The organism is Streptomyces sp. NPDC049813 (assembly GCF_044465085.1).
Taxonomy (GTDB): domain Bacteria; phylum Actinomycetota; class Actinomycetes; order Streptomycetales; family Streptomycetaceae; genus Streptomyces.
Window position 1 is genome coordinate 531810 of record NZ_JBITLI010000001.1, and the last position, 207443, is coordinate 739252.

General features: G+C 73.4%; 203 protein-coding genes and 2 pseudogenes (1 of these 205 only partly in view). 99 read left to right on the plus strand and 106 right to left on the minus strand.

Annotated elements, in window-relative coordinates; all coding sequences use genetic code 11:
• The 12 genes from ACIBW6_RS02240 to ACIBW6_RS02295 form a co-directional block, all read right to left on the minus strand.
• A protein-coding gene (locus ACIBW6_RS02240) for a hypothetical protein (protein WP_399055611.1) crosses the window boundary here: on the minus strand, positions 1-209 show its 5' end (the start). The gene continues 295 nt to the left of window position 1, outside the view; only the first 209 of its 504 coding nucleotides appear in the window; its start codon is at positions 207-209; the stop codon falls past the left edge of the window.
• A 210-nt stretch (positions 210-419) separates the two neighbouring features.
• A complete protein-coding gene (locus tag ACIBW6_RS02245) occupies positions 420-1412 on the minus strand; it encodes a fibronectin type III domain-containing protein (protein ID WP_399055613.1) in 993 nt (330 codons plus the stop codon).
• A gap of 198 nt (positions 1413-1610) precedes the next feature.
• Entirely contained in the window at positions 1611-1997 is a 387-nt protein-coding gene (locus tag ACIBW6_RS02250; RefSeq protein WP_399056392.1) for a PTS-dependent dihydroxyacetone kinase phosphotransferase subunit DhaM, read from the minus strand.
• A gap of 335 nt (positions 1998-2332) precedes the next feature.
• Complete coding sequence (dhaL, locus tag ACIBW6_RS02255; protein ID WP_399055615.1) at positions 2333-2941, minus strand: dihydroxyacetone kinase subunit DhaL; 609 nt, start codon at positions 2939-2941, stop codon at positions 2333-2335.
• A 43-nt stretch (positions 2942-2984) separates the two neighbouring features.
• Entirely contained in the window at positions 2985-3977 is a 993-nt protein-coding gene (gene dhaK, locus ACIBW6_RS02260; protein WP_399055617.1) for a dihydroxyacetone kinase subunit DhaK, read from the minus strand.
• 243 nt (positions 3978-4220) lie between these two features.
• Positions 4221-5819, minus strand: coding sequence for a SpoIIE family protein phosphatase (locus ACIBW6_RS02265; RefSeq protein WP_399055620.1), 1599 nt, complete (start codon positions 5817-5819; stop codon positions 4221-4223).
• Entirely contained in the window at positions 5812-7599 is a 1788-nt protein-coding gene (locus tag ACIBW6_RS02270; RefSeq protein WP_399055622.1) for an ATP-binding protein, read from the minus strand. The genes ACIBW6_RS02265 and ACIBW6_RS02270 overlap by 8 nt, the downstream gene beginning before the upstream one ends.
• 10 nt (positions 7600-7609) lie before the next feature.
• Entirely contained in the window at positions 7610-8680 is a 1071-nt protein-coding gene (locus ACIBW6_RS02275; protein WP_399055624.1) for an ATP-binding protein, read from the minus strand.
• Positions 8668-9006, minus strand: a complete 339-nt coding sequence (locus ACIBW6_RS02280; protein WP_399056394.1) for an ATP-binding protein — start codon at positions 9004-9006, stop codon at positions 8668-8670. The genes ACIBW6_RS02275 and ACIBW6_RS02280 overlap by 13 nt, the downstream gene beginning before the upstream one ends.
• Positions 9007-9083: 77 nt before the next feature.
• On the minus strand, positions 9084-9461 hold the full coding sequence (locus ACIBW6_RS02285) for an STAS domain-containing protein (protein WP_399055626.1): 378 nt from the start codon (positions 9459-9461) through the stop codon (positions 9084-9086).
• On the minus strand, positions 9458-10303 hold the full coding sequence (locus tag ACIBW6_RS02290) for an STAS domain-containing protein (RefSeq protein ID WP_399055628.1): 846 nt from the start codon (positions 10301-10303) through the stop codon (positions 9458-9460). Before ACIBW6_RS02290 ends, ACIBW6_RS02285 begins: the two co-directional genes overlap by 4 nt.
• A gap of 357 nt (positions 10304-10660) precedes the next feature.
• A complete protein-coding gene (locus ACIBW6_RS02295; protein WP_399055631.1) occupies positions 10661-11089 on the minus strand; it encodes an ATP-binding protein in 429 nt (142 codons plus the stop codon).
• Between the two features lie 208 nt (positions 11090-11297).
• Between ACIBW6_RS02295 and ACIBW6_RS02300 the strand changes: the two genes are divergently transcribed.
• From ACIBW6_RS02300 to ACIBW6_RS02320, 5 genes are all read left to right on the plus strand, one after another.
• Entirely contained in the window at positions 11298-11717 is a 420-nt protein-coding gene (locus tag ACIBW6_RS02300) for an STAS domain-containing protein (RefSeq protein WP_399055633.1), read from the plus strand.
• 324 nt (positions 11718-12041) lie between these two features.
• Positions 12042-12482, plus strand: coding sequence for a hypothetical protein (locus tag ACIBW6_RS02305; protein ID WP_399055635.1), 441 nt, complete (start codon positions 12042-12044; stop codon positions 12480-12482).
• 183 nt (positions 12483-12665) lie between these two features.
• On the plus strand, positions 12666-13829 hold the full coding sequence (locus ACIBW6_RS02310) for a sensor histidine kinase (RefSeq protein WP_399055637.1): 1164 nt from the start codon (positions 12666-12668) through the stop codon (positions 13827-13829).
• Positions 13830-13865: 36 nt separating this feature from the next.
• Positions 13866-14552, plus strand: coding sequence for a response regulator (locus ACIBW6_RS02315; RefSeq protein ID WP_399055639.1), 687 nt, complete (start codon positions 13866-13868; stop codon positions 14550-14552).
• 135 nt (positions 14553-14687) lie between these two features.
• Positions 14688-16340, plus strand: coding sequence for an alpha-L-fucosidase (locus ACIBW6_RS02320; RefSeq protein WP_399055641.1), 1653 nt, complete (start codon positions 14688-14690; stop codon positions 16338-16340).
• Between the two features lie 33 nt (positions 16341-16373).
• Here the strand turns inward: ACIBW6_RS02320 and ACIBW6_RS02325 are convergent, their stop codons facing one another.
• The 3 genes from ACIBW6_RS02325 to ACIBW6_RS02335 form a co-directional block, all read right to left on the minus strand.
• Positions 16374-17033 (minus strand): histidine phosphatase family protein, encoded by a 660-nt coding sequence (locus tag ACIBW6_RS02325; protein ID WP_399055643.1) that lies wholly within the window; start codon positions 17031-17033, stop codon positions 16374-16376.
• Between the two features lie 97 nt (positions 17034-17130).
• The gene (locus tag ACIBW6_RS02330) at positions 17131-18336 is read right to left on the minus strand and encodes a beta-ketoacyl-[acyl-carrier-protein] synthase family protein (protein WP_399055645.1); all 1206 of its coding nucleotides are present in this window, start codon (positions 18334-18336) and stop codon (positions 17131-17133) included.
• Complete coding sequence (locus ACIBW6_RS02335; protein ID WP_399055647.1) at positions 18333-18581, minus strand: acyl carrier protein; 249 nt, start codon at positions 18579-18581, stop codon at positions 18333-18335. Before ACIBW6_RS02335 ends, ACIBW6_RS02330 begins: the two co-directional genes overlap by 4 nt.
• Positions 18582-18718: 137 nt before the next feature.
• On the opposite strand from ACIBW6_RS02335, the gene ACIBW6_RS02340 reads away from it, so the two are divergent.
• Positions 18719-19552, plus strand: coding sequence for a 1-acyl-sn-glycerol-3-phosphate acyltransferase (locus ACIBW6_RS02340; protein WP_399055649.1), 834 nt, complete (start codon positions 18719-18721; stop codon positions 19550-19552).
• A gap of 94 nt (positions 19553-19646) precedes the next feature.
• On the opposite strand, the gene ACIBW6_RS02345 is transcribed toward ACIBW6_RS02340, so the two are convergent.
• Positions 19647-21164 (minus strand): hypothetical protein, encoded by a 1518-nt coding sequence (locus ACIBW6_RS02345; protein WP_399055651.1) that lies wholly within the window; start codon positions 21162-21164, stop codon positions 19647-19649.
• A 37-nt stretch (positions 21165-21201) separates the two neighbouring features.
• On the minus strand, positions 21202-22662 hold the full coding sequence (locus ACIBW6_RS02350) for a hypothetical protein (protein WP_399055653.1): 1461 nt from the start codon (positions 22660-22662) through the stop codon (positions 21202-21204).
• A gap of 260 nt (positions 22663-22922) precedes the next feature.
• Here ACIBW6_RS02350 and ACIBW6_RS02355 point away from each other — a divergent pair, with 260 nt between their 5' ends.
• The 3 genes from ACIBW6_RS02355 to ACIBW6_RS02365 are packed head-to-tail and all read left to right on the plus strand — an operon-like array spanning position 22923 to position 25510.
• Complete coding sequence (locus ACIBW6_RS02355; protein ID WP_399055655.1) at positions 22923-24458, plus strand: hypothetical protein; 1536 nt, start codon at positions 22923-22925, stop codon at positions 24456-24458.
• Positions 24459-24487: 29 nt separating this feature from the next.
• On the plus strand, positions 24488-25228 hold the full coding sequence (locus tag ACIBW6_RS02360; RefSeq protein ID WP_399055657.1) for a DUF4239 domain-containing protein: 741 nt from the start codon (positions 24488-24490) through the stop codon (positions 25226-25228).
• Between the two features lie 27 nt (positions 25229-25255).
• On the plus strand, positions 25256-25510 hold the full coding sequence (locus tag ACIBW6_RS02365; protein ID WP_399055660.1) for a DUF6332 family protein: 255 nt from the start codon (positions 25256-25258) through the stop codon (positions 25508-25510).
• A 30-nt stretch (positions 25511-25540) separates the two neighbouring features.
• Here ACIBW6_RS02365 and ACIBW6_RS02370 read toward each other — a convergent pair whose 3' ends face one another.
• The 3 genes from ACIBW6_RS02370 to ACIBW6_RS02380 are packed head-to-tail and all read right to left on the minus strand — an operon-like array spanning position 25541 to position 27965.
• Positions 25541-25882 carry an STAS domain-containing protein gene (locus ACIBW6_RS02370; RefSeq protein WP_399055662.1) on the minus strand — a complete coding sequence of 114 codons (342 nt, stop codon included), beginning with the start codon at positions 25880-25882 and terminating at the stop codon, positions 25541-25543.
• Complete coding sequence (locus ACIBW6_RS02375; protein WP_399055664.1) at positions 25879-27162, minus strand: PP2C family protein-serine/threonine phosphatase; 1284 nt, start codon at positions 27160-27162, stop codon at positions 25879-25881. Before ACIBW6_RS02375 ends, ACIBW6_RS02370 begins: the two co-directional genes overlap by 4 nt.
• On the minus strand, positions 27162-27965 hold the full coding sequence (locus tag ACIBW6_RS02380) for an alpha/beta fold hydrolase (RefSeq protein WP_399055666.1): 804 nt from the start codon (positions 27963-27965) through the stop codon (positions 27162-27164). Before ACIBW6_RS02380 ends, ACIBW6_RS02375 begins: the two co-directional genes overlap by 1 nt.
• Before the next feature lie 188 nt (positions 27966-28153).
• Between ACIBW6_RS02380 and ACIBW6_RS02385 the strand changes: the two genes are divergently transcribed.
• Positions 28154-28954 carry a SigB/SigF/SigG family RNA polymerase sigma factor gene (locus ACIBW6_RS02385; protein WP_399055668.1) on the plus strand — a complete coding sequence of 267 codons (801 nt, stop codon included), beginning with the start codon at positions 28154-28156 and terminating at the stop codon, positions 28952-28954.
• A gap of 10 nt (positions 28955-28964) precedes the next feature.
• Here ACIBW6_RS02385 and ACIBW6_RS02390 read toward each other — a convergent pair whose 3' ends face one another.
• From ACIBW6_RS02390 to ACIBW6_RS02475, 18 genes are all read right to left on the minus strand, one after another.
• Complete coding sequence (locus ACIBW6_RS02390; RefSeq protein WP_399055670.1) at positions 28965-29483, minus strand: Asp23/Gls24 family envelope stress response protein; 519 nt, start codon at positions 29481-29483, stop codon at positions 28965-28967.
• A 162-nt stretch (positions 29484-29645) separates the two neighbouring features.
• Complete coding sequence (locus tag ACIBW6_RS02395) at positions 29646-29924, minus strand: gas vesicle protein K (RefSeq protein WP_399055672.1); 279 nt, start codon at positions 29922-29924, stop codon at positions 29646-29648.
• Positions 29921-30148: a gas vesicle protein gene (locus ACIBW6_RS02400; protein WP_399055673.1), complete on the minus strand. Its 228-nt coding sequence runs from the start codon at positions 30146-30148 to the stop codon at positions 29921-29923. The genes ACIBW6_RS02395 and ACIBW6_RS02400 overlap by 4 nt, the downstream gene beginning before the upstream one ends.
• Positions 30149-30249: 101 nt before the next feature.
• Positions 30250-31065, minus strand: a complete 816-nt coding sequence (locus tag ACIBW6_RS02405; protein ID WP_399055675.1) for a GvpL/GvpF family gas vesicle protein — start codon at positions 31063-31065, stop codon at positions 30250-30252.
• Complete coding sequence (locus ACIBW6_RS02410) at positions 31062-31385, minus strand: gas vesicle protein (protein ID WP_399055677.1); 324 nt, start codon at positions 31383-31385, stop codon at positions 31062-31064. The genes ACIBW6_RS02405 and ACIBW6_RS02410 overlap by 4 nt, the downstream gene beginning before the upstream one ends.
• Positions 31382-32524 carry an SRPBCC family protein gene (locus tag ACIBW6_RS02415; RefSeq protein ID WP_399055679.1) on the minus strand — a complete coding sequence of 381 codons (1143 nt, stop codon included), beginning with the start codon at positions 32522-32524 and terminating at the stop codon, positions 31382-31384. The genes ACIBW6_RS02410 and ACIBW6_RS02415 overlap by 4 nt, the downstream gene beginning before the upstream one ends.
• 5 nt (positions 32525-32529) lie before the next feature.
• Positions 32530-33771: a histone protein gene (locus ACIBW6_RS02420; protein WP_399055681.1), complete on the minus strand. Its 1242-nt coding sequence runs from the start codon at positions 33769-33771 to the stop codon at positions 32530-32532.
• 5 nt (positions 33772-33776) lie between these two features.
• A complete protein-coding gene (locus ACIBW6_RS02425) occupies positions 33777-34031 on the minus strand; it encodes a gas vesicle protein GvpG (protein ID WP_399055683.1) in 255 nt (84 codons plus the stop codon).
• Positions 34032-34033: 2 nt separating this feature from the next.
• A complete protein-coding gene (locus ACIBW6_RS02430) occupies positions 34034-34795 on the minus strand; it encodes a GvpL/GvpF family gas vesicle protein (protein WP_399055685.1) in 762 nt (253 codons plus the stop codon).
• Complete coding sequence (locus tag ACIBW6_RS02435) at positions 34792-35283, minus strand: gas vesicle structural protein GvpA (protein WP_399055687.1); 492 nt, start codon at positions 35281-35283, stop codon at positions 34792-34794. The genes ACIBW6_RS02430 and ACIBW6_RS02435 overlap by 4 nt, the downstream gene beginning before the upstream one ends.
• 43 nt (positions 35284-35326) lie before the next feature.
• Entirely contained in the window at positions 35327-35650 is a 324-nt protein-coding gene (locus tag ACIBW6_RS02440) for a gas vesicle protein (RefSeq protein ID WP_399055689.1), read from the minus strand.
• A gap of 148 nt (positions 35651-35798) precedes the next feature.
• Positions 35799-36518: a glycosyltransferase gene (locus tag ACIBW6_RS02445; RefSeq protein ID WP_399055691.1), complete on the minus strand. Its 720-nt coding sequence runs from the start codon at positions 36516-36518 to the stop codon at positions 35799-35801.
• Complete coding sequence (locus ACIBW6_RS02450; RefSeq protein ID WP_399055694.1) at positions 36515-37132, minus strand: SAM-dependent methyltransferase; 618 nt, start codon at positions 37130-37132, stop codon at positions 36515-36517. The genes ACIBW6_RS02445 and ACIBW6_RS02450 overlap by 4 nt, the downstream gene beginning before the upstream one ends.
• The gene (locus ACIBW6_RS02455) at positions 37129-37923 is read right to left on the minus strand and encodes a PIG-L deacetylase family protein (RefSeq protein ID WP_399055696.1); all 795 of its coding nucleotides are present in this window, start codon (positions 37921-37923) and stop codon (positions 37129-37131) included. Before ACIBW6_RS02455 ends, ACIBW6_RS02450 begins: the two co-directional genes overlap by 4 nt.
• A complete protein-coding gene (locus ACIBW6_RS02460; RefSeq protein ID WP_399055699.1) occupies positions 37920-38978 on the minus strand; it encodes an acyl-CoA dehydrogenase in 1059 nt (352 codons plus the stop codon). The genes ACIBW6_RS02455 and ACIBW6_RS02460 overlap by 4 nt, the downstream gene beginning before the upstream one ends.
• Before the next feature lie 102 nt (positions 38979-39080).
• Positions 39081-39341 (minus strand): DUF5133 domain-containing protein, encoded by a 261-nt coding sequence (locus ACIBW6_RS02465; RefSeq protein WP_399055701.1) that lies wholly within the window; start codon positions 39339-39341, stop codon positions 39081-39083.
• A gap of 130 nt (positions 39342-39471) precedes the next feature.
• A complete protein-coding gene (locus ACIBW6_RS02470; protein ID WP_399055703.1) occupies positions 39472-39663 on the minus strand; it encodes a hypothetical protein in 192 nt (63 codons plus the stop codon).
• Between the two features lie 69 nt (positions 39664-39732).
• Positions 39733-40749: an SDR family NAD(P)-dependent oxidoreductase gene (locus ACIBW6_RS02475; RefSeq protein WP_399055705.1), complete on the minus strand. Its 1017-nt coding sequence runs from the start codon at positions 40747-40749 to the stop codon at positions 39733-39735.
• Between the two features lie 345 nt (positions 40750-41094).
• Between ACIBW6_RS02475 and ACIBW6_RS02480 the strand changes: the two genes are divergently transcribed.
• From ACIBW6_RS02480 to ACIBW6_RS02500, 5 genes are all read left to right on the plus strand, one after another.
• Positions 41095-41223 (plus strand): LPFR motif small protein, encoded by a 129-nt coding sequence (locus ACIBW6_RS02480; RefSeq protein WP_356490774.1) that lies wholly within the window; start codon positions 41095-41097, stop codon positions 41221-41223.
• 55 nt (positions 41224-41278) lie between these two features.
• Positions 41279-42148 carry a SigB/SigF/SigG family RNA polymerase sigma factor gene (locus tag ACIBW6_RS02485; RefSeq protein WP_399055708.1) on the plus strand — a complete coding sequence of 290 codons (870 nt, stop codon included), beginning with the start codon at positions 41279-41281 and terminating at the stop codon, positions 42146-42148.
• A gap of 148 nt (positions 42149-42296) precedes the next feature.
• Complete coding sequence (locus tag ACIBW6_RS02490) at positions 42297-42851, plus strand: Dps family protein (protein ID WP_399055710.1); 555 nt, start codon at positions 42297-42299, stop codon at positions 42849-42851.
• Positions 42852-43131: 280 nt separating this feature from the next.
• A complete protein-coding gene (locus ACIBW6_RS02495) occupies positions 43132-44052 on the plus strand; it encodes a Rieske 2Fe-2S domain-containing protein (protein WP_399055712.1) in 921 nt (306 codons plus the stop codon).
• Between the two features lie 14 nt (positions 44053-44066).
• Complete coding sequence (locus ACIBW6_RS02500; protein WP_399055714.1) at positions 44067-44441, plus strand: VOC family protein; 375 nt, start codon at positions 44067-44069, stop codon at positions 44439-44441.
• A 59-nt stretch (positions 44442-44500) separates the two neighbouring features.
• On the opposite strand, the gene ACIBW6_RS02505 is transcribed toward ACIBW6_RS02500, so the two are convergent.
• Positions 44501-46459 carry an acyl-CoA dehydrogenase gene (locus tag ACIBW6_RS02505; RefSeq protein WP_399055716.1) on the minus strand — a complete coding sequence of 653 codons (1959 nt, stop codon included), beginning with the start codon at positions 46457-46459 and terminating at the stop codon, positions 44501-44503.
• Positions 46460-46497: 38 nt separating this feature from the next.
• Entirely contained in the window at positions 46498-46914 is a 417-nt protein-coding gene (locus ACIBW6_RS02510; RefSeq protein WP_399055718.1) for an STAS domain-containing protein, read from the minus strand.
• 229 nt (positions 46915-47143) lie between these two features.
• Here ACIBW6_RS02510 and ACIBW6_RS02515 point away from each other — a divergent pair, with 229 nt between their 5' ends.
• On the plus strand, positions 47144-47551 hold the full coding sequence (locus ACIBW6_RS02515; RefSeq protein ID WP_399055720.1) for an ATP-binding protein: 408 nt from the start codon (positions 47144-47146) through the stop codon (positions 47549-47551).
• 25 nt (positions 47552-47576) lie between these two features.
• Here ACIBW6_RS02515 and ACIBW6_RS02520 read toward each other — a convergent pair whose 3' ends face one another.
• The 5 genes from ACIBW6_RS02520 to ACIBW6_RS02540 all read right to left on the minus strand — a co-directional run bounded on the left by ACIBW6_RS02520 (position 47577) and on the right by ACIBW6_RS02540 (position 50506).
• A complete protein-coding gene (locus ACIBW6_RS02520; RefSeq protein WP_399055723.1) occupies positions 47577-47810 on the minus strand; it encodes a DUF5133 domain-containing protein in 234 nt (77 codons plus the stop codon).
• A gap of 101 nt (positions 47811-47911) precedes the next feature.
• Entirely contained in the window at positions 47912-48112 is a 201-nt protein-coding gene (locus tag ACIBW6_RS02525) for a hypothetical protein (protein ID WP_399055725.1), read from the minus strand.
• Between the two features lie 189 nt (positions 48113-48301).
• On the minus strand, positions 48302-48481 hold the full coding sequence (locus tag ACIBW6_RS02530; RefSeq protein ID WP_399055727.1) for a hypothetical protein: 180 nt from the start codon (positions 48479-48481) through the stop codon (positions 48302-48304).
• Between the two features lie 70 nt (positions 48482-48551).
• Positions 48552-49619, minus strand: coding sequence for a YihY/virulence factor BrkB family protein (locus tag ACIBW6_RS02535; RefSeq protein WP_399055729.1), 1068 nt, complete (start codon positions 49617-49619; stop codon positions 48552-48554).
• A 41-nt stretch (positions 49620-49660) separates the two neighbouring features.
• The gene (locus ACIBW6_RS02540; RefSeq protein ID WP_399055731.1) at positions 49661-50506 is read right to left on the minus strand and encodes a restriction endonuclease; all 846 of its coding nucleotides are present in this window, start codon (positions 50504-50506) and stop codon (positions 49661-49663) included.
• A 307-nt stretch (positions 50507-50813) separates the two neighbouring features.
• Here ACIBW6_RS02540 and gvpO point away from each other — a divergent pair, with 307 nt between their 5' ends.
• The 15 genes from gvpO to ACIBW6_RS02615 all read left to right on the plus strand — a co-directional run bounded on the left by gvpO (position 50814) and on the right by ACIBW6_RS02615 (position 61880).
• The gene (gene gvpO, locus ACIBW6_RS02545; protein WP_399055733.1) at positions 50814-51212 is read left to right on the plus strand and encodes a gas vesicle protein GvpO; all 399 of its coding nucleotides are present in this window, start codon (positions 50814-50816) and stop codon (positions 51210-51212) included.
• A gap of 114 nt (positions 51213-51326) precedes the next feature.
• Positions 51327-51752, plus strand: coding sequence for a gas vesicle structural protein GvpA (locus ACIBW6_RS02550; protein ID WP_399055735.1), 426 nt, complete (start codon positions 51327-51329; stop codon positions 51750-51752).
• Positions 51749-52492 carry a GvpL/GvpF family gas vesicle protein gene (locus tag ACIBW6_RS02555; protein ID WP_399055737.1) on the plus strand — a complete coding sequence of 248 codons (744 nt, stop codon included), beginning with the start codon at positions 51749-51751 and terminating at the stop codon, positions 52490-52492. The genes ACIBW6_RS02550 and ACIBW6_RS02555 overlap by 4 nt, the downstream gene beginning before the upstream one ends.
• Positions 52493-52499: 7 nt before the next feature.
• Entirely contained in the window at positions 52500-52745 is a 246-nt protein-coding gene (locus ACIBW6_RS02560; RefSeq protein WP_356495691.1) for a gas vesicle protein GvpG, read from the plus strand.
• 79 nt (positions 52746-52824) lie between these two features.
• Positions 52825-53451 (plus strand): DNA primase, encoded by a 627-nt coding sequence (locus ACIBW6_RS02565; protein WP_399055740.1) that lies wholly within the window; start codon positions 52825-52827, stop codon positions 53449-53451.
• Positions 53444-54694 (plus strand): SRPBCC family protein, encoded by a 1251-nt coding sequence (locus ACIBW6_RS02570; RefSeq protein WP_399055743.1) that lies wholly within the window; start codon positions 53444-53446, stop codon positions 54692-54694. The genes ACIBW6_RS02565 and ACIBW6_RS02570 overlap by 8 nt, the downstream gene beginning before the upstream one ends.
• Complete coding sequence (locus ACIBW6_RS02575) at positions 54694-55059, plus strand: gas vesicle protein (RefSeq protein ID WP_399055745.1); 366 nt, start codon at positions 54694-54696, stop codon at positions 55057-55059. The genes ACIBW6_RS02570 and ACIBW6_RS02575 overlap by 1 nt, the downstream gene beginning before the upstream one ends.
• Positions 55052-55885 carry a GvpL/GvpF family gas vesicle protein gene (locus tag ACIBW6_RS02580; RefSeq protein ID WP_399055747.1) on the plus strand — a complete coding sequence of 278 codons (834 nt, stop codon included), beginning with the start codon at positions 55052-55054 and terminating at the stop codon, positions 55883-55885. The genes ACIBW6_RS02575 and ACIBW6_RS02580 overlap by 8 nt, the downstream gene beginning before the upstream one ends.
• On the plus strand, positions 55882-56070 hold the full coding sequence (locus ACIBW6_RS02585) for a gas vesicle protein (RefSeq protein WP_399055749.1): 189 nt from the start codon (positions 55882-55884) through the stop codon (positions 56068-56070). The genes ACIBW6_RS02580 and ACIBW6_RS02585 overlap by 4 nt, the downstream gene beginning before the upstream one ends.
• A gap of 152 nt (positions 56071-56222) precedes the next feature.
• Positions 56223-56447 carry a gas vesicle protein K gene (locus ACIBW6_RS02590; protein ID WP_399056396.1) on the plus strand — a complete coding sequence of 75 codons (225 nt, stop codon included), beginning with the start codon at positions 56223-56225 and terminating at the stop codon, positions 56445-56447.
• A gap of 125 nt (positions 56448-56572) precedes the next feature.
• Positions 56573-57610, plus strand: a complete 1038-nt coding sequence (locus ACIBW6_RS02595; protein ID WP_399055751.1) for a YihY/virulence factor BrkB family protein — start codon at positions 56573-56575, stop codon at positions 57608-57610.
• Between the two features lie 192 nt (positions 57611-57802).
• On the plus strand, positions 57803-59155 hold the full coding sequence (locus tag ACIBW6_RS02600; protein WP_399055753.1) for a cation:dicarboxylate symporter family transporter: 1353 nt from the start codon (positions 57803-57805) through the stop codon (positions 59153-59155).
• Positions 59156-59345: 190 nt separating this feature from the next.
• On the plus strand, positions 59346-60311 hold the full coding sequence (locus tag ACIBW6_RS02605; protein WP_399055755.1) for a GlxA family transcriptional regulator: 966 nt from the start codon (positions 59346-59348) through the stop codon (positions 60309-60311).
• Between the two features lie 109 nt (positions 60312-60420).
• The gene (gene gap, locus ACIBW6_RS02610) at positions 60421-61419 is read left to right on the plus strand and encodes a type I glyceraldehyde-3-phosphate dehydrogenase (protein ID WP_399055757.1); all 999 of its coding nucleotides are present in this window, start codon (positions 60421-60423) and stop codon (positions 61417-61419) included.
• A 44-nt stretch (positions 61420-61463) separates the two neighbouring features.
• Positions 61464-61880 carry a hypothetical protein gene (locus ACIBW6_RS02615; RefSeq protein WP_399055759.1) on the plus strand — a complete coding sequence of 139 codons (417 nt, stop codon included), beginning with the start codon at positions 61464-61466 and terminating at the stop codon, positions 61878-61880.
• Between the two features lie 79 nt (positions 61881-61959).
• Here ACIBW6_RS02615 and ACIBW6_RS02620 read toward each other — a convergent pair whose 3' ends face one another.
• Complete coding sequence (locus ACIBW6_RS02620) at positions 61960-63081, minus strand: D-alanyl-D-alanine carboxypeptidase family protein (protein ID WP_399055761.1); 1122 nt, start codon at positions 63079-63081, stop codon at positions 61960-61962.
• Positions 63082-63282: 201 nt separating this feature from the next.
• On the opposite strand from ACIBW6_RS02620, the gene ACIBW6_RS02625 reads away from it, so the two are divergent.
• The 4 genes from ACIBW6_RS02625 (at position 63283) to ACIBW6_RS02640 (ending at position 66112) form a co-directional block, all read left to right on the plus strand.
• A complete protein-coding gene (locus ACIBW6_RS02625; protein WP_399055763.1) occupies positions 63283-63732 on the plus strand; it encodes a cyclic nucleotide-binding domain-containing protein in 450 nt (149 codons plus the stop codon).
• A 201-nt stretch (positions 63733-63933) separates the two neighbouring features.
• Positions 63934-64758: a hypothetical protein gene (locus ACIBW6_RS02630; protein WP_399055765.1), complete on the plus strand. Its 825-nt coding sequence runs from the start codon at positions 63934-63936 to the stop codon at positions 64756-64758.
• 149 nt (positions 64759-64907) lie between these two features.
• Entirely contained in the window at positions 64908-65576 is a 669-nt protein-coding gene (locus ACIBW6_RS02635; RefSeq protein ID WP_399056398.1) for a TetR family transcriptional regulator, read from the plus strand.
• A 149-nt stretch (positions 65577-65725) separates the two neighbouring features.
• A complete protein-coding gene (locus ACIBW6_RS02640; RefSeq protein WP_399056400.1) occupies positions 65726-66112 on the plus strand; it encodes a Zn-ribbon domain-containing OB-fold protein in 387 nt (128 codons plus the stop codon).
• Between the two features lie 46 nt (positions 66113-66158).
• Here ACIBW6_RS02640 and ACIBW6_RS02645 read toward each other — a convergent pair whose 3' ends face one another.
• Positions 66159-66551, minus strand: coding sequence for a nuclear transport factor 2 family protein (locus ACIBW6_RS02645; RefSeq protein WP_399055767.1), 393 nt, complete (start codon positions 66549-66551; stop codon positions 66159-66161).
• Between the two features lie 78 nt (positions 66552-66629).
• On the opposite strand from ACIBW6_RS02645, the gene ACIBW6_RS02650 reads away from it, so the two are divergent.
• The 3 genes from ACIBW6_RS02650 to ACIBW6_RS02660 all read left to right on the plus strand — a co-directional run bounded on the left by ACIBW6_RS02650 (position 66630) and on the right by ACIBW6_RS02660 (position 68131).
• Complete coding sequence (locus tag ACIBW6_RS02650) at positions 66630-67307, plus strand: PadR family transcriptional regulator (protein WP_399055769.1); 678 nt, start codon at positions 66630-66632, stop codon at positions 67305-67307.
• Positions 67308-67328: 21 nt separating this feature from the next.
• Complete coding sequence (locus tag ACIBW6_RS02655) at positions 67329-67688, plus strand: luciferase family protein (protein WP_399055771.1); 360 nt, start codon at positions 67329-67331, stop codon at positions 67686-67688.
• A gap of 68 nt (positions 67689-67756) precedes the next feature.
• Positions 67757-68131, plus strand: coding sequence for a helix-turn-helix domain-containing protein (locus ACIBW6_RS02660; protein ID WP_399055773.1), 375 nt, complete (start codon positions 67757-67759; stop codon positions 68129-68131).
• Positions 68132-68153: 22 nt separating this feature from the next.
• Here ACIBW6_RS02660 and ACIBW6_RS02665 read toward each other — a convergent pair whose 3' ends face one another.
• Positions 68154-68537 (minus strand): DUF488 domain-containing protein, encoded by a 384-nt coding sequence (locus tag ACIBW6_RS02665; protein ID WP_399055775.1) that lies wholly within the window; start codon positions 68535-68537, stop codon positions 68154-68156.
• A 106-nt stretch (positions 68538-68643) separates the two neighbouring features.
• Between ACIBW6_RS02665 and ACIBW6_RS02670 the strand changes: the two genes are divergently transcribed.
• A complete protein-coding gene (locus ACIBW6_RS02670) occupies positions 68644-69297 on the plus strand; it encodes an HdeD family acid-resistance protein (protein WP_399055777.1) in 654 nt (217 codons plus the stop codon).
• A gap of 72 nt (positions 69298-69369) precedes the next feature.
• Here the strand turns inward: ACIBW6_RS02670 and ACIBW6_RS02675 are convergent, their stop codons facing one another.
• The 5 genes from ACIBW6_RS02675 to ACIBW6_RS02695 form a co-directional block, all read right to left on the minus strand.
• The gene (locus ACIBW6_RS02675; protein WP_399056402.1) at positions 69370-70380 is read right to left on the minus strand and encodes a hypothetical protein; all 1011 of its coding nucleotides are present in this window, start codon (positions 70378-70380) and stop codon (positions 69370-69372) included.
• A gap of 305 nt (positions 70381-70685) precedes the next feature.
• A complete protein-coding gene (locus ACIBW6_RS02680; protein WP_399055779.1) occupies positions 70686-71198 on the minus strand; it encodes a two-component system response regulator in 513 nt (170 codons plus the stop codon).
• Positions 71199-71263: 65 nt separating this feature from the next.
• On the minus strand, positions 71264-71422 hold the full coding sequence (locus tag ACIBW6_RS02685) for a hypothetical protein (RefSeq protein WP_399055781.1): 159 nt from the start codon (positions 71420-71422) through the stop codon (positions 71264-71266).
• Positions 71423-71635: 213 nt separating this feature from the next.
• Positions 71636-72040 (minus strand): VOC family protein, encoded by a 405-nt coding sequence (locus tag ACIBW6_RS02690; RefSeq protein ID WP_399055783.1) that lies wholly within the window; start codon positions 72038-72040, stop codon positions 71636-71638.
• A gap of 88 nt (positions 72041-72128) precedes the next feature.
• Positions 72129-73067 carry a cation diffusion facilitator family transporter gene (locus tag ACIBW6_RS02695; RefSeq protein ID WP_399055785.1) on the minus strand — a complete coding sequence of 313 codons (939 nt, stop codon included), beginning with the start codon at positions 73065-73067 and terminating at the stop codon, positions 72129-72131.
• 371 nt (positions 73068-73438) lie between these two features.
• On the opposite strand from ACIBW6_RS02695, the gene ACIBW6_RS02700 reads away from it, so the two are divergent.
• The 4 genes from ACIBW6_RS02700 to ACIBW6_RS02715 all read left to right on the plus strand — a co-directional run bounded on the left by ACIBW6_RS02700 (position 73439) and on the right by ACIBW6_RS02715 (position 77917).
• A complete protein-coding gene (locus ACIBW6_RS02700; RefSeq protein WP_399055787.1) occupies positions 73439-73924 on the plus strand; it encodes a ferredoxin in 486 nt (161 codons plus the stop codon).
• A gap of 143 nt (positions 73925-74067) precedes the next feature.
• On the plus strand, positions 74068-75246 hold the full coding sequence (locus tag ACIBW6_RS02705) for an acyl-CoA dehydrogenase family protein (RefSeq protein ID WP_399055790.1): 1179 nt from the start codon (positions 74068-74070) through the stop codon (positions 75244-75246).
• 67 nt (positions 75247-75313) lie between these two features.
• The gene (locus tag ACIBW6_RS02710) at positions 75314-76186 is read left to right on the plus strand and encodes an oxygenase MpaB family protein (protein ID WP_399055792.1); all 873 of its coding nucleotides are present in this window, start codon (positions 75314-75316) and stop codon (positions 76184-76186) included.
• Positions 76187-76351: 165 nt separating this feature from the next.
• Positions 76352-77917, plus strand: coding sequence for a phytoene desaturase family protein (locus ACIBW6_RS02715; protein ID WP_399055794.1), 1566 nt, complete (start codon positions 76352-76354; stop codon positions 77915-77917).
• Positions 77918-77943: 26 nt separating this feature from the next.
• Here the strand turns inward: ACIBW6_RS02715 and ACIBW6_RS02720 are convergent, their stop codons facing one another.
• Positions 77944-79731 (minus strand): serine hydrolase, encoded by a 1788-nt coding sequence (locus tag ACIBW6_RS02720; protein WP_399055796.1) that lies wholly within the window; start codon positions 79729-79731, stop codon positions 77944-77946.
• A gap of 168 nt (positions 79732-79899) precedes the next feature.
• Here ACIBW6_RS02720 and ACIBW6_RS02725 point away from each other — a divergent pair, with 168 nt between their 5' ends.
• On the plus strand, positions 79900-81003 hold the full coding sequence (locus tag ACIBW6_RS02725; protein WP_399055798.1) for a nitronate monooxygenase: 1104 nt from the start codon (positions 79900-79902) through the stop codon (positions 81001-81003).
• Between the two features lie 219 nt (positions 81004-81222).
• Positions 81223-82773, plus strand: a complete 1551-nt coding sequence (locus ACIBW6_RS02730) for an acyl-CoA synthetase (RefSeq protein ID WP_399055800.1) — start codon at positions 81223-81225, stop codon at positions 82771-82773.
• Positions 82774-82807: 34 nt separating this feature from the next.
• Here ACIBW6_RS02730 and ACIBW6_RS02735 read toward each other — a convergent pair whose 3' ends face one another.
• Positions 82808-85249: a penicillin acylase family protein gene (locus ACIBW6_RS02735; RefSeq protein ID WP_399056404.1), complete on the minus strand. Its 2442-nt coding sequence runs from the start codon at positions 85247-85249 to the stop codon at positions 82808-82810.
• A 117-nt stretch (positions 85250-85366) separates the two neighbouring features.
• On the opposite strand from ACIBW6_RS02735, the gene ACIBW6_RS02740 reads away from it, so the two are divergent.
• Positions 85367-86872, plus strand: a complete 1506-nt coding sequence (locus tag ACIBW6_RS02740; protein WP_399055802.1) for an acyl-CoA synthetase — start codon at positions 85367-85369, stop codon at positions 86870-86872.
• A gap of 7 nt (positions 86873-86879) precedes the next feature.
• Here ACIBW6_RS02740 and paaK read toward each other — a convergent pair whose 3' ends face one another.
• Positions 86880-88175 (minus strand): phenylacetate--CoA ligase PaaK, encoded by a 1296-nt coding sequence (gene paaK / locus ACIBW6_RS02745; protein ID WP_399055804.1) that lies wholly within the window; start codon positions 88173-88175, stop codon positions 86880-86882.
• A 235-nt stretch (positions 88176-88410) separates the two neighbouring features.
• On the opposite strand from paaK, the gene ACIBW6_RS02750 reads away from it, so the two are divergent.
• On the plus strand, positions 88411-89250 hold the full coding sequence (locus ACIBW6_RS02750) for an alpha/beta fold hydrolase (RefSeq protein WP_399055806.1): 840 nt from the start codon (positions 88411-88413) through the stop codon (positions 89248-89250).
• A gap of 31 nt (positions 89251-89281) precedes the next feature.
• Here ACIBW6_RS02750 and ACIBW6_RS02755 read toward each other — a convergent pair whose 3' ends face one another.
• Entirely contained in the window at positions 89282-90067 is a 786-nt protein-coding gene (locus tag ACIBW6_RS02755; RefSeq protein WP_399055808.1) for a GNAT family N-acetyltransferase, read from the minus strand.
• A 78-nt stretch (positions 90068-90145) separates the two neighbouring features.
• Between ACIBW6_RS02755 and ACIBW6_RS02760 the strand changes: the two genes are divergently transcribed.
• The gene (locus ACIBW6_RS02760) at positions 90146-90958 is read left to right on the plus strand and encodes a class I SAM-dependent methyltransferase (RefSeq protein ID WP_399055810.1); all 813 of its coding nucleotides are present in this window, start codon (positions 90146-90148) and stop codon (positions 90956-90958) included.
• On the opposite strand, the gene ACIBW6_RS02765 is transcribed toward ACIBW6_RS02760, so the two are convergent.
• The gene (locus ACIBW6_RS02765) at positions 90916-92535 is read right to left on the minus strand and encodes an acyl-CoA synthetase (protein WP_399055812.1); all 1620 of its coding nucleotides are present in this window, start codon (positions 92533-92535) and stop codon (positions 90916-90918) included. The genes ACIBW6_RS02760 and ACIBW6_RS02765 overlap by 43 nt on opposite strands.
• A gap of 202 nt (positions 92536-92737) precedes the next feature.
• Between ACIBW6_RS02765 and ACIBW6_RS02770 the strand changes: the two genes are divergently transcribed.
• The 6 genes from ACIBW6_RS02770 to ACIBW6_RS02795 all read left to right on the plus strand — a co-directional run bounded on the left by ACIBW6_RS02770 (position 92738) and on the right by ACIBW6_RS02795 (position 98902).
• Positions 92738-93538, plus strand: a complete 801-nt coding sequence (locus ACIBW6_RS02770; protein WP_399055814.1) for a crotonase/enoyl-CoA hydratase family protein — start codon at positions 92738-92740, stop codon at positions 93536-93538.
• Between the two features lie 473 nt (positions 93539-94011).
• Positions 94012-94989, plus strand: coding sequence for a Zn-ribbon domain-containing OB-fold protein (locus ACIBW6_RS02775; RefSeq protein WP_399055816.1), 978 nt, complete (start codon positions 94012-94014; stop codon positions 94987-94989).
• On the plus strand, positions 94990-96060 hold the full coding sequence (locus ACIBW6_RS02780; protein WP_399055818.1) for a thiolase domain-containing protein: 1071 nt from the start codon (positions 94990-94992) through the stop codon (positions 96058-96060).
• The gene (locus ACIBW6_RS02785) at positions 96060-97235 is read left to right on the plus strand and encodes a thiolase domain-containing protein (RefSeq protein WP_399055820.1); all 1176 of its coding nucleotides are present in this window, start codon (positions 96060-96062) and stop codon (positions 97233-97235) included. Before ACIBW6_RS02780 ends, ACIBW6_RS02785 begins: the two co-directional genes overlap by 1 nt.
• A 129-nt stretch (positions 97236-97364) precedes the next feature.
• Positions 97365-97607, plus strand: coding sequence for a DUF397 domain-containing protein (locus ACIBW6_RS02790; RefSeq protein WP_399055822.1), 243 nt, complete (start codon positions 97365-97367; stop codon positions 97605-97607).
• Positions 97608-97987: 380 nt separating this feature from the next.
• Entirely contained in the window at positions 97988-98902 is a 915-nt protein-coding gene (locus ACIBW6_RS02795; RefSeq protein ID WP_399055824.1) for a universal stress protein, read from the plus strand.
• A gap of 9 nt (positions 98903-98911) precedes the next feature.
• On the opposite strand, the gene ACIBW6_RS02800 is transcribed toward ACIBW6_RS02795, so the two are convergent.
• A complete protein-coding gene (locus ACIBW6_RS02800) occupies positions 98912-99634 on the minus strand; it encodes a leucine-rich repeat domain-containing protein (RefSeq protein WP_399056406.1) in 723 nt (240 codons plus the stop codon).
• Between the two features lie 297 nt (positions 99635-99931).
• On the opposite strand from ACIBW6_RS02800, the pseudogene ACIBW6_RS02805 reads away from it, so the two are divergent.
• Together ACIBW6_RS02805 and ACIBW6_RS02810 are read left to right on the plus strand one after the other, a co-directional pair.
• A pseudogene (locus tag ACIBW6_RS02805) lies at positions 99932-101687 on the plus strand (ATP-binding protein); the annotation flags it as partial.
• 57 nt (positions 101688-101744) lie between these two features.
• Positions 101745-102242 (plus strand): hypothetical protein, encoded by a 498-nt coding sequence (locus ACIBW6_RS02810; RefSeq protein ID WP_399055826.1) that lies wholly within the window; start codon positions 101745-101747, stop codon positions 102240-102242.
• Positions 102243-102297: 55 nt separating this feature from the next.
• Here the strand turns inward: ACIBW6_RS02810 and ACIBW6_RS02815 are convergent, their stop codons facing one another.
• Both ACIBW6_RS02815 and ACIBW6_RS02820 read right to left on the minus strand, forming a co-directional pair.
• A complete protein-coding gene (locus ACIBW6_RS02815) occupies positions 102298-104274 on the minus strand; it encodes an N-acetylmuramoyl-L-alanine amidase (RefSeq protein WP_399055828.1) in 1977 nt (658 codons plus the stop codon).
• 317 nt (positions 104275-104591) lie between these two features.
• Positions 104592-105740, minus strand: a complete 1149-nt coding sequence (locus ACIBW6_RS02820) for an aminoglycoside phosphotransferase family protein (protein WP_399055830.1) — start codon at positions 105738-105740, stop codon at positions 104592-104594.
• 232 nt (positions 105741-105972) lie between these two features.
• Between ACIBW6_RS02820 and ACIBW6_RS02825 the strand changes: the two genes are divergently transcribed.
• Positions 105973-107475, plus strand: coding sequence for a hypothetical protein (locus tag ACIBW6_RS02825; protein ID WP_399055832.1), 1503 nt, complete (start codon positions 105973-105975; stop codon positions 107473-107475).
• 9 nt (positions 107476-107484) lie between these two features.
• On the opposite strand, the gene ACIBW6_RS02830 is transcribed toward ACIBW6_RS02825, so the two are convergent.
• The 8 genes from ACIBW6_RS02830 to ACIBW6_RS02865 all read right to left on the minus strand — a co-directional run bounded on the left by ACIBW6_RS02830 (position 107485) and on the right by ACIBW6_RS02865 (position 118129).
• Positions 107485-108885: a PP2C family protein-serine/threonine phosphatase gene (locus ACIBW6_RS02830; protein WP_399055834.1), complete on the minus strand. Its 1401-nt coding sequence runs from the start codon at positions 108883-108885 to the stop codon at positions 107485-107487.
• Positions 108886-109123: 238 nt separating this feature from the next.
• Positions 109124-110722, minus strand: a complete 1599-nt coding sequence (locus ACIBW6_RS02835) for an alpha-amylase family glycosyl hydrolase (RefSeq protein ID WP_399055836.1) — start codon at positions 110720-110722, stop codon at positions 109124-109126.
• Between the two features lie 83 nt (positions 110723-110805).
• Complete coding sequence (locus ACIBW6_RS02840) at positions 110806-111681, minus strand: carbohydrate ABC transporter permease (RefSeq protein WP_399056409.1); 876 nt, start codon at positions 111679-111681, stop codon at positions 110806-110808.
• A 43-nt stretch (positions 111682-111724) separates the two neighbouring features.
• Positions 111725-112675: a carbohydrate ABC transporter permease gene (locus tag ACIBW6_RS02845; protein ID WP_399055838.1), complete on the minus strand. Its 951-nt coding sequence runs from the start codon at positions 112673-112675 to the stop codon at positions 111725-111727.
• Positions 112676-112711: 36 nt separating this feature from the next.
• On the minus strand, positions 112712-114130 hold the full coding sequence (locus ACIBW6_RS02850) for an extracellular solute-binding protein (protein WP_399055840.1): 1419 nt from the start codon (positions 114128-114130) through the stop codon (positions 112712-112714).
• 271 nt (positions 114131-114401) lie between these two features.
• Positions 114402-115412: a LacI family DNA-binding transcriptional regulator gene (locus tag ACIBW6_RS02855; protein WP_399055843.1), complete on the minus strand. Its 1011-nt coding sequence runs from the start codon at positions 115410-115412 to the stop codon at positions 114402-114404.
• A gap of 82 nt (positions 115413-115494) precedes the next feature.
• Positions 115495-117102 (minus strand): alpha-amylase family glycosyl hydrolase, encoded by a 1608-nt coding sequence (locus ACIBW6_RS02860; protein WP_399055845.1) that lies wholly within the window; start codon positions 117100-117102, stop codon positions 115495-115497.
• Positions 117103-117262: 160 nt separating this feature from the next.
• Positions 117263-118129, minus strand: coding sequence for a universal stress protein (locus tag ACIBW6_RS02865; RefSeq protein ID WP_399055847.1), 867 nt, complete (start codon positions 118127-118129; stop codon positions 117263-117265).
• Positions 118130-118616: 487 nt separating this feature from the next.
• On the opposite strand from ACIBW6_RS02865, the gene ACIBW6_RS02870 reads away from it, so the two are divergent.
• Positions 118617-119084: a cyclic nucleotide-binding domain-containing protein gene (locus ACIBW6_RS02870; RefSeq protein ID WP_399055849.1), complete on the plus strand. Its 468-nt coding sequence runs from the start codon at positions 118617-118619 to the stop codon at positions 119082-119084.
• A 110-nt stretch (positions 119085-119194) separates the two neighbouring features.
• Positions 119195-119896 carry a response regulator gene (locus tag ACIBW6_RS02875; RefSeq protein WP_399055850.1) on the plus strand — a complete coding sequence of 234 codons (702 nt, stop codon included), beginning with the start codon at positions 119195-119197 and terminating at the stop codon, positions 119894-119896.
• An 11-nt stretch (positions 119897-119907) separates the two neighbouring features.
• Here ACIBW6_RS02875 and ACIBW6_RS02880 read toward each other — a convergent pair whose 3' ends face one another.
• The gene (locus ACIBW6_RS02880; RefSeq protein ID WP_399055853.1) at positions 119908-121635 is read right to left on the minus strand and encodes a GAF domain-containing protein; all 1728 of its coding nucleotides are present in this window, start codon (positions 121633-121635) and stop codon (positions 119908-119910) included.
• A gap of 318 nt (positions 121636-121953) precedes the next feature.
• On the opposite strand from ACIBW6_RS02880, the gene ACIBW6_RS02885 reads away from it, so the two are divergent.
• The gene (locus tag ACIBW6_RS02885) at positions 121954-122718 is read left to right on the plus strand and encodes a PP2C family protein-serine/threonine phosphatase (RefSeq protein WP_399055855.1); all 765 of its coding nucleotides are present in this window, start codon (positions 121954-121956) and stop codon (positions 122716-122718) included.
• A gap of 87 nt (positions 122719-122805) precedes the next feature.
• Here ACIBW6_RS02885 and ACIBW6_RS02890 read toward each other — a convergent pair whose 3' ends face one another.
• Positions 122806-123687 carry a LysR family transcriptional regulator gene (locus tag ACIBW6_RS02890; RefSeq protein WP_399055856.1) on the minus strand — a complete coding sequence of 294 codons (882 nt, stop codon included), beginning with the start codon at positions 123685-123687 and terminating at the stop codon, positions 122806-122808.
• Between the two features lie 80 nt (positions 123688-123767).
• On the opposite strand from ACIBW6_RS02890, the gene ACIBW6_RS02895 reads away from it, so the two are divergent.
• The 3 genes from ACIBW6_RS02895 to ACIBW6_RS02905 all read left to right on the plus strand — a co-directional run bounded on the left by ACIBW6_RS02895 (position 123768) and on the right by ACIBW6_RS02905 (position 126117).
• Entirely contained in the window at positions 123768-124991 is a 1224-nt protein-coding gene (locus tag ACIBW6_RS02895; protein WP_399055858.1) for an MFS transporter, read from the plus strand.
• 139 nt (positions 124992-125130) lie between these two features.
• On the plus strand, positions 125131-125772 hold the full coding sequence (locus ACIBW6_RS02900; RefSeq protein WP_399055860.1) for an NAD(P)-dependent oxidoreductase: 642 nt from the start codon (positions 125131-125133) through the stop codon (positions 125770-125772).
• A gap of 84 nt (positions 125773-125856) precedes the next feature.
• Positions 125857-126117, plus strand: a complete 261-nt coding sequence (locus ACIBW6_RS02905) for a DUF5133 domain-containing protein (RefSeq protein WP_399055862.1) — start codon at positions 125857-125859, stop codon at positions 126115-126117.
• Here ACIBW6_RS02905 and ACIBW6_RS02910 read toward each other — a convergent pair.
• The 3 genes from ACIBW6_RS02910 to ACIBW6_RS02920 all read right to left on the minus strand — a co-directional run bounded on the left by ACIBW6_RS02910 (position 126106) and on the right by ACIBW6_RS02920 (position 130294).
• Positions 126106-127881 carry a coagulation factor 5/8 type domain-containing protein gene (locus tag ACIBW6_RS02910; RefSeq protein WP_399055864.1) on the minus strand — a complete coding sequence of 592 codons (1776 nt, stop codon included), beginning with the start codon at positions 127879-127881 and terminating at the stop codon, positions 126106-126108. The genes ACIBW6_RS02905 and ACIBW6_RS02910 overlap by 12 nt on opposite strands.
• 286 nt (positions 127882-128167) lie before the next feature.
• Positions 128168-128716, minus strand: coding sequence for a DUF4232 domain-containing protein (locus ACIBW6_RS02915; protein ID WP_399055866.1), 549 nt, complete (start codon positions 128714-128716; stop codon positions 128168-128170).
• A 231-nt stretch (positions 128717-128947) separates the two neighbouring features.
• Positions 128948-130294: an ROK family protein gene (locus ACIBW6_RS02920; RefSeq protein WP_399055868.1), complete on the minus strand. Its 1347-nt coding sequence runs from the start codon at positions 130292-130294 to the stop codon at positions 128948-128950.
• A 205-nt stretch (positions 130295-130499) separates the two neighbouring features.
• Here ACIBW6_RS02920 and ACIBW6_RS02925 point away from each other — a divergent pair, with 205 nt between their 5' ends.
• The 5 genes from ACIBW6_RS02925 (at position 130500) to ACIBW6_RS02945 (ending at position 136236) form a co-directional block, all read left to right on the plus strand.
• Positions 130500-131816 (plus strand): ABC transporter substrate-binding protein, encoded by a 1317-nt coding sequence (locus ACIBW6_RS02925; protein ID WP_399055870.1) that lies wholly within the window; start codon positions 130500-130502, stop codon positions 131814-131816.
• A gap of 14 nt (positions 131817-131830) precedes the next feature.
• Positions 131831-132841 (plus strand): carbohydrate ABC transporter permease, encoded by a 1011-nt coding sequence (locus ACIBW6_RS02930; RefSeq protein ID WP_399055872.1) that lies wholly within the window; start codon positions 131831-131833, stop codon positions 132839-132841.
• Complete coding sequence (locus tag ACIBW6_RS02935; protein ID WP_399055874.1) at positions 132834-133706, plus strand: carbohydrate ABC transporter permease; 873 nt, start codon at positions 132834-132836, stop codon at positions 133704-133706. Before ACIBW6_RS02930 ends, ACIBW6_RS02935 begins: the two co-directional genes overlap by 8 nt.
• Positions 133707-133747: 41 nt before the next feature.
• Complete coding sequence (locus ACIBW6_RS02940) at positions 133748-135112, plus strand: GH1 family beta-glucosidase (RefSeq protein WP_399055876.1); 1365 nt, start codon at positions 133748-133750, stop codon at positions 135110-135112.
• Between the two features lie 143 nt (positions 135113-135255).
• Positions 135256-136236 (plus strand): SDR family oxidoreductase, encoded by a 981-nt coding sequence (locus tag ACIBW6_RS02945; RefSeq protein ID WP_399055878.1) that lies wholly within the window; start codon positions 135256-135258, stop codon positions 136234-136236.
• Between the two features lie 7 nt (positions 136237-136243).
• On the opposite strand, the gene ACIBW6_RS02950 is transcribed toward ACIBW6_RS02945, so the two are convergent.
• On the minus strand, positions 136244-136483 hold the full coding sequence (locus ACIBW6_RS02950; protein WP_399055880.1) for a hypothetical protein: 240 nt from the start codon (positions 136481-136483) through the stop codon (positions 136244-136246).
• Positions 136484-136664: 181 nt separating this feature from the next.
• On the opposite strand from ACIBW6_RS02950, the gene ACIBW6_RS02955 reads away from it, so the two are divergent.
• A complete protein-coding gene (locus ACIBW6_RS02955; protein WP_399055882.1) occupies positions 136665-138773 on the plus strand; it encodes a hypothetical protein in 2109 nt (702 codons plus the stop codon).
• A 44-nt stretch (positions 138774-138817) separates the two neighbouring features.
• Here ACIBW6_RS02955 and ACIBW6_RS02960 read toward each other — a convergent pair whose 3' ends face one another.
• The gene (locus ACIBW6_RS02960; RefSeq protein ID WP_399055884.1) at positions 138818-139654 is read right to left on the minus strand and encodes an endo alpha-1,4 polygalactosaminidase; all 837 of its coding nucleotides are present in this window, start codon (positions 139652-139654) and stop codon (positions 138818-138820) included.
• Between the two features lie 397 nt (positions 139655-140051).
• On the opposite strand from ACIBW6_RS02960, the gene ACIBW6_RS02965 reads away from it, so the two are divergent.
• A complete protein-coding gene (locus ACIBW6_RS02965) occupies positions 140052-140768 on the plus strand; it encodes a ribonuclease H (protein ID WP_399055886.1) in 717 nt (238 codons plus the stop codon).
• A gap of 116 nt (positions 140769-140884) precedes the next feature.
• Here the strand turns inward: ACIBW6_RS02965 and ACIBW6_RS02970 are convergent.
• Positions 140885-141739 (minus strand): annotated as a pseudogene (locus ACIBW6_RS02970) (family 16 glycosylhydrolase); the annotation flags it as partial.
• 304 nt (positions 141740-142043) lie between these two features.
• Here ACIBW6_RS02970 and ACIBW6_RS02975 point away from each other — a divergent pair.
• Positions 142044-143006: a D-2-hydroxyacid dehydrogenase family protein gene (locus ACIBW6_RS02975; RefSeq protein WP_399055888.1), complete on the plus strand. Its 963-nt coding sequence runs from the start codon at positions 142044-142046 to the stop codon at positions 143004-143006.
• 16 nt (positions 143007-143022) lie between these two features.
• Here ACIBW6_RS02975 and ACIBW6_RS02980 read toward each other — a convergent pair whose 3' ends face one another.
• Complete coding sequence (locus ACIBW6_RS02980) at positions 143023-143523, minus strand: cupin domain-containing protein (protein ID WP_399055890.1); 501 nt, start codon at positions 143521-143523, stop codon at positions 143023-143025.
• A gap of 247 nt (positions 143524-143770) precedes the next feature.
• Here ACIBW6_RS02980 and ACIBW6_RS02985 point away from each other — a divergent pair, with 247 nt between their 5' ends.
• Together ACIBW6_RS02985 and ACIBW6_RS02990 are read left to right on the plus strand one after the other, a co-directional pair.
• Positions 143771-144556 (plus strand): SAM-dependent methyltransferase, encoded by a 786-nt coding sequence (locus tag ACIBW6_RS02985; protein WP_399055892.1) that lies wholly within the window; start codon positions 143771-143773, stop codon positions 144554-144556.
• Positions 144557-144767: 211 nt separating this feature from the next.
• Positions 144768-146402, plus strand: coding sequence for a GMC oxidoreductase (locus ACIBW6_RS02990; protein WP_399055894.1), 1635 nt, complete (start codon positions 144768-144770; stop codon positions 146400-146402).
• A 39-nt stretch (positions 146403-146441) separates the two neighbouring features.
• Here the strand turns inward: ACIBW6_RS02990 and ACIBW6_RS02995 are convergent, their stop codons facing one another.
• From ACIBW6_RS02995 to ACIBW6_RS03010, 4 genes are read right to left on the minus strand one after another with little or no spacing between them, the layout of a single operon-like run.
• Positions 146442-146921 carry a carboxymuconolactone decarboxylase family protein gene (locus tag ACIBW6_RS02995; protein WP_399055896.1) on the minus strand — a complete coding sequence of 160 codons (480 nt, stop codon included), beginning with the start codon at positions 146919-146921 and terminating at the stop codon, positions 146442-146444.
• Complete coding sequence (locus ACIBW6_RS03000; protein ID WP_399055898.1) at positions 146918-148000, minus strand: dihydrodipicolinate reductase; 1083 nt, start codon at positions 147998-148000, stop codon at positions 146918-146920. The genes ACIBW6_RS02995 and ACIBW6_RS03000 overlap by 4 nt, the downstream gene beginning before the upstream one ends.
• Before the next feature lie 39 nt (positions 148001-148039).
• Positions 148040-148894, minus strand: a complete 855-nt coding sequence (locus ACIBW6_RS03005; protein WP_399055900.1) for a fructosamine kinase family protein — start codon at positions 148892-148894, stop codon at positions 148040-148042.
• 5 nt (positions 148895-148899) lie between these two features.
• The gene (locus tag ACIBW6_RS03010; RefSeq protein WP_399055902.1) at positions 148900-150156 is read right to left on the minus strand and encodes a benzoate/H(+) symporter BenE family transporter; all 1257 of its coding nucleotides are present in this window, start codon (positions 150154-150156) and stop codon (positions 148900-148902) included.
• 137 nt (positions 150157-150293) lie between these two features.
• On the opposite strand from ACIBW6_RS03010, the gene ACIBW6_RS03015 reads away from it, so the two are divergent.
• Positions 150294-150827, plus strand: a complete 534-nt coding sequence (locus ACIBW6_RS03015) for a helix-turn-helix domain-containing protein (RefSeq protein WP_399056411.1) — start codon at positions 150294-150296, stop codon at positions 150825-150827.
• A gap of 16 nt (positions 150828-150843) precedes the next feature.
• Here ACIBW6_RS03015 and ACIBW6_RS03020 read toward each other — a convergent pair whose 3' ends face one another.
• The gene (locus ACIBW6_RS03020; RefSeq protein WP_399055904.1) at positions 150844-152385 is read right to left on the minus strand and encodes a PstS family phosphate ABC transporter substrate-binding protein; all 1542 of its coding nucleotides are present in this window, start codon (positions 152383-152385) and stop codon (positions 150844-150846) included.
• A gap of 110 nt (positions 152386-152495) precedes the next feature.
• Positions 152496-153005, minus strand: coding sequence for a hypothetical protein (locus tag ACIBW6_RS03025; protein ID WP_399055906.1), 510 nt, complete (start codon positions 153003-153005; stop codon positions 152496-152498).
• 300 nt (positions 153006-153305) lie between these two features.
• Between ACIBW6_RS03025 and ACIBW6_RS03030 the strand changes: the two genes are divergently transcribed.
• Positions 153306-154250, plus strand: a complete 945-nt coding sequence (locus ACIBW6_RS03030; RefSeq protein ID WP_399055908.1) for a GlxA family transcriptional regulator — start codon at positions 153306-153308, stop codon at positions 154248-154250.
• A gap of 84 nt (positions 154251-154334) precedes the next feature.
• Here ACIBW6_RS03030 and ACIBW6_RS03035 read toward each other — a convergent pair whose 3' ends face one another.
• Together ACIBW6_RS03035 and ACIBW6_RS03040 are read right to left on the minus strand one after the other, a co-directional pair.
• Positions 154335-155387: an NAD-dependent epimerase/dehydratase family protein gene (locus ACIBW6_RS03035; protein WP_399055910.1), complete on the minus strand. Its 1053-nt coding sequence runs from the start codon at positions 155385-155387 to the stop codon at positions 154335-154337.
• Positions 155388-155516: 129 nt separating this feature from the next.
• The gene (locus ACIBW6_RS03040; protein ID WP_399055912.1) at positions 155517-156149 is read right to left on the minus strand and encodes a DUF6629 family protein; all 633 of its coding nucleotides are present in this window, start codon (positions 156147-156149) and stop codon (positions 155517-155519) included.
• A gap of 101 nt (positions 156150-156250) precedes the next feature.
• Between ACIBW6_RS03040 and ACIBW6_RS03045 the strand changes: the two genes are divergently transcribed.
• Positions 156251-156754: a MarR family winged helix-turn-helix transcriptional regulator gene (locus tag ACIBW6_RS03045; RefSeq protein WP_399055915.1), complete on the plus strand. Its 504-nt coding sequence runs from the start codon at positions 156251-156253 to the stop codon at positions 156752-156754.
• A complete protein-coding gene (locus ACIBW6_RS03050; RefSeq protein ID WP_399055917.1) occupies positions 156751-159390 on the plus strand; it encodes an FUSC family protein in 2640 nt (879 codons plus the stop codon). Before ACIBW6_RS03045 ends, ACIBW6_RS03050 begins: the two co-directional genes overlap by 4 nt.
• A gap of 85 nt (positions 159391-159475) precedes the next feature.
• Here the strand turns inward: ACIBW6_RS03050 and ACIBW6_RS03055 are convergent, their stop codons facing one another.
• Positions 159476-159925: a GPI anchored serine-threonine rich family protein gene (locus ACIBW6_RS03055; RefSeq protein ID WP_399055919.1), complete on the minus strand. Its 450-nt coding sequence runs from the start codon at positions 159923-159925 to the stop codon at positions 159476-159478.
• 290 nt (positions 159926-160215) lie between these two features.
• Between ACIBW6_RS03055 and ACIBW6_RS03060 the strand changes: the two genes are divergently transcribed.
• Both ACIBW6_RS03060 and ACIBW6_RS03065 read left to right on the plus strand, forming a co-directional pair.
• Entirely contained in the window at positions 160216-160641 is a 426-nt protein-coding gene (locus ACIBW6_RS03060) for a hypothetical protein (protein ID WP_399055921.1), read from the plus strand.
• 92 nt (positions 160642-160733) lie between these two features.
• On the plus strand, positions 160734-161237 hold the full coding sequence (locus ACIBW6_RS03065) for a DUF5709 domain-containing protein (protein WP_399055923.1): 504 nt from the start codon (positions 160734-160736) through the stop codon (positions 161235-161237).
• A 100-nt stretch (positions 161238-161337) separates the two neighbouring features.
• On the opposite strand, the gene ACIBW6_RS03070 is transcribed toward ACIBW6_RS03065, so the two are convergent.
• The gene (locus ACIBW6_RS03070) at positions 161338-161538 is read right to left on the minus strand and encodes a hypothetical protein (RefSeq protein WP_399055925.1); all 201 of its coding nucleotides are present in this window, start codon (positions 161536-161538) and stop codon (positions 161338-161340) included.
• A 113-nt stretch (positions 161539-161651) separates the two neighbouring features.
• Between ACIBW6_RS03070 and ACIBW6_RS03075 the strand changes: the two genes are divergently transcribed.
• Positions 161652-162446, plus strand: a complete 795-nt coding sequence (locus ACIBW6_RS03075) for an SDR family NAD(P)-dependent oxidoreductase (protein ID WP_399055927.1) — start codon at positions 161652-161654, stop codon at positions 162444-162446.
• Between the two features lie 66 nt (positions 162447-162512).
• Positions 162513-162821, plus strand: a complete 309-nt coding sequence (locus ACIBW6_RS03080) for a YkvA family protein (RefSeq protein ID WP_399055929.1) — start codon at positions 162513-162515, stop codon at positions 162819-162821.
• A gap of 56 nt (positions 162822-162877) precedes the next feature.
• On the opposite strand, the gene ACIBW6_RS03085 is transcribed toward ACIBW6_RS03080, so the two are convergent.
• Positions 162878-164050 (minus strand): mandelate racemase/muconate lactonizing enzyme family protein, encoded by a 1173-nt coding sequence (locus tag ACIBW6_RS03085; RefSeq protein ID WP_399055931.1) that lies wholly within the window; start codon positions 164048-164050, stop codon positions 162878-162880.
• A gap of 144 nt (positions 164051-164194) precedes the next feature.
• Here ACIBW6_RS03085 and ACIBW6_RS03090 point away from each other — a divergent pair, with 144 nt between their 5' ends.
• Positions 164195-165070 (plus strand): LysR substrate-binding domain-containing protein, encoded by an 876-nt coding sequence (locus ACIBW6_RS03090; protein ID WP_399055933.1) that lies wholly within the window; start codon positions 164195-164197, stop codon positions 165068-165070.
• 120 nt (positions 165071-165190) lie between these two features.
• The gene (locus ACIBW6_RS03095; RefSeq protein ID WP_399055935.1) at positions 165191-166252 is read left to right on the plus strand and encodes a PP2C family protein-serine/threonine phosphatase; all 1062 of its coding nucleotides are present in this window, start codon (positions 165191-165193) and stop codon (positions 166250-166252) included.
• A gap of 10 nt (positions 166253-166262) precedes the next feature.
• Here ACIBW6_RS03095 and ACIBW6_RS03100 read toward each other — a convergent pair whose 3' ends face one another.
• The gene (locus tag ACIBW6_RS03100; RefSeq protein WP_399055937.1) at positions 166263-166832 is read right to left on the minus strand and encodes a DinB family protein; all 570 of its coding nucleotides are present in this window, start codon (positions 166830-166832) and stop codon (positions 166263-166265) included.
• An 88-nt stretch (positions 166833-166920) separates the two neighbouring features.
• Here ACIBW6_RS03100 and glsA point away from each other — a divergent pair, with 88 nt between their 5' ends.
• The 4 genes from glsA to ACIBW6_RS03120 all read left to right on the plus strand — a co-directional run bounded on the left by glsA (position 166921) and on the right by ACIBW6_RS03120 (position 170858).
• Positions 166921-168714 (plus strand): glutaminase A, encoded by a 1794-nt coding sequence (glsA, locus tag ACIBW6_RS03105; RefSeq protein WP_399055939.1) that lies wholly within the window; start codon positions 166921-166923, stop codon positions 168712-168714.
• Between the two features lie 43 nt (positions 168715-168757).
• Positions 168758-169024 carry a hypothetical protein gene (locus ACIBW6_RS03110; protein ID WP_399055941.1) on the plus strand — a complete coding sequence of 89 codons (267 nt, stop codon included), beginning with the start codon at positions 168758-168760 and terminating at the stop codon, positions 169022-169024.
• A gap of 99 nt (positions 169025-169123) precedes the next feature.
• Positions 169124-170350 carry a 4-hydroxybenzoate 3-monooxygenase gene (locus ACIBW6_RS03115; RefSeq protein WP_399055943.1) on the plus strand — a complete coding sequence of 409 codons (1227 nt, stop codon included), beginning with the start codon at positions 169124-169126 and terminating at the stop codon, positions 170348-170350.
• 37 nt (positions 170351-170387) lie between these two features.
• The gene (locus tag ACIBW6_RS03120) at positions 170388-170858 is read left to right on the plus strand and encodes an SRPBCC domain-containing protein (protein ID WP_399055945.1); all 471 of its coding nucleotides are present in this window, start codon (positions 170388-170390) and stop codon (positions 170856-170858) included.
• 200 nt (positions 170859-171058) lie between these two features.
• Here ACIBW6_RS03120 and ACIBW6_RS03125 read toward each other — a convergent pair whose 3' ends face one another.
• From ACIBW6_RS03125 to ACIBW6_RS03140, 4 genes are read right to left on the minus strand one after another with little or no spacing between them, the layout of a single operon-like run.
• Positions 171059-173467 (minus strand): glycoside hydrolase family 3 N-terminal domain-containing protein, encoded by a 2409-nt coding sequence (locus ACIBW6_RS03125; protein ID WP_399055947.1) that lies wholly within the window; start codon positions 173465-173467, stop codon positions 171059-171061.
• A gap of 8 nt (positions 173468-173475) precedes the next feature.
• Positions 173476-174324, minus strand: a complete 849-nt coding sequence (locus tag ACIBW6_RS03130; protein WP_399055949.1) for a carbohydrate ABC transporter permease — start codon at positions 174322-174324, stop codon at positions 173476-173478.
• Positions 174321-175283 carry a carbohydrate ABC transporter permease gene (locus ACIBW6_RS03135; protein ID WP_399055951.1) on the minus strand — a complete coding sequence of 321 codons (963 nt, stop codon included), beginning with the start codon at positions 175281-175283 and terminating at the stop codon, positions 174321-174323. Before ACIBW6_RS03135 ends, ACIBW6_RS03130 begins: the two co-directional genes overlap by 4 nt.
• Entirely contained in the window at positions 175280-176584 is a 1305-nt protein-coding gene (locus ACIBW6_RS03140; RefSeq protein ID WP_399055953.1) for an ABC transporter substrate-binding protein, read from the minus strand. Before ACIBW6_RS03140 ends, ACIBW6_RS03135 begins: the two co-directional genes overlap by 4 nt.
• A gap of 139 nt (positions 176585-176723) precedes the next feature.
• Here ACIBW6_RS03140 and ACIBW6_RS03145 point away from each other — a divergent pair, with 139 nt between their 5' ends.
• The 5 genes from ACIBW6_RS03145 to ACIBW6_RS03165 all read left to right on the plus strand — a co-directional run bounded on the left by ACIBW6_RS03145 (position 176724) and on the right by ACIBW6_RS03165 (position 182555).
• Complete coding sequence (locus ACIBW6_RS03145) at positions 176724-177752, plus strand: LacI family DNA-binding transcriptional regulator (RefSeq protein WP_399055955.1); 1029 nt, start codon at positions 176724-176726, stop codon at positions 177750-177752.
• Between the two features lie 296 nt (positions 177753-178048).
• Complete coding sequence (locus ACIBW6_RS03150; RefSeq protein WP_399055957.1) at positions 178049-179662, plus strand: phosphodiester glycosidase family protein; 1614 nt, start codon at positions 178049-178051, stop codon at positions 179660-179662.
• A 99-nt stretch (positions 179663-179761) separates the two neighbouring features.
• The gene (locus tag ACIBW6_RS03155; RefSeq protein WP_399055960.1) at positions 179762-180754 is read left to right on the plus strand and encodes an alpha/beta hydrolase; all 993 of its coding nucleotides are present in this window, start codon (positions 179762-179764) and stop codon (positions 180752-180754) included.
• Positions 180755-180849: 95 nt separating this feature from the next.
• Positions 180850-181485, plus strand: a complete 636-nt coding sequence (locus ACIBW6_RS03160) for an RNA polymerase sigma factor (RefSeq protein WP_399055962.1) — start codon at positions 180850-180852, stop codon at positions 181483-181485.
• Positions 181482-182555 (plus strand): CU044_5270 family protein, encoded by a 1074-nt coding sequence (locus ACIBW6_RS03165; RefSeq protein ID WP_399055964.1) that lies wholly within the window; start codon positions 181482-181484, stop codon positions 182553-182555. Before ACIBW6_RS03160 ends, ACIBW6_RS03165 begins: the two co-directional genes overlap by 4 nt.
• 36 nt (positions 182556-182591) lie before the next feature.
• On the opposite strand, the gene ACIBW6_RS03170 is transcribed toward ACIBW6_RS03165, so the two are convergent.
• The 4 genes from ACIBW6_RS03170 to ACIBW6_RS03185 form a co-directional block, all read right to left on the minus strand.
• Positions 182592-183950, minus strand: a complete 1359-nt coding sequence (locus ACIBW6_RS03170; protein ID WP_399055966.1) for a DEAD/DEAH box helicase — start codon at positions 183948-183950, stop codon at positions 182592-182594.
• Between the two features lie 107 nt (positions 183951-184057).
• A complete protein-coding gene (gene meaB, locus ACIBW6_RS03175; protein ID WP_399055968.1) occupies positions 184058-185038 on the minus strand; it encodes a methylmalonyl Co-A mutase-associated GTPase MeaB in 981 nt (326 codons plus the stop codon).
• 12 nt (positions 185039-185050) lie between these two features.
• Positions 185051-187246, minus strand: a complete 2196-nt coding sequence (gene scpA, locus ACIBW6_RS03180; protein WP_399055970.1) for a methylmalonyl-CoA mutase — start codon at positions 187244-187246, stop codon at positions 185051-185053.
• Entirely contained in the window at positions 187243-189057 is a 1815-nt protein-coding gene (locus ACIBW6_RS03185; protein ID WP_399055972.1) for a methylmalonyl-CoA mutase family protein, read from the minus strand. Before ACIBW6_RS03185 ends, scpA begins: the two co-directional genes overlap by 4 nt.
• A 226-nt stretch (positions 189058-189283) precedes the next feature.
• Between ACIBW6_RS03185 and ACIBW6_RS03190 the strand changes: the two genes are divergently transcribed.
• Complete coding sequence (locus ACIBW6_RS03190) at positions 189284-192664, plus strand: CARDB domain-containing protein (protein WP_399055974.1); 3381 nt, start codon at positions 189284-189286, stop codon at positions 192662-192664.
• 141 nt (positions 192665-192805) lie between these two features.
• Positions 192806-193369: a DUF664 domain-containing protein gene (locus tag ACIBW6_RS03195; protein WP_399055976.1), complete on the plus strand. Its 564-nt coding sequence runs from the start codon at positions 192806-192808 to the stop codon at positions 193367-193369.
• Between the two features lie 31 nt (positions 193370-193400).
• Here ACIBW6_RS03195 and ACIBW6_RS03200 read toward each other — a convergent pair whose 3' ends face one another.
• Together ACIBW6_RS03200 and ACIBW6_RS03205 are read right to left on the minus strand one after the other, a co-directional pair.
• Positions 193401-196076: an alpha-L-rhamnosidase C-terminal domain-containing protein gene (locus ACIBW6_RS03200; protein WP_399055978.1), complete on the minus strand. Its 2676-nt coding sequence runs from the start codon at positions 196074-196076 to the stop codon at positions 193401-193403.
• A gap of 175 nt (positions 196077-196251) precedes the next feature.
• A complete protein-coding gene (locus tag ACIBW6_RS03205) occupies positions 196252-196626 on the minus strand; it encodes a PPOX class F420-dependent oxidoreductase (protein WP_399056413.1) in 375 nt (124 codons plus the stop codon).
• 195 nt (positions 196627-196821) lie between these two features.
• On the opposite strand from ACIBW6_RS03205, the gene ACIBW6_RS03210 reads away from it, so the two are divergent.
• Positions 196822-197055 carry a hypothetical protein gene (locus ACIBW6_RS03210; RefSeq protein WP_399055980.1) on the plus strand — a complete coding sequence of 78 codons (234 nt, stop codon included), beginning with the start codon at positions 196822-196824 and terminating at the stop codon, positions 197053-197055.
• Positions 197056-197125: 70 nt separating this feature from the next.
• Here ACIBW6_RS03210 and ACIBW6_RS03215 read toward each other — a convergent pair whose 3' ends face one another.
• From ACIBW6_RS03215 to ACIBW6_RS03230, 4 genes are all read right to left on the minus strand, one after another.
• Positions 197126-197512: a hypothetical protein gene (locus tag ACIBW6_RS03215; RefSeq protein ID WP_399055982.1), complete on the minus strand. Its 387-nt coding sequence runs from the start codon at positions 197510-197512 to the stop codon at positions 197126-197128.
• A 65-nt stretch (positions 197513-197577) separates the two neighbouring features.
• Positions 197578-198546: an LLM class F420-dependent oxidoreductase gene (locus ACIBW6_RS03220; protein WP_399055984.1), complete on the minus strand. Its 969-nt coding sequence runs from the start codon at positions 198544-198546 to the stop codon at positions 197578-197580.
• A gap of 42 nt (positions 198547-198588) precedes the next feature.
• Positions 198589-199170: a DUF6328 family protein gene (locus tag ACIBW6_RS03225; RefSeq protein WP_399055986.1), complete on the minus strand. Its 582-nt coding sequence runs from the start codon at positions 199168-199170 to the stop codon at positions 198589-198591.
• Complete coding sequence (locus ACIBW6_RS03230) at positions 199158-201536, minus strand: phosphoketolase (RefSeq protein ID WP_399055988.1); 2379 nt, start codon at positions 201534-201536, stop codon at positions 199158-199160. The genes ACIBW6_RS03225 and ACIBW6_RS03230 overlap by 13 nt, the downstream gene beginning before the upstream one ends.
• A gap of 315 nt (positions 201537-201851) precedes the next feature.
• Here ACIBW6_RS03230 and ACIBW6_RS03235 point away from each other — a divergent pair, with 315 nt between their 5' ends.
• From ACIBW6_RS03235 to ACIBW6_RS03250, 4 genes are all read left to right on the plus strand, one after another.
• A complete protein-coding gene (locus tag ACIBW6_RS03235; RefSeq protein WP_399055990.1) occupies positions 201852-202427 on the plus strand; it encodes a cysteine hydrolase family protein in 576 nt (191 codons plus the stop codon).
• 113 nt (positions 202428-202540) lie between these two features.
• Positions 202541-202798, plus strand: coding sequence for a WhiB family transcriptional regulator (locus ACIBW6_RS03240; RefSeq protein ID WP_399055992.1), 258 nt, complete (start codon positions 202541-202543; stop codon positions 202796-202798).
• 112 nt (positions 202799-202910) lie between these two features.
• The gene (locus ACIBW6_RS03245) at positions 202911-203189 is read left to right on the plus strand and encodes a hypothetical protein (RefSeq protein WP_399055994.1); all 279 of its coding nucleotides are present in this window, start codon (positions 202911-202913) and stop codon (positions 203187-203189) included.
• A gap of 35 nt (positions 203190-203224) precedes the next feature.
• The gene (locus tag ACIBW6_RS03250; RefSeq protein ID WP_399055996.1) at positions 203225-203623 is read left to right on the plus strand and encodes a VOC family protein; all 399 of its coding nucleotides are present in this window, start codon (positions 203225-203227) and stop codon (positions 203621-203623) included.
• A 56-nt stretch (positions 203624-203679) separates the two neighbouring features.
• Here the strand turns inward: ACIBW6_RS03250 and ACIBW6_RS03255 are convergent, their stop codons facing one another.
• Together ACIBW6_RS03255 and ACIBW6_RS03260 are read right to left on the minus strand one after the other, a co-directional pair.
• Entirely contained in the window at positions 203680-205395 is a 1716-nt protein-coding gene (locus ACIBW6_RS03255) for a PP2C family protein-serine/threonine phosphatase (protein ID WP_399055998.1), read from the minus strand.
• A gap of 267 nt (positions 205396-205662) precedes the next feature.
• A complete protein-coding gene (locus ACIBW6_RS03260) occupies positions 205663-206985 on the minus strand; it encodes a glycoside hydrolase family 18 protein (RefSeq protein ID WP_399056000.1) in 1323 nt (440 codons plus the stop codon).
• Positions 206986-207443 lie beyond the last annotated feature (458 nt).

Consider the following 207443-nt stretch of genomic DNA (forward strand, 5'->3'; position numbering starts at 1 on the left):
CGGCCCTGGGCGAAGTCGGCCTGGCCGGAGTCGAGGAGCGCCGCGCTGCCGCCGTTCGGGCAGGAGGCCGTGGTGGCGGTCACGGTGGAACCGTCGGCCCGCACGTCCACCCCCGCGGCGAGGGCGGCCGGCCCCGCGAGCACGAGGGGCAGCGCGGTGGCGGCCGCGACGGTGAGGCCGCGGCGGGCACGGAGCGAAGGGGTGCGCATGAGGTCTGCTCTCCGGCGGCGCGGGAGGCGGTCCGTCCCGTGTCCCGCCCGAGTCGGCAAGGCCCGTGCTGCCTGAACGACCACCCAACCCGCGCTCCGCGGCGCGCGCACCCGGACGGCGTCCGGGCAGGTGACGGCGGCCACCGCGGCCCGCCCCTCCCGCAGCGCCGCTACCGGCCCGTCACACTGTCCGCTCGCCCCGTCGCGCCGCTACCGGCCCGTCACCACCGTCCGCTCGGGCGAGAACGCGCCCCACGTCCCGTCCGGCAGCTGCCCCCGGAGCTTGACCCGGTGCCGGGCCCCCGCCTGCTCGCCGATGTAAAAGCTGTACGTCGCCTTGTCCTTCGGCGCGCTCTCGCCCCACATCACCGTCGTCGCCTGCCGTCCGTCCAGGTACACCTGGTACGCGGGCACGTCGCCCCCGGTCTCCGGCGCCGTCCAGGCGAGGTCGAGGTAGTACGCCCCGTCGGCCCGCCGTGCCGTGGCCGTGAAACCCTCCGGCGCGGTCCCGGGCCCCTCGTCCTTGCCCCGCGCCGTCGTCAGGCGTACCGCGTCGCTCGGGGGCGAGACATTGTCGGCGGCGTCCCGCGCCCGCACCCGGAACGTGTAGGCGGTGCCCGGCCGCAACCCGGTCAGCAGGGCCTTCGTCCGTGTCCCGCCGACGCTGTGGATCTTCGTCGTGCCCTGGTAGACGTCGTACGAGACCACGCCGCGGTCGTCCGATGCCTTCCGCCACGCCAGGGAGACGGCCCGCGCGCCGTCCACCTCCCCGCGCAACGCACCGGGCCGGCCCGGCGCGGAGCCGTCCGCGGCCACGACGGCCGGGGTGGTGACGGTGACGCGGCGGCTCGCGGGCCCCAGGGAGCCGTCCTTGCCGCGGGCCCGGACCGTGAACTCGTAGTGCGACTTCGCCTTCAGGCCGGTGACGTCCACCATGTGCTGCTGCGCGGTCAGCTTCTTGACGCGGACCGTGCCCCGGTACACCTCGTACCCGGTGACGTCCGTGGTGCTCACGGGCCGGTTCCACATGACGTGCACGGTGGTGGCGCTGCCCGCCTGCGCCGTGACGCCGACCGGCTCGGACAGGACGGGCCCCGCGGCCTTGTCGTCGCCGGAGAACAACCCGCAGCCGGTCAGCACCATCAGGAGCGCGGCGGCGCCCGCGGCGCGGGGGAGCAGAGTGCGTGGGGGAACGCGTCGCACGGCGTGCCTTCCGCTCGAGAACGAACCGGATTGGTTCAGACCTGTTGGCCCAGCCTCTTGTATGGCACGACTGACGGGTCCCCATCAAGGGGGCGGCGGCAACTGGCCCGGACGGGCGGCCGCCCACCAGGATCAGGAAACCGGGGCACGGCCCGGCGCGCGCGACCGCCTTCCGCATGCGTCGTCCGCATCCCGCCCTCACACCTTGCGGTACGTGTACGCCTCCGACGCCGCCGCCACGACCGCGTCCAGGTCCGCTCCGGCGGAGGCGGCGACGACGGCCGCCACCGAGCCCTCCAGGAACGGGGCGTCCACGAGCCGGGTGCCGTCGGGGAGTTCGTGGCCCTCGGCGAGCAGCGCCTTGACGGTGAGGACCGCGCTGCCGAGGTCGACCAGGACCGCGACGCCCGCGCCGCGGTCGACCTCCGCCGCGGCCGCCGCGATCAGCTCCGCGCTCGTACCGAACCCGCCGTCCGGCGTCCCGCCCGCCGCGGCCACCGGAGCGAGCCCCCCGCCTCCGGCGAGCCCGGCGGCCAACCGCGCGACGGCCTCGGCGACGTCCCGACTGTGCGAGACGAGCACGATGCCTACGGCGGAATCACCGGCGGTACCGTCCGTGTCACCGTCGGCGGTACCGTCCGTGTCACCGTCGGCCGAAGCGTGCGTGCCAGCGTCGGCCGAAGCGTGCGTGCCACCGCTGGCCGAACCGGCCGTGTCACCGTCGGCCGAAGCGTGCGTGCCACCGTCGGCCGAACCGGCCGCGTCAGCGTCGGCCGAAGCGTGCGTGCCACCGTCGGCCGAAGCGTGCGTGCCACCGCCGGCCAAAACGGCCGCGCCACCAGCGACCGCACCGTCCGCGCCACCGACGACCGCACCGTCCGCGCCACCGCCGCCAGAACCCCCGGCTGCCCCGGCGGCGCTCACAGCGCGTCCCCCGCGGCCTCGGCGAGCGCGCCGACGAGCAGCGCCGCGGAGGTGGCCCCGGGATCCTGGTGGCCGATGCTGCGCTCGCCGAGATAGCTGGCGCGGCCCTTGCGGGCCTGGAGCGGCGTCGTCGCCTCCGCTCCGTGCTCGGCCGCGGAGCGCGCCGCGCCGAAGCCACCGTCCTCCAGCGCCTCCACGGCGGGCACCAGCGCGTCCAGCATGGTCTTGTCACCGGGCGCGGCCCCGCCGAGCGCGGCCACGGCGTCCACACCGGTCCGCAGCGCCCGCGCCAACTCGGCCTCGCTCACCTGCGCGGCGTCGCCGAGCGCCTTCCCGGTGCGCCGCAGCAGCGTCCCGTACAGCGGCCCCGACGCGCCGCCCACCGTCGAGATCAGCTGCCGCCCGGCCGTGGTGAGCACGGCGCCCGGCGTGTCGGGCGCGTCCTTGTCGAGGGTGGCGTGCACGGCGGCGAAACCGCGCTGCAGATTGCTGCCGTGGTCCGCGTCGCCGATCGGCGAGTCGAGTTCGGTGAGCCGGTCGGCCTCGCGGTCCACCGCGACCGCGGTCGCCGCCATCCAGCGTCGGAAGAAGTCGGCGTCCAGCACAGGGTCTCCTTGCGTGGTAGGTACGGGGACGAGGCGCGGGCCGTCACATGCCCCAGCGCAGGCCGGCCGTGCTGACCGGCGCGTCCCACAGGCGCAGCAACTCCTCGTCCACCTGGCACAGGGTGACAGAGGCACCCGCCATGTCGAGGGACGTGACGTAGTTGCCGACGAGGGTCCGGGCGACGGGCACGCCGCGTTCGCCGAGCACCCGCTGCACCTCGGCGTTGAACCCGTACAGCTCCAGCAGCGGGGTCGCTCCCATGCCGTTGACGAGGACGAGCACCGGGCTCGTCGGGTTCAGGTCCTCCAGGACGGCGTGGACGGCGACGTCGGCGATCTCCCCGGAGGTCATCATGGGCCGCCGCTCGCGCCCCGGCTCGCCGTGGATGCCGATGCCCAACTCCAGTTCCCCGGCGGGCAGGTCGAAGGTCGGCGAGCCCTTCGCGGGCGTGCTGCACGCGCTCAGCGCCACCCCGAAACTCCGCGCGCTCGCGTTGACCTGCCGGGCCAGCGCCTCGACCCGCTCCAGCGGCTGCCCCTCCTCGGCGGCGGCGCCCGCGATCTTCTCCACGAACAGGGTCGCGCCGGTGCCGCGCCGCCCGGCGGTGTACAGGCTGTCGACCACGGCGACGTCGTCGTTCACCAGGACCTTGGCGACCTGGATGCCCTCGTCCTCGGCGAGTTCGGCGGCCATGTCGAAGTTGAGCACGTCGCCGGTGTAGTTCTTCACGATGAACAGCACGCCCGCCCCGCTGTCCACCGCGGCGGCGGCCCGCACCATCTGGTCGGGCACCGGCGAGGTGAACACCTCACCCGGACAGGCCGCGGAGAGCATCCCCGGCCCCACGAACCCCCCGTGCAACGGCTCGTGCCCGGACCCGCCGCCCGACACCAGCGCCACCTTCCCGGCCACCGGCGCGTCCCGGCGCAGGATCACCCGGCGCTCGACGTCCACGGTCAACTCGGGGTGGGCGGCGGCCATCCCGCGCAACGCGTCGGCGACGACTGACTCGGCCACGTTGATCAACATCTTCATCAGGACCTCCGGGTGACGGTAACGGTCGACGCTGCGAATGGTTCTGGATCTCGGCGGGCGGTGGCAAGGGCGGGCGGAGCTGGTGCCGAGGCCGGGCCGACCTCGGTGACGGGGCGTCAGGGCCTGGAGGGCTGTGGCTGCCGACTCCACGCCAGTATCCGCCGAGGCCTCGCGCCGGGCACCCTTTGGAGCCTTACCGGCGAGGCGGGCGGCGATGGTCGCACCTGTGGTGACGGTGTGCGATCACAGGTCCGCGCGTGCGGGACCCACCTTGATGGTCAGGAGCGCTACGTCGTCGCTGCCGTCCGGGGGGAGCCGTTCCAGCAGGTGGGCACACATCTCCTCGGGATCGCGGGAGCCCTCCGCGGCGATCTGCGCCATGCGGCCGAGGGACTCTTCGAGGTCGGTGTAGCGGCGCTCGACGAGGCCGTCGGTGACGAGGATGAGCAGGTCGTCGTCTTCGACGTCGACCACGGCGGCGGGGGGCTGTGCGAGGCCCAGGCCCAGCAGCGGGCCGTGGTCGCGCAAGTAGTGGGCGGGGCCGGCGCGGCCCAGCCGCAGGGGCGGTACGTGACCCGCGTTCGCGATCTGCACCTGTTGGCTGCCGGGCTCCAGCAGCATGACGCACAGGGTGGCGGTGGCGCCGCGTGCCACGGTGACGAGCAGCTGGTCGAGGCGCTCGAGGATGACATGCGGCGGGTGGCCCTCGACCGCGTAGGCACGCAGACCGTGCCGGATCTGGCCCATCACCATGGCCGCGTCGAGGGAGTGCCCCACCACGTCCCCCACGGCGACGAGCAGGCCCGCGGACGTCTCGAGCGCCTCGTAGAAATCGCCGCCGATCTCGGCGTGCTCACTCGCGGGGAGGTAGCGCACGGCCAGGGTGGCGCGGTCCGTCACCGGGAGCCTCTCGGGCAGGAAGCTGCGCTGAAGGGTGAGGGCGAGCGTGTGTTCCTCGCTGTAGGTGCGCAGGGTCTCCAGCGCGAGGGCCGTCGTGTGGGTGACCTGGGCGAGCAGCTCCGCGTCCTGCGCACTCGTGCTGTCCTCCGTCGCGGCCGCCGTCTGGAGCGGCGCCTGCTGGGGCACGACGACGCAGGTGGCGGGGCGGGCGGGCTTGGTCCGGGCGGCGGCGACGAGATAGGTGCGGCCGTCGCCGGGGTTCTTGTGCTCGGTGACGTGCACCCCGATGCCGCGCAGCCCCTGGGCCGCGGTGCGGGCCAGGGCGGCGTCCGGCGCCTCGGAGCCGGGGTGGGTGACGGCGTGCGGCGTGCCGCTGGGAGAGGTGAGGTGGACCGTGGCCGGCCGCTCCAGTACCGCGGAGGCGCCGGTGACGGCCGCGTGGACCAGAGCCTGGGCGTTCGGCGCGCTGTACAGGGCGAGGGTGGTCTGGTGCAGGTGGTGCAGGCGCGCGGCCAGGGTCTCGGCGCGCGAGCGGGCGCGGGTGTAGCGCAGTACGGCCGAGACCGTGGCGATGAGTTCGTCCGGGGCCACCGGCTCGGTGAGATAGGCGTCCGCGCCGCGGTTGAGTCCTTGCGTGCGGTCGGTGACCGAGACGGCGGAGGCGGAGATGTGCAGGACCGGAAGGGTCTCCGTACGGGCCGAGGCCTTGATGCGTTCGCAGACCTCGAAGCCGGTCATGTCGGGAAGGCGCACGTCGATCAAGGCCGCTTCGGGGAGCGTGGGCATCGTGGCCAGCAGCTCCAGAGCGCTGGTCCCGTCCTCGGCCTCGACGACGTCGTGTCCCGCGCGCCGCAGGGTGGTGCCCAGGACGTAGCGATTGGTCGGGTTGTCGTCGACGACGAGGATCAGCGCGGGCGGCGTGTGCGAGGAGAGGTCAGTCATGGCCGGAGGTGTCTTCCGCGGGCGAATGGGTCAGGGTGGACGGCGGTGCGTGCTCCCCCTGGGCGGGGGCCAGCGCCGCGGCCAGGACGGCCGCGCTCAGGCGGGCCTTGGCCAGGAGGGGGCGTCCGCGCAGCCGACCGCGGTCCACGTCGTCCGCGTCCGCCCAGGTCAGGACGGCCACCGGAAGGCCCGCCAGGCCGGGTTCGGCGTCCAGGGCGGCGAGCAGGTCATAGCCGTCCGGCGGCGGCATCATCAGGTCGATGAGCAGGGCGTCGGGCCGGGAGCTGCGGACGATGTCAAGCGCCTGGCTGCTGTGCCGGACCTCGGTCTGGGTCCGGGACAGCTCCCGCAGGACCGGCCGCATCGTGGCGAGGAAGGCGGGGTCGTCGTCGACGATGACGACGGAGTCCCACAGGACGGTGGCGGGCGGGGCGGGCGTCGCCGGCTGGGCCGGCAGCTCGACGAGCACCTGCGTCCCCTCGCCGGGCGTGCTGGTCAACGTCAGGCGCCCGCCGAGCAGTTCGGTGAGGCGCAACGCGTAGGGCAGGCCGAGTCCGGCGCCGGTCTTGCCCCGCTGGTGACCGCCGCGTACCTGGTAGAACTCCTCGAAGACGCGCTCCTGTTGGTCGTCGGGGATGCCGACGCCCGTGTCCTGGACGGACAGCAGGAACCAGTCGTGGCCCGCTCGCCGCTCGCTCGTCACGTCGAGGCGTACGTGCCCGCTCTGGGTGAACTTCAGGGCGTTGGCCAGCAGGTTGCGCAGAATGCGGGCGAGCATGACCTCGTCGGTCACCAGGGCGGGATGCGCGCCCGGATCCGGGACGACGAGCTCCACGGCGGGCGCCGTGGAGCTGCTCAGGGTGCCGCGCAGCTGGTGGAACAGCGTCCGCAGGTCGGTCGGGGCGAAGTGGGGGTCGAGCCGTCCGGACTCCGCCTTCGCCACGTCCAGCAGTTCGTCCACCAGGCTCAGCAGCGTGCTGCCGGACGCGGCGATCATGCTGACCTGCTGGTGCTGGTCCGGTTGCAGCTCGGCCGATCGCGGATCGAGCAGGAGCCGGGCGAGGGCGATGACCGAGTTGACCGGGGAGCGCAGTTCGTGGCTGACGTTGGCCCAGAACCGCGTCTTGGCCTCCGAGGCCAGCCGCAACTGCCGTGTCTTGTCCTCCAGTTCGGCGTACAGGGCCACAACGCCGGTGTTGGTGTTCTCCAGTTCGCTGGCGAGTTCCGAGTACATCGCGACGACGCCGGCGTTGGTCTCCTCCAGTTCCGCGTTCAGGCGGGCCAGTTCGTCGTGTTGCGTGCGCGACTCCTCCAGGGCCGCCAGGAGGCTGCGGTTCTGCAGCCGGAGCACCTCGCCGAGGTCGACTCCGTCCACGACCGTCACGGCGGCGCGGCACCGCTTGAGCCTCTCCTGCGGTGTCATGCCCCCGCTGCGCGCTCGCTGGCCGAGGACGATGCGGTGCTCGTCGTCGTCCGTCTGCTCGACCCGGTCGAGCAGACGGCCCGCCGCCGCCGTGAGGGCCGAGCCCACGGTGCGCGGGCCGCGCCAGGTGAGTACCGTCTCGATCAGGAAGGAGTCCTGGCTGCCCTGCAGGACGATCCGGGCGGTCAGCTCCGCCGCGCCGAGCAGTTCCTGGCCCACCTCGCTCAGCACGGTGACCAGTTGGACCAGCGCCGTGCCCTGCACCTCCACGACGCGGCACACGGCTTGCAGGCAGCGCCGCAGGACGAGGACGTCCTGCTGCTCGGTGAGGGTGGTGGTGTACACCTCGTCGCTCACGGCGGGGTGCTCACCGCGGGCGCCCGGGGACGACGACGATCCCGGCGTCGTCCCTGCGCACGCCGGCGTGGTTGAGGATCTGTGCCGCGATCACCGTGGGGTCCCGGGTCAGCAGGCCCGGCAGGTCGCTGAGGGACCACCGCTGGTGCAGGCCGTCGGAGTGCATCACCAGTGCGCTGCCCCGGGGCAGCGGGGCGGTGAAGGTGCGCAGCGTGGGCAGCTGGGCGCCCACGATGCCCGGCACGGACAACAGGGTGCTGCGCTGCTGCGCGTCGACGACGAAGGCGCTGACGTTCCCGACGCCGCACAGCTCGACCAGTTCGGCGTCGAGGTCGACGACGGCGACCGCCATCGCGGCTCCGCGGGTACCGCGCAGTCCGGTGTGCATCTGGGCCAGCAGGTCGGCGGGCCGGCGCGCGGCGCTCTGCCTGAAGACCGCGCGGGCCGCTTCTCCGGCGCGGGCGGCGAGCGGCCCGTGTCCCAGGCCGTCGCACATCATGACGGTCACGCTGCCGGGACGTCCGTCCTCGGCGCTGTGCGGCCGCCCCGCCCAGGTGTCGCCGCACACGGTCTCGCCGCTGATCGCCCGGGTCAGTCCCGCGAGGGGCGGGCGCGGTTCCGGGGGCGCGGCGCCTTCCGCGGACGCGGTCGCACGGGACGAGAAGCGGGCGAGCAGGACGGTGCCTTTGCCCGGTACGGAGTGCACGTCCACGGTGTCGGCGAGGCGGGCGATGGCGCCCAGGCCGATGCCCAGGGTGCTGCCGCTGGAGTGGCCGTCACGGAAGGCGTCCGTGAGGTCCGGGATCCCGGGGCCGCTGTCCAGCGAGAGGCATTCGATGCTCGCCCGGCCGGCGAAGCGGGTGGTGCGCAGCGCGATGGAGCCGTCGTCGGCGTGCCGGACGAGATTGGTGGCGATCTCGGTCACCGCGAGCGCCACCTCGGACGCCCGGCGCGACGCCAGCCCGATGCGGCGCGCCAGGGCGGTGGCTTCCCGCCGGACGGCGGCGGGCAGCGCCTCGCCGGACCGCAGCCAGACCACGTCGTCCGGTTCGACGAGTGCGGACGCGGTCACCGATTCCACTTGATCACTCTCACCGTCGTGCCGGCGGGGCTGGTGTCCAGGTCGAACTCGTCCACCAGGCGCCGGGTGCCGCTCAGCCCCAGGCCCATGCCGCCGCCCGAGGTCCAGCCGTCGGTGAGGGCGAGGTCCACGTCGGGGATGCCGGGTCCCTCGTCGCGGAACTCCACCCAGACCCCGCTGCGGCCGCCGTCCTCGACGAGCGCTGCCCGGACGGTCCCGCCGCCCCCGTACACGATCATGTTGCGGCCCAGTTCGCTGGCCGCGGTCACCAGCTTGGTCTGCTGGACGAGAGGCATGCCGCCGCGCTGGGCCAGCGCCCGCACCATCTGGCGGGCGGTGACGACGTCGGCGCTGCGGGCGACGAGGACCGCCTCGGTCGAGGCACTGTCTGCCTCCTGGATCCTCACGGCCGGGCCGTGCCGGCGGTGCGCTCGTTGCGCAGCAGGGCGAGCCCTTGTTCCAGGTTCAGCGCGGTGCGGACGCCGTTGAGCGAGAGGCCCAGTTCGACCAGGGTGATGGCGACGGCCGGGCGCATGCCGCACACGATCGTCGTCGACCCGAGGATGCGCGACATCGCGGCGTTGGTCGCCAGCATGCGGCCGACGAAGGAGTCGACGATCTCCAGGGCGGAGATGTCGATGATCACGCCGCGCGCGTTCGTGTCGACGATCCGCTGGGAGAGGTCCTCCTGGAGGTCCAGGACCATCTGGTCCTCCAGGTCGGTCTGGATCGAGACGAGGAGCACGTCACCGATCTTGAGAATGGGGACGCGGTCCGTCACAGCAGGCCTCCGGCGGTGGTGGTGGCCTGCTTCGCGACCTGGTCGAGGGCATACCGCAGCGCGTCGGCCAGCGTGGCCTTGGTCGGGATGTCGCCGAACTCGATGCCCAGGGCCACGATGGTCTGGGCGATCTGCGGGCTGATGCCGGAGATCGTGCAGGTGGCACCCATCATGCGAGCGGCGACGACCGTCTTCAGCAGGTGCTGGGCCACCTGGGTGTCCACCGTCGCGACGCCCGTGATGTCGATGATGGCGTGGGTGGAGTTGCTGTCGATCAGGGCCTGGAGGAGCTTCTCCATGACGACCTGGGTCCGCGCCGAGTCCAGGGTGCCCACCAGGGGGACGCCGACGACTCCCTCCCAGAGCTTCACCACGGGCGTGGAGAGCTCCAGGAGCTGCTCGGCCTGGGAGGAGATGATCTCCTCGCGCGTCTTGGAGTGCTCCTCGACGGTGAACAGGCCGAGGTCGTCCAGGAGTCGGCTGAGCGCGAGGTAGGCCACCACGTCGTTGTGGTCGCTGAGCCGGGGCTCCAGGACCTCCTTCAACGCGAAGACGCTCACCGCGGTCTCGGTGGGGGTGAAGCCCTGGCGCGCGCGGTTGCGGGACAGCTCCACCAGCAGGCTGCGGACCTCGGTGTAAGCGGTCGCCCGTCCGTCGAGGCCACCGGCCGCGATGGCGTTGGTCAGCGCCTCGTACAGTTCTCCGAGTTCACGGGCGAGTTCCGCCTCGCTCAGCCGGCCGTGCAGCGAACGCCCCACCTGGCGATTCCACAGCGCGACGAACTCGTCGCGCTGCGCGGTGAGCAGTTCCGACAGACGTCGTGCACCCTCTTGACTCGCCACAAGCTTTCCTCTGATCGGCCTATTTTTCACATGAGCTGACGTCAGAGGATACGGCATCTCCCGATCCGCCCCTCTCTGCGTCTGAAGTGCGCAAATACGCGACCTTCAGACATCCGACACATGCCGCGGCCGCCTTGCACACAACCCCTCACGGGGGCGGCGCGACGGGCCCCGGGGTGCGGCAGCGGCGGCACTACGCGTGCGGCAGGAGCAGCACCACGCGGCCTGGCGGTCCGGCGGCCCACCGGCCCACCGGTCCGGCGGCCGGGCGGTCCGGCGGCCGGGCGGTCCGGCGGTCCGGCGGTCCGGCGGTTCGGCGTCATCCTCGCATCGACGGGGGAGCCGCACTCCCGCCGCTCACGACAGTGCGATCTCCGCCGTGATGCGCTTGCCCACCGCCGTGGTGTCGAAGGCCAGGGACCGGGTCAGGCGGGCGACGATCTCCAGCCCGTGCTGACCGATCCGCCCCGGATCGGTGCCGCGCGCCGCGGGCAGCACGGAGTCGCTGTCCCACACCTCGACGCGGATGGCCCCCTCCACCATGCCGACGCGCAACAGGCCTGGGCCGGGCGCGTACTTGAGGACGTTGGTCACCAGTTCGCTGACCACCAGCATGGTGTCCTGGACGGCGCGCTCGCCCCTGGAGAAACGATTCTGCTCGCAGAGGAACCGCATCGCGGCCCGTCGCCCTTCAGAGATGTCCGTCCCCTCGCCCAGCGTCAGCACCATCTCCAAGGGGTGCCCGCCGACGGGATCGCCGGCTCCCCCGCCCCATGACTCCACCACGCGCCTGCCCTCGTTTCCCCCCGAGTCGCCGCTACGCCAGCCACGACTCCGGCATCCCGAACCGTACCGGTCCCCTGGACGGGGGTGGCTGGAGGCGCGGGGCGTGCCGCGCGCGGACGGGCGGTGCGACGGCCCGGCCCGGGTCTTCGCCTCCGGCCCATGGGGCACCCCGGAGGTGGGTTAGCCTGACGGTTTATGAAGTCGTCCCATGACGTCGTTCGATGAAGTCGTCTTACGTAGCCGTCGCCGCAGAGGAAGCCGTGTACCGGAGTTGAGTGATCAGGGCGAGGCGGAGCAGCGTCTGAGCGTTGCCACCACCGCCGATCAGGGTGTCCGCATCATCACGGTGAGCGGCGAGATCGACCATCAGAGCGGCGCGCCCCTGAGGGAGAGCATGCTGACGGCCACCGCCGGTCAGGCCCCGCGCGTCGTCGTGGACCTGGCAGCGGTGACCTTCATGGACTCCGCGGGGCTGAACATTCTGCTGCTGGCACACCGCCGGACGTCCGAAGCGGGGGGCTGGCTGCGGCTGGCGGGGGCGGGAGCGGGTGTGCGGCGCGTGCTGCAGATCGTGGGTGTGGACACGGTTCTGCACCTCTACCCCGATGTGGCGACCGCCGTGGCGTGAGGGCGCCCGTCTCCATCGCCTGGGCGGTGATCACAGACCCGACGGGCGCACACCGGACGGGCGTCGCGGGCCGCCCCCCCCCGCGTCCGCGGAAAGCCGGGCTGGGCGAAGCAGCCACGACAGCGAACTACCGCCAAGGTTTACGCAGAACTCGTATGACGGCTGTACTCGAGCAGGGCACCTCCTCCCTAACCTCACGAGGGCAGCCAGAAAGGCGCCAACGCCGCACGGCCGAACAGGAATTGCAGGCCCGCCGCACCGAGCGACGACGTGCTGATCCCTGGCCGAATTCGCGCTGGCAGTGAAGAGAAATCAGGAGGAGCAATGAACGACGTCATCAAGGCAACAGCCCTGCGTAAGACCACCGTCGCGGCGCTCGCCGCGTCGGCCGCCCTGCTCGGCGCCGTCGCGGTGACCGGACCCGCCCAAGCGGCAAACGGGCCGGCCGCCGCTGCGCGTGCCTGCACCGCCGGTGCGCCGTCCTTCACCAGCTACGCCGGCACCGGCAGCCAGGACCCCGCCTACTGGCCGGCCAGGGGGACCTACAAGACCACCACAAGCCGGTGCGTGGACATCAACGTGAAGCTGAACAGCACGCGGTCGGTGCGCACCTGCTTCAAGAAGGCGTCCGGGTTCAGCTGCAACGGGTGGCGCACCTTGTCCGGTGGGACGTGGGGCCTGGCCGCCACCGGAGTGCTCGACAACACCCAGTTCTTCCTGCAGTTCGCCGGTACGGCGAAGGCGTCGGGGCTGGTCGACTACTGACCTGCGCTCCGGTATCGACACGGGGGCTCGACAGCTGAGCGGAGTCCGGGGAATTCCTCCCCGGACTCCGCTTTCACCCATGGGCGCCCCTTCAGCCGGAACGCGCCAATTCCTCGCTCAGGAGCGGTAGTTGCACCGCCCGAGCGACCCCGTTGCGATCGCGGTCCGCGTTACGCTGCGCCGATGCAGCCGCGCCGCGTGTCGACCCGGACGACGGACATCATGATCGGGCTCGCGATGACCGCGCTGGCCCTGCTGCTGGCCTGGGACTCCCCGGCGCAGGACTGGCCGGCGCCGGACGCGCCGGCGCTGGCACTGATCCTTCTCGCCAATCTGCCCGCCGCGGTGCGCAGCAGGTATCCCGTCGTGGCCTTCCTGTGCGCCCAGGCAGGCTTGGTGGGGCTCGCCGCCGGGGGGTACTGGCCGGTCGTCAACTCGCTGGCCACTCTGCTCGCCACCTACACGGTGGCCGCCCTGCGCCCCGCCCGTGTCGCCACGGCAGGGGCAGTCGGCACCGCGACGAGCTGGCTCGTGGTCGGCGCCCTCGACCAGGTCAGAGGCGGCACGCACGGATCGTTCGCCGTCGCCGCGGGGCAGGCCGTGGTGTTCCCGGCCGTCTTGTGGTGGTTCGGCACGCTGGCGCGGCGTGCCACCGACCTCACCCGGCAGCTGAAGGCCGAGCAGGAGGAGCGTGCACGCCGGGTCCTGGCCGACGAACAGGCGAGAATCGCGCGTGAACTGCACGACGTCGTCGCCCACCACCTCGCGGTGATCTCCGTGCAGAGCGGACTGGCACGGTTCGTGTTCACCACCGACCCGGCCGCCGCACACCGGGCACTCATGACGATCGGTGACACCGTCTCCGAGGCCCTGGAGGAGCTGCGCCGCGTCCTGACCGTGCTGCGCGCCGGTACCCCCGCGCCCGATCACCCCATGCCGGGCCTGGAACGCCTGCACGATCTGGCCAACCGAGTACGCTCCACCGGTGTACGTGTCGAGGTCACCGAAGCCGGGACGCCGCTGCCGCTCGGGCCCGGCGCCGAGCTGTGCGCGTACCGCGTCATCCAGGAAGCCCTGACGAACGTCATCAAACACGCCCCGGGCGCCGACGTGCGCATCACCGTCCGGTGGACGGCACACGCCCTCGACCTTTCGGTACAGGATCACGGCAGTGAGGCAGTTCCGGCCATGTCCCACGGGCCGGGCGGGCACGGCTTGATCGGCATGCGCCAACGGGCAAAGCTGTACGGCGGACGGGTCGAGGCCGGCCCGTGCCCGGACGGAGGCTTCAGCGTGCACCTGGTTCTGCCGGCCCCGCCGCGCCCCCGCGTCGGGCCCGACGACTGAGACGGACGTCCGCCACCACCGACGGAGAGCGCCTGCATGGTCCCCCGTATCCGAGTCCTCGTCGTCGACGACCAGTACCTCATACGCGCCGGCCTGGCCGGACTCCTGCGCGCCGCGCCGAACACCGTGGTCGTGGGCGAAGCAGCCGACGGGGAGGAGGCGTTGGCGCTGGCCGCCCGGCTCCACCCCGACGTCGTGCTGATGGACATCCGGATGCCCGGCACCGACGGCATCGCGGCCACCCGGCGCCTGCTCGACCAGGCCGACGAGCCCGCGCCCCGCGTCCTGGTGCTCACCACCTTCGACCTGGACGAGTACGTCTACGGCGCGTTGCGGGCCGGAGCGGCGGGCTTCCTGCTCAAGGACTCGGGTCCCGAACGTCTCCTGACCGCGGTCGCCGCGGTCGCCAACGGCGACCACCTCTTCGCCCCCACCGTCACCCGCCGGCTCGTGGAGGCGTACACCCCGGCGACAGGCCGCAAGGGCGCCGCCGCACAGGATTCCACGGGCGAGCAACTCAGCGAACTGACCGGCCGGGAGCGCGAAGTCCTGGAACTGACAGGACGAGGACTCTCCAACCAGCAGATGGCGGAGAGACTGTTCATCTCGGACGCCACCGTCAAGACCCACCTCAACCGCGCCATGGCGAAACTCGGCCTCAGCAGCCGCGCCCAGGCCGTCGTCCTCGCCTATGAGACGGGTCTGGTGAGCCCCGGCACCTGAGCGAACTCCCGCGTCCCGCTACACCCCGATACATAGGATCTCTGTCGTCAGATCTCTTACCTCCCGCCCATATCTGCGTCATGATTCCCCAGAACGCAGCCAAGAGATCCGAGCAATGTCCCGTGGGAGGGAACGATGACGTCTCGCCGTCAGATCCTCGGCGCCCTGGGGGCCGCGCCCGTGGGGGTCGCCCTCGGCAGCGGCGGCGCGTCCGCCGAAGGCGCCGCGCCGACGGCGGGCCGGCCGAGCCGCGTCCGGCCCGCCCCGATCCTTCCGGTCGAGGCGACCGACACACCGGAACAGATCATCGCCAAGGCCGCGGACGTCGTCCCGAGGAAGGGGCAACTCGGGTGGCAACGGCGGGAGATCACGGCGTTCACGCACTTCGGGATGAACACCTTCACCGACCGCGAGTGGGGGTCGGGCGCGGAGGACGAGGCCATGTTCGCGCCGCCCGCCGTCGACAGCGACCAGTGGATCCGCACGTACCGGGCGATGGGCGCCGAGCTGGCGATGATCACTGCCAAGCACCACGACGGGTTCGCCCTCTTCCCCAGCCGCTACACGCCGCACTCGGTCCGCAAAAGCCCCGGACAGCCGGACGTCGTGCGCCGGTACGTGGACTCGGCGCGCGCCCATCACCTGCGCGTCGGCATCTACCTCTCGCCCTCCGACGGCTCCGAACTGCCGCACGCCTGGCACGCCACCTGGATCGAGTCGCTGCGCGCCAAGCAGGCCGGGGGCGCCACGCTGACCTCGGTCGAGCTGACGGCGCTGGCCGACGGCGACCGTGCCCCCAGCGGCCTCGGCCGGTTCGGCAACGGCAGCGCGGTCAGGAAGCACACCGTCCCCACCCTGGTCGAGGGCGACGACCGGGCCGCCGACGTGCGGTCGGGCAAGCTGCCCTCGTTCACCGTGCAGGTCAACGACTACGACGCCTACTACCTGAACCTGGTCTACGAGCTGTTCACCGAGTACGGACCGCTGGACGAGTTCTGGCTGGACGGCGCCAACCCGTGGGCCGACGCCGGGATCACCCAGGAGTACCGGTTCGACGAGTGGTTCCGGGTGATCAAGGCACTGTCGCCGGACACGGTGGTCTTCGGCGGCCCGAACGGGGTCCGCTGGGTCGGCAACGAGGACGGGGTCGGCCGCGAGACCGAGTGGAGCGTGGTGCCGACGACCGCCGACCCGTGGACGTACCACGGCGAATGGCTGCTGCCGCACGGCCCGACGGCCGCCGACATCGGCTCCCGGGCCCGGCTCACCGAACCCGGGGTGACCCACCTGTCCTGGTTCCCCGCGGAGGCCGACGTCTCCAACCGGCCCGGCTGGTTCCACCACCCCGACCAGCGGCCGAAGACGGCGGCCCAGCTCTTCGACCTGTACGAGAAGAGCGTCGGACGCAACGCGACCCTGCTGCTGAACGTGCCGCCGTCGAAGGCGGGGACCATCGACGCCGCGGACGTCGCCGAACTCACCGCGTTCGGACAGCGGGTGCGGACCGTGTACGGCCGGCCGGTGGCGAAGAACGCCGACGGGACGACCACCTTCGACCGGGTGGCGGTGCGCGAGGACATCGCCCACGGACAGCGCGTCGAGGAGTTCGCCGTCCAGGCCGAGATCGACGGCACCTGGCAGCGGATCGCCACCGGTACGACCATCGGCCACCAGCGGATCCTGCCGCTCGCCGCACCCGTCACCGCGCGCCGCGTCCGCGTCCAGGTCCTCGCCTCACGCGCCGAGCCCCGTCTGGGACCGACCACGCTGCACCGGGCGGCCGGCTGAACGACCGGCAGCGGCCGAGAGCCGCCCGTTCCCTCAGACGGAGACGGCCGACCCCGTCGGGTCGTCCGGTCCCGGCGTCCCGCTGAGCGGCCCCAGGGACGCGCCCTCCCAGACCAGGGCCCGCCAGCCCTCCGCGGGTGAACCGGAGAGGATGACGATGCCCGTGTTGGCGAGGGCGTGCCCCGCGGCGTAGTCGACGTCGACGTTGTCGGCGCGGGCGGCCACCCACATGCGGATCGCGGCACCGTGGCTGACCATGGCCACGGTCCCCGCGCCGGACTCCGCGGCCTCGGCGACGACGGCGTCGAACCGGCCGAGCGCCTGCGCACCGCTCTCACCGCCCGGCATCCGGCGCTCGACGTCCCCGGCGGACCAGGCGAAGGCGGTCCGCAGATAGAGCGCCGCGGCCTCCTCGTCGCCGCGCATCTCCAGATCACCTGCGATCAGCTCCCGGATCCCGGCCCGCACGCGCGGCTCCAGGCCGGTCGCGGCGGCCAGCGGCGCCGCGGTGAGCTGGGTGCGCACCAGCGTGGAGACGTACAGCGCGTCGATCTTCTCCGACGCCAGCGCGTCCGGCAGCGCCGCGGCCTGCTCCAGCCCGAGGGCGGTCAGGCCGGGGCCGGGCTCGGCCGTGTCCAGCAGGTGCTTCAGGTTGGACGGGGTCTGACCGTGCCGGACGAGCAGCAGACGCATGCGGGGGAAACCTCCAGGCGGGTGACGGGTGCCGTCCCACTCTGCCACTGTCCGTCGCGCCCGGGCCTGCGGGGACCCCGGGGCCGCGGGCGCCGCCTCAGTCGCAGGCCAGCACCACCGCCGCGTTGTGCCCGCCGAAGCCGAACGAGGTGCTGACGGCGAGGGCGGAGGGGACCGGGCGGGCGCGTCCGGCGACGACGTCGATGTCGAGCGCCGGGTCCTGGTCGGTCAGGCCCGCGGTGGGCGGGACGAGGTCCGCGCGCAGCGCCAGCACCGTCAGGGCCGCCTCGATGGCACCGGAGGCGCCCAGCGTGTGGCCGAGCGCCCCCTTGGCGGAGGTCACCGGCGGCCGGTGGGGCAGGACGCGGGCCAGGACCGCGGCCTCCGTCGCGTCGCCGCGCGGGGTGGACGTCCCGTGCGCGTTGACGTGGTCCACGTCGGCCGGGGCGGCCCCGGCCTCCGCGAGCGCGGCGCGCAGGGCCCGTTCGGCGGGACGGCCCTCGGGGTGCGGGGCCACCAGGTGGTGGGCGTCGCTGCTGGCCCCGTAGCCGACGAGCCGGGCGAGACGGGGCGCCGAGCGGGCGGCCGCGTGCGCGGAGCGCTCCAGGACCAGGGCGCCCGCTCCCTCGGCGATGACGAACCCGTCGCGGGCCCGGTCGAAGGGGCGCGAGGCCCGGTCGGACAGGGCCCGCAGCTGGGCGAAGCCGGTGACGGTCAGCGGGGTGACCGCCGCGTCCGCGCCGCAGACCACCGCGATGTCGCACTGGCCGGAGGTGAGCAGGTCGCGGGCGGTGCCGAGCGCGGTGGCACCCGAGGCGCACGCCGTCGCGACGTTCAGGGTCGGCCCGGTCACGCCGAGGTGCAGCGAGATCGCCGCGCACACCATGTTGGGCAGGAAGCCGGTCAGGAAGTACGGGGAGACGCTCTGCGGGCCGTCGGCGGCGAGACGCCCCGCGGCGGTCTGCTGGGTGTGCAGTCCGCCGACGGAACAGCCGGTCACGACGGCGACGCGGGCCGGGTCCCAGGCGGCCGGGTCGAGTTTGGCGGTGTTCAGCGCCTGGGTGACAGCGGCGAGGCCCATGACGGCCCCGGGATCGAGGTGCGCGGCGCCGGGGCGGCGGGGCCGCAGCCCGTCCACGTCGGCGACGCGGCAGCTCAGGGAGACCGGGAGGCCGTGCAGGTCCGGGTCGGGCCGCGCGCTCGCGCGCCCCTCGCGCACCGCCGTCCAGGTGGTCTCCGTGTCCGGCCCGGCCGCGGTGACCAGGCCGAGGCCCGTCACCGCGACGGCGGTGTCCCGCGTCATCCGGCGCGGCCCGCGTCGACGCGGGCGGCGAACTCGCCGAGGGTGAGCGTGCGCAGGTCGTCCTCGGAGGCCTCGACGCCCAGTTCGTCCTTGAGCGTGATGGCCATCTCGACGACCATCAGCGAGTCGGCGAGCAGGTCGGTCATCCGGGCGTCGGCCCGGACCGCGGCCGGGTCGACGTCGAACCGGTCGACGAGCAGGCCGGTGATCAGATCCGCGGTCGCGGGGGACGCAGAGGTACTCATGGCGGGCCTTTCCCTGGACGCCGCCCGGCGATCGGGCGCTAGGGAGAGAGACCACCTCAATGGCATCTTTAGTCTTGCGCCGACCCACTTTCAGCAGAAAGTGGGACCTTGTGACGCAAGCAACGGAAGCATCGGAAGTGACGGAAGCGTCGGGAGTAACGGAAGCAGCGCGGGAGACGCGAGCGGTCCGGGAATCTGGGCGGCCGGGGGCAGCGGGCGGGGGTGCGGCGCAGGCGGGGTCCGGGTGCGGGCCCTGGGACGACCTCGGCACCGATCTGGTCGAGGACCTGCTCGCCTGGCTGGCCGACGACTACTTCCGGGCCGAGGTGTCGGGCCTGGAGCACGTGCCGGAGTCGGGTCCCGCCCTCCTGGTCGCCAACCACTCCGGCGCCTGGGGGCTCGACGCCTTCGTCCTGCACCGGATCCTCCATCGCGCGCTGCGCAGGCCGGTGCACGTCTACGCCGCCGAGGTCGCCTTCCGGCTGCCGCCGCTGGCCGCGTACGCCCGCCGCCACGAGGCCTTCACCGACGATCCGACCCTGGGCCGGGACCGGCTGGCGGCCGGGCACCTCGTCGCCGTGTTCCCGGAGGGCGTCGCCGGGGTCGGCAAACCGTTCACGCAGCGCTACCGGCTGCGGCCCTTCGGACCGGGTTTCGCGGCGACCGCCGTGCAGACCGGGGCCCCGGTGGTCCCGGTGTCCGTCGTGGGGGCCGAGGAGACGTACCCCAAGCTCGGTGAGATCCGGGCGCTTGCCCGCCGGCTGGACCTGCCGTACTTCCCGCTCACCACGCTCCTGCCGCTGCCGGCGAAGTGGCGGATCAGCATCGGTGAACCGCTGCCCGCCCCGGCGCCCGCCCCCTCCTTCGCGGCCCGTGCGGCGGCGGCGCGGCGGCTCAGCGACGAGGTCCAGTGGACCGTGCAGAGCATGGTCGACCGGGACCGCCGTCGCCGCGCCTCACCGTTCTGGTGACCGAGGGGCGCCGGGCCGCGCCTCGCCCTGCTGGTGCACGGCCGGTAGGCGGGGTCCGGGTTCGCCACTCATCCGGACCACCCGCCGCCGGAACTCAGTTCGCCAGCCACTCCGCCGTCCTGCGTGCGTCCGCCGCCGCGCGGGCGCAGCGCTCGGCATGTGCGAGCAGGGTCATCCGGCACTGCTCGCCGAACGCGTCGTGGTTCCAGCCGGGTTGCCGGGCGCAGTCGGCGAGCCGGCGGGCGTGCTCGTCCAGGGTGCGGGCGCCGGCCGTGACGAGTCCGGCGTAGTGGGCGGGGCTCTGCCCGGCGCCGGGCGGCAGGTGCCCGTCGGCGGCCCGGCCAGGACCCGCCACCGCCACGTCCGGCTCCGCGCCCGTGGCAGACAGGGCGAGCCGCAGCGACGCCGCGGGCAGCTCATCGGGGAGCGCGTCGGGGGTGAGGCCGGGGAGACCGGGGGAGAGGACGACGGGTTCGGCGTGCCGGGTCAGGGCGCCGACGAGTTCGACGGCGGCGAGGACGGCGAGTTCCGCCGCGGCGCACGGGCCGGGCGCCGCGCACAGGGACGCGGACGGGGCGCCGCTCCCGTGGCCGTGCCCCTCGCCCCCGGCGCCGTCGTCGGCCTCGGCGTCGTCCAGGTCGCGCAGCCACGCGGTCGCACAGAGGATCTCCGTGCCGGCCTCGACGGACAGACCCTGCCAGGTGAAGGGGGCCCGCACCTGGTGCACGGTGGCGGCCAGCGGCGGATAGCGCCGCAGGGCTTCGAAGACCGCCCGCCCGGCACGGTCGCCCGCCGGCGTCAGCGGGTCCACCGTCATCAGCGCGAGCGCCTGGACGGCCGTGTCGGCGAGGGCCCGGGTGACGGTCTCCAGGGCGTGCTCGACGACCTCGTCCCGGTCGTCGTCGGCGAGCGCGGCCCACGGCGCGCCGTCCGGCCGGTCGCCGTGGACGTACGGGGCGAGGCGGCGGCGCAGGGCGGCGACGCGCGCGGTGTGCCCGGTGGCGTCCTGCGCCTCGCCCGCGGCTTCGAGGATGGCACTGACCAGGCTGTCGTCGGCGGCTTCGGCGCCGAGGACGATCCGCCGCGCGAGGCGGGCGGTGAGCGCGCACCAGTCGGCGCGGGTGAGGCTGCCGTCCGTGCGGCGGGCGGCCAGGAGCCTGGCGGCGGCCTCGTCGACCGCGGCGCGGACCTCGACCACCGGCATCTGTGGCGTGCCGCGCGTCTCCGGCGTCTCCCGCGGGGCGGCCGGCGCCGCGTGGGGCGTCAGCCGCAGCCGGCGGCCCGCGGCCGTGAGCGCCGTGACGGCGCCCCGGGCCCCGGCCTCGTCGGCGCGGCCGATCAGACCCGTGGCGTCGGCGGTGGTCAACGGCATCAGGAAGGTGCCGAACGCGGTCCGCAGCCGGGTCGGCCGGCCGGACGACGTACGCCGCAGCTGGGCCAGGACCCGGCGGGTCAGGTGCCGCCGGGTGAACGGCTTGAGCCCCAGGGCGCGCGCCGGGGCGTCGATCCAGGAGACGCGCTGGGCCGCGAGCACGGCGCTCAGCAGGGCGTTCTCCAGGGGCCAGGCCGACGTGGGCCGGCCCGGCGCGGGGGTGGTGTCGCTGGCGGTCATGGGCCGGTCTCCCTCTGCGGGGTGCGGGCTGGCGGGGTCACTTGTCGCGCAGCAGGTAGGGCTGGTTGGCCACGATCTCCCCGTCGTAACGGGAGATCAGCTCGTTGACGCGCGCGCGGTGCGGGACCTCGCCGCTGCGCAGCGTGTCGGCGTACGCCTGCGGGGCGTGCGAGAGCGGGTAGTCGTACGTCTCGTCCAGCCAGGACAGCTCCAGCCAGGAGTCGGGGACGGCGTCGGCGGAGGCCGGTCCGCGCCCGTCCAGGCCCGGGATGACGTCGTGCTGGTTGACGAGGCTGATGACCTGGGTGGTCAGGTCGGCGGGGCGTTTGGTGTCGATGGGGGAGCCGACGGTGACCACGTGCGTGAGCCGGTACGTGGAGACGAAGTCCAGGTCACTGGCGAGGTTCATGGCGGTGATCCCGCCGAGGCTGTGGCCCACGATCATCAGCTCCGACCCCTCCGGCACCCCCGCGCGCACCAGCATCTGCTTGGCGGACCTGCTGTACGTGGTGTCGGTGCGCAGCAGCGCGTCGAAGGCGCCGACGAGGTCCTGCGGGGTGCTGTTGCTGAGCCGGCCGAAGCTGGTGCCGGGCAGCAGCACCACGTGCCGGGTCGCACCGTCCGCGCAGACGACGCGGCGCAACAGGGCGAGCCCGTGGTTGCCGAGCGCGGAGATGTCGTCGATGTAGCGGACGATGTCGTTGGCGGAGCGGTCCAGGACGCGGGCCAGCATGGCGTCGGACTCGGTGCGCTCGGCGCGCCCCGCGCCCGGGTTGAGGTGCCGGATCAGCCCGGCAGGCAGCCCGAACAGCGGGTCGCTGGTGGGCACCCCGCCCGCCAGGGTGACCCAGGCGAAGCCGTCGTTGGTCGGGTTCTCGTCGAGCAGCCCGGCCAGGGCGAGCAGCTCCATGATCACCGGGCTGATGGTGGTGAGGGTACGGGTGACCCCGAGCAGATCCACCAACTCCCGTGCCGCCCGCACCGCTGCGAGCCTGCGGCCGGCCACGACGGCGTCCGTGAGCCGCTTCGCGAGCGGGGCCGCCAGGTTCGGGTGCTCGCGGGCCGCGGCCTCGATGCGCAGCGCGAAGGCGTCCACCGCCATCGCGACGCAGGCCGGCCTGCGGCGCGCCACGGCGCCCAGCGACCGGACCGTCTCGCCGAGCAGGCCGCCGTTCGCGGCGAGGCCGAGCCCCGCGGGGTTCGACATCGCGCGGGCCGCCGACAGGGCCGTCCCGAGAGCCCAGCCGGGGCGGCGCACCGCCTGGAGCGCGACCCGCCAGCTGCCGGCCGCGGCGGTCAGCTCCGCGCCGGTGCGCCGGGCCGCGAGCGCGGCGTCCGCGAGCAGCACCGAGGCCGCCATCAGCAGTTCGGCGTCGGTCCTGTCCTGCGGTTCCCGCCGTACGGGTGTTCGCGCACCGACGGCGGCAACGGCCTGGGCTGCCTGGGCGGGCTGTCCTGCCCGGGCCGGCTGTGTCGCTCGGGTCTGCTGTGCTGTCATCCCCGCCACCTCGTTCCTGAGCGTTGCGGCGGGGCCGCCCACGCGGCGCCTGGCCTGTCACTGGTAAGAGCCGGTCTCTGTGTCCCCGTCCGCGCTCCGATGGTGGGTCCGTGCGCACGACGGGTGAAAGGACGGGCTCTAAGCAGTAGAACCGGCGCGGCGGCGCTCGGCAGGGCCGCTGCCGCCGCTCGGGTGAACCACCGGCCCGGTCCGCGTGGCGGAGGTGGCCGGGCGGGCGCGCTCATGCACAGCATGCCGGTGTGATCATCGCAGGAGCGGGTGTGCGGGCGACACGGTCGAGACGGGCGGCGCGCTGGCTGCTGGCCGGCCTCCTGCTGGCCGCCGACTGCTGGACGGCCGGGGGCCCGGCCGCCGCCGACGGCGCCGGGACGCACGGCCTGCGGCTCGTCGTCACGGTCAACACCCGGCCCGGCACCGGCGCCCTGCGCCCCGGCATCCGCACCGGCGGCGCGGTCGTGAAGTCGTACCGGCTCGTCAACCGCGGCGGCGCCGACCTGCGCGACGTGCGGCTGCGGGACCCCGCGATGCCGGGCGCCGCGATCCGCTGTCCCGGCGGCCGGGGCACCGTGCCGCTGCTGGCCGGGCTGCGCTCGGTGAGCTGCACGGCGACCGGGACCGCGCGTCCCGGTGCCTGGGTCGGCGACGTCCAGGCCGTCGGCCAGGTACGGCTGCTGCGCGCCACGGTGCGGGCGAGCGCCCGCTCCGGATACGCCGGGGTCGGCGCGGCCCTCGCACTGACCGGGACCGCGCGCGTCACCGGTCCCGGCCGGGCCGAACTGCGCTACGTCGTGGCCAACCGCGGCAACCGCCCCGTCCACGGCGTCCGGGTCACCGACCTGCTGCGCGGCCCGAACCGGATCTCGTGCCCGGGCGGCGGTCCGGGCGTCGCCCACCTTGCGGCCGGAGCGAGCGCCACCTGCACCGCCCAGGTGCGGCGCCCGCCGGGGACGTACGTCAGCAGGGCGCGGGCCGACGGCAGCGACCTGATCCGCACGCTCGACCCGCGGGGCCGGGCACTGCCGGCCCCGCGGCTGACCGCCCGGGCCGCCGTACGCTTCACGCTCCGCGCCGGGCCGAGGCCCTCGCATGCGGCGCACTCGCCGGGCGCGACCGAGCCGGCGGCGACCCGGCCCGCGAAACCCGCGAAACCCGCGAGGCCCGCGACGACCGCGCCGCCGCGCGGCCGCCGGCCGGCCGCCGCGCCGCCGGGGCCCGCCGCGCCGATCACCGCGCTGCTGCCCCTGCGGCCGCTGCCGCCGGGCATCGCCGCACCTGGGTACGTCCCGGCGCCCGGTTTCGTCCGCGGGCCCGGCCTCGTCCTGCCGGGGAGCGCGCCCCCCGCGGGGGCCGTACGCGAAGGAACGGCTCCCGGTGTCGCCGCGGGCCCGGCCGACCCGGCCCGCCCCTTCGACCCGGCCCGCCCCTTCGACCCGGCCCGCTCCGCGGACGCCGCCCGTCCCATCGACCCGGCCCGCTCCGCGGACGCCGCCCGTCCCACCGGCCCGGCCGCCTCCGCCGACGCGGCCCGCCCCGCCGATCCGGCCGCGTCGGACGCGGCCCGGGACCCGGCCGACGTGGCACCCCCGGCGGTGCCGCCGGGGGACGAGCCGCCGACTGCGGTGGAGCAGCAGGACGACCCCCGACAGCGCTCGCTGCTGCGGCACTTCGTCCGGCCCGACCACACCCCCACCGGCCTGGGCGTCCTCTCCGTGCTCTTCCTCGTCCTGCTGCCCGCCGCCATCGCGGCCGCGGTGTTCGGCTCCCGCCGGCTCTGAACCGCGCCCCCACGAAACGGGAACCCCCGATGATCGCAAGTCTCGCCATCGTCCTCGGCGTCGCCGTGCTCGCCGCCTCGGTCGTCCTGGTCAAACACCGTTTCTGGCCGCTGGGCCCGGACGACGAACCGCGCGAGGACGTCGCCGAGTACATCTCGATGATGGTCGGCGTCCTGTACGCCCTCGTCCTGGGACTCGCCCTGGTGTCGGTCTGGGACACGCAGTCCGGCGCCGAGGACCACACCGCCACGGAGGCGAGCGCGGCGCACCAGATCCATCTGCTGGCCGCAGGGCTGCCGGCCGAGCGGGCCGGCCGGATGCGCGGCGAGGTCGAGAGCTACATCCGGCACGTGACCGACGCGGAGTGGCCCGCCATGGCCGCGGGCGCTCCACTGGGCCAGGACGGCTGGCGGCTGCTGAACGAGGTGCGGGCGACGGGCCAGGTCCCGTCCGACGCCACCCCGGCCCAACAGGCCACGGGCCAGGAGATCCTGGCGCAGCTGAGCATCCTGGACGAGGCGCGGCGCGGCCGGGAGTCGGACGCCGCGGAGTCGCTGTCCCCGGTGATCTGGTTCGGCCTGATCGTCGGCGGCGGCCTCACCATCGCCTTCATGTTCATGTTCGGCGTCCAGCGCAGCGCCACCCACGTCGTGATGGTGGCGGGCCTGTCGGCCCTCATCACCTTCACCGTGCTGCTGATCTACCAGCTCGACCGGCCCTTCGACGGGGTGTTCGCCGTCGACGCCACTGCGTTCACCCGGCACCTGTGAGGGGACGCGTCTGGTACGACTGTCGGCATGGACAGGGGGCGCGAGGCGCGCGGGGAGAAGGACGCCATGACGGTGGAGATCATGTTCGCCCTGGTGACGGGGGTGCTGGCGGCCGCGCTCGTGTTCGGGCTCTGCGCCGGTCCCGTCCTGGCGGCCGGCGTCTCCGGGTCCGCGCGCAGGACGCTGCTCATGCTCGGCGCGGTACTGGCCGGCGCCGTCGGGGTGGGCCGCGTCGTCCGGGTCCTGCTGCGCTTCGACCGGCACCGGCGGCTGGGCCGCTGACCTCTCGGCCCGGACCCGCCGTCGGGGCCCTCAGCCCGTGCGGGTCGCCGTGGCGAGGTCGGGGTGGATCGCGAAGACCTGGTCGAGGCCGACGATGCGCAGGATGCGCAGGGTGTTGGCGGGGACGGCGGCCAGGGCGATGTCCCCGCCGGCCGCGTGCGCGTGGTTGTGCGCGGCGATCAGCGCACTGATCCCGCTGGAGTCGCAGAACGGCATCGCGCCGAGATCGAGGACGAGGCGTCCGCCCGGCCGCACGACGACCGAGGGCAGCACCGCGCGCAACTGGGGCGCGGTGTCGTGGTCGAGGTCGCCGACGATCGTCAGGACAGGGCCGGTCGCGCCGTCTTCGGCGGTGATGCTCAACAGGCTCATGGTGTGTTCTTCGGTGTCGGGGCGGATGCGGATGCGGGCACGCCGAGCGCGAGCAGGGCGGTGTCGTCGTCGAGCCCGTCGCCGAGCCCGCTCAGCAGGTCGCTGAGCGCGGCGACGAGCGACTCGGCGGGCCCCGCGTGCGCGACGGCGAAGTCGCGCAGCGCCCGCTCCCCGAAGAGGGCGGTGCGGTCGGGACCGGTACGGGCCTCGATCAGGCCGTCGGTGTAGAGCAGCAGCGTGTCGCCGGGCGCCAGGGTCGTCGTCGCGGTGGTGAAGCGGGGCTCGGGCAGCGCGCCGACGAGGAGGCCGCCGGGGGTGTGCAGGAAGTCGGCCGCGCCACGGGCCCGCAGGGCGAGCGCCGGCGGATGGCCGCCGGAGGCGAGCCGCACCGCGACGTGCCCGGTCGCCGGATCCGGGTCCAGGACGCCGAAGACGGCGGTGCAAAAGCGCGGGTCGACGCCGGAGTACCGCTCGTGCAGGACCTGGTTGAGCGTCGTCAGGGCGGCCACCGGATCCGGGTCGTGCAGGGCGGCGGCCCGCAGCGTGTACCGGGTCAGGGAGGTGACCACGGCCGCCTCGGGCCCCTTGCCGCAGACGTCGCCGAGGAAGAAGCCGAAGCGCCTGCCGTCCAGCGGGAAGACGTCGTAGAAGTCGCCGCCGAGCCGGTCGGGCGAGGCGGTGTGGTAGTACCCCGCCGCCTCCATCCCCGGGATGTCCGGCAGCGACGAGGGCAGCAGCGACTGCTGGAGCACGGCCAGCGCCTGCTGGAGCCGGGCCCGGTCGGCGCGGGCCTGCCGCGCCGACTCCTCGGCGGTCTCGCGGTTGCGCAGCAGCTCCGTCTCGTAGGCCCGCCGGTCGGTGGCGTCGAAGACGGTGATGCGCGTCAGCAGGGGTGTGCCGGTGCTGCCGTACTTGACCACCCCGGAGACCAGGACCGGCAGCCGGCCGCCGTCCGCCTGCTTGAGTTCGAGGGCCACGCCGCTGATCTCGCCCTGCATGCGCAGCAGCGGCGCGAAGTGCGTCTCGTGGTACAGCCTGCCGCCCACCGGCAGCAGGTCGGTGAAGCGCACCTGCCCGACCACCGCGTCCCGGTCGAGCCCCAGCCACCCCAGCAGGGTGTCGTTGAGCTTGACGATGGTGCCGTCCATCAGCGTCGACAGGTACCCGCAGGGCGCGTGGTCGTACAAATCCTCGGGGCTGTCCTCCAGCAGTTCGGCGAAGCTCGCCGCCGAGGCCGTCCCGCCGCCGGCTTCCTCCGGGCCGGACCCGGTGCGGCTCATCACGCCAGGCCCGCCAGGAACTCGACGACCGCCGCGTTGGTGGCCTCCGGCGCCGACAGGTGCGGGCAGTGCCCGGTCGCGTCCAGCGTGACCAGCGTCGAGCCGGGGATCGCCGCGTGCACGAACGCGCCGACCTCACGGGGCGCGATCGCGTCCTGCGTGCACTCCAGGACCAGCGTCGGCACCCGGACGCCCTTCAGGTCGTCCCGGGTGTCCGAGAGGAACGTGGTCCGGGCGAACACGTACGCCATCTTGGGATCGGTGGCGCAGAAACTGTTGCGCAGTTCGTCGCCCAGCTCGGGCCGCTCCGGGTTGCCCATGATCAGCGGGGCCATCGCCGCCGACCAGCCCAGGTAGTTCGCGTCCAGGGACTCCAGGAGCTCCTCGATGTCCCCTTCGCTGAACCCGCCCCGGTACCCCTCGTCGTCGATGTACCGCGGGGACGGCGCCACCATGACGAGCGCCCCGATGCGGTCGGGCGCCCGCACCGCGGCCAGCACCCCCACCATCGAACTGACCGAGTGCCCGACGAAGACCGCGTCGCGCAGGTCGAGCCGCTCGCAGACCTCCACCACGTCCCGCGCGTACCCGTCCAGCGAGCCGTACCGCTCGGCCGAGAAGGCGGAGAGGTCGGAGCGGCCCGCACCGACGTAGTCGAACAGCACCACCCGGTGGTCGCGCTCCAGCGCGGGCACCGTCAGCCGCCACATGTTCTGGTCACAGCCGAAGCCGTGCGCCAGCACCACCGTCCGGCCGTGGGGGTTCCCGGTCACGGTGACGTTGTTCCTGCGGAGGATGTCCATGCCGCCATGATCTCAGCTCCGGCGGGCCCCGCGGCCAGTACCCCTGTTTGTCACCCGGGGCCCCGGGCAGGCGGGTGTCAGTGCTTGGGACCACAGGCGCTCCTGTGGGGAGCACTGTGCCCGGATGCCCGGTCCCGCTGCTTGTCCACGGTCACTCTGCCGGAAGCAGCGAAGAGGAGGACATCCTGATGGCCGTACGCCGACTGCACGATGACGCGCCCGAGACCGCCGAGGCCTTCCACCGGCTGTCCGCCGCTCCGGAAGGACCCGAACGCGACCTGCTGAGCCAGGAGTTGATCGAGGCGTGGCTGCCCATGGCCCACCGCCTCGCCACGAAGTTCCGCAACCGCGGCGAGAACCTGGACGACCTCAAGCAGGTCGCCGCCATGGGCCTGGTCAAGGCCGTCGACCGCTACGACCCCGCGCGCGGCGCCTTCGAGTCCTACGCGGTCCCGACCATCACCGGTGAGCTGCGCCGCCACTTCCGGGACCACACCTGGGACGTCCGGGTGCCGCGCCGCGTGCAGGACCTGCGCAACAAGGTCCGGGTCGCGCGCCGCGACGTCATGGACCGGCCCGGCCACGCGGGCGAGCCGGGCCTGGAGGAGATCGCCGCACAGGCCGGGCTCACGCCGGAGGAGGTCCGCGACGGCCTTGAGGCGCTGGACAGTTACAGCACCCTGTCCCTGGACGCCGAGACCGGCGCGGGCGCCGAGACCGACGGCCCCAGCCTCGCCGACACCCTCGGGCAGACCGAGCCCGGCTACGACGTCATAGCCGACCGGGAGGCCGCCAAGGAGGGGCTGCGCGCCCTGCCCGAGCGCGAGCGCACCATCTTGTACCTGCGCTACTTCGAGGACATGACGCAGGCCGGGATAGCCGAGCGGGTCGGCATCTCACAGATGCACGTCTCGCGTCTCATCAGCCGCAGCTGCGCCCAGGTGCGCGAGCACGCCAACCGGGAGCCCGAGCACCAACAGGCCGCCTGAGAGGGGCGGTTCACACGGCGCGCGTGCCCTGGCCCGCGCCCGCACCACCGGCCGCGCCGGTGTCGGTGCCGTCGGTGCCGTCGGTGTCGTCGGTGTCGGCGGTGTCCTCGGGCACGTGCACGTCGAAGACGTTCACGTCGATCGCCGTCACGTCGAGTCCGGTCATCGTCTCGACGGCGTCGATGACACGGGAGCGTATGTCGTCGGCGAGTTCATGGATGAGCACGCCGTACTCGACCTCGACGTCGACCCCGACCGACACGGTCTCCTCGTCCCGCTCCACCTTCACGCCGTGCCCGGGGTCGGTCGACCCCGGCATGCGGTTCTTGACCGCGCCCAGCGCCTTCGCGGCGCCCTTGCCGACCGCGCGGACCCCGTCCGTCTCGCGGATCGCGATTCCCGCGATGGTGGCCACCACGCCGTCGGCGATGGTGGTGGTGCCGCGGGTACCGCCCGCTGTCCGGGTCTGCCGCGCGTCTGTCGTGTTCGAAGTCGTCGTGCTGCCGCTTCCGATTCCGATGTCGGACATGGCCGCCTCACAGTGCGTTCGCCGGCACGGACGGGGGCGCCCGCCCGTGTAGGTCCCCTCCCTCACTCTGCGCCCGCCCGTACGGATCTGCCATTCGAGTGAGCGGCCCCCTGCCCGGGCGGGTCCGGCGCGCGGCCCGGGCCCGCTCCGCGGGTCCCCGTCTCAGTCGCGGGGGAGGAGCGAGCCGAGGGGGCCGAGGTCCAGGTTGAGGTCGTCCGGGCTCAGCCCGTGCTGGTCGCAGAGGTCCCGCATGCGCTCGTCGAGCAGCATCAGCGTCGTGCCGATCTCCTCGACCTGCGCGTCGCTCAGGCCGCCCTGCTCCACCCGGCGGATCGCCTGCCGCTCCATCAGCTGCCGCAGCAGCTCCACGACGGTCAGTACCAGGGCCACCAGGTCGTGGCCCATCTTCTCGCTGTCCAGGTCGACGCGGGAACCCGTCACAGCGGGCCCCCGTCCGCCCACGGCGCCGGCACGCGTTCGGAGACCGAGGAGAGCAGCGCGTGCAGCGACACCCGCACGAGCGGCACGTCCGCGATGGCGATGACGAGGTCGCCGCTGACCACCACCCCGGTGGCCAGCACCCGGTCGAGCAGATCGACGAGCGGCACCCCGAGCGGCCCGCTCAGCGGTTCGGGACTGTCCCACTGCACGACTTCTCGCTCCACGCCTCCACCTCCTGGTTGCACGTCCATGGCCCTGCGTCCCCCGCCGCTCCGGCTGTACGCCCTCACGTCCCACCCCCTGTCGCCCCCCTCCTACTCGCCCGCTACGCCTCGCCCACGAAGGAGTAGGGGACCCAGGGGCCGGACAACTCGATCTGGGCGTCCGTGCGTTCCCGCAGGGCGACCACCGCCCGCCGGAGCTCGTCCGTGCGGTCCGCGGCCACCAGATAGGTGGCATTGAGGACGTGGACGCGCCGGTCACCCGCGAGCGCCGCACCGTGGGTGCGGAGCCGGCGGGACGCGGCGGCCAGGCCGCGCAGCTCCGCGTCGACGGACTCCGCGACGCCCAGCGCCTCCTCCCGGCTCCGCTCCCGCCGGTCGTGCGCCCCGCGCCTGCGATTCAGGTAGGCGAGCCCCGCGCCCGGCGCGGGCGGGCCCGAGCGGGGCGTTGCCGGGGCGGGCTGCGGCTGCGGCGCCGCCGCGGCCCGGTAGACCTTCACACCCCACTCCGCGTGGTGCGCGACGCGCCGCAACGCGGAGTGGAAGCGCGCCGCCTCGTCGTCGAGGACACCGCGCACCCGCGCGTCGTCGTGGTAGAGGGTGGCCAGGGGCAGCGGCACCGCCGGGCCGTGGGCCGCCGCCGCGGACACCACCTCGTGGTGGGCGCGCGCGTACCGCTCGATCTCCTGCCGGTCCGCGAGACGCGTCTGCCACACCTCGTCGGTGAAGTCGGCGGCCGGGACCGTCTGCACGACGGCGGTGAGCGCGCCGGAGGGGACGAGCCGCACCTGCCCGCCTCCGGGCATCCCCGGCAGGCCGCTGAGATCGGCGGTGTTGACGGCACGGCAGTCGCGGCACACGGCGAACACATAGGTGGCGCCGGAACCGGGGTCCGGTGCGGGGGATCGGGGAGGCGTCATGTCTGCCCGTGCTCCTCTTCCAGGGCTTCCAGCCGGTCGCGCAGCTCGCGGTTCTCGGCCTCCAGGGCATCGCGGTTGGCCCGCGAACTCAGCGCCGGATCGGTCTCCCACCAGTCGATGCCCGCCTTCTTCGCGGTGTCGACGGAGGCGACGAAGAGCCGGAGCCGGATGGTGAGCAACTCGATGTCGAGGAGGTCGATCTTGATGTCCCCCGCGATCACGATCCCCTTGTCCAACACCCGTTCGAGGATATCGGCCAGGTTCGTGGTCGCGGGGCCCGGCACGGGCTGCTGCGGCGCCCGGAAGTCGAGGTCGGTCACCGGGAGGCCCCCGCCCGCCGCTTGCGGCCCGTGCGCCGCGGGGCCGGCGGCTCCTCCTCGTCCGGCTCCTCCTCTTCTTCCTCCTCGTCCTCGTCGTCGTCGTCCTGCGCGTCGTCGTCTTCGTCCTCGTACGCGTCCGCTACGTCGTCGTCCTCGTCCCGGTCGGCCCGGCCCTCGGGGTCGTCCTCGTCGTCGTACGCGTCCTCGTCGTCCTCGTCCGCGTACTCGCCGTCCTCGCCGTCCTCGCCGTCTTCGTCGTAACCGTCCTCGTAGCCGTCGTCGTTGTCGTCGGTCTCGGCGTTCTCCGCCTCTTCCTGTTCGACGGCGTCCTCGTGGGAGAGGACGACCTCGCCGTCCCGGATCTCGCCCCGCCAGCCCTCCGGCTCGTCCTCCGTGAGCGTCACGTACCGCTGGAAGTGCTTGAAGTCCAGGCGCATGCGGCGGCCCTGGGCGCGCCAGAGGTTGCCGGTCTTCTCGAAGAAGCCCGACGGGTAGTACTCCACGACCAGCACGATCCGGGTCAGTGTCGGCCCCAGCTCGTGGAAGCTGACGGCGCCGCGGGTGGTGCCCTTCGCGCCTTCGGAGGTCCACACGATCCGGTCGTCGGGGATCTGCTCCTGCACCGTCGCCTTGAAGCTGCGCGATGACGGACCGACCTTGACCTTCCAGTCGCTCTGCGTCTCATCGCCCTTCGACACGTCGCGGACACCCTTGGCGAAGCCGCTGAACTGGTCGTACTGCGTCCAGGCGTCATAGGCGGTGCGCAACGGCACGCCGACGTCCAGCACTTCGATGATGTTCATGACCTTGGTGTCACCGGACTTGCGCTTGCCTTTGCCGCCACCGCCGAAGGCTTCCTTCGCCTTGTCCACCACCGCGTCCTTGGCTCCCTTGGCCTTGCCCGAGATCAGCGCCTTGACCGGGGACTCGCCCTGGAGCACGCGCGAACCGATGGAGGTCAGCGAACCGGGGTTCTCGGCCGAGTCGTTCAACTTGTCGGTCAGACCGGTGAGTTTGTCGCCCGCCTTGTCGGCCAGGCTCTGCACCTGGGCGCCGGCGAACTTGGACAGCTCTTCCTTGAGCCGGCCGAGCCCCGACTCCTCGGAGCCCGCGGACTCGTTCCTGTCGTTCTCTGCCATGACCTCTACCTCCGCCGATCGGCGCGCCGGGGGGCCGCGCGCTTCGCTGACGCCGACTTCTTGGCGGCTGACGTGCTCGCCGACTTCTTGGCCGGCTTCGCCGCGCTGCCCGTCGACTTCTTCGCGGGCGCCGTCTTCTTGGCCGCGGTCTTCTTCGCGGTCGTCTTCTTCGCCGCCGCGTTCTTCGATGCGGTCTTCTTCGCGGGGGCCGACTTCTTGGCCGCGGTCTTTTTCGCCGGGGCGGTCTTCTTCGCGGCGGTCTTCTTTGCCGGGGCGGACTTTTTCGCGGCGGTCTTCTTTGCCGGGGCGGACTTTTTCGCCGGGGCCGACGTCTTCGCCGCGGGGGCCTTGCCGGCCTGCGAGGACTTCTTGGCCGGCGCGGTCTTCTTCGCGGGAGCCGCCTTTCGGGCCGGGGCACTCTTCTTCGCCGGGGACGAGGACCGCGGCTGGGAGGACCGGGACGACCGGGACGACCGAGAGGACCGAGAGGACCGAGATGACTCGGTCGACCGGGATGACGCGGACGACTCGGGCGACCTCCGCGACGACGCGGACTTCTTCGCCCGGGCCGCGTCCCGCCGGGAGGCGGAGGGGGACCTCTCCGACCTCTCCGGTGCCCTGCTCCGCCGACGCCGCGGCGCGGGCGGCTCCTCCTCGTCCTCGTCGTCCTCCTGCTCCTCGTCGTCGTCCTGCCCGTCTTCGTCTTCGTCCTCGTCCTCGAACTCGTCCGCGTCGTCTTCGTCGTCCTCGTCCGTGTCCGCGTCCGAGGCCGAGTCCTCGTATCCCCCGTTCCCGTCCGCGTCGTCCTCGTCCTCGTCCGCGTACTCCCCGTCTTCCGCGCCCTCGTCGTCTTCGTAGTCGGCGTCCTCGTACGCGTCGTCGTCATCGTCGTACGCGTCGTCCTCGGCGTCGGCGTCGTCCGAAGTCTCCGCCGTGCCCGAGAGGCGAGCCGTGCGGTCGCCGATGGCGTCCGCCAGGGTGTTCATGCCGCGGTTGGCCGCGGCCGTCACCGCCTGGCGGCCCGCGCCGAGCACCTCGCCCCTGAGCTGCTCCTGCAACTCGGCGACCTGCGGGACCTCGCCGAGCTTGCGCATCCCGAGAGCGGCCAGCTGCCGGGGTTCGAGCGCGAACCGCCGCCCGGCCAGATAGGTCGCGACGCTCAGCGCCAGCCGGCCCTTCTTGGTCCGGCCCAGTACGTACCCGCCGACGACGGCGGTCGCGAGCGCCACTTTGCTCTGGTCGTCCATGCCTGTCACCTTCTGTTTGTCGGCGTCGGGCGGGTCTGCGCGGCGTACAGCCGGTCGAGCAGCCGCTCTTCTTCCGCTTCGAACTCGGCCAGGGTGAGGTGTCCCTCGTCCAGGTCCCGGTTGAGCGCGGCGAGCTGGGCGCGCACCACGCCGGGGTCGTACAGCTCGCGCTCCGCCGCGTCCTGGAGCCGCTCGGCGACCCAGACGACCCCGCGGGCAGGGGCGAGCGGGAGCAGCAGAAGCCCGGAGACGAGCCCCATGGTCAGGCGCCGCCCGTCGCGGCCGACGGGGCCGGCGGGCGGGTGTCCACGAAGCTGTAGCAGGGCAGCGGCCCCGCCAGACGCAGCTCCACGTGCTCCTGGTGCGCGGCGGCGAACCGCTCGGCGGCGGCGCGGAACCGTTCCGTGTCCGCGCGGGCCACCAGGAACGACACGTTGAGCGCGCACCCCTGCACCTCGGGGCCGGTGGCCGCCGCGCGGGCCATCGAGGCGAGGCTGTGCAGGGCCCGCTTCCCGGCCTCGGCGGCCCGCCGGGACAGCGCGGCGGCGACGGCCTGGCCGAGCCGGACGTCGGCCTCGTACCCGGGGCGCCGGCGCGCCGCGTCGCGCAGCCGCCGCACGGTCGCGTCGCCGGTGACCAGGGCGGCCAGCGCGTCGCGGGCCGGCAGGGCCTTGACGTTGATCTCCACGTGGCCCGCGAGCCGCTCCAGCGTGGCGAGATGCTCCGCCTCGGCCGCGGCCAGCCGCTCGCGCAGCGTCCGCTCGTCCGGGGTCACCGCGCCGAAGCGCATCGGGAGGAGGGGACCCGCGTCGGCGAGCGCCGTCAGCAGGTTCTGGTGGGCCAGGAGATCGCGGCGCCGGGCGCGCAGCGCGGCGGGGGCGGCGCTGACGACGGCGGCGAGCGGACCCGCGTCGACCGTGCGCACGGTGGCGGGCGGACTGCCCACGCCCTCGGCGCCGTCGGGCAGCGCGGTCCCGGCCGGGACGATCGCGTAGACGTACAGGGAGGTGTCCGGCACGCTCATGCCTCCGCCCTGCGACGACGCGTGCCGCTGCTGCTGCTGCCGCCGCTGCTGCGGGCGGGCGCGCGGCGCTTCTTCGGACGCTCATGCTGCTCGGCGTCGCCGTCGTCGTCCCCGTCGTCGGAGGCGGCGTCGTCGCCGCCCCCGACCACCTTGCGGACGGTGTCGCCGACGGACTCGGCCGCGTTGCGCACCTTGCGCTTGCCGATCTTCTTGGCGGCGCCGCCGCCGATCAGCTCCGGGACGGTGGTGCTGCCCGAGTCCCGTTCGAGGTCGAGGCGGTTGCACGCCTCCGCGAAGCGGAGATACGTGTCCACGCTCGCCACGACTATGCGTGCGTCGATCTTGAGGATCTCGATGCCGACCAGGGAGACCCGTACGAAGACGTCGATCACCATGCCCCGGTCGAGGATGAGTTCGAGCACGTCGTAGAGCGTGCCGGCGCGCGGCGGGCAGGGGGCGATCTCGTCGGCGTAGGTCGTGGACGTCATCGGGGTCCTTCCGGTGGTCGTACGGCGGGGGCGTGACGACGGTTCACTCGTCGGCGGCGCCCCGCCGGTAGCGGCGGAGCCGGCGGTACTCCAGGAGTTCGCCGTCCCGGTCGAGCAGCACCTCGTAGGAGGCGAGCAGGCTCGTCGTGTCCGGGATGCGGGCCACTTCGAGGACGTCGACGACGACGCACCAGCCGTCGTCGTCGCTGCGGCGTACTGCCGACACGCCCTCGGTGCGGTGGCCGATCAGCCCTTCGAGGCTCTGGCAGGCGGCGCGGGCGGCGGAGGCGGGGCCCTTCCTGGGCGCCGTCCTCCTCCGGGTCGCCGTCGAGGAGCCCCCGGCCCGTGCTGAACGTTGGTCTGCCATGACCACAAGTCTTGTCACCGCGCGGCGCGCCGCATCTTGGGAGAGCCACACGACGACGCCCGCCCCACACGACGACGCCCGCCCTGCACGGAGATCCGGCAGGGCGGGCGGAGAAGGGGCCTACGGGCAAGGCGCGCCGGGACACGGCCTAGTGGGCGGGGCTCTCCTGCCTGGCCAGACCGGCCAGGTGGTCGCCGAACCCGCCGCGGGCCCGGGGTGCGAGCCGGCCCGAGGTGGCGACCGGGCAGTCGGCCGTGCGCAGGACGCGATGGCCGCGGGCGTCCAGCGCGTGGACGAGGCCGTGGTCCTCGCTGACCGGCAGGGCGGGGAAACCGCCGACGGCCAGATAGGCGTCGGCGGCGACCCCCAGGTTCGCGCCGTGCACGTGCGGGTGGTGCCAGGGGCCGTGCGCCGGCCGCGAGGCGACGTAGTGCGCCTGGTGACGGGCCGCCAGGCCCGGTACGCGCCGCGGCCACTGCGCGACGGTCACCGTGCCGACGACCGCGTCCCAGCACTCGGTGGCGCGGGCGTGCTGGAACGCGAGCCAGTGCGGCGGCACCACGCTGTCGGCGTCGGTGGAGGCGAGCCAGACCCCCTCGGGGCCGTCGAGGAGCTCCAGCGCCCGCCCGGCGGCCGTGGCGCGGGCCAGACCGACGTTGCGGCACGTGACCTCGACGACGTCGGCACCGGCCCGGGCGGCCGCCGCGACGGTGCCGTCGCGGCAGGCGTCCGCGGTGACCACGGTGACCACGCGCACCCGCCGCAGAGCGGGGTGGCGCGCGGCGGCGCGGATCGCGTCCAGCGCCCGCGGCAGCAGCTCCTCCTCGTCGTGGGCCGGGACGAGGACGGCGAGCGAGCGTGCTTTCACACCAGGCCTTCCGCGGCCGCGGGGGAGGGCGGCGCCGTGCCGTCGGCCAGGCGGCGGCCGAACGTCTGGAGGACGAAGTCCGCCTCGCGGTGCGTACTGGCGAGGGCCAGTTCCGGGAGCGCGCCGAGGACGGCGGTGAGCTCGTCCCCGGTGCTCAGATGCTCGGCGACCGGGTGGTTCCAGTGGACGGTCACCAGGGTGCCGCCGGGCTCCAGCGCGTCGACCGCGTGCCGGAGCAGGACCGCCAGCTCGGCGGCGTCGAAGTAGTACAAGAGCTCGGAGAGGACGATGAGGTCGAAGGTTCCCGCGGGCCATTGCTCCGGGAGAGTGAGCCGGCGGACCTCGACGTGCTCCAGATGCCCGGTCCTGCGGGCCGCGGTGTCGACCGCCGACCGGACGCGGTCGCAGGCCAGCAGCGTGTCGCAGCGCTCGGCGAGCCGCAGGGTGAGTTCGCCGACCGAGCAGGCCGGTTCGAAGGCGCGGCGGAAGCGGGGGCGGGAGAGCGCGGCGAGCGTGAGGTCGTACTTGCGCCGCTCGTACCAGCGCTCCGCCAGGTGCCAGGGGTCGGACGCGTCGCGGTACATGTCCTCGAAGTACGAGGGCGGGGTGCTCACTGGAACAGGACCTCCGTCGGGCGCAGGTGATGGGCGAGCTCGTCCGGCGGCAGCACCGCGGCGTCCCCGGGCCCGGGGCCCAGCGGGTGGATCTGCGTGACGAACCGCTCGACGGCGGCCCGCTTCATGGCCCGGACGTGCTCCGGCAGCGGCACGCGCCGGGCCGTCCGCCAGGGCACCCGCGGATCGTCCGGCACCGCCCAGTGCCACATCCAGACCGGGTACAGCGCGCAGGCGGCGCCCGCGCGGTGCGCGGCGGCGCGGGCCGCGCGGCCGGCCGCCTCGTGGTCGCCGTGCACGTCACCGGTCCAGGGCGCGACGACCAGCTCCGCGTCGCGGAACAGCGGGGTGAGCGCGGCCGCGACCTGTGCCTCCTGGTCGGCGACGCCGGTGTCCGGGACGCCGAGGCGGACGATCTCCGCCTGGGACGCGCCGAGTTCGGCGAGCGCGGCCCGCAGCTCCTCGGCGCGCAGCCGGGCCAGGGAGGCGGGGGTGACGACCTGGCTGTCGGGGTGCGAGCCCTCGCCGTCGGTGAGGGAGACGACGGTCAGCCGGACGCCGCGCTCCGCCAGGACGGCCATCGCGCCGCCGAAGCCGAGCACCTCGTCGTCGGGGTGCGCGGCCACCACCACGACGTGGCCGCGCTCGGGCAGCACCGCGAGCGGCAGTGCCTCATAGCCGCTCCACGCGCGCCACCGCGCCTCGTCGGTGCCGGGCGCCTGGATCGCGTCGGCCGGGCCGGTCTCCGCCGCACCGGTGGCGTCGGCGGTACGTATCGCGGGCCGGCTCACCGGGACTCCTGGGGGCGGGCGAGGAGTGCGCCGAGGTGGGCGAGGTCGCGCTCGCCGTGGTGCTGGCGCAGGTAGACGGTCAGGTCCGCCACGTCGCGGGCGTGGCGCAGATCGTGGCAGAGCGGACCCGCCCCGGTGGCGCGCCCGACGCGGGTCAGCACCTCGGAGCAGACGGACTCGACGAAGGCCCGGACCCGCAGGGCGCGCAGCCCCGCCTGCCCGGAGGCGTCGAAGGGGTCCGCGTCGATCTCCGCGGCGGCCTGGTCGAGGACGGCCCGGGCCGCATGCACCTGTACCTCCACCGCGCCGAGGTGGGCGTCGGTGTGCGGGTCGGACCGCTGGCCGGCGGCGCGGCGCAGGGTGTGCGCGACGGCGAGGGCGCCGCCGTACCAGCAGGCCGCGACGCCGATCCCGCCGTAGGCGAAACCGGGCCGCCGCACATAGGACTCGACGTCCCCGACGGCGACGGCGGGGACCTGGGCGAAGCGCACGTCGGGGGTGTCGCTGCCCGCCATGCCGACGGCCTGCCAGGTGCCGTCCACCGGCGTACAGCCCGGGGCCCCGACCGCCGCGGCGAAGAGCCGCCTGCCCTCGTCGGTGCGGGCCGTGACCAGGGCGTGGGTACAGCTGCGGGCCCCGGAGCAGTACGGCTTCAGGCCGTCGAGGACCCAGCCGTCACCGGAGCGGGTCGCTTCGAGGGTGGCGCCGGGGGGCTCGGCGGCCCACACCCCCCAGCGCTGCCCGGGCCGTGGGGCCGGGCCCCCGAGTTCGGCGAGGATCGCCAGGGCGTCCACGTGTCCCTCGACCAGGCGCGCGACGCAGAGGTCCTCCTCGGCGACGGACCGCAGGGCGGCCAGCCGGGCGGCCGTGCGCCCCGAGCCGGGCAGGGGGAACTCCAGTTCGCCATGGTCGATGAGCTCGACGACCGCGGCGAACCGCGCGGCGCTCTCCTTGCGGGCCGCGTCCGGCGCGATGCCGTCCGGGGCCGGCGCGTGCGGTCCGCTCGCGGACGGCCCGGGGGCGAAGGGGCCGGGCGCCACCGTCTTGTCCGTCATGCGGGGTGAGGTCCTTCGTTCATCCGGGACGCGGCGCGCCGGTCCCGGAGCGGAACGCGGCGCGGCCGAAGGGCCGCGCCGCTGTGTGCCGGAGGGATCTACTCAGGCGACCAGGGTCTGATCGGCCTGGTCCGGTGCCGGCGTGGGACGGGACCCCGTGGGCACGGGGCCGGCGTTCAGGATCTGTTCCGCGGCCGCGAGAGCGTCGTTGATCTCACGGGTACCGGTCGTGACACAGAGCGTGTACGCGACGTCCTCCAGGAGGCGCCGGTGGGCGACGGTGTCCTTCTCGACCAGCTGGACACGTGCTTCGGCGTAGCGGGACAGCAGGGCACGCAGCATCTGCGGGTGGGGAGTGATCATGCCGAGAGGCTCCTTTTTCTCCAAGCAACTCGCTCCCCGAGTGTCCCGTGACGCACATTTCATGCATGTCTGCGCCAAGGCCGCGGGAGCGTGCGTGAACCACAAGGACGGACGGTGCCGGAAGAGCAGGTCACTCGCCGTCCGCGTCCTGCTGGGCGGCGGTGTTGGGCGTGGTGGCGTCGCCGCTCTCCCCGTCCCGCCGGTTCCGCTTCCGCTCGTGCAGCGGATCGGTCTCGGCGTCCTCGAACTCCTTCAGGACCTCGTCGGCCGCGGTCTGGGCGGGCCGGGGGTCCTCGTGCCGCGGGTCGCGGTCGTGGGTCATGGTGACTCCTTCGTCGTGCGGTGGTACCGGTCGTGCGTGGCCGGGTGGGGGATCACGGGGCGGCGGGCGTCAGGGCCGGAGGCGCTCCTGAGCGGTGCGGTGGCGCTCGTTGAAGGCGCGCGCCGCCCGGTCGTTCAGCGCGCTGCCGGCCGCGCGCAGCCGCTCGCCGAACGTACGGGGGACGGGCGGCTCCACGTCGATGCCCGGCCGCAGCCCGGGTTCGCCCTGTGCCGCGGGCAGCAGCGTGTTCACGGCGTGGCTGAGCCGGGCCGTGAGGACCGGGGCGAGGCCGTGCGCCTTGTCGGCGGCGCGCGCCGCGGGGGTGAGGACGAGGCGGACCCGGCGGCGCTGGACGGCGGTGACGATGCGGTCGGCCGCGCGCTGGGCGTCCATCGAGACCAGCGGGGTGCCGGCGAGGGCGGAGAACCAGGCGAACTCGCGCCGCCGGTCGCCGCCGAAGACGGCGTGCAGATGCGAGCCGGTGCGCATGAGCCCGGGGTGCACGGAGGTCACCGACACCCCGTCGCGCGCCGCTTCCACGTGCAGTCCCTCGGCCAGCGCGCCGACGGCCGCCTTGGCGCAGGAGTACGGCAGCAGGTGGGGGACGGCGAGCAGGCCGCCCACCGAACCGATCAGGGCGAGACGCCCGCCCGCCCGGCTCTCGCGCAGATAGGGGAGGGCTTCGAGGCCGGTGTGCAGGGCGCCGTCGAAGATGGTGCTCATCGCCTCTTCGAAGCCGGCCGCGCCGACCGTCTCGGCGGGTGCGACCTGGATGATGCCCGCGTTGGCGACGACCACGTCCACGCCGCCGCACTCGTCCGCGGTCCGCCGGAACAGCTCCGCCACGTCCGCCCGGTCGCGCACGTCGGTCACGGCGGTCCGCACGGGCGCCCCGGGATGGCGCTGCCCGAGCAGGGCGGCGGCCCGCTCCAGCTCGTCGGCGTCCCGGGCCGCGAGCGTGACGGCGCAGCCGCGGCGCACCAGCTGGTCGGCGATGAGCAGGCCGAGGCCGCGCGAGCCGCCGGTGACGACGGCGCTGAGGCCGTGCAGGGCGCGGGGCGCGCGGAGGGACGACGGGACGGGCATGGAGGTCGCTCCCTGTCTGCGGGGGAAATCTGCGGGGGAAAGGGCCGGCGGTCGCACGGTCGTCGAGCACCGCCGTCGCTGAGTACCCTGCCGCCGCCCGGGCAATCCGGGGCCGCTGCCGGCTCCGTCCCGGACGCGGCCGGCGGGCTTCGCGGCCACTGTAAGTCCGGCCGCGGGCCGCCGCCCGTCGCCCCCGACCACCGGCGCGGAGCAGATTTCCCGTCATGAGCTGGGCCGAACGGGTTTGAGAAGGCACTGCGAGGACACCCAGTGCTGTGGCCGTCCGGGCCCGAGCGGTGACCACGTTCGCGGAACCGGACTTCTTACGAAGAGAGAGGACCCGTCATGTTCAAGGCCATTGCAGACGTACTGCGTTCGATCGGCGGCGCGATCGCCACCGTCGTCACGCTTCCCTTCCGGGCCGTTGCACGGCTCTTCGGCGGCGCCTCGGCCAGTGCGCACGGCAACCACTGAGCAACCCACGGCCTCGGGGGGAGAGGCACCGAGAAGAATGAGAAGGGGCGGACACATGATGACCGTGACGGCGCAGGACCGGACCCAGGCACCGGCTCCACAGGCGGAGCAGGACCTGATCGAGCGCGCCTATGCGGACCCGGCTTCGCTCGCGCCGAAGGACGCGCGGGAGGTCGGCAGGCGGTTCTTCGACCGGCTCACCCAGCTGGAGGAGGGCACGCACGAGTACCAGTACGTGCGCAACTGCCTGATCGAGATGAACCTGTCGTTGGTGCGGTACGCGGCCTCGCGCTTCCGGCACCGCGGCCAGCAGGAGATGGAGGACATCATCCAGGTCGGCACGATCGGCCTGATCAAGGCGATCGACCGGTTCGAGCTGACCCGTGAGGTCGAGTTCACCTCGTTCGCCGTCCCCTACATCACCGGCGAGATCAAGCGGTTCTTCCGTGACACCTCCTGGGCCGTGCACGTCCCGCGCCGCCTGCAGGAAGCCCGCCTCGAACTGTCCCGGGCCACCGAGGAGCTGCGGACCCGGCTCGGCCGCTCGCCCTCCACCGCGGAGCTGGCCGAGCTGATGCAGCTGGACCCGGCCGAGGTGGCCCAGGCGCAGATGGCGTCGAACGGGTACAACAGCGTCTCGCTCGACGCCGCCGTGAGCGGCAAGGACGACGAGGCCGACACGATCCTCGCCGACTTCATCGGCTTCGACGAGGGCCGCTTCGAGCTGGTGGAGAACTTCCACTCGCTGGCCCCGCTCATCGCGGACCTCGACGACCGCGAGCGCAGGATCATCCACCTGCGCTTCGTCGAGGAGCGGACCCAGCAGCAGATCGCCGACGAGCTGGGGTACTCGCAGATGCACGTGTCCCGGCTGATCACGCGCGTGCTGGGCAAGCTGCGCGCCGGTCTGCTGACGACCGACTGACCTCACCCCCGGCTCGGCTGCCGCCCCCGGTCCGTCTCGGACCGGGGGCGGAGCACTTTCCTCAAGATGTGGGGTACAGGCGCCGATACGGGGTACCGAGACGTGGTACCGAAAACAATGCAAAGCGGTACGAGACAGGAGGATTACGTTGACTTCCAAGGCCACCACCCCGCGCTACACCGTCCCCGGCCTCACGGTGAAGGACGCCGCCACGGTCATCGAGGCGCTGCAGGAGCGACTGCACGCCTACAACGACCTCCACCTGACGCTGAAGCACGTGCACTGGAACGTGGTCGGCCCGCACTTCATCGCGGTGCACGAGATGATCGACCCGCAGGTCGACAGCGTCCGGGACATGGCCGACGACGTCGCCGAGCGGCTGGCCGCCCTGGGCGGGGTCGCGCAGGGCACGCCCGGCGCCCTGGTCGCGGCCCGCAAGTGGGAGGACTACAGCGTCGGCCGCGCCGACGCCATCGCGCACCTCGGCGCCCTGGACATCGTCTACACCGGCCTCGTCGAGGACCTGCGCGCCTCGATCAAGACGGTCGGCGAGATCGACCCGGCCACCGAGGACCTGCTGATCGGCCAGCTGCGCGACCTGGAGCAGTTCCAGTGGTTCGTCCGCGCCCACCTGGAGACCGCAGGCGGCACGCTGACCACCGCCGACGCCACCACGGAGGCGGAGGCCGCCAAGAAGGCGTGATGCCGCGCGCGGCTGATCCGCCCGCACGGCCGGCCCGGCCCGCGACGTGCGGACGCCGGCCCGGCCGCCGCGAGCACAGAAGGGGGCGCGACCGCTCGGTGGTCGCGCCCCCTTCTGTGCTGGCCCCGGTGGGCGGCACCGATCCCGTGCCCGCCCCGGTGGGCGGGCCGCCGTGCCGCCGACGACCGGCGGGCGCGTGCTGGGCCGTTGCGGGGAAACCCCGCGCCCGCGCCGCCGGGATGCCCGATCCGTTCCGCCCTCACCAGGAGAATCGCCAGCCATGACCATCGCTTCCGGCGCGCAGTCGCCGACCGCCCGCGTGCGCGCGCTCGTCCCCCGTCTGCTGCGCTCCGCCCTCGACGCACTCGAACGGGTGGAGAACGACGAGGCCCTCGACCGGGTCGCGACGCCCGTGCAGAAGGCGGTCCGGGCGCTGCCGCTCGGTGGCCTGCGCGACGTGCTCCACGGCCGCCAGCTCGGCCACCCCCTCCACCCGGTCCTCGTCCAGGTGCCGATGGGCGCCTGGATCTCCTCGGCCGTCCTGGACTTCGTGCCCGGCGCGCGCCGCCCGGCCCGGCTCCTCGTCGGCCTGGGCACCCTGGCCGCGCTGCCGGCCGCGCTGGCCGGCTGGGCCGACTGGGCGGAACAGCACGAACAGCAGAAGCGCACCGGACTGGTGCACGCCGGCGCCAACATCGCCGCGGTCTCGCTCTACGGCGCCTCGTTCGTGGTGCGCGGGCGCCGCCCGCTGCTCGGCCGCGCCCTCGGGCTCGGCGGCCTGGCCGGTGCGAGCGTCGGCGGCTTCATCGGCGGCCACCTCGCCTACCGGCAGGCGGCGGGGGCCAACAAGGCCGAGCCGGTGCCCCACCTCATCGACCCCGGCTGGCACCGGCTCGGTCCGCTCGACGAGCTGACGCCCGGCAAGCCGGTGCGCCGGATGCTGGGCGAAGTGCCCGTCGTTGCGGTGCGCGGCGCGGACGGCACGGTCGACGTGCTGGCCGACCGGTGCAGCCATCTGGCGGGCCCGCTGTCGGAAGGGGACGTCGAGGACGGCTGCGTGACCTGCCCCTGGCACGGCAGTGTGTTCCGGCTCGCCGACGGTTCCGTGGTGAAGGGCCCGGCGACCGCGCCGCAGCCGTGCTTCGAGACCCGGATCGACGCGGACGGCACGGTCGCCGTCTGTCTGCCCGGAGCGGGCTGAGCGGAGGGAAAGCCATGCGGATCGACTGCTTCGTCATCGACGCCGCCGACCCGGAGCGGCTGGCCGCCTTCTGGTCGCGGCTGCTCGGCATGCCGGTCGACAAGCGCATCGGGCCGTACGTGTTCCTGCGCCGCGAGGACGGCCCGGGTCTGGGCTTCCAGTGCACCGACGCGCCCAAGGCGGGCAAGAACCGGCTCCATCTCGACGTCGCCGCGGCCGACCCCGCCGCCGAACAGGCCCGGATCGAGGCGCTGGGCGGCCGCCGGCTCCCGGCGTACGACGCCGGCGGGTTCCTGGTGATGGCGGACCCCGAGGACAACGAGTTCTGCGTCATCCCCGAGGGCCCGGTCGGGCTGGACGAGGACGGACGGGCCCACTACCTGGACTGAGCACGGGGGCGGTGCGCCCGCCCCCGTCACGGCACCGGCCGGACCGCTCCCGGCCGGTCTCAGCCCACCAGGTCAGGTGCCCGCAGCATCTCCGGCGGGATGCCCCAGGCGTCGACGAGATCCCCGGCCAGCGGCCGGACCTTGCGGCAGAGGTCGTTCACCTCGCGGCTGATCGCCTTGGACCGCCGCACGGACAGCCGGCCGTGCTCCATGAACCAGGCGCGGTCCGCCTCGATCGTGGACAGCGCGAACAGGTCGCACAGCAGGCCGAGCGCCACCTTGTTGTCGCCGTCGGGCAGGGCGCGCACCTTCTCGACGAACGCCTCCAGGACCAGCCGCTCGACATGGGCGTGGGCCACCGCGATGACGTGGTCCTGCACCTGTGAGAAGACCGCGCCGGGGCCGCCCTGCTGGTCGACGCCGCGCTTGAGCCTGCGGGCCGCACCGGCGAGCATGTGCTCCTCGCGGAAGCGGAGCATGGCGAGGTGGTACTCGGAGTCGAGGAGGCCCGCCTCCTGGTCCCACTCGTCGCCGCCGGGCAGCAGGTCCCGTACCCGTTCGAGAAGTTTGTGGGCGGACGTCTTCTCGATGACCGTCTCCACGGCGAGACCGGTGACGAACCGGACCATGTCCAGCTGGTCCATGTCCCCGAACTCGCTCGCGTACCCCGTGAGCAGGCCTTTCGCCACGAGCTGGAGCAGCACGTGGTTGTCGCCCTCGAACGTGGTGAAGATGTCGCTGTCGGCCTTGAGCGCGGCGAACCGGTTGACGGCCAGATAGCCCGCGCCGCCGCACGCCTCACGGCACTCCTGGATCACCCGGGTGGCGTGCCAGGTGCCGAGCGCCTTGGTCCCCGCGGCCCGCGACTCCAGCTCCCGCCGGCTATGCTCGTCGTCCTTGACGCCGGAGAACACCTCGTGCAGCTGGGTGCGGACGACGTCCTGGGCGAAGTGCAGCGCGTAGGTGCGGGCGAGCAGCGGCAGCAGCCGGCGCTGGTGCAGGCCGTAGTCGAGGAGCACCTGTTCCTCGGCGTCGGAGTCGGCCTTGAACTGGCGGCGCCGCCCGGCGTACTTCGTGGCGACGGCGAGCGCGACCTTCGCGGCGTTGATCGCCCCGCCGCCCACGCTGACCCGGCCCTGGACGAGGGTGCCGAGCATGGTGAAGAAGCGGCGGTTGGGGTGGTCGATCGGGCTGGTGTACTCGCCCTCGGGGGTGACGTCGGCGAACTTGTTGAGCAGCGCCTCGCGCGGCACGCGGACGCCGTCGAACCAGATGCGGCCGTTGTCCACGCCGTTCAGGCCCATCTTGCGGCCGTCGTCCTCGATCCGGACGCCCGGCGCCGGCCTCCCGTCGACCCGCAGCGGGACGACGAAGGCGTGCACCCCCTCCGTCCTGCCGCCCACTTCCAGCTGCGCGAAGACGACGGCCAGCTGCGCATGGCGCGCGGCGTTGCCGATGTAGTCCTTGCGGGCCTCGTCGCCACCGGTGGTGATGACGAACTCCTGGCTCTCCGCGTCGTACCGGGCGACCGTGCCGAGGGCCTGCACGTTCGAGCCGTGGCCGGTCTCCGTCATCGCGAAGCAGCCGAGCAGCTTGCCGGTGATCAGGTCCGGGAGGTAGGCGTCGTGGTGGCGCTCGGTGCCCAGCTGCAGGATGGCGCCGCCGAACAGCCCGAACTGCACACCGACCTTGACCAGGACCGACAGGTCCCCGTAGGCGAGGGTCTCGAAGGCGGCGATCGAGGCGCCGACGGAGCCGCCGCCGCCGTACTTCTTCGGGAAGCCCATCCCCGTCTGACCGGTCGCCGCCATCTCGATGACGATCTCGCGCACGCGTTCGCGGTACGCGTCGACGCCGAGTTCCTCGGCTTCCTCCAGTACGGAGGCGTACCGCGTCAGGTTGGTGCGGACCAGGTCGCGGAGGTCGGCGTACTCGCCGTCGAGCACCTCGGTGAGAGCCGGGACGTCGACGACGGGCTGCACGTAACCGCTCGGGGGCGGGGCGATTTCGGTGGACATGACGCTCTGTTACCCGTCCGTAGGACGATCAAGCCGGGTCAGGAGCCGGGCTCGGCCGACCGGGTGGCGGCGTCGGCGTCGGCGTCGGCGGCGAGGAGCGTCCCGATCCGCCGCAGCGCCTCGTCCCGGGTGCCGGCCAGGCCCAGCACGTCGGTGACGCCGGTGATGTCGAAGAGCCGCCGCACGGAGCCGCCCTCGGTGACGGCCAGCACGAAGGGCCGCCGCGCCTGGTCGTGCTCCGCCTTCGCCCGCAGGATCAGGTTGAGCAGGGTGCTGTCGGCGAAGCTCAGCTCGCCGAGGTCCAGCAGGGTGGCGACGGTGTCGACGTCGGTCAGCGCGCGCCGGAAGACGGCGGTGACCTCGTCTCCGTCCTCGAGGTCGATGTCGTGGCGCAACATGACGACCGCCACCCGCTCCTGCTGGGTGAGTTCGATGTTCTCGCTGTCACTAGCCATGCCCCGACCCTGTCATATGCCCAGGCCGCTCAGGAACGCAACGGCTGTGTTCTTTCCCTCCCGCATTCTCGGAGAAACAGCAGGTCGAGGCGGTTTTTCACGGGTGTGAACGCGGGTCGGGCGAGACACCTGTCCGCGCGGGTGTGCGGATAGCAGCGCTGGGAAAGCGAAACGAAAGCGACGACGAAGTGCAGTGTTTGCACGTGTACAGAGAGAGGATCACGTCTTGATGAGTGTTCCCGGGACACCCGCTTCGGAGCGCACCACCTGTGCGCAGGCGCGGGCGGAAGTCAGCTGGGTCCTCCTGGAGGTGTGCTGCGGCCTTCCGCTGCCCGAGGCGCGCCGGCTGCACGACGACGCCCTGCTGGTCGCCACCGAGCTGACGTCCAACGCGATCCGTCACGCGGGCGGGACGACCGGCTTCGACGCGGGACTCCAGGGCGACACCCTGTGGGTGCGGGTGAGCGACGGCAGTCCGCGCGTACCGCACCGGACACCGTCGCGGCCGAGCGTGCCGGGCGGCTTCGGATGGATGGTGATCCAGCGGCTCAGTTCGTACGTCTCCGTCGAGGTCGGCCCGCGTGGCAAGACGATCACCGCGGAACTGGACCTGCGGACGCACCCGAGCCCCGCATGAGCCGGGTGCGCCCGCGGGCTCGTGGTCAGGCGGCGGGGGACTCGTCGCCGGAGCGGGCCGCGGCGGCGCGCTCCAGGACTCCGTCCGCGGCCATCAGGGCGTCCCGCACGGTCCGCGTCCCGGTGCTGACACACAGCTGGTAGCTGACGTCGTCGAGCTGTTGGCGCAGTTCCTGGGTCGGCCGCTCCGAGAAGCGCAGCTGCACGTCGGCGTAGCGGCTCAGCAGGGTCCGGATGAACATCGGATCGGCGTTGCGCACGAGACCATTCCTGTTCTGTTGTCCTGGACGATCGACGGAACATCAACTGCCCCGGTTCCGCACGGACATGCCTGCCCGCGACGCGGCCGGAGCCCGCCGGGTCAGGCCGCGCTGCTGTGCGAGGGACGCGCCGCGCACAGGATCTCGTGCTCGGCGCTGCGCGAGACGAACCACGCGGAGCAGCAGGCCGTGTCGAGCTCGGCGTCGGAGCCGCCGAAGGCCGCCAGGGCCTCGGCGTCGGCTCCTCGGCACAGTCGTGCCTGTCGCACGGCGCTGCTGCTGCGGTGGTGGCGGACTGTCATCTGCGTTCCTCGCTGATCGGCTGGTCGGACGCCGTCCGGTACGGCTCCTCCCGGTTGCCCCGGATGCGGCGTCCGATGCCAGTGATCAAAACCACGTCCGCCGCGGCCGGTGTCAGTGATCAGGGTCACGTCTGTGGCGCCGGTACCCGTGATCAGGGACCCGTCTGCGGCGTCCGGCGCGCGAGCGCATCAGCGGCGCCGCGAGGTCCGGGAGCGGGTCCAGCCGCCCGCGCCCGCCAGATGGAGGGCGAGCGCGGTGAGCCCGAGCAGCATGAGGTTCACCGACGAGAAGACGTCGTTGGTCGAGATGTCCGCTGCGTTGATCAGGAAGGCGATGAAGAAGAGGACGGCGGCGGCGATGGCGAACATGACAACTCCCTTGTGGCGAAAGTGTGTTGACGCCCGTATGCCCCCTCGGGGCGCTGCCACCCGCCTGTTCTCAGGGGTTCTGCCGCACCTGCTCGATGTCCTCCTCGTCCCAGGCGCTGGTGTCCCGGGGCCGGATGAACAGCTCCTCCTGCGTGGGGTGGCCGCCGCTGATCGCGCGCTGCCGGGCGATCTCGGCGTCGAACTCCAGGCCCAGCAGGATCGCCAGACTGCTCAGCCACAGCCACACCAGGAAGACGATGACGCCCGCCATGGTGCCGTACGTCTTGTTGTAGGAGGCGAACCCGGCCGCGTACAGGGTGAAGCCGGCGGACGCCACGAGCCAGACGAACAGCGCGAGGAAGCCGCCCGGGGTGACCCACAGCCAGCCGCGTCCCTTCACGTTGGGGGCGGCCCAGTACAGCAGCGCGATCATCAGCACCAGAAGGACCGCGAGCAGCGGCCACTTGGCCACCGACCAGACGGTGAGCGCGGTGTCGCCCACGCCGAAGACGGAGCCGACGCGCCGCGCGACGCCGCCGGTGAAGACGATCACGAGCGCGCTCAGGGCGGCGAGCAGCATCAGGGCCAGCGTGATGCCGAGGCGCAGCGGCAGGAGCTTCCACAGCGGGCGCCCCTCCGGCACGTGGTAGATCTGGTTCGCCGTCCGCATGAACGCGCCGACGTACCCCGACGCGGACCAGACGGCCAGCACCAGGCCGACCACGGCCATCACCGAGCCGGTGCCGGCCCGGCCCTGCAACTGCTCGACGGCCTGGGTGAGTATCTCCCGCGCCGAACCGGGGGCCAGCGTCTCCACGTTGTCCAGCACCTTCTGCGTCGCGGACTCGCCGACCACGCCGAGCAGCGCCACCAGGACCAGCAGGGCGGGGAAGAGGGAGAGGACCGCGTAGTACGTGAGCGCGGCCGCCCGGTCCGTCAGCTCCTCCTTCTGGAACTCGCGGATGCTGCCCCGCAGCACCTGGCCCCAGGCGTGCCCGGACAGGCCCGCCGGGCTGTCGGGGGCGGCCTTCTCCACTTCGGGGGAGGGGCCGAAGGACGCGTCCGCGTCCGGCCCGGCCGGTGTCCGGTCGTCCGCCTGGTCGTCGTGCTGGTCGAGGTCGCTCCGCTGTTCTGGCATGTCTTCCGCATGTCCGCCGTACGGGGATTCAGACCTGCACGTCATGAGTGCTGCGGCGCCCCGGCCGGGCGCGCGGGCAGCGGCTCGGTCCGCGCAGGCCCCCAGGGCGCGGGGCCCGAGCCCTCGGCCCAGGCGGTGAGCTCCTCCCCGTCGACGCAGCGGATGCCGCACGCCTGCGCGTACTCCTCGGCGGGCGCGGTGTACGCGCTGGTGGTGACCACGACCGCGAGCTGCGCGCCGTGCACCGTCCAGCAGGTGCCGCCGAAGCGCTGGAGGTCCTGCGAGCCGACCTTGTTCGTGGGCCCGTACTGCTTGCACTGCACGACGACGCGGCGCCCGTCGGGCGCGGTCGCGAGGACGTCGGCGCCGAGGTCGCCCGCGCCGCCCACGACCTCGACGTCCGTGCAGCCGTCCCGCACGCACAGGTCGGCCACCGCCGCCTCGAACCCGTCCGGGTCGAGGTCGCTGAACGCGGGCGCCGGTTCCGGCAGTTCCGCGGTGAGTCCGTCGTGCGCCGGGGCGGGAGCCGGCACCAGGCGCACGGTGTCCCGGTCCTGGACGGCCGCCCTGGGCACGGCGACGTCGGCGGTGCGCACCGCGTCGAGCAGTTCGCGGTCGGCCTGGGCCATCCCCGCGCGGGCCGCGCGGCGCAGCTCGCGGGCGCGGGGCATGGCGCGGAAGAGGACGTAGAGCACGGGCAGGGCGAGCAGCGCGCCCAGCACGGCGGTGAGCGGGTGCGCGCCGGCCCAGTCGGCGAAGCGCAGGAAGAGCAGGACGGCGGCGCAGAGCACGGCGCCGATGAGCCCGAGGGCGACGAGTGGTCCCGACACCGCGTGCGCGGCCTGGGGGTGGCCGGCGGCGGCGCTTCTGGTTCTGCGTATCGGCACTGGGTCTCCCGCGCGTCGTCATGGATCCGTCTGAGCGACCTCTGCCCCGACCGGCGTATTCCATGATCAACAAATTGCGCGGGGTGCGGTATGTGCCGTACGGGGTCACGGAGTTGAGTGGGCGTCACCTGTCTCCGGCCGGAGCGGGGGAGTGGCGGCCGCCGGGTCGGGAGACGTAACACGGCCGCGGCGGGGCATTCGTTCGCGGAAGCCGGGGCCGCGACCCACACCCGGCGGGCGGTCAGAAAATCGCGAGAACTGTGAAGGTTTGGCCAGGGATTCAAGGGCACGCGGGGAGGAGATCGATATGACCAACACATCTGAAGCCACAGACGACGAGTCCGACGACACATCGAGGGAACCCGCGAAGAAGAGGGAGCCCGCCAAGAAGGGGAGCAGCGGTACCCGCAAGCGGGCGGCGCCCAGGAGCGCGCCGCGCACGCGCCTCCGTCCGACCGAGGCGATCCGCGAGGCGAAGGAGCAGCTGACGGAACTGACCGGCAAATCGGTCGATTCCGTCTCCTCCTTCCGAGCCACCGACGACGACGGCTGGCTGCTGGAGGTGGAGGTCCTGGAGCTGTCCAGGGTCCCCGACACGATGAGCCTGCTCGCCAGCTACGAGGTCGCGCTCGACCACGAGGGCATGCTCACCGGCTACCGGCGCCTCAGGCGGTACGAGCGAGGCCGCTCCGACGAGCGTCACTGACCGGCCGTCGCCGACCGGCCCCCCACCGAAGGGCCGCGCCCGGCGCGCACGCGCCGCCGCGGCGGACGGCCGGCGAACGGCTCCCCGAAGGCGAACGACAGGGAGGAACAGCACATGACAGTCGCAACGACCCAGCAGGGCGGCGGAGGCGGCGGGACCAGTGGTCTCTACGACGTCCTCGAACTGGTCCTCGACCGAGGCCTGGTGATCGACGCGTTTGTCCGCGTCTCGCTGGTCGGCATCGAGATCCTGAAGATCGACATCCGTGTCGTGGTCGCCAGCGTCGACACGTATCTGCGCTTCGCGGAGGCGTGCAACCGCCTCGACCTGGAGACCGGCAGCAAGAAGCCGTCGGGCCTGACGGACATCATCGGCGACACGATGGAGTCCGGCGCCCACGGCAAGACCAAGGGCGCGCTCTCCGGCGCGGCGGAGACCATATCGGACGCGTTCTCGCAGGCCCGTGGAGAGAGCCAGAGCGAGTCCCGCCCGCGTCAGCGCCGCACCTCGACCAGCCGCCGTAAGGAGGAGCAGGAGTGAGCACGTACGTCTACGGCATCGCGGATGCCGACCACCCGAGCCTGCCCGACGGCATGGAGGGCATCGGAAGCCCGGCCCTGCCGGTGCGGGTCGTCAAGGGCGGCGGCCTCGCCGCGATCGTGAGCGACGCCCCCGAGAACCTGCGGCCCAAGCGGCGCGACCTCCTCGCCCACCAGAACGTCCTGTCCGAGGCCGGCGGTGGTGGCACCGTCCTGCCGATGCGCTTCGGCAGCGTCGCGCAGGACGACGCGGCGGTCGCGGCCGCCCTGGAGGAGCGGGTCGACCACTACCAGGAGCGCCTTGCCGCCCTGCGTGACCGCGTGGAGTACAACGTCAAGGTCCAGCACGACGAAGAGGCCGTGCTGCGCACCGTGATGGCGGAGAACGACGACGTGCGCGCCCTCGCCGTGCGTAACCGCGACTCCGGCGGCGGCAGCCACGAGGACAAGCTCCGGCTGGGCGAGGCCGTCGCCAAGGCCGTGCAGGCGCGTGAGGCGCAGGACGCCGAGACGGTCCGTACGACGCTGGAGCCGCAGGCCGACGACGTCAGCGCGGGGCCCGGGAGCACCGGCTGGATCGCCAACCTCTCCTTCCTCGTCGACCGCGGCTCCTCGGAGCGGCTGCTCGGCGCGATCGAGGAGATCCGGCAGGCCTCTCCCCACCTCGTCCTACGGGTCAACGGCCCGCTGCCGCCCTACAGCTTCGTGGAGGCGGCCCCGACGGCCTCCACCACGGGGTGAGGCCCCCATGGGGCTGCTGAGCGAGGTGCTGCTGCTTCCGCTGGCGCCGGTCCGGGGCTCCATGTGGGTCCTCGACCAGGTCGTCGCGGAAGCGGAGAAGCAGTACTACGACCCCTCGGCCATCCAGGCCCAACTGGCCGCCCTGGAGAAGCAGTTGGAAGCGGGCGAGATCGACGAGGAGACCTTCGACCGGATGGAGGACGAACTCCTCGACCGGCTTGAGGCCACCCGGAACAGACAGACAGGCGCGTGACGCCGGAACAGCTCTTGGCGTGTGACGCCGGAACAGCTCTAGGCGCGTGCAGCGGATACGTGCAGGAACGGATGACACCATGAACCGAACAGCAGTCGGCCTGGCGGTAGGAGCCGGGTACGTCCTGGGGCGTACCAAGAAGATGAAGCTGGCCTTCGCCGTCGGCACCATGGTCGCCGGCAAGAAGTTGCAGCTGAGCCCCAAGGCCGTCGTGGACCTGGTCCGCACCCAGCTGGACAAGAACCCGCAGTTCCAAGAGCTCGGCGGACAGCTGCGCGACGACTTCCGGGGCGTCGGCAAGGCGGCGACCGGTGCCATCCTCGAACGGCAGATGGAGGGTCTGGCCAACAAGCTGAGCAGCAGCACGGCCGGTGTGCGGGACCGCCTCCAGGGCGGTGGTCGTCCCACCGACGACCATGACGACCACGTCGACCGCGCCAACGACGGTGAGGACGGCGGGGAAGCGGCCGACCGGGACGACGAGGACAGGCAGGCGCGCAACGACGACGAGGGCGACAACCGCCCGGCGCCGCGCAAGCGGGCGCCCGCCAAGAAGTCCGCCCCGGGCGGGCGGCGCACCGGGGAGCAGGGCACCCGGGCCCGTAAGAGCGCCGCCAAGAAGACGTCCAGCGGGGCGAAGAAGGCCACCGGGACCGCCCGGCGGACCCCGCGCAGTGGCGCGAAGGGGGGACAGGACCATGGCTGAGCTGCCCAAGGCGAACCCGCTGAAGGACCTCGCCAAGAGCCAGGCGGCGGACCGCCTGAAGAGTGAGGCGCAGGACTACCTCGCGGCCCAGGCCACGAACCTGCTGACCGGGGTCGGCCGCAAGCTGGGCCAGGCCACCACCAAGCTCAACGGCATAGCCGACGGCAGCAGCCCGGGCTTCGGCAAGATGGCCCTCGAAGGCGGCCGCAAGCTCGCCGAGGGCAAGGGGCCGCTCCGCGCGGCCGTCGAGTCCGGCGCGGGCCACCTGAAGGACAACGTGGTCGACGGGGTGAAGGGGCTGTTCGGCAAGGGCGGCAAGGGCAAGTCCAAGTCCGGCGCCGGCAAGAAGCCGACCGTCATCCTGGAGAGCATCGACGTCGGCGTGGACGTGCGCACCGCCTACGACCAGTGGACGCAGTACCAGGAGTTCTCGACCTTCGCGCGCGGCGTGAAGAACGCCAACCGCGCGGACGACGTCACCTCCGACTGGCAGATGAAGATCTTCTGGTCCAGCCGCAGCTGGAAGGCGCACACCACGGAACAGGTGCCTGACCAGCGGATCAGCTGGAGCTCCGAAGGGGCGAAGGGCACCACGAAGGGTGTCATCACCTTCCATGAGCTGGGCGACAACCTCACCCGGGTCCTGCTCGTCATCGAGTACTACCCGAAGGGCCTCTTCGAGAAGACCGGCAACATCTGGCGGGCCCAGGGCCGGCGCGCCCGGCTCGACCTGAAGCACTTCGCGCGCTTCATCTCGATGAAGGGCGAGGCGACCGACGGCTGGCGCGGGGAGATCCGCGACGGCGAGGTGGTCCGCAGCCACGAGGACGCCGTGGCGGAGGAGGAAGAGGAGCGCTCGCAGGACCAGAGCGAGGAGTCCGCCGAGGACGAGTCGGGCGAGGACGAGTCGGGTGAGGACGCGTACGAGGACGAGGCTGACGAGGCGGACGAGGCCTACGACGACGAGGCGGACGACGAGGCCGACGACCGGCCCGAGGACGCCGAGGACGGCGAGTACCTCGACGACGACGAGGCCGAGGAAGCCGAGGAAGAGGACGAGCCCGAGGCCCGCACCGACGAGGACGAGGACGTCGAGTACGCCGACGAGGACGAGCCCGAGGACGCCGAGTACGTCGAGGATGAGGACGTCCCGGCGGACGAGGCCGACGAGGGCTACGACGAGGCCGAGGAGGCCGACGAGCCCGAGCGTGAGCGTGAACACGCGCCCGCGCGGAGCCGCTGATGAGCACCGCCAGCGGGTTCCCCGACTCCCCCCTGGGCGGGGGGAGTTCGGGGGCGAACCTCGCCGACATCCTGGAGCGGGTCCTCGACAAGGGCATCGTGATCGCGGGTGACATCCGCATCAATCTGCTCGACATCGAACTGCTCACCATCAAGCTGCGCCTCATCGTCGCCTCGATCGACAAGGCGAAGGAGATGGGCATCGACTGGTGGGAGGACGACCCGTCCCTGTCCTCCGGCGCCCGGCGCAAGGAACTCGCGCGTGAGAACGCCGAGTTGCGGGAGCGCCTCGCCGCACTGGAAGGCGGCGGCACCACCTCCGAGGCGCTTGAGGCGCCCCGCGAGAAGGAGTCGCGTCATGACTGAACTGCGGTACGTCTACGCGGTCTGCGACGCCCTGGACGCCCCGCTCGCGGCGGAGCCGGCCGGTGTCGGGGGCGCCACGCCCCGCCGGATCGACCACGCGGGCCTGACCGCGGTCGTCAGCGAGGTGCCCGCCGGGCAGTTCTCCGAGGGCGCCCTGCGCCGGAACCTGGAGAACCTCGACTGGCTCGCCGGCACGGCCCGCGCCCACCAGGACGTCATCGCCGCGCTCGCCGCGGTCACCAGCCCGCTGCCGCTGCGGCTGGCCACCGTGTTCCGCGACGACGACGGCGTCCGCGCCATGCTGGAGGAGCAGCAGGAGCGCTTCCGCACGTCGCTGGCGCGGATCGCGGACCGGGTCGAGTGGGGCGTCAAGGTCTTCGTCGAGGACCAGCCGGCGCAGTCCGCTCCCACGCCGGGCGCCGAGCAGCGCGAGCGCGTCTCCGCGCAGTCGCTCGGCGCCGGCTCCGGCCGCGACTACCTGCGCCGCCGCCGGGCCGAGCGGGAGGGCCGCGACCAGGTCTGGCGCCAGGCGGAGACCTTCGCGCAGAGCCTGCACGACCGGCTCTGCGCAGGCAGCGCGGAGACCCGCATCCATCCGCCGCAGAACCCGGAACTGGCGAAGAGCTCAGGGCGCAACGTGCTCAACGGCGCGTATCTGGTGGACCGTTCGGCGTCGGAGGCCTTCGTGGAACTCGTCGACGCGACCAAGGACGGACAGCCCGGCCTGCGGGTGGAGCTGACCGGGCCCTGGGCCGCGTACTCCTTCTCCGCGCCGCCGGAGGAGCGCGAGGACGCGGCGAGCCCCGCGGTGGGTGACGCGTCATGACCGTCATCGAACGGCGTGAGGTGGCCCTCGTGGACCTCCTGGACCGGCTGCTCGCCGGGGGAGTGGTCCTCGCGGGCGACGTCACGCTGCGCATCGCGGACGTGGATCTGGTCCGGATCGACCTGAACGCCCTGATCAGCTCCGTCAACGAGAACGTCCCCTCTCCGTTCGAGGACCTGATGTGAGCACGCACGACGACACGCACCAGAGCGGCGCGCAACCGGAGCACACCGGCCGGGACACCTGCTCGGCCTGTGGCGGCCACGCCGCCGCGCCCCAGGTCGAGAAGGGGCGCGGCCGCATCCAGATCGAGCCCGACACGGTCGAGCGGGACCTGATGAAGCTGGTCCTGACCATCGTCGAACTGCTGCGGCAGCTGATGGAGCGCCAGGCGCTGCGCCGGTTCGACACCGGCGACCTGTCGGAGGAACAGGAGGACCGCATCGGCCTCACGCTGATGCTCCTGGAGGACCGGATGGCGGAGCTGCGCGAGCGCTACGACCTCGCGCCCGAGGACCTCAACATCGACCTCGGGCCGCTGGGGCCGCTCCTGCCGCGCTGAGACCGGCCACCGCATCGGCCCCCGCGGCCCCGCAGGCACCCTCCTGCGCGGCCGCGGGGGCCGATGCGCGTCGAGTTCACCCGATCGGCGTGCTTGTTCGCGGGCCGGCGGGTTACCCGCTGTCCATGGGCAAGCGAACAGAACTTGGAGACGACCACGACGAGCGGCCCGACGCCGACCGGTTCGGCCCGGACGAGCAGGTCGAGCGGCGGGCCCCGGACACCCCGACCGAGCTGCCGAAGCGGTCGTGGAAAGCGGTGCTCAAGGGCAGCCTGAAGGAGTTCCAGGACGACGAGCTGACCGACCGCGCCGCCGCCCTGACCTACTACGGGGTGCTGTCGCTCTTCCCGGCGCTCCTTGTCCTGGTCTCCCTCCTCGGCATCACGGGCAAGTCCACCTCCGACAAGGTGCTGGACAATCTGCAGCAGGTGGCGCCCGGTTCGGTGCGCGACATCATCACGCAGGCCGTGAAGCAGTTGCAGGGCACCGGGGGCACCGGCTCGGTGGTCGCGATCGTCGGCCTGGTGCTGGCGGTGTGGTCGGCCTCCGGCTACGTGGCGGCGTTCATCCGCTCGGCCAACGCCGTCTACGACATGCCCGAGGGGCGCCCCGTGTGGAAGGTCCTGCCGATCCGGGTGGGCGTGACGGTGGTCCTGATGATCCTCGCGGTGGCCAGTTCCCTGATCGTGGTCTTCACCGGCGGTCTGGCCCGGCAGGCCGGGGACATGCTGGGCATCGGGGACAGCGCGCTGACGGTCTGGTCGATCGCCAAGTGGCCGGTCCTGGTCGTGCTGGTCACCAGCATGATCGCGATCCTCTACTGGGCCACGCCGAACGCCAAGGTCAAGGGATTCCGGTGGATCACGCCGGGCAGCCTGCTCGCGCTGGTGGTCTGGCTGCTGGCCTCCTTGGGCTTCGCGTTCTACGTCGCCAACTTCGCCTCGTACAACAAGACCTACGGGACGATGGCCGGCGTCATCGTCTTCCTCGTCTGGCTGTGGGTGAGCAACCTGGCCATCCTGCTGGGCCTGGAGTTCGACGCCGAGACCGTCCGCCAGCGCGCCATCGCCGGCGGCCACCCGCCCGAGGCCGAGCCCTACACCGAGCCCCGCGACACCCGCGCCTGGGACGAGCAGGACAAGCGCCGCCTGGGCGAGAACTGACGGCGACGGCACGGGCACGGCACGGGACATCCGGACCGAAGAGGACACAACGCCCCGGTCCTTTTGGATCAACCTCCAAGATCCATAGGTAAGTTCAACTGGCATCTTTCACGGCCGGGCGGCGGCGACCATAGTGAGGCGGCGCGGAAGTTGGTTTCCGCATCGCAGAACTACCGTCTCGTAGGAGTGCCCGTGCCGCACGCCACCGGAAATCCCGTCCGACGCGCAGGACGTTTCCTGCGCACCAGTCTGTTCGCACAAGTTCTGTTCGCGCTGCTCCTCGGAGTCCTGGTAGGACGCGTGTGGCCGGACATCGGATCATCTCTGCAACCGCTCGGCGACGGCTTCGTCCGGCTCATCAAGGCGATGATCGCCCCGCTCGTCTTCTGTGTCGTCGTCGCGGGCATCACCAAGGCCGGCGACCTCAAGGCCTTCGGCCGGATCGGGCTGAAGGCGCTGATCTGGTTCGAGGTCGCCACCAGCGTCGCCCTCGTCGTGGGGCTGCTCGCCGGCAACCTCCTGGCGCCCGGCGCCGGCATGAACGTCGACCCCGCCACGCTCGACCAGGGCGCGGTGGACGACGCCACCGGCGGCGGCCACCTGCCCTCCACGGCGCAGTTCATCCTGGAGTCGCTCCCCGACAGCGCGGTCGGCGCCTTCGCCGAGAACTCCCTGCTCCAGGTCCTCGTCCTGGCCTGCCTCGTCGGCGCCGCGCTGCTGCACCTGGGGCAGCGCAAGGTGCCGCAGATCCTGCCCTTCATCGAGCAGGCCCAGGACGTCGTCTTCACCATCGTCGGCTACATCATGAAGCTCGCCCCGCTCGCGGTCTTCGGAGCCACCGCCCACCTCGTCGGAGAGTACGGCGTCGGTGCGATGTCGACGTACGGGAAGCTGATCGCCGTCTGCTACGGGGTCGCCCTGGCCTTCCTGGCCCTGCTCGGGCTCGCCCTCAAGGCCGTCACCGGGCTCAGCCTGTGGAAGTTCGTCCGCTACACCCGCGAGGAACTGCTCCTGGCCCTCGGCACCGGCTCCAGCGAGACGGTCATGCCGCGCATGATGCAGAAGCTGCGCGCGGCCGGGTGCCGGGACGACGCGGTCGGCCTCGTCCTGCCGACCGGCTACTCCTTCAACCTCGACGGCGCCTCCATCTACCTCTCCATCGGCACCCTCTTCATCGCCCAGGCGATCGGTGTCGACCTGAGCCTCGGCCAGCAGATCACGGTCGTCCTGATCCTCATGCTGACCAGCAAGGGCATGGCGGGCGTGCCGGGCTCGGCGTTCCTCGCGCTCTCCGCGACCGCCTCCGCGCTCGGGGTGATCCCCGCAGCGGCGGTCGCCCTGCTCCTCGGCGTCGACCGGATCATGGACTCGATGCGCGTCGCCACCAACCTGCTCGGCAACTGCGTCGCGGTCTTCGCCGTCTCCCGCTGGGAGGGCGCCCTGGACCGCGTGACGGCCAAACGCGTCCTGAACGGCGAGGAACCGGCGGCGGCCCCGCACCGTGACCCCGCCAAGGACACCGAGGCCGTGCACGGCGCGCCCTGACCCGCACGCCTGACCGCACCGGCCGGCGGCGCACCCGATCCCGCTCGGGGGCGCGCCGCCGGCCCGGCACCGACGCGGCCGTGGTGCGTACGCCGGGCCGGCCCCGCGAGGCCGTGGTGCGTACGCCGGGCTGCCCCTCGCGGCCGTGGTGCGTACGCCGGGCGCGCACGCCCCGCGTACGCTCGTGCCCGTGCCCGACTCCCCACCGCACCGCGTCGCCGTCCTGGTCAGCGAGGGCGCCAAGCCGCTCGACGTCGGCATCCCCGCCCAGGTGTTCACCACCCGCGCGAGCATGCCGTACGAGGTACGGGTGTGCGGGGCGGCGCCCGGTCCGGTGACCGGCGGGGACGGACTGTCGTACGTCGTCGCGCACGGGCTCGAGGCGCTCGCCTGGGCCGACGTCGTCTTCGTCCCCGGCTACCGCCACCCGGACCGCGACGACCCGCCGCGGACCGTCATCGACGCGCTGACCGCCGCCCACCAGCGGGGCGCACGCCTCGCCGCCATCTCCACGGGCGCCTTCGCGCTCGCCGCCACCGGACTGCTCGACGGCCGGCGCGCCACCACCCACTGGCACTACACCAAGGCCCTCGCCGCGAAGCATCCGCGGGTGCGCGTCGACGAGAACGTGCTCTTCGTCGACGAGGGCTCCGTGCTGACCTCGGCGGGGGCGGCCTCCGGCATCGACCTGTGCCTGCACATCCTCCGCGGCGACCTCGGCGTGGCCGCCGCGAACCACGCGGCCAGACGCCTGGTGGCGGCCCCGTACCGCAGCGGCGGCCAGGCCCAGTACGTGCCGCGCAGCGTCCCCGAACCGCTCGGCGAGCGGTTCGCCGCCACCCGCGAGTGGGCGCTGCACCGCCTCGGTGAGCCGCTCACCCTGGAGGCCCTCGCGGAGCACGCGGCGGTCTCGCCCCGCACGTTCTCGCGGCGCTTCGCCGACGACACCGGCTACACGCCGATGCAGTGGGTGATGCGGGCCCGCGTCGACGTGGCGCGCGAGCTGCTGGAGCGGTCCCAGCGGGGCGTCGAGCAGATCGCCGCCGACGTCGGACTCGGTACCGGCGCCAATCTGCGCCTGCATTTCCAGCGCGTCCTGGGCACGACGCCGAGCGAGTACCGGCGCACCTTCGCCCGGCGCGACCAGCCGCGCTGAGCCCGGCGTAAGACCGTGGCGGGATCCTTGCGGACCATGGCGTTCGTGCCGCTGTCACCGGTCGGTGCCGCGCGCGAGTCTGGGGGCGAAGAAAGAAGGGACCTTCCTCATGACGCGTATCGCCATCAATGGTTTCGGCCGCATCGGACGCAACGTGCTGCGCGCGCTGCTCGAACGGGACAGCGACCTCGACGTCGTCGCCGTCAACGACCTCACCGAGCCCGCCGCCCTCGCGCGGCTGCTCGCCTTCGACTCGACGGCCGGCCGCCTCGGCCGGCCGGTGAGCGTCGACGGCAACGTCCTGGTCGTCGACGGCCGCCGCATCACCGTGCTCGCCGAGCGGGAGCCGGCCCAGCTGCCCTGGGCGGAGCTGGGCGTCGACATCGTCCTGGAGTCGACGGGCCGCTTCACGTCGGCCGAGGCCGCCCGCGCGCACCTGGCCGCCGGGGCGAAGAAGGTGCTGGTCTCCGCGCCCTCCGACGGCGCCGACGTCACCCTCGCCTACGGCGTGAACACCGGCGCGTACGACGCCGGACTGCACACCGTCGTCTCGAACGCCTCCTGCACCACCAACGCGCTCGCCCCGCTCGCCGCCGTCCTCGACGAACTCGCGGGCATCGAGCACGGGTTCATGACGACGGTGCACGCCTACACGCAGGAGCAGAACCTCCAGGACGGCCCGCACCGCGACGCCCGCCGGGCCCGCGCCGCCGCCGTCAACATCGCGCCGACCACGACCGGCGCCGCGAAGGCGATCGGCCGCGTGCTGCCGAACCTGGACGGGAAGCTGTCCGGCGACTCGATCCGGGTACCGGTCCCGGTTGGCTCGATCGTCGAGCTGAACACGACCGTCGCCCGCGACGTGACGCGCGAGGACGTGCTGGCCGCCTACCGGGCCGCCGCGCAGGGCCCGATGGCCGGGGTCCTGGAGTACTCCGAGGACGCCCTCGTCTCCTCCGACATCACGGGCAACCCGGCGTCGGCGGTCTTCGACTCCGAGCTGACCCGGGTCGACGGCCGGCACATCAAGGTGGTCGCGTGGTACGACAACGAATGGGGCTTCTCGAACCGGGTGATCGACACGCTGCAACTGCTCGCCGGCCACTGAGGGTTCGCTTGTTTGTGCGGGCCGAATGCGGCTAATCGCAGACCATGGCTACTCAACGAGACAACGAGAACCGGACGAAGACGGCGCGCAAGACGGCGACCGGAGCGGCGGGCACCACCGCAGCGAAGGCGAAGAGCGCGGGTGAGAAGGCAGGGGGCGCCGCCGAGTCGGCGGGCTCCGGCGCCGCCCGGGCCGCGACCGGCGCCGGGCAGGCCGCGGGCCGCGCCGCGCAGTCCACGGGCGCCGCGCTGAACAGCGCGCGCGAGGGCGTGACGGCCGCGGCGGGACAGGTCGCCTCGGTGGCCACGACCGCGTGGACCGTCCTGAAGAACCGCAAGATGATCGCGGCCGGCGCGACGGTCGGGGCCACCGCCCTGACCGCTGCCTCCTACGCGGCCGGACGCCGCGCCGAGCGTGGCAGCCAGGGTCCGCTGACCCGGCTGACGGGCGGCCGGGTCTGACCGGCCGCGGTCATGACGCCGCGTCAGGTCCCCGGCCCCGTGCCGGGGACCCGTTGCGCGGTGCCCACGCCGTCGAGGCTCACGCGAGCGGGCGCCGCCTGCCGCGCAGCCGCCGGCGGATGACCAGGGGGATGCAGGACAGCACCACGAGCGCCGCCGCGGCACCGAGATGCCGCGTGAGTCCCGGCCCGGCATCCGGAGTTCCGGACGAGACCGGCGTGGCGGCCACCAACTTGTGCGCGGTCAGGTGCTGTTGGGGGCCGGCGTTGTGCACGGCGCGCGGCGGCTTCGCGGCGAAGCCCCAGTCGAGCAGGGCTCGGGCCTCCTCGTAGACCGCGTTGAACGATTCCTTCTGCGGGTTCATCACCGTGACCAGAACCGTGCGGCCCTCGCGGGTGGCGGCGGTCACGAGCGTGGTGCCCGCCTGCGACGTGTAACCGTTCTTCACGCCGATGAGCCCCGGGTACGGCCGCACACCGTGGGAGCCCACCAACAGGCGGTTGGTGTTCTGGATCCCGAACGCCTTCGGGCCCCCGGCCGCCGGGAACCGGGCCCACTTGGTCCCCATGTAGCGCCGGAAGTCGGAGTTCTTGAACCCTTCGCGGGCGATGAGCGCCAGATCGTGCGCCGAGGAGAACTGTCCGGGCGTGTCGAACCCGTCCGGTGACCGCACCTGCGTGTCGCGGGCGCCGATCCGCTCCGCCGTAGCCTGCATCTGCGTGAGGGTGCGCGGCAGCCCGCCGTTCATCCGCGCGAGGGTGTGCACGGCGTCGTTGCCCGAGCTGAGGAAGACCCCCCGCCACAGGTCGGCGACCGTGTACCGGCTTCCCTCGTCGACCCCGACCAGGCTGCTGCCCGCGGCCACCTGCGCCAGATCCGCGTGCGTGGCCTGGTGCACGGTGTCCTGGCGTAACTTCGGCAGCAGCGTCAGGGCGAACAGCGTCTTGAGCGTGCTCGCCGGTGGCAGCCTGCGGTGCGGCGCCCGCGCGGCCAGCACGGTGCCGGAGTCCGCGTCCATGACCTCCCAGGCCAGCGCCGACAGGGACGGCACGGCGGGCGGGGCCTGAGCGGTGGCCGCGGCCGGGGCCGGCCCGGCCAGCACCCCGACCGCGGCCACCGCGCACAGCCCTGAGGCCGTCCATGCCCTCCACGCCCCGCGCGCCTTGCTCGTACCGGGGCCAGCGCCCACACGTTTCGCCATGCCGGAAACGTAAGGAGCGTGACCGTGGGCGCGCGCTCCGCTTACGCCAAGTGGTCCAGGTGCGCCGGACGGGGGAGAGAACTAGCCTTTTCGGGCGACAGTTGACCCCTGAGCACTCCCGCTCCGCGCCCGCTCCCTCGCTCCGAGTGACGTCCGCGGCGTCCGTACGCTGGAAAGACCCGATGGTGGAGGTGGAGCGCCATGACGGCTCGGACACGACTGCTGAACCGGCTCCCACATGCGTACCGCGACCGGCTGATGGCCCTGGCGGAGGAAGTCTCCTTCCCGCAGGACACCCGGATCTTCGAGGAGGGGGACCGGGCCGACCGGTTCTTCATCATCCGGACGGGCATGGTCACGCTCGACGTGCGGATCTCCGACCGGACCACCCTGCCGATCGATCCGCTCGGCCCGGGTGACCTGCTCGGCTGGTCCTGGCTGTTCCCGCCCTACGAGTGGGACTTCGGCGCCGAGGCGTTCAGCCCGGTGCGTGCCTACGCGTTCGACGCCGGAGCGGTCCGCGGTCTCTGCGATCTGGAGCCCGCCCTCGGCATGACCCTGCTGCACGGCGTGGCCGAGGTGATGGCACACCGCCTGGAGTCGTCCCGCACGAAACTGGTCGAGGCGCACCGCATGCACGGTTATCCGTAGGCGTGGGCGGTGGTCGTGGGCGTGCGGCTGCCCGCGGCGCCGGGCGGGGGAGAGAGCGGGAGCGGGTTGACCTGATCACCCGTGCGCGTCCGTCCGTCACCCACCTCGACGCCCCGGGAGGCGGCGCGCCCTCCCAGGGGGTTGGCTCGACGGGGAACGCCGTCCGTGGCCGCCAGTGCCGGCCCGTCCAGAGGGGCCCTCATGCGCCGCACCACCTCCTGGCCGACCTCCGCCGTCGCCACCGCCGTCCTCGCCCTCGCCGTCACACCGGTGTGCGTCCCCGCGGCCGCCTGGGCGGACGGGGACGACCCGGCTTCGGACGCACGCTCGGTGTCGGTCCAGCGCGCGGGGGCGCCTGCGCGTCCGGCGGGCGACGCCGTCGGTGGGGGTGACGCCGTGGGCGAGGGTGATACTGCCGAGGGCGCTGGAGGTGTCCCGGACGGTGAGCTGGTGCCGGACGGGGAGCCCGTGCCCGAAGCCGACGACACGGCGGCGGAGGATCTCGGGGGTGAGGAGGACCTCCCCGCGAAGGAAGAGGGCACGGCGGACGGCGACTCCCCGTCCGACAGCTGGGCTCCGGACGGCCTCGACGCCGAGTCGGCGGGGGAGGGCCTCGAACTGACCCCGGCCGAGGCCCGCCCCGGCACCACCGTCACCGCGAACACCACCGCCTGCGGCGAGGACCGGCGCGCCACCGGGGACGCCGACAGCGTGGGCGCGGGTGACTTCCCGCTGGAGAAGGGCACGCACGACGGTGACCTCGTCGGCCGCTTCGTCGTACCGGCCGGGGCGCGGCCGGGCACCTACACGACGACGGTGAGCTGCGAGAACGGCACCGAGGAACGCGCTGAGCTCAGGGTGGTCGAGGAGGGCGGTACCGAGCTGCACGGTGTGCACGCCGGGGACGGCGGCTCGCTGGGCGGCTTCAGCACGGCGCAGCTCGTCCTGGGCTGGCTGCTGATCACGGGTTCGGCAGGAACGGCCGCCTACTACGTACGCCGCCGCCACCAGGACGGCTGGCCGTGACCGAGGGACCCGGCACGCAGACCACGAAAGGCGCCGTGGCACTCAGTTCCCCTAGTTGAGGGTACATGGTGCCATGAGGGCTCGCGCAGTGTTACGTTCCGGGCATGAGCGAGGCGCGCGAGGTCGACGGGGCACCGAAGAAGGCACTCATGCGGGAGGTGCTGGCCGAGGCGGCGTTCCAGCTCTTCATCGACCACGGGTTCGAGCGGACGACCGTGGACGACATCGTGGCGCGGGCCGGGGTCGGCCGGCGCTCCTTCTTCCGGTACTTCCCGTCCAAGGAGGACGCGGTCTTCCCGGACCACGAGCGCTGCCTGGCCGACATGACCGCGTTCCTCGACGCCGCGAGCGACGGGCGGGACGCCGTCGACGTGGTGTGCGACGGTGCGCGGATCGTCCTGCGGATGTACGCCGCGAACCCCGAGTTCTCCGTCCAGCGCTACCGGTTGACGCGGGAGGTGCCCGGCCTGCGGACCTACGAGCTCTCCGTCGTGCGGCGCTACGAGCGGACCCTGGCCGGCTATCTGCGGCGGCGCTGGGACGGTGCCGCGGACGGCCCCCTGCGGGCCGAGGTCGTGGCGGCCTCGGTGGTCGCCGCGCACAACAACGGTCTGCGTTCGTGGCTGCGGTCGGGCGGCGAGGGTGACGCCGAGGAGGCCGTGGGCCACGCCTTCGATCTCGTACGGCAGGTGTGGGGCGGGGCGGGCGGATCACCCTCGGCGGGCGCGGACGAGGAGGTCGTGGTGATGGTCGCGGCCAAGGGGGCGCCCATGTGGCGCGTCATCCAGCAGGTCGAATCCGCGCTGCGGAACGACTGACCGCTCCCCGGGGTGCCGCCCGTGGGGTACTCAGTATCTTTACGGTCGGCACTGAGTGTCATACGCTGCCGGAGTGCCGCGGCGGCAGCCCGGCGCGCGGCGGACGAGCGCGGGGAGACCGAGTGATGTCAGCGATATCCGGGACGGTTATGGGCGGCGCCGGCGTCATGGCGCCCGCGCCGGAGGCCGGGGCGGGCTTCGCGCACCAGCGGTGCCGTTGGTGCGGGACGGCGTCGTTCCGGCGGCTGCTGTGTCCGGTCTGCGCGTCGAGCGACCTGACGACGGAGCACAGCACCGGCCCCGGCATCGTGGTGCAGTCCCGGGTCGTTCACCGCGGCTCCGGGGTGGCCCGCAACGAATCGCTGGTCCGCTTCCCCGAGGACTTCGTCGTGCCCTGCCGGATCGTCGGCACCGCCCCGCACATGGTGTGGGTCGGAGCCACGGTGCGCCCCGCGCGGGGCGCGAACGCCGGCGCCGGCTCGGGCGAGGTCGTCTTCGAACTGTGCGACCACGCCGGGGAGGACGACCTGCGCTGAGCGCGCGGGCCCCCGGTCGGCGCCGTGGTCCGCCCGTCCCGGGCCGTCAGCCGGCGGCCGCCTCCCGCTCGATCCGGTCGAACTGCGCGCCCATCGCCGTGGCCAGCGCCTGTGCCGCCGACAGTGGGCGGACCATCACCATGAAGTCGTCGATCAGGCCGTCCTCGTCGACGTGCAGGAAGTCGCAGCCGGTGATCTGCCGGTCGCCGACCCGCGCCTCGAAGACCAGCGCGTGATCGCGCCCGTCGCCGCCCTCGATCTCGCGCACGTAGCGGAAGTCCTCGAAGACCCGCGTGGCCGCGCGCAGGATCGCCGCCGTGATCGCCTTGCCGGGGTACGGCTTGAACACGACCGGGCTCGTGAACCGCACGTTCTCCGACAGCAGCGCTTCGACCGCCGCCAGATCGCCCTTCTCCACCGCCGCGCGGAAGGGATGCATGGACGCTACCTCGTTCTCCATAGTCAACTATTTGAATAGGTGCGGAGGAGAATAATCGTCCCGCGATAAGGTGTCCACATGTCTCTCAAGTACGCCGTGCTGGCCGCCCTGTTGGAGGGCGAGGCGTCCGGGTACGACCTGGCCAAGATCTTCGACGTCTCGGTGTCGAACTTCTGGGCCGCGACGCCGCAGCAGCTCTACCGCGAGCTCGACCGGCTGGCCGCACAGGGACTGATCGACGCGCGGGTCGTGCCGCAGGAACGCCGGCCGAACAAGCGGATGTTCACGCTGTCCGCGGCGGGCGGCGCCGACCTCGCCGCCTTCACGGCGAAGCAGCCGAAGCCGATGGCGATGCGCGACGAGCTGATGGTGAAGGTGCAGGCCGTCGACGTCGGCGATCTCGCGGCGGTGCGCGCGCACGTCGAGGAGCGGATGGCGTGGGCGTGCGGCAAGCTCGCCCGGTACGAGCGGGTGCGCCGACATCTGCTCGGCGGCCTCGGCGAGGAGGAGTTCCTCGCCGAGGGGGAGCGCGTCGGCCCGTACCTCACGCTGCTGGGCGGCATCGCGCTGGAGCAGGAGTACCTGCGCTGGGGGCGGCGCGTCCTCGACGTCCTGGAGCGCCGGGCCTGCCGCGCGGCGGACCCGGAGGGCGCCGAACTTCCGCGCGCCTCACGGCTGTCGGCGGAGGCACCGGCGGATGAGCGGACGGCCGACACGGGAAGAAGCGTGGGCCGCCGGGGGTGGTCCTCCAGGTGAATCGTGCGCGAGGATAAGGGCATGACCGCGGCCCAGCGCGCCATGACCGAACTCGGTACATGGCCGAACCTGGTAAGTGGCCCGCCCCGGTGCTCGGTTGGGCACGCCTTCGGTGCGGCAGGCCACGAACTCATCCACTTCCACGCCGACGACTCCGCCGATCTGTACCTCACCTCGACGGCGGTCCAACGGCTCCTGCCGCAACTGCGGCACAACAGCGCGATCCGCGTCCACCCCGGCGCGTCCTGGATCACCGTGCTGCTGGAGTGCGACACCGATGTGGCGCTGCTGCTCAGCCTGGTGAGCGTCGCCCTGAAGGAACACGACGCGCACGCCTGTCCCTCGCCGCCCTGCGACTGGGAGCGCCCCCGCGCCTCGTAGGACGGCCCGCGATATCGCCCTGGGCGAAGCCGGGCCGCCGGGCGGGGCCCCCGTCGTAGTCTGAGCCGATGAGCAGCCACGAGACCTCCAGGCCCCGTTCCGCCGCCGCGCTGGAGCCGCTGTGGCGGCACGTCGTCGGGGACGTGCTGCGGCGCCGGCGCCGGGCTCAGGGGCGGACCTTGCAGGACGTGGCCGACGTCGCGGGCATCTCGATGCCCTACCTCTCCGAGGTGGAGCGGGGCCGCAAGGAGGCGTCCTCGGAGATGCTCGCCGCCGCGGCCGGTGCGCTCGGCCTCGGGCTCGTCGACGTACTGGCGCTCGCGCACGGGGAGCTGGCGCGGGCCGCCCGGCTCCGCGGGCCGGTCTCCGTCGCGGCCACCACGACGCTCGGCGCGGGCGGGGGAGCGGCGCGGGGCCGCGGCACGATGTGCCTGGCCGCCTGAGCCGGGCTCCGGCCCGGTTCGTTCAGCGCGCGTCGTCGACGAGATGGCGCGCGAGCACCGGCACATGGCTGTGTTCCACGTCCTTCACCGACGTCACCAGCGTGACGGGACCCCGTCGGGCCAGGGCGCGTACGTGCGTGACGAGGGCGGCGCGGTCCGGCGCGGCCAGCTCCGCGTCGTAGCGCTCGGCGAACGCCTCGTACCGACCTTCCCGGTCCTCGTGGTACCAGGAGCGCAGCTCCCTGGAAGGGGCGATGTCCTTGAGCCACTCGTCGACGGCGGCCCGCTCCTTGGAGATCCCGCGGGGCCACAGGCGGTCGACCAGCAGGCGGGTGCCGTCGGCCGGGGCGGGCGGGTCGTAGACGCGCCGGGTCCGGAACCGTCCCCGTGCTGTGTCGGCGGTCATGAGCCCATTGTGCGGCTCCTCGTGCCGTTCCTGCGAGCCGCCTCGATGTCACCCGTTCGGCCTAGTCCCGCTGGCGGGCGCCACGCCGCAGTGCGAACAGTCGGACATGACCCACGCACCGTTCGAACCTCAGAGCCCACATCGGAGCACCGAACAGGGGCAGGAGCAGGAGCAGAGGCGGGAGGCGCCGCGCCGCGCCGAAGGCCCGCTCGGCAGGCTCGCCGAGGCCGCCTGGCAGGCGGTGCTGCTCGCGGGTGTCGCCGCGCTGATCCTCGGCGTGCTCGTGCTCGTCTGGCCGGGTGCCTCGCTGTGGGCGGCCGGCATCCTGTTCGGCCTCTACCTCGTGGTCAGCGGCGCCTTCCAGCTGGTCACGGCGGTCGGCACGCACGTGACGACGGGGCTGCGCGTGATGGCGTTCATCAGCGGCGCCGTCTCGATCCTGCTCGGTCTGTTCTGCTTCCGCGGCTCGATGCAGTCGATCCTGCTGCTCGCCCTGTGGATCGGCATCGGCTGGCTGTTCCGCGGCATCACCCAGACCGCCGCCGCCGCGTCCGACCCGGCGATGCCCGCGCGCGGCTGGCAGATCTTCCTCGGGATCGTCAGTGCCATGGCCGGCATCGTGCTCATCGTCTCGCCGTTCGAGTCGGTCGCCGTCCTCACCCTCGTCGGCGGCTGCTGGCTGGTGGCGATGGGCGTCGTGGAGATCGTCGAGGCGTTCATGCTGCGCAGCCGGGGCAAGAAGCTGCCGCACGGCGTGTGAGCCGGACCGGACGACTGCGCCCCGCGCTCCCCTGAGGAGCGCGGGGCGCAGTGCTGTCCGCGGCCGAGCGGGTCAGACGCCGACGGCCTCCTCCAGCTCCTCCTTGACGGTCTCGTCCGCGGCATCGCCCGAGGTGGGGGCCGGAGTCCCGGTCGGAGCGGGGGCCGGGGCGAGCGCGCGCCGCCGCCGGCGTTCGGCCGCCGCCGCCACCGCGAGGACGACCGCGCCCACCGCGAGCCACGCCACCAGCGTGCCGACGTAGCGGCCCAGGCCGTAGTGGTCGAAGTAGAGGAGGCTGCGGGCGCCCTCGACGAAGCCGGCGCCGTTCCAGAAGGCGTGCAGGCTGCCGAAGAAGCCGTTCTGCAACTCGGGGCGGAAGACCCCGCCGGAGCTGGTGAAGTTGAGCATGACGAACAGCACCATCACGCCGAGCGTCGTCCACCGCTTCAGGAACGTGTGCAGACCGACGCCGATCAGCAGGATGCCCGCCGAGTACACCCACGCCAGGCCCCACACCCCCCACAGGCCGCTGTGCGCGAGGTGGAAGACCGGCCCCGCGAACGCCGCGCCGATCAGGGCGACCACGGCGGAGACGCCGACCGCGAGGAGCGCCCGCACCCGCATCCGCAGCGCGGCGCCCGCACCCCCGAGCACCGCCACCGAGGCGTACGAGCCGATGCTCACCGCGACGAGCAGGAAGAAGAGCCCCTGTCCCGTGGGGTCGTCGGAGACGGTCGGCGCCACGTCCGTGACCGTCAGCGGCTTGCCCTGCTCCGCGGCGACGGGCGTGAAGATCTTCTGTACGACGGAGACGGTGGTGTCCGAGCCCGCGGAGGCCACGATCAGCTCCGGCGGCTCGGCGCCGAGCACGTACGCGCCGTCGATGTGCCGGGTCCGCAACTGGTCGACCGCGGTCGTACGGGCGTCCACCGTGCGGACGTCGAGCGCGTCACCCGCCTTGTCCTTGAGGGTCTGCGCGAAGACCTTCGCCTCGGGCCCCGCGCCGACGACGGCCACCGGCAGGTGGTGCGGCTCGGGCGCGGCGAACGCGCCGAGGTAGGCGAGGCCCATGCCCACGCACATCAGGAGCGGCGTGAGCAGATGGGTCAGGACGTGGCGCAGGGCGGACGGGTGCGCGCCGCCCGCGGGCTCGGCGGCGCCGCCCGCGGGCTCGGACGTGGCGCCGCCGCCCGGGGACCGGTGGGCTCGGTGGTCGGCGGGCATGGGCAGGACCTCCAGGGACGAGACAGTTCGGACCGTGCAGTTGGCTTATACAACTCTTAACCAAGTTGTACTCTACAACCACATGCGGGGTCTCCAGACCTGGGTCCGTGTGAGCATCGCCACCCGGCGGCGGGGAGGGGGTGAGGAGGGCGGCCGGGAAGGCGTCAGGCCGGTCGCGGAAGGGCCTGGTCCGGTAAGTCGGGGGAGGGGGGTGTGGTCCCTTCCTCGTCGCCCTCCTCGCCGCCGTCGGCCTCGTACGTCCGCAGCCGCTCGCGCAAGGCGTGCAGGTGCAGGCTCGTCTCGTACAGATAGCGGACTTTCGTCCGCAGCACCCAGGGCTCGACGGGCTTGACGACGTAGTCCGCGACGCCGAGTTCGAACGCCATGAGGGCGAGCGCGGGGTCCTGCCCCGCGCCGGTGATCATCATGATCGGGATGGACTGAGTCTGCTCCAGGCGCGCCATGTAGTGCGCCACCTCGAAGCCGCTGACGTCGGGCATCAGGACGTCCAGGAGGACCACCGCGACGCCGCCGCGCAGGACCGCCTTGAGGGCGTCGTCGCCCGTGTTCGCCCGGTCGACCGGGTAGCCGAGGGGGGCGAGGGCGCTCTCCATCGCGAAGAGGGTGTCCTCGCGGTCGTCGACGACCAGGATCCTGGGCCGTGCAGCGGTGGGCATCGCCGTGTGCCTCCCCATGTCGGCATCCAAAGCATATGCCGGAACGGGGGCGGCGGAAGGGGCCCTCAGTCCTCCCCGCGCACCAGATTCCACTCGGGGTCGCGCTCGGCCGTGGGTTCGGCGTCGGCGGACCGGTCCTGGCGGGCAGGCCGGCAGGTGCGGACGCGGCCCCTGACCTCGCGATCGGTCTCCGCCGGGTGCGGAGCGGGCGGCCGGACATCCATGATCGGAACTCTCCTTCGACAGAAACGAACTGATTCGGCTGGTAGACGGCTACCAGATGGTCCTATGCGGTCATTAATGGTCGGCGGCCGGTCGGGATCGCGTAGAAAGACGTCAATCGATGGGTGGATGCGTCTGGTTGCGCACCCGGGTGCACGGCGCAGGGCCTGCGGGAGCCGGGTTGGGAACCGGCCATTCCGTGCGGCGCGGGGCGGTCAGCGTGCCTTGGGCTTCGCCGGCCGCCCGGCACTGCGCAGGCAGAACGGATGCCCGGCGGGGTCGGCGTACAGGCGGGACGTGGTGCGGCCCTGGCTGTCGCGGGTCTCCAGCGGCCGGGCGCCGAGCCCGACGATCTGCCGCTCGACCTCGTCCAGGTGCTCGGCGGCCACGACCAGGTCGAGGTGGGCCTGTTGCGAGTCGTCCGGGCGGGGCCAGCTGGCCGGGGCGGCGTTGAGGTCGCGGCGGAACGCGAGGCGGGTGCCGCCGGCCCCGACGAGCTCGATCCGGCTGTCGCCGCCGGGCGGCTGGATCTCCCCGTCGAGCAGGGCGCGGTAGAACTCGGCGAGCTCCTCCGGCTCCGCGCAGTCGAACACCAGGACAGCGGCTTCCACGTGGCTCATCGAACCTCCCCTGCCGACCGGTGCGGCCGGCGTTCACCTCGCTGCGCGAGTACCCGCGCAGCACACCCCGAACCCGCGGGCCGCGCGGTCACTCCCGCACCCGCAGCGGCACCTCCACGACGTCCAGGAAGACCTGGTCGGCCTCGGGCCACTTGTCCTTGATGGTGTCCTTGATGCGCTCGCTGACCAGCTCCAGGTGCTCGCTGTCGATGCCGGGCACCAGGTCCACGCGGGCCGCGACGAGCGTCGAGTCCATGCCGAGCTGCATCGTGTACAGCGCCGCCACGTAGTCGATCTCCGGCTGCTCCTCCAGGAGTTCGAGGATGTCGTCGCGCAGCTCCGGGTCGACCGCCTCGCCGATCAGCTGCTCGCGGGCGCTCTTGCCGAGGCCGAAGGCGACGTAGACCAGGAGCGCGCCGATGGCCAGGGACGCCGACGCCTCCCAGACGACGTCACCGGTCACCATGTGCAGCACCATGCCGCCCGCGGCCAGCAGCACGCCGAGCACCGCGGTGCTGTCCTCGGCGAGGACCGTGCGCAGCGCCGGGTCGGAGCCGATGCCCTTGCCGGGCTGTGCCCGGACCTGGAGGACGGCGCGGACCAGGGACGCCCCCTCCGCCAGCAGGGCCACGCCGAGCACCACGAGGCCGGCGACGTACCCCGTGGTGGACTCCTGGGTCTCCGGCCCGGTCAGCGCCTCGAACCCCTGGAAGAAGGAGAAGCAGCCGCCCATCACGAAGATGCCGACCGCGGCGAGCAGCGACCAGAAGAACCTCTCCTTGCCGTACCCGAAAGGGTGCTGGCGGTCCGCGGGGCGGCGGCTGCGGTGCAGCGCGGCCAGCAGGAACACCTCGTTGAGGCTGTCCGCCACGGAGTGGGCGGCCTCCGAGAGGAGGGCGGGGGAGCCGGCGATGAGTCCGCCGACGGCCTTCGCCACGGCGATGATCAGATTGGCGCTGAGGGCGACCAGGACCGTCAGGCGGGTCTTGCGGTCCTCCTGCGTCCCGGACTTCTCGGACTCGGTCACGTGTCAACTCGCTAGGTGGCAGGGGTGGTCGGTCATCACGTCGCGGCACCGCGGCGCTGCGGCCGGTGACGAGCGGAGCGCGGTCGCGCTCCGGCACTGCTGCCCAGTAACCGGACCGGCGACGAGGTAAACCACATGTTCATACTGATGAATCCCATGCCTGCGCAGGCATGGATAAATGGACATGGAGACCTGCGCAGGCGTGGAGGGAGGGAAGGGGGCGTGCAGGCGTGGGAAGCGCGCCGGGAGTGACCCCGTGCGCCGCCCGGTGCGGCCGATTTGACCGGCTCTCCGCCGCAGAGCCGGTTTGGTCAGCCACGATCCGGCTACCCGTCGCGCAAGAGGACGTTTCCTGGAAAGGAGCCGGGCCGGTGACCCCCCTGGCGAACCACCCCCACCGCGGCGCCGAGACCACCGAGGCCGCTTCGGCGGCCGAACCGCCCAAGGCCGCCCTCGTCCGTTTCCTGGAGGCCAGGTTCGCCTGCGCGCAGGCCTGCACCGAGAGCGCCCGCGCCGCCGCCGTGCGCGTGAGCGCCCTCGAACCGGCCCCGGGCATTCCGCCGGTCCACGGCCCCGTACGCCCGATGTCGGCCTGGGACGCCGAGGGCCAGGGGCAGCGGCACGGACTGCGGCGGGCCCTGCTGCTCTGTGTCGAGGTCTGCGACGCGACGGCCCGGCTGCTGTCGGGGGAGGGGCATCAGGACGAGTACGGGCTGCGCCTTCAGGTCGAGTGGTGCCGGGCCGTCGTCCTGGAGTGCGCGCACGCCTGCGACGGGCTCCCGGACGCCGCGGACTGCGCCGAACAGTGCCGCGGCTGCGCCCGGGCGTGCACCGACTTCCTGGCGATCCTCGACTGACGGCCGTGCGCCGGGGGCAGTCCCCACCACGCGCACGCCGTTCGGCGGGCGCGTCCCCGGCATTCCCTATTTCTGGAACGAGTTCTACTGTGTGCGCCGTCAAGCCCGCGCCGACGCCGCCCAGTTGACCGCCAGGAGGGGCCGTGCACCTCGCATACACGCCTGAGCAGCAGCAGTTGCGCACCGAACTGCGCGCTTACTTCGCCGAGCTCGTCCCCGACCACGCGTACGCCCGCTATGAGGACCCGGCCGCCCAGAAACGCTTCTACCGGCAGACCGTGCGCCGCCTCGGCGCCGACGGCTGGCTCGGGGTCGGCTGGCCGAAGGAGTACGGCGGCCGCGGCCTGACCCCCATGGAGCAGTTCCTCTTCTTCGACGAGGCCGCCCAGGCGGGCGTCCCGCTGCCCCTGATGGCGCTCAACACCGTCGGCCCCACGATCATGCAGTTCGGCACGGACGAGCAGAAGGAGTTCTTCCTGCCGAAGATCCTCTCCGGCGAGCTCGACTTCGCGATCGGCTACAGCGAACCCGACGCGGGCACCGACCTCGCCGCCCTGCGCACCCGCGCCGTCCGGGACGGCGACGACTACGTCGTGAACGGCCAGAAGATCTGGACGACCAACGGCGACACGGCCGACTGGGTCTGGCTCGCCGTGCGCACCGACCCCGACGCCCCGGCGCACAAGGGCATCACGATGCTCCTCGTGCCGACCTCCGACCCCGGCTACTCCTGCACCCTCATCACCACCCTCGCCTCGCACGACACCACGGCCAGCCACTACGAGAACATCCGCGTCCCGCTCTCGCGCCGGGTCGGCGAGGAGAACAAGGGCTGGCGCCTGATCACCAACCAGCTCAACCACGAACGCGTCACGCTCGCCGCCCACGGCACCATGGCCGTCCGTGCCCTGCACGACGTCCAGCGCTGGGCCATGGAGACCAAGCTCGCCGACGGCCGCCGCGTCATCGACCTGGGCTGGGTCAGGAAGCGGCTCGCCCGGACCCACACCAAGCTCGACGCGATGAAGCTCCTCAACTGGCAGATGGTCAACGCCGTCCAGGAGGGCACCCTCACCCCGCAGGACGCCTCGGCCGTCAAGGTCTACGGCTCCGAGGCCCGCCGCGAGGCCTACGCCTGGCTCATGGAGGTCGTCGCCGCGCCGGGTGCCCTGAAGGAGGGCAGCGCCGGCACGGTGCTCCACGGCGAACTGGAGCGCGGCTACCGCTCGGCCGTCATCTTCACGTTCGGCGGCGGCAACAACGAGATCCAGCGCGAGATCATCTCGTGGATCGGCCTGGGGATGCCGCGGGTGCGCCGCTGACGGGCCGCCCCCGCCACTCGCCGCGTAAGCTGGCAGGACCGGGCGGGGCGGCGGCGGGAGGTGTGGGGTGACGCGGGCGGAAGCGGCGGATCCGGGGCTGTTCGGGCCCGCCTCGGTGACCTGGCAGGTGCACGCCGACCCCATGATGTGGGTGGCCGGGATCCGGGCCCTGTACCTCCAGGCGCTGCACCCGCGCGCGGTCCGCGGCGTCCTGCAGAACTCCGACTTCCGGCGCGACGCCTGGGGCCGCCTGCTGCGCACGGCGAGCTTCGTGGGGACGACGACGTACGGCACCACGGACGCGGCCGAGAAGGCGGGCGCCCGGGTCCGGGGCATCCACCGCCGGCTGTCGGCCACCGACCCCGCCACGGGGGAGCGGTACGGCGTCGACGAACCCGCCCTGCTGCTCTGGGTGCACTGCGCCGAGATCGACTCCTACCTGCACGTCGCCCGCCGGTCGGGCTTCCGGCTGACCGACGCGCAGGCCGACCAGTACGTCGCCGAACACCGCACCAGCGCCCGTCTCGTCGGCCTCGACCCGGATCATGTCCCGGCGAGCCGCGCCGAGTTGGCCGCGTACTTCGAGACGGTGCGGACCGAACTCGCCGCGGGGCCCGAGGCCCGGACCGTCGACGCCTTCCTGCGGCGGCCGCCCGCCCCCGCCCTGCTGCTCCCCGCGCGCGAGCTGCTGTGGCGGCACGTCGCCGGCCTCGCGTACGCCTCCCTGCCGCCGTACGCCCACGCGCTGTACGGGCGGCGCGCCCCCGCCCCGGCCGCCACCACCCGGCGCCTGCGGGCCCTGGGCGCCGTGCTGCGCCAGGTGCCCGACCGGGTGCGCTGGCAACTGCCCCCGAAGCACATCCTGCGCGCCATGGCCCGGCTCGGCCCCGCCGCGCGCCCGGCACCGTACAAGGCCACCGACCGGGACGCGCCCCGGTAGGGCAGGGGTGGCGTCTCTCGCCCAGCCACGGGCAGTGCCTCTGCCGCCCTGTTGCCCAGCCGTCGCCGCGGGGCCAGAATCGCGGCTGAGATCGCCGGGCGCGGGCCCGGGGCCGCTCCCCGGCGCCGGAGGGGCTCGTCGTGCCTACCCTCGGAGGGGCTTGTCGTGTCGATCGCCGCAGGACCGGGCACGGACCGGTACGACGTCGTCATCGTCGGCGGAGGCCACAACGGTCTCGTCGCCGCCGCCTATCTCGCCCGGGCCGGCCGCACCGTCGCCGTCCTCGAACGCCTCGGGACGACCGGCGGCGCCGCCGTCTCGACCCGGCCCTTCCCCGGCGTGGACGCCCGCCTCTCCCGGTACTCGTACCTGATCAGCCTGGTGCCCCGGAAGATCGTCGCCGAGCTGGGGCTCGACTTCGCCGTGCGGCAGCGAACCGTCTCCTCCTACACCCCGACCGTCCGCGCCGGGCGCCCGACGGGCCTGCTGGTCGGCGGCGGGCCGGACCGCACCCGCGCCGCGTTCGCCCGGCTCACCGGCGGGGAGCGCGAGTACGAGGCGTGGAGCCGGTTCTACGCGACGACCCGGCGCGCGGCCGCCCGCATCTTCCCCACCCTCACCGAGCCCCTGCCGACCCGGACCGCGCTGCGCGCACGCGTCGCCGACGACGAGGCGTGGCGGCTGCTCTTCGAGGAGCCCGTCGGCGTCGGCATCGAGGAACGCTTCGCGGACGACCTGGTCCGCGGCGTCGTCCTCACCGACGCCCTGATCGGCACGTTCGCCGACGCCCACGACCCCTCGCTCGTCCAGAACCGCTGCTTCCTCTACCACGTGATCGGCAACGGCACCGGGGACTGGGACGTGCCCGTCGGCGGCATGGGCGCGTTCACCGACGCCCTCGCCGGGGCGGCGCGTGCGGCCGGCGCCCGGCTCGTCACCGGGCACGAGGCGACCCGGATCGAGACCGACGGGCGCAGCGCCGAGGTGACGTACCGGACCGAGGACGGCGAGGGCACCGTCGCCGCCCGGCACGTCCTCGTCAACGCCTCCTCGCAGGACCTCGCCCGGCTCCTGGGCGAGCGCGCGCCCGCGCCGGCCGAGGGCGCCCAGTTCAAGGTCAACATGCTGCTGAAGCGGCTGCCGCGGCTGAGGGACACCGCGGTCGATCCGCGGGAGGCCTTCGCCGGCACGTTCCATGTCGCCGAGGGATACGCCGAGTTGGCGACCGCGTACGCGCAGGCAGCGGCCGGTGTCCTGCCCGCCGCGCCGCCGTCCGAGCTGTACTGCCACTCGCTCACCGACCCGACGATCCTCGCCCCGGAACTCGCCGCGCGCGGCTACCAGACCCTGACCCTCTTCGGACTGCACACGCCCGCGCGGCTGTTCACCGGGGCCGATGGCGCGGCCCGGGAGGCGCTCCTGACGGCCACGCTCGCGCAGCTCGACGCCCACCTCGCCGAGCCGCTCACCGACTGCCTCGCGGAGGACGCCGACGGCAGGCCCTGCATCGAGGCGAGGACCCCGCTCGACCTGGAGCGCGACCTGCGCCTGCCCGGCGGCCACATCTTCCACCGGCCCCTGTCCTTCCCGTACGCGCAGGACGGCACCGGCCGCTGGGGTGTGGAGAGCGCGCACGCGAACGTCCTGCTGTGCGGTGCCGGAGCGGTCCGCGGCGGCGGGGTCAGCGGCATCCCCGGGCACAACGCCGCCATGGCGGTGCTCGGCCGCTGACCCCGCCCCCGCGGGGAGACCGGTGGTCAGTCCCGGGACGCCGTCCAGCCCACTGCCTCGATGCGGGCGGAGTCGGCCGGGCGTGCCTCGTCGAAGAGGACCCGGTGGCCTTCGGTGATCCGTACGCCGTCCACGTAGACGCCGCGTCCCACGTACAGATGGTCCGTCGTGTACCGCCACCGCACGCGGGTCGCGGCGGCGGCGAAGCCGCCGAGGTCCGCGGCGAGGCGGTGCCATGTGCGGCCCGCGTAGCCGTCCGCGGTGCCCGACGGGTGCTCGCCCGCCCGGTCCGTGGTGAACGGGAGCGGCTTCCAGGTCGAGCCGCCGTCCGTCGACACCTCCAGGAAGAGGAGGTCGGAGCGGGGCTCCGTGTCGTACCACAGCGAGCAGGTCAGCCGGGTGGCCGGTGACGCGACCCGCAGGTCCGGCAGGGTCAGGGTGGCGGAGGCGGCGCTCGCCATGTTGGAGAACCAGGCGGTGCGGCCGTGCACGGGGTCCACCGCCACGGCACGCGCCATGTTGTTCCCCGCGGCGACCCGGGGAGCGGAGCCGGATCGCCAGGTGCGCACGGGGTGCACGGAGTTGCCCAGCACGATGAGGAAGGAGTCGGTCGTCGGATCGAGGACGAGGGAGGTGCCGGTGAAGCCGGTGTGGCCCGCGGTGCGCGGCGTCGCCATCGCGCCCATGTACCAGTGCTGGTAGAGCTCGAAGCCCAGGCCGTGCTCGTCGCCGGGGAAGGCCGTGTTGAAGTCCGTGAACATCAGCCGGACGGACTTCTCCGAGAGGATGCGGGCCCTGCCGTACACCCCGCCGTTGAGCAGCGTCCTGCCGAGGACCGCCAGGTCCCACGCGGTGGAGAAGACACCGGCGTGGCCCGCGACGCCACCCAGGCCGAAGGCGTTCTCGTCGTGCACCTCGCCCCAGACGAGGCCGCGGTCCAGACCCGACCACGGTGCGCGGGCGTCCTCGGTCGCCGCGATCTTCGGCTTCCAGGAGGCGGGCGGGTTGTAGCGGGTGCGGGTCATCCCGAGCGGCCCGGTGATCCGCTCGCGCAGCAGGACGTCGAGGCTCTTGCCGGTGAGCTTCTCCAGGACCAGCTGGAGGGAGATCAGGTTGAGGTCCGAGTAGAGGTACGCGGTGCCGGGCGGGTTGAGCAGCGCCTCGTTCCAGATCAGCCGGAGCTGTCCCGCGCGGGTGGGCTCGGTGTAGAGCGGGATCCAGGAGCGGAAGCCCGATGTGTGCGTCAGGAGTTGACGGATCGTCACGTCCTCTTTGCCCGCGCCCGCGAAGTCCGGCAGGTAGGAGGCGACCTTCGCCTCCAGCTCCAGCGCGCCGTGCTCGATCTCCTGCACCGCGAGGATCGAGGTGAACAGCTTGGACACCGAGGCCATGTCGAAGACGGTGTCCTCGGCCATGTCGATCTGCTGGTCCGCCGGGAACTCGACCCCGGTGTCGGTCGCGTCGTCGTAGTGCGAGTACCGCACCGCCTTGCCGATCGGCTGGTGCAGGGCCACCGTCCCGCCGCGGCCCGCGAGCAGCACGGCCCCCGCGTACCACGGGTGCTTGGGCGAGGGGTCGAGGAACTTCTCGGCGTCCGCGACGAGTTGCCGCAGGTGTCCGGCGAGCAGGCCGGCCCGCTCGGGGCTGCCCCGGCGCAGCGTGGGGCGGCGGGGCGCCTTCTGCTCGCCCGCGGCCGCCGCGGGGCCCGCCGGGAACGGGGCGAGGGCGAGCGCGCCGCCCAGGGCGAGCCCGGCGGAGCCGAGCCGGCGCCGGGTGAGGCCGGACCGTGATCTGTCCTGGTCCCCTGAAGTCATGAACGGGCCTCCTGAAAGTATCTTTCGGGATCTCGCTGGTCGGGTGAAACTTTCATGTCAGTACTGCCCGGTGTCAACCACCGCGGTCCCGCCGGGCACCCGCCAAGAATCTGACGCTGCATCAGAAAACCTCTTCCGTCGTCCGGCCCGCTGCGGCATCCTGCGCGCATGCAGACGGAGCTGAGCAGGAAACTGGGGATCGAGCACGCCGTCTTCGGCTTCACACCGTTCCCCGCGGTGGCGGCCGCCATCAGCAGGGCCGGCGGCCTCGGCGTGCTCGGCGCCGTCCGCTACACGGCGCCCGGGGACCTCGCCCGTGACCTGGACTGGCTCGACGCGCACGCCGACGGCCGGCCCTACGGCCTGGACGTCGTGATGCCGGCCAAGAAGGTCGAGGGCGTCAGCGAGGCCGACGTCGAGGCGATGATCCCCGAAGGGCACCGGCAGTTCGTCCGGGACACCCTCGCCGAGCACGGCGTGCCCGAACTCGCGGAGGGTGAGGCGTCCGGCTGGCGCATCACCGGCTGGATGGAGCAGGTCGCCCGGAGCCAGCTCGACGTCGCCTTCGACCACCCGATCAAGCTCCTCGCCAACGCGCTCGGCTCACCTCCCGCGGACGTCGTCGCCCGCGCCCACGAGCACGACGTCCTCGTCGCCGCGCTCGCGGGCAGCGCCCGCCACGCGCGCAAACACGCCGACGCGGGCATCGACATCGTCGTCGCCCAGGGGTACGAGGCGGGCGGCCACACCGGCGAGATCGCCTCGATGGTGCTCACCCCCGAAGTGGTCGAGGCCGTCGCCCCGCTCCCGGTGCTGGCCGCCGGCGGCATCGGCAGCGGGCAGCAGGCCGCGGCCGCCTTCGCGCTCGGCGCGCAGGGCGTCTGGCTCGGCTCGGTCTGGCTGACCACCACGGAGGCCGAGCTGAGTTCCCCCGCCCTCACCCGCAAACTGCTCGCCGCGGGCTCCGGCGACACGGTGCGCTCGCGGGCGCTGACCGGCAAGCCCGCGCGACAGCTGCGGACGCGGTGGACGGACGCCTGGGACGACCCGGCCGGGCCCGGGACCCTGCCGATGCCGTTGCAGGGGCTGCTGGTCGCCGACGCGGTCTCGCGGATCCAGCGGTACGAGGTCGAGCCGCTGCTCGGCACTCCCGTGGGGCAGATCGTGGGGCGGATGAACGAGGAGCTGAGCGTGCGGGGTGTCTTCGACGCGTTGACGCGGGGGTTCGAGGTGGCGGTGGGTCGGCTCAACCGGGTCGCCGGTTCGTCGTAGTCCCGTCCGCCGGTTCGCGGGTGCGGCTCTCGTCGTGGCCGGGCGCGCAGTTCCCCGCGCCCCTGAAGCTTGCGGCTCCGCCGCAGCTCCATGAGGGCGCACGGAGTGCGCCTTTCAGGGGCGCGGGGAACTGCGCGACCAGCCACGACGAGAGCCGCACCGACACGAGCACCCGAACTCACCACGACACAGGGGCACACCGACAAGAAGAGAGGCCCGATGAGTTCCCTTCCCAACGGCTTCTGGGCGCAGGCCACCGCCGACCCCGACCGCACCGTCCTCACCACCCCGGAGGGGGAACGCTGGACCGCCGGGCGCCTGCACGCCGCTGCCAACCAGATGGTGCACGGTCTGCGCGGGGCCGGGCTCGACAAGGGCGACGCCTTCGCCGTCGTCCTCCCGAACGGCGTCGAGTTCCTCACCGCCTACCTCGCCGCCTCGCAGGCCGGCTTCTACCTCGTCCCGGTCAACCACCACCTCGTGGGCCCCGAGATCGCCTGGATCGTCGCCGACTCCGGAGCCAAGGTGCTGATCGCCCACGAACGCTTCGCCGAGCACGCGCGCGCCGCCGCCGACGAGGCGAGGCTCCCCGCGACGCACCGGTACGCCGTAGGAGCCGTGGACACCTTCCGCCCCTACGCCGAACTCGCCGCGGGACAACCGGAATCGCCGCCGCAGGGGCGGACCCTCGGCTGGGTCATGAACTACACGTCCGGGACGACCGGCCGCCCCCGCGGCATCCGCCGCCCGCTCCAGAACAAGCTCCCCGAAGAGGCCTACCTGGGTGGCTTCCTCGGGATCTTCGGCATCAAGCCGGCCGACGGCAACGTGCACCTGGTGTGCTCGCCGCTCTACCACACGGCGGTGCTCCAGTTCGCCGGTGCCGCCCTGAACATCGGACACCCGCTCGTCCTCATGGACAAGTGGACCCCGGAGGGCATGCTGCGCGCCATCGACACCCACCGGTGCACCCACACCCACATGGTGCCCACCCAGTTCCACCGGCTGCTCGCCCTGCCGCAGGACGTGAAGGACCGCTACGACGTCACCTCCATGCGGCACGCCATCCACGGCGCCGCACCCTGCCCCGACCACGTCAAACGCGCGATGATCGACTGGTGGGGCCGGTGCGTGGAGGAGTACTACGCGGCGAGCGAGGGGGGCGGCTCCTTCGCCACCGCCGAGGAGTGGCTGAAGAAGCCCGGCACGGTCGGAAAGGCCTGGCCCATCAGCGAGCTGGCCGTCTTCGACGACGACGGGACGCGGTTGCCCGCCGGTGAACTCGGCACGGTCTACATGAAGATGAACACCGGCGGGTTCGCGTACCACAAGGACGAGGGCAAGACGGAGAAGAACCGCATCGGCGACTTCTTCACCGTCGGCGACCTCGGGATCCTCGACGAGGAGGGGTACCTCTTCCTGCGCGACCGCAAGATCGACATGATCATCTCCGGTGGCGTCAACATCTACCCCGCCGAGATCGAGGCGGCGCTCCTGAGCCATCCGGCCGTCGCCGACGCGGCCGCGTTCGGCATCCCCCACGACGACTGGGGCGAGGAGGTCAAGGCCGTGGTCGAGGCCGCCGAGGGGCAGACGCCCGACGCCGCGCTCGCCGCGGAGCTCCTCGGCCACTGCGCGCACCGGCTGGCGGACTACAAGCGCCCCAAGAGCATCGACTTCGTCGCGACGATGCCCCGCGACCCCAACGGCAAGCTCTACAAGCGGCGCCTTCGGGACCCCTACTGGGAGGGGCGGACCCGGCCGGTGTGAGCCGGGCCCGCCCTGCCGCGGGCCCCGGTGCGGGTCAGTCGCGGACCCGGACCACCTTCAGTGCGGGCGAGCGCAGGATGTCCTTCTCGCAGAAGCGTTCCGTGGCCCACTTCTTCTGCGAGAAGAGGCGGGTCTGGTCGCTGTGGTGCGCCGCGTTCGGGTTCGAGGACTGGGAGTACGTCAGCAGCGTGCGGGCCACCGGGCAGCTGCCGCCGTCCCAGCCGACCGCCTGGATGTAGCTGGAGCCGTGCACGACCTCCGTGTAGCCGCCGCCCTCGGGGTCCCAGGTGGGCTCGACCTTGTTCCACACGCCGAGGGACTCGGTGCCGCCGTGCACCGGGATGCGCTCCCCGGACCGCACCACGAACTGGTGCGCGCCGAGCCGGCTGTCCAGCGGGATGCCCGCGGCCCGCAGTTCGGCGACCGCGTCCGCGAGCGCCGTGGCGAACCCGGGCTGCGCCGTGTCGAGGGTGTGCGGGGTGCGGACCGGATCGGCGGCCGAGAACGGCACCTTCCACAGCTTGTCCGGCCCGACGGCCGCCGTCAGCCTCCGCCAGAACCGGTCGAACAGCAGCGCCCCCCTGCTGCCCGTGCTCATGGTGCGGTCCCACCCGGCGAGCACCCCGCACGCCTGGGCGACGTCCACCGCGGTGCCGTCACTGCCCGTCGCCGTGCCGCCGGGGAGCGCCGCGCAGGCCCGCGCCGCGTCCGCCGCCGCCAGGTCACCGGCCGGCGCCCGGTCGGCGAACTGCTGCCGCTGGAGGTCGGCCACCTTCAGGCCGCCGGTGGCCGCCATCGCCGCCACGTCCTCCACCGCACCGCGGGTGCGCATGGAGCGCGGCGTGCCGACCGTCCCGAAGACCCGCTCGTACCCGGTCAGCGGCCGGTCGGCGTTGGCCAGCCAGGCGCTGTCGTTGGAGTTCTCCGCGTACGGGGCGTCCTTGAGGACCGGCATCTCGGCGGGGCCGAAGATCCCCGGCTGCAGCGCGTCCTTGTCCCGGCCGAGGGCACAGTCCCCGCGGGAGCCGTCGAGCACCGCGACACCCGACGCCGGGTACGTGACCTTGCCGAGCGGCGTCGAACAGCGCGCCGCCAGGTCGTCCGTGATCCGGGGCAGCACCTGCGACTGCGTGAACAGCGAGTGCCCCTGCGCGTCGGCCGCGATCGTGTTGACCCACGGGATGCCCTGCGTCCGGCGCAGCGCCCGCAGCACGTCGTCCGTGGAGCGCGACTTGCTGAAGCCGAGCGCGGTGTCCGAGGCGCGCAGGTTCGCCGCGTTCGGGTCGTTGAGCGCGTAGGCCGTCGTCGCCGTCCACGGCAGTGGCAGCTGGGCGCCGAGCGAGGTGACGACCGGGCCGTACCGCGTCCACCACTGGGTCCGCGTCACGTCGGCGCCGCCGCGCACGGGCACCGACACGGTCCGCTTCGTCATCCGCTGCCGCTTGCCGTCCACCATGTACGCCGTCGGGTCGGCCGGGTCGAGGGTCAGCTGGTGGAGGTTGAGGGTGACGCCCGTGGCGACCGTGTGGCTCCACGCGATACGGGAGTTGTGCCCGATGGATATCGTCGTCGTGCCGAGCAACGAGCCGCCCATGACGTCCAGTTCACCCGGGATCGTCTGCTGCGACTGCCAGAAGCGGCGGCCGCCCTGCCACGGGTAGTGCGGGTTGCCGAGCAGCAGACCGCGCCCGTTCGCCGTCGTCGCGCCGCTGAACGCCACCGCGTTCGAGCCCATGTCCGAGCTGTCCTGCGCGAACAACTCCCGGGCCGCCGCCGCCAGTCGCTCCTTGGAGGGCGCGGTCGTGCCCGGGGCGCCCGCCGCCGGGGGGCGCGCGGCGGTGATGCCGTCGACGCCGCGGCCCTGCCCGCCCAGCACCGAGATCGCGAACCCGCGCGCCGCCACGTCCAGCGCCGACACCGGCTTCACCCACGCCGCGCCCTTGCACGCGGGGTCGGTGATCCGGTTCTGCGCCAGCCACGCGTTGTACCCGGCGGCCCAGCCGCGCATGGTGTCCTCGACGTCCCGGCTCGGCCCGGCGGGAGCGGGGGTGGCGAGCAGCTTCTCCACCGTGTGCGCCTCGCGGACGCCCCGGAAGTACAGGTCGCTGGAGAGGTTCGCGGTCGCCGAGGAGAGGGAGCCGTCGGGCGCCGCGTCGGGCCCGAAGTAGCGCGAGCGTTCGCCCCGTACGGTGAGGAAGCCGTCGGCGAGCGTGCACACCTGGTCCGCGGCCTGCGCCCAGCCGGTGCCGAAGCCGAGGTCGGCGTAGTCCTTGGCGAGGATGTGCGGAATGCCGTACTCGGTGTAGCGGATGGTGGCGGAGAGCCCGCCGCGGTGCGGGCGCTCGGACCGGTCGGCGGCGGCCGGCGGCAGGGCGGCGGTGGTGGCGAGCGCGGCCAGCAGAGCGACTCCGAGGACCGTGCGACGGCTGTGTCCCCGCCGGACCGGGCGGATCGGGCGGATGGGGCGGATACGCATCATGCTCCCAACTGCGGTGCGATCAATGGCGGTTGAGCGTACCAACCGGTATGTCGCCTGCCGAGGGTCGCGCGCACACGTCTTGACCTGGCGTGCGCGGGCGCACAGGATCACGCCATGACGACGTCACCGGCGGCCGAAGCGGCGGGCAGCACCGTGGACGGAGTGCTGCGGCGCAGCGCCCGCCGCACCCCCGGGCGCGTGGCCCTGCGGTACGGGCCGCGCTCCTGGACGTACGAGGAACTGGACGGCGCCGTCTCGCGCGCGGCCGGTGTCCTGCGGGGCCTGGACCTCGCGCCCGGCGACCGGGTCGCCGCCTACGGGCACAACTCCGACGCGTACCTCATCGGGTTCCTGGCCTGCGCCCGCGCGGGCCTGGTGCACGTTCCCGTCAACCAGAACCTGACCGGCGACGACCTCGCCTATCTCGTCGGGCAGTCGGGCAGCGCCCTCGTGCTCACCGACCCCGGACTCGCGGAGCGGCTCCCCGCGGGCGTGCGGACCCTGGCGCTGCGCGACGCGGACGACTGCCTGCTGGCCCGCCTGGCCGCCACCGCCCCGTACGCGGGGCCGCCCCCGGCCGCCGAGGACCTCGTCCAGCTCCTCTACACCTCCGGGACGACGGCGCTGCCCAAGGGGGCCCGCATGTCGCACCGGGCCCTCGTCCACGAGTACGTCAGCGCCATCCACGCCCTCGACCTGAAGGCCACGGACCGGCCCGTGCACGCGCTGCCGCTGTACCACTCGGCACAGCTGCACGTCTTCCTGCTGCCCTACCTCGCCGTCGGCGCCACGAGCACGATCCTGGACGCGCCCGACCCCGCCCGGGTCCTCGCGCTCGTCGAGGCGGGTGAGGCCGACAGCCTCTTCGCGCCGCCGACCGTGTGGATCTCCCTCTCCCGCCACCCCGACTTCGCCACCCGCGACCTCGGCGGGCTGCGCAAGGCCTACTACGGTGCGTCGATCATGCCGGTGCCGGTCCTGGAGCGGCTGCGGGAGCGGCTGCCCGGACTCGCCTTCTACAACTGCTTCGGACAGAGCGAGATCGGTCCGCTCGCCGCCGTTCTCGGCCCCGACGAGCACGAGGGACGGATGGACTCGTGCGGGCGGCCCGTCCTGTTCGTCGAGGCGAGGGTCGTCGACGAGACGGGCCGGGACGTGCCCGACGGGACGCCCGGCGAGGTCGTCTACCGCTCGCCGCAGCTGTGCGACGGGTACTGGGACAAACCCGACGAGACCGCGGCGGCCTTCCGCGACGGCTGGTTCCGCTCCGGCGACCTCGCCGTGCGCGACGGCGAGGGCTACCTCACGGTCGTCGACCGGGTGAAGGACGTCATCAACTCCGGTGGTGTGCTGGTCGCTTCACGCCAGGTCGAGGACGTGCTCTACACGCATCCGGCCGTCGCGGAGGCGGCGGTCGTCGGACTGCCCGACGAGCGGTGGATCGAAGCGGTGACGGCCGTGGTGGTCCGCGCCCAGGAGGTCACCGAGGCCGAACTCCTCACCCACGCGCGCGAGAAGCTCGCCCACTTCAAGGCGCCGAAGCGGATCGTCTTCGTGGACGCGCTGCCCCGCAACGCCAGCGGCAAGATCCTCAAGCGGGAGCTGCGGGACGCGCTCTGAGCCGGGGTCAGCGCGCGCGGAGGTCCACGATCCGCTTGATCTTGCCGACCGAGCGCTCCAGCGTCCCCGGATCGACGATCTCGACCGCCACCGTCAGGCCGGTGCCGTCCTTCATCCCCGCCGCCACGGTCCGCGCCGCGGCGGACCGCTCCCGCGGCGTCGCGTCCGGGCGGGCCTCCGCGCGGACCGTCAGCGCGTCCAGCCGGCCCTCGCGAGTCAGCCGCAGCTGGAAGTGCGGGGCCACACCGGGCGTGCGCAGCACGATCTCCTCGACCTGCGTCGGGAACAGGTTCACCCCGCGCAGGATCACCATGTCGTCGCTGCGCCCGGTGATCCGCTCCATCCGGCGGAACGCGGGCCGCGCCGTCCCCGGCAGCAGCCGTGTCAGATCCCGCGTCCGGTAGCGGATCACCGGCATCGCCTGCTTGGTCAGCGAGGTGAGGACCAGCTCGCCCGGCTCGCCCTCGGGCAGCACCTCACCGGTCACCGGGTCGACGACCTCCGGGAAGAAGTGGTCCTCCCAGATGTGCAGCCCGTCCTTGGTCTCGGCGCACTCCTGCGCGACGCCCGGCCCGATCACCTCGGAGAGGCCGTAGATGTCCACGGCGTCGATCCCGCACCGCTCCTCGATCTCCCGCCGCATCTCCTGCGTCCAGGGCTCCGCACCGAAGACACCGGCCCGCAGCGACGTGGTGCGCGGGTCGACGCCCTGCCGCTCGAACTCGTCGAGGAGCGTCAGCATGTACGACGGCGTCACCATGATGATCTCCGGCTCCAGGTCCAGGATCAGCCGCACCTGGCGGGCGGTCATGCCGCCGGACGCCGGGATGACGGTGCAGCCGAGCCGCTCCGCGCCGTAGTGCGCGCCCAGACCGCCGGTGAACAGGCCGTACCCGTACGCCACATGGACCTTGTGGCCGGGCCGGCCGCCCGCGGCCCGGATCGAGCGGGCCACCATGTCGGCCCACATCGACAGGTCGTCCTCGGTGTACCCGACGACGGTGGGCAGCCCGGTCGTCCCGCTGGAGGCGTGCAGCCGGCGGACCTGTGCCTGCTCGACCGCGAACATCCCGAACGGATAGTTGTCCCGCAGGTCCGTCTTGACGGTGAACGGGAACCGGGCGAGGTCCGCGAGCGACGCGCAGTCCTGCGGGCGCACGCCCGCCTTGTCGAACGCCGCGCGGTAGAACGGCACCCGCTCGTAGACCCGGCTCAGCGTCGCGCGCAGCCGCTCCAGCTGCCGCGCCCGCAGCTCCTCCGCGCCCAGCCGCTCGCCCTCGTCCCACCACCGCGTCGTCGTCATCCGTCGCACTCCCGCACTGCCGGCCGATCGGCCGACCGATCATTCGGTTGCCCCGTCGGCGTCAGTAATTCAAGGCGAAGCCGCCCACGTCAAGACATGCGACGCGACGGATCGGCCGCAATCCGGACCCCGGACCCGGCAAGCCGGACACCAGGGCCGGGCCGGTCTCCGACCTCCGGCTCGCAGGAGTGACGAGCCCTTGCCGCCGCGACGGCCCGGCTGTGAAGATCGCGCCATGTTCACGTTCACCGCGCCGGACGGCACGGAACTCGCCTGTCACGTCCGCGGCTCGGGCCCGCCCCTGGTCTGCCTGCCCGGCGGGCCGATGCGCGCCTCCGTCTACCTCGGCGACCTGGGCGGGCTCACCGGCCACCGGACCCTGTACCTCCTCGACCTGCGCGGCACGGGAGCCTCCGCCGTGCCGGCCGACGAGTCGACCTATCGCTGCGACCGGCAGACCGACGACGTCGAAGCGCTCCGCGTCCATCTCGGTCTCGACCGGATGGACGTCCTCGCCCACTCGGCGGGCGGCAACCTCGCCGCCCTGTACGCGGCCCGGTACCCGGAGCGGATCGCGCGGCTCGTCCTCGTCACCTCCGCGCAGCGGGCCCTGGGCCTCGCGGCGACCCCCGAGGAACGGCGTGCCGCCGCCCGGCTGCGCGGCCACGAGCCGTGGTTCGCGGCCGCGTACGCGGAGTACGAGAAGATGCTCGCCGGGCGGGACGACGCGGACTACCTGTACGACGCCTTCTTCTACGGGCGCTGGGACGAGCGCGCCCGGGCCCACGCGGCACGCACCGACGAACAGACGAACGAGCGCGCCGAGGTCCGCTACTTCGCCGACGGCGCCTACGACCCGCCCGCCACCCGAGCGGCCCTGGCCCGGCTCGACGCCCCGGTGCTGCTGCTCGCCGGCGCCCTGGACGGCGGCCCCTGCCCCGACCTGGTGCGCCGCACCGCCGCCTGCTACCCGCGCGCCGAGGTCACCGTGCAGCCCGGGGCCGCGCACTACCCCTGGCTGGACGGTCCGGAGTCCTTCGTGGCGCGGGTGACGGATTTCCTCGCGAGGGCGTGACTCCCGTCCGGGACACGAGGGCGTGACTCCGTCAGGGACGCGGGGGCGCCAGGACGTACGGCGTCGTCGTCCCGAAGGCCTCGAAACCCAGGCTCTCCAGGATGGGACGGCTGGAGGGCAGAGCGTCCACATGTACGTACGAGAAGCCGCGTGCGGCCGCGATGCGTACCCGGAAGGAGACGAGCGACCGGTAGATCCCGCGCCCGCGCCACCCGGGCACGGTGCCGCCGCCCCACAGGCTCGCGAAGTCCGTCCCCGGGTGGAGTTCGAGGCGGGCGGCGGCGACCGGCTCGTCCCCGTGCAGGGCGAGCACGGCGGGCACGGTGGCCGGGTCGGCGGCGAGCTGCCGGCGCACCTGGTGCCCGACCGAGGAGCGGCCGCCGCCGAACGCCCGCTCGTGCACCTGCTCGACCAGGGCCACGTGCGCCTCCTCGGTCACGGGCAGCAGCCGGACCCCGGCCGGCGGGGCGATGTCGGCCTTCAGACGGGCCGCCTCCGCCGCGAGCAGTGTCTCGGCAGGCTCGGCGACGAACCCGGCGGCGCTCAGCCGCGCGCCCAGGTCGCCGGGCTCGTCGTGCCCGTACGTCTTCCACTCGGCCTCGACGCCCAACTCGCGGTAGAAGGCGACCTGTTCGCGGATGGCGGCGTCCGCGCCCGCCGCGTCGATCCCGGACCACAGCACCCCGTTCCACCCGGCGGCCGGACCGACCTGCCGGACGACGTCGCCCACGCGCTCGACGCGCGCCCCCGGCTCGTCGGGTCGGGCCTCGCGCCGCAGCTGCCGGTCGAACAAGTCCCGTACCACTCGGTGATCCATGCCCGCACTCCAGCAGGACGGCGAGCGGCCGGCAACCCGTTTACGCCGCACCCCACGCACCGGGTCTAGGGTGCGGGCATGTCCTCCGTGCGCCGCTTCTACGACGAACTCGCCCCCGACTACCACCGCGTCTTCGCCGACTGGGACCGGAGCATGGCGGCCCAGGCGAGCGCACTCGACGCGCTGCTCACCGGCGCTCTCGGCGCGGGACCGCACCGGCTCCTCGACGCCGCCTGCGGCATCGGCACCCAGGCCATCGGCCTGGCCGCGCGCGGGCACCGCGTCGTGGGGACGGACCTGAGCCCGCGCGCGGCGGCCCGCGCGACCCGGGAGGCCGCGGCGCGCGCCGTCTCCCTGCCCACCGCCGCGGCGGATCTGCGGGCCCTGCCGCTGCGCGCCGGTGCGTTCGACGCGGCGGTCTGCGCCGACAACTCCCTGCCTCATCTGCTCGCCCCCGGCGAGGTGCACACGGCGCTGACCGGGCTGCACCGCGTCCTGCGCGAGCAGGGCCTGCTGCTGCTCACGGTCCGCGACTACGACGAGGTGCGCCGCACCCGGCCCGCCGCCCCCGCGCCGCAGGTCTCGACGGACGCCGAGGGACGCGAGACGGTCACGCTCCAGCTGTGGCGCCGGCACGAGGACGGCGAGCGCTACGACCTGCGGCACATCCAGCTGACCGGGCAGGACGACGACTGGCAGGTGCGGGAGCGCCGCACCACCTACTGGGCGCTGACCCGGGAGCAGCTGACGGCCCACGTGCGGGACGCCGGTTTCGCCGAGGTCACCTGGCACGAGCCGGCGAGCACCGGCTTCTACCAGCCGGTGCTGACCGCGCGCCGCCCCGCCGGTCAGCCGTCCGCGCGGGCGGCCACCGCCCGCGCCCAGCGGTAGTCCGCCTTGCCGCTCGGCGAGCGCTGGATGGCCTCCGTCACGACGAGCTGACGGGGGATCTTGTAGCCCGCGAGGTGGGTGCGGCAGTGGGTCTGGACGGCGTCCAGGGTGAGGGCGGGCGCGCCCTTCCTGAGCTGGACGACTGCGGCCACGTGGTTGCCCCAGCGCGGATCGGGGACCCCGGCGACCAGCGCGTCGTAGACGTCCGGGTGCGACTTCAGGGCCTGCTCGACCTCCTCCGGATAGACCTTCTCGCCTCCCGTGTTGATGCACTGCGAGCCGCGGCCGAGGACGGCGACGATGCCGTCGGCGTCGACGGTCGCCATGTCGCCGAGCAGCACCCACCGCTCGCCGTCCCGCTGGAAGAAGGTCTCGGCGGTCTTCTTCGGGTCGTTGTAGTAGCCGAGCGGTACGTGGCCGCGCTGGGCGATGCGGCCCACCTCGCCGACCCTGACCGGCTCGTACGTCGCCGGATCCACCACTTGCGTACGGGAGTTGACCCGCAGCCGGAAACCGCGGCCCGCACCGGAGTCGTCGGTCGCGGTGCCGTTGAAGCCGGACTCGGAGGAGCCGAAGTTGTTCAGGAGCAGCGCGTTCGGGACCAGCGCCTGGAACTGGGCCCGCACGGTGTCCGACATGATCGCCCCCGACGACGAGACGCTGAACAGCGAGGAGCAGTCGGTGCCCTTCAGCGGGCCGCTCAGCGCGTCGATGAGCGGGCGCAGCATCGCGTCGCCCACCAGCGACACGCTCGTCACCTTCTCCCGCTCGATCGTGCGCAGCACCTCTTCGGGGACGAACTTGCGGTGGATGACGACCCGCTGGCCGAAGTCGAAGCCGATGAACGCGGTGAGGGTGGACGTGCCGTGCATCAGCGGGGGAGTGGGGAAGAACGTGATCCCGTCACCGCCCGCCGCGACCCGCTCCGCCAGCTCCTCGGGCCGCGACACCGGCTCGCCCGTAGGCGCGCCGCCGCCCAGTCCGGAGAAGAACAGATCCTCCTGACGCCACATCACGCCCTTCGGCAGGCCTGTCGTGCCGCCGGTGTAGATGATGAACTGGTCGTCCGCCGACCGCGGCCCGAACCCGCGCCCGGGCGAGCCGGCGGCCTCAGCCACCGCGAACTCCACCGCGTCGAGCGCGGGCGCGTCCGGCGGCGGCGTGCCCACGCGCACCAGGTGACGCAGCTTCTCCGCACGGGGCAGCGCGGCCGCCACGCGGGCGGTGAACTCGGTGTCGAAGACGAGAGCGACCAGGTCGGCGTCCCGGTACAGGTACGCCAACTCCTCCTCCACATAGCGGTAGTTGACGTTGACCGGGACCACGCGGGCCTTCAGGCAGCCGAGCACTGTCTGGAGGTACTCGACGCCGTTGTACAGGTGCAGGCCGAGGTGGTCGCCGGGGCGCAGGCCGCTGTCGGTCAGGTGATGGGCGACGCGGTTCGCCGCGGCGTCCAGCTGCGCGTAGGTCAGCCTGCGCTCCGCGCCGGTGCCGGGATGGTCGAGGTAGACGAGTGCCTCGCGGTCCGGGACCACGTCGACGACCGACTCGAACAGGTCGGCAAGGTTGTACTCCACCGCTCCTCCTGACCGTCGCCCCATCTCGTGTGGCCGTCATCAGAGCAGAGCGGGATGGAAGGGGGAAGGGGCGCCGCAGAAGAAAACTGACTGGGTGTCAGAAAACCCTTGTACTGCTCCGCCGCCTCCTGCAACCTGTTCTGGTCTCGAGGGCAGCACCTCAGGTGCCGTACGGCGCCGGCCGACCGGAGGGCGGGCAGACATGGGTGGGACCGAACATCTCGACGTACGGCGCGAGGGCGCGACGCTCGTGCTCACGCTCAACCGGATCGAGGCCAAGAACGCGCTGTCCCTGCCGATGCTCGTCGGCCTGTACGACGGATGGCTGGAGGCCGACGCCGACGACGCGATCCGCTCGGTCGTCCTCACCGGGGCGGGCGGGTGCTTCTGCGCGGGCATGGACCTCAAGGCGCTGGCCGGGAAGGGGATGGACGGCGAGCAGTACCGGGACCGGCTGAAGGCCGACCCGGACCTGCACTGGAAGGCGATGCTGCGCCATCACCGGCCGCGCAAGCCGGTCGTCGCGGCGGTGGAGGGGCACTGCGTGGCGGGCGGCACGGAGATCTTGCAGGGCACCGACATCCGGGTCGCGGGGGAGTCGGCGACGTTCGGGCTCTTCGAGGTCCGGCGCGGTCTCTTCCCCATCGGGGGCTCGACGGTCCGGCTGCCGCGGCAGATCCCGCGCACGCACGCGCTGGAGATGCTGCTGACCGGGCGGCCCTATCCGGCCCCGGAGGCGGCCGCGATCGGGCTCGTGGGGCGGGTGGTGCCGGACGGGACGGCGCTCGACGCGGCGCTGGGGATCGCCGAGCAGATCAACGCGTGTGGGCCGTTGGCGGTGGAGGCGGTGAAGGCGTCCGTCTACGAGACGGCTGCGTTGTCCGAGACGGAGGGGCTGGCGGCCGAGCTGGAGCGGGGGTGGCCGGTGTTCGACACGGCGGATGCGAAGGAAGGGGCGCGGGCGTTTGCGGAGGGGAGGGGGGCGGTGTTTCGGCGGCGGTGAGAGTGGGGGCGGCGAGGTTTTTGGGCGCGGCGGGGTCTGTCCGGCTCTGCGCAGTTCCCCGCGCCCCTCAAGGGTTGTGCGTCGGCGCCCCGCCGGTGGGGGCTGGTCGCGCAGTTCCCCGCGCCCCCGAGATGCGCACTTCGTGCGCGATCTCAGCGCCCCCCAGGGGCGCGGGGAACCGCGCGAGAAGCCCCACCGGCCGGCAGCCAAACAGGGACGCGCACAGCGCGCCCCCGCAGGGGCGCGGGGAACTGCGCGCTCAGCCCCCACCGGCCGGCAGGCAGGCAGCTACCTCAGGGGGCGCGGGGAACTGCGCGACCAGCCCCCACCGGCCGGCAGACAAGCAATACCCCAGGGGCGCGGGGAACTGCGCGACCAGCCCCCACCGGCCCGCAGGCAGGCAAATACCTAGGGGTGCGGCCCTGGCGACGACCCCCGCCGGGCCCGCACCCGTACCTTCTGAAGGAGCCCAGATGACACTCACCCCGCGACCAGACGTACTCCGCGCCCCCCTCATCGTGGAGTTCCCTTTCACCCGCTCCCTGGGCCCCGTCCAGAGCGCCTTCCTGACCGGCCTGCGCCACCGCACACTCCTCGGCGTCCGCACCACCCGCGGCACCGTCCTCGTCCCGCCGGTCGAGTACGACCCCGTCACCGCCGACGAACTCCGCGACCTGGTCGAGGTCTCCGCCACCGGCACCGTCACCACCTGGGCCTGGAACCCGCGGCCCCGGCGCGGCCAGCCCCTCGACACCCCGTTCGCCTGGGTCCTGGTCGAACTCGACGGCGCCGACACCGCCCTGCTGCACGCCCTCGACGCCCCGGGCCCGGAGGCCGTCCGCACCGGACAGCGCGTCCGCGTCCGCTGGGCGGCCGAACGGGTCGGCGCCATCACCGACATCGCCTGCTTCGAACCGGACGACTCCACCCCGGACCCCGGACCCGAACCGGTAGCCCAAGTCGCCGCGCACACAGGCGCGTTCGACAACCCGGTCACCGGCATCGTCGCCCCCGCCCGCCTCGACTACACCTACAGCCCGGGCGCCGCCCAGAGCCGCTACATCGCCGCCCTCGCCGACCACCGCACCGTCGGCGAACGCTGCCCCTCCTGCCGCAAGGTCTACGTCCCGCCCCGCGGCGCCTGCCCCACCTGCGGCGTCGCCACCGGCGAGCAGGTCGAGGTCGGCCCGGCCGGCACCGTCACCACGTACTGCATCGTCAACGTCAAGGCCAAGAACCTCGACATCGAACTCCCCTACGTCTACGCGCACATCGCCCTGGACGGCGCCGACCTCGCCCTGCACGGGCGCATCGCCGGCATCCCGTACGACCAGGTGCGCATGGGGCTGCGGGTGGAGCCCGTGTGGAGCGCGGGCGGTCGCTACCCGGACCACTACCGGCCCACCGGGGAGCCGGACGCCGACTACGACACGTACAAGGAGCTGATCTGAATGCGTCCGCCGATCCGGGAGATCGCCGTCGTCGCCTTCGGGCAGACCGACCACCGGCGCACCACCGACGAGCAGTCGGAGGTCGAGATGCTGATGCCGGTGCTGCACGAGGTGCTCGACGCGACGGGGCTGAGGACCAGCGACATCGACTTCACCTGCTCGGGGTCGAGCGACTACCTCGCCGGGCGCGCCTTCTCCTTCACCATGGCGCTCGACGGCGTCGGCGCATGGCCGCCGATCTCCGAGTCGCACGTCGAGATGGACGGCGCGTGGGCGCTGTACGAGGCGTGGACGAAGCTGCTGACCGGCGACGCCGACACCGCGCTGGTCTACGCGTACGGGAAGTCCTCGCCGGGTTCGGTGCGCGACGTGCTGACCCGCCAGCTCGACCCGTATTACGTCGCCCCGCTCTGGCCCGACTCCGTCGCGCTCGCCGCACTCCAGGCGCAGGCCCTGATCGACGCGGGGCACACGGACGAACCCGCCCTCGCCGGGGTCGCCGCCCGCAGCCGCCGCTCCGCCGCCGATAATCCGCACGCCCAGCTGCGGGGCGCCGGCGTCCGCCACGGCGACTACGTCGTCCACCCGCTGCGCACCGGTGACTGCCCGCCGATCGGGGACGGCGCGGCGGCCGTGGTCCTCGCCGCCGGGGACCGCGCCCGCGAGCTGTGCGCGCGGCCCGCCTGGATCCGCGGCATCGACCACCGCATCGAGGCGCACGGCCTCGGCGTCCGCGACCTCACGGACTCGCCGTCCACCCGGCTCGCCGCCGAGCACGCCGGGTTCTTCGAACGGCCGGTGGACACCGCCGAGTTGCACGCCCCGTTCACCGCGCAGGAGGTCGTCCTGCGCCGGGCGCTGCGGCTGGGCGACGACGTCACCGTCAATCCGTCCGGCGGCGCCCTCGCCGCCAACCCGGTGATGGCGGCCGGACTGATCCGCATCGGCGAGGCCGCCGCCCGCATCCACCGCGGCGAGTCCCGCCGCGCGCTCGCCCACGCCACCTCGGGGCCCTGCCTCCAGCACAACCTGGTCGCCGTACTCGAAGGGCAAGAAGGAGGGGGTCAGTGATGAGCAGCACCGCCAAGGAGCCCGTGGCCGTCGTCGGGATCGGGCAGACCAAGCACGTCGCCGCCCGCCGCGACGTCTCCCTCGCCGGGTTGGTCCGCGAGGCGGCCCAAGAGGCTCTGCGAGACGCCGAGTTGACGTGGGCCGACATCGACGCCGTCGTCATCGGCAAGGCGCCCGACTTCTTCGAGGGCGTCATGATGCCGGAGCTGTACCTCGCCGACGCGCTCGGCGCCGTCGGCAAGCCGATGCTGCGCGTGCACACCGCCGGGTCCGTGGGCGGCTCGACCGCGCTCGTCGCCGCCAACCTCGTCGCGGGCCGCGTCCACGGCACCGTCCTCACCCTCGCCTTCGAAAAACAGTCGGAATCCAACGCCATGTGGGGGCTCTCGCTGCCCATCCCCTTCCAGCAGCCGCTGCTGGCCGGAGCGGGCGGCTTCTTCGCGCCGCACGTGCGGGCCTACATGCGGCGCACGGGCGCGCCCGACACGGTCGGCTCCCTCGTCGCGTACAAGGACCGGCGCAACGCGCTGAAGAACCCCTACGCCCACCTTCACGAGCACGACATCACGCTGGAGAAGGTCCAGGCGTCCCCCATGCTGTGGGACCCCGTCCGCTACTCCGAGACGTGCCCGTCCTCCGACGGCGCCTGCGCGATGATCCTCACCGACCGGGCCGGCGCGGCCCGCGCGCCGAGGCCCCCCGCATGGCTGCTGGGCGGCGCCATGCGCAGCGAGCCCACCCTCTTCGCGGGCAAGGACTTCGTGTCGCCGCAGGCAGGCAAGGACTGCGCCGCGGACGTCTACCGGCAGGCGGGCATCGCCGACCCGCGGCGCGAGATCGACGCCGTCGAGATGTACGTCCCGTTCTCCTGGTACGAGCCGATGTGGCTGGAGAACCTGGGCTTTGCCGCCGAGGGCGAGGGGTGGAAACTCACCGAGGCGGGCGTCACCGAACTCGACGGGGACCTGCCGGTCAACATGTCCGGCGGCGTCCTGTCCACCAATCCCATCGGTGCCTCCGGCATGATCCGCTTCGCCGAGGCCGCCCTCCAGGTGCGCGGACAAGCGGGGGAGCACCAGGTCGACGGCGCCCGCAAGGTGCTGGGGCACGCCTACGGAGGCGGTTCGCAGTTCTTCGCCATGTGGCTCGTCGGCGCCGAGCCGCCCACCCGGTGACGCTCCCGCCACCCCCTGACCACCGCCCCCGCGAGAGCGCGGGGGACGATCGCCGCCTTCGTGGCCTGTGCGGCGTACGCGCCGATCGCTAGGCTGGCGCACGGACGACGAACCGGGAGGAGCACGGACGTGGCCGAAAGCACCATCGACCAGCACTCGCTCATGGGGTGGGACAAGCCGGATCTGGACCTGAGCAAGGCGGACTGGCGCTCCAGCAGCAGGGGAGCGGGCGATGTCCAGATCGCCTTCGTGGAGGGATTCATCGCGATGCGCAACAGCGGCAGCCCGCAGAGCCCGTCGCTGATCTTCACCCCCGACGAATGGGGGGCGTTCGTGCTCGGCGCCCGCGAGGGCGAGTTCGACCTCACCTAGGGCGTGTTTTGAAAGTCCCGCCTGCCCCGCGGCGTCCGGCACGCACGCTCGCGGCGTTGCCGAAGCGCCCGAATAGCTCCGCTATTAGGACGCTCCGGCGCCTTGCGATCGCACGCACCGGACGCCGCGGGGCCCGCCCTTCGGGCGGACGACGGGACTTTCAAAACACGCCCTAGCGGCGACGTCCAGGGGGTCCCGGACGCGGGCCGCGGTGCCTCAGGAGCCGGAGGCACGCGCGCTGCCGTCTCGTTATTTTCCGCCGATTTCCGACACGTGACCTTCGGCCCTGTCCTCCGGCCCGCGGGTGAGCGAGCCTGACCACAGGAACAGCCGTTCAAGGAGGGCACGACAGCCGTGCCCGGTGTCGGAGGCGAAGAACCATGAGCACGCCGCACCCCCTGCCCGTCGTCGCCGCTGTCGACGGGTCCGACGACAGCAGACGCGCCCTGGAGTGGGCGCTCGCCGAAGCGGCCCGGCGCGAGGCCGACCTGCGCATCGTGCACGTGCGGCAGTACGCCCCCGGCCTCCAGCCCGCGGTGCTCGTCGCCGGCCCCGACGAACCCGTCGACGACCAGGTCATCGGGGCCGTACGCAAGGCGCTGGAGAGTCGCGAAGGCCCGCCGCCGCTGGAGTTCATCAGCCGCGAGGGGCTGCCCGCCGCGGTGCTGCCGGAGATGAGCACCGAGGCGCGGCTGCTGGTGCTCGGCTCGCGCGGCCGCGGCGGCTTCGCCAGCCTGCTGCTCGGTTCGAACGGGGTGGCCGCGGCCCGGGACGCCGCCTGCCCCGTCGTCGTGGTGCCGCCACCGGGCCGTGTGGTCCACGGTGAGGTGCCGGTACGGCCCGGGCCGCGGGTCGTCGTCGGCGTACAGACCGACGACCCGGACGCCACCGTGCTGGGCTTCGCCTTCGAGCACGCCGCACGGACCGGCGCCCGGGTCCAGGTGGTCGCCGCCTATCCGTGGCCCGCGCTCGCCTGGTCCGCGTTCGGCGACTTCACGCCCACCACCGTCGACCAGGAGGCCGCCGAGCGGGAGACGCTGCGGCTGGCCGAGGAGGCGGTCGCCGAGCGGCGGAAGTCTCACCCTGAAGTGGAGGTCGACCTCTTTGTCGCGGCCGGTGACGCGGCGGGCCATCTCGTGGCGAACTCGCGCGAGGCCGAGCTGGTCGTCGTCGGCCGCCACCGCCGCCGCTTCACGCGCCCCGCGCCGATCCTCGGCTCGGTCACCCAGGCCGTGCTGCTGCACGCCGCGAGCCCGGTCGCCGTCGTCCCGCCCGCCCCCGCCGAGCGGGGCTGAGCCGGCAACTCAGCGCAGGACGACACAGCCGCGCCCGGCCAGCTCCTCCAGCGGGCCGGGCGCGCCCCGCACGTCGTTCCACCGCAGGTCCAGCTTCTCCAGCGCCGGCAGCTCCGTGATCCAGGCGGGCACCTCCCGCAGCCGGTTGCCGCGCAGGTCGAGCCGGCGCAGCCGGGGCAGCCCCCGCAGCGCCGGCGGGACGGCGGTGAAGGCGTTCTCCCGCAGATCCAGCTCCCGCAGCTCGCGAAGGCGGCGCACAGAGGCGGGCAGCGCCGTGAGCCGGTTGCCGCGCAGCCACAGCTCCCGCAGCGCGGTGAGCGCGCCGACGGTCTCCGGCAGCGCGGTCAGCGCGTTGTGCTGGGCCCGCAGCTCCACCAGGCCCGTCATCGAGCCCAGCGCCGGCGGCAGCGCGGCCAGCCGGTTCTCCCCGACATTGAGATAGGCGAGCCGGTCCAGCGCGCCGAGCGTCCCGGGCAGCTCGGTCAGCCGGTTGTCGTGCAGGTAGAGGAAGCGCGTCAGAGCGGTGAGGTCACCGAGGTCCGGCGGCACCGCGGTCAGCCGGTTGTGGCCCAGATCCAGGGTGTGCAGGCGGGTCAGCGTGCCGATGCGGGCGGGCAGCCCGGTCAGCCGGTTGTCGGCGAGCAGCAGGACCTCGACCGCGGGGTGGCGCCACACCTCGTCCGGTACCGCGTCCAGACCCGCCCGCCAGTAGTCGAGCGTCCCCGCGTCCATGATCCCCCCACCGCCGACGGATGACGCGGAACCTACCAGCAGCGGTGTGCCCGACACCGGGCCACCTTGCCGCCCGACCCCAACTCCCTTACGTAGAAGCCCACATGACCCTCGGGGCCGGGCGGTTCCGCGTAGGCTGAGGGGCCTGTGAACCGCGGCAGGCACCGGCTGCCCGCGCCGGGCGCACCACCGCGGCTGGGGGTGGCGCCATGGTGCAGCGTGGAGGCCGGGGCAGGCGGACACTGCTGGAGCGCGAGCGGGAACTCGCCGTCGTCGACGAGGCGTTGCGCGAGCTGGCACGGCCAGGCCGCGTGGACCGTCATCGACGCGGGACTCGGAGCGTCCGCGGCGGCCCGGCACCTTCTGGAGACCCACCCGGACGGCGACGGCTGGGTCGTCCAGCAGCTGCGCGCCGCCGCCCGCGAGACCGTCCGGGCCGGCGCCCCCGACGCGGCCCGCCGCTACCTGGCCCGCGCCCTGCGGGAGCCCCCGCCCTTCGAGGACCGCGCCGTCGTCCTGTACGAGCTCGGCAGCGCTTCCCTGCTGACCGAGCCCGCCACCACCGTCAACCACCTGCGCGCCGCACTGGAGGAGCCGATCACCGACCCGGCGCTGCGTTACGGCATCGTCTGCCGGCTCTCGCAGGTCCTCGCCCACAGTGACCGGCTCGCGGAGGCCTCCGGGACCCTCGCCCGCGAGCTGCCGCTCGCCACCGACTCCCGGGTCCGGCTGCGGCTCCAGGCCGAGCAATTTCATGTGGGACGCCTTCCGCGCCGACGAACCCGACTCCCCGGCCCGCTCCCGGCGGCTGGCCCGGCTCGCCGACCGGCTCACCGGACGCGACCTCACCGAGCGCTACCTCATCGGCCTGCGCACCTGGGACGCCACGCTGCGCGGCGAACCCGCCGCCACCGTGCTCCGGCACGCCGAGCGCGCCCTGGCCGGCGGACTGCGCTGGGCCGCCGACGAGGACCGCGGCTTCGAGGTCCCCGTCCTCGTCGCCCTCTCCTTCCTCTACGCCGACCGCCCCTGCCGCACCGAGGAGCTCTTCGTCGAGGGCATCGCCGACTTCGAGCGGGCCGGCTGGCGCGGCGGCCACCTTTCCTTCGCGTACACCCTGCTCGGCTACGTCCGCTACCGGCGCGGGCGGCTGACCGAGGCGGAGGACTTCGCCCGCGCGGGACTGCGCCTCGCCGAACGCGTCGGACCCGGCACCCCCGCCCACTGGTACGCCGTCGGCACTCTCGTCGAGGTGCTCATCGCCCGCGGCCGCGTCGCCGAGGCCGAGGCGATGGCACAGGCCTACGCGTTCGGCGCGCCGTTCCCCGCCGCCGTCGTCTTCCCCGACGCGCAGACCGTCCACGGCGAGCTGCTCCTCGCCCTCGGCCGCACCGAGGACGCCGCCGCGGAACTCGCCGCGGCCGGCCGCAGGCTCGATCCCCGGGGCATGCGCAACCCCGCCTGGTGCCACTGGCAGCTCCACCTCGCCCGCGCCGAGGCCCACGACCCGCCGGGCGCCGCCCTCGCCACCGCGCACGACGCCGTCGAGCGCGCCCGGCACTTCGGAGCGCCGTCCGCGATCGGACAGGCCCTGCGCGCCGCCGCCGAGGTCTCCCCGGGAGCCGACCGCGCCAAGCTCCTGGAGGAGTCCGTCAGCCACCTGAAGCGCTCCCCGGCCGGGTACGAGCTGACCTGCTCGCTCGTCGCGCTCGGCGCGGAACTGCGCCGCACCGGCCGCGCAGGGGAAGCCACCGACCAGCTGTACCGCGGCCTGGACACGGCCGCCGGCTGCGGCGCCGACGCGCTCGCGGAGCGGGCCCGCGACGAGCTGGCCGCCGCCGGTCTGCGGCCCCGCCCGCTGCCCAGCGCGGCGACGGACGCACTGAGCGGGCGGGAGCGGGAGGTGGCGCTGGGCGCGGCGCGCGGTCTCGCGGCCGCGGAGATCGCGGTGCGGCTGCGCCTGGACGAGCAGGCCGTGACGCGGATCCTGTCGTCCGTCCACCGCAAGATCGGCACCGACCGCGGCGGGCTCGCGGGGGCCCTCGGACAGTAGCGGTACCGGCCAAACCCCGGGACGAGCCGCGCCCGCGGGCGACGTACGATGGACCCCATGTCCTTCCTCCGCCGCCGCGCAGCGACCCCCGCGGGCCCCGACTTCGACGTCCTGGCCATGGATCCGGGCGACTGGCCGGGCAACCTCGGCGCGGGCCTGCTGCCCGCCCCCGACGGCAGCTGCCAGGGCGTGTTCCTGCGCTACGACCTGTTCGGCGGCCGGGGCCCCGCGATGATCATCGGCAATCTCCCCGAGGGCTCACCGGCCCGTGAGATCGCCGAGGACGAGATCCCCTTCGAGGTCGCCCAGCTCCTCATCGCCCTGGAGAACGACGAGGAGGTCACGGTCACCGGAGTCGAGGACGTCCCCGTCATGCAGGGCGACAACCTCCTCATCGTGCGGCGCCTGAAGCTCTCCGAGACGCGCATCTCCTGCGTCCAGTTCGACCGCAGCGACAAGGTGCTCGTCACCATCGCCTCCTGGGACCGGCCGATCACCGACGATCTGTACGCGCTGCTCAAGCCGCTGCCGGCGGAGCTCTTCCAGCAGGGCTGAGCACGGGGCCCGGGCCCTGCCGAAGCTCCGCCGGCAGCGGGGTGGCAGCGGTCGGTCAGTGCCGCTCCGCGACCACCTGGACGTCGGCGGCCCGCACATAGGCGACCCGGTGGGCGAACTGGATCTCGTAGTACACGTCCGTGCCCTTGACCACCCGGTGCGTCGTCGTGTCGAACGTGGGCGAGTAGAAGTACTCGCCCGTCGTCCGCCCGCCGGTCACATAGCGCTGGCCGGCCAGGAGCTTGTACGGCAGCGGCGAGATCGCCTGCGGCGTCATCCCCGCCGGGTAGGCCGCGGCCTCCGGATACGCCCGCCCGTAGACCGGCACCTCGCTCGCGCCCGCCTTCGGCGTGACGACCCGGCCCTGGGCGGCGACGGCGGTCGGCTGCTTCTTCGGGTTCTTGAACCAGGCCTTCTGCCCCAGGTACCAGATCGCCGTCCAGTCGCCCCGGCGCTCGGCGACCGCGTACTGCTGGCCGGTCGAGACCCGCGACGCCATGTCGTTCACGTCGGTCGTCGACTCCTGGCCGCCCGGCCGCAGACCGATGTCCTTGACGAGCGGGGCGTCCTCGCTCGGCGCCGTGTACACCCGCACCGCGCTCGACCCGTGCGGCGCACACGCGGCGCCCGCCTCGGTGCACCCCGTGAACGCGGGCTTGTTGCGCGCGAAGTCGGGCCTGATGGTGACGACCCCGCTCTTGGCACCCCCCTTGGCGTGGAACGGCCGGCCCATCAGCGCGAAGTAGTGCGCCCAGTCCCAGTACGGGCCGGGGTCCGTGTGCATCGACGGGATGGTCGAGGTCGTCGGGCCCGGCACCGTGTCATGGCCCAGGATGTGCTGCCGGTCCAGCGGAATGCCGTACTTCTTGCCGAGGTAGCTCACCAGCCGCGCCGACGAGCGGTACATGGCCTCCGTGTACCAGGAGTCCGGCTGCGCCAGGAAGCCCTCGTGCTCAAGGCCGATCGACTTGGCGTTCACGTACCAGTTGCCCGCGTGCCAGCCGACGTCCTTGGCCTTGATGGACTGCACGATGTGACCGTCGGTCGAGCGCAGCGAGTAGTGCCAGGCCAGATAGGTCGGGTCCTGGACCAGCTTCAGCGTCTGCTCCCACGTCGCCTCCGTGTCGTGGATGACGATGTAGTCGATGCTCTGGTCCTTGGGGCGGTCCGCCAGGTCGTGGTTGCCGTAGTCGCCCTCGCCGAACTCCTCGTAGGGCGCCGGGATCCACTCGCACGACACGGTCCGCGGGCACTCGGTCCCCGAGGTGTCCGTCCGGCGCAGCCCGGCCGCCGTGAGCTGCGCGGCCCGCGGCGTCGCGGCGGGGTCGGCGGCGAGCGTCACCGTCTGGCCCGCGTCCGTGGTCCGCGCCTCGCCGTCGCGGATCACCGCGAAGACGTCGTTGGCGTACGTCGCCGCGGTCGCCGCGTCGTCCGCCCCGGAGAACGTCGCGACCGCGCCGTACCAGTCGGAGGGAGCGTCGCTGAACGGCTCGCCGAGCCGCTTCTGCGCCGCCGCCAGCAGCGCCGCGCCGCCGCGCACGTTGGCCGCCGGGTCGCTGCGCAGCCGGTCGGCAGGGAGCCCGGTCAGCTCCGCCGCCTCGACCAGCGTCTTCAGCCGGGCCGGGAGCTGGGCGTCGGTGGGCAGCGGCTGCGAGGCCTTCAGCGGGGCCCGGGAGTCGTCGCCGCGGGCGTCACCCGTCGCGTGGTCGTGCGCCACGGTGCCGGCGAGGGCCGTCCGCGCGTCGGTGAGGTGCATGGGTCCGTAGCCACCGGTGACGCTCGGCGCGCCGCCGTGCGCGTCCCACCGCGACTGCAGATAGGAGACGCCGAGCAGCACGCTGCGCGGCACCCGGTACTCGGCCGCGGCGTCCGTGAACGCGTCCTGCAGACGCGCCGTCGGGGCCGGCGCGGCGGCCTGCGGCGGGGCCGCGCCGAGCAGCGGCAGCAGCAGCGCCGCGGTGGCGAGCGTACCCGCCGCCCGCGCTCCCGCACGGGGACGTCCGGCGGGGATGGAACGGATGGACCGATGCAACGGTGCCTCCTGGGAAGGCTTGGGAGCGCTGGGCGACGGATCGGTGCGCGGGGCGTGCGGGCGCCTCGTGGGTCAGTGGTATCGGCTGGCCGACCATCCGTCAATCATCCGCAGGGCAACGGAACACCCAGGAATTTCCCATGTCAGCGGGTGTGCGCCGGGCTTTCCCGCCCGGTGGCGCCACCGCCTGCGACGCGTCAGTGGCCTAGACCAATAGCCGTCCCTGGCGCGGACGTTGATCCGGGCCGCGTCCGGACGCCGTACATGCGGAAACCGCGGCGCGCCCCGTCTCCGGCGCACCGCGGAACCATGTCCCGTCAGCGGGTGCCGACCGCCGCGCGGACCGCCTTGCGGGCCATGTTGCAGTCGTCGTGCAACCGGCGCAGCAGCAGCCGCTGCTCCTCGCCGGACGGCGCGGCGCCGGGACGGGCCGCACCCGGCGCGGCCGGGACCGGCTCGTGCAGGGAACGCTGCACGGCCGTCTCGTACGTCCGGATCTCCCGGGTCAGCACGAGCATCAGGTTGACCAGGAACGCGTCGCGGGACGCCGCACCGCCCGACTGGGCGAGCTGACTGATCTGCCGGCGCGCCACCGGGGCGTCGCCCAGCACGGCCCACAGGGTCGCGAGGTCGTAGCCCGGCAGGTACCACCCCGCGTGCTCCCAGTCCACGAAGACCGGACCCGCGGGCGAGAGCAGGATGTTCGACAGCAGCGCGTCGCCGTGGCAGAACTGGCCCATGCCGCCGCGCCCCGACGCGTGGGCGATGCCGTGCAGCAGCTTCTGCAGGTCACCCATGTCACGGTCGGTCAGCAGCCCCAGATCGTGGAACCGGTTGATCCGCTCCGCGTAGTCCAGCGGCGCGTCGAAGGTGCCGGCCGGCGGCCGCCAGCTGTTGAGCCGGCAGATCGCGCCGAGGGCCGCGCGCACGTCCGCCCGCGGCGGTGCCTCGGCCGGGTGCCGCTGCAGGGCCGCCACCCGGCCGGGCATCCGCTCGATCACCAGCGTGCCGTTCTCCGGGTCCGCCGCGATGAGGCGCGGTACCCGGACCGGCGGCCGGTGCCGGACGAACGACCGGTACGCGGCTATTTCGTGCCGCACCCGCTCGGTCCCGGCCGGAGAGTGGTCCAGTAAACACTTCGCGACGGCGGTACTGCGCCCGGTCGTACCGACCAGCAGCACGGAGCGCGGGCTGCGCCGCAGCACCTGCACCGGATGGAACTCCGGGCAGATCCGGTGCACCGCGGCGACGGCCGTGCGCAGTTGGGCGCCCTGGGGACCGGACAAGTCGAGTCTCCCGCTGAGCGGTGGTGTGCCGAGCCCCGGGGCGCGGCGCGGCCGGCCGACGCCCGCGAGCGTCGGGGCCGCGGGCCGCACGGGGTCGAGATACGGGCCGTTGCCGGAGACCGCCGGGCGGGCGGTGCGCGGCCGGGGCGGGGCGGACACGGAGGACGATGCTGCGTACATGGGCGAACAGATCCCTTCGCGTTCCGACGAATTGCCAGCGCCGCCCGGCCCGGCCGGGCCGGTACACCCTGGGGAGTGCCCCGCGGCGACCGGGTCGGGGTGGCGCATTCCTACCTGACACCCCAGGGGCCGCGGCCCAACAGCTGGCGCACCCTGGCGAACCCTGGCGAATAGTCGCTCAGCAACTGACAGCGGGCTACTGTCGGTTGCAGCCGAGAACCTGGGGGCTCACGTGAACGGTCAACCCAACACCCGCCTGAACGACCTGTTCGGCCTGGCCGGCTGGTCCAAGGGTGAACTCGCGCGGCTCGTCAACCGGCAGGCGGCGGCCATGGGCCACCCCCAGCTGGCGACGGACACCTCGCGGGTGCGGCGTTGGATCGACATGGGAGAGATCCCGCGCGATCCGGTACCGCGGGTGCTGGCGGCGCTGTTCACCGAGCGACTCGGCCGTGTCGTGACCATCGAGGATCTCGGTCTTGTCCGGCACGGGCGCGCGGGGAAACGGCAGGGCGGCGGGGGCCTGGAACAACAGGGGCCCGACGGAGTGCCGTGGGCGCCCGAGCGGACAGCTGCGGTCCTCACCGAATTCACGGGAATGGACCTCATGCTCAACCGACGCGGCTTGGTGGGCGCGGGTGCCGCGCTCGCCGCGGGCTCCGCACTCAGCAGTGCCATGCACGACTGGCTGCACACCGACCCGGCCCTCGCGGCCGACGCTCCGCACTCCCACGACCCCTTCTCCGCCGCGGGCACGGCCGACCCCGCCGGGTACGACCGGTACGAGGCCGCCCCCATCGGATCGCAGGAGATCGAGGAACTGGAGCGCTCGGTCGAGGTGTTCCGTGCCTGGGACGCCTCCCGCGGTGGCGGGTTGCAGCGCAAGGCGGTCGTCGGCCAGCTCAACGAGGTCGGTGGGATCCTCTCCTACCGGCACCCCGACCATCTCCAGCGGCGCCTGTGGGGCGTCGCGGCCAACCTCGCCGTCCTCGCGGGCTGGATGTCGCACGACGTCGGCCTCGAACCCACGGCCCAGAAGTACTTCGTCATCGCCGCGCACGCCGCGCGCGAGGGCGGCGACCGGCCGCGGGCCGGCGAGGCGCTCTCCCGGGCCGCCCGCCAGAAGATCCACCTGGGCGCGCCGGACGAGGCGCTCGACCTGATGAAGCTCGCCAAGTCCGGTGCGGGCGACGAGGTGCAGCCCAGGACCCGGGCCATGCTCTACACGATCGAGGCCTGGGCCCAGGCGTCCCTGGGCAAGGGCCAGGCGATGCGGCGCACCCTGGGCGAGGCGGAGGAGCTCTTCGTCTCCGACCGGGGCGACGTGGCACCGCCGAGCTGGATGCAGATGTTCGACGAGGCGGACCTGCACGGCATGCAGGCCCTCGCCTACCGCACCCTCGCCGAGCACGAGCCGGGCGCCGCGATCATCGCGCAGCGCCATGCGAAGGAGGCGCTCGCGCTGCGGGCGGGCGGCCGCGACCGGTCGAAGATCTTCGACCACCTCTCCATGGCGTCGGCCTGCTTCATCGCGGACGACCCCGAGCAGGCGGACCGGTACGCGCGCCTCGCGCTCTCCTCGATGGGGTCGAACTCGTCCCACCGCACCTGGGACCGGTTGCGCGAGATGTACCGGCTCACCGGCCAGTTCGCGGGCTATCCGAAGATCGAGGACCTGCGCCAGGAGATCAAGCTGGCCCTGCCCCGGCCCGCCGGCAGGCGCGTCCAGGCCTGAGGCCGGCGGTCAGGCGCCGATCCTGGCGACGAGTACACAGGCGCCGTCCTCACGCTCGGCCGCGCCGCACGCCTCCACGACCGTGCGCAGGCACTCCTGCGCGTCGCGGGCACCGGCCAGCCGCGGTGCCAGCGCGAGCAGTCGGCGCGCGGCGGCCGGCGCGTCATGGCGCGGCAGCAGGCCTTCGGTGTGCAGGAGCAGGACGTCGCCCGCGCGCAGGGTCTCCTTCGCCTGCGCGGGGGCGGGGCCCCGGGGTGGCGTGAGCGCACATCCCGACCCGTCGCGGAAGAGCAGCGGGGCGGGGTGTCCCGCCTGCGCCCACGCCAGTGTGCGGGCCGCCGGGTCGTACCGGCAGCACAGGGCTCCGGCGAGGCCGGGCCCGGTCGATCCGTCGCGCAGGTGGCGCAGCCAGGAGAGCAGTTCGCCAGGTGCGGTGCCGCACACGGCCATACCGCGGACGGCGCCGAGCGCCATCGCGGTCCCGGCGGCGGCCGTGACCCCGCCTCCGGCCAGCGCGCCGACGGTCAACAGCGCCTGCCCGTCCGGCAGTTCGAGGAGGTCGTACCAGTCGCCGCCGATCGGCCCGCCGACCGGCGGCGGGAGATGACGGGCGGCCACATCGAGGCGCGCCTCTTTGGCGGTCGTGGCGGTCGGGAGGCGCAGCCGGCCGTGCCGCGGCGGCAGCACGGCCTCCCGCAGCTCGGCCGCGAGCCGGTGCTCGGTCTGCGCGATGTGCCGCCGGCGCTGGAGCGAGTCACGGGTCTCGCTCACCGCCCGCTGGCTGCGGCGCAGTTCGCTGACGTCGCGCACGACCGCCCACATGGCGGCCGTCGCACCGTCCGCGTCGAGCACGGGCTCGCCCATCATGTGCACGGTGCGCACGGACTCGTCCGGGCGCACGACGCGGAACTCCCCGTCGATCGGCTTGCCGTCGATCAGGCAGTCCGTGACCATCGCGGTGAGCCGCGCCTGGTCGTCCCGGTGCACCAGGGCCGGCAGCTCGTCGAGGGTCAGGGCGGGCGCGGCCGGGTCCCGGCCGAGGATGCGGTAGAGCTCCGCCGACCAGACGGCCTCGTCGGTGAGCAGGTCCCACTCGGCGCTGCCGACCCGGCTCAGCAGCGACCCGCCCTCGGGGGCGCCGCGCCGGGGCGGCGGCTGGGCGGGGGCGGGGCCCTCACGCAGCTGCGCCAGGTGCCGGTCGAGGTCGCTGAGCTGGTGGACGGCCAGCTCGTACAGGGCGCGCTGCCACCGGACCTCGGCGTCCGCCTCGCCTCCCGCGGGCGTCGCGGTCTCCCGGCGCACCGCGTCGACGTCGCCGAGCAGGCGGCGCGTCTGCGAGATCAGCGCGTCGACCGCGCCACGCTCCGGCGGCTGGCCGGGTGGGCGGTCCGCGGAGGCATGGGGGGACATGACGAACTCCGATGCAGGCACGGGGGCCACGGCGGGTGAAGGACCGGTTACGACTGTGGCACAGGGCGCCTGGCCTCGTAAGGGATTTGCCCGGACCCGACGCGGTGGTGCCTATGGCATATGCCCTTGTCCTCCAGGGCGCCCGTCCCGGCCGCTTCGGTCGAACGGGCGGCCGGGTGGGACGTACCCCGCCCTCGTCGACGCGCCGAGCGAGGGAGGTGCGAACGCCGTAGGGCGGCTACGCGGCAGGAGCCGTCCGCAGCCACACCGCCGTGTCGCGCGGCAGCCGTCCGTCGTCGTCCAGGGCGTCGCTGGCCAGCAGCACCCCCTCGTGCGCCGGAAGCCGGACGGGCTCCGCGGCGCCCAGGTTCACCACGCAGACCAGACCGGCCTCGCGGGCGAAGGCCAGGACGCCGTCGGGCGCGGGCAGCCAGGTCAGCGCGTGCCCGAGGAAGCCCGGTTCACCGCCGCGCAGCCGCAGCGCCGCGCGGTACAGCGAGAGCATCGAGGCGGGGTCGGCGGCCTGGTCGTCGGCGGCGTAGCCGCCCCAGTCCGCCGGCTGCGGCAGCCAGGGCTCGCCACTGGGCCCGAAGCCGTACGACACCCCGTGCGCGGACCACGGCAGCGGCACCCGGCAGCCGTCGCGGCCCGGGTCGACACCGCCCGAGCGGAAGTGCATCGGGTCCTCGATGCGCTCGCGCGCCACCTCGACCTCGGGCAGCCCCAACTCCTCGCCCTGGTACAGGTAGACGGCGCCCGGCAGAGCCAGCGAGAGCAGGGCGGCGGCCCGGGCGCGGCGCAGCCCGAGGGACAGGTCCGTCGGGGTGCCGAACCGCTTGGCGGCGAAGTCGAAGCGGGTGTCGGCGCGGCCGTAGCGCGTCACCGTCCGGGTCACGTCGTGGTTGCAGAGCACCCAGGTCGCGGGGGCGCCCACCGGGGCGTGGTAGGCGAGGGTCCGGTCGATCGACGCGCGCAGCTCGGCGGCGTCCCACGGGCGGGTCAGGAAGTCGAAGTTGAAGGCGGTGTGCAGCTCGTCGGGGCGCAGGTAGCGGGCGAACCGCTCGGGGTCGGGCACCCACAGCTCGCCGATCAGGACGCCGTCGTACTCGTCGGCGACGGCCCGCCAGGCACGGTAGATGTCGTGGAGTTCGTCGCGGTCGACGTAGCCGCTCTCGTCGCCGTCGGCGGCGTCGGCCAGCGCGGGGTCCTTCGCCACGAGCGCGGCCGAGTCGATGCGGACCCCGGACGCGCCCCGCTGGAACCAGAACCGCAGGACGTCCTCGTGCTCCTGGCGGACCGCCGGGTGCGCCCAGTTGAGGTCCGGCTGCTGCGCGGTGAACAGGTGCAGGTACCACTCCCCGTCGGGCACCCGCGTCCAGGTGTGGCCGGAGAACTGCGAGGGCCAGTTGTTGGGCGGCAGTTCGCCGTCGGCGCCGCGGCCGGGCCGGAAGTGGAACAGCTCCCGCTCGGGGCTGCCCGGGCCCGCGGCCAACGCGGCCCGGAACCAGGGGTGTTGGTCGGAGACGTGGTTCGGCACGATGTCGACGATGACGCGGATACCGAGGTCCCGGGCCTCGGCGATGAGCTTCTCGGCCTCGGCGAGGGTGCCGAACGCCGGATCGATCACGCGGTAGTCGGCGACGTCGTAGCCGCCGTCCGCGAGCGGGGAGCGGTACCAGGGCGTGAACCAGATCGCGTCGACGCCGAGCTCCGCCAGATAGGACAGGCGCGCTCTGACCCCGGCGAGGTCTCCCGTCCCGTCGCCGTCGCCGTCGGCGAAGCTGCGGACGTACACCTGATAGATGGCTGCGGAACGCCACCAGTCGTCGGCCACCACGAAGGGTCCTTTCGGGCAGGGCGGTGCGCGCCGCGGCGGACCGCGGCGGCACACGCGCGAGGGGAGGGAGGCGGGGCCGGGCGTCAGCCTTTGAGGCCGCCGGCGGTCAGACCGCTCATGATGTTGCGCTGGAAGAGCAGGAAGAGCAGGAGCGTCGGTACCGAGGCGATGGTGAGCGCCGCGATCAGCTGGTTCTGCGGGACACCGTTCGACAGGGAGTAGATCCCGACGTTGAGGGTCTGCTTGGCCGGATCGGGCAGCGTGAGCATCGGCCAGAGGAAGTCCTTCCACACGCCGACGACCGCGAAGATGGAGACCACGCCGAGGATCGGCCGGGAGATCGGCAGGACCACCGAGCGCAGGGTGCGCAGCGCGGAGGCGCCGTCGATCGAGGCCGCGTCGAGCAGTTCCTGCGGGATCGAGTCGAAGAACCGCTTGAGCAGGAAGATGTTGAACGCGTTGGTCACGGACGGCAGCCAGATCGCCCAGGGGCTGTTCAGCAGGTTGCGTTCAAAGATCGGTACGTCGAGCACGGTCAGGTACTGCGGGACGACCAGGACGGTGGCCGGGATCATCAGCGTCGCCAGCATCATGCCGAGGATGACGTTGCCGAAGATGGGCCGCAGCTTGGACAGGGAGTAGGCGGCGGCCACGTCCAGGACGAGCTGGAAGGCGAGCGCGCCGAACGCGTAGTAGAGGGTGTTGAACAGGAGCTTGGCGAGGTCCATCACCCGCCAGGCGTCCTGGTAGTTCTCCGGGTGCGCGCTGTGCGGGACGAGGGTGGGCGGGGACTGGACGATCTCCGCGGTGGTCTTGAGCCCGCCGGTGACCATCCAGTACAGCGGGCCGAGGAAGACCAGCGTGAACAGGCCCATGGTCACGCCGAAGACGGTCCAGTAGATGATCTTTCCGCGGCGCCGGCCGAGCTGGGCCGGGGAGATCAGGGTGCGGGGGCGCATCGTGTCGGTAGCCATGTCGGTGAGATCCCAACTCCCTTGGCGCTCAGTCGTCCGAGGCGCGGCTGAGGCGTACGTACACCGCGGAGAAAGCCGCGAGCAGGACGAGCAGGACGAGGCCGAGGGCCGCCGCGCCGCCGTAGTTGTTGAAGTTGAAGGCGTACTGGTAGATGAGGTAGACGACGGTGGTGGTGGAGCCTTCCGGGCCCGCGCCGTTCGTCAGCAGGAACGGCTCGGTGAAGACCTGCATCGTCGCGATGATCTGCATGAGGAACATCAGCGAGAGGATGAGCCGCGTCTGCGGGATCGTCACGTGCCAGATCTTGCGCCACAGCCCCGCGCCGTCCAGCTCGGCGGCCTCGTACAGCTCACCGGGGATGCCCTGGAGCGAGGCCAGGTAGATGAGCGTGGCGCCGCCCATGTTCATCCAGGTCGCCGCGATGACGACGGAGAGCATCGCGGTGTCGGTCGACTGCAGCCACTGCTGTTCGGGGATCCCGACGACACCGAGGACCCGGTTGAACAGGCCGTAGCCGGGATCGTAGAAGTACTTGAAGAGCAGGACGGAGGCGACCGGGGGCAGCATCACCGGCAGGTAGACCAGCAGTCGCAGGTAGCCCTGGCCGTGCCGGAACTCGTTGAGCAGCACCGCCACGAGGAACGGGACGGCGAAGCCCAGCACCAGGGCCAGCGCGGTGAACAGCAGGGTGTTGCGCCAGGCCTGCCAGAAGGCCGGGTCGTTGAAGACGTAGCTGAGGTTGGACCAGCCGGCCCAGGTGGTGCGGCCGTCCTTCGTCTTCTGGAAGGCCAGGACGAACTCCCTGACCATGGGGTACCAGGAGAAGAAGGAGAAGCAGAGCACCGCACCGATCAGGAAGCCGTGCGCGGAGATGTTGCGCCGCACGGTGCGTGCCAACGAGCCGTCCGGCGTGCTCGGTTGGCGGCTGGCGGACGGTGCGGCCTGCTGGGGCTTCGCGGGCAGCGTCGGGGCCGACATGGTCACTCCTCGGATCACAGGTGCCAGGGGGATCGGTTACTGGTTGGCCAGTACCTGGTTGACCTGCTGCTCGGCGGTGGACAGGAGCTTGTCGATGTCGGCGTTCTTGTTGGTCAGGACGCCCGACATGACGTTGTCGAGGACCTTGTAGATCTCCTGCGCCTTCGGCGGCTCCGCCTTGCCGGGCACCGGGTTCTCCATGAACGGCTTGAAGTTCTCCACCGGCATCGTGGCGTTGTCCGTACGGGACTTCAGGTCCTGGTCCTTGACCGCGCCGGTGAAGAAGTTCGGCTGCGGCAGCCCGACGGGCAGCTTGTCCGCCTTGGTGCGCTCCCACTGGAACTGGCCCTTGCCGGGCGTGAGGGTCTTGAGGTTCAGCCAGGCGATGGCGGCCTTGATCTTGTCGGGCGAGGAGCCCTTCTTGATCATGTAGTCGTTGCCGCCGAACAGGGTCGCCTTGCCGCCGGGGATCGGGCCCATCCCGAAGTTGTCGTACTTCGCGCCCAGTTGCTGGACCATGTACGTCACGTCGTCGGGCGCGGCGAGGAACATGCCGAGCTTGTCGGAGGCGATCTGCTTCTGCAGGTCACCCCACTTCAGCAGCTGGGTCTTGCCCATGCTGTCGTCGGTCCAGCGCATGTCGTGCAGCTGCTGGACGACCTTCTTGCCGGTGGCGTCGTTGAAGGCGGCCTTCTTGCCGTCGGCGCTGACCATCTCGCCGCCCAGGCTGTACTGCGCCGCGGCGAAGTGCCAGCCGCCGGTGTTCTCCGCGCTGTACTCGCCGTAGCCGGAGATGCCGTTGCCGAGGCCCGCGATCTTCTTCGCGGCGGTGCGCACCTCCTCCCAGGTGGCCGGCGGCTTGTCCGGGTCGAGCCCGGCCTGCTTGAACAGCTTGCGGTTGATCAGCAGGCCCATGGTGTAGTTGCTGGTCGGCACGCCATAGAGCTTGCCGTCCTTCTTCAGGGCGTTCATCACGTTCGGGTCGATGGAGTCGATCGCCGGGACGGTCTTCGGCGTGACGTACGCCGTGATGTCCTCGGCGCCGTCGTTGTCGAGGACCTGCTGGAGGTCGGTGAAGTACGTGTAGAAGACGTCCGGCTGGGACTTCGCCTTGAGCGCCGCGGTGAACCGGGCGGGCTCCTCGCACTGCCCGGCGGTCGACTTCCCGTCGATCGTGACGTTCGGGTACTTCTTGTTGAACTCCTTGACGTCCTCGATCCACTGCTTGCGCTCCGCCGCCTTCGCCGTCGGCGGCATGCAGTCGATGGTCAGCGTGACCTTGGTCTTGGGGTCGAGCGGAGCGCTGATGTCGGCCTTCGACCCGGCGTCGCCCGATCCGCCGTCGTCGGAGCTGCTGCTGGTGCCGCAGGCCGCGAGGGAGCCCAGGGCGAGGGCGGTGGCGATGGCCACCGCGGACGTGCGGCGGACAGGACGTGACCAGGTGCTGCTTCTCATCGGTGGGTCCCCTTCGGGCCTGAGCCTGTGCAGGCAGGAACGTGGAGGCCCGCGGCGCTGGGTGCACGGGAGGTGCGAGCCGGGGCGTGCCACACTCAAGCACCGACGACGGATGTCCGCAAGATGTCGCGCGTACTCCGCAAAAAATTAACAGCTGGGAGTCATCGAGGAGTTGGGGCCACGGTGTCACCGGGGCAGCGCGGACGCGCGGCGTCCGGTTCGCCCCGGCAGGCCCCCTGACGGCGGGCGCCGGCGGCGCCCGCCCGCGGGATCAGGCCGTCGTCGGCGGGGCGGTCGAGCCCCGCACCACCAGTTCGGGTTCGAAGAGCAGCTCGCCCGGGGGTACGGTGCCGCCCTGGATCTGCGCGACCAGCAGTTCGACCGCGGCCCGGCCCATCGCCTCGATGGGCTGGCGCACCGTGGTGAGCGGCGGCTCGGTGCAGTTCATGAACGCCGAGTCGTCGTAGCCGACCACCGACACGTCGCCGGGCACGGTGCGTCCGGCCCGGCGGGCGGCCCGCACGGCGCCGAGCGCGAGGGGGTCGCTGGCGCAGATGATGCCGGTGATGCCGCGCTCCAGGAGCCGGGCCGCCGCCGCGTGCCCGCCCTCCAGGGAGAACATCGCGCGCTCCACCGCGTGGTCGGGGAGCTTGCCGCCGGCGCTGCGGGCGGCCGCGCGCGCCGCGGTGAGCTTGCGGCGCGAGGGCATGTGGTCGTCGGGGCCGAGGACCAGTCCGATGCGCTCGTGGCCGAGCGAGGACAGGTGCCGCCACGCCTGCTCGACGGCGACGGCGTCGTCACAGGACACGCAGGGGAAGCCGAGCCGCTCTATGGTCGCGTTCACCAGCACCACCGGGACCTGCCGCTCGGCGAGACGCGCGTAGTGCCCGTGCTCGGCGTCGGCCTGGGCGAACAGGCCGCCCGCGAAGACCACGCCGGAGACCTGCTGTTGCAGCAGCAGCTCCACGTAGTCCGCCTCGGAGACCCCGCCCTTGGTCTGGGTGCACAGCACCGGTGTGAGGCCCTGCTGGGCCAGGGCGCCGCCGATCACCTCCGCGAACGCCGGGAAGATCGGGTTCTGCAGCTCCGGCAGGACCAGTCCGACCAGCCGGGCCCGCTCCCCGCGCAACTGCGTCGGCCGCTCGTAGCCGAGCACGTCGAGCGCGGTGAGCACCGCCTGGCGGGTGGCCTCGGAGACACCGGGTTTGTTGTTGAGCACCCGGCTGACCGTGGCCTCGCTGACCCCGACCTTCTTCGCCACCTGAGCAAGTCTGCGCGTCATGGAACGCAAGATTAGCGCAAAGCTTGCGAGTGGTTTGCGTGATGGGCACATCCGTTCCGGTCGGCGACCGGTGGCGGACCGGTCACGTCACCGGCAGCGCGAAGATCCCGTACGCGAACCCGTCCGCCTCCACCACAGTCCCCTCCGCGGACAGCCGCACCCCGGACACCTCCACGGGCCGCGCGCCCGCGAGCCGCCCCGGGTCGGGCGCCTCCCACCTGCGGCTCCGCGCGGCAGGGTTGACGACGACGAGGAACTCGTCGCCGCGGACGTAGACGAACGGGTACCCCTCGTGCAGCACGTCGACCGGGGAGTGGCTGCCGAGCGCCGTGGTGGCGGCGCGCAGGGTGACGAGGCGGCGGACCAGATGCAGCAGCGAGCCCTCGTCGGCGCGCTGCGCGGCGACCGACGGGCGGCGCGGGTCGGGGTCGAGCGGCAGGTAGAAGTCCTCCTCGGGCGCCGTCGAGAAGCCCGCGCCGGGGCCGTCGTCCCACTGCATCGGCGTACGGGACCCGGCCCGGTTGTAGGCCGGTCCGAGCACGCTGCCCTCGGTGTCCGCAAGGCCCGGCACGTACCGCATCCCGATCTCGTCGCCGTAGTAGACGGCGGGCAGCGTCGGCCACGTCAGCTGGAAGGCGAACGCGGCCGGGAGCTGGTCGGCGGTGCGGCCGCCGCAGTTGAGGCGGGAGAAGTCGTGGTTGGAGGTGGGCAGCGAGACGAAGCCGGTGGGGCCGAGCGCGGTGGTCGCCGCGCGCCAGGCCTCGACGAAGGGGCGCGGCGAGCCGAGGCCCGACGCGTCGAAGAAGCAGTCCAGCGGCGCCCAGCTCTCGTTGCGCGTGCCCGCGCCGTTGTTCCACAGCGAGCGCATCGCCAGGCCGTCCGTCGGGCCGCCGAACTGGAGGAAGAAGTCGGCGTGGAACCCGGCCGGCACGGACACCTGCGGATCGCCCCACTCGGAGAGGAGCACCGCGTCCGGGTGCGCCCCGTCGAGCCAGTGCCGCAGCTCGGTCCAGATCCGGGCGGTCTCGTGCTTCCCCGGGTCGTCCTTCACCAGCGACGACGCCATGTCGACCCGGAACCCGGCCACGCCGAGCCGCAGCCAGTGGTCCATGATCTCGCGCAGGGCCGCCCGGTTGGCCCGGGGCCCCGGGGAGTCGACCGGCTGCCGCCAGGGCTCGGCCGCGCTGGTGCGGGCGTAACCGAAGTTCAGGGCGGGCTGCGAGTCGAAGAAGTTCGGCAGGTACGCGCCCGGCCGGGCGCCGGGGGAGGCGACGAAGCCCGCGGGGACGCCGTCCGCGCACCAGATGTAGCGGTGGTCCTCCGGGTCGTCCGCGGACGCGCGGAACCAGGGGTGCCGGTCCGAGGTGTGCCCGGCGACGAGGTCGAGGAGCACGCGGATGCCGCGCCGCCCGGCGAGGTCGACCAGTTTCGCGAGGTCGCCGTCGGTGCCGTAGCGCGGCGCCACCGCGAAGTAGTCCGCGACGTCGTACCCGGCGTCGCGGAACGGCGAGACGAAGCAGGGGTTGATCCAGACGGCGGTGACCCCGAGCCAGGCCAGGTGGTCGAGCCGCTCGATGATGCCGCCCAGATCGCCGATGCCGTCCCCGTTCGAGTCGGCGAAGGACTGCGGGTAGATCTGGTAGAACACGGCGTCGGACAGCCAGTCCGGGGCGGGGCGGAACGTGGTCATGGAACGCCACTGCCTTTCGGTCGCGGAGGACCGAGCCTACGAGCAGCGGGGGCCGGCGGGTAGCGGGCCGGGCGCCGCCACGACCGGCCGGCCACGACCGGCCGGCCACGACCGGCCGGCCGGGGCGGGGCGGCGGGGGTGGAGGGGCGCCCGTGCCGGGTCAGAGGTGGGGGACGACGGCGACGGGGCTCGTCACGTGGTGCACGACCGAGTGCGCGGTGCACCCGAGCCGGTCGCGGTCCATCCCGCGTCCGATGACGGTCAGGGCGGCCGACGTGGACGCCTTCAAGAGGTGGTGGCCCGGCTGCCCGTAGACGAGCCGCGGTACCACCGGCACCTCCGGGTACTTCGCCCGCCACACCTGGAGCGCGTCCGTGAGAGCGCGGCGGCGCAGGGTCTCGCGGCGCGCGGCGTCACCCGGCGGCGCCGCCGCCACCAGCGCGTCGGAGCGCAGCAGCGGCAGCGTCCAGGCGTGCAGCGCGTGCAGGGCGGCGCCGCGTAGGGCCGCCGCCTCGAACGCGTAGGACAGCACCTCGTCGGAGGGGCCGGTGACGTCCAGGCCGACGACCACCGGCAGGAAGTCCGGGGCGCCGGGGGCGCGTTCGTCCCGCGGGAGCCCGCCCGCCCGGACCAGGACGACGGGCCGGTCGGCCCGCGCGGTCACGGCGAGCGCGACCGAGCCGACGAGGAAGCCGGAGTACCCGCTGAAGCCGCGCGAACCCAGCACCAGCGTCTCGGAGTCGGCGGCCGCGGTCAGCAGCGCGCCCACCGGCGACGCGGGAGAGCACCGGGCCAGCACCTGCAACGCCGGGTGCGTGTACGAGAGTTGCCGTGCGACCCGGTCGAGGAGGCCGCTGCCGGGCAGGTCGACGTCGGGTGGCGGTGGCGCGGGCCGCTCCCCGCTGTCGGCGTGCAGCAGCCGCAGGGGCAGACCACGGCGCAGCGCCTCGCGGGCCGCCCAGTCCGCGGCGTTCATGCTCTCGGGTGAACCGTCCGTCCCGACGGTCAGGACGCGCATGCTGGTCATGACGGAACCTCTCGGATGACATGAGTGATGAGCTCCGCTGCGGGTTCCACGCAACGGGGGTAGTACGCGTGTCCGGTTCAGGAACCGGGTGCACGGCACGCCGCGCGCGCCGGGCCCGCCCTCCGTCTCGGACCTTGCCACCCGCTCATGCGCGCCGGGAGAGGCGGACCGGCCCTCCGGCAGGGGACGTTCGGCCCCGCCCGGGGCCCGGAGGCCGCCCCCCTGTGCGTTCGGAGCCGGCCGGATCCGGCCGTCGACGCCCCGCGCGGGCCGCTTCGCGGTACCGGATCCGACAGGTCCCTGGCCAGAGCCGTTCGGCCCCTGGCCGCGGCGGCGTCGCGGGACGACCGTCGAGGTATCGCACGGCGGCAGTCCGGACAGTGCGACGGACGCCGCCCGGGCCACGCGCCGACCCACGCGGCCCGGCGGCGGACGCCGGAGGGAAGTGTTCCCGGCCGTCGTGCCGTGCATCCGAAAGGAATCGCTCATGACCACGACGGCCCCGCGCATGAGCCAGACCCTGCCCGAGGAGTACCGCGGCCGGCTGATGCGCATCGCCCGTGAAGTGACCTTCGAACCGCACCGCCGGCTCTTCGAGGAGGGCTCGCGCGCGGACCGCTTCTGGGTCGTGCGCAGCGGCAGCGTCGCTCTGGACATGCGGGTGCCGGGACGGCGGGCGCCCTTCGTCGAATCGCTCGGGCGCGGTGAACTCATCGGCTGGTCCTGGCTCTTTCCGCCGTACGTCTGGCAGCTCGGCGCCGAGACCGAGACCCCGGTGCGGGCCCATGAGTTCGACGCCTGCACGGTGCGCCTGATGTGCGCCTCCGACCCGGGGCTCGGCTCGTTCGTGGCCCAGTGGGTCGGCGGCATCCTCGCCCACCGGCTGAGCGTCACCCGCTCCCGGCTGCTCGACGTCCACGTGCCCTACGGACCCTACGGATACGACGCGGCCTGACAGCCGGGCCCGGCCCGGGTGCCGCCCGGCCCCGGATCGGGTCCGTTCGGCCCTGGCGGATCATCCTCGCGGCCCTCAGGATCTAGGGACACCACTTCCGAGGGGGACGCATGCCTCAGCCAGCCGGTTTCTCCGCGGACCGTCCCATTCGCATCCTGCTGCTCGACGATCACGAAGTGGTCCGGCGCGGCCTGCGCGATCTGCTCGGCGCCGAGCCCGACATGGAGGTCGTCGGGGAGGCGGCGACGGCGGCCCAGGCCCTCGTCAGGGGGCCCGCCCTGCGGCCCGACGTCGCCGTGCTCGACGTCCGCCTGACCGACGGGGACGGCATCACCGTCTGCCGCGAGCTGCGCGACCGGTTACCGGAGGTGAGCTGCCTGATGCTGACCTCGTTCGACGACGACGACGCACTGCTCGACGCCATCATGGCGGGCGCCGCCGGCTACGTGCTGAAGCAGATCAAGGGCTCCGACCTGGTCTCCGCCGTGCGTACCGTCGCCTCCGGCCAGTCGATGCTCGACCCGGCGACCACGGCCCGGCTCATGCGGAGCCTGCGCGGACCCGGGGTGCGCGACGAGGAGGGCGAGGAGGGCGATGCCGCGGCCGACGGGCGCGTCGCCGATCTCACCGACCGGGAGCGGGACATCCTCGTCCTGGTGGGGGAGGGGCTCACCAACCGGCAGATCGGCCTCAAACTGTTCCTGTCCGAGAAGACGGTGAAGAACAACATCTCCCGCCTCCTCGCCAAACTGGGCGTGGAACGGCGCATCCAGGCCGCGGTGATCGCCAGCAGGCTGCCACCGCGCCCCTGAGCGGCCCGCCGTCAGCCCCCGGGCCGCAGCGGCACGTGCCACTCCAGGCGGGTGCCGCCGCTCTCCCGCGGCACGGCGGTCAGCGTCCCGCCCCGGCCGGTGGCGCGCGCCCCCATGTTCCGCAGCCCGCTGCGGTGTTCGTCCGCCACCTCGGGGATGCCGACGCCGTCGTCCTCCACGGTCAGCGTCAGGGTCCGGCCGCGGACGACGAGCGCCACCTCGGCCGAGGAGGCACCCGCGTGCCGTGCCACGTTCGTCAGCGCCTCGCCGAGCACCGCGACGGCGTCGTCGGCGACGGGCGCGGGCACGTCGACGTCGAGCAGCCCCTCCATGCGCAGCGCAGGCGTGAAGCCCAGCACCCGCGCCGCGTCCTCCACGGCCCGCACCGTCCGCACCCGCAGCCCGCCGCCCGCCGGGGACTCCTGCTCGCGCAGCCCGAAGATGGTGGAACGGATGATCTTGATGGTGGTGTCCAGATCGTCGACGGCCCGCATCAGCCGCTCCGACGCCTCCGGGTGCTGGACGAAACGCTGCGCGCTCTGCAGCGTCATCCCGGTCGCGAACAGCCGCTGGATCGCCAGGTCGTGCAGGTCCCGGGCGATCCGGTCGCGGTCCTCCAGCAGGCTCATCTGCTCCGCGTCGCGGTGCCGGTCCGCCAGTTCCAGCGCGAGCGCGGCCTGACCGGCGAAGCCGACAAGCGGCACCAGCTCGGCGCTCGCGAAGGGCTGGCGCTCCGCGCGGCGGGCCAGCGTCAGCACCCCCCGCACCCCGTCGCGCGTACCGATGGGCACGGCCACGGCGGGACCGAGCCCCTCCCAGCGGGCCGGCTGGTAGGTGACCCGCGGGTCCTTGCGGACGTCGTCCGAGGTCACCAGCTTGCCGGCGGCGAGCGCGGCGCCCGCGAAGGTGCCCCGGCGGGGCAGCGTCACATCGTGGTGGGGCGCGGCGTTCTGGCCGAGGGCCAGCGTCTCGTGCAGCTCGTCGCTGCCCGGGATGACCAGCGCCACCAGGCCGAGATCCGCGGCGGCGATCTCCCGCGCCCGCTCCACCATCAGGCGCAGGACGGGCATCTCCGCGCTGCCGGACAGCAGGCTCCCGGTGAACTCGGCGCTCAACTGCATCCACCGCTCCCGCAGTTGCACCTCCTCGTACAGGCGCGCGTTCTCGATCGCGACGCCCGCCGCCGCGCCGAGGGTCTGCAGCACCGCCACGTCCTCGTCGTCGAAGTCCATCCCGCCGCGCTTCTGCGTGAGGTACAGATTCCCGAACACGTCCTCCCGCACCCGGATCGGCACGCCCACGAAGGTGTGCATCGGCGGATGGTCCGCGGGGAACCCGGAGGACGCCGGATGGGCCGCCAGTTCGGGCAGCCGCAGCGGCTCGGGGTGCCGGATCAGCTCGCCGAGCAGCCCGTGGCCCGAGGGCAGATCGCCGATCCGGGCCCGCTGGTCGTCGCTGATGCCGACGGGCAGGAACTGCGACAGCCTGCGCCGGTCGTCGCCGATCACCCCGAGCGCGCCGTACTCGGCGTCGACCAGGACCACCGCCGCCTCCACGATGCGGCGCAGCACCTGCGAGAGGTTGAGCTCCTGACCCACCGACAGGACGGCCTCCAGCAGGCCCTGGAGGCGGTCGCGGGTGCCCCGCACCGCGTCGATGCGTACCTGGAGCTCCTCCAGGAGCTCGTCGAGCCGCAGCCTCGGAAGCGGCCCCGGCCCCCGTGCAGCGTCGTCGCCCATCAGGCCTCCGCGGGACCTCGTGGTACACGTCCTCGCACTCACGGTAGCGGCTGCGGGCCCCGGCATGACCTGCTTTGTCGTACCTGGTGCGGGGGAGCGGGACGGTGCCGAAGTGCCCTCACGCCGGGGACACAGATGGGAGACTGCCTTCCGCCTGCGCCCGGCACGTGCCGGTTCCGGATGCCTCGGGCGCATTCTGTGCGCACTTGAAGAAAGTCGTCACACTGTGCGCCGGGATGACTACAATTCCCGGGCATCCGGTGGTCCGTGCTCACCCTGCCGGAGCCGTCCCTGCCGGCCCGCCCTCGGAAGGCATCCATGACCACCCGCCCCCGTACGGCCGGTTCGCATCCGGAGACGGTCGGCACCCTGCGTGTCAGCGCCCGGCGCCTCACCTCGGGCGCCGGTGACGACGGCCGGGGCGGCGACCTGCACGGCGCCGTCGAGTCCCCCTTCGGCACCCGGCTGCTCATCGGCGACGTCATGGGCAAGGGCCCCGAACTCTCCCGCACCGCCGACGCCGTGCTCCGGGCCTGGCACGAACTGGCGGTGCGGCAGCGGTCGCTGGAGGTGCTCGCCGTGCGGCTGCACTCGCTGGTCGCGCACTCCGACGAGCCCGACCGCTTCGTCACCGCCACGTTCGTCTCCATCGCCCCGGACGGCTCCGCCGAACTCGTCTGCTGCGGCCACCCGCCGCCCCTGCTGCTGCGCGACGGCAGCGCCGTGGCCGCCGCCGTGCCCGCGCCGGCGCCCCCGCTGGGCCTGCTCGACCTCGCGCACGGCTGGTGCGCGGCCCAGCCCGTCCCGCGCACCGCCTGGGACCGGCTGCTGCTCCACACGGACGGCGTCTCCGAGGCGCGCGACGCCACCGGCACCTTCTATCCGCTGGCCGAGCGGGCGGCCGAGCAGAGCGCCGCGCCGCTCGCCGCCTTCACGGCCGGGATCGCGGCCGACCTGCTGCACCACGCGCGGGGCCGCTTACAGGACGACGCCACCCTGCTCGCCGTCGAGGCGGCCCCGGAGCCCGACGCGCCGCTGGCCACCGTCGACGCGACCTCGGAGCCGGACGCGCCGCTCGCCTAGATCTCCTCGGGGCGGTCCAGCGCGGCAGGGCAGCCAATTGGTCAGCGCGGCACGGCGGTCGGTCGTCCAGTGCGGCAGCGCGGCGGTTCAGCGCGGCACCGTCGCCAGAAAGGCGGCGGCCGCCGGTGAGCACCGCGACCGGCTCCACACCAGGCGCTCCTCGCGCACCGGACCGTCCCGCACCGGGAGCACCGCGAGGCCCGGCAGGCGCGGCACCAGACGCGAGGGCAGCAGCGCCACGCCGAGCCCGCCCCGCACCAGGTCGGCCAGGAACTCCAGGCCCTTCGCCTCGAACGCCACCTCGCGCCGCAGCCCCGCCGCGGCGAACGCCTCGTCGGTCTGCGCCCGCGCCGCGAGCCCCGCCGGGAAGTCCACGAACACCTCACCCGCGAGCTGCGACAGCGGCACGGGCGCCCCGCCCGCCAGGGCCGCCACCGGATGCTCCGGCGCCGCGACCGCGACATGCGGGTCCACCGCGAGAGTGCGACTCTCCACCCCGGGGTCCTGGACGCGGAACGACGGCTGCACCCCGAGGAACGCCAGGTCCAGCGTCCCCTCCCGCACCCCGGTCACCAGGCCCTCGCTCGCCCCGTCCATCAATCGCAGCGCGACCTGCGGATACGTGTCGTAGTAGGCCCGCATGAGGCCCGGCACGTCCACCGCGGTGACCGACGCGATCGCGCCGATGGTGAGCCGCCCGCGGATCTCGCCGGTCGCCGCCGCGACCTCGGCGCGCGCCCGCTCCGCCGCCTCCAGCGCCTGCCGCGCCGCGGGCAGGAACGCCTCGCCCGCCGCGCTCAGCCGCACCCGCCGGCTCGTCCGCTCGAACAGCCGCGCACCCAGCTCCTTCTCCAGCTTCCCGATCTGATGGCTCAGCGCCGACTGGACCACCAGGCACCGCTCGGCGGCCCGGGTGAAACCGCCGGTCTCGGCGACGGCGACGACATAGCGCAGCTGCTGCAACTCCATGCGATCCATCGTGGTGTGCGATCGTTCGGATGACAAGGATGTGTTGGACTCATCGATGCGGGCGGCCGCAGGCTGGACCCATGACACAGCTGAACGCCCTGCCCGGCACGGGAGTTGGCGGCGACCCCGCCCCTCACGCACCCCGCGCCGCCGGACCGCGCCGGAGCCTCCTGCTCCTCATGGCCGTCGCCACCGGCCTGTCCTGCGCGGGCAACTACGTCGCGCAGCCGCTCCTGGACCTCATCTCCCACGAGTTGCGCCTCGGCAGCGTCCTCGCCGGCCTCGTCGTCACCGCGGCCCAGGCCGGATACGCCCTCGGCCTGATGCTGCTCGTGCCGCTCGGCGACGTCGTCGACCGGCGCCGCCTCGCCGTCGCCCTGTTCACGGCCACCGCCCTGTTCCTGACCGTCTCGGCGCTCGCGCCGAACGGCGCGTTCCTGCTCGCCGGCACCGTCCTCACCGCCCTCACCTCGGTCGGCGCCCAGGTCGTCGTCGCGCACGCCGCCGCCCTCACCACAGCCGAGAGCCGGGGCCGTGCCGTCGCCACCGTCATGTCGGGCATCCTGCTCGGCGGACTGCTGGCCCGGACGGCCGCCGGCGGGCTCTCCGCGCTCGGCGGCTGGCGCACCGTCTACTGGGTGCTCGCCGCGCTCATGGCCCTCGCCGCCCTGGCCCTGCACCGGGCGCTGCCCCGCCTGCCCGTCACCGCCGACCTGCGCTACCCCGCGCTGCTGCGCTCCACCGTCACCCTGCTGCGCGAGGAGCCGCCGCTGCGCCGGCGCGCACTGCTCGGCGCCTTCTCCCTCGCCTCCTACAGCGTGCACCTCACCGCGCTCACCTTCCTGCTCGCCGGGGAGCCCTTCGGCTGGTCACCGCCCGCCATCGGCCTGTTCGGGCTGGTCGGCGCGGTGGGCGTGCTGACGATGACGGGCGCCGCCCGGCTCAGCGACCGCGGCCACGTCCGGGCCGTCACCGGCGCCGCCGGGGCCCTGCTGCTCGCGGGCTGGCTGCTGCTCCTCGCAGGGGAGCGCTCCCTGTTCTGGCTCACGGCCGGGGTCGTCGTCCTCACCGTCGGCCAGCAGGCCGTGCTCAACAGCAGCCAGACCGTCCTGTACGCGCTGCGCCCCGAGGCCCGCAGCCGCATCAACGCGGCGTTCATGACGAGCTTCTTCCTCGGCGGGGCCGTCGGCTCGGCCCTCGCCTCCGTCGTCTGGGCCGCCGCGGGCTGGCCCGGCGTCTGCGTGCTCGGCGCGGCACCGGCCGTGGGCGCGCTCGCGGTCTGGGCCACGGAGCGCGGGCACTGACATCCGGCCACCCGTCCACCCCGGCCGCGCCACCACCCGTACCTCGCCGCGCGGCCACCCGCAGGCCCCCGCCCCAGTACACCCCACGTTCCCGCATCACCATCGCCCCTACGCCTTCCGGCAGTTGAGGAGACCCCCCATGAACATCACCGTCTTCGGAGCCGCGGGCAGCGTCGGCCGTCGCGTGGTCGCCGAGGCCCTGGCCCGGGGCCACCAGGTCACCGCCGTGGTCCGCGATCCGGCCCGGGCCACCGGGCTGCCCGGCGCGGCCTCGCTGCGCACCGGCGACGCCGCCGACCCGCGCTCCGTGGCGGAACGCGCCGCGGGCCAGGATCTGGTGATCTCCGCGACGAGACCGCCGAACGGACGCGAACCCGAACTGGCCGCCGTGGCGCAGGCGTTGCTCGCCGGGCTGCACGGCACCGGCGTCCGCCTCCTGCTCGTCGGCGGCGCCGCCGGGCTGATGGTGCCCGGCACCGGCGGGACCACCGTGGTGGACGCGCCCGGCTTCCCGGCCGCCCTGCGCCCGATCGCCCTGGCCTGCGCCGCGCAGTTCGACGTCTGCCGCGCCACCGGCCACGACGTCGACTGGGCCTACCTCGCCCCCGCCGCCGTCCTGGAGCCCGGCGAGCGCACCGGCCGCTACCGGCTCGGCACCGACACGCTCGTCGTCGACGCCGAGGGCGCCTCCGCACTCTCCATGGAGGACCTGGCGGTGGCCCTCATCGACGAGGCCGAGCGGCCCGCGCACCACCGCACCCGGTTCACGGCGGCGTACTGAACGAGCCGTCCGATACCGGCCCGTTTGCGGGGTGATCGGCCGGGCACCAGGACGAGGAGCCCGCGACGACAAGGAGCCCCGACGATGCTGCTGGCCCACCCCGCCCTGCTGGCCGATCTCGTCAGCGAGTACGAGGCGCTCAGCGCGCTGGACGCCGAGGACGGCGGCGCCGAGGCACGGCGCCGCCTGGACGACGTCACCTACACGCTCTGCGTCGCCACGGGTACCCGCGACATCGACAGCGCCCTCGTCGCGGCCAGGCACCGGCTGCCCGGTGCCCGGGTCCACGACGACTCGCTCATCGGGGCGGCCCGCCCCAGGACGGCGCGGCTGTCAGGGGTATGACACCACGGTCGACGGCACGGTGGTGTCGCCCGAGGTGGCACCGCCGATGTCGTTGATGACGTGGTCGTACTGCCCCTTGCCACCCAGCGACACCACCAGCAGCCCGTGGAACTTCACGCCCGCCGTGTTCGGCGCCGCGAAGCCGTGCCCCTGCCGGATCGTCGGGTCGACGTTGTAGTAGCAGTACGAGCCGAGCCCCCAGCCCTCGTGCGTGGTCACCGATTCGGCGACCTTGTACGCGGCGTAGCCCTTGACCGAGCCGTTCTGGATCGCCGCCTGGTTCGGGGCGTCGTACGCCTTCTCGTTCTGGTAGAAGATCGTGCGGCCGCGCTCGCCGTTCCACTGCACGTCGTACTTGTTGAAGTGCTCCACGAACAGGCCGGTGGCCAGCACGTCGGCGCCGTTGACCACGATGCCGTAGTCGGCGCGGTTGGTCTCCCAGCCAACCCCCTCGCCGTGGTCGGCGCGCCACACCCAGGTGTGGTCCACGATGGTGTGCCGGGCGTTGATCACCATGCTGGTGGTGGCCTTGCCCGCGCCCGCGCCGCCGATCCGCACGAAGACGTCCTGCACGGTGATCGGGTCGGCCGAGTGGTCCGCGGACGCGCCCTGCGGGCCGACCTCCAGCAGCGTCGCGGAGTTGACGGTACCCGCGTCGATCAGGAACCCGGCGAGCCGGACCCCGTCCACGTCGGCCACCTTCACCGCGGTCGCCCCGCCGTCCGGGACGAGCGTCGCGTAGCCGAGACCGAGGACGACGGTGCCCGCCCGGTTCACCTCGATCGCCGCGTCCAGGTGGTAGATGCCAGGAGTGAGCAGCAGGTGCAGCCCCTGGGCGAGGGCGGCGTTCAGCGTGCCCGCGCCGTCCCCCGGCTTCGCGACGTAGAACTGGTCGAGCGGCACCGACATGCCGCGCGGTGTCCCGCTGCCCCAGCTGGTGCCGCGCGCGTTCGTCCGCTTCTCCGGCAGGAACACCTTGTACTCCGCGCCGTCCAGGTAGAGGAACGGCTTCTCGCGGGAGACCGGCGTCGTGTCGAGCGTGGTGTACGGCGGATCGGGGAAGCTCTGCGCGGGCGCGCCCTCCACGCCGGAGAACACCATGTTCCACACGGCGTTGAGCCAGCCGCCCACGGACGAGTCCCGGGTGTACCACTGCTGCTGCGAGTAGGGCCCGACGCTGCCGTCGACCCGGGTGTCGGCGATGTAGCCGCCGCTCGCCCAGCCGTAGCCGTCGGGCGCCAGGTTCAGGCTGCCGCGCACGTGCATCCGGCGGAACGGGGCCGCCTGGGAGACCGCCCACCGGTTGGTCCCGCTGACCGGCACGAGCGCGAGGTTCTCCGCGCTGCGCCAGAAGTTCTGCGTGGCGTTGCCCTGGAACCAGCCCGCGTCGACGGTGACGTCCCCGTTGATGGTGGTGTCGTCGGGGGACAGGCCGAGGCCCGCGATCGAGGTGTAGAAGCCGAGTTGGGCGTTGAGGCCGTTGTAGGTACCCGGCTTGAACAGCAGCGCGTACCGGCCGGTGCCGAACTGGGCCGACTCCTGCTGGTGGAAGATCTCATCGAGCTTGGCCTGGATGCCTGCGGTGGCCGGGTCGAAGACGATGACGTTGGGGCCGAGGTCGCCGCCGCCGGCGAGTGCCGCGCGGGGCGCGGCCGTGGCCCCGGCCGCGGAAGCGGCGGTGGAACCGAGTACCGGCAGGGTCGCGGCAGCGGCGGCCGCGCCGAGGACCGCGCGGCGTGTGGGGGGAAGGGGGAGATGGGGCACAGCGGCTCTCCTGGTTCATGAAGTGAACGAGTGGGGGTGATGGGAGCGCTCTCCTGGCGACGCATGTTTCAGGCGCGTGAATCGGGCGTCAAGAGTTGCGACCGAAGTTCCCGGCGATCGCAGGGTCGTAGCCCCAACAAAACGCCCACAATGGGCAGTTGGCCGTCGGCCGAGATTCAGGAAGTGACGGAACGAGCCGCCGCCGTCCCCGCGGTGGCCGAGCCGTCCGGGCGCAGGTCGGCCGGGTGCGTGGAGCCGACGGGGCGACGGACGGCGGGAGCCGCTGTCAGACCGCCAGGACGCCCCGGCCCGTCGTCTCCTCCAGGAGGACCTCGGCGGCGCGGTCGGGGGACGTCTGCCAGAGCGTCGTCACCGGCTCGTAGACCCGCAGCCCCGCCGGTGCGCCCAGCTTCAGCACCTGGAACGTCCGGCCGTCGTGATCCGGGACGGCCGAGACGTGCAGGGAGAGCACAGTGCGGGCCTCCTGCTCGGCGTCCTTCGAGTCGGACAGCGAGCGGACCGCCGCGTAGAGGGTGTGGTGCCCGGCGAGGGTCCGTCCCGCGTGCCGCATCTGCGGCACCGGCAGGGCGGCCCCGTCCAGCTCGCCGTAGGTGACGGTCGGGACGCGGTCGACGAGGCAGGCCCGCCCGGCGTCGTTGCGCACGCTCAGCTTGATCACGCCGTCGCTGCCGTCGGAGGGTTCGGCGCGCACGGTCAGGTCCTTCTCGGCGCAGGGCGACAGCGTGGCCGTGGGCCGCGCCGACGCGGTCGGGGCGGCGAGGGCGGTCAGGGCGGCTGCGGCGGCCAGGGCCACCGTGGCGAGACGTGCGCGCATCGAGATCCCCAGTTCGTTGCCGCGGTCAGGTCAGTGCCGGGCCGATGACGGGTCAGTGCCGCATCGGTACCGGATCGGTGCTGGTCGGCCTGGAGCAGGGCGGACAATTCAGGCACAACAGCCTATCCCGGCCCGGTGGCCTCCGCACCTCCCCGCGCGAGCGGGGCCCTGTGCCCTCCGCACCTCCCCGCGCGAGCGGGCCCCGCGCCCTCACCCTCGGCCGGGCCCGGCCTACTGCGCCGCCCCCTGTCCGCCCGCCGCCGGGACCCGCCCCCGCGCGCCGCGGCGGGCCACCAGGGCCCGGCGCCAGCCGGCGAGCTCCGGGGCCGGGGCCGGTTCGGCGCGGCGTCCGCCCCGCTGGAAGAAGCCCGCGAGCGGCAGGGTGGCCGCGCCGACCGTCACCGCGTCGGGGCCGAGCCGTCCCAGCTCCACGCCGACGCGCCCGACGGGGTAGTCGAGGGCGTAGGTCCCGATGTGCCGCCGTACCGACTCCAGGAACCGGGGGCCGAGCCGCAGTCCGGCCCAGCCGCCGATCAGGATGCGCTCGGGCTGGAAGAGGTTGACCAGGTCGGAGAGGCCCGCGCCGAGGTACTCGGCGGTCTCCTCCAGGACGGAGAGGGCCAGGGCGCGCTCCGGCGCGAAGGCCCCGGCCCCTCCGTCGCCGTACGCCGTCTCGAGCAGTTCGGTCAGGGCCGCCTCCTCACCGCCGTCGCCGCTCGGCGCCCCGCCCGCCTCCCGCCACCGCTCGACCAGCGCCTGCGCCCCCGCGTACGCCTCCAGGCAGCCGAGGGCGCCGCACCGGCAGCGCCGTCCGCGCACCCGTACCGTGAGGTGGCCCCACTCGACGGCCCGCCCCTCGGCCCCGTCCTCCGCGACCACGCAGGCGCCGACACCCGAACCGAACAGCACGACCACGGCACTGGCCGCGCCCCGCCCGGCCCCGAACCACATCTCCGCCTGGCCGAGCGTCTTGGCGCCGTTGTCGATGAAGTACGGGACGTCCGCCGGGAGTTGGGTGCCCTCGCGCAGCAGCTGCTCCAGCGGGACGGCCCGCCAGCCGATGGTCTGGCCGTGCACCACGGCCTCGCGCTCCGGCTCCCACGCCACGATGCCGGGCACGCCGACCCCGACCCCGAGCAGCTGTCCGGGGTCGGCGTCCGCCGCCGCGAGGACATCGGCGACACCGTCACGGATGTGGCCCACGACCAGCTCGACGTCGTAGCGGTCCCGGACCGCCAACGGGCGCTCCACGCGCGCGAGTTCGGTCAGGACCAGGTCGAACAGCTCGACGCGCACGAGGTTCTCGCCGACGTCCACGCCGATCAGCAGCCCGCAGTCCGGGGCGATCCGCAGCAGCGTGCGCGGCCGGCCGCCGTCGGACTCGACGCTGCCCGCCTCCTCCACCAGCCCCTCGGCGGCGAGCTCGGCCACCACATTACTGACGGAACCTGAACTCAGTCCGGTGGCAGGACCGAGCTCGTACCGGCTCAGCGGACCATCGAAATACAACTGTTGCAATAGGGCTGCGCGATTCTCCCGCCGCAGGTCGTGCACCGTACGCCCGTTCCGCCCGGCCATGATCTCCCTCTCCCTGCGTCGACAAGACGCCAACAAACCCCGCTTCGCGCAAGATACCCGTGTGCGATCTCTTGACGCCCTCTTCCTGTGCGGCTTAACTCACAGCCTAAATTAAGCCCTGAGGGCGTTCACTACTTGAACCCGTAGGCGTTGCAGCCTCGGTGGACGCGGTCAGGCTTCCTCCGGATAAGGGACACCTGGAGCCATGAGCAGAATCCGAGCCGCAGCCGTCGGCGCCGCCACCCTCTCGCTCGCCCTCGCCGCGACCGCCTGCGGCGGCGGCTCGTCCTCGGGCGGCGGGTCCAACGACTCCCCGAAGAGCCTGACCTACTGGGCATCCAACCAGGGCGCGAGCATCGCGGTCGACAAGAAGGTCCTCCAGCCCGAACTCGACAAGTTCGAGCAGCAGACCGGCATCAAGGTCAAGCTCGAAGTCGTCCCGTGGTCGGACCTGCTCAACCGCATCCTCACCGCGACCACCTCGGGCCAGGGCCCCGACGTCCTCAACATCGGCAACACCTGGAGCGCGTCGCTCCAGGCCAGCGGTGCGCTGCTGCCGTGGGACGCGAAGAACTTCGACAAGATCGGCGGCAAGGACCGGTTCGTCGAGTCCGCGATCGGCTCGGCCGGCGCCGAGGGCAAGGACCCGGCGGCCGTCCCGCTGTACTCGATGTCCTACGCGCTCTACTACAACAAGAAGATGTTCAAGGACGCGGGGATCACCAAGCCCCCGGCGACCTGGGACGAGATCGTCGCCGCCGGCAAGAAGATCTCCAAGGGCGGCAAGTGGGGCCTCGCCGCCGAGGGCTCCAACCTCTCCAACAACATCCACCAGGTCTTCGTCCTCGCCAAGCAGCACGGCGCCGACTGGTTCACCGCCGACGGCAAGCCCGACTTCACCTCCGACGGCGCCGTCGCGGCCGTCAAGCAGTACGTCGACCTGATGGCCAAGGACAAGATCATCGCGCCCGGCAACGCCGAGTACGCGCAGAACCAGTCCCTGAGCGACTTCTCCAAGAACAAGACCGCGATGGTGCTGTGGCAGGCCGCCGCCTCCACCTTCAAGTCGCAGGGCATGAAGGACAGCGACTTCGGCGTGGTGCCCGCGCCCGTCCAGTCCGGCGCCCCTGGCCAGGGCGAGTCCACCAACTCCATGGTGGCGGGCATCAACATCGCCGTCTTCAAGAACACCAAGAACCTCGACGGCGCCACGAAGTTCGTGAAGTTCATGACCAGCACCGAGGAGTCCAAGCTCCTCAACAAGACCTACGGCTCCATACCGCCGGTCAAGGACGCCCAGAGCGACCCGGCGTTCAACGCGGAGGCCACCGGCGTCCTCAAGGACACCCTCGCCAAGAGCGCGGCCCCGCTGCCGCAGGTCGCGGACGAATCGCAGTTCGAGACCGCCGTCGGCACGGCCGTGAAGGAGCTCTTCGCGGACGCCGCCGCCGGCAAGCCGGTCACCACGGAGTCCGTGAAGGCCGCGCTCACCAAGGCGCAGCAGTCGATGCCGAACAAGTGAGTGCGGAGACCCACATGACCACGACCGCCACCACCCCCGCCGCCGAGGCGGGGGAGGGGCGGGCCGTCGGCAAGAACTCCCCCGGGGCGGCGCGCGGCAAGAGCCGCCGCCCCGGGCGGATCCGCCGGATCGGCCTGCCGTACCTGCTCCTTCTGCCGGCCCTGGCCCTCGAACTGCTGGTGCACCTCATCCCGATGGTCATCGGCATCGTGATGAGCTTCCGCGAGCTCACCCAGTTCTACATCCGGGACTGGACCGGTGCTCCATGGGCCGGCCTCGACAACTTCAAGGTGGCCGTCGACTTCGACGCCCCCGTCGGCCAGGCCCTGCTCCACTCCTTCTTCGTCACCTGCCTCTTCACGATCCTGTCCGTCGCCCTGTGCTGGGCGATCGGCACCGCGGCCGCGATCTACATGCAGGAGACCTTCAAGGGCCGCGGCATCCTGCGCGCCCTCTTCCTGATCCCGTACGCGCTGCCCGTCTACGCCGCCGTGATCACCTGGGTCTTCATGTTCCAGCACGACAACGGCCTGGTGAACCACGTCCTGCACGACCAGCTCGGCGTCACCGACAAGCCCTCCTTCTGGCTCATCGGCGACAACAGCTTCTACGCGCTGCTCACCGTCTCCGTCTGGAAGGGCTGGCCGTTCGCCTTCCTCATCGTGATGGCCGGACTCCAGAACATCCCCAAGGAGATGTACGAGGCGGCCGCGCTCGACGGCGCGGGCCTGTGGCAGCAGCTGCGCCGCATCACCCTGCCGTCGCTGCGCCCCGTCAACCAGGTCCTCGTCCTCGTGCTGTTCCTGTGGACGTTCAACGACTTCAACACGCCGTACGTGATGTTCGGCAAGGCGGCACCCGAGGCGGCGGACCTGATCTCGGTCCACATCTACCAGTCGTCGTTCGTGACCTGGAACTTCGGCAGCGGCTCCGCCATGTCCGTCCTGCTCCTGCTGTTCCTGCTCGTCGTGACGGGCGTGTACCTCGCGCTCACCTCGCGCGGAAGGAAGACCGCCGATGTCTGACACCGCAACCCGGCCCCGGTCGCCGATGGCGGCGCCCCGGTCCTTCGTGTGGTCCCGCCGCATCTTCCTGACGCTGCTCACCGGCTTCGTGCTGCTGCCCGTGTACGTCATGGTCTCCAGCTCGCTCAAACCGCTGGAGGACGTCCAGGGCGAGTTCCACTGGATCCCCAGCGGTCTGACGATCCGCCCGTACATCGACATCTGGTCGACCGTCCCGCTCGCCAAGTACTTCACGAACTCGGTGATCGTGGCGGGCGCGGCGACCGTCTGCTCCGTCGTCATCGCCGTCTTCGCGGCCTACGCGGTCAGCCGTTACCGCTTCCGCGGCAAGCGCGTCTTCACGGTCACCGTCCTGTCGACGCAGATGCTGCCCGGCATCCTCTTCCTGCTGCCGCTCTTCCTCATCTACGTCAACATCGGCAACGCCACCGGGATCGCCCTGTTCGGCTCGCGCGGCGGACTGATCCTCACCTACATGACGTTCACGCTGCCGTTCTCGATCTGGATGCTGATCGGGTACTTCGAGTCGGTCCCGCGCGACCTCGACGAGGCGGCCCTCGTCGACGGCTGCGGTCCGCTCGGCGCGCTGTTCCGGATCATCGTGCCCGCCGCCATCCCCGGCATCGTCGCCGTCGCCGTCTACTCGTTCATGACCGCCTGGGGCGAGGTGCTCTTCGCCTCCGTCATGACGAACGAGGCAACGCGCACCCTCTCCGTCGGCCTCGGCGCCTACGCCAACCTCAACGACGTGTACTGGAACCAGATCATGGCCGCCTCCCTGGTCGTCAGCGTGCCCGTCGTCGCCGGCTTCCTGCTGCTCCAGCGCTACCTCGTCACCGGCCTGACCGCCGGCGCCGTCAAGTGACCGATCCCCGTACCAGCGCACGCCCTTGTGAAAGGAACCCCGTGTCCGACCCCCTTGACCTTGCCGCCTTCCCGCACGACTTCCTGTGGGGCACGGCCACGTCGGCATACCAGATCGAAGGCGCAGTCGCCGAGGACGGCCGTTCGCCGTCGATCTGGGACACCTTCTCGCACACCCCCGGAAAGGTCGACAACGACGACCACGGCGACATCGCCTGCGACCACTACCACCGCTGGCGCGACGACCTCGCCCTGATGGGACAGCTCGGCACCAACGCCTACCGGCTGTCCGTCGCCTGGCCGCGCGTGATGCCCGGCGGCGACGGCCAGGTCAACGCCGAGGGCCTGGACTTCTACGACCAGCTCATCGACGCCCTGCTCGCCCAGGGCATCACCCCCTCGGTCACCCTCTACCACTGGGACCTGCCGCAGGTGCTCCAGGACCGGGGCGGCTGGCCGGCCCGCGAGACGGCCGAGCACTTCGCCGCCTACGCCGCCGTCGTCGCGGAGCGCCTCGGCGACCGCGTCAAGCACTGGACGCCGCTGAACGAGCCCCTCTGCTCCGCCTGGATCGGCCACCTCGAAGGCCGGATGGCCCCCGGCTGGACCGACCTGACCGCCGCCGTCCAGGCCTCCTACCACCTGCTGCTCGGCCACGGTCTGGCCACCCAGGCCATCCGCGCGGCCGTGCCCGGCGCCGAGGTCGGCATCGTCAACAACCTCGCCCAGGTCGTGCCCGCCACCGACCGCCCGGAGGACATCGCCGCGGCCCGCCGGATGGACGGCCACTCCAACCGCTGGTGGCTCGACCCGGTGCACGGCCGCGGCTTCCCCGCCGACATGGTCGAGGTGTACGGCGTCGACTTGCCCGAGCAGCCCGGAGACCTCAAGACCATCGCCGAACCGCTCGACTGGCTGGGCCTCAACTACTACTTCCCGTCGACGATCGCCGACCACCCGGCGGGCCCGGCCCCCTACGCGCAGGCCGTGCGCCGGCTCGGCGTCCCGCGCACCGGCATGGACTGGGAGGTCGACGCGGACGGCATCGAGACGCTGCTGCTGCGCCTCACCCACGAGTACGGCGCCCGCAAGCTGTACGTCACGGAGAACGGCTCGGCCTACCCCGACGTGGTCCGCCCCGACGGCACCGTGGACGACCCCGAGCGCGAGGAGTACCTCGTCAACCACATCGCGGCCTGCGCCCGGGCGGCCCGCAAGGGCGCCCCGCTCGCCGGGTACTTCGCGTGGTCGCTGCTCGACAACTTCGAGTGGGCGTACGGCTACGACAAGCGGTTCGGCCTCGTCCACGTCGACTACGCGACGCAGGCGCGCACCATCAAGGGCAGTGGCCACCGGTACGCGGACATCGTGCGCCGCCACGGGGCCCGCGCCCGGCGCGCCGCCTGACGGCTCCGTCGCAGCGGGACCACCGGGAAGGGCCCCGCTGCGACGGTCACCACCGAAATCCGGACAGCGGATGTCGGGGTTCATGGGGATGCTCGACGAAAGGAGCAGCGAACGCCGCACCCCACGACGGACAGGAGACAGACGTGACGCACGCGCAGCAGGACGCCCACGAGGGCCCGGCGGGCTCCCGGCAGGAGGAGCCGGCCGACCAGCGGGCGCCGCTCGCCGGGAAGGTCGCCCTCGTCGCCGGTGCCACCCGCGGCGCGGGCCGCGGCATCGCCGTGGAGCTCGGCGCGGCGGGCGCCACCGTCTACGTCACCGGCCGCACCACCCGCACCCGGCGCTCCGAGTACGACCGCGCCGAGACCATCGAGGACACCGCCGACCTGGTCACCGCGGCGGGCGGACAGGGCATCGCCGTCCCCACCGACCACCTGGAGCCCGACCAGGTCCGCGCGCTCGTCGAGCGCATCGACGCCGAGTCCGGCCGCCTCGACGTCCTCGTCAACGACATCTGGGGCGGCGAGCAGCTCTTCGCCTGGTCGAGCCCGGTCTGGGAGCACGACCTCGACAAGGGGCTCCGACTGCTCCGCCTCGCCGTCGAGACCCACGCGATCACCAGCCACCACGCGCTGCCGCTGCTGCTGCGCGGGTCCGGCGGCCTGGTCGTGGAGATGACGGACGGCACGGCCGAGTACAACGCCGCGCACTACCGCAACTCCTTCTTCTACGACCTCGCCAAGAGCTCCGTGCTGCGCATGGCGTTCTCCCTCGGCCACGAACTGGGCCCGCGCGGCGCCACCGCCGTGGCCCTCACCCCCGGCTGGATGCGCTCGGAGATCATGCTCGACGCGTTCGGCGTCACCGAGGCCACCTGGCGCGACGCCCTGAAGGACGAGCCGCACTTCGCCATCTCCGAGACCCCGCGCTACGTCGGCCGGGCGGTCGCCGCGCTCGCCGCCGACCCGAACGTCCACCGCCTCAACGGCACGTCGCTCTCCAGCGGCGGCCTCGCCCAGCTCTACGGCTTCACCGACCTCGACGGCAGCCGCCCCGACGCGTGGCGGTACCTCGTCGAGGTCCAGGACGCCGGCGAACCCGCCGACACCACTGGTTACCGGTGAGCCCGGCTTAGATCCCGTCGTCCGGGCTGCTGGTCAGGGCGGGCCACATCGCGCTGCCGCCGCCGCGCCACTCGATGAAGTCCGGGTCGTCGAGCGGCGCGTCCTGGAGCCCGGCGCGGCGCAGGAACTCCACCACGTCCGCCCGTGAGGTGGCGAGGCCCACGTCCTCACCCTGAATGGCGACGCGTCGCCCACCGGGCTGGGCCGCGTGCACGACAACTGTGGGGTATCCGTCAAGTCCGTCCATGCCCCACAGCTTCGTACGCCGCGACGCGGCCCGCACCCGCAGCGGCCGGGGAGTGCCGTGCGCGGTACCGACGGCGCGTACGTGCCCTGTGGGGAAAAGGGCCGAAAATCACCCGTAGCCGGACCAGTTGGGGTGCCCCGGCGGGGCGCGCACCGCCTCGTATTGCGGTTACGGTGCTGGGGTGATCAACGCGCAAGGCACATACGAGGCACATTCCACCGAGCCGGGGACGGCGCTGCTGCTGGCGGCCGCGCCCGCGGGCAAGGGATGCCTCATCGACGCGGCCGCCGTGCTGCCCGCGCTCGCGGCCGTCCCGCCGAGCGCGCTGACCGGCACGCCCGCGGCCACCGTCGTCGAACTCGCCGACCCGCTCGATCCGCAGACCGTCCTCACCCGCATCCGCACCGCGGCGGCGCTGCCCGGCCCGCTCCACCTGTACGTCACCGGCCAGCTCCACCTCGACCAGCGCCAGCGCCTGCTGCACTTCGCGCTGGCCCGCACCACCCCGGCCACCCTGCGGTACACGGCCCTGCCCTGGCACTGGCTCACCGGTGAACTCGCCCTGCGCCGCCCGCACACCACCACCGTCGTCCTCGACCTGGTCGCCGACGCCGCCGCCTGGCAGCACGTCCGCGACGGCGGCCCCGGCCTCGGCCACGGCGTGCGCCTGTACGGGCGGGTGGCCCCGCCGCCGCCCCGCCGCACCGTGCTCGCCGCGGCCTACCTCAAGGCGTACGCCGACATCTGGCGCACCGGCGAACGCCCCACCCGCGCCCAGCTGCACGAGGCGGCGGCCATGCACGCGGGCCCGCCGGGGGCGCTGTTCCTGGCCCAGGACACCCCGTCCCCGGGGCCGCGGCCACCCCAGCCCCCGGCCCAGACCACCCCCTGGCCGGCCGAGGCCCCCCGGACGACGCCGCCTCCGGGCCCCACCCGGCCGGAGCCCGCGGGCGTGCCGGCCGCCCGAACAGAGCCGGCGCCGGATGCCGGGCGGGAGTCCTTGCGGCTGCCGAGCACGGGCGCGGCTTCGGCGGCGTCGCCCGACGCCCGGCGGCAGCCCACGGGGGTATCGGCCGCCCGTGCCGAGTCGGCGTCGGCGCAGGATGCCGGGCGGCAGCCCACTGGGGCGTCGGCCGCCCGTGCCGAATCGGCGTGGTTGCCGGATGCCCGGCGGGAGCCCACGGGGGTATCGGCCGCCCGTGTCGAGTCGGCGTCGGTGCCGGATGCCGGGTGGCAGCCCACTGGGGCGTCGGCCGCCCGTGCCGAGTCGGCGTCGGCGCAGGATGCCGGGCGGCAGCTCGCTGAGGCGCAAGCCTCCCGTTCCGAGTCGGCGCCGGATGCCGGGCCGCCACTCGCGGCGGTGCCGGCCGCCCGCGCCGATTCCGCACCGGCGTCGGCCACGAGGCATGAGCCCGTCGGGGCGCCGACCGCCCGTGCCGAGCCGGCGCCGGACGCCGGGCCGGAAGCCGCCCCGGCATCCGCCCCCCGTCCCGAAGCGGCACCGATGCCGGCCGCCCGGCGGGAGTCTGCGCAGGCCCCGGCTTCCCGGCGGGAGTCTGCGCAGGCCCCGGCTTCCCGGCGGGAGTCCGCGCAGGCCCCGGGCGCCCGGCCGGAGCCCGCGACCGCACCGGCCGCCCGTACACGAACCGCCCCGGTGCCTGCCCGCCCCGCACCCGCCCCGGCACCGGCCACCCCCGCCGCGCCCGCGACCGCCCGTGCACCCCAGCCGCAGACGGCCTCGGCCCGTTCCGCCCAGCCACAGACGGCCCCGGCCCGATCCGTCCCGGCGCAGCCCGCCCCCGCGCGAGCCGGCAGGCCCCGGGCCACCCCGGCCCGGTCCGCGGCCGGCCAGGCCCCCCGCGCCACCGCCGGAGGCGACCCGCACCCCGCGCTGCTCGCGGCGGCGCAGGCCGGGCGGCACGGGGAGGCGTCCGCGATCGCCGCGATGTGGGAGAGCGAGGCCCTGCGTACGCACGGTGCCGGCTCCCCGCAGGCCATTCACTGGCTGGAGGTCAGGGCGGATCTGGCGCGGCTGGCCCAGGACCCGCCCCGCAGCTGCGAGCTGTGGACCGCGGTCGCCGAGGCCCGGCTGGCCCGCGGCGAAGCCGGTACCGCGGAGGACGTGGAGGCCGCCGTGGACCGCGCCCACCACCAGTGGGAACAGGTCGCGGACCCGGCCCGCGCCCGCGCCCAGGCGGGCGCGCTCAGGGCGCTGCGCCGCCGGGTCCCGGGCCGCCGCCCCGGCGCGCTGGAGGCGATCCAGCGCCGCCTGGACGCGCTCCGGAGCTGAGGGCCGGGCGGTGCCGGGGGCCTGAGCGGGACGGCGCCGCCGCCTCAACAGGCCTTGCGCACGTACCCCTTCGACCCCGCGGGCCGCACATCGAGGTCCCGCAGCACGATCGACAACCGCCCGCCCCACGCCCGGCAAGCCCGCGCGAAGTCGGCGGCGCGGTACTCGACGACGAAGACCCGGTCCCCGTACGCGGACGCGTAGGCCCCGCACTCGTCGTAGCGGGCGCACTCCTCCGACACGGCGAAGTCGAAGCCCATGTCCGCCCGCCGGGGCAGCAGATCGGCCGTGTTCTTCTGGCCGGCGGCCAGCCCCGCGGCATGCGCCCGCGCGGAGACGAGCCGCGCGAAGGCGGCCGCGTCCGCGGGCTCAAGCAGCCCGTCGGACCGTTCGTAGGAGTCGAGGTTGTCGGGTTCGACGGCCTGGAAGCCGTCGTCCGCGCAGCCGTCGATCCACGGCCCCACGATCTTCATCAGCCGCTCCCGCTTGTCCGCGCTCGACAGGTCGAGGAGCGCCTCGTCCCAGTCCTCGTCGATGACCAGGTCCCCGTCGTCGTCGCGGAGCAGCAGGTCGGGGTGGTTGCCGCGCCACCAGCGCAGCGCGTCGGGCTGGGCCTGGAAGGCGTTGACGTAGCAGACGTTGTAGCGCCCGCGGGCCGGCGCCGCCTCCCGGTCGCGGGTGAGGGCGCGCACGCCGGAGGGCGGCTGGTAGGCGCCGCCGATCTGGTAGTCGAAGTCCATGTCGGCGCTCGGGCGGACGACGTGCGGAGACTCCTTCCCCGTGGGGCCGGGGGAGGGGGCCGAGGAGCAGGCGGTCAGCAGCCCGGCGGTGACGACGAGGCACAGGGCGGAGAGCCGACGGGAAACGGGGGCGAAGATCACCCCGGCACCTTATGCGGCCGCACCGAGCGCCACGACGCCTCCACCGGAGCGCCCGGGTCCGGCGAGACCACCGCTATTGGGTGCAGGTCGGCACGGACCGGTACGTACGGTGACGTAGCTCACGCCGTGCCGGGAAGGGGCCGGGAACATCCCGGCCCCCTTACCCGTTGAACCCACCGTGGGCACGGATGGAACAGTGTCCCCGGGCCTCACCTATAGCCCGCAGGGAAGATCGTTCGGCTGAAGCCCTGCGGAGCCCCCCGCCGAGAGGCGACCGCCATCCGTGCCCCTCTTGAGCCGCCCCGGCCGTGGTCCCCCGTCACGGTCGGGGCTTCCTTCTGTCGCGCGACGGCTGGGCGCGTCCTCGACCGGGTGTCGGCCCTGGCATGATCGGGGCATGGCAGAACGTGTGATCGCCGCGTGTGACGGCGCGTCGAAAGGAAACCCCGGACCGGCGGGATGGGCGTGGGTCGTCGCCGACGGTGACGAGCGGCCCGTCCAGTGGGAGGCGGGCGCGCTGGGCACCGCGACGAACAACGTCGCCGAACTCACCGCTTTGGAAAGGCTGTTGAGCACCGTCGGTCCCGATGTGGCACTGGAGGTCCGGATGGACTCCCAGTACGCGATGAAGGCGGTCACGACCTGGCTGCCCGGCTGGAAGCGCAAGGGCTGGAAGACCGCGTCCGGCAAGCCCGTGGCCAACCAGGAGCTGGTGGCCCGGATCGACGCGCTCCTCACGGGCCGCGCGGTCGAGTTCGTCTACGTGCCCGCGCACCAGGTCGACGGTGACCCGCTCAACGACTTCGCCGACCGCGCCGCCAGCCAGGCCGCGATCCAGCAGGAGGACGCGGGCAGCGCGCTGGGTTCGCCCGTGCCGCCGCCCTCCGCCCCCTCGTCGAAGGCGCCGAAGGCGGCCAGGGCGCCGGGCGGCTCGACCCGGGCCGCCGGGGCCGGGAAGCGCAGCTCCGGGTCGTCGGGGTCCTCGGCCTCGACGCGCACGCTGAAGGCGAAGTTCCCCGGCCGGTGCCGATGCGGGCGCTCGTACGGGGCGGGCGAGGAGATCGCCAAGAACCCCGACGGCTGGGGCCACCCGGAGTGCCGCGCGACGGCCTGAGGGCCCGAGTCCGAGCCGCGATCCGAGTCCCGGCCCGTGGCCGGACGGCCGCCCCGGGAACCGGACGCCTGCCTCGGCGGCACGCGCCCGGTTCCCGGCCGTTCCGCCTCGCCCTAGTTGGACACCCGCACGTAGTCCACGACCAGCTGCTGCGGGAACTGCGTGCTGCCGTCCGGATCGCCCGGCCAGTAGCCGCCCACCGCCAGGTTCAGGATGACGAAGAACGGCTTCTCGAAGACCCACTGGTTACCGCCGACATCGGCGGGGGTGCGGGTCTGGTAGACGGTGCCGTCCACCGACCACTTGATGGAGTTGGGCGTCCAGTCGACCGCGAAGGTGTGGAAGTCGTCGGCGAAGGCCTGGCCGCCGGGGAGCGAGTAGCCCGCGCCGATGCCGCCCGAGCCCGAGTAGCCGGGCCCGTGGATCGTGCCGTGCACGGTGGACGGCTCGAAGCCGACGTTCTCCATGATGTCGATCTCGCCCGAGTTCGGCCAGCCGACCGAGCCGATGTCGTCGCCGAGCATCCAGAACGCCGGCCAGATGCCCTGGCCGCGCGGGATCTTCATCCGGGCCTCGACGTGGCCGTGCGTCGTGGAGAACTTGCCGGACGTGTTCAGACGGGCCGACGTGTACTGGCAACTGCCGTACCAGCAGTTGTAGTTGGCCGGGTTCTCCTTGCGGGCGGTGATGACCAGGTGGCCCTGGCCGTCGAGCGCCGCGTTGTTCGTACCCGGCGTGTAGTACTGCCGCTCGTGGTTGCTGACGTTGTCGCCGGTCTCGGTCTGCCACTTCGAACCGTCGACCGCGGAGCCCGCCGCCCCGTCGAAGTCGTCGGAGAAGGTGACCGCGGCCGCCGCGGTGCGGCCCTCGGCCCCGGTGCCGGCGGCCTGGGCCGCGGGCGTCAGGCCGGCGCCCAGACACAGGAGTGCGGCGGTGGCCAGGGGCAGTTTGTGGCGCAGGGGTATGCGCATGGAACATCACGTCACTTCGGGTAGGGGGATCGCGCCTGTCTCGGGCGCGCCAGAAAGTGAAGACATGGGGGATGCGTGTGGTGCGTTGACTTCAAGAGTTGATTTAAGAGACGGGTGGAAGCCCCGTCAAGGCGTTCGTCCGGACCAAGTCGCCGAACGAAGCCGGAAGTTGGGCTGGCCCCGGGCTCTGGAGGAGCGTCCCGGGCTGGACCGTCCGCGGCCCGGTCCGCCCCGGGACCGGCCTGGACCAGCGACGACAGGCCCGTACTAGGGTGACCGGACGAGCTCGAACCGGGGAGTGTTGGTGACCAGACTGCGTTGCGCCGTACTCGACGACTTTCAGGACGTCGCCCGTGAGCGGGCCGACTGGGCGCGCCTCGCGGACCGCGTCGACGTCCGCTTCCTCCACGACCACATCGCCGCGCACGACGACATCGTGACGGCGATCGGGGACTGCGAGATCGTCGTCGTGATGCGCGAGCGCACCCCGTTCCCGGCCGAACTGTTCGCGCGGCTGCCCGCGCTGCGGCTGCTGATCACCTCCGGGCTGCGCAACGCCTCGATCGACCTGGCGGCCGCCGCCGCGCACGGCGTCACCGTCTGCGGCACCCCGAGCGGCTCCGCCCCGCCCGCCGAGCTGACCTGGGCCCTCCTCCTCGGCCTGGCCCGGGGCATCGTCACGGAGCACGCGAACCTGCGCTCCGGCGGTCCCTGGCAGTCCACCCTCGGCGCCGATCTGCACGGCCGGCGCCTCGGACTGCTCGGGCTCGGCAAGATCGGCTCCCGGGTCGCGCGCGTCGGCGCCGCGTTCGGCATGGACGTCGTCGCCTGGAGCCGGAGCCTGACCGCGGAGCGCGCCGCCGAGGAGGGGGCCTCCCTCGCCGCCTCCAAGGAGGAGCTCTTCGAGACCAGCGACTTCGTCTCCGTGCACCTCGTGCTCAGCGACCGCACCCGGGGCCTGGTCGGCGCCGACGAACTGCGCCGGATGCGTCGCACCGCCTACCTCGTCAACACCTCGCGCGCCGCGATCGTCGACCAGCCGGCGCTGCTGCGGGCGCTGCGCGAGGGCTGGATCGCCGGCGCGGGCAGCGACGTCTTCGAGACCGAGCCGCTCGCGCCGGACGACCCGCTGCGCACCGCGCCGAACTTCCTCGGCCTGCCCCACCTCGGCTATGTCACCCGTGCCAACTACGACGGCTACTTCCAGGGCGCCGTCGAGGACATCGAGGCGTACCTCGCGGGCGCGCCCGTGCGCACCCTGGGCTGAATCCGCCGGGCCGGACTCAGCCGCGGACGAAGGGACGCAGGTCCGCGGCGAGGTGCGGGAACTCCTCCAGGACCGTGGCCGGCGCGAACTCGTGGTCCGCGTGGTCGAAGCCGGGCGTGACGACCTCGGCCACCAGCCCCTGCCGGGCGCCGCCCCTCAGCCGTGACGCCTTCCACCACCCGCCGGGCACCAGCAGGAACCGCTCGGCGTCCGCGCCCAGCACGGTCCGGGCCAGGGTGCCCGCCGGGTCGACGGTGACGTACTCCAGCGGGCCGCCGTCGATGAGGAAGTGCAGGATGTCGCTGCGGTTGCGGTGCAGCAGGCCGCTCGGCCGCGCCGCGTCGAGCAGGTAGTAGATCGAGGTGGCCGCGGGGCGGGGGCCGTACGCGGTGGGCACGTCCTGGGCGCCGGTGTAGATCCGCCGGAAGAAGCCGCCCTCGCCGTGCGGTTCGAGACCCAGCTCGCTCTGCCAGTCGCGCACGGTGACTCCCTCGACCAGTTCCGCGCCGTGACGCACGGGCCACCCGGCGCACGGACCACTCCACGCTGCGGGAACGCCGGAACCCATGCCCGGGCCACACCTTACGGGCCGGCGCCGCGTCCGGCACCTCGGCGCCGTACCATCGCGCCGCCGCCACCGTCCGCATCCGGGACCCTACCCGCCGTGCACGGCCAACGCCCTGACCAGCCCGGGGAGTTGACATGGCAGACTTGGACCAAGGTCATCCGACCCGTTTCGCCCCTCGCGACGATGGAGTCCGCCCATGACGGCACCCGGCCCCCGGCCCCGGATCGACACCAGTCAGGCACACCCCGCCCGGGTCTACGACTGGCTGCTCGGCGGCAAGGACAACTACGCGGTCGACGAGGCCGTCGGGGTGCAGCTGCCGCCGGAGGCGCGGGACGCCGCCCGGCAGAACCGGGAGTTCATGCACCGCGCCGCCGCCTGGCTCGCGGCGCAGGGCGTGGACCAGTTCCTGGACGTCGGCACCGGCATCCCGACCGCGCCGAACCTGCACCAGATCGTGCAGGGCATCAACCCGGCCGCGCGGGTCGTCTACACCGACAACGACCCCATCGTGCTCCGGCACGCGCAGGCGCTGCTGGTCAGCACCCCGGAGGGGGCCACCGACTACATCCAGGCCGACGTCCGCGACCCGAAGGCCATCCTCGAACACGCCCGCACCGTCCTGGACTTCGAGCGGCCCGTCGCGCTGTCGCTGATCGCGCTCATGCACTTCATCCCGGACGGGCAGGACCCGTACGACATCGTCGGGACGCTGGTCTCCGCGCTGCCCTCCGGCAGCCACCTCGTCCTCTCGCACGCCTCCTCCGACATCTTCCCCGAGCTGTCGGACCAGGTCACCGCGGAGTACGCGAAGGGCGGCATCACCCTCGGCTTCCGTACGCGCGCGGGCGTGACGCGGTTCCTGGAGGGCCTGGAGCCGGTGGCGCCCGGCCTTGTCACGGCGCCCGAGTGGTACCGCGAGGAGCCCGCCCCGCCGGCCGAGGCCAGCGGGATCTACGCCGTGGTGGCGCGCAAGCCCTGAGGCGGCGGCGGGGCCGGACCGATGTGCGGCGTGGCGAGGTGATCGCCACGCCGCACTGCTGTGTCCCGGCCCGGCCGCCGTCCGCGGGGCGGGCACAAGATCGGGAAAAGTCGGCGGGAAAGACGCTCACGTTACCAATCGGTATGTATCGATTTGTTTGGCGATCAACAGTAGAACTCGTTCCCATTCCGTCGAGAGTGAGGGACACACCATGACCGACCCGACCCGCCCTGAAGTGGCACGCAACGGAATCTCGCGCCGGGGCTTCCTCGCAGGAACAGGTTCTCTTCTCGGCGCCGTCGCGCTGAGCGGCCACGCCACCGCCGCGGAGCGCGGGGCCTCCTCCGCCGTCGCCGACGGCGCACGCATCCCCGCCCTCGTCATCGGCACCGGCTACGGCGGCTCCGTCGCCGCGCTCCGGCTCGCCGAGGCGGGCGTCGACGTGCAGATGGTGGAGATGGGCATGGCCTGGGACACCCCGGGCGCGGACGGCAAGATCTTCGCCAACACGACGAGCCCCGACAACAGGTCCTTCTGGCTGCGCACGAGAACGAAGCAGCCGCTCAGCAACTTCCTCGGCTTCCCGATCGACAGGACCATCCCGAAGTACACCGGGATCCTCGACGCGGAGGAGTTCGCGGGCATCACCGTCTACCAGGGCCGCGGCGTCGGCGGCGGCTCGCTGGTCAACGGCGGCATGGCCGTCACCCCGAAGCGGGAGAACTTCGGCGCCGTCCTGCCCACGGTCGACGCGAACGAGATGTACGGCACGTACTACCCGCGGGCCAACGCCGGGCTCGGCGTCGCCACCATCGACCCGGACTGGTTCGAGAGCGCCGAGTGCTACCAGTACGCGCGCGTCGGCCGCAAGCACGCGCAGCGCTCCGGCTTCCCGTTCGTCTTCGTCCCGGACGTCTACGACTGGGACTACATGGAGCAGGAACAGGCGGGCACGGTCCCCAGATCCGCGCTGGCGGGCGAGATCCTGTACGGGAACAACTACGGCAAGAAGTCGCTCCAGAAGACCTACCTGCCCCGGGCCAGGGCCACCGGACGGGTCACCATCTCGCCCCTGCACAAAGTGGTCTCGGTCGCCCCGGCCGCGGGCGGCGGCTACACCGTGCGCATCGACCAGCTCGCCACCACGGGCGCCGTCACCGCCACCAAGGAGATCACCGCGGACCGCGTCTTCTTCGCCGCGGGCAGCGTCGGCACGAGCAAGCTCCTCACCAAGCTGAAGGCCACCGGCGCGCTGCCGGCGCTCAACGGCGAGATCGGCAAGGGCTGGGGCGACAACGGCAACGTCATGTGCGGGCGCGCCAACCACCTGTGGGACCCGACCGGTTCGCTCCAGGCGTCCATCCCGACCGGCGGCATCGACAACTGGGCCGCGGGCGGGGCGTTCGCCGAGGTGGCTCCACTGCCCACCGGCATCGAGACGTTCGCCTCGTTCTACCTCTCCATCACCAGGAACCCGAACCGCGCGCGGTTCACGTACAACCCGGCGACCGGCGGGGTCGATCTCGACTGGCAGACCGCGTGGAAGCAGCCGGGCATCAACGCGGCCAAGACCATCTTCGACAAGATCAACGCGAAGGAGGGCACGATCTACCGCACCGATCTCTTCGGCACGTACAAGATCTGGGGCGACCACCTCACGTACCACCCGCTGGGCGGCGCCGTCCTCGGCAAGGCGACCGACAACTACGGCCGTCTGCACGGCTATCCGGGCCTCTACGTCATCGACGGCGCGCTGATCCCGGGCAACACCAGCGTCAACCCGTTCGTGACGATCACGGCGCTCGCCGAACGCAACATCGAGAAGATCGTCGCCACCGACCTGTGACGGCCGCGCCCTGTCCGGGCCACGGCCGCCCCGGGCGGTTCAGGGCTTGGGCAGGGCGCACACCGCGTCGAGTCCGAGGACGTGGTTGAGCCGGCCGAACGCGAGCCACGAGCCGATGGCCATGCTCAGCTCCACGATCTCGGCCTGGCTGTAGTGGGCGGTCATCCGCTCCCAGAACGCCTCGTCGAGCCCGTGATGGTCGAGGGTGTAGCGCTCCGCGTACTCGGCGGCCAGCCGGGTCCGCTCGTCGAACGCTGCGGTGGAGGCCCACTGTTCCACCGCGTCCGCGAACGACTCCTCGACCTTCTCGCCGTCCCGCTCGGTGCGCCAGTCCAGGCAGAACAGACACCCGTTGATCTGCGCCACACGCAGCCGCGCCGCCTCGAACTCCCGCAGGCCGAGCGAGGAGTGGTCGTACACCGCCATCGAGAACTGGGCGGCCGCAGGACCGATCCCGGGCACCATCTCGCCCCACACGTACGGGATCGGCTCCTCGCCGTCCGGTATGTCGATCCTCATGACTGCTTCCTCCCGAGTCGGCCGGTGGCGGGGAGCACGGGCACGTCGAGGGCGTCGTAGAGCCCGGGCGGTGCGGTCAGCAGCCACTCGACGGCGCCGACGAGCCGCCCGACGGCGGTCGCGTTGCCGCCCGCCGCGTGGTTGCCGCCCTCGTCGGTGGCCTGCACGGTGACCTCGATGTGCGGGCGGCCCTCCACGATGACGCGGTGCGCGCCGGCCCCGCCGCCGGGCGGCACCGGCCAGTCGGGCGCGCACGAGGGATGGATCCGGGTCACGTGCTCGACGACGAGCCGCACCTGGCCGTCGACCACGCCCCGCACCTCGAAGCGGACCGCGCCCTGGGTGCCCGCGGCGAAGTCCCCCATGGCGGCCGTCGTCACGTCGGTGTCCAGCGGGCGGCGCTCCACCGCCTCGCGGATCTCGTCGAGCTCGACGCCGAGCGCCCGCGCCATGAGCCGCAGCTGCCCGCCCCACACCATGGTGGGCACGGACTCGGCGAGCATCAGGGGTTCGTACGCCATGGGGTGCCCCATGCCGACGAGATGGCGGACCGACTCCTCCTGGTCGTACGTCGAGTAGTCGAAGATCTCCTGGCAGCGCAGGACGTCGACGCGGGTGCCGAGGCCGCTGACCAGGAGGGGCAGCACGTCGTTGGCCCAGCCCGGGTCGACGCCGGAGCAGAAGAGGCTGCCGCCGCCCGCGTCGATCGCGGCGCGCACCGGACCGGTGAACTCCACGGGCGCGCCGCGAGGGTCGTAGAGGGGGTAGAGGGCCGGGCTGACGACGACCGCGCCGGCGCGCAGGGCGCGGCAGATGTCGGCGAGGGCCTCGTCGGGGCGCAGTTCGCCGGAGGCGGCGTAGAACAGGGCGCCGGGCCGGGCCGCGAGCACCGCGTCGACGTCCGTCGTCGCGGTGACACCGAGGGCGTGGTCGAGACCGGCCAGGGCGCCCGCGTCGCGGCCGTCCTTGGCGGGGTCGTGCACGAGCACGCCGCAGAGTTCGAGACCGGGGTGGGCGTCGACGGCTCGGATCGCCGCGCGGCCCACGTTCCCGGTGCCCCAGACCACCGTGGAAGTCATGCGCCGGAGAGTAACCTGACGTGCCGTCAGTTCATAGTCCTACCGCGCCAGTTGACTCCTGGCCGCGGTCAGGGCCTGCTCGGCGTAGCCGCGGCCGAAGAGCACCGTGTGCACCAGCAGCGGGAACAGCTGGTGCAGCGGGACGCGCTCGCGCCAGCCGTCCGCGAGCGGCCGTGCCTCCTGGTAGCCGTCGACGATGCGGTGCAGGTGCGGGGCGCCGAACAGGTGCAGCATCGCGAGGTCCGTCTCGCGGTGGCCGCCGTGGGCGGCCGGGTCGATCAGCCACGCGGCGCCGTCCCGATCCCACAGCACGTTGCCGGTCCACAGGTCGCCGTGGAGCCGGGCCGGCGGCTCGGCCGGTCCGGCCAGGGCGGGCAGCCGGTCGGCGAGCCGCTCCAGGGTGGCGGCCTCGGCGGCGCGCAGGGCGCCCTTGTCCACGGCGAGCCGGACGTAGGGCAGCACCCGGTGCTCGGCGTACCACGCCGGCCAGTCACCGCCCGGCTCGTTGCGCATCGGGGCGAGCCCGACGAACGCGTCCGCCGGGCCGCCGGGCGGTGGCGCGCCGAACGCGGCGGCGCCCGCGTCGTGCAGCGCCGCCAGCTCCCGGCCGAACCGCGCCGCGCCCGCGGCGTCCGCCCGCCCTTCGGTCACCCGGTCGGTGACCAGCCACGCGCCGTCGTGTCCGTGCACCGCCGGAACGGCCACGCTTCCCGCGGCGGCCAGCCACCGCAGCCCGGCCGCCCCCGCCGCGAGGGCCGCGGGCGGGTCGGCGTGCTTGACCATCACCGCGCGCCCGTCGTCGAGCACGATCTCGCTCAGCGCGGGGGAGCGGCGGTGCTCCTCGACGGCCCGCCGCCCGGTGTGCCGCGCGGCGGCGACTGAAGGGTGGGACATGCGTCTCAGCGTACGGCCGGGGGCAGATCGCCGACGGGACGCGCGGCGGGCTCGGGAGCGGCCGGGACCGGCGTCCGGCGGCGGCCCACGGTCGTCAGGGCGCTGGTGAGGACCCCCGCGAGCAGGCCCCAGAACGCCGAACCGATGCCGAGCAGCGTCACGCCGGACGCCGTGGCGAGGAAGGTGACGGCCGCCGCCTCACGGGCACGCGGATCGCTCAGCGCCGAGGCGAGCGAGGCCTCGATGGTGGCGAGCAGGCCGACGCCGGCGACCCCCAGCACCAGCGCGTGCGGCATGGCGGCGAGCAGCGTGGCCACGGTCGCGCCGAGCAGCCCCACGCACAGGTAGAAGAAGCCCGCCCACACCGCCGCGAGGAAACGCCGCTCGCGGTCCGGGTGGGCCTCCTCGCCGGTGCAGATCGCCGCGGTGATGGCCGCCAGGTTGATGCCGAACGCGCCGAACGGGGCCAGGACCGCCTGGACCGCGCCGGTCCACGTCAGTACGGGCGAGACGGGCACCTGGTACCCGGAGCCGCGCAGCACGGCCACACCCGGCAGGTTCTGAGAGGCCATGGTGACGACGAAGAGCGGCACGCCGACGCTGACGAGCACCTTCCAGTCGAACTCCGGGACGGTGAAAACGGGATGTGCCAGGGAGAGCCGCACCTTCTCCAGGTGCCAGCCCCCGGTCAGGACGGACGCCGCGACCCCGCCGCCCAGGGCGAGCAGCACCGCGTACCGGGGAAGGAACCGGCGCCCCAGCAGGTAGAGGACGAACATCGGGAAGGCGAGGGCGAAGTGGCCGTCCATCTCGGCGAAGAGCCCCGTGCCGAACCGCAGCAGCACCCCGGCGAGGAGCGCCGCCGCGAGCGGCACGGGGATTCGGTCCATGGCGCGCGCGAACCAGCCGGTCAGCCCGCTCAGCAGGATCAGCACCGCGCTGAACACGAACGCGCCGACGGCCCGTCCCATCGACACCCCGCTGAGCCCGGTGGCCAGCAGGGCCGCGCCCGGCGTCGACCAGGCGGTCACGACCGGCGCCCGGAACCGCAGCGAGAGCCCCGCGCAGGTCACGGCGAGGCCGATGCCCAGGGCGAGCATCCATGACGAGATCTCCCGTGCGTCCGCCCCGGCGGCCCGCGCGGCCGTGAAGACCAGGGCGGCCGAACTCGTGACGCCGACGGTCACGGCGAGGAGCCCCGCCACGACGGCCGAGGGCGGCGCGAGGGCACGCAGGCGGGCGAAGGCAGAGGTAGCGGACATGGCGGGTCTCTTCCGGGCGGTGTGGCGAGCAGCGTTCCATAAACGGAACGTTCCGTATGTGGAACACTAGGGACCGCGACGGTGAACCGTCAACAAGCGTGGACGGGCCGCAGACGGGCGTGGACGGGAGCACGGTGATGGGCCTCAACGACGAGGTGGGACGCAGGCTCAAGGCGCTGCGCGCACGGCGCGGCCTGTCCCTGTCGGAGCTGGCCCGCCGCTCGGGCGTCGGCAAGGGCACCCTCTCGGAGCTGGAGGGCGGCTCCCGCAACCCGACCCTGGAGACGCTCTACGCGCTGACCACCGCGCTCGGCACCCCCCTCAGCGCCGTCCTGGACGATCCGCCCGCCGACGTGCGCGGCGGCGGGGGCGGCGTCTCCGGCACCGCCGTCACCGCGGTGCTCCTGGAGCGGTACGAGGACGCGCAGGCCGCCACGGACGTCTTCCGCGTCACCATCGCCGGAGGTGCCACCCAGGACTCGGCCGCGCACGTCCCGCACACCACGGAGAGCCTCATGGTGCTCTCCGGCACCGCGGTCGTCGGCCTGCCCGAGGCGCCGCAGACGGCCGGTCCGGGCGCTCACGCCCACTGGCGCGCCGACGCCCCGCACCGCTACGCCGCACCGCACGGCGACGCCCACGGCATCCTCTTCGTGCGGTACCCCAGGTAGCGCGGTCCGGCCGGGATCAGTCGATCGCCCCGCACACCCGCAGACCCACCGGCGTCCCGCACGGCAGATGGCCGTGCGTGGCGACGACCCCCTTGCCCGTGCCGTTGTCGACGGCGTACGCCAGGAAGCTGGACGCCAGCGAGTCGGCGGGCGGCCGGCCGTACGTGTAGGCGTACTCGATCTCCCGGTACGGGTAGCCGCTGGATTCCAGGCGGTCCAGGTCGGGCGCGTGCCCGTCGAGGGTGACGCGGTGCAGCCCGCGCGGCGCCTCCGGCGGTGAGGCCGCCCGCAGTTCGCTGTAGCCGACGGCGCCGGGGGTGCGGGCGACCGTGTCGAGGACCTGCTCGGTCGAGTCGAGCTCGCAGCGCAGCACCGGCGTGCCCCGGCCCGTGCGGCTGACGCAGTCGTCCGAGGAGGCGGGCGGTTCGTCGGCGCCGCCGAGGACCCGCGCGGAGAGGGCGGAGCGGGTGCCGGAGCCCGAGGTGCGGCTGACGAGGACCACCGGCAGGTCGGGCCCGCCGATCCGGGACCAGTTGCGGATCTCGCCGCGGTAGAGACGGCGCACGTCGGCCACGGACAGGTCGGTGAGCCGGATGTCGTCGTGCACGACGAGGGTGAAGAGCGAGACGGCGACGCGGCTCTCGGCGAGCCGGTTGTAGCTCGCCGGGCGCGGCCCGTCCGAGAACGCGACGACGGCCGCGTCCTGCCCGGGGCCGCCGCCGGTCAGGGCGAGTTCCCTGACCCCGGTGCGGCTTCCGTGCGCGGCGACCGTGATCTCCGGCTCGCCACCGCAGTGGTCCCGGTACTTCTGCGCCAGTTCGGTCATCACCGGCGCGAAGGCCGTGGAGCCGGTCAGCCGCAGCGAGCCGGACTCGCAGTCCCGCGGCAGCGGCGGCGGCAGGGCCAGCGGCAGGGTCGCGGAGGCGATCAGGGCCAGGCCGAGGACGACGGTGGTCCACCGGGCGTGCTTGCTGAAGACCGGCGGCTTCTCGTCCGGGGTGAGGCTGTGGTTCTCGTGGAGCGTGCCGTCCTTCAGGTCGCCGGTGACGGTGACCCGGTCACCCTCCCGGCCGCCCGTCAGGAGCACCAGGATCTTGTAGTGCGCGCCCGGCTTGAGCGGGACACGGGGGATGCGCAGGGTGCTCGGGCCGGCGACGAGCAGCCCGGGCTGGTCGTCGAAGTAGCCCATCAGATTGGCGTGTTCGTCCGGCAGCGTGACGTCCTGGGCCTCGATGCGCCGCCCCGGGAACTCGGCGGTCAGCCCGTACTGCGTCGACGGATCGATGTAGTCGGACTCCTCGACGTGCCGTGATCCGTCGTTCTCGATCCGCAGCAGGACGAGGGTGGCGTCCCGCATCGCGGGCAGGTCGTTGAAGAGGCCGAGCCGCGGATCGTCCGCGCTGACCTGCCCGTTGTGCCCTATGGCGATGTCCATCTGCTTGCGGAAGCCGATGCGTCTGCTGCGCCGCGCGCGCCGGTCCGCGACGAACGGCGTGACGATGGAGACGGCACCGAGCAGCAGACCCGCGGCGGTCAAGGAGATCTCGAGCCAGCCCATGGGCCGACGGTACGGACCGGACCCGCCGGGTGTCCGGTCCGGTCGCGGAGCTTCGCCCGCTGTTCCTCAGGTGTTCAACCTCGGGACCGGGGTCCGGGCCCGGACGGGCGTCACGCGCTTGTGGTGGAGCCGGGACGGATGATCATCAGCACGGTGACCGTCGCCCAGAGGAGGTTGAACACCCCGGTGTAGGCGGCGAGTTGGCGGGCGGCCCGGGGGAGCGGTGCGCGAGCGGGCTCGCGCACCGCGTCGAGCGCCGCCTCCTGGGCGGGCAGGACGAGGAGGGCCAGGACGGCGGCGGCAGCGGCGGTCAGCAGGATCGACACGATCAGCCAGACGCTGCCGAGGACCCCGAGGCTGCTCGCCGTCGCGAACCCGAACAGTGGGACCGCGACGCCGACGAGCGCGTAGACCCGGCAGATGCGGTGCAGTACGCCCAGGGCCGGTACCGGGGGCTCGGGGGGCGGCGCGGCGGTCCCCGCCGCCGGGGCGGGGTGCGCGGCGACGGGAGGGGCGAGGGCCTGGCGCAGGTACGCCGGGAACATGCTCGCGGCGACCGCGACCGGCCCCACGGTCAGGACGGCGGCCAGGACGTGCAGAGTGAGCAGCAGCTTCGTCATCGTCAGTGGCCCGCGCCCTCGGCGCGGCACCCGCCGCTGACCTGTGAGGTGGGCAGGGAAGAGAAGGCGAGCTGGACGTGCATGGGAGGGGTTCCTTCGCGTGCGACGGGCCCGTTCCGTGCCGGGCTCACCACCGACGCTAGCCAGCGACACCGCGCCCGCCCAGTGGCATTCTGGACGGTGGGCAACGGATTATTGCCAGCGCGGCGACCGCGGTGTCCGGCCCTTCAGGGTAGTCAGAGAGCCATTGGCAGGTCATTCATGCGTGGCGGTATCCCGTCGCCGCGGTATCTTCTCGCCATGCACACTGTTGCCGTCCTCGCTCTGGAGCAGGTCATCCCCTTCGACCTGTCCACGCCCATCGAGGTCTTCGGCCGCACCCGTCTCCCCGATGGTCGGCCGGGCTACCAGGTCCGGGTCTGCGCCGAGCGGGCGGAGGTCGACGCGGGCACGTTCACCATCCGGGCGCACCGGGGTCTCGAAGGGCTCGAAGGGGCGGACACGATCGTCGTCCCGGGCACGGCGGCGCCCACCGCGCCGCTGCCGTCGGCCGTCCGCGACGCGCTGCGTACGGCGGCCGCACGGGGCACGCGGATCGCCTCGGTCTGCTCGGGCACCTTCCCTCTCGCCGCCACCGGTCTCCTGGACGGGCTGCGCGCGACCACCCACTGGATCGCGGCGGACCTGCTCGCGGACGCGTATCCGCGGGTCGAGGTCGACCCCGACGTCCTGTACGTCGACAACGGGCAGTTCCTCACCTCGGCGGGGGCCGCCGCGGGCCTCGACCTGTGCCTGCACATGGTCCGCCGCGACTACGGCTCAGCGGTGGCCGCCGACACGGCCCGGCTCTCCGTCATGCCGCTCGAACGGGAGGGCGGCCAGGCGCAGTTCATCGTCCACGACCACACGTGCGCCCCCACGCCCCAGGGCGCCTCCTTCGAGCCGCTGCTCGGCTGGCTCCGGGACCACCTGGACCACGACCTCGCCCTGGCCGACATCGCCGCCCGGGCCGGCGTCAGCACCCGCACGCTCATGCGCCGGTTCCGCGAGCAGACCGGCACCACGCCGTTGCAGTGGCTGCACCGCGCCCGCATCCGGCAGGCCCAGCACCTGCTGGAGACCACCGCGCATCCGGTGGAACGGATCGCGGCCCAGGTCGGGTTCGGCTCGCCCACCGCGTTCCGCGACCGCTTCAAACGCACGACGGGGGTCAGCCCGCAGGCGTACCGCCGGACGTTCAGCTAGGGCGTGTTTTGAAAGTCCCGCCTGCCCCGCGGCGTCCGGCACGCACGCTCGCGGCGTTGCCGAAGCGCCCGAATAGCTCCGCTATTAGGACGCTCCGGCGCCTTGCGATCGCACGCACCGGACGCCGCGGGGCCCGCCCTTCGGGCGGACGACGGGACTTTCAAAACACGCCCTAGCCGCCCCGGCACCGGACCGGGCGGCGAGCCACGTGCCGTACCAGGCGAGGGTGGCGTCCAGCGCCTCGGCGAGGGGCGTGGGGCGGACCCCGAACCGCTCCTCGAACGCGGCCGAGGCCATGATCTGCGCCTCGGTGTGCTGGTAGAACATCTCGGCGTACTCGGCCATGAACTCCTCGTCGAACGGGCCGAACGCCCGCGGCTCGGTGATCGCGGTCAGCCGCATCGGCCGCCCGGTGCGAGCCGCCACCATCGCCAGGATCTCGCGGGTGGACCGGGCGGGGGCCGTCGGCAGGTGCCAGACGCGGCCGTCGCCGTCGGGGCGTTCGCCGAGCGTGGCCAGGCCCGCCGCGACGTCGCCGATGTACGTGTAGCTGTGCGGCAGGTCGATGTCGCCAAAGGCAGGCACCTCGCCGCCGGTCAGCGCCGCCGGGAAGACGGCGCCGCCGAGCGTCGAGTTCACGACGCCGGGCCCGAAGAAGTCGGCCGGGCGGGCCAGCGCCACGCGGGCCCGCCCGGCCCGGTGTGCGGCCAGGTACTTCTCGTCGAGAGCGGCCCGCATCCGGCCCTTGCGCGAGGTCGCCCGCCACGGCGACTCCTCCGTCATCACCGCGCCGCCCGTCTCGCCGTACGGGTACAGGGTGTCGAGCACGACGAGGCGCGCCCCGCTCTCCTCCACCGCCCCCAGGACGGCTTCCTGGATGCCCGGCAGCACGGCGACCTGGAGGGGATAGGCGACGTTGACGCAGTGATGGACGACGGCGGCGCCGGCGACGGCGGCCCGCGCGCCCGCGGCGGTGCCGACGTCCGCCGCCAGGCGCTCCACGCCGGCCGGGGCGGGGCCCTCGCCCTTGCGGTCCACGAGGCGTACGGCGTGGCCGCGGCGCGCGAGTTCAGCGGCGAGCGCGGTCCCGGCGGGGCCCGAGCCGAGGACGGCGTGCGGAGCCTGGGTGCTGGTCATGACGGTGATCCCTTCGACGGCCGCCAGTGCGGCGGAAACGCGGCATGAGTGCTTCTCGCTTATGTTAGATAATCTAACTCTCACGTATGGCTGTAGCAAGAGGGTGGCCGGCGGCGGAGGGTGCGGCGCTCAGTCGGATGCGGGGGTGCGCCCGGTGCGGCGCACCCAGGCGTAGAGCGCCACGGAGCAGATCGCCGCACAGGCGCACCAGGTGGAGATGAACTCCCAGCGCCACAGTGCCGCGCAGCCGGCGGCGGCGACCGCCACCAGGCAGCCGAGCAGGATCAGGCCCGCCTCGCCGGCAAGGAGCAGTGAGCCGATCGTGGCGACGAGGTAGCCGGCGATCAGCCATCCGGCGTGCGGCAGGCCGATCTCGTAGGCCATGGTGTGGCCGCGGACCGAAGCGGTGACGGGCTTCGTCGCCACCACGTACGCGAGGGCGACGGAGGTCGCGAGGCCGCACGCGAGCGGGAGGGTGAGCCGCCGACGGGTCCGGCGCGGCGCCACGCACAGCACTCCGGCGGGGACCCAGAGCGGCAGCAGCGGGAGGGCGATCACCGCCCAGGCGACGACCGCCGGGCCCTGGCCGCCGCCGTCGTCCCAGATCGCCGCCTCGACGATCTGGTGGGCGCCGAGCAGCAGCGGCAGGGCCGCCAGGGGCAGGGTCCGCGGGCGGGTGCGGGCGGCGCGCGCCACGCAGCCGACCCCCACCGCGGCGATCGCACTGCCGGCCACGAGATCGGCGGTCGCGCTCCAGCACATGCGGGCCACGCTACGTTCCGGGGGCGGGCGCGGCCCCCGCGGCGCGGCGCGGGCGTGCGGCCCGATTAGGTATTTGTATCCAGCATGTATATAATTTCCATATGCAACTATCCCCGGAGTCCATCAGAGCCGAGGGAGCAGGAGCGATCGACCGCGGTGAAGCGGACGGGGCCGCGCGCATCGAAGGCGCCGCCCGTGGCCTGCTGCGCGGGCTCGGACAGCTGACCCAGGCCCTGTTCCGGGCCGGGGACTACGCCCTCACCCGCAGCCAGGTCGCCCTGCTGGACGCCCTCGAACCGGGACCGCGCCGGGTCACCGAGCTCGCCGCCGCGACCGGCATGGCCCAGCCGCGGGTCACGGTCATGCTGCAGAAGCTCGAAGAGGCCGGACTCGTCCAGCGGCAGCGCTGCGCGGACGACCGGCGGGCCGTGCGCACCTCGCTCACGCCCGCCGGGCGCGACCTGCTCGAACGCGGCCGCCAGCGGATGGCCGGGGCCCTGCTCACCGCCCTCGACGGCGGCATCGACCACTCGGAGCGGGCGGTCAAGGCCGCCCGGGACGCCATCGCCGTACTCGTGAACGCCGTGGAATCGGAGCCCAGTTGACCACCCCGGACACCCTGCCGGACACCGCCGCACCGCACCCGGCCACCGCCGCGGACCTCGCCCCCCACCGGGTGGCGGGACCGCGCAGACGGTGGGACTGGGTGCTCGCGGCCGACCCCGGACTCGGCCAGCTGCAGGCGGGCTGGCGGTCGCTGGTCGCCATGGTCACCTCCCTCGCCGTCGGCTACGCGATGGCCGAGGCGCTGAGCATCCCGGCCATGATCGGCATGATGGTCGCCGGGATGATGGGCCTGATGAGCGCCTTCGCGGTCGCCGAGAACACCTGGGACCGGCTCGCCCGCGCCATCTTGTGGATGCCGTTCCCCTACACCGCCGTCCTCTGGCTGTGCGCGACGCTGAACGGGCAGCGCGTCCCGCAGATGATCCTGATGATCAGCGCCCTCGCGCTGACGTTCTTCCTCGCCAGGTTCGGGCCGATGGCCCTGATCACCGGCATGATGCTCTTCAACGGCCTGATGGTCGGCATGCTCGCGGGCATCCCGGCCGCCCTCGTCGGCAAGGCCTTCGCCGTCGCCCTCGTCGCCGCCGTCGCGGTCCTCGCCACCCGCCTCCTGCTCTGCTACCCGATGCCCCGCGAGGACCTGCTGCGCACCCAGCGCGCCTTCGTCGTGGAGGCCAGGAGGGTGGCGGACGCCGCCGTCGACGCGCTCGACCCCGACGCCGACCCGGAGCGCGCCGTCCGCCGCATGGACCGCGCGCTGCGCCGCCTGAACATCACCACCGTCACCATCGACGGCCGCCTCGCCCAGCCCGAGGTGGCCGCCGATCCGGCCACGGCCGAACTGCTCCACCGGCACCTCTTCGACGCCGAACTCGCGCTGCGCGGCATCGGCCAGGCCACCGCGGAGCTGACCCGGCGCCCCGTCCCGGCGCCGCTGCGCGAGGCCCTCGCCGTCGGCCTCGTCCTGGCCCGCGACACCCCGCTCGGCCAGGCAGACGGGCTCCGCCCGGTCGCCGCCCGCCTCCAGGAGCGCGCCGAGGCGGTCCTGCGCGACCCGGCCGCCCCCGCCGACGACGTCGAGGCCGCCGTGCTCGCCCGCCGCGTCGGGCACCTCCTGGACTCGCTCGCCGCGTCCCTGCACGACTGGCTGGCACTGGGGCGGACCACGACGGCCGGCCCGGCCGACGTGCCCTTCCAGCCGACCGTCGCCCTGGAGAACAACCGGCTGCCCGGTTCGGCGGGACCCGCCCGGCGCGTCCTCGCCGCGGGCACCGAGTCCGGCTGGCGCCGCGTCATCCCCTTCGTCCGCGTCCCCGTGCACGCCGCCGTCGCCGCCGCCATCGTCTGCCCCATCGCCGACGCCATCGACCCGCGCCGCTTCTACTGGGGCCTGGTCGGCGTCATGATCACGCTGTTCGGCACCAACACCACGCACGAGCGGCTGCGCAAGTTCGGCCACCGGATGGTCGGCACCGCGATCGGCGCCGTGCTCGGCATCGTCGTCCTGCACCTCATCGGTCGCGACCACGTCTACGCGACGCTCGCCGTCATCGTCGCCGGACTCACCTTCGGCGCGTGGGGCATGCAGCGCGCCTACGCCTGCTGGGTGACCGGGCTCGTCATCGCCCTCGTCCAGCTCTACGGCCTGACCACCCCCGACAGCGGCATGAACCACCTGCTCGGAGAGCGGCTCCTCGACAACGGCATCGGCGTCCTCGTCGCCACCGCCTGCGCCGCGCTGATCTTCCCGCTCTCCCGCCGCACGGTCGTCAAGGAGGCCGAGCGCGGTTACGTCGACGCGCTTGCCCAGGTCGTCATGCAGGTCGAACAGCGCTGGTCGCGGCCGGAGGAGCCGGTACGGCTGCGCGGCGCGGCCCGCGCCGTGGACGCCGCGCTGATCCAGGTGCAGAGCGTCGTACGCCCCCTCGTGCGGATGCCGGTCGGCGTGCGCGGGCCCGCCGCCGAGCACCGGGCCGCCCTCCTCGCCACGGCGACGGGACACGCCCGCGCCCTGGCCGCGGCCGCGGACATCGACGTCGACCTGGCACCCCGCCTCGCCGACCGGGCCCGGCTGATCACCAGCACCCTGACCGCCTCCCTCAAGGAGCTGGACCGCTTCTTCGCGAGCGGCGAACCGGAGGGGGCCGGGGCCTGGCGCCGGGTCAGCCCGCTCGTGCGCGAACTGGAGGCCGAACTCGCCCCGGCCCCGCCCGGCCCCCGCGCCCGGCGCCTGGGGACCGCGCTGCGCGAACTCGACGCCCTCGACGAGACGCTCGCCGCCTACGCCGAGCAGGCCGGCCTGCCGGTCGCGGCCGAGGGCCGCACCGGTACGGCGCCCGCCGCGCCCGGACAGCGGCGCACCCGCCCCGCGCCGGTGACCCGGGACGAGCCCGCCCGCCGGGCACCGGCACCCGCCGGGACCGCCCGGGTCGAGGGCCGCGTGCGGTGCGGCGCGCACCCCGAGGGCTGCCCCGCCTGGGTCACGGTGATCAGCGCGCGCGGCAAGCGGCTCGCCAAGGCGCAGGTCACCGCGGGCGGCTACCGCGTGGAGGCGCTGCCCACCGGTACGCACACCCTGGTGATCTCCGCGTCCCGGCACACCCCGCGCGCCGAACTGGTCACCGTGGCGACCTCGTCGGGAACGGTCCGGCACGACGTCGAGCTGGGGTCCTGAGGCCGCTCGGCGCCAGGGCCAGGGCCAGGGTCAGGGCCAGGGACATGGACAGGGACAGGGCCGGGTCCGGCGGGGGCGGGGCCGGTCAGCGGGCCTCGGGGCAGCCCGGCAGGGTCAGGCAGGGCCGGAGCCGTGACGGCACGGGCCGCCGGTCGCGGCTCGGCGGCCCCTGGTTCGCGTCGGTGACGGTGAAGGCCGGGCTGTAGGCGCGTTTCCCGCTGTCGTGGGCGGCGACCTCGACGGCGTAGCCCTTGTCCGCGCGAACGTCGGGCAGCACCGTCGCCTTCTCGCCCGAGGCGGCGGCGCTGACCTTGGCGGCGAGCTGGGACACCCGGACCTTGTCGCCGTGCACCAGCCACATGTCCACCTCCTGCCCGGTGCCGTTGTGCCAGGTCACGAGGACACTGGAGCCCGAGCGGTGCTCGGATCCCGCGGTCGGGGCGGTCACCGTGAGGTCCTGGCCCGACTCGGTGGCGGCGGCCAGGGGGAACAGCAGCGGGACGGCGGCGAGGGCCAGGAATCCGGTGCGGCGCATGCGACGACCTCGTTCCGGTAGGGGACGCGGCGTACGCCGCACGGTCAGCCCTCCCACCCCCGCATGATCACCTAAGGGCTCGGCGGGCAGCGCCACCCCAAGAGGTACGCGGGTGTGCCCGAAGCGGCCCACCCGACTGGACAGACGGTCCTGCGCCGGGCACCCTCCACGATCCGGTGCTGCGCGGCGGGGCCGAGCGCGGGCGGGGCCACGACGGCGGCCGCGTCGAGATCGGCGGCGCGTCCCCCTTCATGAGCCTGTCAATGACGCGCGCGTGAAAAGATCGCCGGATGTCGATCGAATACCTGCGCTACCAATCGGCCACGCCCGACGCCCAAGGCCACTACAAGGGCCTGTTCGGCCTGGTGAACAACCTCGGGCGCGGCGGACGGCTCAGCGCGGAGCAGGAGCGGTTCCGGCGGGAGAACAACGCCTGGTACGACCGGGCCTACACCGACCCGTCCACCGTGGACCCGGCGGTCTACGACCCCGCGGTCAACCCGGGCGCCACGGCCTGGTTCAAACCGTCCGCCACGCACCTGTTCGAGCGCATCGGCGGCTACCTGGAGATCCTCGACGCCCACGGGGTCCGCTGGACGCGGGCTGCCTCCGCCGATCCCGGCCGGGTGGTCTACGAGGACGACGTCCAGATCGTCGTCGTGCCGCACGGCGTGCCCACCGCGCCGACCGTGATTGCGCGGGACGGAAACGGATAAGGAGCCGACATGCGTGACCTGCCGCAGGCTGGTTACGTGACGGGGGCGGGGGCTGTGTACGCACGGGGGAGAAGGAGACGAGGTGACGCGGGATGACCGACGGCAACGACGAGACGCTCATGGGCGACGAGGTCTACCAGCCGGGTGAGCCGGAGGCGCGCGACGACGAGGGCGCGCTGGAGGCGGAGGACACCCTGAGCGACCGCGGTGTCGACCCGCACGACGAGGGATGGTCGCCGCCCGAGCGTCCGCTCGGCGTCGAGCACACCGGCACCACCGCGGCGGAGCAGCGCGAGGGCGAGAGCCTGGATGAACGGCTCGCCGAGGAGCGGCCGGACCCGGTGGTCGACGCGTACGAGGTGCTGGAGTCGGGCGAGGAGGAGGGCGACGGCGTCGGCGACCTGCGCGACGGCGAGGGCGAACCGCTCGACGACGAGGTCGGCGACGAGCGCGCCGGCCGCCTCCTGGCACCGGACGAGGGCGCCCACGAGGACGCCGAGAAGGACATGCTGGCCGAGGACGTGGGGATCGACGGCGGCGCGGCGTCGGCCGAGGAGGCCGCCGTCCACGTGGTCGAGGACGACGACCGGCTCTGACGCGGACACCTGGTCGAGGACGACGCCGTGCACGCGGGCGCGGACGACGACCGGCACGACCGGCTCCGACGGCGCGCCCGGACCCGTCAGGACCGGCCGGTCAGTGTCCCTGCGCGGTCGCCGTCAGCATCAGCGCGACCGAGGCGAACGCCGCCAGCAGGGCCACCACCGGCGGCCCGGGCGCGACCTCGTCGGTCGTGCACTGCCGGGCGGTGATGCCGATGCAGACCACACTGAGCCCGCCCAGGGCCATCGCGACGATGACGAGCACGACGTCGACCTCCTCGAAATCGGGTTGCACCCCCCTGACCGCCCCGGCCGGTCCACATCCTCGCGCCCCGCGCGGTGCGGCGCGCGCGGAGACCGGCCGCCGGCGTGGCAGCGTCGGCACCCTGCCGAGAAAGGACACGGAACATGCGGATCGATCTGACGGGGCGCACCGCGCTGGTGACCGGCTCCACCCAGGGCATCGGCGCGGCGATCGCGACCGGACTCGCCCGGGCGGGAGCCCGGGTCGGCGTCAACGGGCGTTCGGCCGAACGGGTGGAGGAGAGCATCGCGGCGCTGTCAGCACAGGCCCCCGGCGCCGACCTGGTGCCGGTCGTCGCGGACGTCACCACGGAGAACGGCGCGCGCCGCGTGGCCGAGGCGCTCCCGCAGGCGGACATCCTCGTCAACAACCTCGGGATCTTCGGCTCCGCCGAACCGCTGGAGATCACCGACGACGAGTGGCGGCGCTACTTCGAGGTGAACGTCCTCGCGGGCGTCCGGCTCACCCGGCAGTTCCTGCCGGGCATGATGGAGCGCGGCTGGGGCCGGATCCAGTTCATCGCCAGCGACTCGGCCGTCGTGGTGCCCGCGGAGATGATCCACTACGGCATGTCCAAGACGGCCCTGCTCTCGGTGAGCCGCGGCTTCGCCAAGCGGGCGGCGGGCACGGGCGTCACCGTGAACTCGGTGCTCGCCGGGCCCACCCACACCGGCGGCGTCGAGGATTTCGTCTACGAACTCGTGGACCGGGAGCTGCCCTGGGACGAGGCGCAGCGCGCGTTCATGAAGGAGCACCGGCCGCAGTCGCTGCTCCAGCGCCTGATCGAGCCGGAGGAGATCGCCAACATGGTCGTCTACCTCAACTCCGACCAGGCTTCCGCGACCACGGGAGGTGCGGTGCGGGTCGACGGCGGGTACGTGGACTCCATCCTGCCGTGAGCGCGGGTGCCCGAACCGGGACCCGGCAAGGCGGACTGGCGGACAGGGGGACAGAGGTGACGACTGATGGATGAGCGGACCTGGTTCGTCCTTGCGGCGGTGGCGGCCGTCGTCATGCTGGTGGCCGCCGGATACCTCCTCGTACGCGTCTTCCAGGCGCGCAAGCTGCTCGTCGACGCGGGCATCCCGCTGCGGAGCAAGGCGCTGTTCTGGGTCGCCGTGATCTACACGGTCTCCCCGGTCGACCTGCTGCCCGACCCGATCTACCTGGACGACATCGGGATCCTGCTGGTCGCGCTGAAGTCGCTGCACTCCGCGGCGCGGGCGGTCGCCCCGGCGCGCGGTCCGGCGAAGACGGAGGCCACGGCCGACTGACCGTCGCGGCCCCGGCCCCGACCGACCGTCGGGGCCGGGGCGCGGTGGCGGGCGCGTCAGGCGCGCCGGCCCGCCTCGTGCGTGGCCCGGGTCCAGGCGCGGGCCTGCTCGGTGAGGGTGACGCCGAGGCCGGGCCGGGCCGGGACGTGCATGCGGCCGTCGCTGATGGTCAGGCGCTCCTCGAAGAGCGGCTCCAGCCAGTCGAAGTGCTCCACCCACGGCTCGATCGGGTAAGCGGCGGCCAGGTGGAGGTGGATCTCCATGGCGAAGTGCGGGGCCAGCTGGAGGTGGTGGTGCTCGGCGAGCGCCGCCAGCTTGAGGAACTGCGTGATGCCGCCGATGCGCGGCGCGTCGGGCTGCACGATGTCCGCGGCGCCGAGCCGGATGAGCTCGTAGTGCTCGGCGACGGACGCCAGCATCTCGCCGGTCGCGACCGGGGTGTCCAGCGAGGCCGCGAGCGCCGCGTGCCCCTGAGCGTCGTACGCGTCGAGCGGCTCCTCGATCCAGCCGAGGCCGAACTCCTCCAGGGCGCGGCCCATCCGCTGGGCGGTGGGCCGGTCCCACTGCTGGTTCGCGTCGACCATCAACGGCACGTCGTCGCCGATGTGTTCGCGCACGGCGGCCAGCCGGCGCAGGTCCTGCCGGCCGTCCGGGTGCCCCACCTTGATCTTGATGCCGCCGATGCCGTGGGCGAGCGAGGCCGTGGCGTTGTCCAGGACCTGCTCGGTGGGGGTGTGCAGGAAGCCGCCGGAGGTGTTGTAGCAGCGCACCGAGTCGCGGTGGGCGCCCAGGAGTTTGGCGAGCGGCAGCCCGGCCCGCTTGGCCTTCAGGTCCCACAGGGCGATGTCGAACGCGGCGATCGCCTGGGTGGCGACACCGCTGCGGCCCACGGAGGCGCCGGCCCACACGAGTTTGGTCCACAGCCGCCCGATGTCGCTGGGGTCCTCGCCGATCAGGTCGTCGGCGATCTCCCGGGCGTGGGCGAACTGGGCCGGGCCGCCGGCCCGCTTGGAGTAGCTGAAGCCGATGCCCGTGTGCCCCTGCGCGGTCTCGACCTCCACGAACAGGAAGGCGACTTCGGTCATCGGCTTCTGCCGGCCGGTGAGCACCTTGGCGTCGCTGATCGGCGTGGCCAGCGGCAACGCGACCGAGGAGAGCTTGATCCAGGCGATCGAGTCGAGGGTGGCCTCGCCGCGGAGACCGGCGACAGGGGCGGCAGTGTGCTTCATGGTCACCACTTCGTGTTGCTGGGAGGTGCGGGGTGCCCTCGCCGCTGACGGGGCGGGTCCGCCGTGGGTGACCTTGACGCTAAGGTCGGCAATTGATCCACGTCAAACACTGTTTTTGGATGCGCTGATACCCGGAGGGCATCGTTGTTCACGCTCGCCCAGCTCGTGAGTTTTGTGGCCGTCGCCGAAGAGCTGCACTTCACCAGGGCCGCCGAGCGGCTGCGGATGACGCAGCCGCCGCTGAGCCGGCAGATCCAGCTGTTGGAGCACGAGTTGGGCGTGCAGCTCCTCGACCGCACCAACCGCACGGTCCGGCTCACCCCGGCCGGCCGCACCTTCCTCAACGAGGCGCGCACCATCCTGCGCCAGACCGAGGCCGCCACCCTGGCCGCGCAGCAGGTCTCCACCGGCGAGGCCGGGGCCATCGCCGTCGGCTACACCGCGGCCGGCGCCTACTCCGCGCTCGGCACCCTGCTGGACGTCGCCCGCTCCGTGATGCCCCGCACCGAGATCGTGCTGCGCGAGAAGGTCACCCGTGACCAGCTCGAAGCCATCGCCGACGGCTCCCTGGACCTCGGCATGATCCGGCCCTCCACTACCGGCCCGGACCTCGTGACCCGGCCCGCCATCCAGGAAGGCCTGCTGGCCGCCGTGCCGCTGGACCATCCGCTCGCCGCGGGCGAAGGGCCGCTGCGGATGCGCGAGTTCGACGGGCAGGACGTGCTCATGTACTCGCCGGTCGAGGCGCGGTACTTCCACGAACTGCTGGTCAGCATCTTCCGCACGGCGCAGATCACCCCCCGGCTCACCCAGTACCTCAGCCAGGTGCACAGCCTGCTCGCCATGGTCAACGCCGGCTGGGGCATCGCCTTCGTCCCGGAGGCGGCCGCGCAGATGCGCTTCTCCGGCATCACGTTCCGCACGCTCGACCTGCCCGAACCGACCCCGGTGGAGCTGTATCTCGCCTGGCGCAGGACCAACGACAACCCGGCCCTGCACGCCCTGCTCCAGCACCTGTGAGCACTGCGATCGGATAACGACATCGGTCACCTCTCCTGAGGCCCCAGGAGAACACGCATACGCTCAGGAACCGACGGGGCCGGCGGAGCCGACTGACGAGACGTCCGGGCGGGGGAGCCGATGAGCGGGACGACGGGCCGTGACGGGCGGGTGCTGCCCGTCCTGCCGTACGGCGTGATGGCGCTCGTGGTCGCCTTCGAACCGGCCACGCCCTCCGGGTTCGGCCTGATGCCCCTGCTGTCGCTCGGCCCGGCCTTCGCGGGCCTCGTCGGCACCAAGCGGCGCACCGCCCGCATCGGCGCCCTCGCCGTCCTGCTCTGCCTGCTGCTCGCGGCCTGCGACGGCGCACTGGGCACCCGCCGCGTCTACATCGCCGGAGCCAGCGTCGTCGGCGTCACCGCGGCGGGCCTGCTGGCGGTCGCCTCACGCGAGCGCCGCGACGCCGAACTGGCCAGCGTCCGCTCCATCGCGGAGGTCGCGCAGCGGGTGCTGCTGCGGCCGGTGCCGCGCGTCGCGGGCGAACTGCGCGTCGCCGTCTCCTACACCTCCGCCGTGGCGCAGGCACGCATCGGCGGCGACCTGTACGAGGTCGTGGTGGCCGACGGCAGCACCCGGGCCGTCATCGGCGACGTCCAGGGCAAGGGCCTGGAGGCCGTGGAGACCGCCGCGCTCGTCCTCGGCGCCTTCCGCGAGGCCGCCCACGACGAACCCGAACTGGCCGGGCTCGGCCGCAGGCTGGCACGCGCCGTCGACCGGGAGCTGACCGGAGAGCGGTTCGTCAGCGCGCTGCTGGTCGAGGTGCCCGCGGGCGGCCGCGCCGTCACGTTCCTAAACTTCGGGCACCCCGCGCCGCTGATCGTGCGCGCCGACGGCAGCACGCTCCTCCCGGAGCCGCCCGCGTACGCGCTGCCGCTCGGTCTGAGCATGTACGGCGGCGACACGCCCGTCCCGTACACCGTGCCGTTCGCGCCCGGCGACCAGATCCTGCTGTACACGGACGGGGTCAGCGAGGCCAGGGACGGGGCCGGCGACTTCTATCCGCTGCCGGAGCGCGTGGCGCTGCTCAAGGACCCCGACCCGCAGGCGGCCATCGAGCGGCTCCGCACGGACCTCGTCGACCACGCCGCGGGCCCGCTGCACGACGACGCCGCGATGCTCCTGCTGCGCCACCGCGAGCCGTAGCGGACACGGTCTAGGGACGAAACCGCTCGGCCACGCGCTGGAGCCGCTCGCGGTACTCCTGCCACCACGCCGGATCGTGCGAGGGCAGGCTGTCGTTGTCCGCGCGCCAGCCCGCCGCGCCGTCCAGGCCCTCCCGCAGGATGTCGGCGTGGCCCGCGTGCCGCTGCGTGTCGCCGAGCACCCGGACCAGGACGTGGTGGAGCGTCACCGTGCCGCGCTCCGGCGGCCACCACGGCACCGTGCCCGCCGTGTCCAGGGCGAGGTCGCGGACCGAGGCGTCGGTGTGGGTCCAGGCCCGGCGGTACCGCTCCACGATCAGCTCGCGCGTCTCATCGGCGGTGGCGTACGAGTCCTCCTCCGGATCGCCCTGCGGCACGTCGTGCGGGCGGCCGAAGGTGTCGCAGAGATAGCCGAGCTCCACCGCCGTCACATGCTTGACGAGCCCCAGCAGATTCGTGCCGGTCGGCGTCAGCGGACGGCGCACGTCGTACTCCGACAGCCCTTCCAGCTTCCACAGCAGGGCGTCGCGGGCCTGCTGCAGGTAAAGGAGCAGATCCTGCTTCTGTTCGCTCTCACTCATGGCGCGAGTCTGCCCCGGACGCCCGGTACGGCCAAAGGGCAGGGCGCCAGCGGGTGCACCCCGGTCCCCGATGGGTTTCGATGGCCGGGTGCGACACACGCGGCAAGACCCCCCGGCCGACCCCCTCACCGCCCTCCTCGACGGGGTGCGCAGGCGGCTGCGCGACCTCGACGACGGCGAGCCCGCCTCGTACATCCCCGAGCTGAGCCGCGTCGACCCCACCCTCTTCGGACTCTCCCTGTGCGCCCTGGACGGGCAGGTCTACGGCAGCGGCGACACCACGACACCGTTCACGGTGCAGTCGGTCTCCAAACCGTTCGTCTTCGCCCTCGCGCTCGCCGACCGGGGCCTTGAGGAGGTCCTCGCGCGGGTCGGCGCCGAACCCAGCGGCGAGGCCTTCAACTCCATCCGGCTCGAACCCGGCACCGGCCGCCCGCCCAACCCCATGGTCAACGCCGGGGCCATCGTGACCAGTTCCCTCGTCGCGGGCGAGACCCCCGCCGCCCGCTCCGCGCGCATCCTCGACGGCCTCGGCGCCTTCGCCGGGCGCCCCCTCACCGTCGACACCGCGGTCTACGCCTCCGAGTGCGCCACCGGCGACCGCAACCGCGCCCTCGCCTACCTCATGCACAACGCGGGCTCGCTCACCGGCGACGTGGAGGAGCAGCTCGCCGTCTACTTCCGGCAGTGCTCCACCCTCGTCACCTGCGACGACCTCGCCGTGATGCACGCGACCCTGGCAGGCGGCGGCGTCAACCCGGTCACCGGCACGCGCGTCGTCGCCCCGCGCCACGCCCAGCACGTCCTCGCCGTCATGGCGACCTGCGGCATGTACGACGCGTCGGGACAGTGGATGCTCAAGGTCGGCATGCCCGCCAAGAGCGGCGTCTCCGGGGCGATCGGCGTCGCCCTGCCCGGCCAGTTCGGCATCGGCGTCTTCAGCCCGCCGCTGGAGGAGAAGGGCAACAGCGTGCGCGGCCTCGCCGCCTGCCACCTCCTCTCCGACCAGTTCGGGCTGCACCTGATGCGCGCCGTGGACCCGCAGCGCCGCCCGCTGCCCCCGCGCTCCCTGCACGGCACCCCGCTGCGCTCCCTGCGCCACCGCCCCCGCGCCCAGCGCGCCGCCCTGGAACACCACCCCGACCGCATCCGCGTCCACGTGCTCCAGGGCGACCTGGACTTCGCGACCGCCGAGCAGACCCTGCGCGTCGCCCACGAACTGGCGCCGGAGACCAGCTGGTTCGTCCTCGACCTCACCCGCGTCGGCCGCGTCGAGCCCGTCGCCGCCGACCTGCTGCGGGCCCTCGGCGCGGACCTGCGCGGGCGCGGCGCCCGCATGGTGCTCGCCGACCCGGACGCGCGGCAGGCGATGAGCCGCCCCGCGGACGAGTTCCCCGACCTCGGCCGCGCCCTGGAGGCCTGCGAGGACGACCTCCTCACCGCGCTCGGCCTCGACCCGGACGCCCCGGTCCCGCTGGCCGCCTGCGACCTGTTCGGCCGCGCCGACGAACGGCTGCGGCCGGCCCTCGCCGAGGCCTTCGACACCCTGCACCTGGCCGCGGGGGAGAGCGTGGCGCCCCCGGCCGCCGGGCTCGGCGACCGCATCGTCCTGTGGTACGTCGAGTCGGGCCGCCTCGCCGTCTGCGCCGACGCCGCCGGCACGGTCTCACCGCTGCGGACCTGGTCGGCGGGGCCCGGCGCCGCCCTCACCCCCGCCGACTTCCCCGGCCGGCTCGCCCGGCAGGTCCTCGCCGAACGGGACACCGCCTGCCGCACCCTCACCGCCGCGGGCCTCGTCCGCATGCGGGAGCGCGTACCGGACGCGGTGGCGTTCCTGGAGCGGGCACCGCTGGAGGGCGCGGAGACCGTCGACCGGCCCTGACCGTCCCGGTCGGTTGTCAGTGGCGGCTGCGAGGGTGGACGCCATGGACGAGCAGGAGTTCATGCGAGGCAGGGTGTACGGCGCGGACCACGAGGACGCGGGTCCGCGGCCCGGCCGTGCCTACGCGCAGTTGGTGGGCGGCCCCCTGGACGGGCTGCTCCTGGACGTCACGGACCGGCCGGCCCAGGAGGCGCGCGCCGTCCTCGCGCTCCGCACCGAACTGGGCGCGTTCGGTCCGGGCGGCCGTGCGCTGTACGGGCCGGCCGACGCCGGTGGACGCAGACTCGGCTGGCAGGGGGACGCGCCCTGACCCGCCCTGACCGCAGGAGGCGGATCCGCACCGGCAGACCTCCCCGGCCTGACGGCGCCCCGCCCCCACTCCGCCGGGCCGCCTCGCCATAATGACCGCGTGACCTCCCCTCAGCACCCCGGCTCCCGCCCCGCGTCCCGCATACCCGTCGTGATCGTCGGAGCCGGTCCGGCCGGCCTCACCGTGGGCAACGTCCTGCGGGCCGCCGGGATCGACTGCCTGGTCCTGGAGAGCGAGACCCGCGCGTTCATCGAGACGCGGCCGCGCGCCGGGGTCATCGAGGAGTGGGCGGTGCGCGGCCTCGAACAGCGTGGTCTCGCGGCGAACCTGCTGGCGCGCGCCGACCGCCACACCGCGTGCGCCTTCCGCTCCGAAGGCGAACAACACCGCTTCCCCTACACGCAACTGACCGGGCGTCACCACTTCGTGTACCCGCAGCCGCTGCTCGTCACGGACCTGGTGCGCGAGTACGCCGACGTACGCGGGGGCGCCGTCCGGTTCGCCGTCCGGGACGTGCGCCTGCACGACGTGGACACGGACCGGCCGTCCGTCTCCTACGTCTGCCCGGAGACCGGGGCACGCCAGGTCGTGCACTGCGACTACATCGCGGGGTGCGACGGGGCGCGCGGCGCCAGCCGCGCCGCGCTCCCCGCCGACCGGGTCCGCGTCGCCCGGCACGACTACGGCATCGGCTGGCTGGCCCTGCTCGCCGAGGCGCCGCCCTCCGCGGACTGCGTCCTGTTCGGCCTGCACCCCGACGGGTTCGCCGGACAGATGCCCCGCAGCCCCGAGGTCACCCGCTACTACCTCCAGTGCCCGCCCGGCGACGACCCGGAGAACTGGCCCCACGACCGGGTCTGGGAGCAGTTGCAGCGGCGCCTCGCGGTGACCGGCGCCCCGCCCCTGACGCAGGGCCCGCTCATCGAGAAGCGGGTCCTCGACATGCACGACTACGTGGTCGAACCGATGCGGCACGGCCGCCTGTTCCTGGCCGGCGACGCCGCGCACCTCGTCGCCCCGATCGCCGCCAAGGGCATGAACCTCGCGCTGCACGACGCCTTCCTGCTCGCCGACGCCCTCACCGCCCTGGTCCGGCGGGACCCGGACGGCCCGCGCGCGGCGGACGCGTACTCCCAGGCCTGCCTGCGCCGCGTCTGGGACTACCAGGAGTTCTCCCAGTGGCTGTCGGAGGTCTACCACGGCTCGGCCACCGGCGATCCGTTCCGCGCGGGCACCACCCTCGCCCGGCTGCGCCGCCTGTTCACGTCACCGGTCGCCGCCGCCGCCTTCGCCGAGCAGTACCTCGGCACCGCCGACCGCTACTGACGCGCCGTCCGGGGAAGCAGCCGCTAGCGTGGCGCCCATGTACGAGACCCGGATGTCGAAGCATGTGCGTGCCTCGCCCGCCGCCGTCTACCGCGCCCTGCTGGACGCGGACGCGGTGCCCCGGTGGCGGGTGCCCGCCGGGATGCGGGCGCGGGTCCACGCCTTCGAGGCGCGCGAGGGCGGCAGATTCCGCGTCTCGCTCACGTACGACGCGCCCACGGGCACCGGCAAGTCGGGCCCGCACACCGACACGTACCAGGGCAGCTTCCTGCGGCTTGTCCCGGACGAGCTGGTCGTCGAGGAGCTCGCCTTCGAGACCGACGACCCGGCGATGCGCGGCACCATGACGTTCACCACCATGCTCACCCCGGCCGGCCGCGGCACCGACGTCCTGCTCGTCCACGCGGGGGTCCCGGACGCGGTCCCCGCCGCCGACAACGAGGCGGGCACCCGCATGGCCCTGACGAACCTGGCGCGCCTTGTGGAGGAGCGGGAACGCCCCTCCTGACCGGCCCGTGAGCGCGCCGGTCCGCGGCTTCGAAAACTTTCGAAGGCCCGGTCGGCGGACCGGGTGCCCGACCACCCCCCCACAGGCGGCCGGGCACCCCGCCCCGGCTCCGCCGGTCACCGGGCCCCGGAGCCGGCCACCCCCCACAGGTGGCGCGGCCCCGGACGCGGCCCGTGCCGGCGGCCGGGCCCCGCAGCCGGTCAGGCCCCCCGTTCGGGGCCGGGCCCGGAGCCGGGCAGGGGTTCCGCCGTGAGCCGCGCGTGCAGGCGGCGTCCGTGGTCCACCTCCCGGACCGCGCCGGTCAGGGTCACGTGCGCGGTCAGCAGCGGACGGGTGCTCGACGCGCTCAGCCGCAGCTCCAGCTCGCCGGGTTCGACGATCCGCCGGCCCGCGCGCCCGGTGAACGAGGCGAGGTCGGCCGGGACCCGCGCCCGGACCCGGACCGCCTCGCCCGGCGCCAGTTCGCCGAGGCGCAGATAGCCGACGAGCCGCTGGACCGGACGGACCACCGAGGCGACCGGATCGTGCAGGTAGAGCTGGACGGTCTCGGTGCCGGGCCGGGACCCGGTGTTGCGGACGGTGCAGGCGAGCGCGAACTCCCCTTCGGTGGACGCCACATGGTCGGCCACCTCCAGGTCGCTCCACTCGAACGCCGTGTACGTCAGGCCGTGGCCGAAGCCGAACGCCGGGCCGGGGTCGAGGTTCGACACCTCCGAGGCGTGTCCGAGGAGCGGCGCGAGATACGTGGCGGGCTGTGCCCCGGCCTGCCGGGGCACCCCGATGGGCAGCCGGCCGGACGGGCTCACCCGGCCGCTGAGGATCCCGGCCAGCGCCCGCGTGCCCTCCTCGCCGGGGAAGAACGTCTGCACGACGGCGGCGGCTTCGCCCACCGCCCGGCCCAGGACGTAGGGGCGGCCCGCGAGCAGCGTCACCACGACGGGTGTGCCGGTCTCCAGAAGGGCGTCCAGCAACTCCTGCTGGGCGCCGGGCAGGTCGAGCGAGGCGACGTCGCACCCCTCGCCGCTGGTGCCGCGGCCGAACAGGCCGGCCCGGTCGCCGAGCGCCGCGACGACCACGTCCGCCCCGCGGGCCAGTTCGACGGCGGCGGCGAACCCCTCGCCGCGCTCCGCGTCGACGGCGTCGAGCCCGCGCGCGGTGACGACCTCGCCCGCGGCGAACTCCGCCGCCACCGCCTCGTACAGCGTGGGCAGTTCGATGCCGAGCGGCGCCCCGGGCGTCCGGCCGCCGACGTGCACGGGGAAGGAGTAGCAGCCGAGCACGGCGGTGGGCACGTCCGCGAGCGGGCCGATGACGGCCACGCGAACCGGCGCGTCCGGGGCGAGCGGGAGCGTGCCGTCGTTGGCCAGGAGGACCACTGATTCCTCGGCGACGCGGCGGGCCAGGTCGCGGTTGCCCGCCGGGTCCAGGTCGACCGTGCCCCTGGCCCGTTCGACCGCGGTGCCGGCGAGCGCGGCGGGCACCGGGTCCCAGTCCGGGTCGAGGAGGCCGCACGCGGCCTTCTGGGCGAGGACGCGGCGGGCGGCGCGGTCCACCAGGTCCTCCGGCACGAGCCCGTCGGCGATCGCCTTGCGCAGCGGCTCACCGAACGTCTTCACGGTCGGCAGCTCCACGTCGACGCCGGCCGCGAGGGCGACGCCCGCGGCCTCCCCGGGCGAACCGGCCACCCCGTGCAGGGCCTGGAGGAACGCGATGCCGAAGTAGTCGGCGACGACCGTGCCGGTGAAGCCCCAGGTGTCGCGGAGCAGACCGGTCAGCAGCCGCTCGTCGGCGGCGGACGGGACGCCGTCGGTGTCGGTGTAGGCGTGCATCACGGACCGGACGCCGCTCTCGCGCACCGCCATCTCGAACGGCGCGAGCACGACGTCCGCGAACTCGCGCGGTCCCATGGAGACCGGCGCGAGGTTGCGGCCCGCGCGGGACGCGGAGTATCCGGCGAAGTGCTTCAGCGTGGCGACGATCCCCGCTGACTCCAGGCCCTGGACGTAGGCGGTGGCGACGGTGCCGACGAGGTAGGGGTCCTCGCCGATGGTCTCCTCGACCCGGCCCCAGCGCGCGTCGCGGACCACGTCCAGGACCGGGGCGAGGCCCTGGTGCACGCCGACGGCGCGCAGGTCGCGGCCGATCGCGGCGGCCATCTCGCGGACCAGGGCGGGATCGAAGGTGGCGCCCCAGGCCAGCGGCACCGGGTAGGCGGTGGCTCCCCAGGCGGCGAACCCGGCCAGGCACTCCTCGTGCGCGAGGGCGGGGATACCGAAGCGGCCCGCCGCCACGATGCGCCACTGGGTCCGCGCGAGGGACAGGGCGCCGAGCGCCGGGTCGACGGGCGCGGTCCCGAAGGGCCGGGTCAGCTGGCCGAGCCCCTGCGGGAGCAGCTCGTCGAGGTCGACGGCCTCCTCCATGTCGTGCTGGTGCGGGGCGACGTCGCCGCCCTCCGCCGAGGCCCCGACCCAGACGCCGAAGAGCTGGGCGATCTTCTCCTCCAGCGTCATCGCGGCGAGCAGGGCGTCGGCCCGGTCCGCGGGGGCGGCGCCGGGATCGCGCCAGAGCGGGGCGGGGCGGGCGTCGGGTGCTCGGTCCGCTCGGGACATGTGCTCGGTCACTTTCCTCCGACTCCCATCAGCCCCTGGACCAGGGCACGACGGGCGAACAGGTAGACGATCAGGATGGGGAGCATGGACAGCACGACCGCGGAGAGCAGGCCGGGGATGTCGACGCCGTGTTCGGTCTGGAAGTCGTAGAGCCCCATGGTGATGACCTTGGAGTCCGCGGACTGGGTGAGGACCAGCGGGAAGAGGAAGCCGTTCCACGCCTGGAGCGCGGAGTACACGGTGATCGTGGAGACGCCGCTGCGGGAGAGCGGCAGCACCAGCCGGAAGAAGATCCGCCAGGGCGAGGCGCCGTCCATCACCATCGCCTCGTACAGCTCGGGCGTGATGTCCCGCATGGCCCCGGTCAGGATGAGGGTGCACACGGGCATGGCGAAGGCGGCCGTCGGCAGGATGACGCCGATCAGGTGGTCGTAGAGACCCGCCTCGCTGATCACGTAGAACATCGGCACGATGACGGCCTGCGCGGGGATCGCGAGGCCCAGCAGGAAGAGCCGGAACACCCCGCCCGTGAGCCGGCCGGTGCCGCGCACGATGGCGTACGCGAGCGGCGGCACGAGCAGCAGGACGATGCCGACCACGCAGACCGTGACGATCAGGGTGTTGAGGAAGTACTGGCCGAAGCCGCTGTTGAAGTTGTTGACGTAGTTGTCGAGCGTGACGTGCCGGGGCAGCGAGAACGGCCCGTTGGCGCCGTAGTCGGAGCGCGACTGGAACGTGGCCACCAGCATCACGTACAGCGGCAGGCCGACCAGGAACAGCCAGACCAGCGAGCCGAGCCCGGCGAGGTGGTTGGGGCGTTCGCGGCGGCGGCCCGCCGTCGCCCTGGGGGTCGTCACAGGCCCTCCATCTGGCTGCGCATCTTGTCGTAGCCGGACAGCCGCACCATGACGAGCGAGACGACCGTGGCGACCAGGACCAGGAGGAGACCGACCGCGGAGGCCGATCCGTAGTCGAAGCTCTTGAACGCCTTCTGGTACATGTAGTACGCGCTGATGGTGGTGTCCGTGCCGGGCCCGCCCTGGGTGAGGATGAGCACCGTGTCGAACGTGGTGAGGCCGCCGACCACCATCAGGATTCCCGAGGTGATGATGCTGTTGCGCAGCTGCGGCAGCGTGATGTGGAAGAACTGGCGCACGGTGCCCGCCCCGTCGATCTGCGCCGCCTGGTAGAGCACCGGCGGCACGGCGCGGGCGGCGCCCTGGTAGATCAGCGTGTGCAGCGGCGTGAACTGCCAGGTGCTGACGAAGACCAGGACGCCGATGGCCGTGGCCTGGTGGCCGAAGAGGTTGCCGTCGCCGAAGAGCCAGGTGGCCCGGGCCGGTACGCCGAAGTTCGGGTCGAGGACGGCCCGCCACAGGACGGAGACGGCGGCGGCCGACAGCAGCAGCGGCACGAAGTAGATCGCGGACAGCACCGCCCGGTTGCGCTGGTGCCCGGCGGCCCAGACCCCCAGGAGCAGGCTGAGCGGGGTCTGCACGGCCACCCCGAGGACGGTCAGCAGGACGCTCAGCCACAGGCTCTGGAGCATCACCGGATCGGCGAAGATCCGGCGCCAGTTGTCCAGGCCGACGAACTCCGGGTCCGTCAGGCCGTTCCAGCTGGCGAAGGAGAGCACGGCGACCAGGATCAGCGGGACGAGGGCGAACAGGGCGAAGAAGACCGCGGCGGGGACGGCCCAGCCGACGCCCGGGCGGCCCACCCCTGCGGCCTGGCCGCGGCGGCCGGGCTCGGGGACGGCGGAGGTGCGCGGACGCCTGCCGGTCGTGCGCCGGCCGGTCAGGAGGTCACCGGTCATGACGTGGGCAGCGCCTGCATCGCCTTGACGAAACCGTCCTCGTCCAGCTGTCCGTTGAAGAACTGCTGGATCGCCTGGTACATGGAGGTCGCCGCGGACTGCGGGTAGGCCTGGTCCCACGACAGCTGGAACGACGGCGCCTTCTTCACCAGGTCGTACTGGAACTTCGCGTAGGCGGGGCTCACGGCCTCGTCGAGGTGGTCGGCCGTGTTCGTCGTCGTCGGCAGGTTGCCGATGCCCAGGTGCGCCTTCACGAACGTGTCCGAGTACTGCATCTTGAGGAACTCCGCGACGGCGTCCGGGTACTCCGTCTTCTTCAGCACGGAGTAGAAGTTGTTGGTGTTGCCGACGAGGTCGCCCGCCGCGCCCTTGCCGCCCTCGACCGTCGGGAAGGAGGTGTACCCGAAGTCCTTCTTGGCGAAGTCGGGGTGCGCCTCCTGCTGCGTCGAGTACTCCCAGGACCCCATCAGCTCGAAGCCGGCCTTGCCGGTGGCGAGCAGCGTGGGCGAGCCCTGGTCGGTGAACTTCACGGAGTCGTAGTTGGAGCCGAACGCCCCGGCGTCGACCAGCTCCCGGATCATGCCGAGCGCCTTCTTGCTGTCGGCGCTCGCCCAGACGTCCTTGTCGCCCTTGACGGCCTGCTGGAAGAGTTCGGGGCCGGCGATCCGGTCGTAGAGGTACTCGAACCACATGAGGGTCGGCCACCGGTCGCCGCCGCCGAGCGCGATCGGCGTGACGCCCTCGGACTTGAGTTTCTTGACGGCCGTGAGCAGCTCGTCCCAGGTGGCGGGCGGCTCGACGCCCGCCGCGTCGAGGACCTTCTTGTTGTGGAAGAGCAGCACCGGCTGGGTGCCGCGCATCGGTATGCCGTACGGCTTGCCGTCCACCTCGGCGCTGTTGAACACGGACGGCAGGAAGTTCGACTTCAGACCGGGGTCCTTGGCGATGAAGCCGTCGAGGGGGAGCAGCAGGCCCGCGTCGACGAACGGCTTGATGCTGCCGCCGCCCCAGTTGTAGAAGACGTCCGGGGCCTGCTTGCTGCTGATGATCGTCTGCAGCTTGGCCTGGTAGTCGGCGCCGGGGATGGTGTCCAGGACCGCCTTGACCTCCGACTTCTTGTTGAAGTCGGCGATCAGCTGCTTCTCCACCTTGTTCGCCGCGTCCCCGTAGACCAGGACGTGGATCTTCCCGTCGCCGCCGCCGGCCGAGTCGGAGTCCCCGCAGCCGGCGAGGGTGATCAGCAGGGCCAGCGCCGCTCCGCCGGCGGCGGCGGATCTCGGCAGCCGTGCGCGTAGAGTCATGGTGTCGCCTCTCGAAACTCTTTCGGTCCAGGTACCGAAAGTTCACACGTCGGGACGCTAGGTGTCGGTCATGGAGCGGTCAACCCCGCGTCCCCGAGTTACCAAAGCGTTACGAGGCGAGGGGACTTGGCGGTGGCTTATGCTCCTCGACATGCGAGATGACGAGGAGCTGGGCCGCATCACCCTGGCGCAGGTGGCCCAGGAGGCGGGGGTCTCCATTTCGACAGTTTCGAAAGTGCTCAACGGGCGCCAGGACGTCGCCGGGCAGACACGCGTGCGGGTGGAGCGCCTCCTGGAGGAGCACGCCTACCGGCGCACGACCCGGGCCGCCCGGGAGGCGCCCCTCATCGAGCTGGTCTTCCACGAGTTGGAGAGCGTCTGGGCGCTCGAACTCATCCGGGGCGTGGAGAAGGTGGCCAAGGCCCACCAGGCGAGCGTGGTGCTGACCGAGAGCGGCACGCGGCAGGCGCCGGGCCCCGAGTGGATCGAGGGCGTGCTGCAACGCAGGCCGCGCGGGGTGGTCCTGGTCTTCTCCGCCCTGCCCGCCGAGGTGAAGCAGCGGCTGCGCTCGCGGTCCATCCCCTTCGTCATCGTCGACCCGGCCGGGGACCCCGACCCGGACGTGCCCTCGGTCGGCTCGGCCAACTGGAACGGTGGCCTCGTCGCCACCCGGCACCTGATCGACCTGGGGCACCGGCGGATCGGCATCATCACCGGGCCCGGGGACATGCTCTGCTCCCTCGCCCGGCTCGACGGCTACCGGTCGGCCCTGAGCATGGCCGGACTCCCCGCCGACCCGGACCTCGTCCGGTACGGCGACTTCCACGTCGAGGGCGGCCGCGAGCGCGCGGTGGACCTGCTCGACCTGCCCGACCCGCCGACCGCGATCTTCGCGGGCAGCGACCTCCAGGCCCTCGGCACGCTGGAGGCGGCCCGGCTGCGCGGCCTGCGCGTCCCGCAGGACCTCTCCGTGGTCGGCTACGACGACGTCCCGCTCGCCCAGTGGTCGAGCCCCGCCCTCACGACGGTCCACCAGCCGCTGCGGCAGATGGCCGAGGAAGCGGTGCAGATGCTCATGCGGCTGCGGGTGCAGGAACCGGTGACGACCCGCCTGGAACTGGCGACGAGTCTGATCGTCCGGCAGAGCACGGCGCCTCCGGCGGGGTAGCCGGTGGCCCGGCCGGGCGGCGAGGGGCCGAGCGGCCGGGCCGTGCGGCGGGCCGCACCGGACCGGCGGGCCGGCGCGCGAGGGCTCGCGCGTCCGGGTCGGGGAGTCGTCCGGCGCGGCGAGGCCGGTTCCGTGGGCGAGGGGGCCGGTGGGAGGCGGGCCGCCCAGCAGTGCGCGGACGCCGGATGAATTACGTGTACATGCCTTGACTGGCGGTCGCGCCCCCACGCACCGTGGCGGGGTCCGGCGGCCCGCACCGCGGCCGCCGTCCGTCAGCGGTGACCCGTGGGGGGTTCGTGAACAGCAGACTGTCCGGGGTGGGCGCGGCACTGTCCGTCCTGTCCGTGCTCGTGGCCGGGACCGCCCCGGCCTCCCCGGCGCCGCGGCCGGCCGCCCGCCAGGGCCTGCCGCTCGGCGCCGCCGGCCTGACCGAGACCCGGACGACCCGCACCCTCCAGCCCGGCGTCACGCTCACCCGCATCGTGCGCGGCGCCGAGGCCCAGGCCCGCGACTGGACGGTCGAGGTCTCCGTCCCCGGCGGCGCCACCTCCCCGGACCCCGACGCGCCGCCGTCGGCGCTGAAGGACCGCGCCAGCGCCGACGAACTCGCCGCCCGCCTGCGCGCGACCGGCTTCGACGCCCGCGCCGAGGACGTCGTCACCCCCGCGACGGCGGACTTCGCCGGGGGCTCGCTCGGCTGGCGCGTCCGCGTCGGCCGGTTCGGCTCGCAGAGCGCGGCGGACGCCGAACGCGCCCGGCTCGGCGCCGCGGGACACGGCGCGTCCACCACCTACACCGGATGGGACGGGGACCCGGCGGACCGCGGGCCGTGGCGGATCGACGTGCTCACCGTCGACCCGCACCGGTTCCGCGGCACGCTCGCGGCGTCGTACGGTCCGGACCTGGAGAACCGGGAGACGACCAGCGCCCTCGCGGCCGCGGCCGGGGCGAGCGCCGGTGTCAACGCGGGCTTCTTCGTCCTCGATCCCAAGGCGGGCGCCCCCGGCGACCCCGCGGGCGTCGGCGTCTACGACGGCCGCCTGCTGAGCGAGCCCGTCGCCGGCCGCCCCGCCCTGGTCGTCCGGGGCTCCGCCCGCGGCACCCGGATCGACCGCTTCACCTGGCAGGGCCGGATCACCGGCGCCGGCCGCGCGCTCCCGCTGGACGGCGTCGACCGCGTCCCGGGACTGATCAGGAACTGCGGCGGCACCGCCGACGACACCCCCACCGCGCTGCCGCGGCACGACACGACCTGTACCGACGCCGACGAACTCATCGCCTTCACCCCGCAGTTCGGTGCCAGGACCCCGCAGGGCGACGGCCTCGAAGCCGTCCTCGACCGGCACGGCCGGGTGACCGCCCTGCGTTCGCCACGCGGCGGCACCCTGCCCCCGGGCGGCAGCTCCGTCCAGGCCACCGGCTCGGACGTCGCCCGGCTCACCGCCCTCGCGCGGCCCGGACGGCAACTGCACGTCCAGGGCGGCCTGAAGGACGGCTCCGGCCGCCCGGTCCCGACGGCCGGGACGAGCATCCTCAACGGCGGCCCCGAACTCGTCCGCGACGGGCGGCCCCACGTGACGCCCACGGCCGACGGCATGGTCCAGCCAGGCAACCCGAGCTTCTACTACGGCTGGGCGCACAAGCGCAATCCGCGCACGCTGGCCGGGGTGGACGCCGCCGGGCGGACCGTGCTCGTCACCGCCGACGGCCGCTCCACCGGGGCGCTCGGCCTGAGCATCCCGGAGAGCGCGCGGGTCGCCAGGGCGCTCGGACTGCGCGACGCGCTCAACCTCGACGGCGGCGGCTCGACCACGATGGTCGCCGACGGACAGGTGATCAACGATCCGTCCGACGCGGCCGGTGAACGTCCCGTCGGCGACGCCCTGTTGGTCCTCCCGGACCACCACTGACCCCAAGCCTCCCGCCCGACACCGGGCTCCCGACCGCCGAAGCCCGCGCCCGAAGCTCGTGACCCGCACCAGACACCCGAGCCCACCGAGGGAGCCGCCATGACCGCCGCCGCCCCGATCCGCCGCGCCAGACGCCTGCTGCTCGTGCTCGCCGCGCTGCTGTTCACCCTGGCGCCCCAGGCACCGGCCACGGCGGCGGGACCCCGGGGCGGCGCCGAGGTGGTCGCCACCACCCAGGTCGCCGACCGGCAACTGGACCTGTCCGTACGCTCACCCGCGCTCGGCGGGCGCACGGTCCGGGTCCGGCTGCTGACCCCGGACGGCTGGGACCCCCGGGACCACCGCAGGCACTGGCCGACCCTGTGGCTGCTGCACGGCTGCTGCGGCGACTACACCTCCTGGACCGCACGGACCGACGTCGCCGACCTCGCGAGCCTGCGCGACGTCCTCGTGGTCATGCCCGAGGCCGGCTGGAACGGCTGGTACAGCGACTGGTGGAACCACGGCGAGGGCGGCGACCCCGCCTGGGAGACCTTCCACACCGAGGAGTTGCGCCACCTCCTCGAACGCGACTGGGGAGCGGGCTCCCGGCGCGTGGTCGCGGGCCTGTCCATGGGCGGCCAGGGAGCACTGATGTACGCGGCCCGGCACCCCGGCATGTTCCGGGCCGCCGCGGCGTACTCCGGCTCCGTGCACCCGCTCCTGGACGAGGAGTCGGCCGCGCGCATCATGGGCTTCTTCGCGGGCCAGGGCGACGACCCCCTGCGCGTCTGGGGCGACCCCGTCGCCCAGCGCCGCATCTGGGCCGCCCACGACCCCTACCACCTGGCCCGGCGCCTCTCCTCGCTGCCCGTCTACCTCTCCTGCGGCGACGGCACCGCCGGCCCCCTCGACACTGCCGGCGCCGCCGACGCGCTCGAAGCCGACTTCGACCGCCAGAACCACGCCCTCGCCGCCGCCCTCCACCGCACCGGCGCCCGCCACCTGACCACCCACTTCTACGGGCCGGGCACCCACACCTGGGCCTACTGGCAGCGGGAACTGCACGCTTCCCTGCCCATGCTGCTGAGGGGGCTCGGCACGGGGCGCTGACCACCGACGGCCCAGTACGGTGGAGCCGGCGCGCAGGAGTGCGAGCATGGCGCAGATCACAGGAACTCCGCCGGGGCGGCGGAGAGGTCATCGGTGTGAGGGACTCAGAAAACGATCTGCGCAGGCGCGTACGCGCGGGTGAACGCGGTGCGTTCGCCGAGCTGTACGAGCAGTGCGCCGGCCCCGTCTACCGGCACGCCCTGTGGCTCACCGGCGACTGGTCGACAGCCGAAGACATCATGTCGGAGACGTTCCTGGCCGCCTGGCGGGCACGGGAGCGGCTGCACCCCGAGGAAGGCTCCCTGCGCCCGTGGCTGCTGGGCATCGCCACGCACAAGGCGGAGAACGCCCGGCGCGGAGTGCGCCGCCGCACGGCGTTCCTGGCCCGCCAGCGCCGGACCCCGGTGGTCGCGGACTTCGCCCCCGAGGTCGCGGGCCGCGTCGACGACGCCCGGCGCCTGGCCGCCGTCCAGCACTCCCTCGACCGGCTGCGGCGCCAGGAGCGCGAGGTCCTGACGCTGTGCGTGTGGTCGGGCCTCGACTACCAGCAGACCGCCGAGGCGCTCGGCATCCCCGTCGGCACCGTGCGCTCGCGGCTGTCGCGGGCCCGCGCGAAGCTCGCCCGGTTCGCCGACGAGGCGCAGAAGAATCCGGAACCCCGCCCGGCCCGCGGAGAGATGACAGGTGAAGCCGCACTCGCGGCCCTGCCCGTGAGGGAGGAAACGGCATGAACGACCAGCACGAGCGTTCCACCGCCCCGGCCGCGGACGCCGGGACGACGGACCGCGACGCCGACCTGGTGGAGCTCGCCCGGCTGCTGCCGGCGCCGGACTCCTGCGACCTCCCGCGCGCGCAGCACCTCCGGCACAAGGAACGACTGATGCAGCGCATCGACCACGACCAGACCGCCGCCCGCCCCCACCCCGCCCGGCGCCTGCTGCGCCCCGCACTCCTCGTGCCGGTGACGGCACTGGCGCTCGGCGGCCTGCTCACCGCTGGCGTCGTCGCCGCCCGCGACGACGCCCCCGCCACCGCGGCCACCCGCCAGGACGGCACCTCCGGCGCCTCGTCCGCCGCGGTCCTGCTGGACCGGATCTCCCTCGCCGCGAGCCGCGGCGACGCCTTCCAGGTGGCGGACGACCAGTTCGTCTACACCCGCGAGAAGGGCCGGGGGGCGGATCTGACCAGCGGCAAGGCGGTCGTCGGCCCCCTGGAGGAGCGTGAGACGTGGAGCGCGCAGCGGCCGGGGCCGCTCCACACGCTCGGGGTGACCAGGACCGACGGGGGCGAGCCGTCCGCCGTCAACGCCGAACTGGGCGACGACGGCGGCACCCCGGCCGGGCTCAGCCGCCCCACCTACCACTGGCTGGCGTCGCTGCCCACCGACCCCGGCAAGCTCCTCGCGTACCTGTACGACAAGACGCCCGAGTTCGCGGGCCAGGAACGCGACCAGGCGGTCTTCGAGCAGATCGGGTCCCTGGTCGGCGCGCTGATGCCGCCCGAGACGGGGGCCGCGCTCTACCGGGCGGCGGCCGAGATCCCCGGCGTCGGCGCGGCGCCGGCGGCGCACGACGCCATCGGCCGGCACGGGGTGGGGATCTCCCGTGACGACAAGACGTTCGGCACCCGCACCGAGTGGGTCTTCGACAAGAAGGACCTCACCTTCCTCGGCTCCCGCAGCTACCTGGTGAAGGACACGCGGTACGGCAAGGCGGGCACGCTCATGTCCAGCACGGCCGTGCTCGGCCACGCGGTGGTGGACAAGGCGGGCCGGGCGCCGGCGACCACACGGCAGAGCTGAGCGGCGGGCGCGGCGGCCGGGCGGGGACGCGCGGGCTCAGCGCCCGCGCCGCACCTGCGCCGCCTTGCGCGCCTCGGCCAGCTTGCGGGCCTCGCCGGACTTGCGGGACTTGCCGCGCGCGGTGTCCTTGCTGGTGCCGAGCCCCCGGAACGGCGCGTTGGTGTTCTTCGGCTTCTCCGCCGCGGGCGCGCTGTCGAGCGGCTTGCCCGACGGGGCCTTGGCGCCGGTGATCCGGCTCAGCTCCGCCTCGCCCGAGCGCACCTTGGTGACGGCCGCCTCGATGCCGGCCTCCGTCAGGACCTGGCCCAGCTCGCGGCGCTGACCCGACAGGACCAGCGTGACCACCCGGCCGGACTCCCCGGCCCGGGCGGTGCGGCCCGCGCGGTGCAGGTAGTCCTTGGCGTCGGTGGGCGGGTCGACGTTCACCACGAGGTCGAGGTCGTCGATGTGCAGGCCGCGGGCCGCGACGTTCGTCGCCACCAGCGCGGTGATCTGGCCGCCCTTGAACTGCGCGAGGGTGCGGGTGCGCTGCGGCTGTGACTTGCCGCTGTGCAGGGCCGCCGCGTGCACCCCGCCGGCCCGCAGGTGCCGGGTCAGCTGGTCCACGCCGTGCTTGGTGTCCAGGAAGAGCAGGACGCGGCCGTCCCGGGCGGCGATCTCCGTGGTCACCGCGTAGCGGTCGGGGCCGTGCACGACCAGGACGTGGTGGTCCATCGTCGTGACCGAGCTCGTCGACGGATCGGCGCTGTGCTCGACGGGGGAATGCAGGTAGCTGCCGACCAGGTGCTCGACGTCGCGGTCGAGGGTGGCCGAGAAGAGCATCCGCTGACCGTCGGCGTGCACCTGGTCGAGCGCCTCGGTGACCTGCGGCAGGAACCCCATGTCGCACATCTGGTCGGCCTCGTCGAGGACGGTGGTCCGTACGCGGTGCAGCCGGCACGCCTTGCGGTCGATCAGGTCGTGCAGCCGGCCGGGGGTGGCGACGACGACCTCGGCGCCCTCCCGCAGCGCGGCGACCTGTCGGCCGATCGACATACCGCCCACGACGGTGGCCGTCCGCAGCCCGAGCGCCCGCGCGTACGGCGCGAGCGCGTCGCCCACCTGCTGCGCCAGCTCCCGGGTCGGTACGAGGACCAGCGCGAGGGGCTGCTTGGACTCGGCGCGCCGCCCGGCCGTGCGCACGAGCAGCGGCAGGCCGAAGGCGAGGGTCTTGCCGGAGCCGGTGCGCCCGCGCCCGAGGACGTCGCGCCCGGCGAGCGCGTCGGGCAGCGTCGCCGCCTGGATCGGGAACGGCTCCCGCACCCCCTGCTCGGCGAGCGTGCGCAGCACCTCGGCCGGGAGGCCGAGGTCGGCGAAGGAGGTGGCGGGGGAGCCGTCGCGATCCGGGTGAGTCATGGAGAGCCTTCCGTGAGGGGGACGTACCGAGGAAGGCCCGACAGAGGTGACCGACCGATGAACCGGGACCGCCCAAACGGCTCAGATTAACACGGCCGGACCGGCCCTCAGCGGCCCCGGAAGGCGTCCAGGATGCGCTCGGCGGCCAGGGTCGCGGTGAGGTCGCCGGCCCGCACCTGCTCTTCGAGGCCGGGGGCGAGGGCACGGACCGACGGGTCGGCGCGCAGGCTGCCGAGCAGCTCGTCACGGACCATGGTCCAGGTCCAGTCGACCTGCTGGTCCCGGCGGCGCCCGGTGAGCCGCCCGGTGGAGTCGAGCAGCGCCCGGTGCTGTTCGAGCCGCTCCCAGACCGCGTCCAGGCCGGTCGACTCGCGCGCGCTGCAGCTGAGCACGGGCGGCGTCCAGAAGGCGTCCTTGCCGTGCATCAGGCGCAGCGCGCCCGCCAGTTCCCGTGCCGCGGCCCGGGCGTCGCGCTCGTGCGGCCCGTCCGCCTTGTTGACGCTGACCACGTCGGCCAGTTCCAGGACGCCCTTCTTGATGCCCTGCAACTGGTCGCCCGTGCGCGCCAGCGTCAGCAGCAGGAAGGAGTCGACCATGTTCGCGACCGCGGTCTCGGACTGACCGACGCCGACGGTCTCCACGAGCACCACGTCGTACCCGGCGGCCTCCATGACGACGATCGACTCGCGGGTGGCCTTGGCGACGCCCCCGAGCGTGCCCGCGGTGGGGGAGGGCCGCACGAAGGCCGCCGGGTCGACGGCGAGCCGCTCCATGCGCGTCTTGTCACCGAGGATCGACCCGCCGGTCCTGCTGGACGAGGGATCGACGGCGAGCACCGCGACCCGGTGCCCGAGCCCGGTGAGCATCGTGCCGAAGGCGTCGATGAACGTGGACTTGCCCACCCCGGGCACCCCGCTCACACCGATCCGCCGTGCCCGGCCGCTGTGCGGGAGCAGCTCGGTCAGCAACCGCTGCGCCAGGGCCCGGTGCTGGGGCCGGGTGGACTCGACGAGAGTGATGGCGCGGGCGACCAGCGCCCGCTTCCCGTCGAGGACACCTTTGACATACGTGTCGAGGTCGATGGCCATGGACTCACCGGCTCACAGGTCGGCGACCGGAGCGTGGCCCAGGTCGGCCGCGAGGCGTTCCACCAGGTCGCGCGCGGCGTCCGGGATGACCGTGCCGGGCGGGAAGACCGCGGCGGCGCCCATCTCCCGGAGCGTGGCGACGTCCTGCGGCGGGATCACCCCGCCCACCACGATCATGATGTCCTCGCGCCCCTCGTCGGCGAGCGCCTCGTGCAGCGCCGGTACGAGGGTGAGGTGCCCGGCGGCCAGCGACGACACCCCGACGATGTGCACGTCCGCCTCGACGGCCTGCCGCGCCACCTCGCCCGGGGTCTGGAACAGCGGGCCGACGTCCACGTCGAAGCCCAGGTCGGCGAAGGCGGTCGCGATCACCTTCTGGCCGCGGTCGTGGCCGTCCTGGCCCATCTTGGCGACCAGGATGCGCGGGCGGCGGCCCTCGGCCTCGGCGAACGCGTCGACCCGGGCGCGGGTGCGGTCCACCGAGGGGGACTCGCCTGCTTCGTTGCGGTACACGCCGGAGATCGTACGGATCTGGCCCGCGTGCCGCCCGTACACCTGCTCCAGGGCGTCGGAGATCTCCCCGACGGTCGCCTTCGCGCGCGCCGCGTCCACGGCGAGTTCGAGCAGGTTGCCCTCGCCGCCGGCCGCCCGGGTGAGGGCGGCGAGCGCGTCCTGGCACGCGGTCTCGTCGCGCTCCGCGCGCAGCCGGCGCAGCTTGGCGATCTGCTGGGCCCGCACCGAGGAGTTGTCGACGGCCCGGACATCGATCTGCTCGTCGGAGTCCACCCGGTACTTGTTGACCCCGATGACCGGCTGCCGGCCGGAGTCGATCCGCGCCTGGGTGCGCGCCGCGGCCTCCTCGATGCGCAGCTTCGGGATGCCCGCGTCGATCGCCTTGGCCATGCCGCCGGCCGCCTCGACCTCCTGGATGTGCGCCCAGGCGCGCCGGGCCAGGTCGTACGTCAGCTTCTCCACGTACGCGCTGCCGCCCCACGGGTCGATCACCCGGGTCGTCCCCGACTCCTGCTGGAGCAGCAGCTGGGTGTTGCGGGCGATGCGCGCGGAGAAGTCGGTGGGCAGCGCGAGCGCCTCGTCGAGCGCGTTCGTGTGCAGCGACTGGGTGTGCCCCTGGGTGGCCGCCATCGCCTCCACACACGTGCGGGTGACGTTGTTGAAGACGTCCTGCGCGGTCAGCGACCAGCCGGAGGTCTGCGAATGGGTGCGCAGGGAGAGGGACTTGGCGTTCTTCGGGTCGAACTGCCCGACGAGCTTCGCCCACAGCAGCCGCGCGGCGCGCAGCTTGGCGACCTCCATGAAGAAGTTCATCCCGATCGCCCAGAAGAACGACAGCCGCGGCGCGAACGCGTCCACGTCCAGGCCCGCCTCGCGGCCCGCCCGGATGTACTCGACGCCGTCCGCGAGGGTGTAGGCCAGCTCCAGGTCGGCCGTCGCGCCCGCCTCCTGGATGTGGTAGCCGGAGATGGAGATCGAGTTGTAGCGGGGCATCCGCTGCGAGGTGTACGCGAAGATGTCGGAGATGATCCGCATCGACGGCTTCGGCGGATAGATGTAGGTGTTGCGGACCATGAACTCCTTGAGGATGTCGTTCTGGATGGTCCCGGCCAGCTTCTCGGCGGGCACCCCCTGCTCCTCCGCCGCGACGATGTACAGCGCCAGCACCGGCAGCACGGCGCCGTTCATCGTCATCGACACGGACATCTTGTCCAGCGGGATGCCGTCGAAGAGCTGGCGCATGTCGTAGATCGAGTCGATCGCGACGCCCGCCATGCCGACGTCGCCCGTGACGCGCGGGTGGTCGCTGTCGTACCCGCGGTGCGTGGGCAGGTCGAAGGCGACCGACAGGCCCTTCTGCCCAGCCGCGAGGTTGCGCCGGTAGAAGGCGTTCGACTCCTCGGCCGTGGAGAAACCCGCGTACTGACGGATCGTCCAGGGCTGGTTCACGTACATCGTCGGGTACGGGCCGCGCAGGTACGGCGCGACCCCGGGGACGGTCTCCAGGAAGTCGAGGCCCTCCAGGTCCTGCCCGGTGTACAGGGGCTTGACCGTGATGCCCTCGGGTGTCTCCCAGCCCAGGTCGTCGCCGTCGGCGGCCCGCTTCACCGCGGCCCGCCACTCGTCGGCGCCGGCGTCCGGCGCCGGGGTCCCCAGCGCGATCGCGGAGAAGTCGGGGATGCGGGGCGCGGTCATCGGGACACTCCCATGCGGTCGAGCGTGGCGGAGAGCACGGACACGGCGTCACAGCCGGCGAACACGTAGGTGTCGACGCCGGCATGCGTCGCCGGGCGGCCCGCCAGGAACACGTGTCCGGCGCCGGCCGCCCGCAGCTCCCGCGCCGCGGTGGCGGCCTGCTCCTCGTAGAGGGCGTCGCTGGAACACAGGCACACGTCCCGCGCGCCACTCTCCTCGAACGTGCCCTCGGTGACGGCCTCGATGCCGCCCGCCTGGAACAGGTTGGCCGCGAAGGTGAGGCGGGCGGTGTGCGCGGCGGCCGGGCCGAGGGCGGCCAGGTACACGCGGGGCCGGGCGCCGGTCGCGGCGAGGTGGGCGTCGGCCCGGGCCCGCAGCGTCTCGAACGCCTCGTCCCGGCGGACCCGGGGCAGCCCGCCGGACGGCGGCGCGGGTGCCGGCTCGCGGACCAGCGGCTTCTCGGCCAGGTGCGGGAACTCGCTGACGCCGGTGACCGGTTCGCGCCGCGTGGCGAGCTTCCTGCTCCGTGCGGACCAGGTCGCGGCCAGCCGGTCCCCGACCAGGCCGCCGCGCAGGGCCGCCGCCTGGCCGCCCGCCCGCTCGATCTCCTGGAAGAACTCCCAGCCGGCGTGGGCCAGTTCGTCGGTCAGCCGCTCCACGTACCAGGACCCGCCCGCCGGGTCGATCACCCGGGCGAGGTGGGACTCCTCGACGAGGATGGTGGAGGTGTTGCGGGCGATCCGCCGGGCGAACGCGTCGGGCAGGCCCAGAGCGTGGTCGAAGGGGAGGACCGTCACGGCGTCCGCGCCGCCCACTCCGGCGGCCAGGGTCGCGATCGTGGTCCGCAGCATGTTCACCCACGGGTCGCGCCGGGTCATCATCACCGGCGAGGTGACGGCGTGCTGGAGCTGCGCGCCCGAGCGCGGTGCCCCGCACGCCTCGGCGACCCGGGCCCACAGCCGGCGCGCGGCCCGGAACTTGGCGACCGTGAGGAACTGGTCGGCGCCCGCGGCGTAGCGGAACTCCAGGTGCGCGAGCGCCTCTTCGACGCTCAGCCCCGCCTCGGTCAGGGTGCGCAGGTAGGCGACGCCGGTGGCGAGCGAGCAGCCCAGCTCCTGCGCGGCCGAACCGCCGGCCTCGTGGTACGGGAGCGCGTCCACGGTCAGGGCGCGCAGCCCCGGGTACCGGCCGGTGCACAGCCGCGCCAGCTCGGCCGCCTGCGCGCTGTCGTACGGCTGACCGGTGCGGGCCTCGTGGCCGAGCGGGTCGGCGCCGAGGTTGCCCCGGGCCGCGTCGGGGGCGACGCCCTTCTCCTCGTACAGCCGCAGCAGTGCGCGCGCGGCGGCGTCGGTCCCGGCGCCCGCGTCGAGCACGACGGCGGCGAGGTCGAGGTAGACGCCGTCGAGCGCGGCGGCGAGGGCGGCGGCGGGGGAGCCGGTGGTGTCGTCGACCGTCAGCCACAGGGACGTGACGCCGTTCTCCAGGTCGGTGAGGACGGCGGCGGAGTCGGCGACGGTGTGCCGCTGGCGTACGTCCCACCCGCCCGCGGTGTTCCCCGCGGCGCGGCCGCCGCGGACGAAGGGGGCGAAGCCGGGCAGGCCGGCGGGGGGAGCGTCGTCGCGGGCTGTGTACAAGGGGCGGGCGCGCAGCCCGTCCTCCAGCGCGGTGGACAGGGCGTCTTCCGCTCCGTCGGCCGAGACTTCCTTGCCCGACTTGCGCAGCACACCCGCGACCAGGTGCTGCCACTGCTCGTGTGTCGCGTCAGGGAACTCGGCTGCCAGGGAGAGCCCGTCGTCAGGCAGGACCGTCATGCTCGGATGCTAGGCCAGATTCCCAGGTGAGCAGCAGATGGCGCGAGTGTGACCTTGTTTACCTTGCCTGGCGGGCGCCGAGCCTCTAGGCCGCGCCCGCGGTCCGCGCTCTCAGCAAAAGATGTCGCAACCGTTGACACGACTTGCTCGTGCATCGAATCTGTCCATCGAAAGTACGCAAAAAATTAACAGTGCAACTCAATACTTGGATGACGGGAGCGCGGTCATGACAGATATGTCAGGGGCACGTCATAGATGGCGATGGCTGGCCGGGGTGGTCACGGCGGGGCTGCTGGCCGTCGGCATGGTGCCCGCGGCGGCGCAGGCCGCCGCGGAACAGAACGTGGCGCTCGGCAGGCCCGCCACGGCAGGCGGCACGCACGACGGCTACCCGGCGGGCAACGTCACCGACGGCAGCCAGGCCACCTACTGGGAGGGCCCGACCGGTTCGTTCCCCCAGTGGGTCCAGATCGACCTGGGCCGCAACGTCGACGTCGACGGCGTGGTCCTCAAGCTCCCCGCCTCCTGGGAGGCGCGCACCGAGACCGTCGCCGTCCAGGGCAGCGCCGACGGCCGGGACTTCACGACGCTGGCCGCCGCGGCGAAGCGGTCCTTCACCCCCGGCTCCGGCAACAGCGTGAGCGTCGGCGTCACCGGGACGACCCGCTACGTACGCGTGCAGATCAGCGACAACACCGGCTGGAACGCCGCGCAGCTCTCCGAGGTCGAGGTCCGCGGCGAGGCCGGGGACGGCGGCCCGCAGGACCCGCCGCCGGCCGGCACCAACCTCGCGCTGCGCAAGCCGATCGAGGCGACGTCGACGACCCAGAACTACCTCGCGCCCAACGCCAACGACGGCAGCACGGACACCTATTGGGAGGCGAGCGGCCCGTCGTCCGCGCTGACCGTCAAGCTCGGCTCCGACGCCGACCTCACCGGGGTCGTCCTGAAGCTCAATCCGAACGCCGCCTGGAGCACCCGCACCCAGACCCTCCAGGTCCTCGGCCGCAAGTCCGGCGCCACCGACTTCACCTCGCTGAAGGACCGGGCCACCTACACCTTCGACCCGGCGGCGAACCAGAACACCGTCACGATCCCCGTCAGCGGCCGCTGGGCCGACGTACGGCTGCAGTTCTCCGGCAACAGCGGAGCGGGCGGCGGACAGGTCGCCGAGTTCCAGGTCGTCGGCTCGGCCGCGCCCGCCCCCGACCTGACCGTGACCGGACTGACCTGGTCGCCCACGGCACCCTCCGAGGCGGACGAGGTCACCGTCGAGGCGACGGTCCGCAACGCCGGAACGGCGGCCTCGCCCGCCACCACCGTGAACGTCAGTCTCGAAGGCACGGTCGCCGGCAGCGCCTCCGTCGGCGCCCTGGCCGCCGGCGCGTCCGCGAAGGTGCCGGTCAAGGTCGGCACCCGGCCGCGCGGCAGCTACAGCGTCTCCGCCGTCGTCGACCCGACGGACGCCGTGGCCGAGCTGGACAACTCCAACAACAGCCGCAACGCCGACACGAAGCTGGTCGTCGCCCAGGCACCCGGACCGGACCTGGCCGTCACCGGCATCACCACCAGCCCCGCCAACCCGGCCGTCGGCGCCAAGGTCACCTTCACCGTCACCGTGGCCAACCGCGGCACCAGCGCGGCGCCCGCCGGCACCGTCACCCGGCTCACCGTCGGCGGCGCCACCCTGACCGGGACGGCGGACGCCATCGCCGCGGGCGCCTCGGCGAGCGTGGCGATCGGCGGCAGCTGGACCGCCACGAACGGCGGAGCGGCCCTCACCGCGACCGCCGACTCCACCGACAAGGTCACCGAGACGAACGAGAACAACAACACCTTCGCCCGGACCCTGGTGGTCGGACGCGGCGCGGCCGTGCCCTACACCGAGTACGAGGCGGAGGACGGCCAGACCAACGGCACCCTGCTCACCTCCGACGCCCAGCGCACCTTCGGCCACACCAACTTCGCCACCGAGTCCTCCGGCCGCAAGTCGGTGCGGCTGAACTCCACCGGCCAGTACGTCGAGTTCACCTCGACCACGCCGTCGAACTCGATCGTCGTGCGCAACTCGATCCCCGACGCCGCCGCGGGCGGCGGCCAGGAGGCGACCCTCAGTCTCTACGCCGACGGGAAGTTCGTCCGCAAGCTCAACCTGTCGTCCAAGCACAGCTGGCTCTACGGCACCACCGACGACCCGGAGGGGCTGACCAACCGGCCCGGCGGCGACGCCCGCCGGCTCTTCGACGAGTCCCACGCCCTGCTCACCGAGACCTACCCCCAGGGCACCAAGTTCCGCCTCCAGCGCGACAGCGGTGACACCGCCTCCTTCTACATCGTCGACCTGGTCGACCTGGAGCAGGTCGCGGCGCCCGCGGCCAAGCCCGCCGAGTGCGTCTCCATCACCGAGTACGGAGCCGTGCCCAACGACGGCATCGACGACGCGGACGCCATCCAGCGCGCCGTGACGGCGGACCAGGCAGGCACGATCCCGTGCGTGTGGGTCCCGGCCGGCCAGTGGCGCCAGGAGAAGAAGATCCTCACCGACGACCCGCAGAACCGCGGCCAGTACAACCAGGTCGGCATCCGCGACGTCACCCTCAAGGGCGCCGGCATGTGGCACTCCCAGCTCTACTCGCTCATCGCGCCGCAGGACGCGGGCGGCATCAACCACCCGCACGAGGGCAACTTCGGCTTCGACATCGACGACAACACCAAGATCTCCGACATCGCCATCTTCGGCTCCGGCACGATCCGGGGCGGCGACGGCAACGCGGAGGGCGGCGTCGCGCTCAACGGCCGGTTCGGCAAGGACACGAAGATCACCAACGTCTGGATCGAGCACGCCAACGTGGGCGCCTGGGTCGGCCGCGACTACTCCAACATCCCCGAGCTGTGGGGCCCCGGCGACCGCGTCGAGTTCAACGGCGTCCGCATCCGCGACACCTACGCCGACGGCGTCAACTTCGCCAACGGCACCCGCAACTCGACCGTCTACAACTCCTCGTTCCGCAACACCGGCGACGACGCCATGGCCGTCTGGGCCAGCAAGTACGTGAAGGACACGTCGGTCGACGTCGGCCACGACAACCACTTCCGCAACAACACCGTCCAACTGCCCTGGCGGGCCAACGGCATCGCGGTCTACGGCGGCTACGGCAACAGCATCGAGAACAACCTGGTCTCGGACACCATGAACTACCCCGGGATCATGCTCGCCACCGACCACGACCCGCTGCCGTTCTCCGGCACCACGCTGATCGCCAACAACGGGCTGTACCGCACCGGCGGAGCCTTCTGGAACGAGGACCAGGAGTTCGGCGCGATCACCCTGTTCGCGCAGGGCCAGCCCATCCCGGGCGTCACCATCCGCGACACCGACATCCGCGACTCCACCTACGACGGCATCCAGTTCAAGACGGGCGGCGGTGAGATGCCCGGCGTCCAGATCAGCAACGTGACCATCGACAAGTCGAACAACGGCTCCGGCATCCTCGCCATGTCCGGCGCCCGCGGCAGCGCCACGCTGACCGGCGTCACCATCACCAACTCGGCCCAGGGCGACATCCTGACCGAGCCCGGCTCACAGTTCGTCATCAAGCAGGGCTGATCCCGGCCCGTCCCGACCTTCGCCGCCGGCGTGACCGACGCCCCGCAGCACCACGCCGGCGGCGAAGCCCCATCACCGCGACCCCGCCGGTACGGCGTCCACCGGCAAAAGGTGTGGCGCCCGGGGCCGCCGCCGCCGACCATGGCCCGCATGAGCGACCACCCCGCACGCTGGACCCGCGCCACGATCCACCGCGACATGTGGGTCGACCCGGACGACGACCCCCGTGACGGCCCCGAGCCGGAGGGCGAACTCGCCACGCTTCAGGACTATCTCCGCGGCTACCGCGCCACCCTGCGGATGAAGTGCGAAGGCCTCGACGCCGCGCAGCTCGCGCGCCGGTCGGTGCCACCGTCCACGATGTCCCTGCTCGGCCTGGTCCGGCACCTGGCCGAGGTGGAACGGGACTGGCGCAACTGGATCACCGAAGGCGAGCCGCAGGCGAAGCTGTACGGCGCCCGCGACGCGGACTTCGACGGAGCCGTCGCCGACCTGGCGGTCGTCGAAACCTCCTTCGCCGACCTGGAGCGCGAGCAGGCCGCCACCGACGCGGCCTTCGCCGCCCACCCCGACCTCGGCGAACGGCTGGGCAAGGACGGCGTCGCGGTCCGCAGCCTGCTGGTGCACCGCATCGAGGAGTACGCCCGCCACTGCGGACACGCGGACCTGCTGCGCGAGTGCGTCGACGGCAGGGTGGGCCAGTAGCGGCCCTGCCCCGAGATCCGCCGCCCCCTCCTCAGTCCCCGCGTTCGGCCGTGAACGAGTGCGTCCCCCCGCCGAGGGCGGAGATCTCGACCCGGCCGTCGGTGACCCGCACGTCGTCGCCCGAGGCGCGCCGGCCGTCCCACAGGGTCCGGCGGCCCCGGCGCACGCGCAGCCGTCCCGGCTCGCCGGGCAGGGCCAATGCGCCGCGCGTCCCGTGCGGCACCTGGACGGTCACCGAGAACGCCGGGCGCGCCGACCGCGCGTGCTCCCACGCGACGGTCAACGGGCCGTGCGGCGTGGGGAGACGGCCCTGGGCCCACTCGACGTCGCCGGGGTTCGGGCGCACCAGCCAGGTGGCGTACCCGGGCGAGAGCGGCCGGGCGCCGAGGAGCTGGTGGGTGAGCGCGGGCAGCACCCCCGTCGACCAGCCGTGCGCCATGCTCGTGTACGCGTCCTCGTACGGCGAGCCGTCCGGGCCGATGCCCTCCCAGTGGGTGATCCCGGGGTCGTGCCGGTCCATCCAGCCGTACGTGCGCCGGATCTGGTCGAGCGCGGAGTCCGCCCGGTGCGTCTCGAACCGGGCGACGATCTCCGGGTAGGACGTGAACGCGTACACGCGCTGCGACGCCCCGTCGAAGATCGTGTCGTTGTCCATGAAGGCGTTCCCGTAGGGCCGCCGGGTCGTGGCGTCCAGGTGGGCGAGGGCCGAGGCCGCCCGCTGGGAGCCGGCGACCCCCGCGGTGACGGCGATGGCGTTGCCGTCCTGGGCGTGGCGCACCGGGCCCGTCCCGGAGTCCAGATAGGCGCCCGCCGCCTCGTCCCACAGCAGCGCGTTGACCGCGGCGGCGACCTTCGTGGCCCGCTCCTCCCAGCGCTCCGCGTCCTCGTCGTGCCCCAAGAAGCGGGCGAGGCGGGCACCGTCGCGCAGCGCCTGCACGTAGTTGACGTTGTAGTACGTGACGCGTCCCGTGCGGCCGAGGAAGGCGTAGTCCCCGTACCCGCCGGTGTTGGCCAGCCCCTTGCTGAGCAGACCGGCGTCGTCGGTGACGCTCGGGTACCAGGTGTCGAGCACCTTCAGGAGGTGCGGGTGGTAGCGCGTGGCGTAGGCCCGGTCGCCGGTGTACAGGACGTAGTCCCAGCCGCACGTCACCCACCACAGCGGATAGTCGAAGAGCGGCAGCGTGTAGCCGTTGATCGAGGCAGGCGGGATCCAGCCGTCGGCCCGCTGGTGGTCGGCGAGGTCGGCGAGGACGTTGCGGGCGGCCTCCGCCGCGTCGTCGTGCGTGAGGTACAGGGTGCGCGCCGACACGGCCAGGTCGCCGACGTACGGGTCGCGGTCGCGCTTGGGCCCGTCGTGCAGGACAAGGCGGCCCTCCAGGGAGGCGCTCCAGGCGTCGCGCGGATCGACGTCGTCGCGCCGGAAGACGTCGGTGACCAGCTCGTTCGTGTACGAGGCCCCGTACCAGTAGCGGTTCAGGTCGTCGTCCGAGCACAGGAACCAGCCGCGGTACGTGCCCGGGGTGCCGAGGTAGGCGGTGAACTCCAGGCTCACCGCGTCGATCTCGACCGTGCCCCAGGGCTGCGCGGCCGGGGCGTCCGAGGCGAGCGCATCCAGGGTGATCTTGAGGTAGCGGAAGCCGTGCAGCCCGTCGGCGAAGACCTTGTCGCCGGCCTGGAAGCCCTTGCGGTCGAGCCAGTCGGCACCCTTGGCCGGCACGGCGAACTGGTCGGTGCCCCGGCCCGCGCCGCCCGCCTGGTCGGAGCGGGTGAAGTCGCTGCGGTCGGTAAGGAACTGGAGCGTCTCGGAGAACGCGACCCGCACGCCGGGGGAGTCGTCCGAGGCGGCGGCGAAGCGGATCCGCGGATGTCCGACGACGACCTTGCCGAAGTCCACGGTCACACTGGGCGGTTCGACCGCGTCGACGGCCTCGGGCCACACCTCGCTGACCCGGGTGAACGCACCCTGCGGGGTGTCCTGTACACCCGTCACCGTGAGGCGGACCCGGGAGGCGCGCAGTGGCGTGGAGAAGGGCACCGGACGGTGTATGACATCGTTGTCGGAGCAGGTGGCGGCCCGGTGCCAGGCATCGTCGTACCAGACGTCGACGGTGAAGTCGGTGGGGACGCCGTCGGGGTGGGAGACGACCGTGATGCCGGACAGGGGCTGCTCGGCGGGGAGCGTCAGGGTGAGGACGTCGGGAAAGGCGCCCTGCGTGTCGTCGTTCCAGAACGTGTCGGGGTCGCCGTCGACGGTGTGGGACGCGTCGTACGTCCGGGGCTGCCCGTCGCCGCCGTTGTTGCCCGCGTGCGTGGACGAGGCCTGGGCGGTCGTCCCCTCGGGCCAGCGCGGGGCCGGGGCCGGGCGCGGGCGGCGCAGCACCGTCACGCCGCCGCCCGCCTTGAGGAGGGCCTCGGGGCGGGTGACGTCGCCGCGGGAGGTCACGATGCGGACGGGGCGCACGCTGCGGGAGGAGGGAGCCTGGACGTAGCGCTGCCAGCCGGACCCCGGGCGCGGTGGCCTGGTGGCGGTGGACGGGGCGGCGGCCCGGTCCGTCTGCGCGGCGGACGCCGGTGGCGCGGCGGGGAGTCCGGCCGCCGTGAGGGCCGCGGCCCCGGCCCCCGCGGCGAGGACGGTGCGTCTGGCGGGGCCCGCGGCGGGGGCGTCCCCCGTGGTCCCGGCGTTCCCGGCTGGGCGGCTCGCGGTCATGGCGCCTCGCTTTTCGGTGACGTGAACGGATGTCGGCGGTGGGCGCAGAAGCCCCGGCCGCACGGGGCTGAAACGATTCATTCCTGGCGGCCGAGGCGACGGTATCCCAGGAGTCCGGCTCCGTACAGAGGTCGCGCGACCCGCGAGGAGACGCCGGGTCAGCCCTGACCGGGCGTCAGAACGTGACGGCGATGCCGATGTTCGGCTTCTTCGGCAGGTGCAGCAGCCGGGCGAACGCGTTGCCGACCCGGGACAGCAGGTACCTGCGGCCCACCGCGGCCTCGGCGGCCTTCGTGCCCGCGGCGTCGAGCAGCCGCGCGCTCCCGCTGAGCGTGGCGGCGCCCGGAGCGGTCCGGCCGCGCAGGTCGCAGGCGGTGACCGTGACGGCGCCGTTGTTCCGGATCCGCTTGACCTTCCAGGAGTCCGCGGCGGTGATGACGAGCAGTTCGTGCTCGTCGCGCACCACGTGCCAGACGGGGGTGGGGACCGGTGTCCCGTCCTTGCGGTACGTCGTGAGGCTGATGTACTTGCTGCGGCGGATCTCGTCCATGGCTGACACGCCGGGAGTCTATCGGCGCCGGCCCGGACCCGGCCGCCCCCGCCCTGCGTCCCCGCACGGACACCGGCCGTCGCCGGCACGTTTCGGTGGCCCCGGCCCCGGTACCCAGAGCGCGTCCGCGACTGTGCCCGGTGCGGCCGTTCGCTGCGCGTGCGCCGTCCCGGGTGACGAAGAATGGAGGCTGCTGTGACTGACTATCGGAGCGAGGACCCGGGTGAGAGTGGGGCCCCGGTCCCCCGGGACCTGCCCGACCAGCAGGCCGGCGCGGACGCGGCGCCCGACGAGGGCACCGCGCACGAGCAGGCCGGGCCCGCGGACGACGTGCCCGACACGGACGAGGCGGGGACACGGCGCCGCGGCGCCGAGGGATCGGACACCGTCCACCCCGAGCACCCGGACCCGGACGAGTCGCCGGCCTGAACCCCCGGGCACACCACGGGCCCGCGGCGCGCTCACGTGGAGCGGCGGCGGGCCCGGTGCACGGCGGTGGTCAGCGCGGGGTGAGCGTGAACTGGCTGTCCAGCTCCTGGTCGCCGGAGGCCGATCCGGCGTCCTCGACCCCGTAGGCCCGGGAGAGCGACTCACGGACGGCGGTGACCTCGTGCGGCACCCCCTGGGCGTTCACGGAGACGCTGCCCTCGATGGCGTTGTCGCCGGCGGAGCCGGACCCGCCGGAGGCGGACGAGCCGGCGCTCACGTCCAGCTCCGCCGTCCACACCGTGGGCTGCTCGCCGGAGGCGTCGGAGCCGTTCTTGGTCGGGCCGCGGTCCGGGAACTCGGCGGTGAGGTGGGCGAGGACCCGCTCGGCGTCCGCGGCGGCGCAGTTGCTCAGGGTCACGGAGACGAGGGTGTGGTTGTCGTCGGCGGTGCTGTTCATGGAAGGTCTCCCGGAGGGGGTCGGAACTTATCTGGTCGTGGTCGGGGGGTGGGGGGTAAGGGGGCTTACAGCTCCTCGCGGAGCGCGGGCAGCAGCTCGTTCTCGGCCCAGGTGAAGAAGGCGTCCTGGTGGTCGCCGCCGATCTGGACGAGCGCCACCTCGGTGAACCCGGCCTCGGCGAAGGGGCGTACGGCCTCGACGAACTCCCCGACGTCGCTGCCGCACGGGACGGACTTGGCGACGTCCTCGGGCGTCACCAGTTCGGTCGCGCCCGCGAACGAGACGGGGTGCGGAAGCTCCGCGTTGACCCGCCAGCCGCCCGCGAACCAGCGGAACTGCTGGTGGGCGCGGGCGACGGCCGCCGACCGGTCCGGGTCGTAGCAGACCGGGAGCTGGCCCACGCGCGGCTTGCCCGCACCGCCCGCGCGGCCGAAGGCGTCGATCAGTTCGGCGCGGGGTTCGGTGGCGATGAGCAGGTCGGCGACGCGGCCCGCGAGGGCGCAGGAGGCCGGGCCCGACACGGCGACACCGATCGGGGGCGGCGTGTCCGGCCGGTCCCACAGGCGGGCCCGGTCGACCTCGTAGTGGCGGCCGCGGTGGGTGAGTTCCTCGCCGTCGAGGAGCGCGCGGATGATGGTGACGGCCTCCTCGAACTTCTCCAGGCGGACCGCGGGCGCCGGCCAGCCGCCGCCCACCACGTGCTCGTTCAGGTTCTCGCCGGAACCGAGGCCGAGGCGGAACCGCCCCTCGGACAGCAGCTGGAGGGTGGCCGCCTTCTGCGCGACGACCGCCGGGTGGTAGCGCGTGGTCGGGCACGTCACGTAGGTCATCAGCGGGATGTGCGAGGTCGCCTGCGCCGCGGCGCCGAGCACCGCCCAGGCGTAGGGGGAGTGGCCCTGTTCGGCCAGCCAGGGCGAGTAGTGGTCGGACGTGACGGAGAAGTCGAAGCCCGCCTGTTCCGCGGCCACGACGTGCCGCACCAGCTCTCGGGGTCCGGCTTGCTCGGTCATCATCGTGTAGCCGATCTGCACCATGGTCGTCGCCTCCTTGTCGGGGGGAATGGGCGGTGGGTGGGGTCAGTGCGGGGCGTCGTGCCCGTCGCCGCGGGGACCGGCACGGCCGGTGGCCTCGGCGGCCTCGGTGGGCGCCGTCGGTGCCGCCTCGGAGTGGCGGTGGCGGGCCCACGCCGGCAGCACGAACCAGCACAGGACGTACCAGGCGAGGACGCCCGCCACGAGGACCGGGGCCAGCGGGTCGTGCGTCGCCACGCGCAGGATCAGGAAGAGCGCCGAGGTCAGCGTGCACAGCAGCAGGACGAGCCCCACGAAGGTGAGGCGGGAGGCCCAGAGCACCGCCTGCGGCTTGATGCGCCGCCCTGCGACCTGCCGGTGGATGGCGACCGGGCCGATCAGCGCGCCCGTCGCCGCGGAGCCGAGGAGCACCGTGACGATGTAGATGGCCCGGTCGGTGTCGGAGAGCCCCGTGAACCGTGGGGTGAAGACCACGGTGAGCAGGAACCCGAAGAGGATCTGCACGCCGGTCAGAGCGACGCGCACCTCCTGTATGAGCTCTCCCCACTGCCGGTCCGCCCTCTCCTCGACCGTCTCCGAGCGGCCGCGCCGCGGCGTGGGACGGTCGCTCGCGGCTACCCCGGCCACTGCCACTCCGTGATCTCCGGCAGGTCCGTGCCGTGCTCCCGGATCCAGCGGTGGTGGCGGGTCCGGGCGTCGGCCATCCGCTGCCGGGTCGCGGCGGCCCGCACGGCGAGCCCGGGGACGCGGTCGATGACGTCCATGACGAGCCGGAACCGGTCGAGGTCGTTGCGCACGACCATGTCGAACGGCGTGGTCGTGGTGCCGGACTCCTTGTAGCCGCGGACGTGGAGGTTGTCATGACCGGCCCGCTTGTAGGTGAGCCGGTGGATGAGCCACGGGTAGCCGTGGTAGCCGAAGATGACCGGCTTGTCCGCGGTGAACAGGCCCTCGTACTCGGCGTCGCGCATGCCGTTGGGGTGCTCCCCGTCCGGCAGGAGCGTGGTCATGTCGACGACGTTCACGACGCGGACGGCCAGTTCGGGCAGGTGGCGGCGGAGCAGCGCCGCCGCCGCGAGGACCTCCTGCGTCGGCACGTCACCGGCGCAGGCGAGCACCACGTCGGGCCCCGCGCCGCTCTCCGTGCCCGCCCAGTCCCACACGCCGGCCCCGCGCGCGCAGTGGGCGCGGGCGTCGTCCAGCGAGAGCCAGTCGGGGCCGGGGTTCTTGCCCGCGACGATGACGTTGACGTGGTCGCGGCTGCGCAGCGCGGCGTCCGCCACCGTCAGCAGCGTGTTGGCGTCCGGGGGCAGGAAGACCCGGACGATGTGCGGGCTCTTGTTGAGCACATGGTCGATGAAGCCCGGGTCCTGGTGCGAGAAGCCGTTGTGGTCCTGACGCCACACGTGTGAGCTGAGCAGGTAGTTCAGCGAGGCGACCGGCGCGCGCCAGGGCAGCTCACCGGCCGTCTTGAGCCACTTGATGTGCTGGTTGACCATCGAGTCGACGATGTGCACGAAGGCTTCGTAGCAGGAGAAGAGGCCGTGCCGGCCGGTGAGGAGGTAGCCCTCCAGCCAGCCCTGGCACAGGTGCTCGGAGAGCACCTCCATCACCCGGCCGTGCGGGTCGAGGTCCTGGTCGACGGGGAGGAGCTTCTCCTGCCAGGCCTTGCCGCTGGCGCCGTAGACCGCCTGCAGCCGGTTCGACGCGGTCTCGTCCGGGCCGACGAGCCGGAAGTTGCGCTCGCGTGCCGTGTCCGCCATGAGCCGTTCGAGGTACTCGCCGAGCAGTCCGGTGGGGGAGTGCGCCGTGGCGCCGGGCTTGTCGAGCGGGACGGCGAGCTCCTCCAGCGGCGGCAGCGGCAGGGCCCGCAGCCGCAGCCCGCCGTTGGCGTACGGCGTGGCGCCGAGCCGCCGCGCGCCCTCGGGCACGCAGTCCAGCACCGGCCCGGCGGGCCGGCCCTCGGCGTCGAACAGCTCCTGCGGCCGGTACGAGCGCAGCCACCGCTCCAGCTGGGCGAGGTGCTCGGGGTTCTCCCTGACCTCCGGCAGCGGGACCTGGTGGGCGCGCCAGGTGTTCTCCACCGGCAGCCCGTCGACCTCCTCGGGGCCGGTCCAGCCCTTCGGGGTGCGCAGCACGATCATGGGCCAGCGCACGGGCGCCGCCGCCTCGCCGGTCCTGGCCGCGCGCTGGTGGTCGGTGATGAGGTCGAGCGCCTCGTCCAGGGTGCGGGCCAGGTCCTGGTGGACCTGGGCCGGGTCGTCGCCCTCGACGTACAGCGGCAGGTGTCCGTAGCCGCGCAGCAGGGAGTCGAGTTCGTCGCGCGGCATCCGGGCGAGCACGGTCGGGTTGGCGATCTTGTAGCCGTTCAGGTGCAGGATCGGCAGGACGGCGCCGTCGTGCACCGGGTCCAGGAAGCGGCCCGAGTGCCAGGACGCGGCCAGCGGGCCCGTCTCCGCCTCTCCGTCGCCGACCACGCAGGCCACCAGCAGGTTCGGGTGGTCGAAGGCGGCGCCGTAGGCGTGGGCGAGGGAGTAGCCGAGTTCGCCGCCCTCGTGGATCGAGCCCGGAACCTCGGGCGCCACGTGGCTGGGCACGCCGCCGGGGAACGAGAACTGCTTGAACAGCCGGGTCATGCCCGCCTCGTCGCGGCCCACGTCCGGATAGATCTCGCTGTAGCTGCCCTCCAGCCAGGCGTTGGCGAGGACCGCGGGACCGCCGTGGCCGGGCCCCCACACGCACAGGGCCTCCAGCTCCCGCTTCCTGATCACCCGGTTCAGATGGGTGTACACGAGGTTCAGGCCTGGCGAGGTGCCCCAGTGCCCCAGCAGCCGCGGCTTCACGTGCTCGGGACGCAGCGGCTCGCGCAACAGGGCGTTGGACATCAGATAGATCTGGCCGACGGCCAGGAAATTGGCGGCGCGCCAGTGCGCGTCCACCGCACGCAGCTCGTCGGCGCTCAGTACCGGGGCGTCGCGGTCGGCCGTAGTCATCTCATGCTCCAGAACCGTGTCGGCGGGCGTCATCGGGCGGATGCGGGGTGCGGGCGAGGCCGGCAGCCACGCTGCGTCGACGGGAGCCCGACCCTCCCCGCGTTCCCACACAAGCCGTCGCCACTCACCCTGTTTCCAGGTCGTCTCCCATCGTGACCTGCGCGGATGAGCGACGCATGTGCGGCGCGCCCGCACGTATCGCCCCGGTGGGCCCGGGGTACCCGGGGGCCGGTGCCGGTCCCGGGGGCCATGTGGCGGGAGGGCCGCACATGTGACCAGCCTGGGAGGGGCTCGTCCGCGAGGGAAAGAAGAACCATGGAACAGCAGCCGTCCGCCCTGATCGTCATCGACATGATCAACACGTACGACCATCCGGACGCCGACCAGCTCCTGCCCTCGGCCCAGAAGGTGGTCCCGGTCGTCTCCGGGCTGATCCGGCAGGCACGCGACGCCGGGGTCCCGGTGATCTACGTGAACGACAACTTCGGGCAGTGGCGCTCGCACCAGGGCGCCCTCGTCGACGCGGCGCTCGCGGGGCCGCACGCGGAGCTGGTGGAACCGCTCCAGCCCGACGACGAGGCGCTCTTCGTCCTGAAGGCCCGGCACTCCATCTTCTACGAGACGCCGCTGACCTATCTGCTGTGGGAGCTGGGCGTGCGCCAGGTGGTGCTGTGCGGCCAGGTCACCGAGCAGTGCGTCCTGTACTCGGCGCTGGACGCGCACATCCGGCACCTGGAGGTGACCGTGGTCTCCGATGCCGTGGCGCACATCCACGCCGAACTCGCCGACGCCGCGCTGGAGATGATGCGCCGGAACATGGGGGCGCGGATCGTCGCGGGCGCGGAGGTGACCTTCAGCGAGGAGGACGGCCGCGGCGGTCCGGGCCGGTAGACGGTCCACCGCCGCGGTGTTCGCCGCTCCATGAAGGTTCTGCCCGTTGCCTGTTGTCACTTCCGGGGATGTGGGTACCCGCGCGGTTTCCGCTACCAGAGAGGGAGTTGACCATGGAGTGGCTCGAGAGGGCGGCGTGCGTCGGGGAGGACCCGGAGCTGTTCTTCCCAGTGGGCAGCACCGGCCCCGCCCTGCTGGACGTCCACGAGGCGAAGACGGTCTGCCACCGGTGCCCGGTCATCGCGGAGTGCCTGGAGTACGCCCTGGAGACCGGCCAGACGACGGGCGTGTGGGGCGGCACGTCGGAGACCGAACGGACCCCGCTGCTCAAGGCCCACCGCCGGGCCCGCCGGCGCGCCCTCGCGGGCTGACGGGATGACCGGCACCCACCGGCCGCCTCCGGCGGTGCGCGGCGACGGGCCGCCCGACACGGGCTGCCCCGTCGCCGGCCGCGTGCCGCCGCGGCCGGGGATGATGGACCTCATGGACGCACCCCCCGAGGACGAGCTGCCGGAGCCCGCCGTTCGCGCCGAAGCGGCGCTGGCCCGGCTCCTCGCCCGCTATGAGGAGCGGATCGCGCAGGGCCGGCGCGCCGCCGCCCCCGACACGGAGCGGCTGGCCCGGCTCGTCGCCGAGCGGGAGGAGCTGCTCACCGACAGGGACCTCCTGGCCGGGCTGAGCGACGAGCAACTGCTCCAGGTGACGGCCATCTACGAGACGCGCGGCGACACCCTGGACTCCTCGCAGCCCGACGCCCAGTGACCGGGGCCCGCCGACGGCGGCCGTAGGCTCTACGCATGCTGAGACTCGGATACCCCGTCGTCGGCGTCACGGACCTGTCCCGGGCGGTCGCCTTCTGGACACGGGCGCTCGACCTGGTCGCCACCGAGGAGTGGGCGAGCGACACGTGGCGGACCCTGGAGCACGCCGACGGCTCCGGCCGGGCCCTGGCCCTCATGGTCAGTGCCTCGCCCGCGGAGCCGCGTCCCCGGCTCCACCTGGACCTCTTCACGGAGTCGCGCGCGGAGCAGGAGGCCGAGGTGGAGCGGCTGACCGGCCTCGGCGCCCGCGCCGTCGACTGGGACTCCTATCCGCCGGACCCGGACTTCGTCGTCCTCGCCGACCCCGACGACAACGTCTTCTGCGTCGTCGACCTGAGCCGCGCGCCCAGCGGCAGCGGCGGCCCGGCGAGCTGACGCGCCGACGGGCTCACGCGGCGTCACGGCGGGCCCCGGGACGTGGCGGCGCCCCGTCAGTCCGTCGCGATGCGGCGCAGGGCGAGCAGCGTGGCGTCGTCCGCGCGGTGCGGGCCGTCCAGCCGGGCGACCAGCCGCTCCGCGTAGTCCTGGAGGGCGTCGTGCCCGCTCCGCGGCACCGCCTCGGCCAGGCACTCCTCCGCGGCGGCGAGGAAGCGCCGGGTGTCCTCGTCCGGGTCGTGGTCGCGGCGCTCGGTCAGCCCGTCGGAGTAGATCAGCACGATGTCGCCGACCCGCAGATCGGTGGCGGCGGCGGTGTACGTCGCCCCCGGCAGGACGCCCAGGGTCAGACCGGGGCCGTCGACGGGGTCCGGCAGCTGCGTGGCACGGCCGTCCCGCAGCAGGACGGGGCGCGGGTGGCCGGCACACGTCCAGCGCAGCCGGGCGGGGCCGGGCTGGTAGCGGGCGATGACCGCCGTCGCGGTCGACTCGGTGCCGTCGGCGCAGGCCACCTCGTTGAGCCACTGCGTCAGCCGCTCCACGGGCTGCTCGGTGTAGGCGAGCCCGGCCAGGGCGTAGCGCAGCTTCGCCATGAGCGTGGCCGCCTCCAGGCCGTGGCCGCGCGCGTCCCCCAGCGCGATCAGCGGCTCGCCGTCGGGCAGCTTGCGGGCCTTGTACCAGTCGCCGCCGATCCGGGCCTCGCGGGCGTCGGGCCGGTAGACGGCGGCCGCGTCGAGCCCGTACGAGCCGAGTTCGTCCTGGAACTGGGGGATGACCGCCTGCCGCAGGACGTCGGCGACCTCCGTGACCGCCTCGACGCGTTCCAGCTGGCGGTGGGCCTCGCGCGCGGCGTACTCCGCCGTCTCGCGGCGCCTGCGCTCGGCCGTGACGTCGATGAGGACCGCCCGCAGCGCCCACACCAGGCTGCCCGGCGCGATCCGTACCGGTTCGGCCACCATGCGGAAGACCCGCTCCCCGGCGCCGGCGAGCCGCAGCCGGCACTCGGTCTTCCGCTTGCGCAGGATGACGTCGTACAGGGCCTGGTACAGCTGCGGCAGGGTGTCGGCCGTGACCGTGGCGGCGAGGTCGAAGAGGGTCGGCACCGGGGTGCCCCCGGGCAGGCCCAGCACCTCGTGGAACCGGCGGGAGGGCTCGACGTGGAGGTCGCCGAGGTTCCACTCCGCCCAGCAGGTCCGCACCAGTTGCTGCGCGGCGTCGGTCATCCGCCGGCGATGGCCGGGCTGCCAGGTGATGAGCAGGTGCTCGCCGCACGGCGCCACCCGCACCTCGTCGTTGAGCCGCACCGGGCACCGGGCGGTGCTGACGACCCACTCCACCGACTCGGGGCCCTGGGGTGTGCGGTCACGGTACGCGCGGGCCAGCATCGCGGGCACGGCGGTGTGGGCGAGCGCGGGGAAGTGGGCGAAGAGTGCGGCCGGGCCCGACCACAGCGGCAGCGCCGACTCGGGCAGCCGGCTGGCGCCGTACTCCCGGGCCGCCGCGTTCTGCCGGACGTAGAAGGCGTCCCGGACGGACCCGTCCTCCCCGATGAGCGGCTGGACCAGCACGGCGGGCAGCGGCAGGGCGTCGAGCACCTCGTGTCCCGTGGGATCGGAGGGGACCGGCGGCGGCACCGGGGCGCGTACCGGCGCGGAGCTCTGCTGGAGTTCGACGTAGGCCCGGATGCGTCGCCGCTGCGCGTCCAGCAGGGCGCGGATCGCCTGGAGTTCCAGGCGGGAGCGCGCGTCGCGTCGGGACGGTGCTTCGGCCATGTGTGCAGGACCTCCTGTACGGGGGCCTCGGGTGACGGGGCGGGCGCTGTCGACCACCCTCGGCGGCCGGGCCCTCGCGGGCCAGTCGGCCTGCGCCATGTGGCGGTGTCGCGGCTCCGGCCCGGCACGGCGGGCGGGGCGGGGACCGTCCGGTCCGCCGCCCCGCCCGTGTGTGTGCCGCCCGTACGGCCGGTCTCGGTGACTGGCCGCCCGGTCACCGAGACTGCCCGGTCACCGAGACTGCCCGGTCACCGAGACCGGCCGCTCTCAGTGACCGAGCGCGCGGTCCACGGTCCGCACCAGCTCACCGTCGGGCGTGTCGCCGTCGAGCGACCAGAACATCGCGCCGCCGAGCCCCTTCGCCCGGACGTACGCCGACTTCAGCCGCAGCACCTGCGGGTCGTCGTAGGTCCACAGGGTCGTGCCGTCGAACAGCCAGGCGTGGCCGCCGCGACGGTCCCGGTACAGCTTGTACGTGCCTGAATCCGCCCACGCCTTCAGCTCTTTGTAGTCCGCGTAGCCGTTGGCCCACTGGGCGGGCGCGGGGGCGGTCGCGGGCTGCCCGAGGCCGTCGCCGCCGCCGGTGACCCCGGTCCAGCCCTGCCCGTAGAACGGCATGCCGACGACGAGCTTGCGGGCGGGGGCGCCGCGGCGCAGCCAGGAGTCGACCGTGCCGTCGACGCTGAAGTCGTCCCGGGCGTACAGGGCCGACTGCTGCGCGGTGGTCTTCTCCCCGCTCACGTGGAAGTCGTAGCCCTGGAGGTTGACGAAGTCGAAGTCCTTCATGACCTTGCGGACCTCGTAACCCGCGTCGATCTTCGCGGGGGCCGTCGGCACGAACGCGGAGAGCTCGTAGTGCTTGTGCCGCGTCCGGCCGTACGCGTCAAGCTGCGCGCGGAACTCGGCGACCAGCGCGGTGAAGTTCCGCTTGTCCTCCGGGCGGTACACGGTGTCGGTGTCGCCCTCGGAGCCCGGCCACTCCCAGTCGATGTCGATGCCGTCGAAGACTCCGGCCGCCGCGCCCCGGCCGCCGCGGGCGCCGTCCTGGGGGAGGTTGCCCTTGATGTACAGGTCGATGCAGGAGGAGACGAACGCCTTGCGGGAGGCGGGGGTGCGGGCCGCGTCCGAGAAGTGCGTGGACCATGACCAGCCGCCGAGCGAGATCATGGCTTTCAGGCGCGGGTTCTTCGCCTTCAGTTCGCGCAGCTGGTTGAAGTTGCCGGCGAGGGCCTGGGTGTCGGTGTCCGCGACGCCGTCGACGGAGTTCTCCGCGTCGAGCGGGCGCTGGTAGTCGGCCCAGGGGTCGGACTCGCCCGGCACGTTGCCCATCAGGCAGGTGCCGTCCGGACTCGCGTTGCCGAACGCGTAGTTGAGGTGCGTGAGGCGGGCCGCGGCGCCGCTCTTCTGCAGGTCCTGGACCTGGAAGTCCCGTCCGTAGACGCCCCATTGGGTGAAGTACCCGACGCGCCGCACGGAGTCGTGGCCGCCCCCGTGGGCCGCGGCGGCGGGCGCGAAGGCGCCGAGCAGGGAGAGGGAGCTGACGGCGACAGCCGCCCGGATGAGAAGTCTTCGGCGCGGGCTCGCGGGCATGGGCGGGCTCATTCCTGTGAGGCGGCGGTCGGCCGTGGTGCGGGAGAACGGGCGTGCACGCAGGCGAAGTTATTGGTCTGGACCAAAACGGTCAAGAGGGTGGGACGCCTTGCGCGGGCGATGACCTCCGCGTACGGGTGCTGCCCCACTCACCTCCGAGGCTGCGGCGAAGCCGCATGCCTTGAGGGGAGCGGGGAACGGCGCGAGAAGCCCCACCGGCCGGCGGGGACGAGGGACCGCCTCGACCGGACCGTCGGCGGCGTCGGCGGCGTCGGCGGCGTCGCGCAGCGCACCGGCTGGGGGCCGCCGGAGCAGATCCGGGCCTGCGGGCGTCCAGGGCCCGGGCCCCGGACACCCGCAGGCCCCCCCCCCCCCCCCCGGCGGCGGGGGGGGGGGGGGCCCGGGGGGCCCCCCCGGGCGCGCGGCGCGCCCGGCGCCGCGGCGCCCCCCGCCGCGCT

Coding starts and splice junctions, on each gene's coding strand:
- ACIBW6_RS03055 (WP_399055919.1), bottom strand. CDS start 159,925: ATGCGCCGCACCGGATTCCTGGCCCTCGCCGCCGTCCCGCTGCTGTTC.
- ACIBW6_RS02575 (WP_399055745.1), top strand. CDS start 54,694: ATGAGCACCGCCAGCGGGTTCCCCGACTCCCCCCTGGGCGGGGGGAGT.
- ACIBW6_RS02930 (WP_399055872.1), top strand. CDS start 131,831: ATGACCACGACCGCCACCACCCCCGCCGCCGAGGCGGGGGAGGGGCGG.
- ACIBW6_RS02755 (WP_399055808.1), bottom strand. CDS start 90,067: ATGGATCACCGAGTGGTACGGGACTTGTTCGACCGGCAGCTGCGGCGC.
- ACIBW6_RS02440 (WP_399055689.1), bottom strand. CDS start 35,650: ATGGCAGACCAACGTTCAGCACGGGCCGGGGGCTCCTCGACGGCGACC.
- ACIBW6_RS02320 (WP_399055641.1), top strand. CDS start 14,688: ATGACGTCTCGCCGTCAGATCCTCGGCGCCCTGGGGGCCGCGCCCGTG.
- ACIBW6_RS02850 (WP_399055840.1), bottom strand. CDS start 114,130: ATGAGAAGCAGCACCTGGTCACGTCCTGTCCGCCGCACGTCCGCGGTG.
- ACIBW6_RS02345 (WP_399055651.1), bottom strand. CDS start 21,164: ATGACCGCCAGCGACACCACCCCCGCGCCGGGCCGGCCCACGTCGGCC.
- ACIBW6_RS02595 (WP_399055751.1), top strand. CDS start 56,573: ATGGGCAAGCGAACAGAACTTGGAGACGACCACGACGAGCGGCCCGAC.
- ACIBW6_RS02950 (WP_399055880.1), bottom strand. CDS start 136,483: ATGGACGGACTTGACGGATACCCCACAGTTGTCGTGCACGCGGCCCAG.
- ACIBW6_RS03015 (WP_399056411.1), top strand. CDS start 150,294: ATGGGCCTCAACGACGAGGTGGGACGCAGGCTCAAGGCGCTGCGCGCA.
- ACIBW6_RS03230 (WP_399055988.1), bottom strand. CDS start 201,536: ATGACTACGGCCGACCGCGACGCCCCGGTACTGAGCGCCGACGAGCTG.
- ACIBW6_RS02740 (WP_399055802.1), top strand. CDS start 85,367: ATGACGACGTCACCGGCGGCCGAAGCGGCGGGCAGCACCGTGGACGGA.
- ACIBW6_RS02500 (WP_399055714.1), top strand. CDS start 44,067: ATGCGGATCGACTGCTTCGTCATCGACGCCGCCGACCCGGAGCGGCTG.
- ACIBW6_RS03240 (WP_399055992.1), top strand. CDS start 202,541: ATGGAGTGGCTCGAGAGGGCGGCGTGCGTCGGGGAGGACCCGGAGCTG.
- ACIBW6_RS02760 (WP_399055810.1), top strand. CDS start 90,146: ATGTCCTCCGTGCGCCGCTTCTACGACGAACTCGCCCCCGACTACCAC.
- ACIBW6_RS02325 (WP_399055643.1), bottom strand. CDS start 17,033: ATGCGTCTGCTGCTCGTCCGGCACGGTCAGACCCCGTCCAACCTGAAG.
- ACIBW6_RS02305 (WP_399055635.1), top strand. CDS start 12,042: ATGAACGACGTCATCAAGGCAACAGCCCTGCGTAAGACCACCGTCGCG.
- ACIBW6_RS03145 (WP_399055955.1), top strand. CDS start 176,724: ATGCTCCTCGACATGCGAGATGACGAGGAGCTGGGCCGCATCACCCTG.
- ACIBW6_RS02920 (WP_399055868.1), bottom strand. CDS start 130,294: ATGGCCGGGCGGAACGGGCGTACGGTGCACGACCTGCGGCGGGAGAAT.
- ACIBW6_RS02470 (WP_399055703.1), bottom strand. CDS start 39,663: ATGACCCACGACCGCGACCCGCGGCACGAGGACCCCCGGCCCGCCCAG.
- ACIBW6_RS02770 (WP_399055814.1), top strand. CDS start 92,738: ATGGGTGGGACCGAACATCTCGACGTACGGCGCGAGGGCGCGACGCTC.
- ACIBW6_RS02360 (WP_399055657.1), top strand. CDS start 24,488: ATGATCGCAAGTCTCGCCATCGTCCTCGGCGTCGCCGTGCTCGCCGCC.
- ACIBW6_RS03040 (WP_399055912.1), bottom strand. CDS start 156,149: ATGTGCTGGAGCGCGACCGCCGATCTCGTGGCCGGCAGTGCGATCGCC.
- ACIBW6_RS02725 (WP_399055798.1), top strand. CDS start 79,900: ATGCAGACGGAGCTGAGCAGGAAACTGGGGATCGAGCACGCCGTCTTC.
- ACIBW6_RS02985 (WP_399055892.1), top strand. CDS start 143,771: ATGACGGCACCCGGCCCCCGGCCCCGGATCGACACCAGTCAGGCACAC.
- ACIBW6_RS02580 (WP_399055747.1), top strand. CDS start 55,052: ATGACTGAACTGCGGTACGTCTACGCGGTCTGCGACGCCCTGGACGCC.
- ACIBW6_RS03205 (WP_399056413.1), bottom strand. CDS start 196,626: ATGGACGAGATCCGCCGCAGCAAGTACATCAGCCTCACGACGTACCGC.
- ACIBW6_RS02380 (WP_399055666.1), bottom strand. CDS start 27,965: ATGGACATCCTCCGCAGGAACAACGTCACCGTGACCGGGAACCCCCAC.
- ACIBW6_RS02675 (WP_399056402.1), bottom strand. CDS start 70,380: ATGTGCGTGGGCATGGGCCTCGCCTACCTCGGCGCGTTCGCCGCGCCC.
- ACIBW6_RS02690 (WP_399055783.1), bottom strand. CDS start 72,040: ATGAGCCACGTGGAAGCCGCTGTCCTGGTGTTCGACTGCGCGGAGCCG.
- ACIBW6_RS02820 (WP_399055830.1), bottom strand. CDS start 105,740: ATGTACGCAGCATCGTCCTCCGTGTCCGCCCCGCCCCGGCCGCGCACC.
- ACIBW6_RS02335 (WP_399055647.1), bottom strand. CDS start 18,581: ATGAGTACCTCTGCGTCCCCCGCGACCGCGGATCTGATCACCGGCCTG.
- ACIBW6_RS03080 (WP_399055929.1), top strand. CDS start 162,513: ATGGATGAGCGGACCTGGTTCGTCCTTGCGGCGGTGGCGGCCGTCGTC.
- ACIBW6_RS03065 (WP_399055923.1), top strand. CDS start 160,734: ATGACCGACGGCAACGACGAGACGCTCATGGGCGACGAGGTCTACCAG.
- ACIBW6_RS02840 (WP_399056409.1), bottom strand. CDS start 111,681: ATGCGCCCCCGCACCCTGATCTCCCCGGCCCAGCTCGGCCGGCGCCGC.
- ACIBW6_RS03255 (WP_399055998.1), bottom strand. CDS start 205,395: ATGGCCGAAGCACCGTCCCGACGCGACGCGCGCTCCCGCCTGGAACTC.
- ACIBW6_RS03185 (WP_399055972.1), bottom strand. CDS start 189,057: ATGACGGTCCTGCCTGACGACGGGCTCTCCCTGGCAGCCGAGTTCCCT.
- ACIBW6_RS02415 (WP_399055679.1), bottom strand. CDS start 32,524: ATGGCAGAGAACGACAGGAACGAGTCCGCGGGCTCCGAGGAGTCGGGG.
- ACIBW6_RS02735 (WP_399056404.1), bottom strand. CDS start 85,249: ATGCGTATCCGCCCCATCCGCCCGATCCGCCCGGTCCGGCGGGGACAC.
- ACIBW6_RS03140 (WP_399055953.1), bottom strand. CDS start 176,584: ATGACTCTACGCGCACGGCTGCCGAGATCCGCCGCCGCCGGCGGAGCG.
- ACIBW6_RS03100 (WP_399055937.1), bottom strand. CDS start 166,832: ATGAGTGAGAGCGAACAGAAGCAGGATCTGCTCCTTTACCTGCAGCAG.
- ACIBW6_RS03190 (WP_399055974.1), top strand. CDS start 189,284: ATGACAGATATGTCAGGGGCACGTCATAGATGGCGATGGCTGGCCGGG.
- ACIBW6_RS02660 (WP_399055773.1), top strand. CDS start 67,757: ATGAGCAGCCACGAGACCTCCAGGCCCCGTTCCGCCGCCGCGCTGGAG.
- ACIBW6_RS02460 (WP_399055699.1), bottom strand. CDS start 38,978: ATGACGGACAAGACGGTGGCGCCCGGCCCCTTCGCCCCCGGGCCGTCC.
- ACIBW6_RS02965 (WP_399055886.1), top strand. CDS start 140,052: ATGGCAGAACGTGTGATCGCCGCGTGTGACGGCGCGTCGAAAGGAAAC.
- ACIBW6_RS02430 (WP_399055685.1), bottom strand. CDS start 34,795: ATGAGCGTGCCGGACACCTCCCTGTACGTCTACGCGATCGTCCCGGCC.
- ACIBW6_RS02425 (WP_399055683.1), bottom strand. CDS start 34,031: ATGGGGCTCGTCTCCGGGCTTCTGCTGCTCCCGCTCGCCCCTGCCCGC.
- ACIBW6_RS02730 (WP_399055800.1), top strand. CDS start 81,223: ATGAGTTCCCTTCCCAACGGCTTCTGGGCGCAGGCCACCGCCGACCCC.
- meaB (WP_399055968.1), bottom strand. CDS start 185,038: ATGGCCATCGACCTCGACACGTATGTCAAAGGTGTCCTCGACGGGAAG.
- ACIBW6_RS03035 (WP_399055910.1), bottom strand. CDS start 155,387: ATGACCAGCACCCAGGCTCCGCACGCCGTCCTCGGCTCGGGCCCCGCC.
- ACIBW6_RS02515 (WP_399055720.1), top strand. CDS start 47,144: ATGAGTGTTCCCGGGACACCCGCTTCGGAGCGCACCACCTGTGCGCAG.
- ACIBW6_RS02880 (WP_399055853.1), bottom strand. CDS start 121,635: ATGGGCGACGACGCTGCACGGGGGCCGGGGCCGCTTCCGAGGCTGCGG.
- ACIBW6_RS03200 (WP_399055978.1), bottom strand. CDS start 196,076: ATGACCGCGAGCCGCCCAGCCGGGAACGCCGGGACCACGGGGGACGCC.
- ACIBW6_RS03010 (WP_399055902.1), bottom strand. CDS start 150,156: ATGTCCGCTACCTCTGCCTTCGCCCGCCTGCGTGCCCTCGCGCCGCCC.
- ACIBW6_RS03250 (WP_399055996.1), top strand. CDS start 203,225: ATGCTGAGACTCGGATACCCCGTCGTCGGCGTCACGGACCTGTCCCGG.
- ACIBW6_RS02330 (WP_399055645.1), bottom strand. CDS start 18,336: ATGACGCGGGACACCGCCGTCGCGGTGACGGGCCTCGGCCTGGTCACC.
- ACIBW6_RS02505 (WP_399055716.1), bottom strand. CDS start 46,459: ATGTCCACCGAAATCGCCCCGCCCCCGAGCGGTTACGTGCAGCCCGTC.
- ACIBW6_RS02845 (WP_399055838.1), bottom strand. CDS start 112,675: ATGTCGGCCCCGACGCTGCCCGCGAAGCCCCAGCAGGCCGCACCGTCC.
- ACIBW6_RS02265 (WP_399055620.1), bottom strand. CDS start 5,819: ATGACTGACCTCTCCTCGCACACGCCGCCCGCGCTGATCCTCGTCGTC.
- ACIBW6_RS02585 (WP_399055749.1), top strand. CDS start 55,882: ATGACCGTCATCGAACGGCGTGAGGTGGCCCTCGTGGACCTCCTGGAC.
- paaK (WP_399055804.1), bottom strand. CDS start 88,175: ATGACGACGACGCGGTGGTGGGACGAGGGCGAGCGGCTGGGCGCGGAG.
- ACIBW6_RS02670 (WP_399055777.1), top strand. CDS start 68,644: ATGACCCACGCACCGTTCGAACCTCAGAGCCCACATCGGAGCACCGAA.
- ACIBW6_RS03245 (WP_399055994.1), top strand. CDS start 202,911: ATGGACGCACCCCCCGAGGACGAGCTGCCGGAGCCCGCCGTTCGCGCC.
- ACIBW6_RS02905 (WP_399055862.1), top strand. CDS start 125,857: ATGCTGCTGGCCCACCCCGCCCTGCTGGCCGATCTCGTCAGCGAGTAC.
- ACIBW6_RS02650 (WP_399055769.1), top strand. CDS start 66,630: ATGTCTCTCAAGTACGCCGTGCTGGCCGCCCTGTTGGAGGGCGAGGCG.
- ACIBW6_RS02900 (WP_399055860.1), top strand. CDS start 125,131: ATGAACATCACCGTCTTCGGAGCCGCGGGCAGCGTCGGCCGTCGCGTG.
- ACIBW6_RS03020 (WP_399055904.1), bottom strand. CDS start 152,385: ATGGGCTGGCTCGAGATCTCCTTGACCGCCGCGGGTCTGCTGCTCGGT.
- ACIBW6_RS02855 (WP_399055843.1), bottom strand. CDS start 115,412: ATGACGCGCAGACTTGCTCAGGTGGCGAAGAAGGTCGGGGTCAGCGAG.
- ACIBW6_RS03075 (WP_399055927.1), top strand. CDS start 161,652: ATGCGGATCGATCTGACGGGGCGCACCGCGCTGGTGACCGGCTCCACC.
- ACIBW6_RS02655 (WP_399055771.1), top strand. CDS start 67,329: ATGACCGCGGCCCAGCGCGCCATGACCGAACTCGGTACATGGCCGAAC.
- ACIBW6_RS03235 (WP_399055990.1), top strand. CDS start 201,852: ATGGAACAGCAGCCGTCCGCCCTGATCGTCATCGACATGATCAACACG.
- ACIBW6_RS03000 (WP_399055898.1), bottom strand. CDS start 148,000: ATGACTTCCACGGTGGTCTGGGGCACCGGGAACGTGGGCCGCGCGGCG.
- ACIBW6_RS03170 (WP_399055966.1), bottom strand. CDS start 183,950: ATGACTCACCCGGATCGCGACGGCTCCCCCGCCACCTCCTTCGCCGAC.
- ACIBW6_RS03045 (WP_399055915.1), top strand. CDS start 156,251: ATGCAACTATCCCCGGAGTCCATCAGAGCCGAGGGAGCAGGAGCGATC.
- ACIBW6_RS02350 (WP_399055653.1), bottom strand. CDS start 22,662: ATGACAGCACAGCAGACCCGAGCGACACAGCCGGCCCGGGCAGGACAG.
- ACIBW6_RS02990 (WP_399055894.1), top strand. CDS start 144,768: ATGACCGACCCGACCCGCCCTGAAGTGGCACGCAACGGAATCTCGCGC.
- ACIBW6_RS03120 (WP_399055945.1), top strand. CDS start 170,388: ATGTACGAGACCCGGATGTCGAAGCATGTGCGTGCCTCGCCCGCCGCC.
- gvpO (WP_399055733.1), top strand. CDS start 50,814: ATGACCAACACATCTGAAGCCACAGACGACGAGTCCGACGACACATCG.
- ACIBW6_RS02785 (WP_399055820.1), top strand. CDS start 96,060: ATGAGCAGCACCGCCAAGGAGCCCGTGGCCGTCGTCGGGATCGGGCAG.
- ACIBW6_RS02720 (WP_399055796.1), bottom strand. CDS start 79,731: ATGACTTCAGGGGACCAGGACAGATCACGGTCCGGCCTCACCCGGCGC.
- ACIBW6_RS03025 (WP_399055906.1), bottom strand. CDS start 153,005: ATGACGAAGCTGCTGCTCACTCTGCACGTCCTGGCCGCCGTCCTGACC.
- scpA (WP_399055970.1), bottom strand. CDS start 187,246: ATGACCGCGCCCCGCATCCCCGACTTCTCCGCGATCGCGCTGGGGACC.
- ACIBW6_RS02995 (WP_399055896.1), bottom strand. CDS start 146,921: ATGAGGATCGACATACCGGACGGCGAGGAGCCGATCCCGTACGTGTGG.
- ACIBW6_RS02570 (WP_399055743.1), top strand. CDS start 53,444: ATGGCTGAGCTGCCCAAGGCGAACCCGCTGAAGGACCTCGCCAAGAGC.
- ACIBW6_RS02280 (WP_399056394.1), bottom strand. CDS start 9,006: ATGGTGCGGGCGCTGGCCCAGCGCGGCGGCATGCCTCTCGTCCAGCAG.
- ACIBW6_RS02560 (WP_356495691.1), top strand. CDS start 52,500: ATGGGGCTGCTGAGCGAGGTGCTGCTGCTTCCGCTGGCGCCGGTCCGG.
- ACIBW6_RS03220 (WP_399055984.1), bottom strand. CDS start 198,546: ATGGTGCAGATCGGCTACACGATGATGACCGAGCAAGCCGGACCCCGA.
- ACIBW6_RS03095 (WP_399055935.1), top strand. CDS start 165,191: ATGAGCGGGACGACGGGCCGTGACGGGCGGGTGCTGCCCGTCCTGCCG.
- ACIBW6_RS02620 (WP_399055761.1), bottom strand. CDS start 63,081: ATGGCGAAACGTGTGGGCGCTGGCCCCGGTACGAGCAAGGCGCGCGGG.
- ACIBW6_RS02390 (WP_399055670.1), bottom strand. CDS start 29,483: ATGTCCGACATCGGAATCGGAAGCGGCAGCACGACGACTTCGAACACG.
- ACIBW6_RS02625 (WP_399055763.1), top strand. CDS start 63,283: ATGACGGCTCGGACACGACTGCTGAACCGGCTCCCACATGCGTACCGC.
- gap (WP_399055757.1), top strand. CDS start 60,421: ATGACGCGTATCGCCATCAATGGTTTCGGCCGCATCGGACGCAACGTG.
- ACIBW6_RS02435 (WP_399055687.1), bottom strand. CDS start 35,283: ATGACGTCCACGACCTACGCCGACGAGATCGCCCCCTGCCCGCCGCGC.
- ACIBW6_RS03195 (WP_399055976.1), top strand. CDS start 192,806: ATGGCCCGCATGAGCGACCACCCCGCACGCTGGACCCGCGCCACGATC.
- ACIBW6_RS03260 (WP_399056000.1), bottom strand. CDS start 206,985: ATGCCCGCGAGCCCGCGCCGAAGACTTCTCATCCGGGCGGCTGTCGCC.
- ACIBW6_RS02935 (WP_399055874.1), top strand. CDS start 132,834: ATGTCTGACACCGCAACCCGGCCCCGGTCGCCGATGGCGGCGCCCCGG.
- ACIBW6_RS02810 (WP_399055826.1), top strand. CDS start 101,745: ATGTCCTTCCTCCGCCGCCGCGCAGCGACCCCCGCGGGCCCCGACTTC.
- ACIBW6_RS02865 (WP_399055847.1), bottom strand. CDS start 118,129: ATGACCAGCATGCGCGTCCTGACCGTCGGGACGGACGGTTCACCCGAG.
- ACIBW6_RS02310 (WP_399055637.1), top strand. CDS start 12,666: ATGCAGCCGCGCCGCGTGTCGACCCGGACGACGGACATCATGATCGGG.
- ACIBW6_RS03125 (WP_399055947.1), bottom strand. CDS start 173,467: ATGTCCCGAGCGGACCGAGCACCCGACGCCCGCCCCGCCCCGCTCTGG.
- ACIBW6_RS03215 (WP_399055982.1), bottom strand. CDS start 197,512: ATGAACAGCACCGCCGACGACAACCACACCCTCGTCTCCGTGACCCTG.
- ACIBW6_RS02630 (WP_399055765.1), top strand. CDS start 63,934: ATGCGCCGCACCACCTCCTGGCCGACCTCCGCCGTCGCCACCGCCGTC.
- ACIBW6_RS02370 (WP_399055662.1), bottom strand. CDS start 25,882: ATGAGCCTGTTGAGCATCACCGCCGAAGACGGCGCGACCGGCCCTGTC.
- ACIBW6_RS02795 (WP_399055824.1), top strand. CDS start 97,988: ATGAGCACGCCGCACCCCCTGCCCGTCGTCGCCGCTGTCGACGGGTCC.
- ACIBW6_RS02465 (WP_399055701.1), bottom strand. CDS start 39,341: ATGATCACTCCCCACCCGCAGATGCTGCGTGCCCTGCTGTCCCGCTAC.
- ACIBW6_RS02685 (WP_399055781.1), bottom strand. CDS start 71,422: ATGGATGTCCGGCCGCCCGCTCCGCACCCGGCGGAGACCGATCGCGAG.
- ACIBW6_RS02680 (WP_399055779.1), bottom strand. CDS start 71,198: ATGCCCACCGCTGCACGGCCCAGGATCCTGGTCGTCGACGACCGCGAG.
- ACIBW6_RS03135 (WP_399055951.1), bottom strand. CDS start 175,283: ATGACCGGTGACCTCCTGACCGGCCGGCGCACGACCGGCAGGCGTCCG.
- ACIBW6_RS02375 (WP_399055664.1), bottom strand. CDS start 27,162: ATGAGCCGCACCGGGTCCGGCCCGGAGGAAGCCGGCGGCGGGACGGCC.
- ACIBW6_RS02485 (WP_399055708.1), top strand. CDS start 41,279: ATGATGACCGTGACGGCGCAGGACCGGACCCAGGCACCGGCTCCACAG.
- ACIBW6_RS02510 (WP_399055718.1), bottom strand. CDS start 46,914: ATGGCTAGTGACAGCGAGAACATCGAACTCACCCAGCAGGAGCGGGTG.
- ACIBW6_RS02895 (WP_399055858.1), top strand. CDS start 123,768: ATGACACAGCTGAACGCCCTGCCCGGCACGGGAGTTGGCGGCGACCCC.
- ACIBW6_RS02885 (WP_399055855.1), top strand. CDS start 121,954: ATGACCACCCGCCCCCGTACGGCCGGTTCGCATCCGGAGACGGTCGGC.
- ACIBW6_RS02775 (WP_399055816.1), top strand. CDS start 94,012: ATGACACTCACCCCGCGACCAGACGTACTCCGCGCCCCCCTCATCGTG.
- ACIBW6_RS03030 (WP_399055908.1), top strand. CDS start 153,306: ATGCACACTGTTGCCGTCCTCGCTCTGGAGCAGGTCATCCCCTTCGAC.
- ACIBW6_RS02925 (WP_399055870.1), top strand. CDS start 130,500: ATGAGCAGAATCCGAGCCGCAGCCGTCGGCGCCGCCACCCTCTCGCTC.
- ACIBW6_RS02890 (WP_399055856.1), bottom strand. CDS start 123,687: ATGGAGTTGCAGCAGCTGCGCTATGTCGTCGCCGTCGCCGAGACCGGC.
- ACIBW6_RS03085 (WP_399055931.1), bottom strand. CDS start 164,050: ATGAAGCACACTGCCGCCCCTGTCGCCGGTCTCCGCGGCGAGGCCACC.
- ACIBW6_RS02565 (WP_399055740.1), top strand. CDS start 52,825: ATGAACCGAACAGCAGTCGGCCTGGCGGTAGGAGCCGGGTACGTCCTG.
- ACIBW6_RS02640 (WP_399056400.1), top strand. CDS start 65,726: ATGGGCGGCGCCGGCGTCATGGCGCCCGCGCCGGAGGCCGGGGCGGGC.
- ACIBW6_RS02860 (WP_399055845.1), bottom strand. CDS start 117,102: ATGACCACGTTCCGCCCCGCCCCGGACTGGCTGTCCGACGCCGTGTTC.
- ACIBW6_RS02550 (WP_399055735.1), top strand. CDS start 51,327: ATGACAGTCGCAACGACCCAGCAGGGCGGCGGAGGCGGCGGGACCAGT.
- ACIBW6_RS02915 (WP_399055866.1), bottom strand. CDS start 128,716: ATGCGCGCACGTCTCGCCACGGTGGCCCTGGCCGCCGCAGCCGCCCTG.
- ACIBW6_RS02300 (WP_399055633.1), top strand. CDS start 11,298: ATGACGTCGTTCGATGAAGTCGTCTTACGTAGCCGTCGCCGCAGAGGA.
- ACIBW6_RS02875 (WP_399055850.1), top strand. CDS start 119,195: ATGCCTCAGCCAGCCGGTTTCTCCGCGGACCGTCCCATTCGCATCCTG.
- ACIBW6_RS02405 (WP_399055675.1), bottom strand. CDS start 31,065: ATGACGCCTCCCCGATCCCCCGCACCGGACCCCGGTTCCGGCGCCACC.
- ACIBW6_RS02315 (WP_399055639.1), top strand. CDS start 13,866: ATGGTCCCCCGTATCCGAGTCCTCGTCGTCGACGACCAGTACCTCATA.
- ACIBW6_RS02635 (WP_399056398.1), top strand. CDS start 64,908: ATGCGGGAGGTGCTGGCCGAGGCGGCGTTCCAGCTCTTCATCGACCAC.
- dhaK (WP_399055617.1), bottom strand. CDS start 3,977: ATGAAGATGTTGATCAACGTGGCCGAGTCAGTCGTCGCCGACGCGTTG.
- ACIBW6_RS02365 (WP_399055660.1), top strand. CDS start 25,256: ATGGACAGGGGGCGCGAGGCGCGCGGGGAGAAGGACGCCATGACGGTG.
- ACIBW6_RS02385 (WP_399055668.1), top strand. CDS start 28,154: ATGGCCGTACGCCGACTGCACGATGACGCGCCCGAGACCGCCGAGGCC.
- ACIBW6_RS02665 (WP_399055775.1), bottom strand. CDS start 68,537: ATGACCGCCGACACAGCACGGGGACGGTTCCGGACCCGGCGCGTCTAC.
- ACIBW6_RS02525 (WP_399055725.1), bottom strand. CDS start 48,112: ATGACAGTCCGCCACCACCGCAGCAGCAGCGCCGTGCGACAGGCACGA.
- ACIBW6_RS03110 (WP_399055941.1), top strand. CDS start 168,758: ATGGACGAGCAGGAGTTCATGCGAGGCAGGGTGTACGGCGCGGACCAC.
- ACIBW6_RS02750 (WP_399055806.1), top strand. CDS start 88,411: ATGTTCACGTTCACCGCGCCGGACGGCACGGAACTCGCCTGTCACGTC.
- ACIBW6_RS02475 (WP_399055705.1), bottom strand. CDS start 40,749: ATGCCCGTCCCGTCGTCCCTCCGCGCGCCCCGCGCCCTGCACGGCCTC.
- ACIBW6_RS02800 (WP_399056406.1), bottom strand. CDS start 99,634: ATGGACGCGGGGACGCTCGACTACTGGCGGGCGGGTCTGGACGCGGTA.
- ACIBW6_RS02830 (WP_399055834.1), bottom strand. CDS start 108,885: ATGTCCCCCCATGCCTCCGCGGACCGCCCACCCGGCCAGCCGCCGGAG.
- ACIBW6_RS03060 (WP_399055921.1), top strand. CDS start 160,216: ATGTCGATCGAATACCTGCGCTACCAATCGGCCACGCCCGACGCCCAA.
- ACIBW6_RS03155 (WP_399055960.1), top strand. CDS start 179,762: ATGACCGCCGCCGCCCCGATCCGCCGCGCCAGACGCCTGCTGCTCGTG.
- ACIBW6_RS02645 (WP_399055767.1), bottom strand. CDS start 66,551: ATGCATCCCTTCCGCGCGGCGGTGGAGAAGGGCGATCTGGCGGCGGTC.
- ACIBW6_RS02420 (WP_399055681.1), bottom strand. CDS start 33,771: ATGGACGACCAGAGCAAAGTGGCGCTCGCGACCGCCGTCGTCGGCGGG.
- ACIBW6_RS02615 (WP_399055759.1), top strand. CDS start 61,464: ATGGCTACTCAACGAGACAACGAGAACCGGACGAAGACGGCGCGCAAG.
- ACIBW6_RS02870 (WP_399055849.1), top strand. CDS start 118,617: ATGACCACGACGGCCCCGCGCATGAGCCAGACCCTGCCCGAGGAGTAC.
- ACIBW6_RS02495 (WP_399055712.1), top strand. CDS start 43,132: ATGACCATCGCTTCCGGCGCGCAGTCGCCGACCGCCCGCGTGCGCGCG.
- ACIBW6_RS03165 (WP_399055964.1), top strand. CDS start 181,482: ATGAACGACCAGCACGAGCGTTCCACCGCCCCGGCCGCGGACGCCGGG.
- ACIBW6_RS02535 (WP_399055729.1), bottom strand. CDS start 49,619: ATGCCAGAACAGCGGAGCGACCTCGACCAGCACGACGACCAGGCGGAC.
- ACIBW6_RS02530 (WP_399055727.1), bottom strand. CDS start 48,481: ATGTTCGCCATCGCCGCCGCCGTCCTCTTCTTCATCGCCTTCCTGATC.
- ACIBW6_RS02590 (WP_399056396.1), top strand. CDS start 56,223: ATGAAGCTGGTCCTGACCATCGTCGAACTGCTGCGGCAGCTGATGGAG.
- ACIBW6_RS02480 (WP_356490774.1), top strand. CDS start 41,095: ATGTTCAAGGCCATTGCAGACGTACTGCGTTCGATCGGCGGCGCGATC.
- ACIBW6_RS03005 (WP_399055900.1), bottom strand. CDS start 148,894: ATGTCCCACCCTTCAGTCGCCGCCGCGCGGCACACCGGGCGGCGGGCC.
- ACIBW6_RS02780 (WP_399055818.1), top strand. CDS start 94,990: ATGCGTCCGCCGATCCGGGAGATCGCCGTCGTCGCCTTCGGGCAGACC.